This is a genomic window from Humidesulfovibrio idahonensis (assembly GCF_054657715.1).
In genome coordinates this window covers 559,270-786,219 of sequence record NZ_BAAHYE010000002.1, presented here as the reverse complement: position 1 = coordinate 786,219, position 226,950 = coordinate 559,270, and the positions used below count along the sequence as shown (strand labels likewise).

At 64.3% G+C, this 226,950-nt stretch carries 204 protein-coding genes, 3 tRNA genes and 2 pseudogenes (2 of these 209 cut by a window edge); 86 read left to right on the top strand and 123 right to left on the bottom strand.

All coding sequences use genetic code 11. The features are described from left to right. Positions 1-280, top strand: partial view of a tautomerase family protein gene (locus tag ACYQ4W_RS03960; RefSeq protein ID WP_459853070.1) — the 3' portion only. The gene continues 110 nt to the left of window position 1, outside the view; the window shows 280 of its 390 coding nt (coding positions 111-390); its start codon lies beyond the left edge, outside the window; its stop codon occupies positions 278-280. Between the two features lie 88 nt (positions 281-368). Here ACYQ4W_RS03960 and ACYQ4W_RS03955 read toward each other — a convergent pair whose 3' ends face one another. After that, positions 369-776, bottom strand: a complete 408-nt coding sequence (locus tag ACYQ4W_RS03955) for a Fur family transcriptional regulator (RefSeq protein WP_459854456.1) — start codon at positions 774-776, stop codon at positions 369-371. A gap of 22 nt (positions 777-798) precedes the next feature. Continuing rightward, positions 799-1,620, bottom strand: a complete 822-nt coding sequence (locus ACYQ4W_RS03950; protein WP_459854454.1) for a metal ABC transporter solute-binding protein, Zn/Mn family — start codon at positions 1,618-1,620, stop codon at positions 799-801. Between the two features lie 237 nt (positions 1,621-1,857). Here ACYQ4W_RS03950 and ACYQ4W_RS03945 point away from each other — a divergent pair, with 237 nt between their 5' ends. Together ACYQ4W_RS03945 and ACYQ4W_RS03940 are read left to right on the top strand one after the other, a co-directional pair. Continuing rightward, a complete protein-coding gene (locus ACYQ4W_RS03945) occupies positions 1,858-2,796 on the top strand; it encodes a permease (protein WP_459853068.1) in 939 nt (312 codons plus the stop codon). Next, positions 2,793-3,749 carry a hypothetical protein gene (locus tag ACYQ4W_RS03940; RefSeq protein WP_459853066.1) on the top strand — a complete coding sequence of 319 codons (957 nt, stop codon included), beginning with the start codon at positions 2,793-2,795 and terminating at the stop codon, positions 3,747-3,749. Before ACYQ4W_RS03945 ends, ACYQ4W_RS03940 begins: the two co-directional genes overlap by 4 nt. 329 nt (positions 3,750-4,078) lie before the next feature. Here the strand turns inward: ACYQ4W_RS03940 and leuB are convergent, their stop codons facing one another. From leuB to ACYQ4W_RS03910, 6 genes are all read right to left on the bottom strand, one after another. Further along, positions 4,079-5,161 carry a 3-isopropylmalate dehydrogenase gene (gene leuB / locus ACYQ4W_RS03935; RefSeq protein WP_459853064.1) on the bottom strand — a complete coding sequence of 361 codons (1,083 nt, stop codon included), beginning with the start codon at positions 5,159-5,161 and terminating at the stop codon, positions 4,079-4,081. Positions 5,162-5,174: 13 nt separating this feature from the next. Next, on the bottom strand, positions 5,175-5,675 hold the full coding sequence (locus tag ACYQ4W_RS03930) for a 3-isopropylmalate dehydratase small subunit (protein WP_459853062.1): 501 nt from the start codon (positions 5,673-5,675) through the stop codon (positions 5,175-5,177). A gap of 59 nt (positions 5,676-5,734) precedes the next feature. Then, entirely contained in the window at positions 5,735-6,994 is a 1,260-nt protein-coding gene (gene leuC / locus ACYQ4W_RS03925) for a 3-isopropylmalate dehydratase large subunit (protein WP_459853060.1), read from the bottom strand. Then, complete coding sequence (locus ACYQ4W_RS03920) at positions 6,979-8,532, bottom strand: 2-isopropylmalate synthase (protein WP_459853058.1); 1,554 nt, start codon at positions 8,530-8,532, stop codon at positions 6,979-6,981. The genes leuC and ACYQ4W_RS03920 overlap by 16 nt, the downstream gene beginning before the upstream one ends. 149 nt (positions 8,533-8,681) lie before the next feature. Further along, entirely contained in the window at positions 8,682-9,449 is a 768-nt protein-coding gene (gene pssA, locus ACYQ4W_RS03915; protein WP_459853056.1) for a CDP-diacylglycerol--serine O-phosphatidyltransferase, read from the bottom strand. Between the two features lie 24 nt (positions 9,450-9,473). Beyond that, positions 9,474-10,112 carry a phosphatidylserine decarboxylase family protein gene (locus tag ACYQ4W_RS03910; protein WP_459853054.1) on the bottom strand — a complete coding sequence of 213 codons (639 nt, stop codon included), beginning with the start codon at positions 10,110-10,112 and terminating at the stop codon, positions 9,474-9,476. Between the two features lie 174 nt (positions 10,113-10,286). Between ACYQ4W_RS03910 and ACYQ4W_RS03905 the strand changes: the two genes are divergently transcribed. Further along, entirely contained in the window at positions 10,287-10,796 is a 510-nt protein-coding gene (locus ACYQ4W_RS03905; protein WP_459853052.1) for a nitroreductase family protein, read from the top strand. 68 nt (positions 10,797-10,864) lie between these two features. Here ACYQ4W_RS03905 and ACYQ4W_RS03900 read toward each other — a convergent pair whose 3' ends face one another. After that, entirely contained in the window at positions 10,865-12,202 is a 1,338-nt protein-coding gene (locus tag ACYQ4W_RS03900) for a UDP-glucose dehydrogenase family protein (protein ID WP_459853050.1), read from the bottom strand. A gap of 168 nt (positions 12,203-12,370) precedes the next feature. Here ACYQ4W_RS03900 and ACYQ4W_RS03895 point away from each other — a divergent pair, with 168 nt between their 5' ends. From ACYQ4W_RS03895 to ACYQ4W_RS03850, 10 genes are all read left to right on the top strand, one after another. Further along, positions 12,371-13,096, top strand: coding sequence for a pyridoxine 5'-phosphate synthase (locus tag ACYQ4W_RS03895; protein ID WP_459853048.1), 726 nt, complete (start codon positions 12,371-12,373; stop codon positions 13,094-13,096). Between the two features lie 10 nt (positions 13,097-13,106). Next, the gene (locus ACYQ4W_RS03890; RefSeq protein ID WP_459853046.1) at positions 13,107-13,490 is read left to right on the top strand and encodes a holo-[acyl-carrier-protein] synthase; all 384 of its coding nucleotides are present in this window, start codon (positions 13,107-13,109) and stop codon (positions 13,488-13,490) included. Between the two features lie 54 nt (positions 13,491-13,544). Further along, complete coding sequence (locus tag ACYQ4W_RS03885) at positions 13,545-15,131, top strand: NAD(P)H-hydrate dehydratase (protein ID WP_459853044.1); 1,587 nt, start codon at positions 13,545-13,547, stop codon at positions 15,129-15,131. Further along, a complete protein-coding gene (locus ACYQ4W_RS03880) occupies positions 15,125-15,586 on the top strand; it encodes a CBS domain-containing protein (RefSeq protein WP_459853042.1) in 462 nt (153 codons plus the stop codon). Before ACYQ4W_RS03885 ends, ACYQ4W_RS03880 begins: the two co-directional genes overlap by 7 nt. 6 nt (positions 15,587-15,592) lie before the next feature. Then, entirely contained in the window at positions 15,593-16,093 is a 501-nt protein-coding gene (gene tsaE / locus ACYQ4W_RS03875) for a tRNA (adenosine(37)-N6)-threonylcarbamoyltransferase complex ATPase subunit type 1 TsaE (RefSeq protein WP_459853040.1), read from the top strand. Positions 16,094-16,095: 2 nt separating this feature from the next. Next, positions 16,096-17,307: an aspartate kinase gene (locus ACYQ4W_RS03870; protein ID WP_459853038.1), complete on the top strand. Its 1,212-nt coding sequence runs from the start codon at positions 16,096-16,098 to the stop codon at positions 17,305-17,307. Positions 17,308-17,327: 20 nt separating this feature from the next. Further along, entirely contained in the window at positions 17,328-18,971 is a 1,644-nt protein-coding gene (gene cimA, locus ACYQ4W_RS03865; RefSeq protein ID WP_459853036.1) for a citramalate synthase, read from the top strand. Continuing rightward, complete coding sequence (locus tag ACYQ4W_RS03860; protein WP_459853034.1) at positions 18,971-19,834, top strand: MBL fold metallo-hydrolase; 864 nt, start codon at positions 18,971-18,973, stop codon at positions 19,832-19,834. Before cimA ends, ACYQ4W_RS03860 begins: the two co-directional genes overlap by 1 nt. A 112-nt stretch (positions 19,835-19,946) precedes the next feature. Next, positions 19,947-21,116 (top strand): alcohol dehydrogenase-like regulatory protein ErcA, encoded by a 1,170-nt coding sequence (ercA, locus tag ACYQ4W_RS03855; RefSeq protein ID WP_459853031.1) that lies wholly within the window; start codon positions 19,947-19,949, stop codon positions 21,114-21,116. Further along, entirely contained in the window at positions 21,106-23,715 is a 2,610-nt protein-coding gene (locus ACYQ4W_RS03850; protein WP_459853029.1) for a sensor domain-containing protein, read from the top strand. Before ercA ends, ACYQ4W_RS03850 begins: the two co-directional genes overlap by 11 nt. Here the strand turns inward: ACYQ4W_RS03850 and ACYQ4W_RS03845 are convergent. Then, positions 23,690-26,236, bottom strand: a complete 2,547-nt coding sequence (locus tag ACYQ4W_RS03845) for a DNA internalization-related competence protein ComEC/Rec2 (RefSeq protein ID WP_459853026.1) — start codon at positions 26,234-26,236, stop codon at positions 23,690-23,692. The two genes, ACYQ4W_RS03850 and ACYQ4W_RS03845, sit on opposite strands and share 26 nt — an antisense overlap. A gap of 38 nt (positions 26,237-26,274) precedes the next feature. Further along, the gene (murA, locus tag ACYQ4W_RS03840) at positions 26,275-27,534 is read right to left on the bottom strand and encodes a UDP-N-acetylglucosamine 1-carboxyvinyltransferase (protein ID WP_459853024.1); all 1,260 of its coding nucleotides are present in this window, start codon (positions 27,532-27,534) and stop codon (positions 26,275-26,277) included. A 108-nt stretch (positions 27,535-27,642) separates the two neighbouring features. Between murA and ACYQ4W_RS03835 the strand changes: the two genes are divergently transcribed. Then, positions 27,643-27,718: transfer RNA gene (locus ACYQ4W_RS03835), tRNA-His, on the top strand. 151 nt (positions 27,719-27,869) lie between these two features. Here ACYQ4W_RS03835 and selB read toward each other — a convergent pair. From selB to ACYQ4W_RS03815, 4 genes are read right to left on the bottom strand one after another with little or no spacing between them, the layout of a single operon-like run. Then, on the bottom strand, positions 27,870-29,795 hold the full coding sequence (gene selB, locus ACYQ4W_RS03830) for a selenocysteine-specific translation elongation factor (RefSeq protein WP_459853021.1): 1,926 nt from the start codon (positions 29,793-29,795) through the stop codon (positions 27,870-27,872). A gap of 9 nt (positions 29,796-29,804) precedes the next feature. Then, entirely contained in the window at positions 29,805-31,199 is a 1,395-nt protein-coding gene (locus ACYQ4W_RS03825; protein WP_459853019.1) for an aminopeptidase, read from the bottom strand. 51 nt (positions 31,200-31,250) lie between these two features. Beyond that, positions 31,251-32,678: an L-seryl-tRNA(Sec) selenium transferase gene (gene selA, locus ACYQ4W_RS03820; RefSeq protein WP_459853017.1), complete on the bottom strand. Its 1,428-nt coding sequence runs from the start codon at positions 32,676-32,678 to the stop codon at positions 31,251-31,253. After that, a complete protein-coding gene (locus ACYQ4W_RS03815) occupies positions 32,675-34,018 on the bottom strand; it encodes a bifunctional folylpolyglutamate synthase/dihydrofolate synthase (RefSeq protein WP_459853014.1) in 1,344 nt (447 codons plus the stop codon). Before ACYQ4W_RS03815 ends, selA begins: the two co-directional genes overlap by 4 nt. Positions 34,019-34,083: 65 nt before the next feature. On the opposite strand from ACYQ4W_RS03815, the gene ACYQ4W_RS03810 reads away from it, so the two are divergent. Further along, positions 34,084-34,160, top strand: a tRNA-Arg gene (locus tag ACYQ4W_RS03810). A gap of 62 nt (positions 34,161-34,222) precedes the next feature. Beyond that, positions 34,223-35,422 (top strand): tyrosine-type recombinase/integrase, encoded by a 1,200-nt coding sequence (locus ACYQ4W_RS03805; RefSeq protein WP_459853010.1) that lies wholly within the window; start codon positions 34,223-34,225, stop codon positions 35,420-35,422. Here the strand turns inward: ACYQ4W_RS03805 and ACYQ4W_RS03800 are convergent. The 14 genes from ACYQ4W_RS03800 to ACYQ4W_RS03735 all read right to left on the bottom strand — a co-directional run bounded on the left by ACYQ4W_RS03800 (position 35,379) and on the right by ACYQ4W_RS03735 (position 43,277). Continuing rightward, complete coding sequence (locus ACYQ4W_RS03800; RefSeq protein WP_459853008.1) at positions 35,379-35,717, bottom strand: helix-turn-helix domain-containing protein; 339 nt, start codon at positions 35,715-35,717, stop codon at positions 35,379-35,381. The genes ACYQ4W_RS03805 and ACYQ4W_RS03800 overlap by 44 nt on opposite strands. Further along, a complete protein-coding gene (locus ACYQ4W_RS03795) occupies positions 35,714-35,935 on the bottom strand; it encodes a hypothetical protein (protein WP_459853006.1) in 222 nt (73 codons plus the stop codon). The genes ACYQ4W_RS03800 and ACYQ4W_RS03795 overlap by 4 nt, the downstream gene beginning before the upstream one ends. A gap of 4 nt (positions 35,936-35,939) precedes the next feature. Then, positions 35,940-36,176 (bottom strand): hypothetical protein, encoded by a 237-nt coding sequence (locus tag ACYQ4W_RS03790; protein ID WP_459853004.1) that lies wholly within the window; start codon positions 36,174-36,176, stop codon positions 35,940-35,942. Next, positions 36,169-36,375: a hypothetical protein gene (locus tag ACYQ4W_RS03785; RefSeq protein WP_459853001.1), complete on the bottom strand. Its 207-nt coding sequence runs from the start codon at positions 36,373-36,375 to the stop codon at positions 36,169-36,171. The genes ACYQ4W_RS03790 and ACYQ4W_RS03785 overlap by 8 nt, the downstream gene beginning before the upstream one ends. Beyond that, complete coding sequence (locus ACYQ4W_RS03780; protein WP_459852999.1) at positions 36,372-38,294, bottom strand: DNA cytosine methyltransferase; 1,923 nt, start codon at positions 38,292-38,294, stop codon at positions 36,372-36,374. The genes ACYQ4W_RS03785 and ACYQ4W_RS03780 overlap by 4 nt, the downstream gene beginning before the upstream one ends. Next, positions 38,291-38,824 (bottom strand): hypothetical protein, encoded by a 534-nt coding sequence (locus ACYQ4W_RS03775; RefSeq protein ID WP_459852997.1) that lies wholly within the window; start codon positions 38,822-38,824, stop codon positions 38,291-38,293. The genes ACYQ4W_RS03780 and ACYQ4W_RS03775 overlap by 4 nt, the downstream gene beginning before the upstream one ends. Continuing rightward, entirely contained in the window at positions 38,825-39,505 is a 681-nt protein-coding gene (locus ACYQ4W_RS03770) for a hypothetical protein (RefSeq protein WP_459852994.1), read from the bottom strand. Next, positions 39,495-40,553, bottom strand: coding sequence for a phage Gp37/Gp68 family protein (locus ACYQ4W_RS03765; protein ID WP_459852992.1), 1,059 nt, complete (start codon positions 40,551-40,553; stop codon positions 39,495-39,497). Before ACYQ4W_RS03765 ends, ACYQ4W_RS03770 begins: the two co-directional genes overlap by 11 nt. After that, positions 40,550-40,768 carry a hypothetical protein gene (locus ACYQ4W_RS03760; RefSeq protein WP_459852990.1) on the bottom strand — a complete coding sequence of 73 codons (219 nt, stop codon included), beginning with the start codon at positions 40,766-40,768 and terminating at the stop codon, positions 40,550-40,552. The genes ACYQ4W_RS03765 and ACYQ4W_RS03760 overlap by 4 nt, the downstream gene beginning before the upstream one ends. Positions 40,769-40,771: 3 nt before the next feature. Continuing rightward, positions 40,772-41,029 (bottom strand): hypothetical protein, encoded by a 258-nt coding sequence (locus tag ACYQ4W_RS03755; RefSeq protein ID WP_459852988.1) that lies wholly within the window; start codon positions 41,027-41,029, stop codon positions 40,772-40,774. A 4-nt stretch (positions 41,030-41,033) separates the two neighbouring features. Further along, positions 41,034-42,137, bottom strand: coding sequence for a hypothetical protein (locus ACYQ4W_RS03750; protein WP_459852986.1), 1,104 nt, complete (start codon positions 42,135-42,137; stop codon positions 41,034-41,036). Then, the gene (locus ACYQ4W_RS03745; RefSeq protein WP_459852983.1) at positions 42,130-42,405 is read right to left on the bottom strand and encodes a hypothetical protein; all 276 of its coding nucleotides are present in this window, start codon (positions 42,403-42,405) and stop codon (positions 42,130-42,132) included. The genes ACYQ4W_RS03750 and ACYQ4W_RS03745 overlap by 8 nt, the downstream gene beginning before the upstream one ends. An 11-nt stretch (positions 42,406-42,416) precedes the next feature. Then, a complete protein-coding gene (locus ACYQ4W_RS03740; protein ID WP_459852980.1) occupies positions 42,417-42,896 on the bottom strand; it encodes a hypothetical protein in 480 nt (159 codons plus the stop codon). Between the two features lie 69 nt (positions 42,897-42,965). Next, entirely contained in the window at positions 42,966-43,277 is a 312-nt protein-coding gene (locus ACYQ4W_RS03735; protein WP_459852978.1) for a hypothetical protein, read from the bottom strand. 37 nt (positions 43,278-43,314) lie between these two features. On the opposite strand from ACYQ4W_RS03735, the gene ACYQ4W_RS03730 reads away from it, so the two are divergent. The 5 genes from ACYQ4W_RS03730 to ACYQ4W_RS03710 all read left to right on the top strand — a co-directional run bounded on the left by ACYQ4W_RS03730 (position 43,315) and on the right by ACYQ4W_RS03710 (position 46,160). Beyond that, entirely contained in the window at positions 43,315-44,103 is a 789-nt protein-coding gene (locus ACYQ4W_RS03730; RefSeq protein WP_459852976.1) for an XRE family transcriptional regulator, read from the top strand. A gap of 10 nt (positions 44,104-44,113) precedes the next feature. Further along, positions 44,114-44,632, top strand: a complete 519-nt coding sequence (locus ACYQ4W_RS03725; protein ID WP_459852973.1) for a hypothetical protein — start codon at positions 44,114-44,116, stop codon at positions 44,630-44,632. Positions 44,633-44,761: 129 nt separating this feature from the next. Continuing rightward, a complete protein-coding gene (locus ACYQ4W_RS03720; protein WP_459852971.1) occupies positions 44,762-45,142 on the top strand; it encodes a hypothetical protein in 381 nt (126 codons plus the stop codon). Positions 45,143-45,150: 8 nt separating this feature from the next. Next, complete coding sequence (locus ACYQ4W_RS03715; protein ID WP_459852968.1) at positions 45,151-45,630, top strand: hypothetical protein; 480 nt, start codon at positions 45,151-45,153, stop codon at positions 45,628-45,630. Further along, positions 45,627-46,160: a phospholipase D family nuclease gene (locus ACYQ4W_RS03710; protein WP_459852965.1), complete on the top strand. Its 534-nt coding sequence runs from the start codon at positions 45,627-45,629 to the stop codon at positions 46,158-46,160. The genes ACYQ4W_RS03715 and ACYQ4W_RS03710 overlap by 4 nt, the downstream gene beginning before the upstream one ends. A 73-nt stretch (positions 46,161-46,233) precedes the next feature. Here ACYQ4W_RS03710 and ACYQ4W_RS03705 read toward each other — a convergent pair whose 3' ends face one another. From ACYQ4W_RS03705 to ACYQ4W_RS03560, 30 genes and pseudogenes are all read right to left on the bottom strand, one after another. Then, on the bottom strand, positions 46,234-46,467 hold the full coding sequence (locus ACYQ4W_RS03705; protein WP_459852963.1) for a TraR/DksA C4-type zinc finger protein: 234 nt from the start codon (positions 46,465-46,467) through the stop codon (positions 46,234-46,236). Further along, positions 46,467-46,835 (bottom strand): hypothetical protein, encoded by a 369-nt coding sequence (locus ACYQ4W_RS03700; protein WP_459852960.1) that lies wholly within the window; start codon positions 46,833-46,835, stop codon positions 46,467-46,469. The genes ACYQ4W_RS03705 and ACYQ4W_RS03700 overlap by 1 nt, the downstream gene beginning before the upstream one ends. A 9-nt stretch (positions 46,836-46,844) precedes the next feature. Further along, the gene (locus tag ACYQ4W_RS03695; RefSeq protein WP_459852958.1) at positions 46,845-48,311 is read right to left on the bottom strand and encodes a glycine-rich domain-containing protein; all 1,467 of its coding nucleotides are present in this window, start codon (positions 48,309-48,311) and stop codon (positions 46,845-46,847) included. A 9-nt stretch (positions 48,312-48,320) separates the two neighbouring features. Further along, a complete protein-coding gene (locus ACYQ4W_RS03690) occupies positions 48,321-52,136 on the bottom strand; it encodes a phage tail protein (RefSeq protein ID WP_459852955.1) in 3,816 nt (1,271 codons plus the stop codon). After that, positions 52,136-52,573: a DUF6950 family protein gene (locus ACYQ4W_RS03685; RefSeq protein ID WP_459852952.1), complete on the bottom strand. Its 438-nt coding sequence runs from the start codon at positions 52,571-52,573 to the stop codon at positions 52,136-52,138. The genes ACYQ4W_RS03690 and ACYQ4W_RS03685 overlap by 1 nt, the downstream gene beginning before the upstream one ends. Continuing rightward, positions 52,570-53,148 carry a hypothetical protein gene (locus tag ACYQ4W_RS03680; protein WP_459852950.1) on the bottom strand — a complete coding sequence of 193 codons (579 nt, stop codon included), beginning with the start codon at positions 53,146-53,148 and terminating at the stop codon, positions 52,570-52,572. The genes ACYQ4W_RS03685 and ACYQ4W_RS03680 overlap by 4 nt, the downstream gene beginning before the upstream one ends. Continuing rightward, entirely contained in the window at positions 53,145-53,771 is a 627-nt protein-coding gene (locus tag ACYQ4W_RS03675) for a hypothetical protein (RefSeq protein ID WP_459852948.1), read from the bottom strand. Before ACYQ4W_RS03675 ends, ACYQ4W_RS03680 begins: the two co-directional genes overlap by 4 nt. Continuing rightward, positions 53,771-56,506 carry a phage tail tape measure C-terminal domain-containing protein gene (locus ACYQ4W_RS03670; protein ID WP_459852946.1) on the bottom strand — a complete coding sequence of 912 codons (2,736 nt, stop codon included), beginning with the start codon at positions 56,504-56,506 and terminating at the stop codon, positions 53,771-53,773. The genes ACYQ4W_RS03675 and ACYQ4W_RS03670 overlap by 1 nt, the downstream gene beginning before the upstream one ends. A 1-nt stretch (position 56,507) precedes the next feature. Beyond that, positions 56,508-56,726, bottom strand: a pseudogene (locus ACYQ4W_RS03665) (DUF1799 domain-containing protein); the annotation flags it as partial. Positions 56,727-56,818: 92 nt separating this feature from the next. After that, positions 56,819-57,121 (bottom strand): hypothetical protein, encoded by a 303-nt coding sequence (locus ACYQ4W_RS03660; protein WP_459852944.1) that lies wholly within the window; start codon positions 57,119-57,121, stop codon positions 56,819-56,821. A gap of 3 nt (positions 57,122-57,124) precedes the next feature. Beyond that, positions 57,125-58,555, bottom strand: coding sequence for a phage tail tube protein (locus ACYQ4W_RS03655; RefSeq protein ID WP_459852942.1), 1,431 nt, complete (start codon positions 58,553-58,555; stop codon positions 57,125-57,127). 12 nt (positions 58,556-58,567) lie between these two features. Next, positions 58,568-59,017 carry a hypothetical protein gene (locus ACYQ4W_RS03650; RefSeq protein ID WP_459852940.1) on the bottom strand — a complete coding sequence of 150 codons (450 nt, stop codon included), beginning with the start codon at positions 59,015-59,017 and terminating at the stop codon, positions 58,568-58,570. A 9-nt stretch (positions 59,018-59,026) separates the two neighbouring features. Then, a complete protein-coding gene (locus ACYQ4W_RS03645; RefSeq protein WP_459852938.1) occupies positions 59,027-59,704 on the bottom strand; it encodes a hypothetical protein in 678 nt (225 codons plus the stop codon). Continuing rightward, entirely contained in the window at positions 59,704-60,069 is a 366-nt protein-coding gene (locus ACYQ4W_RS03640; RefSeq protein ID WP_459852936.1) for a hypothetical protein, read from the bottom strand. The genes ACYQ4W_RS03645 and ACYQ4W_RS03640 overlap by 1 nt, the downstream gene beginning before the upstream one ends. Before the next feature lie 3 nt (positions 60,070-60,072). After that, the gene (locus tag ACYQ4W_RS03635) at positions 60,073-60,459 is read right to left on the bottom strand and encodes a hypothetical protein (protein ID WP_459852933.1); all 387 of its coding nucleotides are present in this window, start codon (positions 60,457-60,459) and stop codon (positions 60,073-60,075) included. Continuing rightward, entirely contained in the window at positions 60,456-61,004 is a 549-nt protein-coding gene (locus tag ACYQ4W_RS03630) for a hypothetical protein (protein ID WP_459852931.1), read from the bottom strand. Before ACYQ4W_RS03630 ends, ACYQ4W_RS03635 begins: the two co-directional genes overlap by 4 nt. Beyond that, the gene (locus tag ACYQ4W_RS03625; protein ID WP_459852929.1) at positions 61,004-61,330 is read right to left on the bottom strand and encodes a hypothetical protein; all 327 of its coding nucleotides are present in this window, start codon (positions 61,328-61,330) and stop codon (positions 61,004-61,006) included. The genes ACYQ4W_RS03630 and ACYQ4W_RS03625 overlap by 1 nt, the downstream gene beginning before the upstream one ends. Before the next feature lie 98 nt (positions 61,331-61,428). After that, positions 61,429-62,265: a hypothetical protein gene (locus tag ACYQ4W_RS03620; RefSeq protein WP_459852926.1), complete on the bottom strand. Its 837-nt coding sequence runs from the start codon at positions 62,263-62,265 to the stop codon at positions 61,429-61,431. A 9-nt stretch (positions 62,266-62,274) separates the two neighbouring features. Then, on the bottom strand, positions 62,275-62,778 hold the full coding sequence (locus ACYQ4W_RS03615) for a glycoside hydrolase family protein (RefSeq protein WP_459852924.1): 504 nt from the start codon (positions 62,776-62,778) through the stop codon (positions 62,275-62,277). 91 nt (positions 62,779-62,869) lie between these two features. Continuing rightward, the gene (locus ACYQ4W_RS03610; protein WP_459852921.1) at positions 62,870-63,829 is read right to left on the bottom strand and encodes a hypothetical protein; all 960 of its coding nucleotides are present in this window, start codon (positions 63,827-63,829) and stop codon (positions 62,870-62,872) included. A gap of 24 nt (positions 63,830-63,853) precedes the next feature. Beyond that, entirely contained in the window at positions 63,854-64,249 is a 396-nt protein-coding gene (locus ACYQ4W_RS03605; RefSeq protein WP_459852918.1) for a DUF2190 family protein, read from the bottom strand. A 10-nt stretch (positions 64,250-64,259) separates the two neighbouring features. After that, entirely contained in the window at positions 64,260-65,591 is a 1,332-nt protein-coding gene (gene sppA / locus ACYQ4W_RS03600; protein WP_459852915.1) for a signal peptide peptidase SppA, read from the bottom strand. Next, complete coding sequence (locus ACYQ4W_RS03595) at positions 65,588-67,183, bottom strand: phage portal protein (RefSeq protein WP_459852913.1); 1,596 nt, start codon at positions 67,181-67,183, stop codon at positions 65,588-65,590. Before ACYQ4W_RS03595 ends, sppA begins: the two co-directional genes overlap by 4 nt. After that, complete coding sequence (locus tag ACYQ4W_RS03590) at positions 67,180-67,401, bottom strand: DUF6148 family protein (RefSeq protein WP_459852911.1); 222 nt, start codon at positions 67,399-67,401, stop codon at positions 67,180-67,182. The genes ACYQ4W_RS03595 and ACYQ4W_RS03590 overlap by 4 nt, the downstream gene beginning before the upstream one ends. Before the next feature lie 370 nt (positions 67,402-67,771). Continuing rightward, positions 67,772-68,047 (bottom strand): helix-turn-helix domain-containing protein, encoded by a 276-nt coding sequence (locus tag ACYQ4W_RS03585; RefSeq protein ID WP_459852908.1) that lies wholly within the window; start codon positions 68,045-68,047, stop codon positions 67,772-67,774. Between the two features lie 2 nt (positions 68,048-68,049). Continuing rightward, positions 68,050-69,996, bottom strand: coding sequence for a terminase gpA endonuclease subunit (locus ACYQ4W_RS03580; protein ID WP_459852906.1), 1,947 nt, complete (start codon positions 69,994-69,996; stop codon positions 68,050-68,052). Next, a complete protein-coding gene (locus tag ACYQ4W_RS03575) occupies positions 69,993-70,475 on the bottom strand; it encodes a hypothetical protein (RefSeq protein ID WP_459852904.1) in 483 nt (160 codons plus the stop codon). Before ACYQ4W_RS03575 ends, ACYQ4W_RS03580 begins: the two co-directional genes overlap by 4 nt. A 6-nt stretch (positions 70,476-70,481) precedes the next feature. Continuing rightward, entirely contained in the window at positions 70,482-71,087 is a 606-nt protein-coding gene (locus ACYQ4W_RS03570; protein WP_459852901.1) for a hypothetical protein, read from the bottom strand. Beyond that, positions 71,080-72,498, bottom strand: coding sequence for a CHC2 zinc finger domain-containing protein (locus ACYQ4W_RS03565; RefSeq protein WP_459852898.1), 1,419 nt, complete (start codon positions 72,496-72,498; stop codon positions 71,080-71,082). Before ACYQ4W_RS03565 ends, ACYQ4W_RS03570 begins: the two co-directional genes overlap by 8 nt. A gap of 217 nt (positions 72,499-72,715) precedes the next feature. Further along, positions 72,716-74,242 (bottom strand): DNA primase family protein, encoded by a 1,527-nt coding sequence (locus ACYQ4W_RS03560; protein ID WP_459852895.1) that lies wholly within the window; start codon positions 74,240-74,242, stop codon positions 72,716-72,718. Between the two features lie 923 nt (positions 74,243-75,165). Here ACYQ4W_RS03560 and ACYQ4W_RS03555 point away from each other — a divergent pair. The 5 genes from ACYQ4W_RS03555 (at position 75,166) to ACYQ4W_RS03535 (ending at position 79,990) form a co-directional block, all read left to right on the top strand. Continuing rightward, on the top strand, positions 75,166-77,349 hold the full coding sequence (locus tag ACYQ4W_RS03555) for an adenylate/guanylate cyclase domain-containing protein (protein WP_459852893.1): 2,184 nt from the start codon (positions 75,166-75,168) through the stop codon (positions 77,347-77,349). An 11-nt stretch (positions 77,350-77,360) separates the two neighbouring features. Further along, on the top strand, positions 77,361-77,786 hold the full coding sequence (locus ACYQ4W_RS03550) for a bacteriohemerythrin (protein ID WP_459852890.1): 426 nt from the start codon (positions 77,361-77,363) through the stop codon (positions 77,784-77,786). Positions 77,787-77,874: 88 nt separating this feature from the next. Next, positions 77,875-78,819, top strand: coding sequence for a chemotaxis protein (locus ACYQ4W_RS03545; RefSeq protein WP_459852887.1), 945 nt, complete (start codon positions 77,875-77,877; stop codon positions 78,817-78,819). Positions 78,820-78,833: 14 nt separating this feature from the next. Beyond that, positions 78,834-79,217 carry an Hpt domain-containing protein gene (locus ACYQ4W_RS03540; RefSeq protein ID WP_459852885.1) on the top strand — a complete coding sequence of 128 codons (384 nt, stop codon included), beginning with the start codon at positions 78,834-78,836 and terminating at the stop codon, positions 79,215-79,217. A 26-nt stretch (positions 79,218-79,243) separates the two neighbouring features. Beyond that, positions 79,244-79,990: a lipid-binding SYLF domain-containing protein gene (locus ACYQ4W_RS03535; RefSeq protein ID WP_459852882.1), complete on the top strand. Its 747-nt coding sequence runs from the start codon at positions 79,244-79,246 to the stop codon at positions 79,988-79,990. Between the two features lie 13 nt (positions 79,991-80,003). On the opposite strand, the gene ACYQ4W_RS03530 is transcribed toward ACYQ4W_RS03535, so the two are convergent. Both ACYQ4W_RS03530 and tatA read right to left on the bottom strand, forming a co-directional pair. Continuing rightward, positions 80,004-80,564: a DedA family protein gene (locus tag ACYQ4W_RS03530; protein ID WP_459852879.1), complete on the bottom strand. Its 561-nt coding sequence runs from the start codon at positions 80,562-80,564 to the stop codon at positions 80,004-80,006. A gap of 124 nt (positions 80,565-80,688) precedes the next feature. Then, on the bottom strand, positions 80,689-80,958 hold the full coding sequence (gene tatA / locus ACYQ4W_RS03525) for a twin-arginine translocase TatA/TatE family subunit (protein WP_459852877.1): 270 nt from the start codon (positions 80,956-80,958) through the stop codon (positions 80,689-80,691). 916 nt (positions 80,959-81,874) lie between these two features. On the opposite strand from tatA, the gene ACYQ4W_RS03520 reads away from it, so the two are divergent. Together ACYQ4W_RS03520 and ACYQ4W_RS03515 are read left to right on the top strand one after the other, a co-directional pair. Further along, positions 81,875-83,449 (top strand): ammonium transporter, encoded by a 1,575-nt coding sequence (locus ACYQ4W_RS03520; protein WP_459852875.1) that lies wholly within the window; start codon positions 81,875-81,877, stop codon positions 83,447-83,449. Between the two features lie 17 nt (positions 83,450-83,466). Continuing rightward, positions 83,467-83,805, top strand: coding sequence for a P-II family nitrogen regulator (locus ACYQ4W_RS03515; RefSeq protein ID WP_459852873.1), 339 nt, complete (start codon positions 83,467-83,469; stop codon positions 83,803-83,805). Between the two features lie 126 nt (positions 83,806-83,931). Here the strand turns inward: ACYQ4W_RS03515 and ACYQ4W_RS03510 are convergent, their stop codons facing one another. Continuing rightward, complete coding sequence (locus ACYQ4W_RS03510; protein WP_459852870.1) at positions 83,932-84,570, bottom strand: TetR/AcrR family transcriptional regulator; 639 nt, start codon at positions 84,568-84,570, stop codon at positions 83,932-83,934. A gap of 154 nt (positions 84,571-84,724) precedes the next feature. Between ACYQ4W_RS03510 and ACYQ4W_RS03505 the strand changes: the two genes are divergently transcribed. The 4 genes from ACYQ4W_RS03505 to ACYQ4W_RS03490 all read left to right on the top strand — a co-directional run bounded on the left by ACYQ4W_RS03505 (position 84,725) and on the right by ACYQ4W_RS03490 (position 88,597). Further along, positions 84,725-86,170 carry a menaquinone biosynthesis decarboxylase gene (locus tag ACYQ4W_RS03505; protein WP_459852867.1) on the top strand — a complete coding sequence of 482 codons (1,446 nt, stop codon included), beginning with the start codon at positions 84,725-84,727 and terminating at the stop codon, positions 86,168-86,170. 224 nt (positions 86,171-86,394) lie between these two features. Continuing rightward, complete coding sequence (locus ACYQ4W_RS03500; protein WP_459852864.1) at positions 86,395-87,225, top strand: endonuclease; 831 nt, start codon at positions 86,395-86,397, stop codon at positions 87,223-87,225. Between the two features lie 112 nt (positions 87,226-87,337). Continuing rightward, positions 87,338-87,904 (top strand): UbiX family flavin prenyltransferase, encoded by a 567-nt coding sequence (locus tag ACYQ4W_RS03495; RefSeq protein ID WP_459852862.1) that lies wholly within the window; start codon positions 87,338-87,340, stop codon positions 87,902-87,904. Positions 87,905-87,916: 12 nt separating this feature from the next. Continuing rightward, positions 87,917-88,597 (top strand): metal-dependent hydrolase, encoded by a 681-nt coding sequence (locus tag ACYQ4W_RS03490; RefSeq protein ID WP_459852860.1) that lies wholly within the window; start codon positions 87,917-87,919, stop codon positions 88,595-88,597. Here the strand turns inward: ACYQ4W_RS03490 and ACYQ4W_RS03485 are convergent. Beyond that, positions 88,594-90,351, bottom strand: coding sequence for a tetratricopeptide repeat protein (locus ACYQ4W_RS03485; RefSeq protein ID WP_459852858.1), 1,758 nt, complete (start codon positions 90,349-90,351; stop codon positions 88,594-88,596). The two genes, ACYQ4W_RS03490 and ACYQ4W_RS03485, sit on opposite strands and share 4 nt — an antisense overlap. A 2-nt stretch (positions 90,352-90,353) precedes the next feature. Next, the gene (gene uvrC, locus ACYQ4W_RS03480) at positions 90,354-92,333 is read right to left on the bottom strand and encodes an excinuclease ABC subunit UvrC (RefSeq protein WP_459852856.1); all 1,980 of its coding nucleotides are present in this window, start codon (positions 92,331-92,333) and stop codon (positions 90,354-90,356) included. Between the two features lie 230 nt (positions 92,334-92,563). Here uvrC and ACYQ4W_RS03475 point away from each other — a divergent pair, with 230 nt between their 5' ends. The 12 genes from ACYQ4W_RS03475 (at position 92,564) to ACYQ4W_RS03420 (ending at position 106,462) form a co-directional block, all read left to right on the top strand. Continuing rightward, on the top strand, positions 92,564-93,979 hold the full coding sequence (locus ACYQ4W_RS03475) for an outer membrane homotrimeric porin (RefSeq protein ID WP_459852854.1): 1,416 nt from the start codon (positions 92,564-92,566) through the stop codon (positions 93,977-93,979). Positions 93,980-94,225: 246 nt separating this feature from the next. Next, positions 94,226-95,692 (top strand): outer membrane homotrimeric porin, encoded by a 1,467-nt coding sequence (locus tag ACYQ4W_RS03470; protein ID WP_459852851.1) that lies wholly within the window; start codon positions 94,226-94,228, stop codon positions 95,690-95,692. A gap of 186 nt (positions 95,693-95,878) precedes the next feature. Further along, positions 95,879-97,354 carry an outer membrane homotrimeric porin gene (locus ACYQ4W_RS03465; RefSeq protein ID WP_459852849.1) on the top strand — a complete coding sequence of 492 codons (1,476 nt, stop codon included), beginning with the start codon at positions 95,879-95,881 and terminating at the stop codon, positions 97,352-97,354. 159 nt (positions 97,355-97,513) lie between these two features. Beyond that, a complete protein-coding gene (hisD, locus tag ACYQ4W_RS03460; RefSeq protein ID WP_459852846.1) occupies positions 97,514-98,827 on the top strand; it encodes a histidinol dehydrogenase in 1,314 nt (437 codons plus the stop codon). A gap of 18 nt (positions 98,828-98,845) precedes the next feature. Further along, positions 98,846-99,754: a phosphoribosylaminoimidazolesuccinocarboxamide synthase gene (locus tag ACYQ4W_RS03455; RefSeq protein WP_459852844.1), complete on the top strand. Its 909-nt coding sequence runs from the start codon at positions 98,846-98,848 to the stop codon at positions 99,752-99,754. 482 nt (positions 99,755-100,236) lie between these two features. Further along, complete coding sequence (gene rpsF / locus ACYQ4W_RS03450) at positions 100,237-100,560, top strand: 30S ribosomal protein S6 (protein ID WP_459852841.1); 324 nt, start codon at positions 100,237-100,239, stop codon at positions 100,558-100,560. Positions 100,561-100,563: 3 nt separating this feature from the next. After that, positions 100,564-100,824 carry a 30S ribosomal protein S18 gene (gene rpsR / locus ACYQ4W_RS03445; protein ID WP_308734128.1) on the top strand — a complete coding sequence of 87 codons (261 nt, stop codon included), beginning with the start codon at positions 100,564-100,566 and terminating at the stop codon, positions 100,822-100,824. A gap of 15 nt (positions 100,825-100,839) precedes the next feature. Next, positions 100,840-101,322: a 50S ribosomal protein L9 gene (gene rplI / locus ACYQ4W_RS03440; protein ID WP_459854451.1), complete on the top strand. Its 483-nt coding sequence runs from the start codon at positions 100,840-100,842 to the stop codon at positions 101,320-101,322. Further along, positions 101,279-102,733, top strand: a complete 1,455-nt coding sequence (dnaB, locus tag ACYQ4W_RS03435) for a replicative DNA helicase (protein ID WP_459852837.1) — start codon at positions 101,279-101,281, stop codon at positions 102,731-102,733. The genes rplI and dnaB overlap by 44 nt, the downstream gene beginning before the upstream one ends. 54 nt (positions 102,734-102,787) lie before the next feature. Next, on the top strand, positions 102,788-104,083 hold the full coding sequence (locus tag ACYQ4W_RS03430; protein ID WP_459852835.1) for a phenylacetate--CoA ligase family protein: 1,296 nt from the start codon (positions 102,788-102,790) through the stop codon (positions 104,081-104,083). A 186-nt stretch (positions 104,084-104,269) separates the two neighbouring features. Then, the gene (thrC, locus tag ACYQ4W_RS03425; protein WP_459852833.1) at positions 104,270-105,712 is read left to right on the top strand and encodes a threonine synthase; all 1,443 of its coding nucleotides are present in this window, start codon (positions 104,270-104,272) and stop codon (positions 105,710-105,712) included. Positions 105,713-105,715: 3 nt separating this feature from the next. Next, positions 105,716-106,462, top strand: a complete 747-nt coding sequence (locus tag ACYQ4W_RS03420; RefSeq protein ID WP_459852831.1) for a TlyA family RNA methyltransferase — start codon at positions 105,716-105,718, stop codon at positions 106,460-106,462. A gap of 219 nt (positions 106,463-106,681) precedes the next feature. Here the strand turns inward: ACYQ4W_RS03420 and metG are convergent, their stop codons facing one another. The 4 genes from metG to ACYQ4W_RS03400 all read right to left on the bottom strand — a co-directional run bounded on the left by metG (position 106,682) and on the right by ACYQ4W_RS03400 (position 111,775). Continuing rightward, a complete protein-coding gene (gene metG, locus ACYQ4W_RS03415; protein WP_459852829.1) occupies positions 106,682-108,643 on the bottom strand; it encodes a methionine--tRNA ligase in 1,962 nt (653 codons plus the stop codon). Positions 108,644-108,786: 143 nt separating this feature from the next. Further along, on the bottom strand, positions 108,787-110,331 hold the full coding sequence (locus ACYQ4W_RS03410) for a PSP1 domain-containing protein (protein ID WP_459852827.1): 1,545 nt from the start codon (positions 110,329-110,331) through the stop codon (positions 108,787-108,789). A gap of 89 nt (positions 110,332-110,420) precedes the next feature. After that, positions 110,421-110,819 (bottom strand): response regulator, encoded by a 399-nt coding sequence (locus tag ACYQ4W_RS03405; RefSeq protein ID WP_459852824.1) that lies wholly within the window; start codon positions 110,817-110,819, stop codon positions 110,421-110,423. A 113-nt stretch (positions 110,820-110,932) separates the two neighbouring features. Next, positions 110,933-111,775 carry an MBL fold metallo-hydrolase gene (locus tag ACYQ4W_RS03400; RefSeq protein ID WP_459852822.1) on the bottom strand — a complete coding sequence of 281 codons (843 nt, stop codon included), beginning with the start codon at positions 111,773-111,775 and terminating at the stop codon, positions 110,933-110,935. A 192-nt stretch (positions 111,776-111,967) separates the two neighbouring features. Between ACYQ4W_RS03400 and ilvN the strand changes: the two genes are divergently transcribed. From ilvN to buk, 3 genes are read left to right on the top strand one after another with little or no spacing between them, the layout of a single operon-like run. Beyond that, positions 111,968-112,492, top strand: coding sequence for an acetolactate synthase small subunit (gene ilvN, locus ACYQ4W_RS03395; RefSeq protein WP_459852820.1), 525 nt, complete (start codon positions 111,968-111,970; stop codon positions 112,490-112,492). Continuing rightward, entirely contained in the window at positions 112,492-113,451 is a 960-nt protein-coding gene (locus ACYQ4W_RS03390; RefSeq protein WP_459852818.1) for a phosphate acyltransferase, read from the top strand. The genes ilvN and ACYQ4W_RS03390 overlap by 1 nt, the downstream gene beginning before the upstream one ends. Continuing rightward, the gene (gene buk, locus ACYQ4W_RS03385) at positions 113,448-114,539 is read left to right on the top strand and encodes a butyrate kinase (protein ID WP_459852815.1); all 1,092 of its coding nucleotides are present in this window, start codon (positions 113,448-113,450) and stop codon (positions 114,537-114,539) included. Before ACYQ4W_RS03390 ends, buk begins: the two co-directional genes overlap by 4 nt. Positions 114,540-114,596: 57 nt before the next feature. Here buk and ACYQ4W_RS03380 read toward each other — a convergent pair whose 3' ends face one another. Further along, positions 114,597-117,926 carry a PAS domain S-box protein gene (locus ACYQ4W_RS03380; RefSeq protein WP_459852812.1) on the bottom strand — a complete coding sequence of 1,110 codons (3,330 nt, stop codon included), beginning with the start codon at positions 117,924-117,926 and terminating at the stop codon, positions 114,597-114,599. 307 nt (positions 117,927-118,233) lie between these two features. Continuing rightward, on the bottom strand, positions 118,234-118,692 hold the full coding sequence (gene mscL / locus ACYQ4W_RS03375; protein WP_459852809.1) for a large-conductance mechanosensitive channel protein MscL: 459 nt from the start codon (positions 118,690-118,692) through the stop codon (positions 118,234-118,236). A 168-nt stretch (positions 118,693-118,860) separates the two neighbouring features. Here mscL and ACYQ4W_RS03370 point away from each other — a divergent pair, with 168 nt between their 5' ends. Further along, entirely contained in the window at positions 118,861-121,410 is a 2,550-nt protein-coding gene (locus tag ACYQ4W_RS03370) for a sensor domain-containing protein (RefSeq protein ID WP_459852807.1), read from the top strand. Positions 121,411-121,420: 10 nt separating this feature from the next. Continuing rightward, the gene (locus tag ACYQ4W_RS03365) at positions 121,421-122,047 is read left to right on the top strand and encodes a LysE family translocator (protein ID WP_459852804.1); all 627 of its coding nucleotides are present in this window, start codon (positions 121,421-121,423) and stop codon (positions 122,045-122,047) included. Positions 122,048-122,432: 385 nt separating this feature from the next. Here the strand turns inward: ACYQ4W_RS03365 and ACYQ4W_RS03360 are convergent, their stop codons facing one another. Continuing rightward, a complete protein-coding gene (locus ACYQ4W_RS03360) occupies positions 122,433-124,253 on the bottom strand; it encodes a SulP family inorganic anion transporter (RefSeq protein WP_459852801.1) in 1,821 nt (606 codons plus the stop codon). Between the two features lie 368 nt (positions 124,254-124,621). On the opposite strand from ACYQ4W_RS03360, the gene nifJ reads away from it, so the two are divergent. Then, a complete protein-coding gene (gene nifJ, locus ACYQ4W_RS03355) occupies positions 124,622-128,272 on the top strand; it encodes a pyruvate:ferredoxin (flavodoxin) oxidoreductase (RefSeq protein ID WP_459852798.1) in 3,651 nt (1,216 codons plus the stop codon). 444 nt (positions 128,273-128,716) lie between these two features. Here the strand turns inward: nifJ and queC are convergent, their stop codons facing one another. Genes queC through ACYQ4W_RS03335 form a run of 4 tightly spaced genes read right to left on the bottom strand, consistent with a single transcriptional unit; the run spans position 128,717 to position 131,306 of the window. Then, positions 128,717-129,421 carry a 7-cyano-7-deazaguanine synthase QueC gene (gene queC / locus ACYQ4W_RS03350; protein WP_459852795.1) on the bottom strand — a complete coding sequence of 235 codons (705 nt, stop codon included), beginning with the start codon at positions 129,419-129,421 and terminating at the stop codon, positions 128,717-128,719. 8 nt (positions 129,422-129,429) lie between these two features. After that, a complete protein-coding gene (locus tag ACYQ4W_RS03345) occupies positions 129,430-130,080 on the bottom strand; it encodes a radical SAM protein (RefSeq protein ID WP_459852792.1) in 651 nt (216 codons plus the stop codon). After that, a complete protein-coding gene (queD, locus tag ACYQ4W_RS03340; protein ID WP_459852789.1) occupies positions 130,077-130,472 on the bottom strand; it encodes a 6-carboxytetrahydropterin synthase QueD in 396 nt (131 codons plus the stop codon). The genes ACYQ4W_RS03345 and queD overlap by 4 nt, the downstream gene beginning before the upstream one ends. A 42-nt stretch (positions 130,473-130,514) precedes the next feature. Then, positions 130,515-131,306 (bottom strand): DODA-type extradiol aromatic ring-opening family dioxygenase, encoded by a 792-nt coding sequence (locus ACYQ4W_RS03335; protein ID WP_459852787.1) that lies wholly within the window; start codon positions 131,304-131,306, stop codon positions 130,515-130,517. Between the two features lie 165 nt (positions 131,307-131,471). Here ACYQ4W_RS03335 and ACYQ4W_RS03330 point away from each other — a divergent pair, with 165 nt between their 5' ends. Then, positions 131,472-132,665: an anaerobic nitric oxide reductase flavorubredoxin gene (locus ACYQ4W_RS03330; protein WP_459852785.1), complete on the top strand. Its 1,194-nt coding sequence runs from the start codon at positions 131,472-131,474 to the stop codon at positions 132,663-132,665. Between the two features lie 186 nt (positions 132,666-132,851). Here ACYQ4W_RS03330 and queF read toward each other — a convergent pair whose 3' ends face one another. From queF to ACYQ4W_RS03245, 17 genes are all read right to left on the bottom strand, one after another. After that, on the bottom strand, positions 132,852-133,298 hold the full coding sequence (queF, locus tag ACYQ4W_RS03325; protein ID WP_459852782.1) for a preQ(1) synthase: 447 nt from the start codon (positions 133,296-133,298) through the stop codon (positions 132,852-132,854). A gap of 108 nt (positions 133,299-133,406) precedes the next feature. After that, positions 133,407-134,576, bottom strand: a complete 1,170-nt coding sequence (locus ACYQ4W_RS03320; protein ID WP_459852779.1) for a diguanylate cyclase — start codon at positions 134,574-134,576, stop codon at positions 133,407-133,409. Positions 134,577-134,718: 142 nt separating this feature from the next. Further along, positions 134,719-135,021, bottom strand: a complete 303-nt coding sequence (locus ACYQ4W_RS03315) for a Dabb family protein (RefSeq protein WP_459852776.1) — start codon at positions 135,019-135,021, stop codon at positions 134,719-134,721. Between the two features lie 31 nt (positions 135,022-135,052). After that, positions 135,053-136,633, bottom strand: coding sequence for a methyl-accepting chemotaxis protein (locus ACYQ4W_RS03310; protein ID WP_459852772.1), 1,581 nt, complete (start codon positions 136,631-136,633; stop codon positions 135,053-135,055). A gap of 9 nt (positions 136,634-136,642) precedes the next feature. Then, positions 136,643-137,659 (bottom strand): alpha-hydroxy-acid oxidizing protein, encoded by a 1,017-nt coding sequence (locus tag ACYQ4W_RS03305; RefSeq protein ID WP_459852770.1) that lies wholly within the window; start codon positions 137,657-137,659, stop codon positions 136,643-136,645. Positions 137,660-137,690: 31 nt separating this feature from the next. Beyond that, positions 137,691-139,841: an L-lactate dehydrogenase (quinone) large subunit LdhH gene (ldhH, locus tag ACYQ4W_RS03300; protein ID WP_459852768.1), complete on the bottom strand. Its 2,151-nt coding sequence runs from the start codon at positions 139,839-139,841 to the stop codon at positions 137,691-137,693. Positions 139,842-139,844: 3 nt separating this feature from the next. Further along, positions 139,845-140,471 carry a LutC/YkgG family protein gene (locus tag ACYQ4W_RS03295; RefSeq protein ID WP_459852765.1) on the bottom strand — a complete coding sequence of 209 codons (627 nt, stop codon included), beginning with the start codon at positions 140,469-140,471 and terminating at the stop codon, positions 139,845-139,847. Between the two features lie 143 nt (positions 140,472-140,614). Then, a complete protein-coding gene (locus ACYQ4W_RS03290; RefSeq protein WP_459854449.1) occupies positions 140,615-142,252 on the bottom strand; it encodes an L-lactate permease in 1,638 nt (545 codons plus the stop codon). A gap of 98 nt (positions 142,253-142,350) precedes the next feature. Continuing rightward, complete coding sequence (locus tag ACYQ4W_RS03285; RefSeq protein WP_459852763.1) at positions 142,351-143,562, bottom strand: acetate kinase; 1,212 nt, start codon at positions 143,560-143,562, stop codon at positions 142,351-142,353. A 10-nt stretch (positions 143,563-143,572) separates the two neighbouring features. After that, positions 143,573-145,675 (bottom strand): phosphate acetyltransferase, encoded by a 2,103-nt coding sequence (gene pta / locus ACYQ4W_RS03280; RefSeq protein ID WP_459852761.1) that lies wholly within the window; start codon positions 145,673-145,675, stop codon positions 143,573-143,575. A 236-nt stretch (positions 145,676-145,911) separates the two neighbouring features. Then, positions 145,912-147,201 carry a (Fe-S)-binding protein gene (locus tag ACYQ4W_RS03275; RefSeq protein ID WP_459852758.1) on the bottom strand — a complete coding sequence of 430 codons (1,290 nt, stop codon included), beginning with the start codon at positions 147,199-147,201 and terminating at the stop codon, positions 145,912-145,914. A gap of 10 nt (positions 147,202-147,211) precedes the next feature. Then, the gene (locus ACYQ4W_RS03270; protein ID WP_459852755.1) at positions 147,212-148,591 is read right to left on the bottom strand and encodes an FAD-linked oxidase C-terminal domain-containing protein; all 1,380 of its coding nucleotides are present in this window, start codon (positions 148,589-148,591) and stop codon (positions 147,212-147,214) included. Positions 148,592-148,889: 298 nt separating this feature from the next. Then, positions 148,890-150,455, bottom strand: coding sequence for a sigma-54-dependent transcriptional regulator (locus ACYQ4W_RS03265; protein ID WP_459852753.1), 1,566 nt, complete (start codon positions 150,453-150,455; stop codon positions 148,890-148,892). Between the two features lie 141 nt (positions 150,456-150,596). After that, positions 150,597-152,117 (bottom strand): DEAD/DEAH box helicase, encoded by a 1,521-nt coding sequence (locus ACYQ4W_RS03260; RefSeq protein WP_459852750.1) that lies wholly within the window; start codon positions 152,115-152,117, stop codon positions 150,597-150,599. Between the two features lie 286 nt (positions 152,118-152,403). Further along, entirely contained in the window at positions 152,404-153,177 is a 774-nt protein-coding gene (locus ACYQ4W_RS03255) for a hypothetical protein (RefSeq protein ID WP_459852748.1), read from the bottom strand. Beyond that, positions 153,170-153,850 carry an HD domain-containing protein gene (locus ACYQ4W_RS03250; protein ID WP_459852746.1) on the bottom strand — a complete coding sequence of 227 codons (681 nt, stop codon included), beginning with the start codon at positions 153,848-153,850 and terminating at the stop codon, positions 153,170-153,172. Before ACYQ4W_RS03250 ends, ACYQ4W_RS03255 begins: the two co-directional genes overlap by 8 nt. A gap of 1 nt (position 153,851) precedes the next feature. Further along, entirely contained in the window at positions 153,852-157,427 is a 3,576-nt protein-coding gene (locus tag ACYQ4W_RS03245) for an FAD-binding and (Fe-S)-binding domain-containing protein (RefSeq protein ID WP_459852743.1), read from the bottom strand. 262 nt (positions 157,428-157,689) lie between these two features. Between ACYQ4W_RS03245 and ACYQ4W_RS03240 the strand changes: the two genes are divergently transcribed. Next, positions 157,690-158,823 (top strand): pyridoxal-phosphate-dependent aminotransferase family protein, encoded by a 1,134-nt coding sequence (locus tag ACYQ4W_RS03240; protein WP_459852740.1) that lies wholly within the window; start codon positions 157,690-157,692, stop codon positions 158,821-158,823. A gap of 28 nt (positions 158,824-158,851) precedes the next feature. Further along, positions 158,852-160,036, top strand: a complete 1,185-nt coding sequence (locus tag ACYQ4W_RS03235; protein ID WP_459852737.1) for a phosphoglycerate dehydrogenase — start codon at positions 158,852-158,854, stop codon at positions 160,034-160,036. Between the two features lie 78 nt (positions 160,037-160,114). Here ACYQ4W_RS03235 and ACYQ4W_RS03230 read toward each other — a convergent pair whose 3' ends face one another. Further along, the gene (locus ACYQ4W_RS03230; protein WP_459852735.1) at positions 160,115-160,351 is read right to left on the bottom strand and encodes a hypothetical protein; all 237 of its coding nucleotides are present in this window, start codon (positions 160,349-160,351) and stop codon (positions 160,115-160,117) included. A gap of 710 nt (positions 160,352-161,061) precedes the next feature. Here ACYQ4W_RS03230 and ACYQ4W_RS03225 point away from each other — a divergent pair. Both ACYQ4W_RS03225 and ACYQ4W_RS03220 read left to right on the top strand, forming a co-directional pair. Beyond that, complete coding sequence (locus tag ACYQ4W_RS03225; protein WP_459852733.1) at positions 161,062-161,373, top strand: hypothetical protein; 312 nt, start codon at positions 161,062-161,064, stop codon at positions 161,371-161,373. A 144-nt stretch (positions 161,374-161,517) separates the two neighbouring features. After that, positions 161,518-162,147 (top strand): Spy/CpxP family protein refolding chaperone, encoded by a 630-nt coding sequence (locus ACYQ4W_RS03220; protein ID WP_459852731.1) that lies wholly within the window; start codon positions 161,518-161,520, stop codon positions 162,145-162,147. 57 nt (positions 162,148-162,204) lie between these two features. Here the strand turns inward: ACYQ4W_RS03220 and ACYQ4W_RS03215 are convergent, their stop codons facing one another. From ACYQ4W_RS03215 to deoC, 4 genes are read right to left on the bottom strand one after another with little or no spacing between them, the layout of a single operon-like run. Further along, positions 162,205-162,957 (bottom strand): L,D-transpeptidase family protein, encoded by a 753-nt coding sequence (locus ACYQ4W_RS03215; protein WP_459852729.1) that lies wholly within the window; start codon positions 162,955-162,957, stop codon positions 162,205-162,207. A 41-nt stretch (positions 162,958-162,998) separates the two neighbouring features. Then, positions 162,999-163,457 (bottom strand): VOC family protein, encoded by a 459-nt coding sequence (locus ACYQ4W_RS03210; RefSeq protein WP_459852727.1) that lies wholly within the window; start codon positions 163,455-163,457, stop codon positions 162,999-163,001. 39 nt (positions 163,458-163,496) lie between these two features. Continuing rightward, positions 163,497-164,162 carry a precorrin-8X methylmutase gene (locus tag ACYQ4W_RS03205; RefSeq protein WP_459854445.1) on the bottom strand — a complete coding sequence of 222 codons (666 nt, stop codon included), beginning with the start codon at positions 164,160-164,162 and terminating at the stop codon, positions 163,497-163,499. Positions 164,163-164,164: 2 nt separating this feature from the next. After that, entirely contained in the window at positions 164,165-164,854 is a 690-nt protein-coding gene (deoC, locus tag ACYQ4W_RS03200) for a deoxyribose-phosphate aldolase (RefSeq protein WP_459852724.1), read from the bottom strand. Positions 164,855-165,062: 208 nt separating this feature from the next. Here deoC and ACYQ4W_RS03195 point away from each other — a divergent pair, with 208 nt between their 5' ends. Next, complete coding sequence (locus ACYQ4W_RS03195; RefSeq protein WP_459852721.1) at positions 165,063-166,280, top strand: efflux RND transporter periplasmic adaptor subunit; 1,218 nt, start codon at positions 165,063-165,065, stop codon at positions 166,278-166,280. A gap of 12 nt (positions 166,281-166,292) precedes the next feature. Further along, entirely contained in the window at positions 166,293-169,625 is a 3,333-nt protein-coding gene (locus tag ACYQ4W_RS03190) for an efflux RND transporter permease subunit (RefSeq protein ID WP_459852718.1), read from the top strand. A 213-nt stretch (positions 169,626-169,838) separates the two neighbouring features. Here ACYQ4W_RS03190 and ACYQ4W_RS03185 read toward each other — a convergent pair whose 3' ends face one another. The 7 genes from ACYQ4W_RS03185 to rfbC all read right to left on the bottom strand — a co-directional run bounded on the left by ACYQ4W_RS03185 (position 169,839) and on the right by rfbC (position 177,262). Then, complete coding sequence (locus ACYQ4W_RS03185; protein ID WP_459852715.1) at positions 169,839-170,123, bottom strand: hypothetical protein; 285 nt, start codon at positions 170,121-170,123, stop codon at positions 169,839-169,841. 286 nt (positions 170,124-170,409) lie between these two features. Then, positions 170,410-171,639: a menaquinone reductase integral membrane subunit QrcD gene (gene qrcD, locus ACYQ4W_RS03180; RefSeq protein WP_459852712.1), complete on the bottom strand. Its 1,230-nt coding sequence runs from the start codon at positions 171,637-171,639 to the stop codon at positions 170,410-170,412. 11 nt (positions 171,640-171,650) lie between these two features. Then, complete coding sequence (gene qrcC, locus ACYQ4W_RS03175) at positions 171,651-172,439, bottom strand: menaquinone reductase iron-sulfur cluster-binding subunit QrcC (protein WP_459852710.1); 789 nt, start codon at positions 172,437-172,439, stop codon at positions 171,651-171,653. An 11-nt stretch (positions 172,440-172,450) separates the two neighbouring features. After that, positions 172,451-174,520 carry a menaquinone reductase molybdopterin-binding-like subunit QrcB gene (qrcB, locus tag ACYQ4W_RS03170; protein ID WP_459852708.1) on the bottom strand — a complete coding sequence of 690 codons (2,070 nt, stop codon included), beginning with the start codon at positions 174,518-174,520 and terminating at the stop codon, positions 172,451-172,453. A 16-nt stretch (positions 174,521-174,536) separates the two neighbouring features. Beyond that, entirely contained in the window at positions 174,537-175,085 is a 549-nt protein-coding gene (gene qrcA / locus ACYQ4W_RS03165) for a menaquinone reductase multiheme cytochrome c subunit QrcA (protein WP_459852706.1), read from the bottom strand. A 105-nt stretch (positions 175,086-175,190) separates the two neighbouring features. After that, complete coding sequence (locus ACYQ4W_RS03160; protein WP_459854443.1) at positions 175,191-176,645, bottom strand: mannose-1-phosphate guanylyltransferase/mannose-6-phosphate isomerase; 1,455 nt, start codon at positions 176,643-176,645, stop codon at positions 175,191-175,193. Continuing rightward, a complete protein-coding gene (rfbC, locus tag ACYQ4W_RS03155) occupies positions 176,642-177,262 on the bottom strand; it encodes a dTDP-4-dehydrorhamnose 3,5-epimerase (RefSeq protein ID WP_459852704.1) in 621 nt (206 codons plus the stop codon). Before rfbC ends, ACYQ4W_RS03160 begins: the two co-directional genes overlap by 4 nt. A 190-nt stretch (positions 177,263-177,452) precedes the next feature. On the opposite strand from rfbC, the gene ACYQ4W_RS03150 reads away from it, so the two are divergent. Both ACYQ4W_RS03150 and mazG read left to right on the top strand, forming a co-directional pair. Next, positions 177,453-178,046: a CvpA family protein gene (locus ACYQ4W_RS03150; protein ID WP_459852702.1), complete on the top strand. Its 594-nt coding sequence runs from the start codon at positions 177,453-177,455 to the stop codon at positions 178,044-178,046. 42 nt (positions 178,047-178,088) lie between these two features. Beyond that, positions 178,089-178,883 carry a nucleoside triphosphate pyrophosphohydrolase gene (gene mazG / locus ACYQ4W_RS03145; protein WP_459852699.1) on the top strand — a complete coding sequence of 265 codons (795 nt, stop codon included), beginning with the start codon at positions 178,089-178,091 and terminating at the stop codon, positions 178,881-178,883. On the opposite strand, the gene ACYQ4W_RS03140 is transcribed toward mazG, so the two are convergent. Together ACYQ4W_RS03140 and ACYQ4W_RS03135 are read right to left on the bottom strand one after the other, a co-directional pair. Further along, entirely contained in the window at positions 178,880-179,176 is a 297-nt protein-coding gene (locus ACYQ4W_RS03140) for a late competence development ComFB family protein (RefSeq protein ID WP_459852697.1), read from the bottom strand. The two genes, mazG and ACYQ4W_RS03140, sit on opposite strands and share 4 nt — an antisense overlap. 188 nt (positions 179,177-179,364) lie before the next feature. Next, positions 179,365-180,357 (bottom strand): septal ring lytic transglycosylase RlpA family protein, encoded by a 993-nt coding sequence (locus ACYQ4W_RS03135; protein WP_459852695.1) that lies wholly within the window; start codon positions 180,355-180,357, stop codon positions 179,365-179,367. Positions 180,358-180,661: 304 nt separating this feature from the next. On the opposite strand from ACYQ4W_RS03135, the gene ACYQ4W_RS03130 reads away from it, so the two are divergent. The 5 genes from ACYQ4W_RS03130 (at position 180,662) to ACYQ4W_RS03110 (ending at position 187,024) form a co-directional block, all read left to right on the top strand. Continuing rightward, complete coding sequence (locus ACYQ4W_RS03130; RefSeq protein ID WP_459852692.1) at positions 180,662-180,931, top strand: RNA-binding regulator; 270 nt, start codon at positions 180,662-180,664, stop codon at positions 180,929-180,931. A 214-nt stretch (positions 180,932-181,145) separates the two neighbouring features. Then, positions 181,146-182,993, top strand: a complete 1,848-nt coding sequence (typA, locus tag ACYQ4W_RS03125) for a translational GTPase TypA (protein ID WP_459852690.1) — start codon at positions 181,146-181,148, stop codon at positions 182,991-182,993. 15 nt (positions 182,994-183,008) lie between these two features. After that, complete coding sequence (locus ACYQ4W_RS03120) at positions 183,009-183,974, top strand: 4Fe-4S binding protein (RefSeq protein WP_459852688.1); 966 nt, start codon at positions 183,009-183,011, stop codon at positions 183,972-183,974. Between the two features lie 223 nt (positions 183,975-184,197). After that, entirely contained in the window at positions 184,198-184,677 is a 480-nt protein-coding gene (locus ACYQ4W_RS03115) for a DUF2127 domain-containing protein (protein WP_459852685.1), read from the top strand. A 151-nt stretch (positions 184,678-184,828) separates the two neighbouring features. Continuing rightward, entirely contained in the window at positions 184,829-187,024 is a 2,196-nt protein-coding gene (locus ACYQ4W_RS03110) for a methyl-accepting chemotaxis protein (RefSeq protein WP_459852683.1), read from the top strand. 614 nt (positions 187,025-187,638) lie between these two features. Here ACYQ4W_RS03110 and ACYQ4W_RS03105 read toward each other — a convergent pair. The 3 genes from ACYQ4W_RS03105 to ACYQ4W_RS03095 form a co-directional block, all read right to left on the bottom strand. Continuing rightward, entirely contained in the window at positions 187,639-188,085 is a 447-nt protein-coding gene (locus tag ACYQ4W_RS03105; protein WP_459852681.1) for a MarR family winged helix-turn-helix transcriptional regulator, read from the bottom strand. Next, positions 188,085-190,025 (bottom strand): heavy metal translocating P-type ATPase, encoded by a 1,941-nt coding sequence (locus tag ACYQ4W_RS03100; protein WP_459852679.1) that lies wholly within the window; start codon positions 190,023-190,025, stop codon positions 188,085-188,087. Before ACYQ4W_RS03100 ends, ACYQ4W_RS03105 begins: the two co-directional genes overlap by 1 nt. Before the next feature lie 270 nt (positions 190,026-190,295). After that, positions 190,296-190,571 carry a hypothetical protein gene (locus ACYQ4W_RS03095; RefSeq protein WP_459852677.1) on the bottom strand — a complete coding sequence of 92 codons (276 nt, stop codon included), beginning with the start codon at positions 190,569-190,571 and terminating at the stop codon, positions 190,296-190,298. Between the two features lie 197 nt (positions 190,572-190,768). On the opposite strand from ACYQ4W_RS03095, the gene ACYQ4W_RS03090 reads away from it, so the two are divergent. The 4 genes from ACYQ4W_RS03090 (at position 190,769) to ACYQ4W_RS03075 (ending at position 195,044) form a co-directional block, all read left to right on the top strand. Then, positions 190,769-191,650 (top strand): LysR family transcriptional regulator, encoded by an 882-nt coding sequence (locus ACYQ4W_RS03090; RefSeq protein ID WP_459852674.1) that lies wholly within the window; start codon positions 190,769-190,771, stop codon positions 191,648-191,650. 97 nt (positions 191,651-191,747) lie between these two features. Beyond that, entirely contained in the window at positions 191,748-192,758 is a 1,011-nt protein-coding gene (locus tag ACYQ4W_RS03085) for an HlyD family secretion protein (RefSeq protein ID WP_459852671.1), read from the top strand. 7 nt (positions 192,759-192,765) lie between these two features. After that, a complete protein-coding gene (locus ACYQ4W_RS03080) occupies positions 192,766-193,905 on the top strand; it encodes an ABC transporter ATP-binding protein (protein ID WP_459852669.1) in 1,140 nt (379 codons plus the stop codon). Further along, on the top strand, positions 193,902-195,044 hold the full coding sequence (locus tag ACYQ4W_RS03075) for an ABC transporter permease (RefSeq protein ID WP_459852666.1): 1,143 nt from the start codon (positions 193,902-193,904) through the stop codon (positions 195,042-195,044). Before ACYQ4W_RS03080 ends, ACYQ4W_RS03075 begins: the two co-directional genes overlap by 4 nt. Before the next feature lie 10 nt (positions 195,045-195,054). Here the strand turns inward: ACYQ4W_RS03075 and ACYQ4W_RS03070 are convergent, their stop codons facing one another. Next, positions 195,055-196,839 carry an exostosin domain-containing protein gene (locus tag ACYQ4W_RS03070; RefSeq protein WP_459852664.1) on the bottom strand — a complete coding sequence of 595 codons (1,785 nt, stop codon included), beginning with the start codon at positions 196,837-196,839 and terminating at the stop codon, positions 195,055-195,057. 151 nt (positions 196,840-196,990) lie between these two features. Continuing rightward, complete coding sequence (locus ACYQ4W_RS03065; protein WP_459854441.1) at positions 196,991-197,665, bottom strand: FecR family protein; 675 nt, start codon at positions 197,663-197,665, stop codon at positions 196,991-196,993. Between the two features lie 177 nt (positions 197,666-197,842). On the opposite strand from ACYQ4W_RS03065, the gene ACYQ4W_RS03060 reads away from it, so the two are divergent. Both ACYQ4W_RS03060 and ACYQ4W_RS03055 read left to right on the top strand, forming a co-directional pair. Next, positions 197,843-200,113, top strand: a complete 2,271-nt coding sequence (locus ACYQ4W_RS03060; protein ID WP_459852661.1) for a DUF3536 domain-containing protein — start codon at positions 197,843-197,845, stop codon at positions 200,111-200,113. Between the two features lie 50 nt (positions 200,114-200,163). After that, positions 200,164-200,784, top strand: coding sequence for a DedA family protein (locus ACYQ4W_RS03055; RefSeq protein ID WP_459852659.1), 621 nt, complete (start codon positions 200,164-200,166; stop codon positions 200,782-200,784). Between the two features lie 82 nt (positions 200,785-200,866). On the opposite strand, the gene ACYQ4W_RS03050 is transcribed toward ACYQ4W_RS03055, so the two are convergent. After that, positions 200,867-202,960: a methyl-accepting chemotaxis protein gene (locus ACYQ4W_RS03050; protein WP_459852656.1), complete on the bottom strand. Its 2,094-nt coding sequence runs from the start codon at positions 202,958-202,960 to the stop codon at positions 200,867-200,869. Positions 202,961-203,204: 244 nt separating this feature from the next. On the opposite strand from ACYQ4W_RS03050, the gene ACYQ4W_RS03045 reads away from it, so the two are divergent. The 10 genes and pseudogenes from ACYQ4W_RS03045 (at position 203,205) to ACYQ4W_RS03000 (ending at position 210,330) form a co-directional block, all read left to right on the top strand. Next, a tRNA-Ser gene (locus ACYQ4W_RS03045) sits at positions 203,205-203,292 on the top strand. 190 nt (positions 203,293-203,482) lie between these two features. Further along, on the top strand, positions 203,483-204,703 hold the full coding sequence (locus ACYQ4W_RS03040; protein ID WP_459852653.1) for a tyrosine-type recombinase/integrase: 1,221 nt from the start codon (positions 203,483-203,485) through the stop codon (positions 204,701-204,703). A gap of 102 nt (positions 204,704-204,805) precedes the next feature. Beyond that, entirely contained in the window at positions 204,806-205,546 is a 741-nt protein-coding gene (locus tag ACYQ4W_RS03035) for a hypothetical protein (RefSeq protein ID WP_459852651.1), read from the top strand. A 573-nt stretch (positions 205,547-206,119) separates the two neighbouring features. Beyond that, positions 206,120-206,458, top strand: a complete 339-nt coding sequence (locus tag ACYQ4W_RS03030) for a hypothetical protein (RefSeq protein ID WP_459852649.1) — start codon at positions 206,120-206,122, stop codon at positions 206,456-206,458. A 292-nt stretch (positions 206,459-206,750) separates the two neighbouring features. Then, entirely contained in the window at positions 206,751-206,984 is a 234-nt protein-coding gene (locus ACYQ4W_RS03025; protein WP_459852646.1) for a helix-turn-helix transcriptional regulator, read from the top strand. 12 nt (positions 206,985-206,996) lie between these two features. Then, positions 206,997-208,280 (top strand): AAA family ATPase, encoded by a 1,284-nt coding sequence (locus ACYQ4W_RS03020; protein WP_459852644.1) that lies wholly within the window; start codon positions 206,997-206,999, stop codon positions 208,278-208,280. 29 nt (positions 208,281-208,309) lie between these two features. After that, positions 208,310-208,450: pseudogene (locus tag ACYQ4W_RS03015) on the top strand (primase-helicase zinc-binding domain-containing protein); the annotation flags it as partial. 267 nt (positions 208,451-208,717) lie between these two features. Further along, complete coding sequence (locus ACYQ4W_RS03010) at positions 208,718-209,299, top strand: toprim domain-containing protein (protein WP_459854473.1); 582 nt, start codon at positions 208,718-208,720, stop codon at positions 209,297-209,299. A 151-nt stretch (positions 209,300-209,450) separates the two neighbouring features. After that, positions 209,451-210,029 (top strand): DUF5625 family protein, encoded by a 579-nt coding sequence (locus ACYQ4W_RS03005; protein WP_459852641.1) that lies wholly within the window; start codon positions 209,451-209,453, stop codon positions 210,027-210,029. 91 nt (positions 210,030-210,120) lie between these two features. Further along, complete coding sequence (locus tag ACYQ4W_RS03000; protein ID WP_459852638.1) at positions 210,121-210,330, top strand: transposase; 210 nt, start codon at positions 210,121-210,123, stop codon at positions 210,328-210,330. Between the two features lie 932 nt (positions 210,331-211,262). Here the strand turns inward: ACYQ4W_RS03000 and ACYQ4W_RS02995 are convergent. The 4 genes from ACYQ4W_RS02995 to ACYQ4W_RS02980 form a co-directional block, all read right to left on the bottom strand. Continuing rightward, positions 211,263-213,095 (bottom strand): NACHT domain-containing protein, encoded by a 1,833-nt coding sequence (locus ACYQ4W_RS02995; RefSeq protein ID WP_459852636.1) that lies wholly within the window; start codon positions 213,093-213,095, stop codon positions 211,263-211,265. Positions 213,096-214,272: 1,177 nt separating this feature from the next. Further along, complete coding sequence (locus ACYQ4W_RS02990) at positions 214,273-214,986, bottom strand: TylF/MycF/NovP-related O-methyltransferase (RefSeq protein ID WP_459852634.1); 714 nt, start codon at positions 214,984-214,986, stop codon at positions 214,273-214,275. Between the two features lie 586 nt (positions 214,987-215,572). Next, a complete protein-coding gene (locus ACYQ4W_RS02985) occupies positions 215,573-216,130 on the bottom strand; it encodes a TetR/AcrR family transcriptional regulator (RefSeq protein WP_459852631.1) in 558 nt (185 codons plus the stop codon). 294 nt (positions 216,131-216,424) lie between these two features. Continuing rightward, on the bottom strand, positions 216,425-217,294 hold the full coding sequence (locus ACYQ4W_RS02980) for a glycosyltransferase family 2 protein (RefSeq protein WP_459852628.1): 870 nt from the start codon (positions 217,292-217,294) through the stop codon (positions 216,425-216,427). A 201-nt stretch (positions 217,295-217,495) separates the two neighbouring features. Between ACYQ4W_RS02980 and ACYQ4W_RS02975 the strand changes: the two genes are divergently transcribed. Further along, entirely contained in the window at positions 217,496-217,669 is a 174-nt protein-coding gene (locus ACYQ4W_RS02975; protein ID WP_459852626.1) for a rubredoxin, read from the top strand. A 133-nt stretch (positions 217,670-217,802) separates the two neighbouring features. Here the strand turns inward: ACYQ4W_RS02975 and ACYQ4W_RS02970 are convergent, their stop codons facing one another. The 7 genes from ACYQ4W_RS02970 to ACYQ4W_RS02940 all read right to left on the bottom strand — a co-directional run bounded on the left by ACYQ4W_RS02970 (position 217,803) and on the right by ACYQ4W_RS02940 (position 222,247). After that, positions 217,803-218,105 carry a flagellar basal body protein gene (locus tag ACYQ4W_RS02970; protein ID WP_459852623.1) on the bottom strand — a complete coding sequence of 101 codons (303 nt, stop codon included), beginning with the start codon at positions 218,103-218,105 and terminating at the stop codon, positions 217,803-217,805. A gap of 12 nt (positions 218,106-218,117) precedes the next feature. Next, positions 218,118-218,528, bottom strand: coding sequence for a hypothetical protein (locus ACYQ4W_RS02965; RefSeq protein WP_459852620.1), 411 nt, complete (start codon positions 218,526-218,528; stop codon positions 218,118-218,120). 47 nt (positions 218,529-218,575) lie between these two features. Further along, complete coding sequence (gene folE2, locus ACYQ4W_RS02960; RefSeq protein WP_459854438.1) at positions 218,576-219,355, bottom strand: GTP cyclohydrolase FolE2; 780 nt, start codon at positions 219,353-219,355, stop codon at positions 218,576-218,578. Between the two features lie 11 nt (positions 219,356-219,366). Continuing rightward, on the bottom strand, positions 219,367-219,786 hold the full coding sequence (gene nikR, locus ACYQ4W_RS02955) for a nickel-responsive transcriptional regulator NikR (RefSeq protein ID WP_459852618.1): 420 nt from the start codon (positions 219,784-219,786) through the stop codon (positions 219,367-219,369). Positions 219,787-219,798: 12 nt separating this feature from the next. Next, positions 219,799-220,536, bottom strand: a complete 738-nt coding sequence (locus tag ACYQ4W_RS02950; protein ID WP_459852615.1) for a class I SAM-dependent methyltransferase — start codon at positions 220,534-220,536, stop codon at positions 219,799-219,801. Positions 220,537-220,646: 110 nt separating this feature from the next. Next, positions 220,647-221,579 carry a TPM domain-containing protein gene (locus ACYQ4W_RS02945; protein WP_459852613.1) on the bottom strand — a complete coding sequence of 311 codons (933 nt, stop codon included), beginning with the start codon at positions 221,577-221,579 and terminating at the stop codon, positions 220,647-220,649. Further along, positions 221,576-222,247 carry a LemA family protein gene (locus ACYQ4W_RS02940; RefSeq protein ID WP_459852610.1) on the bottom strand — a complete coding sequence of 224 codons (672 nt, stop codon included), beginning with the start codon at positions 222,245-222,247 and terminating at the stop codon, positions 221,576-221,578. The genes ACYQ4W_RS02945 and ACYQ4W_RS02940 overlap by 4 nt, the downstream gene beginning before the upstream one ends. Before the next feature lie 267 nt (positions 222,248-222,514). On the opposite strand from ACYQ4W_RS02940, the gene gcvH reads away from it, so the two are divergent. The 4 genes in view from gcvH to ACYQ4W_RS02920 are tightly spaced (at most 10 nt apart) and all read left to right on the top strand, a layout consistent with a single transcriptional unit that may run on beyond the window. Further along, positions 222,515-222,895, top strand: coding sequence for a glycine cleavage system protein GcvH (gene gcvH / locus ACYQ4W_RS02935; RefSeq protein WP_459852608.1), 381 nt, complete (start codon positions 222,515-222,517; stop codon positions 222,893-222,895). A 10-nt stretch (positions 222,896-222,905) separates the two neighbouring features. Further along, positions 222,906-224,240 (top strand): aminomethyl-transferring glycine dehydrogenase subunit GcvPA, encoded by a 1,335-nt coding sequence (gene gcvPA / locus ACYQ4W_RS02930; protein ID WP_459852606.1) that lies wholly within the window; start codon positions 222,906-222,908, stop codon positions 224,238-224,240. Beyond that, positions 224,240-225,685 (top strand): aminomethyl-transferring glycine dehydrogenase subunit GcvPB, encoded by a 1,446-nt coding sequence (gene gcvPB, locus ACYQ4W_RS02925; protein ID WP_459852603.1) that lies wholly within the window; start codon positions 224,240-224,242, stop codon positions 225,683-225,685. Before gcvPA ends, gcvPB begins: the two co-directional genes overlap by 1 nt. A 10-nt stretch (positions 225,686-225,695) precedes the next feature. Next, positions 225,696-226,950: the 5' portion of a dihydrolipoyl dehydrogenase family protein gene (locus tag ACYQ4W_RS02920; protein WP_459852600.1), read on the top strand. Its footprint extends 134 nt past the window's final position; only the first 1,255 of its 1,389 coding nucleotides appear in the window; its start codon is at positions 225,696-225,698; its stop codon lies beyond the right edge, outside the window.

Genomic DNA, 226,950 nt, shown 5'->3' with positions numbered 1-226,950 from the left:
CGACCGCAACCTGCGCCTTGGCGTGCATGGCCCGGACGAGTGGCTGCTGCCGGAGGGCACATCCGACAAATACGTGCTGGTGGAGATTGCGCTCTTTGCCGGGCGCACGGCCGAGACCAAAGGCCAGCTGTACGCGGCCATCGTGGCGGCCCTGGCGACCCTTGGCGTGAGCAAGAACGACGTGTTCATCCGCATCGTCGACCAGCCGCGCGAGAACTTCGGCATCCGGGGCGGCCAGCGCGCCGACCTGGTGCAGCTGGGCTACGAGGTCAAGGTCTAGCGCAGCGCGCCCTTGCCCACGCAAGAAACGGCCCGGCCTGGAGCGATACTCCGGGCCGGGCCGTTGTCATTTCAAGCGGCGGCGGGGCTCAGTGCCCCAGGCACTCCTGGCAGACCCCGCCGAAACGGATCTCCGCCGAGTCCACGCGCATGGGCAGCCGGGCCAGCAGTTCGGACAGGCCCACGTCCAACGCATGGGAATCCAGGCACTCCGTGTGCCCGCAGCGCGAGCAGGTGAAGTGCGCGTGCCCGGTGGGCCCGGTGCGCAGGCAGTAGCGGAAGGCCCGCTCCCCGGCGTTGTGCCGGGTGGCCACGTGGTGCGCAACCAGGAGGTCGAGGATGCGGTACAGGGTCACGCGGTTCATCTGCGCGCCCAGCGGCTCCAAGAGCTCCTGCGGTGTCACCGGCCGCGCGGCCCCGGCAAGGGCCTGCACCACCAGCACCCGCTTGGCCGTGGCGGCCAGCCCGCCCTGCGTCAGCATCTGCGTTGCGTTCATCGACAAGCGTTCTCCCTGGCGGCTACTGTAACGCCTGCCGGAAGCTCTTGGCAACATTGAGGAGGTTGGCTTCCCAGTTCTCGGCCAGGGGGTCGGCCACGATCAATCGCGCGCCGATGGCCTGGGCGATGGTCGAGGCCGTGCGCTGGCTCATCTGCGGCTGCACGAACACGGCCTTGATGTTCTTGGCCTTGGACTGGCTCACTATGGCGGCAAGGCGCTTGGGCGAAGGCTCCTTGCCCTCGAACTCGATGGCCGACTGGGTCAGGCCGTAGTCGCGCGCAAGGTAGCCCCAGGCGGGGTGGAACACCAGGAAGGTGCGCTTGTCCGCCGGGATGCCGGAGAACAGGCCCTTGAGCTGGGCGTCCAGCGCGTCGATCTCCTTCAGGTAGGCTGCGAGGTTGGCGGCGTAGACCTTGGCGTGGGCCGGGTCGGCCTTGGCGAAGGCGTCGGCGATGTGCACGACCATTTGCCGCACCTGCGAGGGGGCCACCCAAACATGCGGGTCCATCTCGTCCTCTTCATGGTGTCCCTTGGCGCTGGCCGCGGCCTTATGATGCTCCTCGTGGTGCTCGGGCATGGGCAGCTTCTTCAGCCCCGCATCGGTGTGCACAAAGACCATGCGCGCGTTGGCGCCCTTGAGCCGCGGCTCCCAGGCTTCCTCGAACTCCAGCCCCGTGGACAGATACACCGAGGCGGAGGCGATGGCGCGCATTTGCGAGGGCTTGGGCTCGTAGGTGTGGGCGTCGGCTCCGGCGGGCACCAGCACGATGGTCTGAATGAGATCGCCGCCGATCTTTTTGGCAAAGTGCTGCACTGGGGCAACCCCGACAGCCACCTGCATTTTTCCGGCAAAGGCCAAACCAGGCATGGCGCAAGCCAGCAAAAGCGCACAAAAAATCCAAGACATTTTTCTCATTGCGGACGCTCCAGGTTTCAGCTACACCCCAGGCGGTGCAACTCTGTTGCATCGTGATTTGCAACATAGTTGCACGGCTGTCAAGCCCGCACCGCCAAATCAACTTGGCAAATCAGTCCGGCGATCGAACAGGCAATCGAACCGGCTGCCCGAAAGGAACACATGGACCAGAGCGCCTTCGCCATCTTTTCAGCCATCGTCACCTCCATAGTGCTGGAGGCCGCGCCCTTTCTGCTCCTGGGCTCGCTGCTCTCCGCCGTCCTGGCCGTCTACGTGGGCGATGGCGCGCTGGCGCGCCTGGCCCGGCGCGGCCTTGGCGCGCAGATCGGCCTCGGTCTCGTGGCCGGGCTCGTCCTGCCCACCTGCGAATGCGGCGTGGTGCCCGTGACGCGCAGGCTGCTGCGAAAAGGCGTACCGCCCGGCGCGGCCATCTCCTTCATGCTCGCGGCTCCGGTGGTGAATCCCGTGTGCCTGGCCGCCACCTGGGTGGCCTTTCAGGGCGACTGGCGCATGGTGGCCTGGCGGGCGGCGCTGGTCATGGTCCCTGCCGCCGCCGTGGCCTGGATTCTGGGCTCGGCCAAGGGCGGCGAGCTGCTGCGCCCCACCCTCGACATGGCAGGTGCTGATACGGCCCACGCTGCGGGCTGCGGCTGCGGCCACGATCACGGCAGCCACACGCGGCCCGCGCCGCTCCAGGGGCTGCTCGACGTGCTGCGCCTGACAGGCCGCGAGTTTCTGGACATGGCGCTGTTCCTCATCATCGGCGCGCTGGCCGCCGGGCTGTTCAAAACCTACATGCCGCAGGAGTGGCTGGGCCTGGTGTCGACCAAGCTCTGGCTGGCCGTGCCCGCCATGATGCTCCTCGCCGTGCTCATCAGCATCTGCTCCGAGGCCGACGCCTTTGTGGCCGCAAGCCTTTCCATGTTTCCGCGCCCGGCGCTGCTGGCCTTTCTGGCCCTGGGGCCCATGCTGGACCTCAAGCTCCTGCCCGCCTTCCTGACGGTGTTCAAGCGCCGCCCCGCCCTGGTGGTCATACTGGTTCCGGCGCTGGCGGTCTTTGCGCTCACCATGAGCCTTGGGCTTACGGGGGTGCTCAAATGAGCGTCCTCAACACGCTGCCGCACAAGGATCGCAGCGGCTTTGCCGCAGGGCTGGCGGACCGCCTCGACGGCCTGTGCCTGCTCGGCCTGGGCGGATTCATGGCCGCGCTGGCCCGCTCGAACCTGTACTGGTACTTCCTGAACCCGAAGTTCAGCCACCTCACCTTGGCTGCGGGAGCGCTTTTGTGCGTGGCCGGGCTGGCGCTGGTGTTTGCCCCGCGCGCGGGACGCGCCAGTCTTGGACGGCTGCTGCGGCAGGCGACGCTGCTGGGATTTCTCGCCCTGGCTGCCGCGTCTTGGCGGCAAGCCGCGCAGGAGCCCGCGCCCGGAGCCTTTGACCCCGCGCCGGAAGCCGACGCCGTGCAGACGCCCGAGCCCGAAGCGCCCGTGGACCTGCATCCGGTGAAAAACGGCACGGCCTACGTGCGCCTGAACCTGGCCGAGCTGTACATCATGCTCGACAAGAAGCGCAAAGACTACCCGCCGCACTTCGCCTTGCGCGCCCAGGTGTTGCGCACGCCGGAGCTGAACGCGCGCGGCCTGGTGCTGCTGCGGCGCACGGCCGTGGTCTGCTGCCTGGCCGACAGCCTGGAGCTGCGCTTCTTCGCCGGCGGTGTGGACGGCGCGCTCTCCGGCGTCCAGTCCGGCGATTGGGTGGAGATCTTCGGCCATCTGGAGCCTTTGACGGCTCCCCTTGGCGAACCCATGGCAGCGTCACAAGGTGGGCCGCAGGCCGGGACAGGACCTGTGACGAAGCATCAGGCGAAGCCCGACCCCAAGGCGGACAAGGCCGCGCTGAAGGAGCTGCTGCAGCTTGCGCCCAAGGGCGAACCGCCGTCACTTGCCTTCAACAATCCCGGTTTCCGCATCCAGGCGGAAAGCGTGGAGCGCATCAAGGAGCCGGCCTTCCCGTATCTTTTCGAATTCCGCGAAAAGGAGCCCTTTGCCTGGTAGCGGGGCAGCGGGCGCGGTGAGCCCTCGCCGCATCCTCAACCGTTCCTTGCTCTCCTCCGGCCGATGAAACACAGACACGACGGATGGGCGCAAACGCTGAACATAAACGCCGGGCGGGTGCTTCGGGCAAATGCCTGGTGTGAGCATTTGCTGCGATCGATGGATGCAAACGCCTGGAGTGAACGCCTAGAGTGAATGATCGTTGCAAAGGACGAATGACAAGGCGGCCCCCCCTCTCTCCTCATCCTTTGCGGGCCGATGCCTCCCCTCCGCGCAAAAAAAGGGGACCGGTCGCCCGGCCCCCCTGTGATCGCGTCAATGCAAGCGGACTACATGTTCGCCAGAACGGCGTCGCCCATGGCCTTGCAGCCGATGAGCTTGCAGCCTTCCTCGCGGATGTCGCCGGTGCGGAAGCCCTGGGCGAGAGTCTTCTGCACCGCGCCCTCGATGAGGGACGCCTGCTCGGCCATGTCGCCAGTCTTCTCTGTCGAGCTGTAGCGCAGCAGCATGGCCACGGAGAGGATGGTGGCCAGCGGGTTGGCCTTGTCCTGCCCGGCGATGTCCGGCGCGGAGCCGTGGATGGGCTCGAAGATGCCGGGGTTCTTTTCGCCCACGCTGGCCGAGGGCAGCATGCCGATGGACCCGGTGATGACGCTGGCCTCGTCCGACAGGATGTCGCCGAAAAGGTTCTCGGTGACGATGACGTCGAACTGGGACGGGTCGCGCACCAGCTGCATGGCCGCGTTGTCCACGTACAGGTGCGAAAGCTCCACCTCGGGGTAGTCCTTGGCCACTTCGAGCACGATCTCGCGCCACAGGCGGGAGACATCGAGCACATTGGCCTTGTCCACGCTGCACAGCTTCTTGCGGCGCTTCATGGCCGCCTCGAACCCGACCTTGGCGATGCGGCGGATCTCATGCTCGCTGTAGATCATGTTGTTGAAGCCCACGCGCTCGCCGTCGCGCACTTCGATGCCCTTGGGCGTGCCGAAGTACGCGCCGCCGGTCAGCTCGCGCACCACCAAGAGGTCGATGCCCTTGGCCACGATGTCCGGGCGCAGGTAGCAGGCCTGCTTGAGTTCCTGGAACAGGCTGGCCGGGCGCAGGTTGGCGAAGAGCCCCAAAGCCTTGCGGATGCCGAGCAGCCCGCGCTCCGGGCGTATGGCCGGGTCGATGGTGTCCCACTTGGGGCCGCCCACGGCGCCCAGCAGCACGGCGTCGGCCGCCTGGCACAGCTTCACCGTGGCTTCCGGCAAGGGGCCGCCCGTGGCGTCGATGGCGCAGCCGCCGATGAGCGCTTCCTCGATCTCGAACGCGGTGCCGAACTTCTCGGTCACCTTATCCAGCACGCGCAGGGCCTGGGCGACAATTTCGCGGCCGATGCCGTCGCCGGGCATGACACAGATTTTCATTGCTTGCCGCTCCTTACTGCTGCGCCGCGAGGCGTTTTTTGACGTAGGGCACCAGTCCGCCCGCGTCCAGCAGCTCCTGCATGAACGGGGGCACCTTGGCGCAGATGATGGTCTCGCCCGTGGTCAGGTTCTTGATCTGCCCGGCCTCGGTGTCCACCTCAAGCTTGTCGCCGTTGTGCAGCTTCTCGATGTCGTCGCCGACCTCGAGCAGCACCAGGCCCATGTTGAAGCCGTTGCGGTAGAAGATGCGGGCGAAGCTTTTGGCCACCACCACGGGAATGCCCGCGCCAAGAATGGCGATGGGCGCGTGCTCGCGGCTGGAGCCGCAGCCGAAGTTCTCCTCGGCCACCATGATGTCGTTGGGCTGGACGCGCTTGACCCAGCCGGGCTCAAGGCCTTCCATGCAGTTCGATCCCAGCAGCTTGGCGTCGGTGGTCACCAGGAACCGGGCCGGGATGATGGCGTCGGTGTCGATGTGCGCCCCGACCTTGTGCGCATTGCCGTTGACCAGCATAATTCTCTCCTTCGGGTAACGCCGGAAGCACCGGCGGAAGTTCGTGTGCTATCGGGCTGTTACAGCTTCGCGGGGTTCATGATGACCCCGGCCACGGCGCTGGCGGCGGCGACCGCCGGGCTGGCCAGATAGACCTCGCTCTCCAGGCTGCCCATGCGGCCGCGGAAGTTGCGGTTGGTGGTGGAGATGCAGCGCTCGCCACCGGCCAAAATGCCCATGTGTCCGCCCAGGCAGGGGCCGCAGGTGGGAGGCCCCACAATGGCGCCCGCGTCCATGAAGGTGGCGAAGAGGCCTTCGTCCATGGCCTGCCGCCAGATTTTCGGCGTGGCGGGCAGCACGATGCAGCGCACGTTCTTGTTCACCTTGCGGCCCTTCAGAATGGCCGCGGCCTCGCGCAGGTCCTCGATGCGTCCGTTGGTGCAGGAGCCGATGACCGCCTGGTCCACGCGCAGGTCGCCCAGCTCGTCCACGGAGCGGACGTTTTCCGGCAGGTGCGGGCAGGCCACCTGCGGGCTCATGCCGGCCACGGAAAGGGTCAGGTCCTGCTCGTACACGGCGCCCGCGTCGGCCTTGAGGAGCTTGTCGCCCTTGCGGCCCGCGGCCTTGCAGTAGGTCAGGGTCTTTTCGTCCACGGGGAACAGCCCGGCCTTGCCGCCGGCCTCAATGGCCATGTTGGCCATGGTCATGCGGCCCTCGATGGACAGGGCGTCGATGACCGGTCCGCAGAACTCCAGCGCCCGGTACAGCGCGCCGGAAACGCCGATCTTGCCGATGAGGTGCAGGATCAAATCCTTGGCGCCGACAAAGGGCTCCAGCTTGCCTTCAAAAGCCACGCGGATGGTGGGCGGCACCTTGAACCAGGTTTCGCCCAGGGCCATGCCCCCGGCGATGTCCGTGGAGCCCATGCCCGTGGCGAAGGCGCCCAGGCCGCCGTAGGTGCAGGTGTGGCTGTCCGCGCCGATGACCACGTCGCCGGGGCCCACGAGGCCGAGTTCGGGCAGAAGCGCGTGCTCCACGCCCACGTTGCCGCCCTCGTAGTAGTGCGTCACGCCCATCTCGCGCGCAAACTCGCGCACCACCTTCACCTGCTCGGCGGAGTCGATGTCCTTGTTCGGCGTGAAGTGGTCGCACACGAGCGCGACCTTGTCCTTGTCGAACACCTTGGTGGCGCCCATGGCCTTGAAGCTCTTGATGGCCAAAGGAGCGGTGATGTCGTTGGCCAGCACCAGCGACAGGCGGCAGTTGACGATCTGCCCGGCGCCGGAGATTTCCTCATCCGTGTGCGCCTGCAGGATTTTTTCGGCTAAAGTGTGGGACATTCGCTTTTCTCCTCGATCATTTTCTCCAAACGGTTGAGCGCGTTGATAAAAGCCATCGCGCTGGCCACGAGAATGTCCTCGTTGGTGCCACGGCCCACGGAGGTTTTCGGCCCATGCGCAATGCGCACGGTCACCGTCGCCTGGGCGTCGGTGCCGCCGGTGACGGCATTTATCTGGAAGCGGTCAAGGGCGGGAGCAAAGCCCACCATCTCGCCAATGCACTTGAACAGGGCGTCCACGGGACCTTCGCCGAAGGAGGAATTGCGCTTCTCCTCCACGACCTTCTCGCCGTCCAGCACCTCAAGCACCATGGCCGCGTGGGGCGGCACGCCATGGGTGCCGGAGAACACGCTCATGTCCTTCAGGCGGTACTTGTCGCGGCGGCGGTAAACTTTCTCCAGCACAAGGGCCTCGACATCCTCGTCGAACACGCGCTCCTTCTTGTCCGCAAGCTCCTTCACGGCGGCAAAGACCGTGGCCAGCTGCTTCTCGTCGAGCTGGTATCCCAGCTCCACAAGCTTGGCCTTGATGGCGTGGCTGCCGGAATGCTTGCCGATGACCATCTCCGTGCCCTTGCGGCCCACGGATTCGGGCGTCATGATCTCGTAGGTGAGCGGATTCTTGAGCATGCCGTCCTGGTGGATGCCGGACTCGTGCGCAAAGGAGTTGGTGCCCACAATGGCCTTGTACGGCGGAATGGGCTGGCCGATGATCTGCGCCAGGCGGCGGCAGGACGGATAGAGCTGCTGGGTTTTGACGCCGCAGTCCACTTTGTACAGCTCGTGGCGGGTGTGCAGGGCCATGACGAGTTCCTCAAGGGAGGCGTTGCCCGCGCGTTCGCCGATGCCGCACAAGGTCACCTCGGCCTGCCTCGCCCCGGCGCGGATGGCCGACAGGCTGTTGGCCACGGCCAGGCCCAGGTCGTTGTGGCAGTGCACGCTGAACACGGCGTCCTTGGCGTTGGGCACGTTCTTCAAAAGGTAGGCGATGAGCTCGCCGAACTCGAAGGGCTGGGCGTAGCCCACGGTGTCGGGGATGTTCACGGTCGTGGCGCCGGCGCGGATGACGGTCTCGCACACCGTGGCCAAAAACTCCCAGTCCGAGCGGGAGGCGTCCTCGGCCGAGAACTCCACATTGGGCGTCAGGCTCGCGGCATGCTTCACGGCCGCCTCGGCCATGGCCAGCACTTCTTCGCGGGTCTTGCGCAGCTTGTGCGCCATGTGGATTTCGCTGGTGGCGAGGAAGGTGTGGATGCGCGGATGCGTCGCGTCCTTGATGGCCTCCCAGCCGCGGTCGATGTCCTTGGTGAGGGCGCGGCACAGCGCGGCGACCTGGATCTTCTTGACCGCGCCGGCGATGGCTTTGACGGCTTCGAAGTCGCCCTGGCTGGCGGCGGGGAACCCGGCCTCGATGATGTCCACTCCGAGAGCTTCCAACTGGCTGGCGAGGCTGAGTTTTTCCTCAAGGCTCATGGTGGCCCCGGGGGACTGTTCCCCATCGCGGAGCGTGGTGTCGAAAATATACACGCGATCGGACATAATTCCTCCTGAGAAGATGTATGAGCGTATACGGTTCGCAGAATGCTTGCAAGAATGTCAAAATGACAGAATACGGGCGATTGCCCGCAACGGGCACGTCCCAGAGGGAAGCTCCTACAGCCGAATGTGGGAAAACAGGGGGTCTCGGCTTACGAGGGTTCCTTCTGGGACTCTCGTAGGAGCTTGGAGCTGCGGGGAGATAGGATGAACAGGGTGTAGATGGGGCCGCTGATGAGGTAGCCCATGAAGAAGAGGAAGCCCAGCATCTTGGGGCGCGAGGCCACCATGACGAAGAGCAGAATGACCGTGACCATGGAGCTGAAGGGGTGGGCCTTGATGAACCCGTACTCTTTGAACGAGGCGTAGCGCATGGTGCTCACCATGAGGAAGGAGAGCACGTACACGAGCACCAGGCTCGCCACGGGCAGCACGTCCGCAAGCCAGGCCTCGGGCAGGTTCGGCGCGAAGAGCACGAGGGAGGCCAAGGTGCTGGCCTGGGCCGGAATGGGCAGGCCGATGAAGAACTTTTTGCTGGTGACGGCGGCCTGCACGTTGAACCGGGCCAGGCGCAAGGCGCCGCAGGCCACGAGCAGGAAGGAGGCCATGAGTCCCAAGGTGCCGAACTCGGAGAGCTGCCACTGGTACATCATGAGCCCCGGCGTGGCGCCGAAGGCCACGAGGTCGGCCAGGGAGTCGAACTGCACGCCGAATTCGCTGGTGGTGTTGGTGAGCCGGGCCACCTTGCCATCCAGGCCGTCGAAGAGGCACGAGCCCAAAATGCACAGCGCCGTGTACTCAAACCGGCCCTCAATGGACCAGATCATCCCCAGAAAACCCAAGAACAGGCTCGCCGTGGTGAAGAGATTCGGCAGGATGTACACGCCTTTGTGGCGGGGCAGAGCCTTTTCCTTCGACATTTGGACTCCCGGATTCTCCGGTAATTATTTGCGGACAGCGAGGGCTGTCTCGCCCGCGCGGACGGTTTCGCCCACGTACACCTTCACAGCATAGTCATCCGGAAGGTAGAGGTCAACTCTGGAGCCGAACTTGATAAGCCCGAAGCGTTCGCCCCGGCGCAGAATGTCGCCCGGCTCCGCCCAGCAGACAATGCGCCGCGCGATCAAACCGGCGATCTGCACGATGGTGAAGCGGTCGGCCCCGCGGCCCATGACCACGATGTTGCGCTCGTTGTCCGTGCTGGCCTTGTCCAGGCTGGCGTTGAAGAACTTGCCGGGAATGTAGCGGATGAGCTCCACGCTGCCCTCGACCGGGGCGCGGTTCACGTGCACGTCCACAACGCTCATGAACACGCAGACCACTTGGCGGACCTGCCCGGAGACGGGGTCCGGGGCGAAGTCCACCTTGACCACGCGGCCGTCCGCCGGGGAAACCACGGCGTCCAGATCCTCCGGGGCCACGCGTTCGGGGTCGCGGAAGAAATGCACCACAAAGCCGGTGGCCACAAAGAGGATGAGGGCCAGAAGCCACCAGCCCATGGCGGCGAACACCAGGGTGGCGAAAGCGATGAGGCCGATGGACGGCAGTCCTTCGAGGCTGAGTCCAATGGTCGGTTTGCGCATGGGCGGATGCTCCTGAAAATTCGGAATCCCGGTTAAGCCGGACCACAAGCCACTACCCGCCATTGCGCGGCAGGTCAACCTGCACATGCTTTGCCTTTCTTGCCGCGCGGCGATATCATTCCTCATGTCCGGGCGTTGCACCCCGGCTTCGCAACCCATACCGAGGAGGTCCGCATGAACGTTTCCGATGCCATCCTCACCCGCCGCAGCATCCGCAAGTTCACCGACGAGCCCGTGACCGAGGCGCAAGCGACCGCCCTGCTCACGGCGGCCATGGCCGCGCCCAGCGCCGGCAACCAGCAGCCCTGGCAGTTCGTGGTGGTGCGGGACAAGGCGATGCTGGAGGCCGTGGCCCGGCTCAATCCTTACGCCGCTATGGCCCCCAGGGCGCCGCTGGGCGTTCTGGTCTGCGGCGACACCCGCGCGGAGAAATACGCGGGCTATTGGGTCATCGACTGCGCGGCCGCGGTGCAGAACCTGCTGCTTGCCGCCCACGGCATGGGGCTTGGCGCGGTATGGACCGGCGTCTACCCCACCCAGGACCGCGTGGAGGGCTTCGCCAAACTGTTCGGCGCGCCAGCCGGCGTCATCCCCCACTCCTTCATCCCCGTGGGCCACCCGGCCGAGGAAAAACAGCGCGAGGACCGCTACCGGCCCGAGCGCGTGCACAGGGACCGGTTCTAGGCGCAAAAAAAGGAGCCGACGCAAATGGCTGCGCCGGCTCCTGAGCTTCAAAATGAACCGCGCCGGGGCTAGCGGCCGATGCCGTACAGCTTGAGACCGAAGCGGGCCAGCAGCTCCGGCTGGTAGAGGTTGCGGCCGTCGAAGATCACCTTGGCCGCAAGCTTGCGCGCCATGCCCGAGAAGTCCGGGTTGCGGAACTGGTTCCAGTCCGTCACCACGGCCAGGGCGTCCGCGCCTTCCAGGGCCTCGTACTGGCCGGGCGCGATCTCGGCCAGGGGCATGTCGGCCAGTTCGGCACGGGCGCGCTCCGCGGCCACGGGATCAAAGGCGCGCACGCGCATGCCAAGCCCGGTCAGCTCGCGGATGATGGCCAGGGCCGGGGCCTCGCGGATATCGTCGGTATTGGCCTTGAAGGCCAGGCCCCACAGGGCCAGGGTCTTGCCCTTCACGCCGCCCAGCGGCTCGAAATGCTTCACGATCTTGTCGGCCAGCACCAGCTTTTGGCGGTTGTTCACCTGGTCCACGGCGTCGATGAGCCCGGCCTCGTACCCGGCGTCGCGCGCGGTGGCCAAAAAGGCCTTCACGTCCTTGGGAAAGCACGAGCCGCCGTAGCCCACGCCGGGGTAGATGAAATCGTAGCCGATGCGGTGGTCGCTGCCGATGCCGATGCGCACCTCGGAGACATCGGCGCCCACGCGCTCGCATATGTTGGCCACCTCGTTGATGAAGCTGATCTTGGTGGCGAGCATGCAGTTGGCCGCGTACTTGGTCATTTCCGCGCTGCGCACGCCCATGATGATGAGCTTTTCGCGGCTGCGCGCAAAGGGTGCGTAGAGCGCCTTGAGCATTTCCGCGCTCTTGGCGTTCTCAGTGCCCACGATGACGCGGTCGGGCTTCATGAAGTCCTTCACCGCGTCGCCCTCTTTCAAAAATTCCGGGTTGCTCACCACGTCCACGTCCAGGCTCAGGCCGCGCGCGGCCAGCTCCCGGTCGATGATGCCGCGCACGCGGTCGGCGGTGCCCACGGGCACGGTGGACTTGTCCACCACGATGAGCGGGCGGGTGGCGGTGCGGCCGATCTCCTCGGCCACGGCGTCCACGAAGCCCAGGTCGCACACGCCGTCCTCGCCGGAGGGCGTGCCCACGCAGATAAAGGCGAACTCCGCGCCGTCGCCGTCGAAGGAAAGGCCTTCCTCAAGGCTGGCGGTGAAGCTCAGGCGGCCCTCGGCCGTGTTGCGGCGCACCAGTTCCTCAAGGCCCGGCTCAAAAATATGGATGCGTCCGGCGCGCAGGGTGTTCACGACCTTTTCGCTCTTGTCCACGCAGCGCACGTGGTTGCCCATCTCAGAAAGGCAGGCGGCCGTGACCAGGCCGACGTATCCGGTGCCGACGATGCAGACGTTCATGAACAGGCTCCTGCTGGGGGGTGTTTAACTGTGCTCTTCGACGGCATGGGGGTACCTTCCCGGCGTGACGATGTCAACGCGCAGGGCCGTTTAGACGGCTTGGCGCAGTTGCCTTTGATGCACGGAAAGCGTACAAATCCTGAAGAATCATTCAGCCTGGAGGTAGACATGCCCCTTCTCTGCGTCAACGTGGACCATGTGGCCACCCTGCGTCAGGCCCGTTTGGGCCAGGAGCCCGATCCTGTCCTCGGCGCCCACGAGGCCGAGCTGGGCGGCGCGGCAGGCATCATCGTGCACCTGCGCGAGGACCGCCGGCACATTCAGGACCGCGACGTGGAGATTCTGCGCCGCACCGTGAACACCAAGCTGAACCTGGAAATGGCCGCCACCGGCGAGATGCAGCAGATCGCGCTGACCATCGGCCCGGACAGCGTGTGCCTTGTGCCCGAAAAGCGCCAGGAGCTCACCACCGAGGGCGGGCTCAACTGCGTTGGCCGCGAGGGCGAGCTGCAGGTCTTTCTGGCCCCGCTGCTCGAGCGCGACATCCAGGCCAGCCTGTTCATAGACGCCGATCCGGCGCAGATCTTGGCCGCCAGCCAAACCGGCGCGCAGTACATCGAGATCCACACCGGGCACTACGCCAACGCCAAAACCCCGGCCGCCCGCCAGGACGAGCTGGACAAGATCCTGGCCGGCATACGCTACGCCCAGGACCTGGGCCTCAAGGTGAACCTGGGCCACGGCCTGGGCTACGTGAACGTGCTGCCCTTCGCCAAGGTCTCCGGCATCAACGAATACTCCATCGGCCACAGCATCATGGCGCGCGCCGTCTATGTCGGCCTGCGCCAGGCCACCAGGGAAATGTCCGATATCGTCCGCGGCTTCGCGGACTAAAGGGAACGCGGTGATTCTGGGCCTGGGACTCGACGTGGCGGAGCTTGGCCGCATCCGCGAGAGCTTGGCGCGCTTCGGCGCGCGCTTCGTCAGCCGCGTGCTCACCCGGGCCGAGGCCGAGGCCATGCCCGAAACGAACGCCGAGGCGTACGTTGCCGCGCGCTTCGCCGCCAAGGAGGCCTGCGCCAAGGCCCTGGGCACCGGCTTCGCGCACGGCGTCACCATGCACAACATCGAGGTGCGCTCCCTGGCCTCCGGCGCGCCGGCCCTGCTGCTTACCGGCCGCGCGCGCGAACTGGCCGACGCCATGGGCGCCACCAGCCTGCATCTTTCGCTGACCCACGGCCGCGACGTGGCCGCCGCTGTGGTCATTTTGGAGGGCTCCCCCCTGTAAGGCCCATTAACGGTCCTGTTTGCGGTTACGCCGCAACGCCTCCAAGGAGGACGCATGTTCGAGCCTTTGCCCACCCCCGCAGAAATGGCCGCTTGGGATCAAGCCGCCATCAAAGACTTCGGCCTCGGCGCCGAACTGCTCATGGAAAACGCCGGAGCCGCGGCTCTGGCCGCGCTTCTTGAGGAGTTCGGCCCCTTGGAAGGCGCACAGGTGCTGCTGGTGGCCGGCGGCGGCAACAACGGCGGCGACGCCTTTGTCGTGGCGCGCAGGCTGCTGGACGAAGGCGCCATCCCCCTTGTTCTGCACACCAAGCCCAAGAGCGCCTACCGCGCCGGTGCCAAGTATCACCTGGACCTGGCCGCCCGGGCTGGCGTCGCCTTTAGGCACATGCCCCTGGACCGCGCCGAAAGAACGCTGGCCGCCCTGGACCGCCCGGACGTGCTGGTTGACGGTCTGCTCGGCACCGGCTTCAGCGGCGAGCTTTCGCCCGTGGCCGCGGCCTGCGTCACGGCCATGAACAAACTTGCGGAAGAAGCCTTCGTCCTGGCGCTCGACATCCCCTCCGGCCTGTGCGGCACCACCGGCCTGCCCAAGCCCGTGGCCGTGCGCGCAGACCTCACCGTGGCCTTCCACGCGCCCAAGCTGGGCAGCGCCATGCCCCAGGCCGCGCCCTACGTGGGCGCGCTGGAAATCCGCAGCATCGGCCTGCCACGCGCCGCCACCGTGGCCGCGCCCTCGGGCCAGTTCCTCATGACCGACGGCCTGTACGAGCTTTTGAAGGCCCCGGCGGCGGATCTGCACAAGGGCAAGGCCGGGCACGTGCTCGTCATCGGCGGGTGCGAGGGCCTGACCGGCGCCGCGCAGCTGTGCGGCCTGGGCGCGCTGCGCGCCGGAGCCGGGCTCGTGACCATCGCCTGCCCGCGCGGGGTTTTGGCCGAGGTCAAGGCCGGCATGCCGGACCTCATGGCCCTGCCGCTGGGCAAGGGCGCGCACTGGTCGCCGGACTGCCTGGAGGAGCTGCTGCCCCATCTGAGCCGCTTCGACGCGGTGGTCATCGGCCCCGGGCTGGGCCGCGGCCAGGGCGCGGCGGACTTTCTGGCCGCCTTTGCCAAGGCCTTTGTCCAGCACTTCAGCGTCGACCTGAGCAAGGCCTGGGCGCCGCCCTGCGTCATCGACGCCGACGCCCTGTTCCACCTGGCCCAAAACCCCAAGCTCATGGCCGAACTGCCCAAGAACGCCGTGCTTACGCCGCACCCCGGCGAAATGGCGCGCATTCTGGGCATGGGCATGGGCGGGCTGCAGGCCGACAGACCCGCCGCGGCCCGCCGCTTCACGCAGACGCACCCGCAGGTGCTGGCGCTCAAGGGCGCGGGCACCCTGGTGGGGCAATGCGGCGTGCTGCACCTGTGCCCCATCGCCGCGCCCAACCTGGCAGTGGGCGGCAGCGGCGACGTGCTGGCCGGCGTCATGGCCGCCTGCCTTTCGCGCGGCATCTGCCCCTTGCAGGCCGCCTGCCTGGCGGTTTACTGGCATGGCCAATGCGGCGAGCTGCTCGCGCGCGACTTTCCCGGCCGGGGCAACCTCCCCACGGAGATCGCCCATACCCTCCCACTCGTCATAAAGGAGCACACCCCATGCTGAAGGCCATCGACATCATGACCCCGGACCCCGTGACCCTCTCGCCGGACAGCGACGTCCTCACCGCGGTCAAGCTCCTGCTCGAGCGCAAGATCAACGGCGCGCCCGTGGTCGACACAACCGGCAAGCTGCTGGGCGTGCTGACCCAGAGCGATCTGGTGGCCCAGCAGAAGCAGGTCACCATGCCCTCCATCTTCGCCATGCTCGACGGCTTCATCGCCCTCTCCAGCCGCGAGGACTTCGAAAAGGAGATCCAGAAGATCGCGGCCACCAAGGTCTCCCAGGCCATGACCCCGCACCCGAAGTTCGTCACCCCGCAGACGCCCATCGACGAGATCGCCACCGTCATGGTGAACGAGAAGCTCTACACCCTGCCCGTGGTCGACTCCGGCAAGCTCGTGGGCGTCGTCGGCAAGGAGGACATTCTGCGCACCCTTCTGGAGCATCAGCACAAGTAGGACCCCGTGCAGCTGCATCTTGCGGATCACGACATGACGCTGGCCCTGGGCGCGGCGTTGGCAAAGGCCCTGGCCGGAAGCAGAACCGCTTCCGGGGGGCTTGTGCCCTTGCTGCTTTCCGGCCCGCTGGGCTCCGGCAAAACCACGCTGGTGCGCGGCCTTGTGGCCGCCCTGCCGGGCGCGGCAGAAGCCGAGGTCTCGAGCCCCAGCTTCAACATCGTGAACATCTACCCCACCAGGCCCCAGGTGGCGCACTTCGACCTCTACCGCGTGGCGGGCTGCGCGCCGGAGGAGTTTCTGGACGCGCTGGACGCGCAGAATGTTCTGGTGGTGGCCGAATGGATAGAAAACCTGCCCCGCGCGGACTGGCCGGAGGAGGCCCTGACCCTCACCTGGTCCTCTGTTCCCTCTGGACGGGCGCTCGAAATCAGGGCATGGGGAAAGGCGGCCGACGGCCTGCTTGAAGCTCTGGCCCCTCAGCTCAACACATGGGAGAAGGATTCATAGCGATGAAGAATATCGTGGTGCAGAAATTCGGCGGCACCTCCGTGCGCAACCTGGAGTGCATGCAGCAGGTGCTGAATAATGTTCGCCGCCCCTTGGCGAACGGCGACAAAGTCATCGTGGTGCTCTCGGCCATGGCCGGAGAAACCAACAGGCTCATCGCCCTGTCCAGGCAGTGGTCGCAAACGCCCGACCTTGCCGAGATGGACAGCCTCGTCTCCACCGGCGAACAAATTTCCGTGGCGCTCTTCGCCATGATGGCCAAGGACCAGGGCATAAAATGCCGCTCGGTGCTGGGCCATCAAATCCCCATCATCAGCGACAACTGCTACGGCAAGGCGCGCATCAAAAGCATCGACTCCGAAAAGCTTGTGAACATGCTTGAGGACTACGACGTGCTGGTGGTGGCGGGCTTCCAGGGCGTGGACGAGAATGGGCGCATAACCACCCTGGGACGCGGCGGCTCGGACACCTCGGCCGTGGCCGTGGCGGCCGCCCTCAAGGCCGAGATGTGCGAGATCTACACCGACGTGCCCGGCGTGTTCACCACCGACCCGAACATCTGCGCCGAGGCCAAGAAGCTCGACCACATCGCCTACGACGAGATGCTCGAGATGGCCAGCATGGGCGCCAAGGTGCTCCAGATCCGCTCCGTTGAATTCGCCAAAAAATACAACGTGACCGTGCATGTTCGCTCCACCTTCAGCGACGAGCCCGGAACCATGGTCACTCAGGAGGACAAACTCGTGGAATCAGTTCAGGTTGCCGGCATCGCCTACGACAAGGACCAGGCCCAGGTTACGCTGGTGGGCGTCATCGACGAACCCGGCGTCTGCGCCTCCATTTTCATTCCCATCGCGGAGAAGCAGATCCTCGTGGACATGATCGTGCAGAATCCCAGCCGCGAGGGCCGCACCGACATCACCTTCACGGTCACCCGCGCCGACCTGGACGCCACCCTGAAGCTGATGGAGGGCCTGAAGGCCGAAATCGGCTACAAGGCGCTGTTGTCCGACAAGAACGTGGCCAAGGTGTCCGTCATCGGCGTCGGCATGCGCAACCACTCCGGCGTCGCCTCCAAGGCCTTCCGCGCCATGCGCGACGAGAACATCAACATTCTCATGATCAGCACCTCGGAGATCAAGCTCTCCTGCCTCATCGAGGACAAATACACGGAACTTGCGGTGCGCACCCTGCACCAGACCTTCATCGGCTAACATACAGCACAAGGAAGACCATGCGCCAGGCCAGCATCTACGATACGACCCTCAGAGACGGCACCCAAGCGGAAGAACTGCACCTCACCACCGAGGACAAGATTCGCATCGCGGGAAAGCTAGACGAGCTGGGGATCCACTACATTGAGGGCGGCTGGCCCGGCTCCAACTCCACGGACAAGCAGTTCTTCAAGGAGATCAAGAACTACGCCCTGAAGAACGCGGTGGTCTCGGCCTTTGGCAGCACGCACAACAGCAAGACCGCGCCGGAGAGCGACCCCAACCTGAAGTCCATCATCGACGCCCAGGTCGAGGTCGCCACCATCTTCGGCAAAACGTGGGACTTCCACGTGACCAGCGCCCTGCGCGTGCCCCTGGCGCGCAACCTGGAGCTCATCGGCGGCAGCCTGGCCTTTTTGCGCAAAAACGTGCGCGAGCTGTTCTTCGACGCCGAGCACTTCTTCGACGGCTTCAAGGCCAACCCGGAGTACGCCATCGCCTGCCTGAAGGCCGCGCGCGAGGCCGGGACCGACGTGCTGGTGCTGTGCGACACCAACGGCGGCACCCTGCCCACGGAACTTGGCGAGATCATCCTGAAGGTGCAGGCGGCGCTGCCCGGCGCGGCCCTGGGCATCCACACGCACAACGACTGCGAACTGGCCGTGGCCAACAGCATCGAGGCCGTGCGCCGCGGCGCCGTGCAGGTGCAGGGCACCATGAACGGCTACGGCGAGCGCTGCGGCAACGCCAACCTCTGCTCCATCATCCCCAGCCTGGAGCTCAAGCTCGGCGTGCGCTGCATCGGCCCGGAGAACCTGAAAAAGCTCTCCGGGGTCTCGCTCTACGTGGCGGAGACCGCAAACCAGCGGCCCTTCCCGCGCCAGCCCTACGTTGGCGGCTCGGCCTTCGCCCACAAGGGCGGCGTGCACGTCAGCGCGGTGCTGAAAAATCCGCATACTTACGAGCACATCGAACCCGCGCTGGTGGGCAACACCAACCGCGTGCTGCTCTCCGACCTGGCCGGCCGCAGCAACATCCTGTTCAAGGCCAAGCAGTACGGCTACGACCTGGACAAGGACGACCCGGCCGTGCTCGACCTGCTGGCCGAACTCAAGCGCCGCGAGACCATGGGCTACGAATATTCCGTGGCCGAGGCCAGCTACGAGATCCTCTTCTTCCGCATGATGGGCTGGAGCAAGCGCTACTTCCAGATGCTGAACTACCGCGTGCTCGACGCCGTGAACGACGACAAGGAGCCCTTCAGCGAGGCCACGGTGATGCTCCAGGTGCGCGGCGAGGTGGCCCACACGGCCGCCACCGGCCACGGCCCCGTGAACGCCCTCGACGTCGCCCTGCGCCGGGCTCTTGAGCCCTCGTACCCCACCCTGGCGCAGATGCGCCTGCTGGACTTCAAGGTGCGCGTCATGTCGCTGGCCAGCAAGGACGGCAACGGCACGGCCTCCTACGTGCGCGTGCTCATCGAATCCGGCGACCGGCACAACCGCTGGACCACGGTCGGCGTCTCGCACAACATCATCGAGGCCAGCTGGCAGGCCCTGGTGGACTCCATCAATTACAAGCTCTTCAAGGACGATCCGCAGAAGTGGCCCAAGCCCGGCGGCAAGCACGACAGCCCGCTGGTCCACGAGACGAAAAAGGCCTGATGTCCCGGATCGCCGAGCGACCGATAGCCGAGCGACAAATGGCCGAGCGCCGCATTGTCGTGCTCTGCGACAATGAATCCGCGCACCCGGCCTGCGGCTGCGAGTGGGGCCTCTCCCTGGCCATAGACCTGGGCGGGGCGGACGGCTTGTGGCTGTGGGACACCGGCCAGACCGGCCTCTACCTGCAAAACGCCGGGCGGCTCGGCGTCGACGTGGGCGCGGCGCGGGGCCTGGCCTTGAGCCACGGCCACTACGACCACACCGGCGGCGTCAGCGCCTTGTTCGAGCACACCGGCTTCGCGGGAGCCGTGCATGCCCACCCGGCATGCGCCAGCGCACGCTGGGCCGACGAGCCCGACGGCAAGCCGCGGCGGCGCATCGGCCCGCCCAAGCCCCTGCCGAAATTTGCGCCAGCAGGTCCGGCAACCGTTTTGACTCCGGGACTGACCATGCTGGCGGACATTCCCCGCGCGCCAGGCCGGTTCCAGTCCGTGCGCGGCTTCTCGCTGGACCGCGAGGGCCGTGAGCCCGACCCTGTGCCCGACGACGCCTTCCTGGTGCTCGAAACCGCCAAGGGACCAGTGGTCATTCTGGGCTGCTGCCACAGCGGGCTCTACAATTCCCTCGCCTGCGCCAGCGCCCGCCTGGGGCTGGCCTCCTTCCACGCCGTGCTGGGCGGACTGCATTTGTACACGGCCGACGCCAGCGCCGTGGAAGAGACAGCCGCCGCCATCGACGCGTTCGGCATACGCCAGCTGGTCGCCGGGCATTGCACTGGCCCAGACCGCGTCCACGCGCTGCATGCGCTTCTCCCCTCCTGCGACGTGCGGCCCATGGCCGCCGGACAGACCTGGATTTATTGACCCTCCGCACTGTATTTATTTCTTCCAGGCCTTCCCTTCCTCAACATACTGAGCTAATAAGGTATCTACCTTACACCATTCTTGCGTACACATGTCGCTGCGGAGGCTGGCCATGGATGATGCGTCGCTATTGGACCTGCGCAAGTTCCTCGCACCCGAGACCGTATTCGGTGCCGGTGCTGCGGAGCTTGCCGGCCGGTATGCACAAAATCTTGGTGCACGCAAGGCGTTGCTCGTCACCGACCCCGGCGTGCGGGAGCAGCCGTGGTTCGCCGGCATTCTGCAGAGCATCGCCGAAGCCGGCCTCGGCGTGGAGCTGTTCACCCAGGTGCACGCCAACCCGCGCGACAACGAAGTCATGCGCGGAGCCGAGATTTACCGCGCCACCGGCTGCGACGCCATTGTGGCCGTGGGCGGCGGCAGCCCCATGGACTGCGCCAAGGGCATCGGCATCGTGTGCACCAACGACCGCAACGTGCTGGAGTTCGAGGGCGTGGACAACGTGGAGCACCCCGGTCCGCCGCTCATCTGCGTGCCCACCACAGCGGGCAGCTCGGCCGACGTGAGCCAGTTCGCCATCATCAACGACACCACGCGCAAGGTCAAAATCGCCATCGTCAGCAAGGCCATGGTGCCGGACATCGCCCTCATCGACCCGCTTTTGACCCTGAGCATGCCCCGGGAGCTGACGGCCAACACCGGCGTGGACGCGCTGACCCACGCGGTGGAGGCGTATGTCTCCAACGCCCACGGCCCCACGACGGACCTCTTCGCCCTGGAGGCCATGCGGCGCATAGCCAAGCACCTGCCCCGCGCCATAACCCACCCGGACGACGAGACCGCCCGCGCGGGCATGATGCTCGGCAGCATGTACGCGGGCCTGGCCTTCTCCAACGCCATTCTGGGCGCGGTGCACGCCATGGCCCACAGCCTGGGCGGGCTCATGGACCTGCCCCACGGACAGTGCAACGCCATGCTCCTCGACCATGTCATCGACTACAATTTCGACGCCGCGCCGGAGCGCTACGCCGACATCGCCGTGGCCCTGGGCGCGACCCTTACGCCCCACGCAAGCCCGGCGGAGAAGCGCGACGCGGTGCTGGGCCAGGTGCGCGCCCTCAAAACCGCAGTGGGCATCACCGCGGGCCTGGCCTCGCTTGGCGTGCGCGATGAGGACCTGGACGGCCTGACCACGTTCGCCATGCACGACCCCTGCATGGTCACCAACCCCAAGACCCCCACGGCAGGGGAAATACGCGCCGTGTTCGAGCATGCCCTCTAACGGAGAACCTCCGCAGAACTCCCTGCGCGACAGGCTCATCGGCCTGGGCGAACGCTCCATGGCCAAAAGCTATTACCCGGAGCTGCGCCGCAAGCTGGACGAGCTGGAGCGCTTCCGCGCCGTGGTGGACCACGCCAACGACGCCATTTTCGTGTTCCTCGCCGACGACTGGTCCGTGGCCGACGTGAACGAGACCGCCCTGCTCATGCTGGGCCTGAGCCGGGCCGAGGTGCTCGGCGTGCATATCGCGCGGCTGTTCCCGCCCGAGATAGCCGCGCGCTACGCCGGCGTCGTCAAGGAGGCCGGACCGGACCCGACCGACCTGCAGTTCCGCAACGGGCACATCGTCACCACCCTGACCGGGGCCGAGGGCCGCAGCGTGCCCACGGAAATCACGGTCACGCTGCATTCCTTCGCCGGCAAGGGCTACGCCGTGGTCATCGCGCGCGATGTCAGCGTGCGCCTGCTGATCGAGGCCGAGTTGGACAAGAGCCGGCGGCTCTTCGCCTCGTTCATGGAGAACTCTCCGGCCATGGCCTTTGTCAAGGACCTGGACGGCAAGTACATTTTCTGCAATCCGGCCTTCGGCGATTTCCTCGGCCTCACGCCCGGCCAGATCATGGGCCGCAGCGACACGGACTTCTGGCCCGAGGACATCGTCCGCCTGCTGCGCGAAACCGACGGCTACATCAAGCGCGAGGGCAAGCCCATAATGCAGCAGCAGCAGATGCGGCTGCTCACCGGCGGCCCGGCGCGGCATCTGCAAATGTCCAAGTTTCCCCTGGTGCAGCATGGCGGCATAACCGGCGTTGGCGGCATCGGCATCGACATAACCCGCCAGGTGGAGACCGAGCTGGCCCTGAAGGAGAGCGAGGACCGCCACCGCATCGTGGCCGAATACACCCACGGCATGGAGTGCTGGATAAGCCCCACGGGCGAGATGATCTACGTGAGTCCTTCCTGCGAGCGCATCACCGGCTACCCGCGTGAGCACTTCCTGACCGATCCGCGCGGGCTGGAGAAGCTGGTGCACGAGGACGACCTGACCGGCTGGCTGAGCTTCCACGACCAGGACCAGGACGACGAATCCCTCGACTACCGCATCCGCATGAAGAACGGCCAGGAGCGCTGGGTCAACGAGGTCAAGCGCGAGGTCATGGGCGGCAACGGCGGGTCCATGGGCAGCCGCATAAGCCTGCGCGACATAACCGAGCGCAAGGAGATGGAGCTGCAGCTGCGGCATCTGGCCCTGCACGATCCTTTGACCGGGCTGGCCAACCGCTCGCTCTGCCTCGACCGCATCCAGCAGGCCATGGAGCGTTCGCGCCGGCTCAAGCGCTATTTCTTCTCCGTCATCTTCCTCGACCTGGACCGCTTCAAGGTGCTGAACGACAGCCTCGGCCACGCCTTCGGCGACAAGGTGCTCATCGCCGTGGCCGAGACGCTGCGCGCCAGCGTGCGCGCCTTCGACACCGTGTCGCGTTTCGGCGGCGACGAGTTCGTGCTGCTGCTGGAGGAGCTGGCCTCCCCGCGCGAGACCATCCAGGCCGTGCAGCGCGTGCGCCAGGCCCTAAGCCAGCCCCTTTCCATCGCCGGGCACGAAATACAGCTCACCGCCAGCCTGGGCATAACCCTGGGCACCCTGGACTCCGAGAGCCCGGCGGACCTGTTGCGCAACGCCAACGTGGCCATGCATCAGGCCAAGAAGGCCGGCCGCAACCGCTTCAAGGCCTTCACGCGGGCCATGCTCGACCGCGCCAGCCGCCTGCTGGTGCTGGAGACCGACCTGCGCCGGGCCATCGGACGCGGCGAATTCTATCTGGTGTATCAGCCCATAGTGCGGCTGGACGGCGGCGCGGGCCTGCACGGGTTCGAGGCGCTGGTGCGCTGGAGCCACCCGCGCAAGGGCCTCATCTCCCCGGCGGAGTTCATCCCCGTGGCCGAGGACTCCGGGCTCATCGTGGACATCGGGCTCATGGTCCTGCGCGAGGCCTGCCGCACCCTCATGACCTGGCGCGAGCACAGCGAGCTTGCGCGCAACCTGGTCATGAGCGTCAACCTTTCGCCCCGGCAGTTCTCCGAGCCGCAGCTGGTGGAGGACGTGAAGGCCGTGCTGACCGAAACAGGCCTGCCGCCGGGGTCCCTCAAGCTGGAGATCACGGAGACGGCCATCATGGACCATGCGGCCAGCGCCGTGGACAAGCTGCGCAAGCTCAAGGCCCTGGGCATGGCCCTGTCCATCGACGACTTCGGCACCGGCTATTCTTCCATGAGCAGCCTGCAGCAGTTCCCGCTCGACACGCTCAAGATCGACCTGTCTTTTGTGCGCAGGCTGGAGGACGGCCCGGAGGGCCACGAGATCGTCAAGGCCATCATCAGCCTGGCCCACTCCCTTCAGCTCCAGGTCATCGCCGAGGGCGTGGAGCTGTCCTCCCAGCGCGACATCTTGAGCGGACTCAAGTGCGAATACGCCCAGGGCTACCTGTACGCCAAGCCCCTGGGCGAGCATCAGGCCTGGGAGTACCTGTGCGCCTGCGCAGAAAACATCGCCGGCTGCCGCCTCAACGGCGCCCTCAAGGGCGCGCCCCCCGCAGACTGAAGCCGCCCCCGGGCGCGCGCCACACCAGCTCCATCATGCCGCGCTCCGGCGTGGCCTGTAGGGGAATGGCATGGAGCGCCAGCTCCGCCACCACATCCTTGTTCGGGAAATGATACTGGTTCTGGAAGCCGCAGCTCACCAGCGCCTGCATGGGCGCCACCGCCTCGTACAACATGCCGGACAAACTGGACTTGGACCCGTGGTGCGGCAGCACAAGCACCTGCGCGCGCAGGTTCCGACCATGCGCGATCATGTCCTCGATGCCGTCCTGCTGCACATCTCCGGGCAGTATGGCCAAGGGAACGCCGCGCCAGACAAGACGCAGCACCAGGGAGTTGTCGTTGGTGCCGCGGCCCTGGTAGTCCTCGGCCGGGTGCAGGGCCTCAAGAACAACGCCGGACCCGAGGTCGAGGGTCTGCCCCGCCGCCAAAACCTCCGGCGCAAGTCGCCCGCCGGAGACGCCGTCCTTGAGGGCCGCGGCCAATTCATCGGCCAGGGCGCCTTCCGGCCACTGCCCGTTGGTCAAAAACCGGCCCACGCGGAACTGCCGCACAATCCACGCCAGCCCCTGGGCATGGTCCGAGTCCGGGTGGCTGAACAGCGCCGCCTCCAGCCGGGGCGGCCGGCCCCAACAAAGCGCCGGGCCGACGACGCTGCGGCCCATGTCGAAGGTGCGGCTCATGCTGCCGCCCGCGTCCACCAGCACGCGCCTGCCGCCGGGCGCGCTCACCAGCAGGGCCTGGGCCTGGCCCACGTCGAAGACCGTCAGGCGCACCTCGTCCCGGGCCTCGTCGCGCAGCATTTCCGCTTGCGGCCAAGCCATGAGCAAGAGCCCGCCAAGCAGCAGCACCAGGGCCTGGGTGCGCGGCCTGGGCCAGCAGAAGGGTGCGGCGGCCAGCACCGCGGCGGCGCCCAGCAGCTCCGGCCACAGGGGCCGCAACAGCGCCCAGGTGGGGAACAAGCCCGCCGCCACAAGCCGGTGCAGCCCAACGAGCATCCAGTCCTGCACCCAGCTGGCCCAGCCGAGCAGCGCGCCCGCCACGCCGGAGAGGCCCGGCACCGGGGCAAGCCCCAGGCCCACCATGCCCAGCACCTGCACCACCAGCCCCTGCACCGGCAGCCAGGGCAGGTTGAGCAGAAAGTTGGGAGGATAGGTGCCGAAGTACCAGACCGTCACCGGCAAAAGCGCCAGGTTGGCGCACAGGGTCAGGGCCAGGGCGTCCCACGCCCAGTGCAGGGGCCGCAGCAGCCAGCCGCGCGGCCGCGGGACAAATGCCGCGAACCAGGGGTACAGCAGGGCCATGCCCGCCACGGCCACGGCGGACATCTCCAGGCTCACGTCGAACACGCTCAAGGGGTCCAGACCGATGATGAGCAGCAGGGCCAGGAACAGGCCGTCCACCAGGGCGCGGCCCCGGTCGAAGAGCAGCAGCAGGCCCCAAAAGCCGAACATCCAGGCCGAGCGCACCAGCGACGGACTGGCCTGCCCCACCCACACATAGGCCGCCACCAGCGGAAAGGAAAAGAGTATGGCCAGCTTTTGCCGGGGGATGCGCAAAAAAAGCCGGGGCCACGCAAGCCCCACCAGCCAGGCCAGGCCCAGGCCCAGCACCGCCACGTAGACCACGTTCAAGCCCGACAGCGCCAACGTGTGCGAAAGCCCGGCCGCGCGCAGCTCGTCGGTCACGTTCTGGTCGATGCGCGAGCGGTCGCCCAGCAGCAGGCCGAGCACGATGGCCGCGCCCTGGGTCTGCGGCAAATGGGAAAGCAACGTGCCGCGCAGGTTCTCGCGCAGGTCCCACCAGAAGGCCGCGGGACGCGCCCCCCAGGTGGCCTCGATGTCCGCCCCGCGCGAGTAGGTGCGCACGAACACCCCGCGCAGGCGCTGCTGCCATTCGAAATCCGCGCCGCCAAGGTTGGCGAAGCCATGCACGGGCCTGAGCCGCAGCTCCACCTCCACGCGCTGCCCCGGCGCGGGCCGGTAGCCCGGCTCGTCCCAGTCCCAGGCGATGCGCCCGGGCACGGCCACGGTCTGCGGCTGCGCTTGAGTGGAGTTGGCGGGTGTGCTGTCGGCGAAGGTCGTGTCGTCGGCTTGGGGAACGTTGTCGGCCCCTTTGTCCGGCTTGGGCGTAAAGGTGGCGCGCGCGTCTTCGAGCACGATCTCAAGCCGGCCGTAAGTCTTGTCCGTCACCTCGGCCACGCGGGCCTGCACCAGGGCGCGGGTTTGGCTCTGGGCCACCAGGGGCGGCAAGGCGGGAACCGTTGGCAGGGCAAGGCGCGCATGGGCCAGTCCCCCGGCAAAGCACGCGGCGACGAGGCACAAGGACGCCAGCGAGCGCCACAGCCCCGGACGGCGGAAGGCCGCCAGACCGATCCCCAGGAGCGCGGCCACGCAAAAGGCGGGCTCCGGGTGCCGCATGCCCCAGATGCCCGCCACATAGGCCAGAAAGTATACCTGCCAGGCCAGCAACCCCGGCGGGGTCACGCCTGGACCGGGGTTTTGACGCTGGCTGTCCTGCACTATCCCGTCTCGCTGTTCCGATGAGCCGGAGCGCTCCGCTAGGCCTGTTCCTTTTCCCGGCGGATGCGCGCGCCCACGGCGGAGAGCTTCTCCTCCATGCGCTCATAGCCGCGGTCCAGGTGGTAGATGCGCTGGATCTCCGTGGTGCCCTTGGCCACCAGCCCGGCCAGAACCAGGGAGGCGCTGGCGCGCAGGTCCGAGGCCATGACCGGAGCGCCCTCCAGATGGTCCACGCCGCGCACCATGGCCGTGCGGTCCTTCAAGGTGATGCGCGCGCCCATGCGGCCAAGCTCGCTCACGTGCATGAAGCGGTTCTCGAAAATCTTTTCCTGAATGGAGCCGGAGCCCTCGGCCACGCACATGAGGGCCATGAGCTGGGCCTGCATGTCCGTGGGAAAGCCGGGGTGCGGCTGGGTGGTCACGTCCACGCCCACCAGCGGCCCGTTCCGGCGCACCAGCACGGCGCCGTCGGACTGGGGCTCAATGAACACGTTCATTTCGCGCAGCTTGTTGATGAGCGCGTCCAGGTCCGCCGTGGGGCAGCCATGCAGCCGCAGCTCGCCGTCGGTGATGGCCCCGGCGATGAGATAGGTGCCCGCCTCGATGCGGTCCGGCATGACGGCGTATTCGCAGCCGGTAAGCTCGCGCACACCCTCGATTTCGATGACGCTGGTGCCCGCGCCCTGAATGCGAGCGCCCATGGCGTTGAGGAAGTTCGCCAAATCGACGACCTCCGGCTCGCGGGCGCAGTTCTCAAGGATGGTGCAGCCTTTGGCCACGCTGGCGGCCATGAGCAGGTTCTCCGTGCCGCCGACGGTGGGAAAGTCGAACATGATGCGCGCGCCGATGAGCCCGCCGCAAATGCCCTGAATGTAGCCGGAGTCGAGGATGAACCGCGCGCCCATGCGCTCCAGCGCCTTCAAGTGCAGGTCCACGGGCCGCGCGCCGATGGCGCAGCCGCCGGGCAGGGCCACCTTGGCCTCGCCGAGCAGGCCCAAAAGCGGCCCAAGGCACAGCACCGAGGCGCGCATGGTCTTCACCAGATCATAGGGGGCCTCGTGCTTCAGCTGGCGCACCTGGGCCGTCACCACGTTGTCCTCGAAGGTCGTCTCGCAGCCAAGGATGTTCAAGAGCTTGAGGGTGGTGTTGATGTCGCGCAGGCGGGGCACGTTGGTGAGGCGCACCGGGCCCTTGGCCAACAGGCAGGCGGTGAGGATGGGCAGGGCCGCGTTCTTGGAGCCGCTGACCTGAATGTCGCCCTTGAGCTGCACGCCGCCTTCAATAATAAGCTTGTCCATGATCCGTCCTTGGTGTTTCCCGGCCAGCTTCTTGCGGGCAGAGGCATTTTACTGGATTTTGTCCTTGACCGCTTCAGGGCCTTCGGATAAAGAACTCTTCCTCTTGTGGTGAATGTAGCTCAGTTGGCAGAGCACCAGGTTGTGGCCCTGGGGGCCGAGGGTTCAAGCCCCTTCATTCACCCCACTCGAGATTCCAGGCCCCGTGTCACACGGGGCCTTTTCTTTTGCCCGGCCGCCGTATCCGGCATGCTGCGCGGCCAACCGCGAATCTCTTCCGGGCGGCACTTTGCGCAAGTCTCGCCGCAAAAGCAATCAGGAATACGCACCCCGTTTCCTTAGCGCTTGCGCCAACGGCGGTTGTCGCCCACGCGCACGGTGAGCTTTTCCTTGTCGAAATATTCCAAAAGCGGAATGGCGTACTTGCGCGAGAGCTTGGACACCTCGCGGAAGTCCTGCGGAGTCATCTCCTCGTGGTCGGCGAAGAACGCCCGCGTGCGCTCGATGACCGCATCAAGCGGCGCGCGCGCGAAGTACATCTCCTCCTTCACCTTCACCAGCCGCCCTTCGTCGAGCAGCACCTTGAACACCGCGGCCGCCTCCTTGAAGGTCAGGCCGAGGGGCTCCAGCACGTCCTTGAGGTTCGGCGGGGTCTCGCCGCCCGCCTCATAGGCCGAAAGCAGCTTGCCGCGCAGGGCCGAGGCGTCTCCCGCCAGGGAGACCTTGTGCCCGGGCAGGCGCAGCAGCTCGGCCTCGGCCGCGATGGCGCCCTTGCGCACCAGCCCCTCAAGCACAAAGTGGAACAGTTTGGGCGAAAGCCTGCGCCCCCAGGTGGAGGCCAGCCCGCCCCGCGCCACGCCGGGCTTCATGGGCTCGCGCGCGTGGAAGTCCGCCAGGTGCGCCAAAAGCCCCTCGGACAGGGCCTGGACCACTTGGCCGGAAACATAGCTGCGGGCCTCGCGGTCCACCAGGAAGGCCTCCTGCCGGCCGCCCATGAGCTGCAAGGCCTTGTCCAGAGCCTTGGACTCCAGGCTCGTTGCCACGCACAGTTCGGCAAAGCTCAGCCCCGCGTTGCCCGCAAGGGCCAGCTGCCCCAGCACGATCTCCTCCGGCGTCGCCGCTCCAAGACCGCGCAGGGTGTCCACGGCCGTGCTGAAGCGCTTCACCCGGTGCGGCAAAGGGTTCAAGAGCCGCCCGCCGGCAATGGTGCGCAACGGAGAAAAGGAACGCGCCACAACGCGGTCGCCGTACACGCCGGCCAGGGGCTCGGTGAAGCGGATGCGGCAGACGGCCGTCTGCCCCGGCTCCAGGGCCTCGCCCTCCAGCATGTACACGCGGGCCATGACCTCGCGCGCGCCGTGGTGGAAGTGCACCTCCTTGCGGTGCTTGATGGACCGCGGCGAACTCTTCAGGCAGGTCAGCTCCACGTCCCAGGAGAGGCTGGGGAACAGCGAGCCGGGCCGGGCCAGCACATCGCCGCGCGAAAGCTGCTCCACCTCCAGACCGGCCAGATTGACCGCCGTGCGGCTGCCAGCGGCCACCTCCTCCACCTGCGCCCCGTGGCTTTGCAGGGTGCGCACCTTGGACGAGAGCCCGCCGGGGTACACGGTGATGTCGTCGCCCACCTTGACCTTGCCGGACACCAGGGTGCCCGTGACCACCGTGCCGTAGCCCTTCATGGTGAACACGCGGTCCACCGGCAGGCGGAACAGGTCCGTGCGGCGGTGCGGTTCGTAGGCATCGGCCAATTGCGCCAGCTCGGCCTTCAGGGCATCGAGCCCCTGGCCGGTGTGCGCGGACACGGGCACGATGGGCGCGCCTTCGAGAAAGCTGCCCGTAAGGTAGGCCGCGACCTCCTCCTTGACCATGTCCAGCCAGTCCGGCTCCACCATGTCGACCTTGGTGAGGGCCACCACGCCGGTGGTGATGCCGAGGAGCGAGCAGATTTCCAGGTGCTCGCGCGTCTGCGGCATGATGCCTTCGTCCGCGGCGATGACCAGCATGACGAAGTCTATGCCGGCCGCGCCCGCCACCATGTTCTTCACAAAACGCTCGTGCCCGGGCACGTCGACCACGCCCAGGCGGCGCGCGCCGCCCTTGCCCCCCTTGGCCTGGGGCAGGTCCATGAAGGCGAAGCCGAGCTCGATGGTGATGCCGCGTTTCTTCTCCTCGGCCAGGCGGTCGCAGTCGATGCCGGTCAAGGCCTTCACCAGCGTGGTCTTGCCGTGGTCGATGTGCCCGGCGGTGCCCATGATGACCGGCATGCTATGCTCCTAGCTCTTGAGGAAGGCGCGCAGGGCCTGGACCGTGGCGTACAGGTCGCTCTTGCCCAGCACCTCGAAGGGACTGTGCATGGAGAGCACGGCCGGGCCCATGTCGATGACGTCCATGCCGTACACGGCCAGGAACTTGGCCACGGTGCCGCCGCCGCCCACGTCCACTTTGCCGAGCTCGGCCATTTGCCAGGGCACGTTCGCCTCGTCCAGAATATTGCGCAGATAGGCCACGAACTCGGGGTGGGCGTCGTTGGCCCCCACCTTGCCCCGGTGGCCGGTGAACTTGTTGAAGCAGGGGCCCTGGCCCATGTAGGCGGCGTTCAGCTTCTCGTAGACTTCCTGGTAGTCCGGGTCCACGGCGGCGTTCACGTCCGCGCTGATGGCCATGCCCTTGGCGAACACGTGCGAGAGCTTGGTCCCCGGCGACCACACGTCGAGGATGTCCTGCAGGGCGTATTCGAAGAACAGCGACTGCGCGCCGGTGGCGCCCTCGGAGCCGATCTCCTCCTTGTCCCAGAAGAGCACCAGCTGCGTGTGCTCCGGGGTCTTCTCGGCCAGCAGGGCCTGCAAGGCGCTGAACACGCAGGAGCGGTCGTCGTGACCGTAGGCGCCGATCATGGAGGCGTCGAGCCCCACGCTGCGCGCCGGTCCCGCGGGCACGAGCTGCAGTTCCGCGCTGAACAGATCGCCCTCGGTGATGCCGTAGCGGGCGTGCAGAAGCTCCAGCACGCGGCGCTTCACCCGGTCCTTGTCCTTGGCGGATTTCTCATCGCCGCGGTTGACGGGCTCGTGGCCCACCAGGGCGTTCAGCTTTTCGGCGTCAAAGGCGTCGGCCACTTTCTGGTCCGCCTGCTTCTGCGCCAGGTGCGGCAGCAAATCCGTGATGGTCAGAACGGGGTCCTTGGGGTCCTCGCCCACGCAGACCTTGACCAGCGTGCCGTCCTTTTTGACCACCACGCCGTGCAGGGCCAGCTCGCGCGCCATCCACTGGTACTTGCGGATGCCGCCGTAATAGTGGGTCTTCATGAGCCCGAGGTCCGTATCCTCGTACAGCGGGTGCTGCTTGAGGTCGATGCGCGGGGTGTCGCAGTGCGCGCCCACGAGGCGGAAGCCCTCGGAAAGGGGCTTCTTGCCGCGCCGGGCCAGCAGCACGGTCTTGCCGCGCTGGGCATGCACATAGGCCTTGCTCTTGGCGCTCAGGCTCTCGCTGAAGCCCGCGGCCTTGGCGGCGGCGAGCACGTAGTCCACGGTCTCGCGCTCGGTCTTGCAGCGGGTCAGAAAGTCGATGTAGGTCTCGGCGCAGGCCTCCACGGCCTTTTGGTCCGCGGCGGAGGAATACACGTCCCAGCAATTGCGGGACGAATGCTCGAATTCGGATGTCTTCTTGCTCACGATGATGCTCCAGTCTGTTCAGGACAGGCGGAAAACGCCGTCCGGGTTGTGTCAGCTATCGCCCAGCGCCTGGCGCAGGGCGGAAAGGACAAGGGGGTGTTCGCTCGCGTCCAGGGTGCGCGGGTCCAGGCACAGGGCATCGTCCTCCACGCGGCCCACCAGGGGCGGGTCCGTGGACAGGAGCGCCGTGCGCAGAGCCTCCACGCTCATCTGCGCGGGCTTAAGGCACACGAGGGCCGTGGGCAGATCGGCCTCGGGAAAGGCCCCGCCGCCCACGCGCGACGAACCGGCGCGCACGCCAATATCAAGCCGCGGGGAAAGATGCTTGCGCAAAAGCCCGGCAAGCCGCGCGGCCTGGGACCGCAGCAGCACCAGCGGGCGCGTCATCATGGCCAGGGTGGGCACGCGGCCGCGCGCCAGCTCCGGGTCCAGGTACAGGCGCAGGGTGGCCTCCAGGGCGGCCAGGGTCAGCTTGTCGATGCGCAGGGCGCGGTTCAGCTGGTTCTTCTTGATGCGCTCGATGATCTCGCGGCGGCCCACGATGATGCCCGCCTGGGGCCCGCCCAGGACCTTGTCGCCGGAGAAGGACACCACATCCGCCCCTTGGGCCACGGCCTCCTGCGCCGTGGGCTCGCCGGGCAGGCCGTCGCCGTCGAAGCGCATGAGGCTGCCGCTGCCCAGGTCCTCGATGACCGGCAGGCCGTAGGCTCCGGCCAGGGTCTTGAGCTCCGCCAGCGGCACCTCTTTCACAAAGCCCGTCATGCGGTAGTTGCTGGTGTGCACCTTCATGATCGCCGCGGTTTCCGAGCCGATGGCCGACTCATAGTCGCGCAGGTGCGTGCGGTTTGTCGCGCCCACCTCGCGCAGCAGCGCCCCGCTCTTGGCCATGACCTCCGGGATGCGGAAGCTGCCGCCTATCTCCACCAACTGCCCGCGCGAGACGATGACCTCGCGGCCCTTGCACAGGGTGTCGAGCACGATGAGCACGGCGGCGGCGTTGTTGTTCACCACCAGGGCGGCCTCAGCCCCGGTGAGGCGGCAGAGCAGCTCCTCCACGTGGGCGTAGCGGCTGCCGCGTTCGCCCGTGGCCAGGTCGAACTCCAGATTCGAATAGTGCGCGGCGGCGCCGGCAACGGCGGCCACGGCCTCCGGCGCGAGCAGCGAGCGGCCCATGTTGGTGTGCACCACCACGCCCGTGGCGTTGAGCACGCGGCGGAAGCGCGGGCGCAGCCCCTGGCGCACATAGGCCAGCAGGCGCGGCGTCAGGGCCGCAAGTTCAAGCTGGGCGGGCTCGGCAAAGGCTCCGGCCCGGATCTCCTCGCGCAGCAGATCGAGAAACGCGTTCACCAGATCCTTGACGAGCGGACGCGGCGCGGCGCGCAGCTGCTCGCCCGCCACGCTTTGATCGGCGTACAGCGCGGCCAGAACATGGTCCACGGCGGGGATGTGGCGGAACAGGATGTTCGCGGATGCACTCATGCGCTGGGCCTCCCGGGGCTGCCTGCGTTTGTGTCGCGCTCCAGCAGCCAAGGGTGCTTTGTATAAAACTCGCCCAGCAAATACAAGGAACCGCAGACCAGCACAGGACCACTTTCGCCCCGCAGCGCGGCAAGGGCCGCATGCACGTCCGGCGCGCTTTGCGTTCCCGGCCCGAGCATTTCCGCCAGCTCCGACGCAGTGCAGGCGCGCTCGCAGGTGGGTATGCCCACGGCATGCACCGGGCAATCGCCAGCGGCGGCCATGCCGCGCACCAGGGGCAGCATCTGGTCCAGGGGCTTGTCGCGCAGGCAGCCGAACACGACGGCGGACGGACGGATGGCGTCGGCCTCCAGGGCGGCGGCCAGGGCGGCCAGCCCGTGGGCGTTGTGTCCGCCGTCCAGAATGAGCCGGGGCGGCAGGTCCGGCGCAGCGTCCACCTTCTGCATGCGGCCGGGGATGAAGGCCCGCGCGAAGGCCTCGCGGCAGGCGTTCTCAAAAATCGGCAGGCGCAGGCGCTCCGCAAAGACATGAAAGGCGGCCAGGGCCGTGCGGGCGTTCAGCTCCTGGTGCGTGCCCGGCAGGGCCAGCCGCAGGCCGGTCATGGCCCGCACGAAGCGCTTTTTGCCCCGGCTGGACAAGGGGCCTGGCTGCACGCGGCCATTGGCTCGGGAATAAAACAGCACGTCCGCGGCGGCGACGAACTCCGAGCCGACATCCGCGGCAGTGTCGCGCAACACCCGCCAGGCCTTGGGCTCCTGCGGGGCGGCAACGGCCAGGCCGCCCTTGCGCATGGCCCCGGCCTTGTCCGCCGCGATCTTTTCCAGCGTGTCGCCCAGAATGTTCATGTGGTCCATGCCGATGGGCGTGAAGACCGTGAGCGCGGGCGACAGCACGTTGGTGGCATCAAAGCGGCCGCCCAGGCCCGCCTCCATGATGGCCACGTCCACGCCCGCGTCCTCAAAGGCCGCAAGCGACAGCGCGGTGAGCACCTCGAAGTACGTCAGGCCCAGGCCCTCGGACTGCGCGAACACCTGCGCGCCGAGCCGCGCCCAGGTCTCCTCGGGCAACATGGCGCCGTTCACCAGTATGCGCTCGCGCGGGGTGATGAAGTGCGGGCTGACAGAAAGCCCCACGCGCAGGCCGTGGGCTTGCAGCAGTTCGGCCAGAATGGTGGCCGTGGAGCCTTTGCCGTTGGTGCCCACCACATGCAGCACGGGAAAGCGCGGCTGGCCGTGCCGCTCGACAAAAGCGGCCATGCGGTCCAGGGTCAGGTCCATGTGGAACAGGCCCAAAGCGTCGAGCCGGGCCAAGAAATCGGAATACGAAAGCGGTTGCGTCACGACGGCCTTTTCCGCGCGGCCCTTGACCGCACGGCATTGCTTGATTACTGAAGGTTTCCCCGTGTGCGCCAGTAGCTCAGGTGGATAGAGCAACGGCCTTCTAAGCCGTCGGCCGAGGGTTCGAATCCTTCCTGGCGCACCACTTACAACACCAACGGTTTGCGTCCCGCCACGCCGTCCGTTCTGAGACGGCGTGGATAAGGGATGGATAAGATCCTTGCCATCAGCGCAGACCTGACCTATCCGCTCAACATGGGCACAGCCAGAAAATTCATACGGACAAAGCACTCGGGCGTCTACTATCGCGAAAGCGCCACGAAGAAGCACGGAGGCAAGCCAGACCGTTGCTTTGTGGTTTGGTATACCGATGCCGACAAGAAGGGCCATTGGCATACGGTCGGCTGGGCCAGCGAAGGCATCAACGAGAAGTATGCCATCGCCAAGCGGCAGGAGCTTCTGGGCCAGGTGGCCAGGGGCAAGTCGCCCGCTCTCCAGCGCAGCTACACCGTTGGCGATGCTGTTGCCCTCTACACGGAATGGGCCAAGGGCGAAGGGAAGAGCATCGAGCGCGAAACCGTGCGTTACGATGGCAACATGCACGCCGACCTTGACTCCGTCCCCATCTCCGCTGTGACCCCGCACATGCTGACGCAGCTGAAGAACAAGCTGCTTGAGCGCCTGTCTCCCGGCAGCGTGATGCACTGCTTCTCGTTCATCCGCCGGGCGATCTACCACGCCATCAGCGAGGGCAAGTACACAGGGACAAACCCCGCGGCCACCAGACGCACCAGCAAATTCAAGATGCCCCGCGTGCAAAACTCCGGCGTGCGCTATTTGACGCCCGAAGAAGCGCGGCTGCTGTTGGATGAACTCAAGAAAAGCGTGTCTCCCCAGCTGCACGATATGAGCATGCTCTCCCTGAAGACCGGCATGCGTGTGGCGGAGATTTTCACCGTGCGCGGGCAGGATGTGGACAAGGCCAATGGTCTGATCCACTTCGTGGCCAAGGGAGGAAAGCGCGAGTTCGTCCATGCGCCGGCAGACGTGATCGACATGCTGCTGGCCTATCGACGCCGGCCAGGCGCGCTCATCTTTCAGTCCAGAACAGGCGGAGCGATCAGCTATGGCGTGTCCAAGGCCTTCGTGCGCGCCGTTGACCGGCTGCGGCTCAACGAAGGCATCACGGACAAACGCCATCGGGTGTGGTTCCACACCTGGCGCCACACATTCGCCAGCTGGATGGCGCAAAGCGGACAAGTCACGCTGCTGGAGCTCAAGGAGCTTATGCGGCATGAAACTCTGGCTATGACGGATCGGTACGCTCATTTGATTCCTGGGCATCAGCGCAAGCTGCTGCCGATTATCGAGAAGACCTTGCAAGGCGATCAGACTCCCGAGTCCTGACACGCTGCCCAGAAAAAAATGCTTCCAAATCCTCGACCCGATAGAGCACGTTCCGCCCCGGCTTTGTATAGACCGGCCCCATGGAACGGCCGCGCCAATCTTGCAGAGTGCTTACTTTGACGTTGTACCGCTCCGCCACTTCGCGCGTGGTCAGCGTCTTTTTTTGCACGCCATCATGCTGCGTCTGCACAGGCTGCAAGCGTCCGTCCTTGATGGCCGCGTCAATCGTTTTGGTCACGATGCTGTTGATGAAGGCCGCGAGGGCATCAACAGAACCTGGATCGAGATTAATCATACTTCCCCCCGCATCCGGTAAAGGCAGCACACGTATTGCTCGCCCTTCCAAATCTCCTCACTCGAAAGCACCCCCGCCTGTACCTGGAGATCCAAGGCCTTGCGGACGCTCTGGACGCTCACGCCGGCCATCCGTGCCACGTACTCCGCCCTGCACCCTTTGGGTGAGGCCTGACGCACGGCGGCAACGATATCGCTGATCGTGACGTCCTTGGTCATTGCCCTACTCCATCACCTTGGCGTTGGCCGCGATGAGCATGCAGCGCTCGCATTTATGGCCGAGCCAAGTGCCGCAAGAGCAGGGCCGAAGCAACACGTAGGCGTTATTGTCCGCCAGAGCGCTGCGCAGGTCGCGGGCGTATTGCAGGACCGTCTCCAGGTCCTCGCGGTCCTGGCCGGTCAGGGACGCCTTGAGCCGGTTTGCGGCGGCGGTGACGTTGGCGGTGGTGGTCCTAGACATGAGAGCCTCCGATGCCGGGCAGAAACGGCCAGCTATGGGTGATGTCGGACACGTTGACGACAACCTCGCGGGCGCTGGGCTTGCCGTTTTTGCCGATTACGCGGCCGATGAGCACCTTGCTTCCGGCCACGTCGACGTGGATCTCGCCGCTGCGGTGCCGGCGCGAAAAAATGCGGTCACCGGTGTTGATGGTGGTCATGCTCCAGATCCCTCCGCCGCCATGAGCCCGGCCACCACCGGCTGCACCCAGATCGGCGTGTTGCCCATGGCAAAGGTCTCGCCGCTCCAGGTGAGCAACAGGACCTGCCCCATGACACCGGCGATGGCCCGGGCGGCCGGGGGCGGCACGGCGTTGCCGATGCGCTCACGCCAGTGCATGTCCGACAGGCCGTCCAACTCAAGCTGCTCATCCACGTCCACCAACCCCTGCAATGCGGCCAGCTCCAGCGTGGTGAAGGGCCGGTGCCACGTGCCGTCCAATGCCTGGATCACGGCCACGAGGTTCTGCCGCGGCTCGGGCATGCGAGGATCTGCGACAGACCAGCGGCCATTGTCCGCGCCGGCCGATGCCGAGACGGCCCCGGCGGTGGCATCCCAAGGTAGGACGCCGAAGTGGCCCCCGCCGTTGTAATTCTCGCGGTCCTTGCCGCCCCACATGCGCGGATCGGCCACGACATAGGCCCCCTGGCCAGTGGTGCTGCCAGAGATCACCGTGCCGGCCGGTTCGTCGAAGTCCGTCACCCCGTACTTGCCGAAGCTGTTGCTGGGCATCCTGGGATCGGCCACGGACATCTTGCCGTTGGCGGCGTGGCTGGCCCCGGTGACGCATCCTGCGGCCTGACCCCAAGGCACAACGCGGTACAGGTTGTAGTGCCTGTTGGCACTCTCCGGCATCCTGGGGTCAGCCACCGCATAACTCCCGCCCCCGGGCGCGCTCTGTCCGCTCACAGCCCCCATGCTCTTGTTCCAGGCGCGCACGCCGTACTGGCCGTATTCGTGGCCCTGGAAGCGAGGATCGGCAACCGAGAACTGCCCATTTGTTGGGCCTGTTCTGCCCCGTACGGCCCCGGCGTTGTCAGCCCAGGGGATGAGTCCGAGGAAACCATTCTGGCAGTGGCCACGCTCGATGCGCGGGTCGGCCACGCTGAAGCGGCCGCACGTGGGACCGGCGTTCCCGGTGACGACTCCAGCCGGGTCGGTCCAGGGCAGCACACCCAAGGCACCGTCCTGCCAAGCGGCGGCGGGCACGATACCGTAGTCGGCGAGCTGGCCGTCCTCGACCCGCAGGCGGTTGAGCGAGCGCCAGTCGGACCCCGCCTCGACAAAGGCCAGGCGCAGCCACGTGCGCCACTGCAAGGCGGGCATACGGTGCATGGGGCCTGCGGCCAGGTCGCCCGGCATGGGCATGGGGCCCAGCACGTCGCCCACGGCGCGCAGAGTGCGCTTGCGGGGCTCGTAGAGGTAGGGTGGCACCTTGGCGGTGTGTCGGGCCACCAGCAGGAAGCGCTTGCGGCTCTGGGCCAGCCCGCCCAGCTCGCCGCAGTCGTGGGTGGTTTCGGCCACGGCGTAGCCGTAGGAGCGCAGGAGCCCGGTGATCTGGTCAAGCAGATGGCGCCCGCGCGTGGCGATGCGCGGCACGTTCTCAAACACGATCAGCTCCGGCGGGCCGTCGTCGTGGTCGGCCCAGGCCTCAAGCATGAGCCACACGCCGCGCAGCGTGAGCCGGTTGAGCGCCTGGTACTTGCCGGTCTTGCTCCGCGTCTCGGACAGCAGGCCCGAGAAGCCCTTGCAGGGCGCGGAGAGGAAGACGATGTGCGGGCGCTCTCCGCCCGCCGCGCGCCGGATCGCATCCGGCCCGGCCTCGCGCCAGTCCGCCGGGGGCTCGTGGCCGTGGAAGGCCAGGTACTGCTCGCGGTCGAACATATCCAGGCACGTGCCCGGCACCCCGGCCATGCGGCCGAAGTCGGCGATTGCTGCCCGGTCCACGTCGACGCCGCCAAGGCACCGGAAGCGGGCCACGAGGTTGCCCACGCGTGCCTCCCCTTGGTTGAATCCGCGCGCGCCGCCGCCCAGACCGCAGAACAGGTGGAAGTGTTTGATCTCTGCGATGGCGGTCATGCGGAGGCCTCCGTGGCGGCAAGGGCGGCTTGCAAATCGTCCGGTGCGAGGTGCGACACGTAGGGGCGGCAACGCTTCAGCATATCTCCCAGCGCCTCCACCTTCACGCGCTTGGCGTCTCTCTCCCCCTCGACCTTGCGCAGCTTCTTGCGCGTCTCGCACAGGTGCAGGCCCAGGCGCTGGAGCTTGCGGCCCAGGCGGGCGGATTTGGCCTCGGCGGATTCGGCGCGGGTCCGATTCGCCCCGATGGAACGCAGGTGTGAGTCTGCTATATTCCATGTCGTGGACATCCGCGCCGCGCTTGTCCCGGCAACAATCTCTTGGTGCTTCTTTATGGCCTCAAGTGCCTTGTTCGCGGCGTCACGCTCGGCTATCGCCTCTTCCCCTTTGGCAATCCAGCGTCGTTCGTTCTGTTTCGATGCGGCTATTTCCGCCTCAAGCTGCGCCACGCGGCAATGCGGGCAGTCGCTACGCAGGGCGTTGTGCTGTGTGCCTTCGGGCCGATATTCGTAACCGTGCGGGCAGTTCATCTACTTCCCCTCCCACGCCCGCGGTGGCGTCCAAAAATCAGTCATGGCATCATGGTTTCCATGCACACAACAACGGCAGTCTACCGTATGATTACTGCAACATGAGCACCTTCCGCGCGCCCACTCCATGATGCGCTGGAGTTCGGCCTCGGCGTTTTTCCGGGCCGCCCTGATTTGCTCTGCCTCATGCCCAAGGTCGCCGTCGCACATGACATTCAGCCCACGCGCCGCGTCCCCGGCCAATTGCCACCCAGCCTTGCGCTCTTCCTCCGCGTCATCCAGCAGGTCGCGTAGCGTTTCGTTGGTGCGTTCAGCCTCATCCCGCTCCGCCTCAAGCTCCGCCACGCGCCGGGCCTGGGCGGAGTAAACTTCCTCAAGCGCATCCGCAATGCGGAGAATCCCGCACACGCAGATATTCGCGTCGTGGTCACATGGCCCGGCCTCGGCAGCATATTGGTGCAGCAGTTCCACGGCCTGTCCGGCTGTTTCCGGAAGCGGCGCGGTGTCTGCGCAAAGCAGGCGCAGCAGCATGGCGCGGTCGGCTTCGGTAAGCGGATGGCCGTTGATGAGGATGGCCGTCCGGTCCGGGCCGCTGGCGAGGTCGTAACCGATGATTGTTGACGCATCGAATTTCGGCAGCGGCGCGGGGGCGGGCTCGAAGTTTGGTAGGCTACCGGGCATTGGGCACCTCCTCCCAGGTCCGGCCATCGAGCACGCGGCCAGCCTTGGCCTTGCCGACGCGCCGCGTCGGGTACATGGGATAGCTCTTGCCGTCTTCGCGCCCGTCCGTTGGGATATGTCCATCAGGACAAATCAGCTTGTCACCCTTGGACATGTGCGTGTGGGCCTTGGCGCAGTAGTGCGAGTAGTTCTCAAAACTCCACCAGACGGGGCCATGGCCGTTGACGTGTGTCGGACCCCACTCCCCCCACTGCTTGAAGAAGAACGGCACGCCCGCGGCCTCGCAGTCGTCACGCAGCTTGCACGGCCAGTCCGGGTGCATGGGCCGCGCGCCGGGGCCGGTCTCGCCGCCGCAGATTACCCAATCGAGAGAAGGCCAGCCTTGCGGATCACTCGGCGGACCGTCGGCCTGGATCTTTTCGCGGGCCGATTGCGGCTGCAGAGGATAGAGCCAATCCCCGCCCAAATACCTGTAGGCTTTCGCAAGGCTCACCGGCCCGAGCATGGGCTCCACGCTCACGAAACGCTTGGCCGCGGGCGTCGAAAGCAGGATCGGCACGGCGCGGTCGGCGCTGGCCTGATCCCAGATGGTTGTGCCGAGCCAGACGTTGGGGAGGGGGAAGCAAGGCTTCCGCTTCCCCGTGAGCGGGTGCGGCCACACAGGCCCGTACCGCCCCGAGAGGTCCTGGATATACGCGGCCATGCGCTCCGGGCGCTTGGTCAACAGCATGAAGGTGTGCTGCTGGCAGGCGGCCATTGTGCCGAAGATGAAGTCAAGCCACTCGAACGCGAAGTTCTCGTGGAACAGGTCGCCCATGTTGCCCACGAAGATGCGCTGCGGCTTGCGCCAGTGCAGGGGCTCATTGATGCGCGCCGTCACAAAGCACGGCATGTCGAACGGACGTCTGTAGCAGTCCGGCATTTTCTTTCCCGCCAGCAAGGCCTGGTGCCGCTGGGTGTGCAGACGCTCGGCATAGCAGTTGTCGCACGCCGGGGAGCATTTGGTGCAGCCGATGACGGGGTTCCAGCTCTTGGTCCACCAGATCATGACGCCACCGCCTCAAGCACCTTGCCCTGGATCTCGCCCATGGCGTCCAGGTTGCGCTCGCTCAGGTGCGGGTCACGGTTCTCGACGAAGGCGGCCAGATACTCGCTCACGTGGTCCGTGGTGACGCCTTCCGGCAAGCCGGAGACGTGCAGAGTGATCGTCAAGACCGCTTCGCTTGTGGGCGCGATAGTGATTTCGTTGGTGCGGTCGGACATGGTCTATTCCTCCCGAAAGTGCATGCAACGGTCGGAGTGTCGGCAGCGACCGCCTTCTTCATTCAAAATGTCGGAATCCTTCGAAGCCGAGCCGTCACGGACCGCCAGCGTGGGGGTGAGCAGCACGCGGCAGTTGCCTTCATGAATATCATCATGCGTGACAGGTTCTTCTTCCTCGCAGGCCAGGCCGAAGCGCACTTCGAGATAGGGCGGCATGCGCTGCAGCTCGGCAATCAGTTCGGCGACCTTCATTCCGCGCATGGCCCTACGCCTCCCCGCCCGACTGCGCGGGCGCGTTGGTGATTGTGGCCACGAGCAGGCCGGAGGGGTCCAGGGCCAGCGGGTACGTGCCGGGCTCCAGGTCCAGGCCGAAGGCACGGAAGAACCCGCCGCCCGAAATGCGCAGGCGCTGCGAGCGGGTTGTCGACTGAAGCTTGAGGACGCCGGGGCCTTGCTGCTCTTCCAGAGCCAGGCCAATCCGCTTGCTTGCGCCTGACCAGTGCGGCCGCACCAGGCGCTTTCCAGCCAAGCCAAAGGATTCGACGGCGCTGGAGGATAGTTCGATGTCGCCGCCCTTCTTGATGCTGAGCGCGGGCGGGTTGATGATACTGGGCCGCGCGCCCGTGTAGGGCACGAAGTCAGGGGGAATGGCGGCAGGCTGCCGGAGCTCCGCAAGCTCTTCGGCGTCCATGAGCTGCTCGGCAGGGTCGGCGCCCATCAGCGTGGGCACGGTGTCGGCAGCTTCCAACTCGGCCGCATCCATTAAGTGCTGTGAGAGCGGCGGCAAACCTTCGCTGACGACCTCGCCCGGAACATATGGCGGAACGGCAACAGTGCCGCCGGTGGGTTCCGGAGCTGCGGGCAGGTGCTCGGTGTGCAGCTCAAGCTTGCCTGCGGGCTTTGCTTCGACCGGGGCCTGCGGGCGCTGCGCCTTCGGGTTGGCGGCGAGCAAGAGCTCCTCGGGCATATATCCGGTGATTTCCAGCAGGCGATCCCAGGGCCGGCCCTGCGGCATAATGCCCTTGGTCAATTTAACAAACATTTGGCTGACCCTGGATTGACGGGCCCCGATCTTTTTGCCCAGTTTTTCCTGGGTGTCGCATCCGGTGCGCCCCACCACCAGTTCCCACGCCGTGGGGGGCTTTGTAACCGGCGCCAAGCACGCGGCCACGGCAGAATCCACGGCCGAAGCGGCGCCGCGCCAGTTTGCAGCGCTCTTGGCCATAGCCACACCGCGCGGGCAATCCGTGCGGCACTTGGCCAGCGAGTCAGCATCAAGGTTTATCACCATTTCGGCGCAGGCGCTGTCGGTGATCTCGCCGTTCTTCAGGAGGCAATGCCCTTTCTTTTGGGTGTCGGAGCTAAGCATTGGCCACCTCCTGCGCGTTTTCCCAATCCAGCACCCAACCCTTGGGCAGCGTGGGGTATTCCTGCCCCGGCGCGCGCGGGGGCAGCGTCTTAGGGTCCATAGGCGTCCACTTGCCCATGTGCCGGCGGGTGACCTCGGAAAGATCAGTGCTGGCCAGGATGATGCTGGCCTTGTCCTGAGTGGACATGCCGGGGTGCAGCAGCAGCTCGCGCAGCTGGGCCTCAACGGACCGGACGGCTTCAAGCGGGGGAAGATCGCGGATAGGCATGGGAACCTCCTCTACAGATCGTTGCCGCGACACGTGGGGCCCGCAATGGGCCGCAAGCCGCGGATGGTATGCACGGTGTCGGTGCAGAGCCTGAGCAGCCGCTTAACCAGGCGCGCGGCCTCTGCCCGCTCGATGCCGTTCTTGGCCACGGCGCGCTGCGCCTCGTTGGCAACGGATCCGAGGTCATCCATCATCTGGGCCATGTCGGTGAGCAGCCCCGGGCAATCGATGGCTGGGAATTCGTGCTGCACGCCCCCGGCGTGGGCCTGGGCATGCAGCCAGTCGATGAGGACGTTGTTTCCGACCACGACGCAGAAGCGTGGGATGGAGGGCAACGTGGGCCAATAGTCGCCAGTGCCGAAAATGCGGGATGTATTGCCGGGATTCCAGTTCATCGTCGCGCCGATTTCGTCCTCGGACTTACCGGAGAGACGGCAGGACAGGTGCAGGGCATCCAGGAGGCTCATGTTGACGTAGTCGCGGTCTTGCATGGTCAAACTCCTTGTCATTCCTTACCTTGCGAGGATGTGACGAAATCCTGTAGGGCTTGATTGCCGGGGTCAGCCTGCTTGGGCCTGCGGCGCGGCCTGCCCTTCCAGCGCGGCAAGGCGCTGGCGCAGTTCCAGATTTTCGCGCAGCAGTTCAGACTTTTTGCGGGTCTGCGGCGGAAGAAGGTCAACAGGGATGCCGAGATCAATGCAGAGGTTGCGCAGGTCAGCGCGCATTGAGGGTCGGTAGTACAGCTCCTGGCTCACGGTCTGCCGGACAAGGCCGCTCTTCTTCGTCAGCTGGGGAACATCGAACTTGTTCTCGATGATCCAGATTTTCAACTTTTGTTGACGTGTCAGTGGCTTTTCGTTAACCGTTTGCATATTCGCACCTTTGGGTGTTTCTTCCCGGTGGGAATGTTTGCGGGAAGCGTTGAAACCGTTTTGCATGATTTTTCGTGCACTCGTCAACACATTTTTATTGCAGCGGATTAAAAAAATGATGTCTTGGCCTGAACAATACGCAATCATTAAAGAAAAAGTATCGGCTCTCTTCCGTGCGGAAGGCCGCGGATATAGCTTCCAAACGATGGCGACGTTCATGAACGTAAGTCGAGGTAAGGTTCAGGCTTGGGAAAAAGGCCAGCGTCCTAGTGCGGAGGATCTTGCCACGATGTCTGAGAAGCTTGGGTTAACGCCAGAATGGCTATTAATGGGAACAGGTGATCCTGAGGCGGAGATGGGCATACGCAGGCTTGCCCAGGGCGCGCCAATTGACCCGGCCTTCGTTGTTGATCCATACGGTGTCAAACCCATTGGTCGCGTTGTTGCCGTGCACGCATCAGCAGCCGGCGGCCAGGCCATAGAGAACTGGGAGCCGGAAACCATCTGCCACGTGTGCATCCCCCTCACCTATTACCGTGAGAGCATCCTCATCGTGCAGATCGAGGGCCACAGCATGGAGCCCGAAATAAAGCATGGGTCCTTTGTCGGCCTGGATACGGAAAGACGAGAAATTGTGGCGGGAGAAAAATACGGCGTGCGTGTGCCCTATGAAGGTCTGACCGTGAAGCGCGTCTTTATTGACCCCCAGGCTGGCGAGCTGCTATTGCGGAGCATCAACCCGGATCACCCCCAAATGCGGGTGGCGATTGATGGGTGCGAACGGCTCATCGTTGGCCGGGCAGTGTGGGTGATGCAGGGGCTATGAGGATAAGGCGATGGAATTTGTCATCATCTGGATCTTATGCGGCATCGCCGCCGCTTACATAGCCAGCAAAAAGGGCAAAGACGGCGGAATGTGGTTCTTGCTCGGCATCCTGCTCGGGCCGTTTGCTCTCATCATGATTGGTCTTTCACCAGCTGATCCGCAAAAGACCGATCGCCGCAAGTCATTCCATATCGCTAAGAGTACCCGCATCGACAAAGCCGTCGCCTTCTTCCTCGCACCAATATTCGTCTATGCTGCGGCCATGTTCCTTGTCCCACAAGAAATCATGGTCAAGGCGCATCTCCCCATAACGATAGGTATCTTCGCCATAACTTGGCTTTTGCTGTGGCGCCCGCTTATGCGCGTCTCCAAGCCAGGGCAAGGGCCTGTCATCATACCTCAGCCTTTGACAAACCAAAGAGTTTGTCCATTCTGCGCCGAGGACATCAAAAGCGAAGCCATTGTGTGCAAGCACTGCGGACGTGATATCCCGGCGGTGCAAGCCCCTATCGAGAGCGGTCAAAGTTAGATTCCCATTGATCCGGACGGACCGTGTTCACGGACGGCTACGACTCAACCTGGACTTTTGATTTAGCAAAATAAAATCACCGGAGGAATTGCGATGTCTCGGACTTGTCTTTTAATCCTTGCCATCTGTATGCTTGCCGCCATCCAGGGCTGTGCCACAAAGACCTACGGCCGCCAGGGTGATGTGACCACATACGAAAAAGATTCCCTGACCTGCCGTGAAATCGACATTGAAATCGCCAAGACAAACGGCTTCATCACGACCGTAAATAAAGAAAGCGAATTCAGCGGCCGCGATGTTCTGGCCATCCTCGGAGACTTTGGCATTGGCAACTCGCTGGAGCGCAGCGCCGCGCTCGAAAGCGCCAATACCCGACGTGAAAAGCTCGAAGCGCTGCGCGGAACCAAGAACTGCGCTGCGCAGGTCCAGGGCAAAAGCCCGGAGGCTCCTGCCCTTCAGACCGTGCAGGCAAGCCAGCAGGCCACGGTTCCAGACAACACAAAGCCTTGAGATAGCCTATGGAATTTTTCATATTCTGGATCATTTGCGGCATCGCGGCATCATATGTTGCTGGGCAGAAAGGCAAATCCTCTGGGGCATGGTTTGTGGTCGGTATCTTTCTTGGCCCCATCGCCTTGCTCATGGTCGGTCTTTCTCCCGCCGCCCCGGCCAAAGAAACCCAAAGCGCAGCATACACCCGGGTTGAACCGGCGCAACGCAAATGCCCCTTTTGTGCGGAAGAAATAAAGTTTGAGGCCATTGTCTGCAAGCACTGCGGCCGTGATTTGCCTGTGAGTGATGATCTTGCGGGCACACAAGATAGGCTGCCTCCCAAGGAACGGATCCTCTACATGCATTATTTGGAGGTGCGGGCTCAACTCGGTCCTCAAGCTTCTAATGCAGCCATCCAAGCCCAAATGGAAAAAAGAGGCTGCGGCTCTCAAGACATATCGCTGCTCCTCCGGCGAATTGAAAATTCAGATTTCAATTTCCAATGAGATATCATACTTTCATTTTAAGTATTATACTAGCATCTTACATTGTTTTACCCTCACCGGCCCAAGCCTTTGACCTCACGCTCCCCCCTACTCCCACATCGGTCTACTTTTCGCCCCGTGGCGGCGCGCAAGACGCGCTGATCCATCGCATCGACCAAGCCCAACGCAGCATTTACGTGCTCGCTTACAGCTTCACCAGTCGCCCCATTGTGGAGGCTCTGGCCAAGGCCGCCCTGCGCGGTGTGCACGTGGAGGCGATCCTCGACCGCTCCCAGCGCACGGCCAAGGGCGGGCAAGGGCAAGCCCTGGTCGATGCCGGCGCCACGGTCTACGTCGACGCGCGGCATGCCATCGCCCACAACAAGGTGATGGTCATCGACGGCCGCACATTGGTGACGGGCAGCTTTAACTTCACGGCCGGGGCCGAAGAGCGAAATGCCGAGAACCTGCTGATTCTCGACTCGCCGGAGCTGGCCAGGCTGTATGGAGAGGAGTGGGAGAAACACCGCGGGCATGCGGAGGGGTGGTAAAAAAGGGGCGACCCTTGCCGCCCCTCCGGCGCGCATCCCGTGACCCGAGGCGCACGCCTTGCCTGATTGCTCTTTACGCGCGGTCGAACCGCCTTCGCAAGTCCTCTTCCTCCGCGCACGTGATGCACAGCCCCACGCCCGGCAGCGCGATGAGCCGAGCCGCAGGGATTGCCTCCTCGCACTCGCGGCAACAGGCCACGCTATCAATGTAGACAGGCCCGCGATCGGGCTGCGCCTTGGCCGAAGCCAAAGCCTCCGCGAGGAGACCGGCCTCTTGCACCTGAGCGAGATCCGCAGCGTCCGCCATTATGCAGCCACCTCCACCCACGCCTTGGCTGTCTCATCCCATATGTAAGCCTTGCCATCTGCCGGATACGGCACCGGCGCATCCCAAAGCCCTGCGGATTCATCAAGCCCCCACGAGGCATACGGCTTGGGCGGAATGAAAGCGTCGAGTGTTGCGTCGTAGGTAAATCCGATGCCCGCGAAATTCTTGCGCAGAGGAATGCCCCCATCTGGTTTTCCGTCGGGGCCGTAATGGACCCCACCATGGGTGTTGTAGCTGGTCTGAATCCACGATCCGGGCGAGGAGTCCACGAAGGTATCAAAAAAGGACGGCTCCGCGACAATCACCTGGACAACCACACCATCAAGGACTTTTGCAAAGTGACTCATAAGTGCTCCCTATGCGGTGAACGTATCGGATGTCGTGAAAGTGTGGATGGTGTACCCTCCGCTGGAAGTCACGACACCGCCAGTGCCTTTTTGTACGCCAGGGTAACGCAGGATGAGCACGCCAGATGCGCCAGATCCAAGCGTGCCTCCAGTAGAGTTGCCGCCGCCGCCGCTGCCTGTGTTCGCGGTGCCGTTTCCTCCGCTCCCGCCAGGGGCCGCGCCGGTGCCTCCGCCTCCTAAACCTCCAGCCCCCACAGTTCCGGAAGCGTTGTTGATGGCGCCACCGCCGCCAGCTGCATAGTTCGTGGCCGTGCCGGAGATAGACGAGGAGATCCCGGCGCCGCCGGCACCAGCCAGCAAAGAGGTTGCAGCGGCACCAGCCGCCGCAGAGCCGCCGCCGCCGCCGCCAGGATACACCGGCCCCGTCGTGTTGCCCGCGCCGCCTGCGTAGCCTTGACCCGCTGTGCCCGCGCCGCCTGCCGGGGACGCGCCATTGCCACCGCCACCGCCAGAGCCACCTGAGCGTGCGGCGGTTGGCCCAGCGCCAGCACCAGAACCTCCGCTGCCGCCGCCAACAGGAGCCAAAGAGTTGAATATTGAGGACGATCCCGACGTGGCGGCAACAGACGCTGTTGCCCCAACCCCACCGGCACCGATGACGACGGAAAATGCCGTCCCTGGGCTTACTGAAATGCTTCCTGCGAGATAACCACCAGCTCCTCCGCCGCCGCCATCGCCATAACCGCCGCCGCCGCCGCCAGAAATGAGGAGGTATTCGATTGTGTACTTCGCGTGGGTGGCGAAGGGGACCCAAGCGGTATTGACCGAATCATACCATTCCGGCTCCCCGGTTGTTGTGTTGAGCCGAAACATCCCCGCAGCGGGCGCAGCCGGGCGTTGTGCCGTTGTCCCCGCTGGCATCGTGGCCGCTCCGGTTGAAGATGTTTTTGTGACACAGCCAGCCTTTACGGCGCTTTGCGACGGAACTTTGGTGGAGCTATTCGCCGCGAACGTACTGTCCGTGTCCACCTCAATGCCAGCGCCCCCGCCCACGCGCTCGTCCGTGATTGCCGCGCCGGTAATGCTCGTCATGCCCACGGTGAGGGCCACGCGCGCCACTGGCAGCTTGCCGGACGGAATGGCCGGGGCAACCGGGCTGCTGGCCTCGGTGCCCGCCACGACGGAGGCAGCGCCCGTGACCTTGTCGATGACGACGCGGTCGATGCGCGGGTTCGCCGCGGGGGCGGTGATCGTGCCGGAACTTTGCGCGGCCACTTCCGTCAGGTTTGTGCCGTCAAAGAACTGCCCGGCCGCCAGGGCTACGGTCATGTTCGGTGTGGCCTGGGCATAGGGCGCGAAAGCGAAATCAATACGCGCGCCAGCGCTGATAGCGTGGCCGATGTTTACCGCAAAGCCGGTTCCATCGCTCTCATAGTTAGGAATGACCGGTGTTGTGGCCGGGGAAATGCCGCTCATAGATGCTCCTTATGCTCCGGTTGTTTTCCAGCCAAAGGGGCCACCCACGTCCGCTTGCGTGGCGGGCAGCTTCATGATGACGGTCATGCCTTCGGCGTCCAGGTTGGTGTATGTCGGGTTGAGCGCCGTGGCGGATTGGTTCGTCAACTCCACGTAGGGCACGCGGTTATGCGGCTTGGCAAAGGTGACGCGCGTGCCGCCCACCGCAGCAACGCCGCTGCCGTATTGGGTAAAGGGCTCCGCGTCTGCGGTGACCGTGAGCCCGGTGAGCACGCCGACGCCGGCGCTCAAATCGAGCACGGCCCGCATCTTTGCATAGCGGCCGTTCATCTGGCCGATGAGCCAGGCCGAGAACGCCCCATACGATCCGCCCGCGCTGCGCTGGGCCAGCTGCGTGCTCACCCCCGGCGCGGCGCGGCCCGGCCCGGCCACAGCGAGGGGCTGCCCCCAAATGCGCACGGTGGTCGACTCCACCCCGGAATCTATTTCCGGTGTCTCGTACCAGCATTCCGTCACAGGATCGGGCACGAAGGTGGTAAAGAGCGCCGTGCCCAGTTCCTGCGCGCTCTTCTGGCTGCGCGGCAACAGGTGGCCGGTGAGTTCATTCAGCACCAGCCCTGTGCGGACGCCGGGCCATGTGGGATACTGGGACGCGGTGATGATGACATCGCCCGCGCTGCCGATGGTGATGTCGCACATCGCCACACCGGTGCTCAGGTTGCCGCTGGTGTCCACGGACTTGGCCCCGATGGTCCAGTCGCCCGGGGGAATGGCCAGCGTGGTGAGCAAGGTGGATTGCATGAGCTTGGTGAGGATGTTGCTGGTCGACCAGTCGAAGGCGCCCTTGGCCGCGTAGCCCACGCGGTATCCGGCCAGGTCCGCGTCGCTGACGCCCACAAGCTGGATTGTGGTGCTGGATCCGTTCTGTTGCGCGCTGATGGACGGGATGTCGGTGGGCGGCGCGCTCTTGCCGAGCACCACATGGCCAAGCACCGTGAGCCACGCGCTGACGGCGGTGAACCCATTCACCCCGCGGATGCGCACGTCGTAGGCAATGCCGTCCTCAACATCGGTGAGGTAGGCCACGGCATCATCGCCCGGCACGCGCAGGGCTGTGGCCCAGACCTCGTCTGCGCTCTTTTTGAGCTGCACCTCTATGGTGCCGCCAGAAAGCACGTAGGCGTCCGCAGGGGGCGTCCAGGAGGCCTTGATGCGTGTCTGCACCGTGCCGTCGCCGCGCACCGCCAGCACGTTCGTGCCGCTTTCCAGCGTCAGAGCCGTGGGCGCAACAACATCCCAAGGGCTGGCCAAGCTGGTATTGGGCGCATAGTCGGCATGGGCGGCCATGTCCGGCGTCCAGTTGCTGGACTCGGGCGCGTATTCCTTCAGCGTCAGGTCGACGCCCATATCGTCGGATTGCTTCCAGGCGGTGACCCGGAACAGCTTGGCATCCCAGCCCAGGGCATCCTTGAAATTCAGCCGCCCCACGTCCCAGGGGGCGATGCTGATGGTCGACCGTGCGCCAGCCGTCAGGCGCGCCGGAAAGTCGACGGTAATGCCCTGCCGGGCCTCTTGCAGCATCAGCCACATGAGCCGCTGCCCGCGCATGCTGTCCGTCGTGAAGGTGAACTCAACATCCTTGAAGATCTGCTCGCCGCCGTCCTCGGCCTGGTATTGGTCGCTCACCACAGGGGGCAAGTCGGACGCCTCCCACAGCTGCGTAGGGTCGACGAACGTGCCGCGCACCGCGTTGTACACGTCCTGTTTGGATGGCTGGGCCTGCACGGTCAGAGTATCGCGCAGATCTGAAGGGGAAAGGTCGAAGCTGGGAATGGTGACTCCGGCCGAGTGCAGGCGGTATGCGCCCTGGACATAAGGGATCACCCCACCGCCGGCAGTGAGCAGCTTCTCGACATTGTCGAGCGGCTTGTTGGCCAAATCCAGCTGGCCGTTGACCGTGTAACGTGGCTGGCTCACCCGCGCCATGGTGAGACTTGCGCCGGCATCGGCCAGCAACAAGGGAGAAAGGGCAATGGCGGCGTCATGCGTGGCCGCAATGCGCCCGGTGGAATTGGTGACGCGGATCCAATAATACGTGGTGTGCAAAGCCAGGCCCGTGGGCGCAGCGCCTTCGCAGAACTGAACGCCATCGCCCGTGGCCCAGCCGAACTGCGGGGATATTGCGTCCTGATCCGCATCGTCGCTGGAATCATCATCGCGCGGCACATTGTCCGAAAGCGTGATGATATTCGTCGGGTTCGAGCTGACCGTCACCACATTGGCGATGGTGTGCGCACCGGTGCCCGTGGTTGCGATATCAAGGGCCGTGCCTGCGGTTGCCGCGTCAGCACTCGCGGCCAGCTTGCCCGTGGTCGCGCTGATCCGGATCCAGAAATAATCAGTGGCCGCGTCGAGGGGTGCAGTCACCTGCTCATAAAAACCGGGGTAGTCTCCGCCGTCGCGATACACGGAAGTTGTCGCAGAAGGCAAAACGCCGGTGCTGGTGAGACGCACCTTTTTGCCAGTGGCCCAATAGACCCCAGCGGAAAGTGTCAAGACATCCGTATCAACGCTGGCGCTGAAAGTGGCGGATTGCTGCAAATCACCAGCATCCACCGTGCAGGAGAGCGCGGCGGAAAGCGTCAGCGTGCCGGTTCCGGAGCTCGTCAGATCAATGCCGAGGCCATAAACGGCGTCCTCTTTCGTCTTGGCCAGCATGCCCGTGGTCGGCGTCAAGCGCACCCAGGCATACGACGTTCCGGCCGTCACGCCGCCGGGCAAAGTTCCGGTGCTGGTCAGCCGCACCTGCAGGCCATTCTGCCAGGGGACGGCCGCGGAAAGCGTCAGCACGTCCGTGGCGGGATCCGCCGTGCAGATGGCCGTGGCGCCAAGGGGCACCTGCTCATCGCTGACATTGGCCGCGGCAATCCAGTAGGGGGCGTTTATCTCGGCCATGATAGCGTTGAGCCCGTCCGTGCAGAGCAGATAATCCAGCACGGCCAAGGCGAAGTTGTTGCTCCAGCGCAGCTTGCTCAGGCTGCCGCCGGTGCTTGCGGCCGCAACCGCCACATCCGCCCCGCTCACCTGGTCGGCCAGGGTGAGGCTGGTGGCGCTGGGCACGCTGGCCACGGTGTAGAACTTTTCAAGCGCCGCATGGTCGAGGACAAACACCTCATCCCCAACGGTCAAACCGTGGGCAGCGCTGGTGTGCAAAATTCCGGGCGCGCCCGCCGCCGTGCTGGCTATGGCGACAACAGGCAGACGAGGATCATACAGAGCCTTGCCCCGGATGACGCACTTGACGTTCTTGATGCCGTCCGGCCAGGCCGTGCTGTTGTACTTGAGGCGGGCATACACGTAGGCGATGCCCCGGCCGCGATGCGCTGTGGTCCAGCCGGAGACCTCGGACACAAGGTCCGCGTCCGCAGCCTGCAAAATGGATCCATCATGCGGGCTGACGCGGTTATAGCCGTTGATTCGCGAGGCCGTGGACAGCGTATCGTCGAACCATGTTTCCAAAAATTCCGTAATCCTGTGCGCCGCAAGCGGCACAACCAAGTGCAGATATTCCTTCGTGCCGCCCGTTGTCGTCTTGAGCACCAGGGGCCCGGAAACCATGGCTTCGCCATAGACTCTTTTCCGGCTCTCCACTGTGCTCTTGAGCGTGAGCTTATGGTCGGAGGGCGTATTGTTGCTGCCCTTCTTCGCGTTGGAGCCCATGAGCCCAGTCAGCAAAGACATGCCCAAGCTCATGGCGCCCGCACCTGGGCCGAAGATGGCGAATGTCACTGCTGCCTTGACCACGGCTCCGACAACGCTGCCCATCACACCCTCCAGGCGCGCAGCACGCGCTCAACCGGAACCATGGTCAAACCTTGCGGGCCCTGGGCGGCCATGAGCACGCCAACGCAGATGCCGACAGATTTCCCTTCAGGAGGGCACTCCGGCGTGCGCAGCAATACAGCATCGCCGCGTTGCGCCATCTTGGGCAATATTTCCGGCATGCGGTATTCGGCCGCGATCTTCTCGGCCAGGGCCTCCACACCGCCGCCGCAATACCGCCGCAAGCAGCGCTGCGCGCCGCGCGCAGTCATGTAGCGCCCGCGGAACTCGCTCGCCGGGTCAATGCCGGTCATGGCCAGGATGCAGTCGCCCACGAACAGACAACAATCAGCCGTGCCCCAATCGAACGGGCGCAGGCGCTCCGCCTCCACAACATGCGCAAGCCGCGCCGGCCAATCGGATACGCGCTGGAACCTCATGAGTTGCCCCACTTCAATTCTTTGTCGCAGGCTTGGGCGGTGAACTGGAAAAAGCGGTCGCCCGGGCAACGGTTTTGCTGCTCCGCATCGGTGTAGCGGCCGCCGCGCACGCGGTCCCAGTCGGCCAGGCGTGAGCCGATGGTCAGGTTGAGCTCGGCCGTTTGGCCGATCTTGAGGGGCATGACATCCATGCGGCCGGAGAACAGCAGCACGGGCGCGTCGATGATTGTATTGTCCGCATCCAGGAAGGCCCGCCATATGTAGGCCGGGCGGCCCTGGGGCGTTTCCGCAAGGGCGAGGGAGACGGCCTCAAGCGGGATGGCCGAAAGAGTACAGGTGACAGTGTAGGATTGCAGCTCGGTGCCGTCCTCCACGCCGGTAGCCTTGCCCAAGCCCATGAGCGTTTTCCACTGTTCGGCCGCGCCATCGCCGTCCAGGTCGTAAAAGACATCATAGGGCGCGCCGGTGATGCGCACGATGCCCGTGTCGAAGTCGAACCTGGCCAGGTCGAAGAAGCGGACCACCTCTTGCGCTGCGGCGGTATCGACCGCGCTTGATATATCGCGGCCGCTCATATCCAGCTCTCCGCGAATTCAAGGGTGACCGATCCCAAACGCATGTTGGTCAGGGCGAATTCTCCCTGGTCACCGTCCTTGAGCCGCATGGGGCAAACAGGATCCGCCACGGTTATGGATGCCCCATTATCCGGGCTGTTCCGCAAGGGGGGCTCAAACGTCAGCGTCGCCTTGCCAGCCGCGTCGCTCGCCACGTCGGCGGTGATGATCTTGAGTTCCGGCCCGCTCAAGGTGGGCACGCTGAAATAGTCGCCCACGCGCAGGATGTGGGCGGTGTTGGCAGTCCAGCCGCTGGTCGCCATGCTGCGTCCAAGCTGATCGGCGCCATAGACAATGGGCAGGCCCGTGGCCACGCCGCGCGGGGCCTCGCCATGCAGGGGCGAAAGCAGCACGCGCCCGGCCATGCCGCGCAGCTGGGCCAGGAAGGCATCCACCATGCGCCAGTCATCTTCGCGCATGTTTTGGTAGCCGACGCGAAACCACCAGCGCGCACCAGGAAGCTCCGCCGTCTGCTCGCTGCCATTCAACGGGCTTGTCCAGGTCTGCGTATTGGCGATGGTCCGCCAGCTCCAGGAGATCGGCCGCATTTTGAGGCTGGGCCAGGTAAGGCGCGTGATGGTCATTAGACGCCCCTCCTCAGGTCCTTGGCATACCGGCCCCCGCGCAAAGACTCAGCGCGGACAGAGGCCACGGCAGCGGCGGTTGCCTCCTTCTTGATGACGCCGGCATAGGCGCGCAAGCGCGTTTCCGCGCCGGTGTCCGCACCGCGGAAGTCGAAGGTCTGCGGAATGGTCACATTGAAATGGTTGACGGTCGATCCATCGGATGAGCCAGAGAGCATGTCGCTCAACTCCGTGTTGTTGTAGACATATCCGGAGCCGCTCAAATCCAACAGTTCCGGACCGTTCTCGCCCACAAGGTACTTGCCCCTTCCGGTTGGGCCGCCTCCAGCGAGCATGCCGTCCAAGCTGAAGAATCCTCCCACGGCATCATCCAACAACCCCAGCCCGCCACCGGCAGATGACAACGCGGAGAGTCCCCCGCCAGCGCTGAGTGCTGCGGCAGCACCCTCCAGGGACATTGCGGACATATCCAGCGCAAGTGCCGAGGCGTCCATGGCTACAGCTGCGGCATCAAGGGAGACAGAGGATGTTTCGATGGCGAGGGCCGAGGTATCGAGCGCAGCGGCAGAGGTTCCGAGGCTGACGGCGGACGCGGCGTCCCCGGCGGCATCACCCGTCTTACCGCCGAAGAACGAACCCAAGAGCTCCGACTTTGACAAGGCATCGGTCGCCAGTCCCATAAGTGGGCGGACGATTGTGGCGCGGGCAAACTCTCCGTTGAGTTGCTGGATCAACGTGCTGATGTTGACCTTCTTTCCCGACAACGCGTCAGTCAGGGCGTTCTCCACATCCTGGGCCGCATTCTTACCCATGGAGCTGAAGTTCTGCCACATATCCCTGGCGGAGGCGGAGTATTCGGTCAGGCCACGTCGCAAACCGTCCAGCCCATCGCCATTGGCTTGGGCTCTGGCTTTGTTCAGCTGCTCTTGCTTCAGCTTGCGTTCGGCTTCCGTGGAGGCGAGATCGCGCTCGATGGTGAGCACTTTTACCTGTGATTCGTAATATTCCTCGTTGTTTCCCGTCAGCTGTGCCAGCTCGCCGCGTTGCTGGGCAAGGGTCTTTTCCTGGTCTTTTCCGGCCCGAGCAACGGCCGCCTGCTCCTCGGCATCCCAGTCACCCTTGTACTGCTTGGTCTTGGGGTCTGCGCGCAGGGCGTCGTACTTGGCCTTGATGGCCGAGAGCTGCGCCTCATAGACGCCCTGCCCGGTGAAACCGGCCATGGTGGTCGTGTGCGAGGCATCGTGGGCCATCTTCTCCAGGCCGTCCTTGATGCCCGCCTGGATGTCTTTGAGGACATGGTTGACCTCAAGGCCAGCCATGCGGGCAAGCACAGCGACCTGAGTTTGATCCAAGGTTGCAGCGGCCTCTGGAGTCAGCCGGCCCTTCGTCGCCAGGGCTTTGCGCTCGTCTTGAACTTTTTGGAATTCCTTCAGGGATTCCATGTATTGCTTGTCGTATTCAGACTGGTTCTTCATGAGCTCGGCGCCGTAGGTGTCGCCAGCCAGAGTGAGTGTCAGCTCAGCATAGGTGTCCTGCACCTGCTGCAATGCGCTTTGAGCCTTCAGCGCCTCTTCGTGCAGGGCCTTAATGGCGTCCATGCCATGAGCTGTGTTTGTATCAGCCAGGGGGGCCTGCGTTTTCTTGGCCTTCGAATGGGAGTCCTCAGAACCCGAACCAGCCTTGTGCTCCTCGGCGGGATGCTGGCCAAACAGATCCAGCTTTTGCGACTGTTCCGCAAACCGCTTCCACGTTGCCTCAATTTTCGCAGACCGCTCTTCGATCGCCTTCCACAGCTCCGCGCCGCCATTCTTGGTGGCCATGTCCTTGAGCATGCCATAACCTTCCGCAGAGGTCGTGAGCGCTGCGCCCAAAAACAAGGCCCCTTGGGCTATTGTCTTTATGGATGCTCCAAGAACATTGATGGTTGTGGTGTAGTCACCGGCCTTTGCATTTTGGTCGAGAAATACGTCGCTCAGCGTTTCAAAGGTAGGCAACAGGCCGGTGGCGATGATGATCTTCACGCCCTCGATGCGGGCATGGAGCCGCTTAAAATTGTCGTCGACCTCTTCGGCCTGCTTGGCGATGTCACCGCCGATGACACCGCCAGAACCTTCGGCCTCCTTGAACATTTCCTTGAAGGCCTCAGATCCCTTATTGAGCATGGGGATCATGACCGCGCCGGATTTGCTAAACAGATTCATGGCCAAGGCTGTTTTCTTGGCCCCATCCTCATAGGTCATGAACTTATCGGCGATCTTCCCCAGGAAGGAGGGCATGTCATTCAGGCCCTGCTTTATGTCGCGCTGGGAGAAGCCCATAGCGATGAGGGAGGCGCGCACCTTGTTGCCGCCTGCGGCCATGCTGTCCATGCCCTCGGAAACGCCGCCAGCGGCTCCGGCCATGTTTTTGGACAGGCGCTCAACGGACTTGACCATGGATTCCTGGCTCACGTCCGCAAGCATGGCCACATAGCTGTACTTGGAGATCTCCTCCGAGGTCATGCCGACCTGCTGGCCCAGCTTGCCCATGTGGTCCATGTACTCAAAGGTCCCCTGAGTAAGCTCCTTAAGGGCCTCGGCACCCATGTAAGCGCCAAGGCCAAAGCTGGCGAAGGGGACGATATTCTCGAACTTCTCCACGGAGCGCACAAGGCTCTCATGGCTCAGCTCTATCTTGTGGAACACATCGGTCGCGAGATCCTTGGCGGAGACGATGATTTGTGTTTCAGCGCTCATCTCAATTCCTCGTTCTGTTGCGTTCTCGTATCTCGGCAAAGCGCCCGAGCTGGGCGGCCTCAAGCATGCGGATCATGTCGAAAAGACAGGGCGTCATCTGTATACCGAGCCATTTTGCAGAAACATCAACGGCTTGGTAGTCAAGCCCTGTGGCCCCGGAGAATCCAACGCGCCACTGTGTGCTCACGTTGATCCAAAGCTTCCAGACCGCCTTATTCCCCGGGAGGAGCTCCGGGCCCTTATTTTCCGGGCACTCGGAGCAATCCCCCGCTTCATCCTCCGCTGCCGTCTCTCGGCAAGAGCGGCAGTAGGCTACTCGGTCTGGGTCGGTGCGCCAGTCCCAGACCGCGAGGAGTTTTTTACGGCATCAGGGCCGTCGAAGTTCCAGCGGAAGGTGTCGTTGTACAGCGCAGTGGCATCGATCCTGGACTTGAAGGCGATCTCATAGACCGACTCCGGGTAATGATGCCGCAGGAAGTCTTCGACGTAATCGTCACCTTTCTTGTCCTGCACAGCCTTCAAGGCTTTTTGCGGGATCTCCTTCGACTCCTTCCAGGGGATGACCGCCAGCTCCACCACGAGGCCGCTTATAGGCAGTGTGATCTTGAGTCCCATGGCCTAGACCTCCAGGGTCTGCATCTCATTGCGCAGACGGATGACGATGGACGAATTCGCCGAATTGTTGGCGTAGAAACCCTGGTACTTGTGCTTTTCCAAAACGCCCTTAGGCCCGTCGATGGAAGGCGTGGCGCGCTCGTACACCAGTTCAGGCACATCGAACTGCAGCTGATAGCCCTCGCGCACGGCCAAGACGGTCAAGCTGCTGATGGTCGAGGCCACGGCCTTGTTCACCAGGTCGACGCCCTTGAACAGCGCTTCAAGATCGCCGTCGATCTTGAGCTCCCCTTCGTTGATGTCGCCGCGCTCGCCGGCCTTATCCGGCGTATTGATGGTGTAGGTGTCTCCGTCCAGGCCGAAGTCGATATTCAAGGTCAGCGTCTTCACCCGGTCGGAATACGCGATGCCTCCCTCAAACAGGGTGACGTGCTTCTGGCTGAACTTGTGGAGAGGAAGCGAAATCGCGGCAGCGTCATACGCTATCGAATCGTCATCTTCGCCCGCGCCCATGACGTCCATGGAGGCCTCGGTCGCACCTTCGCCGCCGAAGCTCAGCCCTAGCTTGCTGATGCGGATGCCCCGGCTCGCGTAGTAGCGGGGGATGCCGGGGAAGGCCTTCTCGACAACGATGCTCGGCATGGTGTCGAGAACCTTGAACACGCGATCCCAAAAGCCGCAGGTGGCTGTGACGGAACCAGCGGAAAATGTTTCCGCGCTGTAGGTGGCGGTAACCAGGAGCTCATCCGTGCTGGTGCCCCTCTGGACGATATAGGTGGCGTCAAAGTGGGTGGATCCCGAAACAACGATCTGCGCGCCTACGGGCAGACCATGAGCGGCGCAAGGCAAACCGACCTTGCCACCGCCGGCATCACGCACGGCGCCCACAAGGTGGAGCTGGCGAGCAAGCGTCACGCTCACCGTGCCCAGAAAGGTCTCCGCTGCATAAGTCTTGGCGATGACCAGCTCGTTGGTGCTGGTTCCGGCCGAAAGGACATAGGCGCCATCGTAGTGGGTGGAGCCCGCCACAACGATGGGAGCGCCCACGGCCAAGCCGTGGCCGGTGCAAGGCAACCCAACCAGGCCATTCCCCTTGTCCACCGCGGCCGTGGCATCCAGATGCACGGCGGGCACGGCGGTGGTGGTCACGGGCGCGCCGAACATGGCCTTGAGATGCAAGCCAAAGCTATGGGCATCCACCGGGACCTTGAGCGCCCCGGAAACGTCGACGTTGCCCACGTCCGGCTGCACGGAGTCGCGCCGTCCGGTGAGCGTGGCATCGGCCACAAGCTTGGCCGAAGCGCTGATGGCGTTGGACTTGATGGGGACGCGGAACCCCTTGCGAGATCCGGCCGCGGGCGGAGAGTTAAACGAGGTCTCGAAATCGATGACCGCCGTGCCCTTGAAGCCTTTTTCTTGCCGCTGCACAGTCATGGTGGTGTCCTCCTAGTCCGCGCCGATGGTGCGGTCTTGTTCGACGATGTAAAAACAATGCCTCTCAAAATAATGGGGGCCGGGTTGCGCAGACGTGGCGTGCCAACGCGAGGGCGGGAAATCCGTCTGTTCCAAAGCGGAGCGCACAATCTTCTCAAGCTGGTTCATAGTCTCAGGGCCCCGGATCACCGTATTGTTCCCGATCTTCGTCACGCTCTTATCCATGATGCCCATGAAGATGAGGACCGTGGATTCAGCCTGAACCGTTTCGAAACCGCCCTTGTCCTCTACGGAGATGAGCGCCAGATACGGGGCGACCTGCTCCCCAGGAAGATCCTCCATGACCGCGCCCAGAAAAATGCTGAGATTTTTATGGAAAGCGTTCTGGCAAAAGGCGTTCAGGTCCGGGTCCGCCGTCAGGGCTTGATTCCAAATTTTTGCGATATCGTAGGACTCCTGCATGGCATCTCCCTAGGCGGCCCTGGAAAAGGACTGTGCCTGGTCCAGGTACGCCAGGATCTTGTTTTGAATGCGGCCCGGCAGGCTTGCTTCGATCTGGCGGTAATAGGGTTCCACCATGGGGCGTGCGGGATCGATGATGGAACCGCCAACACCGGAGAGGTCCCCCGTATTGAACTTGCGACGCATGCGGGAAGTGACCGAGGTTACAAACCCCTCTTGCAGGGCCTTCATAAGAATGGCGGCGCTGTAGCTCAGAAAGCCGATGCGCACGCTCATTGTCTCGACATCGCGCTTGTAGCCCACGGCCCGGTACAGCTTGCCGAACAAAGAGCCGGTCCCCGTGACCTTCCAGATGCCCGTCCCACCAGCTTTCTTGTCCGCGCGGTTTTGGGCGCGGGTGTAGCTGCGAAACTGCGCGCTGGCCAAGGACATCGGCGCCCAGCTCACACCGGCCGGGCCCTCCCCTGCCTTCATGATGGCGGACATTTCCTTGCGCGCCTCGTACCCGATTGAGGCCAGGGCCTTGTTCAGCTCCGCCGGGAAGGTGCGCGCCAGGTAAGACAGCCAGGGGGCGGCCGTGTCGTTGATCTTGAACATCGTCCCGTTGGCCGATCCGGTGGCCGTGCCCGAGAGAAACGGGTAGCTGCGACCGGCAGAGGTCGTGATGCGCTCCACACCGAAAGCCATTAGTATTTGCTCCTCTGGTTGCAGGCGCACCGGCATACCCACCACAGGGGCTTGGGGCCGATCTTGGGTTCCCGCGTCACCTCGCGAACGGTGTAGGTCAGGCCTCCGGCAGTGATGGTGAGGCCATCGCTCACTTGGGGCTCGGGCATGGCGTTGCCGTCCGAGTCCTCAGCCGCCATGCGAATTTCCGCGTGCTGTGCCTGGTTCGGGAACAAATCCGAGGACCACCCGGTGGGGCAATACCCATGGCCATGATGCGCCACCACGGCGTTCAAGATCACCGGATCGCCGTCTCCGATCTGGTATGAAACGCTTTCGCCCTGCTGCTGCAGGATAAAGGCGGCGATGTCGGCATATTCAGACATGGGCTACCTCAACACGTAGTGCAGCACGATGGGGAGCACGACGATTTCCAGGATGGCAAAACCGCCTAATCCCATGTAGACATGGAAACGCAGCTTATTGACGGCTGACCAACTGTCCGCGCGATCCTGAAGATATTCCTCCCGCTCGATGGCGTGGGCCTCACGGTGCTGGGTTTGTGCCTGCTCCAGGCTGACCAGCCGCTGATCTTGCTTGGCGCAAAGCTCCCGACGCGCGGACTGCGCATCCACAACCTTGGCGATGGTGTCGCGAAACAGATCGGCCTGCTCTTTAAGCGCCGCCAAGCCTTCGCGCATCTGCTCACGGATATCCACCAGCGTGGAGCGCACCTGCTCCATGCTCTGGTCGTGGAAAGCACACGGTGCGGTCATGCGGCCTCCTTGAGCTCAAAGACCATGGCCCAGGCGGGCGAAGCGCTGACAAAGTCGTGCATGTCGTCGGGGTCGGCCTCGTTCGCTTCGACGCCGAAGAACTTCTTTTCGCCAAGTGCCTTTTCGTAGGCATTGGCCCACACCCACGAGCAAATGGGGTAGCGGTCGAGGCTGGCCAGCTTGCGCACGGCGTATACGTTGCGCCCCATGATCCGGGACAGCAGGGCATCGCCCAGGTGTGCGCCGATCTTGAGCAAGCCGTAATCCCGGCCCACGTAGGCCAAGGCCTGTGCGGCCACAGCCTGGCGCTGCGCATCCGTGAGGGGCATGCAGCGCCAGACCTGGAAGGGGGTTCCGTCATTGAACTGGGCATACGGGCGCGTCTGCACGCTCCACAGCGCCTCGGTCACCATGTCCGGTGCGGTGAAGCCCGCCACATGGTTGGCGTAGGCCTCCGGCTCGCCGGGCTTGCGCTCAGCCCAGCGGATAGCGTCGGGGATCAAGCCTTGGCCGTGTCGAAAGCTCAGGTCACCAGGAAGGAACATCACAGGCCTCCAGCGAGTGCAGCCTTGACCGCTATCGCAACCGTGTCGTTGATGGTCTGGCGCAGCGCATCGGCCGCGATCTTCTGCCCCTCGAACGCCTGCACGCCCGTCTCACGCAACTCCACCCGGCAAGATCCATCGGCGGCGCGCGTGAACACGGCCTCAAGGTTTGCGATCTCCTTGCCGTTGATGATGCTCACCTCACAGCATCGCTCCGTTCCGTTCGCGTCCAGGTAGGGGCGCAGACGGTATTCGGCCACGCCGGCATTGCGTAAAGCGCAGCCGGCCAGAGCCAAAAGGAGCAAAAGGGAGGTGAGCATCCGCATGATGCTAGTTCTCCAGGCTCTTACCGGTGAGCATGCACCACAACACAACGATGACCATCTTGAAGCCGTTCCAGAGAGTGCCCATTGTCACGTTCTCCTTACTTGCTGGCCGTGAGGGCGTTGATGATGGCGCGCTGGTTCGCCAGGTGCCGCTTGATGATGGCCTTGTCGCACTCGCTGATGACGGCGTGGCTTGTGAACTGCGAAAGCAGGCCCGTACTCACGAAGATCTGCGTGCCCGCGGCGGTGTTGGCGTCGGCGAGCTTCCCGGACACGTAGACCGCGAGGCTGCCGTAATCGGTGGCGGCGTCGAGTGCGGCCTCGATGTCGTTCAAGACGGTCAGGGCATTCGAGGCCTTGTAGGCGCCGGACTTGATGGCGGCGTAGTTGGCGAGCTGCAGCACAACACCCGTGCCCGTGGGGTTGGGCAAGGACTTCAAGATCTCGGAATCTGTTCCAAGGTAGGCCCCGGTGGCGTTGTCGTAGCTTCCGGTGCAGACAGCGGGCGGCGCGTAGGGCGTGGCAGGGATGGTGTTGACCTTGCCGCATCCGGCGAAGGCCATGATGCCGATCAACATGCCTGCTGCCAGCAACACTGAGCCGAGGACATCGAGGGCGATGAATCCGCCGGTGCCTGGCTTGTCGAATCCAGGGAGAGGCTGGCCGATGGGCTCTATCTTGCCGGTGGTCGGCTGTTCCAAGGGGGCCGCGCTCACAAGTTTCCCGGTGCGGGCGATCAGGGGTTCGGAGAAGATATTGAGCGCGCCCTGGGGATTGATGAGAGCGAGAATGGCGGCGCCGCCGGCCATGGCACCGCTCTGCAGGAAATTCACAAGAGGACCGGCATCCGCCTTGCCGAGCAAGACGATCAGGGTCCAGATGCCGAGCACGACGGCGAATGCGACGAGACAAAGGATCTTTGCGAGATTGGACATGGTGTCTCCTTAGGCGGCCGGGTATTCGCCGGTCCGCATGATTTTTGCCAAACGCTCCGGGCGGTCATCTTTGCCGCCTTCTCCGTCGCCCAGCTGCATGGCCCATTTGCTGGCGAGCATCTGGCGCGCGGCTTCCTCAAAATTTCCCTTCTGCACCGCGGCGAGCATGTTGTGGAACCCAAGCAAGCCGTCGATGCCCAGGTTGAAGGCCATCATCACCAGCACGTCGAAACGCGCGGGAGCGAGATCTACGGCAAAGGGCACACGGGAGTACACTTCGCTGACGGCCTTCTGGAGATCGTGCTCGGCCAGCCGCAGCGCCTGGTCCATGGTGATGACCGTGCCCAAGCGGGCGGGGATTCCAGGAACAGGATTCGCTGTCAGATTGTGGCCACGGCCGATGGTGATATTGTCGTACTGGTCGGGGTAGGCCTTCAGCCTCATGCCTTCGTCTTTGTCGAGTGTGGCGCGGATCCAGGCCCAGCGGTCGGTGACGGTGTTCATCTGGCTCATGGCTCTGTCCTTTGTTTGCCCCGCTCCGGCGGCCCAGGGTTCCCGGACCAGGCCGCCGGAGGCGGAGCTATGCGAGGAGGTGGCTCGACGTTTACAGAACGCCCTTGAGCAGGTAGCCCGCGGCCTTCATGGTCAGCTTCTCCGCCGTGTTCTGGCGGGCGCGGATCACGTTGCTGCGGATCTGCTCTTCCCGGTAGCTCTCAACAACCACGGGGGTGGGGCTGTCCTGGGTCCACATGAAGGTGCGGCCCAGGCTGGGTTCACGCAGGTCCATGCCGCCGCTGGAGGTGACGCAAAGCATGGCGTAGGTGCTGGACCAGATGCGGGCGATGGACTTCGAAAGGCCCTTGTTGGCGCTGTTGTAAACGCCACCGGCCACCAGCACGCGGTCGACGCCGAAGTACTGGGCCAGCAAGTCAGCACCGATCTGGCCACGCTGCACGTTGGGGTTGGTGTACTTGATGCGATCGATGAGGGCGTCGCACAGGCCAAGAGCCCGGAAAATGGGCTTGTTGATGATGAGGGTATTGGGGCTCAAACCGGTGAGGTCTTCAATGGCTTCGGCGCCGGCATTGACGTCCGCAAGAGGATCCGCCGTATCGGTAGAGCTCCAGGCATGGCCAACGGAATGCGGCGCGAAGTTGGTCTCGTTGTAAAGCAGATCGGCGATGCGCTTCTCCTGCCGGCGCAGAATCACGTCCATGCAGCGCTGGGTGGCCACAAGTTCGGCGTCGAAGTAGCGGCTGAGGCGCTTGACCTGCTTGTCGTCGATGGGCGACTCGAACCCGTTTTCCTTGCACAGGTAGTCATCCTCGCCGTACTGGAAGTCATCGCGGTTGTAGGCGCCGCCATCAGCGCGGGCGGTCTCCGGGATGGAGAGCAGGGCTTCGACGGGGATGACCGGATACTGGCCGCCTTCGACATCGGTCTCGAACACGGGCAGCACTTCAGCGCCGATGTAGCCGCTTTTCGCGGAGTCGAGCGAGTACTCAAAGGCGCATGTGGCCAGTTCCGGCCGGATGATGGCAGTGGAGCCATTGGGAGCGGGCATGGTGGTTCTCCTTATTTACCGTGCCTAGGCGGACACGGTTTTGGCGCTGTTGAAGTCGTCGGGCAGCACCTCGATGATGGCGCCAGCGGCGGACGCCCCTTCAAGGGCGGTGCCGATACGGCGATAGGTGCCCGCAGCAGTGGGCAGGGCCTGGACCTTGCCATCAGCGGCGGCGTACACGTCCGAGCCAGCGGTGATGGCGGTAGCGGCCTCCATTTCCATGGTGCCGTCAGAGGTCATCATCTTCACGCAGCCAGGTTCGCCCGCCTGGATAAGCTCACGGGTTGCGCCCACGGGTCGGTCCGTGGCCGTGGCGGTCATAACCACCAACAGACCAGCCGCGAGTTTGCACAGGCGGTAAGCGGGGATGTCGGCGCCGCCGACGATGAAGGTCTTTCTGGGATCGTCAGTGTAGGGCATGGTGTCCTCCTTAGGCCTTCTGGGCCTTGGGCTGCTGCTGTTGCACCCAGGCCTGGTGAGCCTCGGTGTGGGTGCGGGCCACATAAGTAATGGCCTGGGCCTTGGAGAGATTGGGGTCGTCTTTCTGGGCCGCCGCCACCAAGGCCATGAAGTCCTTGCCGCCAGAATCCGCGCTGTTCTTGAGCGGCGCAGCAGTGGCGTCAGCGAGCGTCTTCAGGGCGTCCTCTTGGGCCTTGCTGGGAGCTTCGTCCTTGACCGTGTTGGTGACGCCGCCCAAGAGATTCTTGGCGGAAACGGCCATTTCCTGGGTCATGCCGGACTTGGCCAGGCCTTCGATCTTGGCGCCGGTTTCATCGCCGAACATGACTTTGACCAGGCCAACGACGCGGCCTTGCTCGGCCTGCACGGCCTGTGCGGAAGCGGCCTCGGCTTTGGCCAGCTTCTCATTGATCTCGGTGGTGGCTTCGGCCTTGATGGCCGTGACCAGGTCGGGATGTTCCGCCTTGAGCTGCTTCAGATCCATGGGGTCCTCCTGATGGGAAATTTTGGCTAAAAGGTTATCGCGCGTGCCCACCTCATCAACGAGCCCTTGCGCTTTGGCGTCTGCGGCCAAGAACACTTTTCCGTCCGCCCACTGTTCCGCGTCATCCGTCGTCAGATTGCGATTGGCGGCCACGGTGTCCGTGAAAATCCCGTACAGCTTGTCCAGGTTGCCCTGGATGACCGCGCGCGACTTGTCGTCCAAGGGCGCGGCATCGTGGCCGATAGCCTTGTGGCTGCCAGCGGTAATCATGGTGCGCTTGATGCCCGCGCTCTGATCGCGCGCGCTGCGGTCTGTATGGGTTGCGAGCACGCCGATGGAACCCACTGTGGCGGTGGGCGCAGCCGTGATCTGCCTTGCGCCGCAGGCCAGCCAGTATGCAGCAGAGCACATGAACCCATCGGTGTAGGCATAGACCGGCTTGATTTTGTCGGCCTGGGCGATGTAGTCGGCCAGCTCGGATGCTCCGGACACTGTCCCCCCGGGCGAGTCCACATCAAGCAGGATGTTGGACACGCTGGGATCGTCCAGGGCCGTCTGTATGGCCTCGCGGATGCCCGCATAGGTGGCGCCGCAGTCGAACCCGAAGGTGCGCTTGGACAGCGTTCCGTCCACGGGGACGATGGCCGTTGTGCCCTGGGCCTTGGCCGCGCGGTGTTGCTGGCTGGCACCACTCATTTTTGCGGCGAATGACTCCAAATCCGCACCGGTCGAGCGCAATTCAAGCAACTGGACAAAGCCCTCAAGAACCTCGGCTTTGATGGCCCATTGCTGGCCGTCGATAAAATCGGACAGGTTCATGTGTCGCGCTCCTGTTGCGGGTCTTGCTCTTGCTGCGTGTCGGGCATGGTGATGTTTGAGGTGCTAATGGGCAGACCGAGCTCCTGGGCTTTTTTGACCTCGCGTGCGCGCTGCTCCATGGTGGCCTCCCAGTCATCACCGCCCTGCTCGCTCACGATCTGACTCAGCGTGGTGATGTTCTCCTCCAGGGCGACCTTGTTGGCGGCCATTTCCTTCACAGGATCCACATGGCCGCGCGCCGCGCCGATCCACATGGCGTTGCACCATTCGGCCTTGGCCTCGTAGAAGTCCGGCGCATTGGCGGGCATATCCAGCAAGCCACGCAAATAGGCCTCTTCCATGATCTGCTCGTAAACGGGCTGGCAGAACCAGTTGACCATTCCTGCGCGGTACAGCAGATACACGCGCCAGGCTTCGAGCAACGAGGCGCGAGCGCTGGAATAATTTGTTTTAGAGAAGTCCTTTGCCAGGACCTCATAGGGCATGTTCGTTGCGGAGGAGAGGCCGCGCAGCACGCGCTCCACAAAGGTCCCGAAGTTATTCCCCGGACGATTGGATTCGAGGACCTTGGGCGTTTCACCGGTGCGGCCATACATGACCTGACCGGGCTCATATTCGTTGTAGATGCGGCCCTGGTCCCTCTTCGGCCCATTGATGGGCTCCCCGCCGGCGATGTCATCAGCGTTTTCCGTGGCGATGAACAAGGGGAAGCTGGCGGAGACGATGTTGGCCACCAGTTCAAAGTCCAGGTAATCGCCCAAGTCGCGAAAGCTTTTCATCCCAGGGGCTAGGATGCTTGTGCCGCGCACTTGTTCCGGGTCGCGATGGAAAAAGCGGTGATAGACCACGTTGCGGTGGGCGCGCTTGATGGGCAGATTCTGGAAGTCCGAAGACGTCAGACGCAACATCACGCCATCGTCCGGGTTGGCAATCCAGCAACTCACCGGCTGGCCACGGTCGCCCAGCACAACGCCTTCGCGGATATTGGAATCGCCTACCAAATCGATAGGCGTCCGCAAACGCTGGGGGTGGATGCGTTGCAAAGCCGTGAAGAAGGTCCGGCCAGGTTCATCAACCTTCACCTGCAAGTTGATGAACTCGCCATGGATGAGGATGGAGCGGAAATTGACAAACTGGATATCCGCAAACGAGCAGCAACTGCACGCATCGGCCTCACGGCTCCAGAGCTTCCAGGCCCATTCCGCACTGGCGGAGAAAGCGTCCGATTCTTCATCGGTGATACCAAGCCGCTTCATGTTGGGCTTGGCCTGCGGGCGAAGTCCGGTCCCGATGACGTTGACCCCCATGGACTCCACGGTGCCGGCGGCATAGGGATCATTCGCCACCAGGTCATCGGCTCTGTCTTGGGTGAGCTTGCGCTCGCTGGATTCGGAGTAACGCGAGTGGCGGAGCGGATTCCAAGATGACAAGGTGCCTTTACGGCTTCCGGAATCACGACGCACCGGCATGGTGGCGGCAACCTCAAGGCCGCGCTCCGCCAGCATCATGCCCGCGCGCGCCTTCAAGCGGTTGAGCCCGGCCTGCGGGCTCACAAAGGCGATGGCGCGGTCTATGAAATTCGCGGCGGTCATCTGCGTACCCGCCCAGGAACGACGCGCGGACCACCAGCCTTGGAAAGGGCCAGCTTTTCGCGATTGAGATATTCAAGGGTTTTCTGAATGGAGGGGAGATCGGCATTGGTAAAATGCGTGTCACCCATTTGGTAGGACTGCCCGGAGGCGACCTTGATTAAGGCCGTCTTGAAAGCCGCGATTTGCGTATCAAGTTCTGCGAGGGTCCAAATACTCATGGCCGCATTGTTAGCGCGGCCATAGAGTCTACGTCGTGGACGTGGTGGACAGGGTGGACGGGGTGGACAGAAAGTAAGGTTTAAGCGAAAAACTTACCTTGTGAATGCAGCTCAAGACCTAAGGGAGCAGCCTCATGATCTCTTCATCTGAAAGCGCAGTGTGCAAAGAACAAACATTGTAAATGACACCATTTTTCGCAAATCGAAGCCTCGTAATCCTTTCCACTTCAATAAATTCACCGTTGAGCTTGGGCACAGAGAAAGATTCCATGTCGCTCGGGATGAAATTCCGGTGGAATTCACATTCCTTAATATCACAAGCCCGTTCTGTTTCTACACACATAGCCCCTCCGTAAATTAGCTATATTCACTATTTTTCAGCTCGGCAATGCTTCTTGTCCCGCTTCTTGCGCTTACCCCGCGGAGCGATGGGCTCGGGTTCGTCCACGTCGCACACGCTGCGCAGGTAGGCCTCCACGCCAAGTTCCGTGACCCGCTTGGATGTACCAATACGGTAGACCTGTCCAAGCTTCCCGCTGTCCGCAAGATTATGAAACGTCTGCTTGCAGATATTCAGGCGCTTGCAGACGGCGCTATAGTCCAACAAATTCGGACGTGCATGGGGCAAGGAATCGATATGGGGCATGGCTATCTCCTTCCCATCCAACTGGGGAGCTTTCTGCCGCCGGATGCGGACGTTGATTCTGATTTTCTCGGAAGCTCTCTCGCTACCGCCAATTCCTCTGGCCGGGGTCTGTATTTGATTCGTCGCACGTCGGCGGCTATCAGGTTGTAAACACTGCAGTCCCATCCATGGTTGTCCTTGTGGTCTGGGCAAACCCACAGGCCATTTTCCTCGTATTCAACCGTCATCATGCGCGCCCAGTGCTCCGTGCAGTTGGAGAGCAGGTGCCAAGCGCCGGGGTCGGCAGGGTTGATTTCGAGGAGTGAGGACAAACGATTTTTGAAATAGTTCACGTCTGCGCGCAGCAGCTGCAAGCCGCCGGGGATCTGCTTCTTCTTGCCTTTGTGGGTGGGGTAGTAGTCCAACTGGCTGAAGTCGAAGGGCTGACGCATTTTCTGCTCGCCCTTGAAGGGAAAAACCCGGCCGCGATGACGGCGGGCCCAATCGTACACGTCGCTGGTCCGGTGCCCCTGCGAGTCGATGACTGCCAGCTCCACGAAATAGATATTCCCCTCAGCATCGGTAATCGGCTCTTCCCAGAGTACCGTATCGAGAGCATCGAATGTGGTCACATAGCCCGCGCGCACCTGCCAGGATTCCTGCTCGACGCCATAGCCCCAGGCGCGGATTTCATACCACCAGCCGTTATCCTGGGTATCCGCGCTGGCTGTGATTCCGGCGATGCGGCCGCCGAAAGGGACAACGCCCTCCGGCCGTTCATCGCGCAGGGCGAGCACGACATCATGCTTGCGGGGCTGGGTGTAGTCGAACCAAGGCTCGGCCTTGTGGGCGTTCATGAAGTCGCGCATGGCTGTCTTATCCACGAGCCCCTTGAGAAAAGCGGCGGCCACAGCGGAAAGAGACACGAAAGAGGAAAGCCAGCTGGGAACATGGAAGCCGACCTTTTGCCACCGGCGGCTGTTCAAGCTGGCCGAGATCTCACATCCTGAATTGTCGCGCCATTCTCCCAACCGCACAGCCTTGTCGCGCTGGGAGTCATCCCAGTGCCCATCGCAATGTTCGCACTGGTACCAGGCCAAGTGCTCGGCCTCGATGGTCTCAGGGTCGCGCTGGTCCTCAGGCCATTTGATCTGGTCGAAGCACATGAGCTGCCAACAGCCGCACAGAGGACAGCGCACCCAGTATTTAAAAACAACCTGGGCCTCTTTCTGGAGAGCCTGCCAGATGGGCCCGGACTCGACCGTGGGCGTGCTGAGCATCCATGTTTTGCGATCCCAGCGGAAAGTGATGGTGCGCTTCTTGGCCAGACTGATCGGGTCCGTTTCGCGCTTTCCCGCGGGCGGGTACTTGTCGACCTCATCAAGCACCAGCCGGCCGATGGGCTTATTGGCCAGCCGCGATGCGGAACCGGCCCAGGCCATATAGATAGGCATGTGCTGCAGATTGATCTGCAGGCTGGCAACGTCATCCTGCACGCCCGTGAGATATTGGCGCAGAGCGGGAGAGCTCTCGATCATGGGCTGGATGCGGGCCTTGCTGTTGTCGCGCGCGGTCTGCTCATCCGGATAGACGAACATGGTCGGCGCCGGATCCCGGTCTATGGCGTAGCCGATGCAGTTGTTGACGGCCTCGCTCATGCCGACCTGCGGGGCCTTGCAGATGATGACGGTGCGCACGGACGGGTGCCAGCTGGCATCCATTATCCCGGCAAGATACGGCGTCACATCATTGCGCCAGCGGCCGGGCAGGCTCGACATCGTGACGATACGATGCTTCTCGGTCCATTCGCTGCAGGGGATGCGCCGGCGTGTGCGCAGGATCTTACGCTCGGATCCGGACAGGCGGAATTCATAACGCTCAGGCATCCATGCGGGCCGCTGGCTGGCGGGCAAGGTGAACACCATGGCGTTTGTCGCCGGTGCTTGGGCAAGCTGTCCCTGAGCGATCACGGCTGCACCTCGCGGCCGTATTTATCCAGACCCTGGACCAAGTCGCACGACACGAAGCCGTCCGTACCGCCGACCATGATGCGCCATTGGCCATCAAAGCAGCGAATCGGATCGCTCAAGGCATAGGTCTTGGAGCAGCCAAAGGACATCTTGCGGCTATGCGGATTGGGCCATACGCGCACAGGCTGCCCCTTGCGCAGGTCCGGCTTGTCGCTCTCGACGTTGAACAGGCTGGAATACTCTAAGAGCGCAGCGGCCACGATGCCGGCCAGACCTTCGCGGTCGAAGAACATGGCGCCAGTCTCACCAGGTGCCGCCTGCACCCAGCGGCCCGAGGTGATGCTTCCCTGGCGGACACGCACCAGCCCCGCGCCCGCGTCGGGATGATCCCACAGCATGGCGTCAAAGAGTTCAAGCTTCACGGTGTTGCCTTGAAACTTGAGCAAAATCGATTCCGATTTCTTGCGTGATTCTGCCATGTTTTTTCAGGCAACCAAGTTGCCAGCCTCCGAATCATTTTCTTCTGCGCGGTTTTCCTCCGCTATCTCAGCCGCCTCTTCTTCCTCGACGAACACCAGGACCAAGCTTTCGGCGCCGGCATAATCCGAGAGCAGACGCTCAAGTTTTCCCATCAGCTCGCGCAAGAGGTCGGCGGCCTTGCGCGGGTCTCCAGAAACCAGATGCACCCAGCTGTTGACGTTGGACTGGACAAGATGCTTGAGCCCGCTCTTCAGCATCACAGCCCTTGCAGCAAGATCCTGGGATACCTGCTCGCGCGGTATCAGCTTGCCTTCCTGCTCCAAAGTCTTGAGCCGCAGTATCTGTGCTTCCTGCTCAGCCTTATCCGCCCGTGCGGTCAGGAAGCGCCGCTGCTGATCCGCCGTGTCCTGATCGGCGCGCTTGCCTGTGTCCGCGCGCTTCAAAAATGACTTTGCATACTTGAGCGCAGCGGCCTCAGAGAACTCACCGTGCTCAGGACGAATTTTCCCGTCATCCTTGTGGCGATTGATCGTGCTTTTCGTGACCAGGTAGCCCTGCTCATTCAAAAAGCGGCGCACGGCCTCAAGAGACGAAAAGCTCTGCTCACCCATTGTCAGCCCCCAACATCGCCGCCGTCACCTCATCGCAACCCTGCTCCTTGAGCCAAGCGGCCAGGTCATCCGGAATGAGAAAGATCATTTCCTCCAGCGCGCTCGCGGGTGTCTCCGCACCCCCCTGGGGCAGCAGCAGACCGCCAGCCTCGCCGCGCCGCAGGACGATGCCATGCGTGGCCATATGCCGCGCCAATGCCGCCGCAGCACTCCGCATCGAGGCCGGGACCTCAAGACGCGCGCCCCCCTGAACCGCCCCACCAACAGGCAACGGTCCGTCGGTCGCAGAATCCGCAACCTTCAGGCGCAGCACAGGAGGCAGCCCAGCAGTCACCCAGACGCCGATATCGCAGCCCGCCATGTAGGCATCGCCGGGATCCTTGCCCACGGGCACGGGCCAGCGCTCGGCGCGCGGGTAGCGCTCGTTCCACCAGCCGTAGATGCGGCGAAGCTTTGCAGCCTTCTTGGGGTCGGCGTCGGCATCGGTTGGGGGCTCAAAGTCGAGAGCCACCAGCACGGCCAAGGCCTTGGTGAGCATCTGGTCCGTGTTGGCATCGGGCTTGTGGGCCAAAGATCCGAGCGCGATTCCACCAGCAAGATTGCCCACGGACTGAGAGATGAGCATGGCGTCGAGTTCCGCCTCTACGATGACGAAAGCGCGAGCGTCAGGGTCGGTCACCAACGTGTGCCGCGTGCTGCCCGGCACCACGATGTATTTGCTGTCGCCTTCGCGCAGGTGCTCCTTGGGGCGCCGGATGCGCAGTCGCACGGGGTTGGCCGTGCCTTCCGCCGGTGCGTACACCGGGATGACCAGTCCGCGCGGAATCCAGAGTTTCTTGGGCGTCACGCCGTCATCCTTCATTTCGGTCGGCAGGCCCCAGCTCTCGCGCGGGCGGTAGATGTCCTTCCCGTGTTCGCCCGGGCACCAGCCCAGGTGAAAGCGCCGGACGCTCTCCTCGGTGATGCCGCGCCCGGCCAGATAGGCGAGCTGCTCAGCGTTGGCCAGCAACTGGCGATGCGCCCAATCCACCAGCTCGGCCGCGTGCTGCTGCCAAATGACCGGAGGCAGGCCGAGCCGAACGGGCTCATAGACCCGAGGACCGCTTGGCGCCGTGATCTGCCGCGGCGTGGGAGCATGCTTTTCCTTGTCACGGCCCACGTGCTCACAGGCATCCTGAAAATCCATACCCAGGAAGTCGCGGCAATACTGAATGTTGTCGCCTTTCCAGCCGCAGATCCTGCACCAGGCGTTGCCGCCGCGCTCTCCCCCCGGCCAAACGCGGAAGCGGTCCGATGGATCGCCGGGCCTGTCCTCTCCCCCGCATCCAGGGCAACGCGACGCCCATTCGTCAGCGGTGACCTTGCGGACCCCAATCCCCCCGTCTTGGAGCAGGTCAAGGATGCTCAGCATTTCCGTCTCCTTTTTGCATGGTCCTGTTTGGTCCTGTCGTTTGTCCTGGCTGAAAACTGTTGAAGCTGTTGGAGTTCTTTTACCGTTAGGACCTTAGGACTATTTTTCAGAAGAACTTTCTAAAGATAAAAAAGTAATTCTTAAATATAGAGATTTTCGGTCCTACATGGCGGACGGTCCTCTCCTGTCAAAACCGTCCGCCGCTCAAAAAACAGTGCTATACCTTAGGCTTGATGCGTATGCCGTAGTAGCGGTACTTGCCGCTGACCTTTCGGCTCTCAAACTTCTCCTTCATGATGCGCCCGAACTTCTTCTGGACCATGGGGAACTTGCTGATGGCGTTCTCTTCCCACCATTCGGTGAAGGCCTTGTAGAGCTCCGTGGCCTCCACGTGCAGCGCGGTGCCAACCTCGCAGCACTCGTCGATGAAGTCGCCCATGGTGTCCTCGCCGCGACGATACTCCGCCGTGGCCTCGGTCACGGATGGCGGCGGGTTCAAGCCGTCGCGCTTCCAAAGCAGGAAGCCTTCGACCAACCACGCCAGGATCCCCGAGGACTCGGCACGGAGCTTTTCCTTAAGGTCCTTGTCTGCCCGGCGCTCATAATCCGCATTGGGCTCGCGGAACACATAGGAGAGCCCGAACGTCACCAAGAGGCAGCGCTCCCAGAACGCATAGTCATCGGCCGGGGCGCCGGGCTTGTGGTTGGTGAGCAGCACAAGCTTGTGCGTCGGCAAGAAGTTGACCTCATACTTGTCGTTGGGGTTTCGGCCCACCAGGCTGTCGCCGCCGGTGAGCCACTTGACCCGGCTTGGGCTGATGCGCCGGCCATCGTCGGTCTCAGATCCAAAGGCCAGGCGCACGCCGCGCAAGCTCATGATCTCCGGGCTTGGTCCGCTCGGACTCTTTCCGCCGAACTTGCCCTGATCGAGGAACATCTCCGAGGCGATGGGCTTGGACAGCGGACCGAGCAGCTCCTTGAGCATCTCCACGATGGTGCCCTTGCCGTTGCGGCCGCGCCCCCAGAGCACCAGGAAGCGGTGCTCAACGTTGAGGCCGCTGATGCAGTAACCGAAGTAGCGCTGCAGGAAGTCGACCTTGGCCTTATCGCCCTGCATGATCTCAAGAAGCGTGCTCCGCCAAAGCAGGCACGGCTCATCAACGCCCTTCCAGTTGACCGGGGAGGCCCGCATGAGCAGATCCTCTTGCCGGCCCGGGCGGAAGCTCCCTGTCTCCAGATCCACAACCCCATTGGCGCACGGGAACAGGAGGGGCTTGTCATCGATCTCATCGCCCTCGATGGCCAAGCGCTCCTCGCAGGTAGCGGCGAGCTTGAGCGTGTTGGTCCGGCCACGGTCTGAGCGCAGGCGTTGCAGCCGCTTGTGCAGCTCCTTGAAGATGCCGGGATCTTGCGCGGCGAACATCGGGAGCGTGCGGCTGTACGTCGTCACCACGCTTTCAACTGCGGAAAGTGAGGACTGCATGGAGTCTCGCGCCCAATGATGCCGGTTCCAGCGAAGCCATTCGCGGGTGGCGTTGTTGAAGAGGAACTGGCCACGCTGAAGCGCGGCATACAGCGTGCCGTCGCCCAGCTCGGAGGAGCGGAAGCAATCCAGCACGAATTGGGGCGGGAGTTCTGGCCCCCCCTTGTCGTCATCGCCCAACTTCTCGCGCTCCTCAGCCTTGCGCGCCTCAACAAGACTGCGCGCGACGCTGATATCCACGACCTTGTCGGGAACAGGCATGGCGCCCTCCTTCAATTCTTTGTCATCCACAATGACACCTCGTGCGGCAATCAGGTGTTACGCAAGCGAAATCGCGTAACACGATTTGCGCAAGAATTTGAGGTTTCCCATTTTCCCGGTGAATTGAAAATTTGCCCGGACGGGTGGTGCGCGCTGCACGCGACCCCTGTTTCCCCATGCCGGGGAAGGACCCAATACCCGTGAAACAGAATGTGTGAAACATTCGTGACACGAAATTGCCGTATGGGACCTTTGGACTGATCCCCGTATGTAAGGGGGGAAGGGGGCGGCGCACGGGGCGCATAGCGAGCGGAGAAGAGGAAGAGCAAAGACGATCGGAGGCGGGCGCAAGAGCGCCCGCATTATCGGAGAAGATAAGCGGATAAGAATGCGGATAAGTGCCGCGTGGAGATAGCCGTGTACAACCGCATGTTGCGGTCAAGGATGGTGAGCACTGAAGCTCAGCAATGGCGTGGGTTCGTGGGTTGCCGGACTGTGCCGGTGTTGGCCTTCTAAGCCGTCGGCCGAGGGTTCGAATCCTTCCTGGCGCACCATATATTTCGAGGAGTTATGCCGACAGAAGCATGACTCCTCTTTTTGTTTTGCCACCCTGTCGCGTTTCCGCCAAAGGCGGCTGGCGCAGCTCGCGGGCAGCGCCCGGTCCCGCTCGGCGAAAATGGCGCAATGAAAGCACACGCCGGCAAAGATGCCGAAGCCCCGCCCCCTGCCGCCGCCGTCCGGCAAGCGCAATAGCGCGGTCCATCCACATAATGCCAAAGGGCCTGGGCGTCCACCTCGGCATTGCGCCCCCTCCCCTCGCCAAGGAGTATTCCACACATCATTAGGACAATGCTTGACACCTCAAGAGTATAGGATATGCGTAACTGGACATGTGCCGTGCCGCTCGATAAACCGAGGATGCCATGACCGATCCAGAAGCCCCGCCCCCGCCGAAATCCCACCACTCCGTGGTGCGGCTGCGCACGGTCATCATCCTGTTTTTCTCCTGCGTGCTGGCCCTTACCGAGGCAGTGACCTGGCTGTATTACCAGCAGAGCATCACCAGCGCGCGCGAGGAGGCCGGCAAGCACATCCTCGCCGCGGGCGACAAGATCGAGCTTTCGGCCCGGCTGCTCACCAAGCCCCTGGCCATGCTCTGCGACGCCGCGCCCACCCTGCCCGGAGCGGGCGTCAAGCCGCGCGGGTTCGCGCACCCGCTCCTCGGCTACATGCTGGCCTTTCTCGACACGCACCCGGAGACGTATTCGCTGTACTTCGGCTATGGCGACGGCGACTATTTCCAGGCCATCTCCCTGACGCACAGGCCCAAGACCGCCCAGGGGCTCATGGCGCCGCCGCAAACCCGCTACGCTTTGCGGCGCATCGGCTCCGAGGGCGGCGCACGCGTGGAGCGCTGGCGTTTTCTCGACCGCGACGCCAAGCCCCTGCGCACCAGCGCCGCGCGCCCCGCCGGGTACGACCCGCGCGGCCGCCCCTGGTACACCGCGGCGCTGGGCTCCGCCAGCTCCATCAAGACGGACCTCTATGTCTTCAGCAGCACCGGAGCCCTCGGCCTCACCATGGCCCACCGCGTTCCCGGTCCGGGGCGCGCGGTGTTCGGGCTCGACCTGACCCTGGACACCTTGTCCTATTTTTTGGCCCAGGCCAAAATCGGCGCATCCGGCTTCATCTTTCTTTTCAATGGCGACGGCGAGCTCATCGCCTATCCCGATGCCGACAAGGTGTCCAAGATAGCCGCCACGCGCGGCGGATCGCAAACCGTGCTGCGCGCCGCCGTGCAGGATCTGGACGACCCGCTGCCCCCTGCCGTGTACAAGCTGTTCCGCTCCAACGGCGGCCACATCCGCGAAACGAGCAGACTGGTGGTCGCGGGAACGCCGTATCTGGTCGGCGTGCGCCCGCTGCGCGAGCTGGGCTCCAACAACGACCACATGGCCCTGGTGGCGCGCGAGTCGGACTTCATGGGCACGGCCGAGCGCATCCGCACCCAGGCCATTCTCTTCGCCCTGGGCCTGCTGATTCTGGGCGTGCCGCTGCTGCTGCTCGTCTCGGCCAACATTGCGCGCACGCTGGCCAAGCTGACGTATGAGGCCGAGCGCATCAGCAAGCTTGAGATGGATTCGACCGAAATCATCACCTCGCACATCGACGAGGTGGACCGCCTGGGCGACGCCGTGGCGCGCATGCGCTCGGCCCTGCTGTCGTCGTGCCGCTACCTGCCCCAATCCCTGGTGCGCCAGTTCATCAAGGAAGGCACGGTGCCCAGCCTGGGCGGCAAGCGGCACGACATCACCCTGCTCTTCACCGACGTGCAGAACTTCACCACCCTGTCCGAGGGCATGCCGCCGGAAGACCTCATGGCCGCCATGTCCGAGTACTTCGAGATTGTGGGCCAAGCCATCTTGAAAAGCGGCGGCACCATCGACAAGTTCATCGGCGACTCGGTCATGGCCTTTTGGAACGCCCCGCTGACGACGGAAAACCACGTGGAGAGCGCCTGCCTGGCGGCCCTGCGGCTCTCTTTGGCCTCGCAGGAGCTGAACGCCAGGCGCGAGGCCAGCGGCGGGCCGGTCATGGCCACCCGCGTGGGCATCCACACGGGCACGGCCATCGTGGGCAATGTCGGCGCCTCCGACCGCATGAGCTACACGGCCCTGGGCCCGGTGGTGAACCTGGCCAGCCGCCTGGAGGGGCTGAACAAATTCTACGCCACGAAAATTCTGGTCAGCCACGACGTGCGCGACAAGGCCAGGCACAATTTCCTGTTCCGGTCCGTGGATGTGGTGGTGCCCAAGGGCGTGAAGGAGCCTTTGCCCATTTTCGAGCTGATCGGCTCCATGCCGCAAAGCCCCTATGCCGACGTGGCCGCGCCCCGCGCCAGGCTCGGCTTCTGCTCCCGCTGGGAGCGGGCCATGACCCTGTACCGCACGGTGCAGTGGGAAAAGGCCCTGGAGGAGTTCACCGCGCTGCACGAAGCGGCGCCCGGCGACTTTGTGGCCGCCATGTACCTGCAGCGCGTGCGCCGCCTGCTGCAGAACAAGCCGAGCAAGGACTGGAAGGCAGTTCAGAAGTTCATGCACAAATAACGGGAGTCGACATGGAGAAAGTGCATTGGCTGCAGAGCATGTCCATCGGCGTGCCGGAAATAGACCGGCAGCACCAGCAGTTGCTGGCCCTTGTGAACAAGACCTGGGAAACGGCCCAGGGACCGGACGCCGAGGCGGAGACCAGCGGCCCCCTGCGCAAACTGTGCGATTACGTGGTGGAGCATTTCGCGGCCGAGGAAGCCCTTATGGACCCCGAAGCCTACGCCCACTATGACCGGCACATCCAAGAGCACATCGACTGCTCCATGCGCGCCCTGGATTTTCTGGAGACCTTCAGCGAGGGCAAAAACGTGCGCCTGGAAGAATTTCTGAACTTCGCCGTGGAGTGGGTCCAGCATCATATTCAAGAGACCGACCAGACCCTGGGGGAGTTTCTGCGACACAAGCAGCCCCGGCCGGACGAGCAGCCGGGATAGCCCCGGCGCGCGCTTTACACGCTGGCCCACGCGGAGTAGAAGAATCCCTTCGACGCCGTCCCCTTTTCTCAACACAGGAGCCCACACAATGGACACCGGCATCCTGCTGGAAACCGGCACCAACGAACTGGAAATCCTGGAGTTCCACATCGACGGCGAACCCGGCCCCGACGGCGGCCCCGTGCGGCATTCCTTCGGCGTCAATGTCGCCAAGGTGATGGAGGTCATCGAAAGCCCGCACCTGGAACCGCAGCCCGGCGCGGCCCATCCCAGCTTCCGGGGGCTCATTCCCCTGCGCCACCACATCCTGCCGGTCATCGACCTGGCCGTATGGCTGGACATAGCCAAGGTGGCCGCCCCGCGCGACAACGTCATCATCACCGAGTTCAGCAAAACCGTCACCGGCTTCGTGGTGTCCGGCGTCACGGGCATCCACCGCGTGGGTTGGCCCGAGGTCATTCCCCCGGACGGCTACATGCCCAAGACCGGCATCCAGGCCATCATCGGCCTTGTCGAACGCGACGGACACTTCATCCAGCTCCTCGACCTGGAGACCATACTGGCCGACCTTACGCCGGCCGAGGTGGACTTCGACACCCCGCCGGCCACCATGGCCACGCGCGAGCTCAAGGCCCTGGTGGCCGACGACTCCGCCACCATCCGGCTCATGATCCAAAAGACACTGGAACGTTCGGGCATCACGCCCATCATCGTGGGCAACGGCCAGGAGGCGTTGGACACCCTGCGCGCCATGGCAACCCGGGCAAGCACGGAAGGCAGGCCCCTTTCCGACTTTCTGGACATCCTCATCTCGGACATCGAGATGCCCCTCATGGACGGCTTTACCCTGACCAAGCATGTGAAAAGCCACCCGGTGCTGCGCCAGCTTCCCGTGGTGCTCTACTCGTCCATCATCACCGACGAGCTGCGCCACAAGGGCGAGAGCGTCGGCGCGGATTTGCAGATAGCAAAGCCCGACCTGGAACGCCTGCCCGAGGTGGCCGTGCGTCTGGTGGCGGGCAAAGACGCCTAACGGAGCTCCCCCCCATGTATGAACATGATCCTGAAGTGCTGGCGGCCTTTGCCGAGGAGAGCGCCCAACGCCTTGGCGACCTGGAGACCGGGCTGCTGGAGCTGGAGCGCACCGCCGCCGCCCCCGCCGCAGATCTGCTGAACGCCGTGTTCCGCGACGCCCATTCTGTCAAGGCCGGGGCCGGCCTGCTTGGCCTGCGCCAGGTGGAGACCGCCGCGCACCGGCTGGAGAACGTGCTCGACCAGTTGCGCGCGGGACGCCTTGCCGCCGGGCCGGACGTGTGCCAGGCCCTTTTGGACGGCGTGGATCTGCTGCGCGAAATTCTTGCCGCCCCGGGCGCGGCGCTGCCTGCGGACGCCGACCCCAGACTGGGCGCCCTGACCAGCCTGGTGGGCTAAGTCCACAGGCTAAGGGAAGAAATCCCATGCGCCATATTCTGCCCCTGACCCTTTGCGGGCTTTTGAGCCTCTCCGCCTGCGCGGCCACGCAACAGCAGCAGCCCAGGCCAGCGGGCGACAAGGCCGATGCCAGCCCTGCCGTGCGCCAAGCGGTCTCGCTGCTGGAACAGTCCACCCGCACCCTGCGCGAAATGCGCCGCGACGACGCCTCGCGCATGCTCGACACGGCCATTGCCGAGGCGCGCGCGCTCATCGTGCTGCCCGGCGTCTACCAGGCGGGGTTCTTCTACTCCGTGCGGGGGGGCTCCGGCGTGCTGGTGGCCCGCCGCGCCGACGGCGGCTGGGGCGCGCCCGTGTTCGTGGGCGTTGCCGGCGCGGGCTATGGCTACCAGGTGGGACTGGAGAAGTCGCGCCTGGTGCTGGCCATAATGGACGAAGAGATGCTTGCGCGGATTCTGGACAACGGGCTCAACTTCGACGCCTCGGCGAAGTTCGACGTGGTGGGCGTGCGCGAGGAAACCAGCCGGGGCTCCCTCACCGAGCACAAGCCGGTGCAGGCCTTTACCGACGGCGTGGGGCTCATGGCCGGCGTGGCCATGCACGGCGGCGCGCTGACGCTGAACCGCAGCCTGACGCAGAGCTATCATGGCGCCGGCAAGGCGGAAGAAATCATGCGAGGGGTGGACGCGCCGGGGCTTGAGGTCTTCGCCTTCTGGGCGGCCCTTGGCGTGGAGGCTCCGGGACCGGAAATAGTGAAGGTGCGCAAGCCCTGAGGCCTGGCGTTTTCTAGCAGGCGGACTTGCGCAGCCGGGTCCGGATGGTCTTGACCAGCCAGAGGACCAGCAACAGGCCGAAAAGCCCGCCGGCCACCCACCACTTGGCTTCCTGAAGGAAGCGCTCCAGCACATCGCCCAGATAATAGCCGCCAACACCGAAGGTGATGGCCCAGAGCGCCGCGCCAATGCCGTTCAGCAAAAAGAAGCGCAGCGGCGAGATGTTCGTGGTGCCCACGGCGAAAGGCGTGATGTTGCGGAAGCCGTAGAAGAACCGGAACGAGATGAGCACGAGCACCTGATGCTTTTCAAGCAGCCGGTGCACTTTTTCAATGCGGCATTCCCACTTCTTGAGCCGCGTTTCCAGAAAGCGCTTGTTGTAGCGGCCAACGTAAAAGGCGGTCTGGTCGCCCGCAAAGCTGCCGGCAAAGGCCGCAAGAATGGCCAAGGTCAGGGAGAGGTGTCCGTTATAGGCGGCGAACCCGGCAATGATCAGTATGGTCTCGCCTTCGAGGAAGGTGCCAATGAACAGGGCCAGGTAGCCGTACGTGCTCAGCAGATGAGTCAGATCCACGCGACTGCCCCCGCGTTTGCGTAAGCCAGGGCGCGCCAAGCGGAACCGGACCAGCCTGCGCGCGGCATGCACTGGTCCGGGTTGCAGCCTGTCGGGGGCTCAAGGCTGGGAAGCAAAGAGGCCACTAGGCGTTCTTCTGCTCCTGCTTGGGCGCTTCCGCCTGCGCCGCCTGCGCGGACTGCTGAGCGGGCTGTGCGGGCTGGGCCTGGGTCTCCGCCTGCTGGGTGGGGGTGGCAACCTTGATTTCTTCCGGCGCGGAGAGCGCGGACTTGAACTCGCGGATGCTCTTGCCCATATTTGCGGCGATCTGCGGCAATTTGCCGGGACCGAACAGCAGCAGGGCAATGACGAGAATAAGAAGCAGGTGCATGGGCTGGAACAGTTCGCCGAGCATGATGTCCTCCACAGGGTTTGGCTGACAGGGGGATTTATCCTACCCGCCGGGTTTTGTAAAACCCCAAGGCCTCGTGTGTTCGTTAATTATCGCTAAGTGCCGGTTGTACGCCAGTTGAGTGCCGAACGGATCAGGTCGGGCGGCGGCAGGCAGGGGAACCGCAAAGGCGATGCCCGCTTTCCGGGTCGATGACGGCCAGAATCTCTCGCGGCCAGCCCCTCCGACAAGCCCTGTATACCAGTGAACAGGGCCTGCTGCCAACTACAATGTGGGGTTCAACGGCCCAAAGTCAAGGCCAACTGCGATCGCCGCCCATGAATCACGTCCGCACGGCGAACCGGCAGTTCCCTTGCCCGGTTTGCGTGCAAGGCGCAAGCGAAGAGGATCGCACAGACGCGATCCAGCATCGCGCTCAGAGCATCGACCATGTCTGTATTTACATTTTTAGCATTTAGCATTCGGCATGTGCCCATACGGCATCTCCAGTCCGCCAAGATCCGCCCTGGGCGGCATCTTCCACAAAACAAGCACAGTTACGAGAAGTTGCCGCGGCAAGGCTCAGGCACGCACGACCCCGTCGGCATCATGGAATTTAGCAACTCGATTCTACAAATCCGTAATCAAATCTGGAGCACAATCTGGCAAAGACATGGGGGCCAACCATCCAGAAAGATCATTTCATCCCAAGATTCAAGACGATAAGCATGCTTCGCCTCGCCTCGGCGCCGCATCCAAGGCGTAAGGATGTAAATGCCATGTAAATACATTATTGCATTTTTGTAACACAACGCCAGACGCAACACCACCACCATCAGTGCAACTATATGATTTTATTATGTTTGAAATCTTGGCCCGCTTCTTGCCCTAGGGGGTTCAACGGTTGAATGAAAATCCACCTTACTTTTTGGAGGGCAGCATGCTCAAGAACATCGTAATGGCTCTTACCCTTGCACTGGTCATCCTCGCCGGATCGGCCACGGTCTTCGCGGCGGATCCCCCGAAGCCGGATCCCGCCGGCCTCAGCATCGGCACGGCTTCCGACGTGGTCAACGCCACCGGCGGCGCGCCGACCGAAGTGGACATGGACAAGTACAAGGACTCCGAACCCCTGGCCACCAAGCTCGCCGATGTCGTCGGCCATAACCGCATCTCCATCAACATGGTGTGGACGCTCATTTGCGGCTTCCTCGTCATGTTCATGCAGCTCGGTTTCGCCATGGCTGAAACGGGCTTCACCCGCGCCAAGAACGCCGGCCACACCATGGGCATGAACATGATGGTGTACGGCATCGGCATGCTGGGCTTCTGGCTCACCGGCTTCGCCCTGCAGATGGGCGGCAGCGGCGGCGCGGCGGCCCTTGGCGGCGGCACCCTGCTCAATCAGGAGTTCACCATCTCACTGTTCGGCAAGGACTTCGGTCTCTTCGGCACCAAGGGCTTTCTCCTGGGCGAAGATGTCTATGACACCACGGTGTTGACCATGTTCCTCTTCCAGATGGTCTTCATGGACACCACGGCCACCATCCCCACGGGCGCCATGGCCGAACGCTGGACCTTCAAGAACTTCGTCATCTACGGTTTCTTCATCTCCATGTTCGTGTACCCCCTGTACGCCAACTGGGTGTGGGGCGCGGGCTGGCTTTCCACCCTGGGCAGCAACTTCGGCCTGGGACACGGTGTGCTTGACTTCGCTGGCTCCTCTGTCGTGCACATGACCGGCGGTGTGGCCGCCCTGGCTGGCGCCATGATTCTTGGCCCCCGCATGGGCAAGTTCCGCGCCGACGGCACCCCGAACGCCATTCCCGGCCACCACATTCCCATGGCCCTGGCTGGCTGTCTCGTCCTGGCCTTCGGCTGGTTCGGCTTCAACGCCGGCTCCACCCTGGCCGGTGGCGACATGCGCATCAGCGTCGTCGCCGTCAACACCATGCTCGCTTCGGCTGGCGGCGCCATGTCCGCCATGATGTACATGTGGCTGCGCTACGGCAAGCCGGACATCTCCATGGCCGCCAACGGCATGCTCGCCGGCCTGGTCGCCATCACCGCCCCCTGCGGTTTCGTCAACCCCATCGCCTCCGTGCTCATCGGCGTCATCGCGGGCATCCTGCTCTGCGTCAGCGTGCTCTTTGTTGAAAACAAGCTGAAGCTCGACGACCCCGTGGGCGCCATCTCTGTCCACGGCGTCAACGGCGCCTGGGGCATGATCGCCCTCGGCCTCTTCGCCGACGGCACCTACGGTGACAAGCTCAATGGCGTGGACGGCACCGTGAAGGGCCTGTTCTACGGCGACCCGAGCCAGCTCGGCGCGCAGCTCATCGCCGTGGCCGTCAACTTCATCTTCGTGTTCGTGGTCATGTACGTCTTCTTCAAGATCTCGGACAAGATCGCCAAGATGCGCGTGCCCGCCGAGGTTGAGCAGGAAGGTCTGGACATGGCCGAAGTGGCCGTCATCGGCTACCCCGAATTCTCCATCAACAAGACCCACCGCTAGGCTTGAGGAGATACATCATGAAGAAGATTGAAGCCATCATCAAGCCGCATAAGCTCGACGAAGTGAAGGACGCCCTGGACAAGGCCGGCGTGCACGGCATGACCGTCACCGAAGTGAAGGGCTACGGCCGCCAGAAGGGCCATGTGGAAATGTACCGCGGCGCTGAATACCAGGTGGTGTTCAAGGCCAAGGTGAAGATCGAAGTCATCGTCAACGACGCCATCGCCCCCGCCGTGGTGGAGGCCGTGCGCGCCGCCGCCAACACCGGCAGCATCGGCGACGGCAAGATCTTCGTCATCAACGTGGAAGAGGCCGTGCGCATCCGCACCAACGAGCGCGGAGAAGCGGCCGTCTAGATACCCTCGGTTCTCCCTTGCGGCGCGGGTGTGCGGGAAGAGGGACCCTGCACGCCCGCCTCACTCCAGAACCCCTGCCTGTAACGCCCAGGCAGGGGTTCCTTGTTGTGAGCGGGCAGCAATAAATCAGGCGGGTTCGGCCATGCTGGCGATGCCGGCGCGGGCGTAACGGAACACAAAGTCCGCCACGAGCTCCACGCCCAGAGTCTCCAGGGCCATGTCCGGCCGCAGGCGGCGGATGAGCTGTTTGGCGTTGTCGAAAAGCAGGCAGTGCCCAGAAACGCCCGCAGCGCAAAGCTTCACGGTCTGGTCTGTCGCTTTTGGCAGCAGGTCGCGGATGATGTTTTGCAGTGCGTTGTGCGAGGGCATGAGCAGCTTGGCCGCCACCTTCTCAAACTGCTCCGAGGGATCGACGATTTCCGCCGCGAGCAGCAGGCCGAGCTTCTCCTCCACGGGGTCGCCATCGCCCATGAGCCGGTAGAGAAAGGACCGGATGTATGCCTTGAGCCGTTCGGGCGCTGTCGCTTCCGGGCCCAGCCCCATGGTGACGGGGTGCTTTTCAAAGCAGCGCTCCAGATAGTCCGAAAGCACGGCCATGAAGAGCTTTTCCTTGCCGCCAAAATGATAATTCACCGCGGCCACGTTCGCGCCGGCCTCGGTGCAGATGTCCCGCACCGTGGCGTCGCGCGCGCCGCGCTCGGCAAAGATCTTTCTCGCTGCGGCAAGAAGCCGGGCCTTGGTTCCGGCGTCTGGTTGTGTCTCCACGGCATCCTCCATTGTTGTCATTCCCGCGTTCGTCAAACAATGTTTAAATTTTTGTTTTCAACATGTCAATACCCCAGGGGACAAAGGCCTGCCCGCTTGTCAGAAGGGGCACGCCTTTGTTAGTGTTAGCGAAACACAATCAGGCGAGGACTCCATGCCCTACAAGGATTTGCAAGATTTTCTCAAGCATCTGGACCGTCAAGGCGAGCTGAAGCGCATCGGCGCGGAGCTTGACCCGTATCTGGAGATCGCCGAGGTGACCGACCGGGTGAGCAAGAAGTTCGGCCCCGCGCTCTTGTTCGAAAAAGCCAAGGGCGCGAAGTTCCCGGTGCTCACCAACATGTACGGCTCCTACAAGCGCATGAACATGGCGCTCGACAGCGACAACCTGGACGCCCTGGGCGAGCGCATCCACGAATATCTCGAAATCGAGCGGCCCGACGGCATCATCAAAAAACTGCAAATGATCCCCAAGCTCTCGAAGCTCACCAACATCTTTCCCGACCACGTGAAAAAGGGCTGCTGCCAGGACGTGGTGCTCACGGGCGATGACGTCGACCTGTCCATCATGCCCGTTCTGACCACCTGGCCGGGCGACGCGGGCCCGTTCATCACCCTGCCCGTGGTCTTCACCAAAAATCCGGAAACCGGCGTGCGCAACGCGGGCATGTACCGCATGCAGGTGTTCGACAAGAACACCACGGGCATGCACTGGCACCGCCACAAGGGCGGGGCCTACCATTACCATTTGGCCGAAAAGCTGGGCAAACGCCTCGAAGTCGCCGTGGCCATAGGCCCGGACCCGGCCGTGACCTACGCCGCCACCGCGCCCATTCCCGACGAGATCGACGAGATGCTCTTCGCGGGCTTCCTGCGCAACCAGCCGGTGGAGTTGGTCAAGTGCAAGACCGTGGATCTTGAGGTGCCCGCCACCAGCCAGTTCGTGCTGGAAGGCTACGTGGACCCCAAGGAACGCCGCCGCGAGGGTCCCTTCGGCGACCACACGGGCTACTACTCCCTGGCCGACGACTACCCGGTGTTCCACGTCACGGCCATAACCCACAGGCACGACGCCATCTATCCCGCAACCCTCGTCGGGCCGCCGCCCATGGAGGACTGCTTCATCGGCAAGGCCACCGAGCGCCTGTTCCTTCCGCTCATCAAAAAGCAGCTGCCCGAGGTGGTGGACATGAACCTGCCCCTTGAGGGCGTGTTCCACAACCTGTGCTTCGTCAGCATAGACAAGCGCTACCCCGGCCAGGCCCGCAAGGTCATGTACGCCCTGTGGGGCATGGGGCAGATGATGTTCACCAAGATCATCGTCGTGGTGGACAAGAACATCAACGTGCAGAACGTTTCCGAGGTGCTCTGGCGCATCGGCAACAACGTCGATCCCCGGCGCGACATCGCCATCCTCGACGGCCCGCTGGACGCCCTCGACCACGCCTCGCCCCTGGCGTTCTATGGCGGCAAGATGGGCATCGACGCCACCAAGAAAGGACCCGAGGACGGACACTACCGCGAATGGCCCGACACCCTGCGCATGGACGAAGGCGTCAAGGCCAAGGTCGACGCGCTGTGGAAGGACCTGGGGCTGTAAAAGCGAAGAGAATATCCCTCCGGGGGCCAAAGGGCATTCGCCCTTTGGATTCCCATTAGGGTTGGCTTGGCCTTGCGCCCTCAGGTTGCGCCAAATTCAGCCACAAAACAATGATCCCTCCGCCGGTCCGGGGTCTGCCCCGGACCGGCGGCAATCGGGTCCAGGGGCGAATGCTCCTGGCCGCCGGAGGCATGTTTTTCCCCATCCAAACAGCCGGAGCCGCCATGACGACCAGCGCAGCCGCCCACGCCGCAACACGCCTCGCCACGCTGGCGGCATACGCGCTGCTGGCCTTGGTGCTTTTGTCCTGCGGCGAGGGCGACAAAGGCAAGCAGGAAACGAAGAAAAGCGCGCAAAAGAGCGCGCAGCCCCGCGGCAACACGCGGGAGGATTCGTTCCAGGGCGCCAAGCGGACCTTGAGCCGCGCCATCTACCACGACCACCGCGTCACCTTCTACTGCCAAGCCACGTATGACGAGAACGGAACGGTGCCCCCGCCGCCCGGCTTCACCACGCCCAAGCACAAGGCCCGTGCTTCGCAGATCGAGTGGGAGCATGTGGTGCCGGCCGAAAACTTCGGGCGCACGTTCCCGGAATGGCGCGACGGAGCCCCCGAGTGCCAGGACAAGCGCGGGCCCTTCAAGGGCCGCAAGTGCGCCGAGCGGGTGAACAGGGAATACCGGCTCATGCAGGCGGACATGTACAATCTGTACCCGGCCATAGGCGCGGTGAACGCCCTGCGCAGCAACTACAATTATGCGATGTTGCCGGGTGTTGCGAACACCTTCGGCTCCTGCGGGATGAAGATACAGGACAACAAGGTGGAGCCGCCCGAGCATGCGCGGGGCGCCATAGCCCGCACCGTGAAGTATATGGCCTGGGCCTATCCGCGCTTTGAGCTGAGCCGCCAGCAGGAAAAGCTCATGGACGCCTGGGACGGCATGTACCCGGTGGACCAGTGGGAATGCACCCGCGCCAAACGCATCGAAGCCATGCAAGGCAACGAAAACCCCATGAGCAAGGGCAAGTGCCAGCAGGCCGGGCTGTGGCAATAGCAGCGGGGGGAGCGGCTCGGACCAGCTTTGGCCGCCGCCGCGCATTGCCAAACGCGCGGAGTTTTCTTACCTTGTAATCCGCTGGGGATGCACACCCCCGCGAAAGGGAACCATGACCGCACGACGCATTCTTCTCGCCGTCACCGGGGCCAGCGGCCCGCAGTACGCCATGGCCTTGGCGCGCGCCCTGTCCGCGCGCGACGACATCGAACTGCACCTCATCCTGTCCGAGGCGGCCAAGAAGGTTATCGCCCTTGAGGCGGACTTCCGGGCCGAGGACTTGATGGCCCTGGCCCACGCCTGCCACGGCGAAAAGGACATCGCGGCCGGTCCGGCTAGCGGCTCCTGGCGTCACGCGGGCATGATCGTGTGCCCCTGCTCCATGGCGAGCCTGGCGGCCATCGCCCAAGGCCTGGGCACCAATCTCATCCACCGCGCGGCGGACGTGACCCTGAAGGAAGGCCGCAAGCTTGTGCTGGTGACGCGGGAAATGCCGCTGAACCGCGTGCACATCGTGAACATGCTTGCCGCAAAGGACGCCGGAGCGGTCATAATGCCCGCTAGCCCCGGCTTCTACCACAAGCCCAAGACCATTCAGGACCTGGTGAACCACATGGCCGGGCGCATTCTGGACCAGCTGGACATCGGGCATGATTTGTTCAAACGTTGGGGAGAATAAGGAGGTAGCGCCATGCAGCTCACCTGGTTCAGCCACTCCAATTTCCGTTTGCAGGCCGACGGCGTCAGCGTGCTCATCGACCCGTTCTTCGAGGGCAACCCCAAGGCGCCCATCGCCTGGCAGTCCGTGGGCAAGGTGGACGCGGTGCTCGTCACCCACGACCACGGCGACCACATCGGCCAGGCCGCGGAGATCTGCAAGGCCACGGGCGCAAAGCTCGTGTGCATCTTCGACCTGGCGGCGCGCATGCAGGCCGAGGGCGTGCCCGGCGGACAGATTCTGGGCATGAACATGGGCGGCACGGTGGAGGCTGCCGGGGTGCGCATCAAGATGGTGCAGGCCTTCCATTCCTCGGCCACGGGCGCGCCCGCAGGCTACATCATGACCTTTCCCGGCGGCTTCTGCGCGTATCACTCCGGCGATACGGCGCTTTTCTCGGACATGAAGCTCTTCCGCCGCTTCTTCGACATCGACCTGGCCATGCTGCCCGTGGGCGGCTGGTTCACCATGGACGCGGCCGAGGCCGCAGTGGCCTGCTCGTTTTTGGGCTGCCGCATGGTTGCGCCCATGCACTGGGGCACCTTTCCCATCCTGGCGCAAAACACGGACGCCTTTGCCGCCGCGCTCAAGGAGCACGCGCCGGAGACCCGGCTGGTGAACCTGACGCCGGGCCAAGCGGTGGAGCTGGACTAGGGCTTGGATGGTGCGGCCTTGAGGTCGTCCAAGGTCAGCCGCGACGCCGGAAAATCCTTGGCCTCCAGCGCCTGCTGGAAAAATTGCTGCGCGCGGCGCGGATCGCCCAGCCGCCGCGCCAGCACGCCCCACTCCTCATAGGCCTCGTGCCGCTTCGGCTGTTCCCGGATGGCCAGCACGTAAAAGTCCTGCGCCAAATCAAGCTTGTCCATGCTGATCAGACACATGGCCAGGCCCCGATACGCATCATAGGCCTGCCCCTCTTTTTCCAGAATCCCCTTGGCCGACCACAGCAGCTCCAGGGCCTCGTCGCGCCGCTCCTGCTTCAGGCGCAGCGCACCCAGATTCAGGCGGCACAGGCCGAAGTCCGGGAAGATCTCCAACGCCTCGGTATAGGCTTTCTCGGCCGCGGCATCGTCGCCGTCCTGCGCCTTGTGCACGCCGTAGTTGTTCAGCACCAGGTAGTTTCCCTTGGTGTAGCGCAGGGCCTGCTCATAGGCCGTAAGCGGCGTCTCCCAGGTGGAGAGCTGCCGCTGCTGCGCCAGACCGAGGGGGATGACCAACAGCAGCACCAGCGCCACCGCGGCCACGCCGCGCACGCCGGGACGCTTGATCTTGTCCAGGCATTCCGCGGCGAGGCAGGCAAGGGCGAGATACAGGCCCATGAACGGCACATAGCTCCAGCGGTCCGCAATGGCCACATGCAGGCCCACCTTGGGCGGCATGATGACCGGCACCAGCGCGCACAGGAACCACAGCCAGCCGACCAGCAAATAGCTTCTGCGCCGGGCCTGCCACAGGCAGAAGCCCGTGACGGCCAGCAGCAGCGCCGCCCCGCCCAGGCTCTGCGCCAGGGGCACGCTGTCCGGAAAAGGATACAGGAGCGCCTGATGCGATGGCCAGAGCAGCAAGCCAAGGTACTTGAGGATGGACGCGAAGGCGTTGGCGATCTTGAGCCCCAGGTCCGGGTCGAGCCTGTCCTGGGTATTGGGGTGCACGGAGAGGGTCAAAAAGGTGATGAGCACGCCCATGGAGAGCAGCAGCACCTTCTCGCGGATGCGGGCGATGACGAGCCGCCAGTCCGGCCAGAACGGGACCTGACCTTCGTGCGCCGGCGCATTGAGCCGCGCCAGGGGCCAGAAGTCCAGCAACAGCAGCAGCCCCGGCAGGGTCACGAACATGGGCTTCGACATGAGGCTCAGGGCATAGGTGCAGTAAAGCCCCACGGCGAGGGCGGTCCCCGGTCTGCGCGTCCACCTTATATATATAAGGATGGAGCCGAGCCCGAAAAAGGTCGAGAGCACGTCCTTGCGCGCCGAGATCCAGGCCACGGCCTCCACATGGGCAGGATGCACGGCGAACAGCAGCGCGGCCAGCACTGCCGCGAAGCGGTTCTTTGTCAGCGCGAGGATGAGCGCGAAGAACGCGGCCGCATTGGCGGCGTGCCACAACACGTTGGTCGCGTGGTAGCCGCCGGCCCATTTGTGGTAGAACTGGCTGTCGAGCATGAAGGACAGGGTCGTCAGCGGGCTCCAGTAGATAACCTGATGCGGCGAGAAGGCCGCCTTCACGCTGGCCCAGGAGAACTTGGCCAGCACCTGGCCGTTCATGCTGACGTAGCTGGGGTCGTCGAAGCTGCTGAACTCGAAGAGCCCGGCGCGCGAGTACATTCCAAGCGCCACGGCCGCGGCCAGCAGGCCGAGCACGAAAACCCAGCGGGACTCGCGCAGCATTCTTGCGAGGGAATCGTTCACAATCAGTTCTCCAGCGGTGGGTGGGACGAGGCAAGGGCGTCGAGGGCATGGCGGATCTTCGCCGCGCGCTTTGCGCCCAGGCCGGGAACACTGGTCAGGGCGGCTTCGTCCGCGGCCTTGATGGCGGCGATGGCGCCGAAGTGGTCGAACAGGAGCCGCGCGGTCTTGGGGCCTATGCCCGGCAGCGAGATGAGTTCTCCGGCCAGGGAGCGCTTCTTGGTGGCGGCGCGGCCGCGTCCGATGACGAAGCGGTGGGCCGCGTCGCGCACTTTTTGCAGAAACAGCAGCGCCGGGCTGCCGGGCCGCAGGGCCACGGGGTTGCGGCGGCCAGGACGGAACACGCGGTCTTCCAGCTCGCCCGCGCGGCGGCTTGGCCCCTTGGCGATGGACGCGCACTCGATGGGCGTTTCCGGCATGGCCTCGGCCAGGGCGGCCGTCACCGCGGCCAACTGCCCGCGCCCGCCGTCGATGAGCAGCAGATCCGGCCAGGGCGGACCGGACTCCGCGCGGCGCTTGGCCCACTGCGCCAGGGCCGCGTAGTCGTCGCCGGTGCCCTCTGCCCCGGGCAGGGCATAGGCGCGGTAGTCCTCCTTGCGCGGCTCGCCCTGCTCGAACATCACAAGCCCGGCGCGCACGCCTGTGCCGCCAAGGTGCGAAATGTCCACGCATTCGATGCGTGCGGGCGGCGTGGCCAGCCCCAGGGCGTGCTCCAGCACAGCGGCCACATCCTGGGCGCCGTCGCTACGGTTGGCCGTGCGCGCCAAGTTGGCCGCCATGTCCATGAGCCGCCGTTCGTCCGCGCCGCGCGGCACGCCCAGGCGGCACGGGCTGCCCCGCCGTTCGGAGAGCACCTCGGCCAGGGCTCCGGCTTTAGAATCCACAATGGTCTCGGAAACGGCTGCGTCCGCCGTGTCGGCACCAGAGGCGTCGACGGTCGCGGGAACGGCGTCTTCAAGCGGATTCGCCAGCGCTTCAGGCTGCATGCCGTCTTGCGCATCGTCCGGGGCATCAGCCAAGACGTCTGCCGGAGCATGCAGGGGGTGCGAAAGCACGATGCGGGCCGGAATGTACCTTTCGTTGCTGAAGAACTGGGCGAGAAAGCTCTCCAGTGCGTCCGGAGCCTCGGCCATGTCCAGCCCGGCCCAGTGAAAGGTCTTCTGCTCGAGCAGCTTGCCGCCGCGCACAAACAGCACGCCGACGCCGATGCCCTCCGGCAACTGCACCAGGGCGATGACGTCGCGGTCCAGGGAATCGCGCAGAACCGAGGCCTGGCTCTCCAGGGTGGCGTCTATGGCCGCGATCTGGTCGCGCAACTGCGCCGCCTCTTCAAAACGCAGGGCGTGGGAGGCCTCCTCCATCCGGTTGCGCAGATCGCGCACAAGAAAGTGCGAACGCCCAGCAAGAAACTGCTCCACCTGGGACACAATCTCGCGGTACTGCCCGCGGTCCACGGGCAGTACGCAAGGCGCCAGGCACTGGCCGAGCTGATGGTACAAGCAGGGGCGCACACGATTCTTGAACATGCGGTCGGAGCATTTGCGCAGGCGAAAGATGGAGCCCACGAGCTTCTGCGTGGCGCGCGCGGCCGAGGCCGAGGCAAAGGGCCCGAAATACGCGGAGCCGTCGCGCAGCACCGTGCGGGTCAGAGTCAGCCGCGGGAAGTCCGAGGATTTGTCCAGGCGGAAAAGCATGTAGCGCTTGTCGTCGCGCAGCACGATATTATAGCGCGGCCGGTGCTGCTTGATGAGGCTTTCCTCAAGAAGCAGCGCTTCCTTTTCGGTGGAGACCAGCAGAAAATCGATGTGGTCGATTTTGGCCACCAGGGCGCGCGTTTTGGGGCCGTGGTCTGCGCTGGCGCGGAAATATGACGACAACCGCTTGCGCAGACTGATGGCCTTGCCGACATAGATGATGCGCCCGCTGGCGTCCTTCATAATATAAACGCCTGGAGAATCAGGATAATTCTTTGGAATAAAGTCCATCTGGCTCCAGTTCGGGCGAGGGCTGCGGCATGACAGGCCAAAATATTCAACACGCGCAGGCTAATCAAAGCAGCCGCAAGGTGCAAAGAAAAAAAATTGGACGGTAAAATTTTTTTGACTAAATGCACGATTCCAGCTCTACGCCTATTGCAAATTCAAAAGTTCAGGGCTAGATAATCGGCGTGAACAGTGGCAAGGCTCATCTTAACGCTTCAGCAAAGGAAGGAACAATGAAAAAGCTCGCACTCACTCTGGTGCTCATGGCTGCCCTCGTTGTCGGTGCCACCACCGCCAACGCGGCCACCATCAAAGCCACCGGCCAGTGGCAGGTCGACGCGACCTGGACCACCGACCAGGACATGCGCTCCGACACCAAGAACGATGACTTCGCTGTGCTGCAGCGCATGCGCACCGCCTTCCAGTTCATCGCCAACGAGAACCTGAAAGGCGTCCTCGAGACCCAGATCGGCACCAACAATTGGGGCAATGGCCTCTACTCTGTTGGCGCTGGCCGTAGCCCCAACACCACCGCTGGCGTCACCGCCTCTTCTCTTGGCTCTGGTCAGGGCAACCTGCTCCTCCGCAAGGGCTATCTTGATTTCAAGTGGCCCGGCACCAAGGTTAACTTCCTGGTCGGCTACCAGAGCCTGGCCCTGCCCTCCGCCTTCGGCGCTGGCAGCGCCATCCTGGACGACCACGTTGCCGGCGCCGCCGCTGTGGTTCCCGTCATGGACAACCTGTCCCTGGTTGGCGGCTATGTCCGTCCCATCGACCTGAACCAGTACGGCACCACCGCCACCAAGAATGGCAATGGCACCTTCGCCGATGCCAGCTTCCTGTTCGCCAACGTCGACTTCACCGGCGTTTCCGTGAAGCCCTTCTTCGCGTATGCTTACGCTGGCAAGCAGACCTCCACTTCCCTGCCCGGCATGCTGACCCCGAACATTGCTAGCACCGAAGGCGCTCGCGGCTACTGGGGTGGCGCTGCTCTTACCGTCACCGCCCTTGATCCCTTCAAGATCATGGCCGACGTGAACTATGGTAAGGCCACCTACAATGCCGTTTCCGACAAGGCTGGCCGCTCCGGTTGGTTGGCTGACTTGGCCGTTGACTACACCGGCCTGTCCATGATGACCCCTGAAGTGTTCTTTGCCTACACCTCCGGTGAAGACGGCACGGGCACCAAGTCCGAGCGTATGCCGACCCTGAGCGCTGAAAACTTCGCCTATGGCACCTTCTGGATGCAGGGCGGCGACAGCCTGAAGAACAGCTACTCCGATCCGAGCACCAACATGGGCTTCTGGGCCGTTGGCGCGTCCTTGAAGGACATCAAGCTCATCGACAAGCTGTCTCACACCTTGAACGTCATCTACTTCAAGGGCACCAACAACAAGGACATCATTGCTAACGGCATCAACAACGGCAGCGTTGTTTACGGCCGCACCCTCTCCAACAAGGACTCCTTGTGGGAAGTTGACCTGAACAGCAAGTACCAGATCTACGAAGAACTCTCCCTCGGTCTGGAACTGGGCTACATCAACGCCGACTTCGACAAGGACGTCTGGGCCAACGCCCTCGGCGCCAAGTCCGGCGACCTGAGCAAGGATGCCTACAAGGTCAACTTCATGCTCAATTACAGCTTCTAAGACTCTCTTTTGAGCCGAGCCACTTGGGCCAGCGCAGCAATGCGCTGGCCCTTCTTTTTTCTAAAGCCTCCCCTCAGCCCTCCTTCCCTTTTGTAACAATCGTCACAAAAGAAAATTTTTTGGACGATAAAAAAAATTGAACCCAAGTCAATATTTCCCTTGCAATCACGAAACTGTATCGCGTAGAAAGGTCTTGCAAGATGGCGTCAATGTGGTTTCTCAAACAGCAAAAGAGGGAAGGAAACAATGAAAAAGATGAGCCTTTTCGGTCTGTTGGCCGTTCTGGTCCTGAGCTTCGCCAGCGTTGCTCAGGCCGCGGACATCAAGGCTACCGGCAAGTGGCAGATTGAAGCCCAGTGGAACAACGCCCTGGACTACACCAAGTACAGCCAGGAAGAAAACTACTTCCACATTGAACAGCGCATGCGCACCGCTTTCCAGTTCATCGCCAACGAGAACTTGAAAGCCGTCCTCGACACCCAGATCGGCTCCAGCAACTGGGGCAATGGCCTCTACGCTGTCGGTTCCGGCCGTAGCCCCAACACCGCTGCAGGCAATACCGCTTCTTCGGTTGGTGCTGGTCAGGGCAACATCATGCTGCGCCAGGGCTACATTGACTTCAAGTGGCCCAACACCCCCATGAACTTCAAGGTCGGCTTCCAGACCGTGAGCCTGCCCGCGGCCTTCGGCGGCGGCAGCGCCATCCTGGACGATCAGGTTGCCGCCGCTGTGGTGAGCTCCCCCATCACCGACAACGTGAAGATCCTCGCCGGTTACACCCGCGCGAGCGATTCCAACCAGTACGGCACCACCGCCACCACGAACGGCAACGGCACCTATGCTGACGCCGTCTTCGCGGCCGTGCCCGTCGATTTCCAGGGCTTCAACATCACCCCGTTCGGCACCTACCTGTACGCTGGTAAGACCACCGGCCTGAGCACCTCCGCTGGCCTGACCAGCTCCGGCGCCCAGACCGAAGGTACCCGCGCTTACTGGGGCGGCGTCGCCTTCACCATGACCGCCCTTGATCCTTTCAAGGTCATGGCCGACTTCAACTACGGCAAGGCCACCTACTCCAACAAGTACAACTCTGACCCCACCAATGGTGGCCGTCAGGGCTGGTTGTTCGACTTGGCCGTTGACTACACCGGCCTGTCCATGATGACCCCCGAAGCCTTCTTCGCTTACACCTCCGGTGAAGGCGGAGCCAACACCGACAAGTCCGGCCGCATGCCCACCATTGGCAAGCCCCAGAACTGGTCCATCGGCTCCTTCTTCTTCGGCGACCGTAACTTCATCAACGGCTTTGCTACCAACAACACCAGTAGCTCCGTCAACGGTTACGAATCTCAGGTTGCAGGCTTCTGGACCCTGGGCGCTTCCTTGAAGGACATCAAGTACTTCGACAACTTCTCGCACACCTTCACAGTCATGTACATCCAGGGCACCAACGATGCCGACTACCTGAAGGGTAGCCGTAAGCCTGGCGCCACCTACGGCGCCATGCTGACCGACAAGGACCACTTGTGGGAAGTTGACTTCAACACCAAGTACAAGATCTACGACGAGCTGAGCATGTACCTCGACCTGGGCTACATCAACGCCAGCATCGACAAGGACTCTTGGAAGAACGTTAGCGCCGCGTACGGCACCAGCACCTACGAGAATCCCAACGCCTACAAGATCGGCCTGGGCATGGCTTACGCCTTCTAAATCGCCTTATTGAACCACATGACGCTCTCCTGGGGCCGGGGCTTACGCCTCGGCCCCTTTGTTTTGCCTTCCTCAATTCCGGAATTTACGCTTGATTTTGCTCGCCAATTCTGTTAGCGAGTGTTTACTTACATCGCCTTTGCTTAAAACATTCGGGAGAAGGGGAACTTACGCATGATGTCACGTGTGAAACTGTTGGTCTTGGCCGCATTCTTGGTGCTGGCCCTGTCTGGTGTGTCCCAAGCGGCGGAAGTCACGGCGCGAGGCTACTGGTGGATTGAGGCAATCTCTCGCCAGAACTGGAATTTCAACGCTGGCCAGGACGATCATTTCGCCGTTGAACAGAAACTGCGCACGGCGTTCATCTTCACTGCCAACGAAAATCTGCGCGGCATCCTCGACACCCAGATCGGCACCAACAACTGGGGCAACGGCCTCTACGCCGTCGGCTCAGGCCGCAGTCCCAACACCACGGCCGGCACGACCTCCTCCTCACTGGGCGCGGGCCAGGGCAACATCATGCTGCGCAAGGGCTACATCGAGTACAAGTGGCCCAACACCCTCACGAACATTTCCGTCGGTTTCCAGACCGTGACCCTGCCCGCGGCCTTTGGCGGCGGCAGCGCCATCTTTGACGACCAGGTGGCCGCCGCGGTGGTCAGCACGCCCCTGACCGACAACGTCAGCCTGCTGGCCGGCTATGCCCGCCCGTACGACAGCAACATCTACGGCTCCACCGCCTCGGTGAACGGCAACGGCACAGCCACGGACGTGCTCTTCGCCTCGGTTCCCGTCAGCATCAGCGGCATGAACATCACGCCCTTCGCCATGTACGCTTACTCGGGCGCCAAGACGGCCTCCGCCACCGCGGGCGCCACCAGCAAGGCCGGCTTCGCCGGAGCCAACAGCACCAACTCCGACGGCCTGCGCGGCTACTGGGGCGGCGCGGCGTTCACCATGACCCCGTCCACCATGCCCCTCAGCATCATGGCCGACTTCAACTACGGCAAGGCCACCTACACCAACTACCTCAACAAAACGCACGATGGCGGCCGCGCCGGCTGGCTGGCGGACGTCGCCGTGGACTACACGGGCCTGACCATGATGACTCCGGAGGTCTTCTTCACCTACTCCTCCGGTGAAACCGGCCAGAACACCGACAAGTCCGGCCGCATGCCCGTCATCGGCGTGCCCCAGAACTGGACCATCGGCTCCTTCTTCTTCGGCGAGCGCCTGGAGCTCACCGGCTCCATGAACAACCCGGCCGGCTACACGGTGAACACCCTGGGCTACTGGGCTGGCGGCATCTCCCTCAAAGACATCACCTTCATGAACAAGCTCTCGCACACGGTGAACATCCTTTACGCCAAGGGCACCAACAGCGTGGACTACCTGAAGAACACCTCCAATCTGAACGGCGTGAACTACGCGGGCTTCCTCACCGACAAGGACTCCTTGTGGGAAGTTGACCTGAACACGCGCTACAAGATCTACGACGAACTCACCGGCTACGTGTACCTCGGCTACATCAAGTCGAACTTCGACGTCGACGCCTGGCGCGGCGCCTCCAAGCTGTCCGCCACCACGCTCGGCAACCTGCGCGGCGTCAGCAGCAGCGGCGACGCCTACAAGATCGGCGTTGGCCTGAACTACTTCTTCTAAACAGCACACGCCAAGACGCCACACCGGGGGCCGGGGTTTCACACCCTGGCCCCTTCTCATTTCCAAGCCGCCGCGGCCCGGCCTCGACTTTTGAACGGCCTTCCGCTAGCATCAGGCGGTTCAAGATCGGACCACCACACAAGAATCCAGAGGTTCATCATGCCCTGCCGCATCATCCGCGTTCCCGCCGAAATGGACGCAGCCGGCCTGCTTGCCTGGCTTGGCGGCCGCAAGAATCCGGGGAACGACATCACCACCACAGTCCGCGCCATCCTCGCGGCCGTCAAAAAGGACGGCGACAAGGCCCTGCGCGCCTACACCCGCAAGTTCGACGCGCCGGAGCTGCCCGTGCGCTTCCGCGTGGCGGAGAAGGACATCAAAAGCGCCCTGGCCCGCATCCCCAAGGATGACATCGCCATTCTGCGCGAGGCCATCGACCGCGTGCGCGACTTTCACGCCCGCCAGGTCGAGCAGTCCTGGTGGACCACCACCCCGGACGGCACCGTGCTGGGGCAGATGGTGCGCCCCGTGGACCGCGTGGGCTTGTACGTGCCCGGCGGCCAGGGCGGCGAGACCCCGCTCATCTCCAGCCTCATCATGAACGCCGTGCCCGCCCAGGTGGCCGGAGTGACGGACATCGCCGTCATTTCGCCCCCGCGCAAGGACTCGACCCTCAACCCCTATATTTTGGCCACGGCCGCCCTGCTCGGCATCACGGAGATCCACCGCGCGGGCAGCGCCTGGGGCATCGCCGCCCTGGCCTACGGCACCGGGAGCATCCGCCCCTGCGACGTCATCGCCGGGCCAGGCAACATCTACGTGGCCACGGCCAAGGCCATCCTCGTGGGCGAGGTCGGCATCGACATGATCGCCGGACCGAGCGAGATCAGCATCCTGGCCGACGACTCCGCCAACCCGGAGTACATTGCGGCGGACATGCTCTCCCAGGCCGAGCACGACCCCCTGGCCGCGGCATTGTGCATCACCCCCTGCGCCGCCCTCGCGGAGCGCATTTGCGCCAGCCTGAAGCGCCAGTTGGCCACCCTGCCCCGCCAGGACCTGGCTGCCCGCTCCCTCAAGGACTGGGGCGGCGTGCTGGTGGTCGGCAGCATGGACGAAGCCATCGCCCTGGTGAACGGCATAGCGCCGGAACACCTGGAGCTGGCCGTGAGCGAGCCCTTCGCCCTGCTGGGCAAGATCAGAAACGCCGGGGCCATCTTCCTGGGCCACCACTGCCCGGAGCCCGTGGGCGACTATTTTGCCGGGCCGAACCACGTGCTGCCCACCCTGGGCACAGCGCGCTTCTCCTCGGCCCTCTCGGTGCAGAGCTTTTGCAAAAAGTCGAGCATCGTTGCCGCTTCACCGGAATTTTTGCGCTGCCACGCGGACAAGATCGCCCGCCTGGCGCGCCTGGAAGGCCTGGAGGCCCACGCCAGAAGCGTGGAGATCCGCCAGAGCATGCCCCAAAAATAATCGACAACGGAGTCCGCCATGCAATGCGTCACCAGCACGAATATCAAGGAGTTCCCTCTCGTCTCGCGCGGGAAGGTGCGCGACATTTACGCCACCGGCCCGGACAGCCTGCTCATCGTCACCACGGACCGCATCTCGGCCTTTGACGTCATCATGGACGACCCCATTCCGCACAAGGGCGTGGTGCTGAACCAGATCACCCTGTTCTGGATGGAGATGTTCGCCAAGCTGGTGCCCAACCACCTGCTCGCCACGGACGTGAAGGACTTTCCCGCCGCGCTCAAACCCCACGCCGACATGCTGGAAGGCCGCGCGGTCATCGTGCGCAAGGCCAAGCCCCTGCCCATCGAGTGCATCGTGCGCGGCTACATCACCGGCTCCGGCTGGAAGGACTACCTCAAGAGCGGCAGCGTGTGCGGCCACCAGCTGCCCCAGGGCCTGCGCGAGAGCGACAAGCTGGAGAAGCCCCTGTTCACTCCCTCCACCAAGGCGGACCTGGGCGCGCACGACGAGAACATCCCCGTGGCCGAGGCCATGCGCATCACCGGCGAGGCCCTGGCCAAAGAGGCCCAGGACCTGGCCATCGGCATCTACTCGGGCGCGCGCGACTACGCCGGGCAGCGCGGCATCATCATCGCGGACACCAAGTTCGAGTTCGGCACGGTGAAGGAAGGCACCGGCGAGCGCCTCATCCTCATCGACGAGGTGCTGACCCCGGATTCCTCCCGCTTCTGGCCCATGAGCGACTACGCTCCCGGCCGCGGGCAGATGAGCTTCGACAAGCAGTTCCTGCGCGACTGGCTGGAGGAGATCAAGTTCAACAAGCGCCCGCCCGCGCCAAAAATCCCCCAGGAGATCATCGACCAGACCCGCGCCAAGTACCTGGAGGCTTACCGCCTGCTCACGGGCAAGGAACTCGGCGTCTAAACGTTCCGCATCCCATCGGAGGGAGCATGGACAGCAGTTGGCTTTTGCTCATTGTGGTCGCGGTCGGCTGGGTGGCCCTCTCCCGGCTGGTTCCTGGCGGGGGTTGAGGCCCCAAGAAGCAGTGCGGCTGGACGCCGCCTCCCGCCCCGAAGGACGCCGACAAGCCGGCCGGCGACGCGCCAAGCGACGCCAAGCCGGACAAGAAGTAGCGCTCCGGGCGCGGCCCGGCGGGAGGGAACATGCTGGACAATGTCCTGTTCATTCTCACAGTGCTTGCAGTCGGGTATGTCTACGTGGGGATTATTTTGCCGAAGTTCGGCATGCGGGGTTGATTGCCCAAGACTCCGGACCCCTGGCAGGGGCCCGAGAAGTGCAAGAAATCCGAGGACGCTTGACAGCGCGCAAATCTGCACGTAAGAGCACCCCTCTACCTTGCTCTTCCCCCGTGTGGGAAGGGCCAAAGACCAAAAGGAGCACCCTACATGTTGAATCACTACGAGACTCTTGTGCTCATGAGTCCGGAACTGGCCGAGGAGAACCGCAAGGAGATTCTCGCCAACCTCTCCGGAATCATCGAGCGCGACGGGGGCCAGATGGGCCTCGTCGACGACTGGGGCATCCGCACCCTCGCGTACCCCGTCCGCAAACTGACGCGCGGCCACTACGTGCGCCTCGACTACACCGCCCCCGGCGCTGTCGTGGCTGAGCTGGAGCGCAACATCCGCATCACCGACGGCCTGTTCAAGTTCGTCACCGTCCGCTTGGCCGACGCCGTTGCCGCCGCGCCCAGCACCGAGGAGGCCTAAACCATGGCGTTCCGCAAAAAGTTCACGCCGAAGAGGAAGTTCTGCCGCTTCTGCGCCGACAAGAACCTGCCGCTCGACTACAAGCGCGCCGACATCCTGCGCGACTACATCACCGAGCGTGGCAAGATCATCGCCCGCCGCATCACCGGTACCTGCGCCAAGCATCAGCGCAGCCTGACCACCGAGATCAAGCGCGCCCGGCAGATGGCTCTGTTGTTCTACACCACCGTGCACAGCACGGATGTCAAGAAGAAGACCGTCTAGGAGGGCGCAATGACCATGAAACTCATCTTGCGCGCCGACGTTGATACCCTGGGTCGCCTCGGGGACATCGTCGCGGTCAAGCCCGGCTTCGGCCGCAATTTCCTGATTCCCCAGGGCCTGGCCATGAAGGCCACCGATGCCAATCTGAAACAGTTTGAACTGGAGCGCAAAAAGCTGGCCGCCCAGGCCGACGGCTTGCGCGCCGAGGCCACTGATCTGGCCGCCAAAATCGCCGCCGCGGTCGTGGTCATTCCCGTGCGCGTGGGCGAAGGCGACAAGCTCTACGGTTCCGTCACCTCCCAGAACGTCGCCGACGCTCTGGCCGAGCAGGGGATCGAGATCGATCGCCGCAAGATTGAAATGCCCGAGGCCATCCGCGCCCTGGGTGACTTCGAGGTCGCCATCCGCCTGCACCCCGATGTCCACGGCGAACTCAAACTCCGTGTGATCAAGCATGGCCAGCCGGAAAAAGAACCCGAACAGCAGCCCGAGGCGTAATAGCCAGGGCGAACGAGAAGAAGGCGCGGAGGCCCTGGAAAGGGCTTCCGCAGCCCTCTCGCGTAATATCCCCCCCCAGAATCTGGAAGCCGAACAGGCGGTTCTTGGGGGGGTTTTTCTGCGCAATTCGTTGTTCCACTCCCTTGTGGACATCATCCGCAACGAAGATTTCTACTCCCCCGCTCACCGCCTCATCTTCCGCGCCTTTGAGGACCTGTACGCCAAGAACGCCCCGGTGGACCTCGTCACGGTCACGGAGCAGCTGAACCAGTCGCAGCAGCTCGATTCCGTCGGCGGGCCCGTGTACCTGGCGGAGCTGGCCAGCTCGCCCGTGAGCGCGGCCAACGCCCTGCACCACGCGGCCATCGTGCGCGACAAGGCCATCAGCCGCCGCCTCATCGAAGCCGCCAGCGAAATCATCGGCAACTGCTACGACTCGCAGGACGTGGAAAGCCTGCTCGACCAGAGCGAGCAGTCCATCTTCCAAATTTCGGACGTGCGCTCCAAGACCACGGTGCACAGCGGCAAAGAGCTGGTCGACCGCGTGTTCAAGGAGTTGGAGAAGCGCGTGGGCCGCCAGGCGCTGGTCACCGGCACCACCACCGGCTACGAGAAGCTCGACGAGATGACCGCCGGCCTCCAGAACTCGGACCTCATCATCGTGGCCGGCCGCCCCAGCATGGGCAAGACCGCCTTTGCGCTCAACCTGGCGCTGAACGCCGCCACCAAGGGCGAGGAGCCCACCACCACGGCCATCTTCTCGCTGGAAATGTCCATGGACCAGATCATGATGCGTATTCTGTGCTGCCAGGGCCGGGTGGACCTGGTGAACCTGCGGCGCGGCAGCATCGACGACCAGGACTGGGCCAAGCTGTATGACGCGGCCAATGTCATCTCCAACGCGCCCATTTTCGTGGACGACACCCCGGCGCTCTCCACCATGGAGCTGCGCGCCCGCTGCCGGCGCCTCAAGGCCGAGCACGGCCTGGGCCTGGTCATGGTCGACTACCTCCAGCTCATGCGCGCCAGCCGCGACATCGACTCCCGCGAGCAGGAAATTTCCGATATTTCGCGTAACCTGAAGGCCCTGGCCAAGGAGCTGAACATCCCCGTCATCGCGCTCTCGCAGCTCAACCGCAAAGTCGAGGAACGCAGCGACAAGCGCCCCATGCTCTCCGACTTGCGCGAATCCGGCGCCATCGAACAGGACGCCGACGTCATCATGTTCATCTACCGCGACGAAGTGTACAACAAAGAGAAGACCCAGAAGCCGAACGTGGCCGAGATCATCATCGGCAAGCAGCGCAACGGCCCGGTCGGCGATGTGGAGCTGTACTTCAAGAAGCAGTACAGCCGGTTTGAAAATCTCAACACTTTGGCGTATCCATCGGAATACCTGCCGACCACGTAAACGAACCGGCCCGCACCACACGTTCACGACACATTGCCTGAGGGGAGAGCAGACATGTATTACGAAGCCGCAGAGGGCATGGCCCGCGAGTCTCTGGAAAAGTTGCAGACCGAGCGCCTGAAGCGCACCATCGCCACCTGCCTGCGGTCCCCGTTCTACAGCGGCCGCCTGGGCAAGCTCAATCTCTCCCCGGACGACTTCAACACCCCGGCGGACATCCGCAAGATCCCCTTCACCACCAAGGACGACCTGCGCGGCAACTACCCCTACGGGTTCATTTGCCAGCCCATGGACCAGTACGTGCGCCTGCACGCCAGCAGCGGCACCACGGGCACGCCCACGGCGATCTTCTACACCCAGAACGACATCGACTCCTGGGCCGGGCTTGTGGCGCGCTGCATGTACGCCGTGGGCCTGCGCAAGGGCGATGTGTTCCAGAACATGAGCGGCTACGGCCTGTTCACCGGCGGTCTGGGCATCCACTACGGCTCGGAGCGACTGGGCTGCCTCACCGTGCCCGCGGGCGCCGGCAACTCCAAGCGCCAGCTCAAGCTTCTGCGCGACTTCAAGGTGGACGGGGTGCACATCATCCCCTCCTACGCCCTGCACTTCGCCAGCTTTCTCAAGAGCGAGGGCGTCGACCCCAGGAGCCTCAACTGGCGCATCGCGCTCATCGGCGCGGAGCCCCACACCGAGGAAGTGCGCCAGCGCATTCAGGACCTGCTGGGCGTCAAGGCCTTCAACTCCTACGGCATGACCGAAATGAACGGCCCCGGCGTGGCCTTCGAGTGCGAAAAGCAGGCGGGCATGCACGTGTGGGAGGACGCCTACATCGCGGAGATCATCAACCCCGAGACCGGCGAGCCCGTTGCCGAGGGCGAAGTGGGCGAACTGGTCATGACGACCCTGTGCCGCGACGGCATGCCGCTTTTGCGCTACCGCACCCGCGACCTCACCCGCTTCATTCCCGGCCCGTGCGCCTGCGGCCGCACCCACCGCAGGCTCGACCGCATCACCGGCCGCGCCGACGACATGATGATCATCAAGGGCTGCAACATCTACCCCATGCAGATCGAGCAGGCCCTCATGTCCCTGCCGGAAGTGGCGCAGAACTACCTCATCGAGCTCTTCAAGGAGGGTGAGATGGACCAGCTGCGCGTCAAGGTGGAGATCAAGGACGACTACTTCGTGGAGGACATGCGCGTGCTGACCTCGCTGCAGAAGAAGATCGCCTCGCGCCTGCGCGACGAGATCCTGGTCACCCCGCGCGTGGAGCTGGTGCAGCACGACTCCATCCCCAAGAGCGAGGGCAAGGCCGTGCGCGTGGTGGACCTGCGCGAAAAGCCGTAACCGCCGGTCCATAACCGTTGATCCGCCGGGACAGCCGCGGCGGGACTCGCCTGACCATCGGAAACAAGGCGCCCAAATGGCGCAACGGCCCTGCCGCACGCTTTGCGCATGCCCCAGGCAGCCCCCCAACATTCAGCATACACGGCCGCACGCGCGCGCCACAAGATCACGCAAGGAGTCACCCCCATGTCCAAGAGCTTCCCCGCCTACCGCGGCCACATGGAGTATGTTTGCCTGGGTTGCGGCGCCCGCTATGATATCGGCGAGCTGCACTACACCTGCCCCAAGTGCTCCGGGGTGTTCCTGCTGACCGACACGACCTTCGACGAACTCAAGAAGACCAGCGCCAGCGAGTGGCGCGCCATTTTCGATCAGCGCGCAGCCAGCAAGATCCCGGCCCTGCGCGGCATCTTCCGCTTCTACGAGCTCATGGCCCCGGTGCTGGAGGAAGAAGACATCCTCTACCTGGGCGAGGGCAACACGCCCATCGTGGACTCTCCGCCCGCCCTGCGCGCCCGGCTCGGCCTCAAGACCGCCTACAAGAACGACGGCCAGAACCCCAGCGCCAGCTTCAAGGACCGGGGCATGGCCTGCGCCTTCAGCTTTCTCAAGAGCCTCATCCGCACCAAGGGCTGGACCGAAGTGCTCGCCATCTGCGCCAGCACGGGCGACACCTCCGCCGCGGCCGCGCTCTATGCCTCGTACGTCGGCGGCGCTGTCAAAAGCGCGGTCATCCTGCCCGCGGGCAAGGTGACGCCCCAGCAGCTGGCCCAGCCCCTGGGCAGCGGCGCCGTGGTTCTGGAGGTGCCCGGCGTGTTCGACGACTGCATGAAGGTCGTGGAGCACTTGGCCGACAACTACCGCGTGGCCCTGCTCAACTCCAAGAACGCCTGGCGCATCCTGGGCCAGGAGTCCTACGCCTTCGAGGTCGCCCAGTGGTACGACTGGGACCTGAAGGGCAAGTGCATTTTCGTGCCCATCGGCAACGCGGGCAACATCACGGCCATCATGGGCGGCTTCCTCAAGCTCCACGCCCTTGGCATCATCGAGTCCCTGCCGCGCGTGTTCGGCGTGCAGTCGCACCATGCGGACCCCGTGTACCGCTACTACGCCGCCGATGCGGGCAAGCGCGAGTTCAAGGCCGTGACGGTGAGCGCCAGCGTGGCCCAGGCGGCCATGATCGGCAACCCGGTCTCCTTCCCGCGCGTGCGCCACTTTGCGGAGAAGTACGAGGCCCTGGCCGGAGAAGGCTCCTTCCAGGTCATCCAGGTGACGGAGCAGCAGATCATGGACTCCATGATCGAGGCCAACCGCCACGGGCACATAGCCTGCACCCAGGGCGGCGAGTGCCTGGCCGGAGCCAAGCGCGCCAAGGAGCTCGGTCTGGTGAGCGCGGACGAGACGCTCATCCTCGACGCCACGGCGCACCACCTCAAGTTCATCGGCTTCCAGGAAATGTATTTCTCCAACACCTTCCCGCCCGAGTTCGGCGTCTCCCCGAAGCCGGAGCTGGCCAACAAGCCGGAGCTCATCATCAAGGCCGAGGAAAAGACGCGTCTGGCCGAGAAGGACTACGTGGTCCAGGCCGCGCAGAACGTGGTTGCGCGCTTGGGCCTGGCCAAGAAATAGCCCGTGGCCAAGAAGCACCGCGCGGACAAGCTCCTGTTCGAGCAGGGGCTGGCGGAGTCGCAGGAAGCGGCCATGCGTCTGGTCATGGCCGGGGCCGTGCACTACCTCAAGGCCGGCGAAAAGACCCCCGTGGCCTCGCCCGGGCAGCAGCACCACGAGGACACGGAATTCATCCTGCGCGGGCAGGACCGCTTCGTCAGCCGGGGCGGCTACAAGCTCCTCACCGCCATCGAAGAGCTCGGCTTCGACCCTTGCGGCAAGCACTGCCTGGACGCCGGAGCCTCCACCGGCGGCTTCACCGACTGCCTGCTGCAGCACGGCGCGGCCCGTGTCCACGCGGCCGATGTGGGCTACGGGCAACTCCACTGGAAGCTGCGCGGCGACGAACGCGTCGTGGTGCTGGAGCGCCTGAACCTGCGCACGCCGCCGCTGCATCTGTTTCCAGAGCCCTTTGACGTGCTCACCGCCGACGTGTCCTTCATCTCCCTCACCGCCATACTGCCGGGCTGCCTGACGCTGCTCAAGCCCGTTTGCGAGCTGGTGCTGCTCATTAAGCCGCAGTTCGAGCTGCCCGTGGGCCGCACGGACAAGGGCGTGGTGCGCGACGAAGCGCACAGGCAGGAGGCCGTGGACGCGGTGCTGAACTTCTGCAGGGGCGAGCTTGGTCTCTCGCTCAGGGGGCTCATCCCCTCGGCGCTCTTGGGGCCAAAGGGCAACCAGGAATATCTGGCCTGGCTGGAACGGGAGTAGCCGGACTTTCCCTCCGCGCCTCCACAGGCAAGCCCGCCACGTTATCCTCGTGCCAACGCTGCAACGTCGCCGACCTCGCGAAAGGCTCCCGGCGCGCCGCTCCCCATTTCTCCAAAAGCAAAGGGCTCTTTCCGACACGTTACGCCGGAAAGAGCCCTTCGCTGTATGCGGTTGGCAAAGGAACCTAGTCCCTTTGGCCGCCGCGCTTATTATCTTGCGCTAGGCGATCTTGCCGCCGTCGTCCACGGCTCCGGCTGCGGTCAAGAGCCTGGTCACCTCGGCGTCCTTGGCCACCAGGATCATGCCCTGGCTCACAAGACCGCGCAGCTTGCGCGGGGCGAGGTTGGCCACGACCACCACCTGCTTGCCCACAAGCTCCTCTGGACTGAAGCGGTCGGCCAGGCCGGCCACGATCTGCCGGGGCTTTTCCTCGCCAAGCGACACCTGCACGACGAGGAGCTTGTCCGCGTCCGGGTGTTTGGCGGCGGAAAGCACGGTGCCCACGCGCAGGTCCAGCTTCTGGAAATCGGCGAATTCGATGTTCTCGGCGGCGCAGGCCGGGGCGGCGGCTTCCTTGGGCGCGGGCGCGGCCTTGGCCTTCTTGGATTCCGCCACGGCTTCCTTGGGAGCGGGCGGCGTGGGCTCGGGCAGCTCCACGCGGGGGAACAGGTTGGACGTCTGGGCCACGGCGACGCCGGACTCCAGCACGCCCCAAACCTCGGGCTCCTTGGGCAGCATGATCTTCTCCAGATCAAAGGGCATGCCGAGCTGCACGAGCATCTTCTCGCTGGCGTCGGGCATGACGGGCCACAGGTGCACGGCGATTTTGCGCATGTGCTCCAGCACCACGTACATCACCGTGCCCAGCCGGGCCATCTGCTTGTTCTTGTAAAGGGTCCAGGGCGCGGTCTGGTCGATATACTTGTTGAGGGCGCGCACGAGCTCCCACAACGCCTCCAGGGCGCGGGCGGTGCGGAACTCGCCGAAGTTGGACTGAAAGCCCTGCATTGCCTCCAGGCCCAGGTGCTTCAGCTCGGCGTCCTCCTGGAACTCCTTGTCCGGGCTCGGCACCTTGCCCTCGAAATACTTGTGGGTCATGGCCAGTGCGCGATTGAACAGGTTGCCCAAGTCGTTGGCCAGATCGGCGTTAAGCCGGCCCACCAGGGCGTCCTCGGTGAAGGAGGCGTCGGAGCCGAAGGCCATCTCGCGCAGGAGGAAATAGCGGAAGGCCGAGGCGCCGTAGGTGTCCACCATGCGTTTGGGCTCGACGACGTTGCCCAGGGACTTGGACATCTTTGTGTCGCGCACAAGCCAGTAGCCGTGCACGTTGAGGGACTGATAGGGCGTGATGCCCGCGGCCTTGAGCATGGTCGGCCAGAACACGGCGTGGGGCTTCAGAATGTCTTTGGCCACGATGTGGTTGGCGGCGGGCCAGAACTTCTTGAACTTGTCGCCGCGCGGGTAGTTGAGCGCGGTGATGTAGTTCAAAAGCGCGTCGAACCACACGTAGCAGACGAAATTCGGGTCAAAGGGCAGCTCTATGCCCCAGGTGAGGCGGCTCTTGGGACGGGAGATGCACAGGTCCTCCAGCGCGCCGGACTCCAGCAGGCTCAATACCTCGTTGCGGTAGCGCGCCGGGCGGATGAACTCCGGGTGCTCGTTGATGTGCTCGATGAGCCAGCCCTGATACTTGGACATGCGGAAGAAGTAGTTCTTCTCGGCGATGTATTCCGGCTTGGTCTTGTGGTCCGGGCACATGCCGTCCACGAGCTCCTTCTCGGTGTAGAAGCGCTCGCAGCCGAAGCAATAATGCCCGCCGTATTCGCCGAAATAGATGTCTCCGCTCTCGTACACCTTCTGGAGCACCTTCTGCACGGTCTTGATGTGCTCCGGGTCCGTGGTGCGGATGAACTGGTTGGGCTTGGCCCCCAGGATGGGCGCAAGACCGCGGAACAGGCCGCTGATCTGGTCGGCGTATTCCTTGGGCGACTGGCCCGCCGCCTCCGAGGCCTTGGCGATCTTGTCGCCGTGCTCGTCCGTGCCGGTGAGGAAGTACGTCTCCTCGCCCATGAGGGCGTGGAAGCGCGACACGGAGTCGGCCAGGATGGTGGTGAAGGCGTGGCCCAGGTGGGGCTTGGCGTTGACGTAGAAGATGGGGGTCGTGACGAAAAAGCGGCTCAAGTGATACTCCTTGAAGCGTTTGCCGGGCGGCCGAAATGTTTCGGACTGCGCCCGGCGCTCTGCGGCCTTGCCGGCCATGATGTCTGGCCAATGAGCTGGCCGCGGTTGTTCAAATCTGCCGTTCGCCCTTGGGGCATGGCGCGTTATGCGGGCTTGGGCCCCTTGCTCTTGCGACGCTTGCGGCGCGGGCGGTGGCGTTCGCCCTCGGCCGTGGCCGGGCGGGCCTCGCCGTTTTCGGCGCGCGGCTCTTCTCCGCCTGCGGGCGCCACACCTGCGGCGGCGGGAGCGCGTTCGGCGCGGTCGCGGCGCTCGGGCCTGTCGGCACGCTCCGGTTTATCGGCGCGCTCGGCCTGTTCCGGGCGGTCCGCACGGTCCGGGCGCGGAGCGCGGTCAGTTCTTTCGCCCCTTTCGGGCCTGGGCGCGCGGTCCGGGCGCGAAGGACGCCCGGCGGACGGCCGCGAACGGCCGGAGCTCGGACGCGGCTGCGCTTCCTGGGCCGGGGCCTCGGGAGGCGCGTCGCCGGGCTGGCGGTTCAGCATCTCCTTCCATTCGTCGAGGGTGAACTCGCGCTCGCCCTCGTCCTCGACCCAAACGGATATGGATTTCTTAAAGAAATTGGCACGCAGCACCTTCACGCTGCCAATGGGCGTCTGCACGCGCTTGCCGATCTTGGGGCACTGCTTGTGGAATTCCTCGTAGCCCTTCTGCTCGTAGCTCAGGCAGCACAAAAGCCGCCCGCAGATGCCGGAGATCTTGGCCGGGTTGAGGAACAGGTTCTGCTCCTTGGCCATTTTGATGGTCACCGGCGCGAACTTGCGCAGGAAGCGGCGGCAGCAGCACACCTGCCCGCAGTTGCCTATGGCCCCGATCATCTGCGTTTCGTGGCGCACGCCTATCTGCCGCAGTTCGATGCGGGTGTGGAACTCGCGCACGAGGCTCTTGATGAGTTCGCGGAAGTCGATGCGGTTTGGCGCTGTGAAAAAGAATATGAGCTTGCTGCGGTCGTGGAGCACTTCCACGTCCACCAGCTTCATGTCCAGATTTTGGGAATTGATGCAGCCCCGGCAGAAGGAGAAGGCCCGGCGGGCCAGGCGCAGGTTCTCGCCGTGGGTCTCCAGGTCGGATTCCGTGGCCAGGCGGTGGATGGTCTGCAATCCGGCCAGGCTGTGCGGCACGGGCTGGGCGCTGGCCTGGTCGCTGACGAACAGCGGCGCGGAGCCGGGGTTGCGGTCCTCGGCCGCCACGGTGGCGGCGGCGTGGCTCAGGCTCTCGGCCAGGGCGGAGGAGTCTCCGGCGCCGGCAGGAGCCGAGTCCCATTCCGCGGCGCCCAGGCTCTGCTCAAAGGGAGCGGGCGGCGTGGTGTTGTCGTCGGGCGCGGCGGCGTGCGCGGCTTCCGGAGTCGCTTCGACAGCGGCGGCGGCATCCGGCCCGGCATTTTCCTGCCCGGCTTCGTCGACGCCAAGGTCCACGCGAGCTTCCGTATCGCCGGCTTCGACAGGGCGGGCGGCGATCTGCGCGTATTCAACGGGAGCGCCATCGGGCGCGGCAACGGTGGCGATGCGCCCCAGGGCCAGGCCCTGGTCCGTCTCCACCAGCACGGACTGCCCCGCGCGCAACACATGAAGCCCGGAAGCGAAGTAGCACACCGGGCCATGATCACTGAACTTAATGCCAAGAATCTGACTCATTATCCATCCTGTCAGGCGCGAAGCGCTGCCCGACGCGGCCTGCTGTAGCCGACTTTTGCGCAGAATTCAAACACTGCCGCGCGTGAGGCTCAGCCCAAGAGCCCGTGCTCGCGCAGTTCGGCCATGAGCCGCTCCTCCGCGATGGGCTTGACCAGGAAGCAGTCCGCGCCGCCGAGGAAAAAGGCCTCGTTGGTTTCCCGGTTATCCTCAACCATGCTCACCACAAATATCGAACAACGGTCCACGGCGTCCACGCCCGTATCGGCCTCAAGGGCGCGCATTTCGCGCAGGGCCTGCTGGCCGTCCATTTCAGGCATCACAAGATCCATGCACACCAGGTCGTAGGGGCGGCCGTCCTCAAGCGCTTTTTTGAACGCGCCCACGGCTTCCTCGCCATTGACGGCGATGTGGCAGTCGGCCACGGCCCTGAGCATGTCATGCAGCATGATGCGGCTGTAAAAATCGTCATCCACGATAAGCGCGCGCATCTCTCCTCCCTCTGTCCGGGTGCAGGTGAAAGCCGCCTCATGCGGCACGTGCAAGTGTGGCACGTCTGGGGGGAGAAATCAAGTGCCACAAATGCTTGGAAGCCCGCCGGCCGTCAGCCGGAGAGGTCCATGCTCCAGCCTTGAAACAGGGCCAGGCAGCGCGGGTCGTCCGGTGCGGACAACAGCGCGCGGCAGCGTTCCTGGAGCTCGTCCTGGGCCTGGTCCGTGCGTTCCTGATTATGATGAAAGAGCCCGAGCGCGCGCACCTTTGCGGCCTTGGCCAGGCTTGCGGCATCGGCGAAGTGCGAGTGCCCCCAGCCCCGGCGCTGCGGGTATTCCTCCGGCGTGTATTCCGCGTCGTGGATGAGCAGGTCCGCGCCCTTGCAGAAGGCCGCGTAATCCGCAAACACGCCGCCGCCCTTGTGCCGAAGGGAAAGCTCGTTGTCGCTCAGGTACACCAGGCTGCGGCCGTCCTCCTCGATGCGGAAGCCCGCGCCAAGGTTGGGATGGGAAAGAGGGATGCGGCGGACGACGAGGCTGTCGACCTGCAACACGTCGTTCTTGAAGCCGATGACCGGCACCTGGGCCGGAAGCCGGGCGAACGGCACGGGAAACAGCGGCGCGCGGAAGGCTTGGGTCAGCACCCGGACGATGTCGCGCTGGGCGCCCTTGCGGCCGCCGACGTTCAGGCGTGCCGCCGGATTGTACAGCGGCTTGAAGAACGGCAGGCCTTGGATGTGGTCCCAGTGAAAATGGCTCAGCAGCAGGGTCAGGTCCGTGCGGCCCTGGCGGAGCAGATCCACGCCGAGGGCGCGTATGCCCGTGCCCGCGTCGATGATGAGCACCGCGTCGTTCTTGCTGCGCACCTCCAGACAGGCGGTATCGCCGCCATAACGCAGGTACTGTTGACCGGAGACGGGAATGGAGCCTCTGGCGCCCCAGCAGCGCACCTTCATGCGGTCGCCATCCCGCCCGGCGCGATGCGGGTGAGAGTCCTTTGAGCCATAGTTCCAACTATCGCGATCAGTGCATAATGGCAAGGGCGCGCGGTCCCAAGAGGCTTTGCATCCCGCGATTTTCAGATGTATGCTTCAGTGGCCTGCAAGCATCTTTCCGGCCCCAGGGCCGCAAGCCAAGGAGCGCACGCCGTGAAACACACCATATCCGCCCTGGTGGCCAACCGCAGCGGGGTGCTCGCGGAAATGGCCGAGGAATTCAAAAGCCGCGGGCTCAACATCCGCAGCATCTCCAGCGGCGAGACCGAAAACCCCTCGGTCTCGCGCATGGTCATCTGCTTCGACGCGCCGGACCCCGCCCCGGGAACGGACCCGGCCTGCGAGCCGGAGGCCTCGGCCCTGCCGCCGGACGGCATCATCGCCTCCGTGGCGCGCATGGACTTCGTCATCCAGGTGGACGACCTCTCGCGCCGGGAGTTTGTGGACCGCGAGCTGGTACTCATGAAGGTGCAGCGCGAAAACGAAAGCCTGTCGCAGCTCATGCAGATTCTGGAGGTCTTCCGCGCCGGCGTGGTGGGCCTGGGCGAAAAAAGCATCACGGTGGAGCTCTCCGGCGATTCCGAGCGCGTGGAGGGCCTCATCCGCATGCTCTCGCCCTTCGGCATCCTCTCCATGGCCCGCACGGGCAAAATAGCCCTCAAGCGCGGAGACGACTGATGCGCTGCCTGGACGACCTCATCCAGGCCGCCCGGACACAAGGCCCGAAACCGCGCCTGGCCATCGCGCCCTGCGCGGAGCGCTTCGTGCTGCGCGCCGCCCTGCTGGCCGCGGAAAAAGAACTCGTCGAGCCCGTGTTCATCGGCGACAGGGAACGCGCCTGCACCGCTGCGGAATCTCTCTGCACGAACTTCAGCGACTTCGAATTCGTGGACTGCCCCGACGACCATGAGGCCGTCGCCCTGGCCGTGGAGTATTTCCGCACCGGCCGGGCGCAGCTGGTTATGAAGGGCCTGGTGCCCACGGCGACGCTGCTTAAGGCCGTGCTCAACAAGGAGGCCGGGCTTGTGGCGCCGGGCGGCATTTTGAGCCTGGTCTCGGCCTTCGACGCGCCCCTGCCTCCGCCGCGCCCCGGCGAAAACGGCCCAATGCCTCTGCCGCGCCTCATGCTGCTCACCGATGCCGGGGTGAACATCCGCCCCAACCTGCAGCGCAAGGTCGACATCATCAAGAACGCGCTCACCGTGGCGCGCGCCCTGGGCATCGTCCGTCCGCGCGTGGCCGTGCTGGCCGCCACGGAGAAGGTCAATTTCCCGGCCATGCCCGCCACCCTCGACGCGGACCTGCTTTCCAAGATGGCGGCGGACGGCGCCTTTGGCGACGCGCTGGTGGCCGGGCCCCTGGCCCTGGACCTGGCCGTTTCGCCCCGGGCGGCCGCCCTCAAGGGCGTGACCAACCCCGTGGCCGGGCACGCGGACATTCTGGTGGCCCCGGACATCGAATCCGGCAACATTCTGTACAAGGCCCTCAACTCCTTCCTCGACACGCCCATCGCCAGCGTGGTGGTGGGCAGCAGGGTGCCGGTGGTCGTGCCCTCGCGCGGGGATTCGGAACGCTCCAAGTTCGCGTCCATAGCCCTGGCCGTACATTTGGCGAACAACGCAAAGGCGGCGGCATGAGCGCGCGCATTCTGTGCATCAATCCCGGCTCCACCTCCACCAAGGTGGCCGTGTTCGAGGACGGCGCGCTGGTCTTCAGCGAGGAAGCGCGCCACCCCAAGGAGGAGCTTGCCGCCTGCTGCGGGGCGCAGGGCCAGCTTGCCCTGCGGCATCAGGCCGTGGCCGACGCCCTGGCGAACCACGGCTGTCCGCAGAGTCCTGGCGGCTTTGCCGCCGTGGCCGGACGCGGCGGGCTGCTGGCCCCCCTGCCCGGCGGCGTGTACGCCGTGAACGAGCGCATGCTGGATGAGCTGGCGGCCAACGCCCACGGCGAACATCCCTGCAACCTGGGCGCGCCCCTGGCCTTAAGCTTTGCGCGCGGCGCGGGCTGCCCGGCCTTTGTCGTCGACCCGCCCGTGACCGACGAACTGCGCGACATCGCGCGCATCACCGGCCTGCCGCGCATCCGCCGGCGCACGGTGTTCCACGCCTTGTCGCAGCGCATGGCCGCGCGACTGGCCGCGGAGCGGCTGGGGCTCGTCTACGAGTCCGCGAAATTCGTGGTGGCCCATTTGGGCGGCGGCGTCAGCGTGGGCGCGCACGACTGCGGCCAAGTGGTGGACGTGACCAACGGCCTGGACGGCGAGGGGCCCATGAGCGCGGAGCGCGCAGGCACCCTGCCCGCCCTGGTGCTGGTGGAGATGGTCCGCGACGGCGCCGACCCCGACGCCCTGCGCCGGGAGATTTTGACCCACGGCGGGCTGTACGCCCATGCGGGCACCAACGACCTGCGCGTGGTTGAGGAACGCTTCCGCAAGGGCGACGAGGCCTCGGGCCGGCTCATCCAGGCATTGGCCTACAACGTGGCCAAGGCCGTGGGCGGCATGGCCGCGGCGCTGTTTGAGGAGAACGATGCGCCCCTGGCCGCCGTGGTGCTCACAGGGGGCATGTCGCGCAGCGGGTGCCTTGTGGCGGAGATAACCCGCCGGGTGCGTTTTTTGGCCCCGGTGCTGGTTTTGCCGCAGGTGGACGAGATGCAGGCCCTGGCCAAGGGCGCGGAGCTGGCCCTGGCCGGCCGCGCCGTTGTGCGGCAATACGGCGGGGAATAGGCGGCGCCAGGAGATGTCCCGGACCGTCCTTTGTCAGAACGGCTCGGCAAGCGGGTCCTAGGCTTCGCGCTTGGGACGCGGCAGGCGCACGATGATCGTCGTTGCGCCGGATTCGGAGGTGTCGAGCTCCACGCAGCCGCGTTGCGCCTCGGCGAAGAGCTGGGCCGAATAGGTGCCCAGCCCCGTGCCCGCAATTTTGCCGCTGGTGGCGTATTTCTCGAAGAACCGTTCGCGCAGGGCTTGCGGCACCTCGCCCCTGTTGCGGATGACCACCCGCGCGCACTCTTCCCGCTCCAGCCGGATCTCGATGCTCTCGCCAACGGGCGAGGCCTCCAGGGCGTTGACGATGAGGTTGCTCAGGATGGGGTGGCACAGGCGCTCCTCGCCCCAGATGAGGAACGTGTCTTCCGGCGACAGCGGCCGGCCGTCAAGGGTCGGCTCCAGTCCCACGCCCTTGGCCCTGGCCGCGTCGCGCAGCGCGCCCAGCACCTCGCGCAGAACGCCCGCCAAATCGCAATAGTCCGGCGCGCAAACGTACGTGCCCAGCTCGATTTTCATGAGGTCGAGGGACATGTCGATCTGGCGCAGCATGTTGCGCCCGCTGTCCTCTATGAGCTGCAGATATTCCGCCTGCGCCGGGGTCAGGTTCTCGTCGTGCTTCATCAACTGCGGCAGGTTGATGATGCCGTTGAGCGGGGCCTTCAGGTCGTGGCGGATGATGCTGTCGATGTCCGCGCGCAGCCGCTCCAGCTCCTTGCGGTCCGATATGTCCTGGATGACGCCGGAGAGCATCCGCACGCCGTCGGCATCAGACCGGCGGCCCATGACGCGCACCCAGGCCTGAGCCCCCCCGCCGTGGGCCAGGCGCAGCTCCAGGTTGAAGTCCGCGCCGGTCTCCTCTGCCCGCGCAAAGGCCTCGCGCAGCGCGTCGCGGTCGTCCGGAGCGAGAAAATCCTGACCGGCGGCGAAGTCCGGCATTTCGTCTTCGGTCAACCCCAGCAGCTGTCTTGTCTCCTCGGTCCAGCTCCGCTGCCGGGTGTCGAGGTTGAGACTCCAACCGCCGATGCGCGCCATGCGCTGGGTTTGCCGCAGCAGCTCCTGGCTTTGCCGCAGGGCCGCCTCGGCGTGGCGGCGCTCGGTGGTGTCGCGGATGACCACGATGGTGCCCATGAAGCGCATGTCCTGCCAGAGCCCGCAGGACGACAGCTCAACGTGGCGTGAAGCCCCGTCCTTGGCCAGCAGGCGCAGGTTCAGGCTGTGGGTTGAGCGCGGCATCTGCCGCCGCTCGTTGATGAGCTTCGGGTGCTGGCCGTTGGCGGCCGTGCGGCCCTGATACAGCGGCAGCACAAGATCCCGGTCGTGCCGGCGCAGGTCCTCCGGGTGGACAAACCGCCGGAAGGACTTGCCGCGCAATTCCTCCGGCTCATGGCCGAGGAGGTCTCGGCTGGCGGAGTTGACCTCGACCAGCACGCCCTTGGGGTCGATGAGCCAGATGAGGTCCGGCGAGGTCTGGATCATGATGCGGAACTTTTCCTCGCTGCGGCGCAGGGCCTCGCGCACGTGCTCCAGGTCCGTGATGTCGTAGGAGATGCTGCCCACGCGGTCGGGCTGGCCGTTTTGCCCACAGAGCGGGAACTTGACCGTGACGTAGTGGCGCGTGCCCTCGCCGCTGGCCAGGGGCCGCTGGTAGGTCATGGGCTTGCCCTCGGCCAGCACCAGGGCGTCTTCTTCCAAAATCTGGCGCGCGGCCTCGGCCGGAAAGATGTCGCGCACGTTTTGGCCCACCATGCGCCGCCCGCCGCAGCGCACCTCCTCGTGCCTGCGGTTGGCCAGCAGGTAGCGGCCGTTCCTGTCCTTGATGCAGATGAGCGTGGGCGAGTAATCCAGAAGGGCCTGCAGCTTCTCCTGCTTGGCCCGCAGCTCTTGTTCCATCAGCCTGCGCGTGGAAATGTCCGAAACCATGCCCTCGTAGTGGGACACAAGCCCTTCGGCCGTGCGCACCACGCGCGCCTGCATGCTCAGCCATACAAGGCTGCCGTTGGCGTGCTTGGCCGGGAACTCCACGCCGGAGACCACGCCCTCGCGGTCCAGCCGCTCCAGCACGGAGCCGCGGCGGTCCGGCTCGGCGTACAGGTCCTGGCCGATGTCCTGAACCTGCTCCATGAGCTCGCGCGGTTCGGAATAGCCCAGAATCAGGGCCATGCTCCTGTTCGCGTCGCGGATGCGGCCATCGGGCGTGACGCGGAATATGCCCGCCACGGAGTTCTCGAAGATCTCGCGGTACTTCAGCTCCGCGCTGGTCAGCCGCGCGGTGCGGTCCTCCAGCGCGCCGGCCATCTGGTCGAAGGCCAGGGCCAGTTCGCCCAGTTCGCCGCCGCCGGTGGCCCCTATGCGGTAGCCGTAATTGCCCTCGCTGAGCTTGCTGGTGGCCAGCCACAGCTTCTTTATGTGCCGCAGCACCAGACTGTTGCTGAAAACCCATGAGGAGAAGAGCACCACAGCGGTCATGAGGCCGATGAAGCCGAGATTGCGCGCGAGGTTGCGCCTGGCGGCGCTGAAGACCGCCTCCGCGGGCATGCCCACGCGCAGGAACAAGGTCTGGTCGCCGCCGCCTGCCAGGTGCGAGAGGAAATAAATGCGCCGCACCCCGTCCACGCCCTCGGACTCCCAGGTGTCCTGTCCCAGGAAACGCAGGTCGGGCAGGAAGCCTTCGGCTCCGGGCGCGTTCTTGCCCACGGCGGCCTTGCTCCAGGGAAAGCGCGCCAGAATGGTGCCGCCGCTGTCGATGACGGACGCGGCCGCGCCTTCGGGCAAGGACTGGTCGTCGAGAAAACCCTCAAGGCTCGCCAGATTGAGCGACAGGCAGAGCACGAAGCGCGCCGTTCCGTCCGGCCCGGCCAGCGGCATGGCCAGGGGCAGCGCGCCCTCTCCGTCCGTGGTGTTCTGGTAGCGGCCAATGGCGAAGTCGTTGGTGTGCAGGGCGTTGCGGAACCAGTCGGCACGGGAGGGAGAGATGGCGCGCGCTTCCGGCACGGCGCCGGAGAAGCACAAAAGCCGCCCGTCCAGGTGATAGATGCTTGCGCCGCGCGCAAGGCCGCGCGGGAAGGTCAGCGCGGCGGTGATGCGGCGGCAGGCCTCGGCGTCGAGCAGCGCAAGGTCCGGGTTCTCCGCGGCCTGGCGCATGAGCAGGCGCGTGCGCTCTATGAGCGCGTTGCCCGTGGCGGCATAGGCGACGGTGAGGCGGCGGGAGTTCTCCAGCGCGCCGCTCTTGGCGGTTTTGTAGTCGTCCACCGCCATGTACAGCGCAAGGCAAAACACCGGCAGCATTGCCAGCAGCACAATGGCGAACAGACGCGCCTTGAGGCCTTTCAGCTTTACGAACGCCACAAACCGACCCCATTCCATCCGCCGCGGGCGGGCGCGTCTGGCAGACGGTCCGCGCAGGGCGTCATGTAACAACGGCAACTAGCCCAACGTGGGGTTACGGAGAAGGGGGCGCGGTGCTCAACGCGTGCCCGAAAACGCGTGGATTCCATCAACGCCGCAACGTGCGGCGCAACGCTCCGCACGCGTCGCCAGCTCCTTGACCCTGTGAGGTTATGTCACAGAATCAATAGGGATCGCAAGTAATTGTATCGAAAAGTGTGCGATATTTGCAGTCCCCGGACCGTCAGCCAGCGGCCCCTGCGCCCCCCTACTGCGGGAGCTCCGAGGTGCAGTGCGGGCAGCGCACCGCCTTGATGCTGATGGAGGAGGCGCAGAAGGGACAGTCGCGCAGGGTCGGCGCGGCTTCGGGCTCGTCTTTCTTCTGCATGTCGCGCAGGCGGTTCATGGCGCGCACCACCAGAAAAATGGCCAGGGCCACGATGAGGAAATTGATGACCGTGTTGGCGAAGAGCCCCAGGTTCATGGTCACGGCGCCGGCCTTCTTGGCCTCGGCCAGGGCGGCATAGGGCCCGGGCACAGTCCCCTCGCGCAAGATCAGGTACAGGTTCGAGAAATCCACCCGGCCGAGCAAAAGCCCGATGGGCGGCATCAGCACATCGTCCACAAGCGACTTGACGATGCCGCCGAAGGACGCGCCGATGACGATGCCCACGGCCATGTCCACGACATTGCCGCGCATGATGAACTCTTTGAACTCCTTGATCATCCCGCCCCCCCTGTTGCGCTTTTGCGCGTGCATTGCTTTAGCCAAAATACGTAGCACATGGTTTCCGCCCGCGTAAAGCCTGGCGCGCCGGGCCGAAACGCCGTTATTGCATTCGGTGGCGGAACTGCTAAACATTTTCCAACGCGTCCTCCAACACAATGGGAATGTATGCGCCCCAAAAATCCCCCCGATGTGCACAAGCCCAGCACCAGCGCACACGCACTCCAGCAGGAAGCGCCGGCGCGGCAGCTTGAGCCCCGCGACTACGAGCTCATTCTGGACTCCCTGGGCCTGCCTGTCTTCGTCACCGGCGCGGACAACCGCTTCGTCTTCGCCAACCAGGCCGCCCGCCATCTGCTTGGCGTCCCGCGCGAGAAGCTGCTGGGCTCGCAGGACGCCGTGTTTTTGCCCCAGGCCCCCGGCGCCGAGACAGACCAGCCGGAACGCACAGTGGTGCTGAACGGCCGCGAGCACGTGGTGGCCGTGGCCCGGGCCAAAGCCCAGCAGCAGCGGCAAAAAACCCTCACCATCGGCCACTTGCTGGACGTGACGGCCCTGCGCAACACCGAGCTGGCCTGCGCCCTGGGCACCAAGCGTCTGGAACTGCTGGTGCGCAACCTTCCGCTGCTCATCCACGCCCACGACGAATCCGGGGCCATCGTCTTTTGGAGCCGCGAGTGCGAACGCGTCCTGGGGTATCCGGCCGAGGAGGTCATCGGCAATCCCAGCATTTTCGAGCGTCTGTACCCGGACGCGGAGTACCGCCGCCGCGTGCAGGAGGGCAGCATCGAGCCCAACGAAAACGGCGCGCTGGAGGTCGTCATGCGCGCGGCGGACGGCGGCGAGCGCACCATCGCCTGGACCCCGCTCGACCAGGCCATGCCCATGCCCGGCTGCACGGCCTGGAAGACCGGCGCGGACATCACCGCGCAAAAGACAGCGGAGGCTGCCCTGCGCGAGGCCGAGCGGCGCGTCAGCGCCCTGTTCCTGGCCTCGCCCATGGGCATGCACATATACCGCCTGAACCAGGCCGGGGAGCTGGTCTTCATCAAGGCCAACCCCGCGGCCGACACCATTCTGCACCGCGACCACGCGCGCCTTGCGGGCCAGCCTTTCGAGGCCGCCTTCCCCGAACTTGCCGGCACCGAGGCCGCAGAACGCTTCCGCCGGGCCTGCCGCTTCGGCGAAGCGTGGAAGACCGAGCAGTTCGAGTACCACGACGCGCAAATCGCCGGGGCCTACGAGATGCACTGCTTCCAAACCGTGCCCGGCGCCTGCGCCTGCATGTTTCTGGACCTGACCGAGCACAAGCGCCTGGAGTCGCGCCTGCGCCAGCAGTCGTTGTACGACACGCTCACCGGCGTTGCCAACCGCGCGCTCTGCGTGGAGCGCATCGACACCGCGCTGCAGCGCGCCAAGCGCCGCCCGGACTACCGCCACGCGGTCCTCCTCATCGACCTGGACCGCTTCAAGAACATCAACGACACCCTGGGCCACACCGTGGGCGACGCCGTGCTGGTGGAGGTGGCCGCGCGCCTGCGCGGCGCCGTGCGCGAGCTGGACACAGTGGCCCGCATGGGCGGCGACGAGTTCGTGGTGCTCATGGAGGAGTTCGACTCCTACAAGCGGCCCATCCAGGCCATCCGCCGCATCCAGGAGGCCCTGAGCGCGCCGGTGCGGGCCCACGGGCAGGAGCTGTCCGTCACGGTCAGCATCGGCCTGGCCCTGGGGCAAACCCCGGCAAACAGCGCGGAGGAAGTGCTGCGCAACGCCAATCTGGCCCTGCACCGCGCCAAGGCCATGGGCCGCAACCGCGTCAAAAGCTTCACCGAGTCCCTGCTCAACCAGACCGTGCGCGTGGTGCGCCTGGAAAGCGAGATGGACCGGGCCATTGCGCGCGGCGAATTCTTCCTGGAGTTTCAGCCCATCATCCAGCTTGGGGCGCAGTTCGGAGCGCACTTCGGGACGGGGCGGGGCGAGACGCGCAATCTTTTCGGCTTCGAGGCCCTGGCCCGCTGGAACCACCCGGAGCGCGGGCTCATCATGCCCAACGAGTTCATTCCCATCGCCGAGGACTCGGGCAAGGTGGTGGAGCTGGGCTACTGGGCCCTGCGCGAGGGCACGCGCATTTTGAACCAGTGGCGCGGGCGCTATGCGCATCTGGAAAACGCCATGATCTCCGTGAACCTTTCGCCCCAGCAGGTGCCCAAGCCGGACTTCCTGCCGCGCATGCGCGAGATTCTGCGGGAGACCGGCCTGCCCGCCAGAAACCTCAAGTTGGAGATCACGGAGACCGCGCTCATGCAGAGCGGCGCGTCGGCGCTGAACAAGCTGATCGAGCTGCGCGACATGGGCGTCAGCTTCTCCGTGGACGACTTCGGCACCGGCTATTCCAGCCTGGCCTATCTGACGCGCCTGCCGCTCGACCACCTCAAGATCGACCTGTCCTTCGTGCGCATGCTGGAGCACGGCAAGGAGAACCTGGAGATCGTGCGGGCCATCATCCAGCTGGCCACCAGCCTGCGCATGGACGTGGTGGCCGAGGGTGTGGAGACCCTCGCCCAGCAGGGAATCCTGCAAGGTCTGGGCTGCGAGTACTTCCAGGGCTATCTTTTCGCCCGCCCCCTGCCGGAGGACAAGGCCGAGGCGTTCCTGCGGCGCTTTGCTCCGCCGCCCGGCTCCTCTCCTTCCTGCCCCGGCCAGCCCCTTTTGGCCTAGAGCACCGGTGATGTTTGACGCACAGCTGACCGCCGCCCTGACCGGCGCGGCCCTGGGCCTCTCGGCCGGGCTTTCGCCGGGGCCGCTCATGGCGCTGGTCATCGCCCAAACCCTGGCCTACTCCGTGCGCGAGGGCGTCAAGGTCGCGGCCGCCCCGCTGCTCTCCGACCTGCCCATCGTCCTTGCCGCCCTGGCCCTGACCGGACTGCTGGCCGCGCACCCCGTGCCGCTGGCGCTGCTGACCCTTTGCGGCGCGGCATACCTGGCCCATTGCGGCCTGGCCAGCCTGCGCTTCAATCCACAGGCGCAAGCCGAGGCTCCGGCACGGCCCCGCTCGGTGCAAAAGGGCGTGGTGGCGAACTTCCTCAACCCCAGCCCGTACCTGTTCTGGGGCGGCGTGGGCGCGCCCCTGCTGGCGCGGTATTGGAGCGCCGGGGCGAGCGCGGCCCTGGCCTTCCTGGCCGGGTTCTACGTCTGCCTCGTGGGCTCGAAGGTGCTGGTCGCGTGGGTTTCCGGCCGGGCCGGGCCGGTTGTGGGCGGCCCGGCGTACGCGCTGGTCATGCGCGGCCTGGGGCTTATGCTGCTGGGCTATGCGGGCTGGTTCGCCTGGGAGGCCTGGGGGCTTCTCTCTGCATAGGGAGCTTTGCGGCGACCCGCATGGGCAACGCCAAGCGTCCGCTCATCCGCAAGACACCGCGTGGCGCTTCGCAACCGGATTCAGACGCCGCGCACCCTGCTCCAGACGCAACGCATCCTGCTCCAAACGCAACGCCTGTCCAAACCTTTGCCCTGCCCCTGCGAACCGGCGGCCCGGCGGCGCCTGCGCGGCAGCGCCTACGTGAATAACGCAACCATCACAGCGGACACCACAGCGGACAGCGCAGGCGCAAGCAGCGGCAACGCGTTACACCACAGCGGGCGCGTCCAATGGACAATGCGCCCAAATGGACAATGAGCCCACGGGCGGCTTGTTCTAGGGCACCCCGTTCAAGAAGAAAGGCAGCTCGTCGAACCACGCCCCATCACACCGCTGCGGGCGGCAGATAATGCTCGCCGCCGGGCATGCGCTCGCACTCGCGGAACACCCGGGCGTGGCAGCAGGCGCAGCGCTCCGGGTCGAGCCGGGGCACCATGTGGGCGATGGCCTGGGACTCGGACTCGAAGATGTGCTCGCCGCCAAGGCGCTTCAGGCACATGCCGCGCTTGAGCACCTCCAGCACATCCGTCTTGAGCGAGCAGAAGAACATGTCCCGGCCGGAGAGCTTGAGGCTCAGGGCCTCGTTGAACAGCATGTGGCAGCCGCTGGCATCGATGAAGTTGATGCCGCCGCCCACGATGAGAATGTGGCACTGCTCCGGGAAAGTGTCCATGATGCGGTGCAGTTCCTCTGATATATGGGCCACCGCGCCGAAGAAGATGCTGCCGTCCAGGCGCAGGATCTTGAGCTGCGGACATTCCGGCACCGTCTTGCGCTTCACGTTCACCAGCGGGCGGCGCAGGTTGGAGGCGTCCGGCGCGAGCACGACGAAGTTCGGGTGCGAGGTGCGCTTGAGGTACATGAGCAGCGACAGGATGACGCCGCTGAAGATGGCGAACTCCAACTGGACGAAAAGCGTGGCCATGAAGGTGACCACGAGCACGCCGGCCTCGTTTTTGTCCGTGCGCAGAATGTGGCGGATGCCGCTGACGTCGGCCAGGTTCGCCGCCACAAGCAGAATGACGCCGCTCATGGCCGCCAGGGGCAGATAAGCCGTGAGCGGAGCCACCAGCAGCACGATGGCCGCCAGCATGAGGGCGGAGAACACCGCCGCCAGCGGCGTCTTGGCCCCGGACTCGAAATTGAGCCCCGTGCGCGTGAAGGACCCGGAAGAGGCATAGGCCGAGAAGAAGCTGCCCACCACATTGGCCAGGCCCTGGCCCACAAACTCCTGCGAGTTGTCGAGCATTTGCTGCGAGCGCACGGCCACGGCGCGGGCGATGCTCACCGCCTCGGCCAGACCGAGCATGGCGATGGCCACCGCGCCGGGCACCAGGTGGCGCACTTCATCAAGCCCCGGCACCGGCAGGGAGAGCGGCGGCAGGCTGTCCGGCAGCGCGCCCATGAGCCGCACCCCGTGGCTGGCGCCGTCGAGGAGCAGATTGGCGGCGCTGGCCAGCAGCATGGCGATGAGCATGGCCGGAAGCCTGGGCCAGAAGCGACGGACGACGACGGCCGCAAGCATTGTGCCCGCGCCGATGCCCAGCACATACAGGTTGGCCTCGGGCAGGTGCTCAAACAAATGCTCCCAGGTGCGCACAAAGGACCCGCCGCGCGGCAGCGCAATGCCGAAGAAGCCGCCCAACTGGCTGGTGGCGATGAGAATGGCCGCGCCCGCGGTGAATCCCGTGACCACGGAATGGGACACGAAATTGACCAGCGCGCCCAGCCTGGCCAGACCAAGCCCCAGTTGGAACAGCCCGGCCAGAAAGGTCAGGGTGAGCACGAGCCGCACGTACTCCGCGCTTGAGGGCTCGGCGAAATGGCTTACGTTGGCGAAGATGACGAGGGAGATGGCCGTGGTGGGGCCGGAGACGAGATGGAAGGACGAGCCGAAGAGCGCGGCGATGATGACCGGCACCATGGCCGCATACAGGCCGTATTGCGGCGGCAGCCCGGCAATGGCCGCAAAGGCCACGCCCTGCGGCAGCACGATGACGGCCCCCGTGAGCCCGGCCCAGAGATCGGCCTTGAGGGTGCGCCGGCCCACCTGGGGCCACCACGAAAGCATGGGCAGAAAACGCGGCGCGGCGTCGCTCAGCTTTTTCCAGGCCGTTTTCGGCTGCGGCACTTCACACTGTTCCATTGGCGCTTCCCGGAAATGGTTGCTCTTCTCAGTACCGAATTTGGTAGCGCAATCGTCAGGAACACGCCAGCGGAATTTCATCCATTCCGGCCATGCCCCTTGCGGTTGTCCGTAATTTCAGACAAACTGGCGCCACCAAGGGTGAAGCCATGCCCCAACGAGCATGGCACACTGCCCGATTTTTCGGACAATCTTTGCCATACGCCGCGCCTTCTTGGCCTCCGCAGCAGCAACACCCTTAAATCATTGCGTCAAATTGTGTGCGTTCTCTTTGGCACACAAGTTGCGAAGTCTTCCATTTTGAACTAGGTCCAGAGATACGCTACCAACATGTCCAAACCTTCCATCTGACAAAGAGGGATAAGAACATGGCGAAGAAAATGAAGACCATGGACGGAAACTCCGCGACGACGCATGTGGCCTATGCCATGAGCGAAGCCGCGGCCATCTACCCCATCACCCCGTCGTCCACCATGGGCGAGATTGCGGATGAAATGGCCGCCAAGGGCATGAAGAACATCTTCGGCCAGGTCGTTAACATCCGCCAGATGCAGTCCGAGGCGGGCGCGGCGGGCGCCGTGCACGGCTCCCTGGCCGCGGGTGCGCTCACCAGCACCTTCACGGCCTCGCAGGGCCTGCTGCTCATGATTCCCAACATGTACAAAATTTCCGGCGAGCTTCTGCCTTGCGTGTTCCACGTCACGGCGCGCGCCATTGCCGCCCACGCGCTGTCCATCTTCGGCGACCACCAGGACGTCATGGCCTGCCGCCAGACCGGCTTCGCCATGCTCGCCTCCTCCAGTGTGCAGGAATGCATGGACCTGGCCCTGGTGGCGCACCTTTCCGCCATCGACGCCAGCGTGCCCTTCATGCACTTCTTCGACGGCTTCCGCACCAGCCACGAGATCCAGAAGATCGAGGTCATCGACTACGCGGACATGGCCAAACTGGTGAACCACGACAAGATCGCCGAGTTCCGCAAACACGCCATGAACCCCGAGCACCCGGTGCTGCGCGGCACGGCCCAGAACCCGGACATCTACTTCCAGGGCCGCGAGCGCGCCAACCCGTACTACAACGCCGTGCCCAAGATCGTCATTGAGAACATGAAAAAGGTGGCCAAGATCACCGGCCGCAAATACAAGCCCTTCGACTACGTGGGCGCGCCCGACGCCGAGAACATCGTCGTCGCCATGGGCTCCGCCTGCGAGACCATCCAGGAAGTCATCAACACCATGGCCGCCAAGGGCAAGAAGGTCGGCCTCATCAAGGTGCGCCTGTACCGCCCCTTCGACGCCGCGAGCTTCTTCGCCGTGCTGCCCAAGAGCGTGAAGAAGATCACCGTGCTCGACCGCACCAAGGAGCCCGGCGCCCTGGGCGACCCCCTGTACCAGGATGTCTGCTCGGCCTTCATCGAGCGCGCCGGCGCCATGCCCCAGCTCATCGCCGGCCGCTACGGCCTGGGCTCCAAGGAGTTCCGCCCCAACGCCGTCATGGCCGTGTACAAGAACATGGAAAAGGGCAAGGCCAAGAACCACTTCGTGGTCGGCATCGATGACGACGTGACCAAGACCAGCCTGCCCGTGGGTCCGGCCCTGGCCACCACCCCGGCCGGCACCGTGCAGTGCAAGTTCTGGGGCCTCGGCTCCGACGGCACCGTCGGCGCCAACAAGAGCGCCATCAAGATCATCGGCGACAACACGCCGCTGTACGCTCAGGGCTACTTCGCCTACGACTCCAAGAAGTCCGGCGGCATCACCGTTTCGCACCTGCGCTTCGGCAAAAAGCCCATCCAGTCCACCTATCTGGTCGACACGGCGGACTTCATCGCCTGCCACAATTCGAGCTACGTGCACACCTACGATGTGCTCGAAGGCCTGAAGCCCGGCGGCACCTTCCTGCTGAACTCCACCTGGAGCTCCGTTGCGGACATGGAGGCCAACCTGCCGGCCGCCATGCTGCGCACCATCGCCACCCAAAAAATCAAGCTCTACACCATCGACGCGGTCAAAATCGCCGCCGCCGTGGGCCTGGGCAACCGCATCAACATGATCATGCAGACGGCCTTCTTCAAGCTGGCCAAGGTTCTGCCCATCGACAAGGCCATCGCCCTGTTGAAGGACTCCATCCACAAGACCTACGGCAAAAAGGGCGACAAGATCGTCAAGATGAACGTGGACGGCGTGGACCAGACCCTGGCCAACCTGATCGAGATCAAGGTGCCGGCAAGCTGGGCCAAGGCCGCGGACAAGACGGTCAAGGGCGACAAGGTGCCCGCCTTCGTGTCCGACGTCATGCGCCCCATTCTGGCGCAGAAGGGCGACACCCTGCCCGTTTCCGCCTTCACCCCGGACGGCTCCTTCCCCGTGGCCACCAGCCAGTACGAAAAGCGCGGCGTGGCCATCCTGGTGCCCGAGTGGATCAAGGAAAACTGCATCCAGTGCAACCAGTGCGCCTTTGTCTGCCCCCACGCCACCATCCGCCCGGTGCTGGCCAACGCGGCCGAGATGAAGAAAGCCCCCAAGGCCTTCGAGGTTCTGCCCGCCCAGGGCAAGGAGCTCAAGGACCTGAGCTTCCGCATTCAGGTGAACACCATGGACTGCATGGGCTGCGGCAACTGCGCAGACATCTGCCCGGCCAAGACCAAGGCCCTCGTCATGAAGCCCCTGGACACCCAGACCGCGGTCCAGGTGCCCAACCAGCAGTTCAGCGAGACCGTCAGCCTCAAGGGCGACCTGGTGAAGCGCGAAAGCGTCAAGGGCAGCCAGTTCCAGCAGCCGCTGCTTGAGTTCTCCGGCGCGTGCGCGGGCTGCGGCGAAACCCCCTACGTCAAGCTCATCACCCAGCTCTTCGGCGAGCGCATGATGATCGCCAACGCCACGGGCTGCTCCTCCATCTGGGGCGCCTCGGCTCCTGCCGCCCCGTATTGCGTCAACAAGGACGGACACGGTCCGGCCTGGAACAATTCCCTGTTCGAGGACGCCGCCGAGTTCGGCTTCGGCTACACCATCGCCATGAACCAGCGCCGCTCCAAGCTTGCCGACCTGCTGACCCAGGTTGCGGCCAGCTCGGCCAGCGCCAAGATCAAGGAAGCCGCGGCCGCCTGGCTGGCCGGCAAGAGCGACCCCGTCGCCTCCAAGGCCGCGGGCGACGAACTGAAGACCCTGCTCAAGGGCACCAAGGATCCCCTGCTGGCCGAGATCGCCGGCATGTCCGACCTGTTCACCAAGAAGTCCATCTGGGTCTTCGGCGGCGACGGCTGGGCCTATGACATCGGCTACGGCGGCGTGGACCACGTGCTGGCCAGCGGCGAGGATGTGAACATCTTCGTCATGGACACCGAGGTTTACTCCAACACCGGCGGCCAGTCCTCCAAGGCCACGCCGCTCGGCTCCATCGCCAAGTTCGCCGCCAGCGGCAAAAAGACCGGCAAGAAGGATCTGGGCCGCATGGCCATGACCTACGGCTATGTGTACGTCGCCAGCATCAGCATGGGCGCGGACAAGAACCAGACCCTGAAGGCCCTTCAGGAGGCCGAGGCCTACCCCGGACCGTCCCTGGTCATCGCCTACGCGCCCTGCATCAACCAGGGCATCCGCAAGGGCATGGGCAAGAGCCAGGAGGAGGCCAAGCTGGCCGTGCAGTCCGGCTACTGGCCGCTGTACCGCTTCAACCCGCAGTTGGCCGCCCAGGGACAGAATCCCTTCAAGCTGGAGTCCAAGGCTCCCGACGGCACCCTGCAGGCCTTCCTCTCCGGCGAGAACCGCTACGCCGCCCTGGAGAAGGCCCAGCCTGAAGAGTCCAAGCGCCTGCGCTCCGGCATCGAGACCGCCTACTACGAGCGCTACAAGCAGCTGAAGCTCATGGACGATCCCAAGCTCGCCTGCGTTGAGGGCGGCCTGGACTTCACGCCTCCCGCCGCGCCGGCCGCCGGTGCCCCGGGCAACGCCAAGCCCTGCGCCATGTCCGACAGCGGGAACTCGACCAAGCCTTGTGACGACGGCCGCGGCGGCAAGTAGACCGCAGGCCGGACCGTCTTCTCTAAGGGCCCTGGAGCAATCCGGGGCCCTTTTTTAATGGCCGGCCATTGCCCCCCGCACAAGACGCCCAGCCCATCCAACCGCCCTTCTCCCCGCCTCCCTATTCTCCTTTCCCGCCTCTTTTCTCTGCCGCCCCCCCCTTCTCCCTTCCCCAGCCTCTCTCCCCCTCCGCCTCTTCACCCCCATTTCGCCCCTCTGGCCCGCCACCTCTTTCTTTCTGCCATCCTCTTCCTCGCCGCCCTCTCTGTATCCCCAGCCCGTCTTGGCCGCTGCCTGACGTCCCGCTCAACCGTGCCGGGCACAACCCACCCCGTCCTCCAGCGCAAAGCCCGGAACAAGCGGATGCTTGTCCCGGGCTTTGCGCTGGCATGAGGATTCCAAAGGGGCTCAGACCCTTTGGCCGCCGGAGGCTATTCTCTTTCTTTATTCTCCGCGCAGATACTCGGCGTAACCTTTGGCGCGCAACTCGCAGGCCGGGCAGGCGCCGCAGCCGTAGCCCCAGGGGTGGCGTTCGCCGCGCTCGCCCTGGTAGCAGGTGTGCGTGTGCTCCAAGATGAGGTCCACCAGGGGCTGGCCGCCCAGCTCGCGCGCCAGGCTCCAGGTCTCGGCCTTGGTGCGCCACATGAGCGGCGTTTCGATGACTAGCCGCGTCTGCATGCCGAGGTTGAGCGCCACCTGCAGGGCCTTCATGGTGTCGTCGCGGCAGTCCGGGTAGCCGGAGAAGTCCGTCTCGCACACGCCGGTGATGACGCGCTTGATGCCCCGGCGGTAGGCCTGGGCCCCGGCCAGGGTGAGGAAAATGAGGTTGCGGCCGGGCACGAAGGTGCTGGGCAGGCCGCTTTCGTTCATGGTGATGGCGACATCGTGGGTGAGGGCGGTTTCGCCCAACTGGCGGAACACGTCCATGGAAAGCAAAGTGTCCGCGCCGAGCTTGGCGTCCCAGTCCGGGCGATGCTCGCGCAAACGGGCGAGGACATCAGCCCGGCAGGAAAGCTCCACCGCGTGGCGCTGCCCGTAGTCGAAGCCGATGGTCTCCACGCAGGCGTAGCGGGAAAGCGCCCAGGCCAGGCAGGTTGCGGAGTCTTGCCCGCCGGAAAATACGACAAGGGCGCTGTCTGTGGTCGCCATGTGCTCTCCTAAACGCCGCGCGCTTCCGGCGGCCAGATGTATTTGTGCTGCTGTAGATTGAGGCGCACGTTGAGGCCGTCGGCCAGAATCCAGGCGGCAAGCTCGGCCGGGGCCAGGGCGCCGAACAGCGGCGAGGCGTTCACCGTGTTGCGGCGCGGGTCGACGCGGGACAGAAGGGAGAGCATGTGCGCGTAATCGGCCCGGTCGCCGATGACGAACTTGAGTTCGTCGCGCTCGCGCAGGCGCTCCAGATTGGTGAGGTCCATTTTTTCGGACTCGCCGCTGGAAGGCCCCTTCATGTCCACAATGGCCGCGACCTCCCGGGCCAGCACGCTGATGTCGCGGCTGCCGTTGGTTTCCACCAGAACGCCGCGGCCGGAGCGCGCCAGGGCGTTCATGAGTTCCACGGCGGACTCTTGCAGCAGCGGTTCGCCGCCGGTGAACTCGATGAGGATGTCGGGCTGCGCTTCGCCAAGGGTTTCGATGCGCTCGAGCACCTGGCGCATGGAGAGGCTCTCGCCCCCAGCGTAGGCATAGATGGTGTCGCAGTAGCGGCAGCGCAGGTTGCAGCCCGTCAGGCGCACAAAGACGCAGGGCCGGCCGGCAAAGCTCGACTCGCCCTGCAGGCTCTTGAAGATCTCGCAGACTTGGAGGCTCAAGGCTCCTCCCAGTAGGTGACCTCCGCGCCGGGCGTCTCCGCGATGCGGACGCGGGAAACCTTGGCGCGGCCGCCGGGAACGCGCGCGGCAAGGCGCTGGCCAAGGTCCTCGAACAGAAGCCGGGCGATGTTCTCCGCCGTGGGGTTCTGCTTCGCAAAGGGGGCGAGGTCGTTCAGGCAGGCGTGGTCCAGGGTGGAGAGGGCCTCGCGCACCAGGGCCTTGATCTCGCGGAAGTCGAGCCCCATGCCGAGCTCGTCCAGCTCCTGGCAGAGCACATAGGCCGTGACGCCCCAGTTGTGGCCGTGGGTGTTCTTGCAGTTGCCGGGATAGCCGTTCAGCCTATGCGCGGCGCAGAATTCCGCGCGCACGCTCAGTTCATAGATGCGTTTCATGGCGCGATGCTACGGTTTCGGGTGCTGGCCGTCAACATGGCTTCAGCCCCATGCGTACGCGGCCATGGAGAGCACGCCGTAGGTGTAGCCGTCGTGCAGGATGCGGCCCTTGGCGTCGCCCTCTGCGGTTCCCACGCCCAGGGCCACCAGCAGCGGCAGGTAGTGGTCGGCCGTGGGGTGGTTGTGCCTGGCGTCCGGTCCCTGGGCCAGATAGTCCAGAAGCGGCTCCGTTTCGCCCGCCTCCACGTGTCTGGTCAGCCAGTCGGCGAATTGCCTGGCGTAGGGCACGGGCGGGGCGAATATGTCGTGGTTGAACACATCGCGCAGGTTATGGGTGGCGTTGCCGCTGGCGATGATGAGCACGCCTTCCTCCCGCAGGGGAGCCAGGGCCCGGCCCATCGCCAAGTGCTGCGCCGGGGAGCGCCGGGTCTGGATGGAGAGCTGCACAAGGGGGATGTCGGCCTCCGGATACATGAGCTTGAGCGGCACCCAGGCGCCGTGGTCGAAACCCCGCGCGGCGTCCGGTTCCGCGGACAGGCCGGCCAGCTCCAGCAGCTCTGCCGCGCGTCCCGCCAGTTCGGCCGAACCGGGCGCGGGGTAGGTCATGGCGTACAGATCCTCGGGGAAGCCGTAGAAATCGTACATGGTGTGCGGGGCCGGGCCGCTGGTCAGGCGCGGGGCGCTGGTGTCCCAGTGGGCGGACACGGCCAAAATGGCCTTGGGCCGGGGCAGGCTTTTGCCCAGGCCAAGCAGGAAGTCCCGCGTGGGCACCGGGTCCATGACGAGCGTGGGCGCGCCGTGCGAAACGAAAAGTGCAGGCAATGTGGCGGACATGCGGCTGGCCTCCAGGCTGGATGTGGGCAAGGACAAGAAGATAATACGCAAAGCAGGCCTGGCAAGCCCTTGGGCGCTGTACAGCCCGCTGGGTCTGATGCATAAGATGGGCTATGTCTCGAAACCGGATGCCGCGTCCGGCATCAAGAATATAAGGGGGATCCGATGAGCTTCAAAATCACCGATTGCGTCACCTGGGTCGGCAAGAAGGACTGGGAGCTGCGCCGCTTCCACGGCGAGGAATACTCCACGCACAAGGGCTCCACCTACAACGCCTATCTGGTGCGCGACGAGAAGACCGCGCTCATCGAGACCGTTTGGGCGCCCTTTGCCGCAGAGTTCATCGAACAGCTTGCGGCAGAGGTCGACCTCTCGAAGATCGACTACGTCATCGCCAACCATGCGGAGAGCGACCACAGCGGCGGCCTGCCGGAGCTTCTGCGCCGCATACCAGATGTGCCCGTGTACTGCACGGCCAACGGCGTCAAATCCCTCAAGGGACACTACCATCAGGACTGGAACTTCCAGGTGGTCAAAACCGGCCAGCGCCTGAGCCTCGGCAAGCGGGAGCTCATCTTCATCGAAGCGCCCATGCTGCACTGGCCGGACACCATGTTCTGCTATCTGACCGGCGAGGAGATCCTGTTCAGCAACGACGCCTTCGGCCACCATTTGGCCACGGAGGGCATGTACAACGACCTCGCCGACCAGTGCTCCCTCGTGCAGGAGTGCATCAAGTACTACGCCAACATCCTCACCCCCTTCAGCGCGCTGGTGAAGCGCAAGATCGAGGAGTTCGCGGGGCTCGGCCTGCCGCTCAAGCTCATCTGCCCCAGCCACGGCACCATCTGGCGCGACAACCCCATGCAGATCGTGTCGAAGTACCTGGAGTGGGCGGACAACTACCAGGAGCACCAGGCCACCATCGCTTACGACACCATGTGGAACGGCACCCGGCGCATGGCCGAGGCCATCGCCGAAGGCCTGAACCAGGCCGACCCCACGCTCACCGTGAAGCTGTTCAACGCGGGCAAGGCCGACAAGAACGACATCGTCACCGAGATATTCCGCAGCAAGGCGCTGCTGGTCGGCTCGCCCACCATCAACCGGGGGTATCTGTCCTCTCTGGGTGGCTTGCTGGAGATGGTGCGCGGCCTTGGGTTCAAGAACAAGAAGGGCGCGGCCTTCGGGGCCTATGGCTGGAGCGGCGAATCCGTGAAGATGCTCACCGCGCAGCTAAAGGAATGCGGGTTCGAGGTGGCCGGTGAGGGCATCCGCGCCATGTGGAACCCGGATGGCGACGCCCTGGAGCAGTGCCGCGCCTTTGGCCGCGATTTCGGCCAGGGGCTCAAGGCCTAACCGGGCAAGACAAGCCCGCCCTTGCAAGCAAAAAGGCCCTGGACGCAAGCGCGCCGGGGCCTTTTCTTTGCTGGGGGCCGCGCCGGCCCGTGGAGTCGCGTGGAGAGTCGTGGAGGGGGAATCCTCCCCCGCGATTCCCAAGCCGCCGCGTGGCGGAGTCGTGCCCGCCCGCGGCGCTCTCTTTCTCTAAAAGCGCGTCTCGATGGGCGCGGAGTCGTCGTCCTTGAAAAATTCGGCCGTGACGGTGAGGCTGGTGCCGCCGCGCGGGTTGAACTGCGCCACCACCTGCATCATGCGGGGCTGGCACACGCTGACCAAGTCGTCCAGAATCTGGTTGGTGATGGTCTCCATGAACGAGCCATGGTTGCGGTAGGCCGTGAAGTACAGCTTGAGCGACTTGGTCTCGATGCAGAGCAGGTCCGGAATGTAGGTGATTTCGATGGTGGCGAAATCGGGCTGGCCGGTCTTGGGGCACAGGCTGGTGAACTCCGGATGCTCGAAGCGGATCTCGTAGTCGCGGTTCGGGTACTTGTTGGGAAAGGCCTCAAGGATGGCCGCGGAGGGTTCCTCGAAGGCGTAGCTGGTCTTGCCGGAGCCCAGGTGCTTCAGGCCGGTAACGTCGTCTTTGGTCATGTGCTGCTCCTGAAAGATGAAGTGTCCGGCGGGCGGGAACGCCTCCGGATGATGCACGCATACCCCAGAGCCCGTCCGGGGCCAAGGCTTTTTCGCGCGGGCGGGGCGCTACTGGCCCTCGCCGTGGTGCATTTCCACCAGCCGCACCAGGTCGCGGCGCTGCTCCTGGGTGCCCAGGTCGAAGGAGAGCGCCACCTGATAGCTGCCCGCCTCGCTTTCGCGCTCCAGGCGCACCACGCGCGCCGCAACATGCAGGCCCCGCGTGCTCGGCGCCTCCACATCAAGCGCAACATCCACCTGGGTGCCGGGCAGCATGGGCACGGTGGACAGGCAGAGCATGCCGCCGAAGCTGACGTTCATGGCTGTGACCGTGACGGGCTTGAAGGCCGCGGCGCTGTCGTTGCCGGTGAACTGCACCACCAGATTGATGGGCGAACGCGGGAAGCGGCGGTTGCGCTCCGAGAAGGAGCAGGAGGTGTTGCGGGTGCGCTTGGCCTCGTACAGGGCCTCGTCGGCGCGGCTCACCAGATCGCGGGCGTTGATGGCGTCCTCCGGGAAGGTGGCCGCGCCCAGGCTGGCGCTGATGTGCACTTCCTCGGCGCCGACCTTGATGGGCTGCGCGTTGACGGCGCAGCGCATGCGCTCTGCCGCGGCGATGGCTTGCGCGCTGTCCGTGTGGGGCAGAATGAGCGCGAACTCCTCGCCGCCGTAACGCACCACGTGGTCGAAGGTGCGCGCGGCATCGCGCAGGGCGCTGGCCACGGCCTTCAGCGCATCGTCGCCCGCCAGATGGCCATAGGTGTCGTTGAAGCGCTTGAAGTGGTCCACATCGAGCATGATGAGGGAAAAGCGCTGGCCGAAACGCTTGAAGCGCTCCACCTCGCGTCCTATGGCGTCGTTGAAGTAGCGGCGGTTGTAAAGCCCGGTCAGCTCGTCCACCAGCGCGCCCTTTTCTTTTTGCAGCAGCACCTGCACTTCCACAATGACCGGATCGCGCATCTTGGGGTGCAGGTTCATGAAGTAGTCGCACACGGCCACGCGGATGCCCACGTCGCGCCCGAGAATCAGGTTCAGCCCCTGGTGATGGCGCAGAATCTCGTCCCAGAAGCACAGGGACTCCTCGACGCCGAAGCGCATGCGCGTGAGCAGGTACAGGGCCTCGGCATAGGCCTGATCGCCGTCAATGCGGCCCTCCGGCAGGTCCGCGACGCCCAAACCAATCTGTGAAAGAAGATCCTGAATGCCCGGAACCTGGCACGCCGGCTTGTCTTGGCTCATACGCTCCTCGCAATGAATTTGCTGATACGTCAATGGATTTATTCGATATACGTAAATGTAGTACTACGTGCCAGGGCGAGCCTTTGCAAGAAAAAGAAAAGGCCAGTAATACTGGCCTTTTGTGGATTAGATGTATTGACGGCTAGACTTCGTAGTCAAGCACGCTGCGCGCGGCAACCACCTGCTTCACAAACTCCACGACCTTCAGATGCTCCGGGTGCACCTGATAGGCGTCCAGGTCCGAGCGGGTGTCGAAGACGGAATACAGGACAACGTCGCAGGCAGGACTGGCGGCGAAAACGTCGATGCCCACTTCAAGGGAGCGCAGACAGGAAATGCGGCCGGGCAGCGCTTCCAGAAGCTCCTTCATCTTGCGCGCGTTGGCGGCCTTGTCCGCGCCCTGTGCGCTGTCCTTCAAAGTCCACATGACGATGTGCTTGATCATGAATCCGCTCCTTGCCTGGGTTTGGGGGGCCTCAGCAGGCCCGCATTTTGGCGATTATGTCCGTCAGCTCGTCCGCAAGCCGGGCCAGGTCCTCCACGGCCTGGGTGGCCGCGGCCATGTCCTGGGCCGTCTGCTCGGTGACGGCGCGCACCTGGTCCACGGACCGGGTGATCTCCTCCGCCGAGGCGGACTGCTCTTCCGATGCCGTGGCGATGGTGCGCACCTGGTCCGCGGCGCCTTGCGAAATTTCCTGTATGTTCCGCAGGGTGCGGCCGGCGCTGTCCGCCAGGCCGGTGCTCTGCTCCACCGCCTCGGTCGCCCCGGCCATGCCCTCGGCGGCGCGGCGCGCGCCCTCCTGCACGGAGTTGGTCGCGGTGGCCACCTGCTGCGTGGCCTGCATGGTCTTTTCCGCCAGCTTGCGCACTTCGTCGGCCACCACGGCAAAGCCGCGCCCGGCGTCGCCCGCGCGGGCCGCCTCTATGGCGGCGTTGAGCGCAAGCAGGTTGGTCTGGTCGGCGATGTCGTTGATGACGCCAAGAATCTGGCTGATGCCCGCCACCTGCCCGCCCAGGTCGTTCAGGCGCTCCTGCATGGTCTGGCTGCGCTCGGCCACGCTCTTGATGGCGCGGATGACCTCGCCCACCACATGGGCGCCCTCGTCGGCACGCTGCCGGGCCTCGTCCGTGCCCTGGGCCGCCCTGGAGGCGTTCTGCGCCACGTCGACCACGGCCGCGCTCATCTGCGTCATGGACACGCCGATTTCGCCCACGCGCACCTTCTGGGCATCGCTGCCGCGGCTGGTCTGCCCGATGCTTGCGGAAAGACGCACCGAGGCTTCGCGCAGGCGGCCGCACAGGGCGTTGGCCTGCGCCGCGGTGGCGCCGATGGTGTCGTTCTTCTGGACGATGACCTGCTCCTTCTGCTTGAGCGTCGTCATGTCCAGGTACAGGCACAGCCCGCCCAGGCAGCGCTTGTCGCTGTCGTAGATGGGAAAAACGTTGGCCAGCACGTGCCGCACGCCGCCCTTGTGGCCCTTGATGTCCACCTCAAGGTTGCGGAACACCTCGCCGCCGTTGATGCTTTTGCCCACGGCGGTCTTGCGGCCCGGGTCGTTGTAGAAGATCTCGGCCAGGGTCTTGCCGTAGTAATCCTCGGGACGGCCGCCCAGCTCAAGCATGTCCAGGCATTCCCGATTGGAGAAGACGGCGCGCTCCTTTTCGTCCACCAGCAGAAACGGCACCGGCAGCCCGGCCAGAATGCCCTGGGCCAGGCCGGTCTGGTGCTTGAGCTCCTTTGCCGCTGCGGCCGCAGCGGTCTCAAGCAGCGCCAGAGGATCGCCATTTGATTCCTTGCCCGCGCTGTCCTTGTTGGTCGGCAGAGCGGCAAGGGCGGCCAGAACCGCGTCATGGGCGCGGCGCTGCTGGACGCTGGCGAGGACAAAAGCCAGCGCGCCAAGCAAAAGGGCCGCCGCGATTTGCGGCAGCCCTATTTGGAATGGCGAGGAGGAAAGGAGCCAGGCGGCTCCGGAGGGCACGATGAGAGCAAGAAGGCACACCGAAACGCAGCTGACAACAGGGGCCTTGGCCCCCCAGGCGGATTCGGGTCGCGGCATCTCTCCCCCTTATGCGCTTTGGAACAACACCCGGCCGTCCACGTCAGCCACGCTGGCGCAACCGGTCAGAATCATGGCCTGCACGAGCTCGCTTTTCACCTGGTCCAGATACTTGGCCACGCCCTCACGCTGGCCGCCGATGGCGGCGATGGACACGGGACGGCCGATGAGCACCGCGTCCGCGCCAAGGGCCAACATCTTGAGCACGTCGCCGCCGGAGCGCACGCCGCCGTCGGCCAGAATGGCGAGCTGCCCCTTCACCGCCCGGGCGATGCCGGCGACAACCTCGGCCGTGCCGGGCGTGTGGTCCAGCACGCGGCCGCCGTGGTTCGAGACCACAATGCCCGCGGCGCCGGCGTCCACGGCGCGCTTGGCGTCGTCCGGGGTCATGATGCCCTTGATGACGAACTTGGCGGGCACGTGGGCGATGATGTCCTTGAATTTCTCAATGGGCTTGGGCCCCACGGGGCGGCCCATGAGGCGCAAGGTCACCAGGCCCGCGGCGTCGATGTCCATGCCGACGACGGTTGCGCCGGTGGCCACGGCCTTGTCGAGCTTTTCGAACAGTTCCTTGTCTTCCCAGGGTTTGATGAAGGGAACGCCGGCGCCGCCAAGGGCCTTGATGGTGCTGAAGCCGGCCTCGTGGATGAACGGGGGCACGCCGTCGCCGACGCAGCCCACGACGCCCTTGTCCACGCAGCCGCCCAGCACGGCGTCCACGTATTCCTGCTCGGTTATCTTGCCGCCCATGTTGAAGCTGACCCCGCCGATGGGCGCGGCCAGAACCGGCATGGCCAGCTTGAGGCCCAGCACCGTGGTCGCGGTGTCGGGCTGTTCCGCCCCGTGCAGCAGGCGCATATTGAAGCGCAGCGCGGACAGGGCCGCGACGTTGTTCATAAACGAGGAGCCGGTGCCCAGGCCGCCCATGCCGGGCACCTCGCCCGCGCAGGCCTTGCCGTTACAGACGGGGCAGACCTTGCAGTACCCCTCCATGAGCTCACGAGCGCGTTTGCGCACTTCTTTCATGCCGCCAACCTCCTGATTTCCTGGGCTTCGGCTACTTCAGCCGTTCGGCCAGAGCCTCGGCCACGTGGCGCACCTGCATGGTGCTGCCCTTGGCCTCAAGCCCGCCGCGCAGCTGCATGATGCAGCCCGGACAGTCCGTGAGCAACAATTCTGCCCCGGTCTTCTCCGCGTTCGCAAGCTTTTTCTTCAGCAACTCGGCCGAAAGCTCGGGGAATTTCATGGAATACGTACCGCCGAAGCCGCAGCACACATCCTCTTCCTCGCACGGTATGTAATCAAGCCCGCCGGTGGTCATGAGCTCGCGCGGGGCCTTGGTGACGCCAAGTCCGCGGCACAGGTGGCAGGGCGCGTGGTAGGTGGTCTTCTTGCCGTCCTTGGTGAAGCTTTCGGGCGTCACCTTGAGCACGTCGTGCACGAAGGAGCTGAAGTCGATGACCTTGTCCGCGAACTGCTGCGCCTTGGCCTTCATGGCCGGGTCGCCCGCCAGGATCTCCGGGTAGCCGTGCTTCAGGTGCGAGGCGCAGGAGGCGCACAGGGTCAGGATGTAGTCGCAGGAGGCCGGGTCGAAGGCGTTGACGTTCTGGGCGGCCACGCTCTTGCTGGACTCGCGCTCGCCCATCATCTGCACGGGCAGGCCGCAGCACGACTGGTCCATGGGGAAGCTGACGTCCACGTTGTACTTGCCCAGAATCTTCACCGCGGCCTCGGCCTGCTCCGGGTAGACGAAGTCCTGCACGCAGCCGCTGAACAGCGCCACGCGGAGCTTCGGGTTCGCGACCTTGGGCTTCAGCGCCGCAAAGCGGTCGCGGAAGGGCGACTCGGCAATGGCGGGCAGCGCGCGGAAGTCCTGTCCCTTGGCGAAGATCATGGGCAGGTGGCGCAAGAACGGCGTGCCGCCGGTAATGGGCCGCTGCACGGCCTTGGCCGAGCGCAAGAGCGCGTGGAACAGCTTGCGGCTCTTGAGCACCTGGGCCAGCACCTGGCTTTGCAGCGGGTGGCCTTCTTCGTCCTGAATGCGGGCATGGACCTCTTTGATGAGCCGGGGCAGGTCGATGCCGCCCGCGCACACGGCCTTGCACGCGCCGCAGTTGATGCAGTTCTGCACCAGGTTCTTGGCCTTCTCGCGGCCGTGATAAAAGTAGGTCAGAATGAGGCCGATGGCGCCGATGTAGACGTGGCCCAGCTGGTGGCCGCCGACCAGGCGGTACACCGGGCACACGTTGGCGCAGGCGCCGCAGCGCACGCAGCGCAGCACCTGGGAGAACAGCGGATCCTTGGCCATTTTGCGGCGGCCGTTGTCCAGAAACACCACGTGCATTTCCTTCTTGCCGTTGGCGCTGCTCTGGCACTCGCCCGGGCCGGTGATCCAGGAAACGTAAGAGGTGATCGCCTGGCCCGTGGCGTTTCTGGGCAGGGCGCGGATGACGCGCAGGGCGTCGTTGATGTTGGCGGTGAGCTTGTCCAGGCCGACGAGGGCCACGTGCACGCGCGGCAGGGTCGTCACCAGCCGGGCGTTGCCCTCGTTGGTGCACAGGGCGATGGTGCCGGTTTCGGCGATGGCGAAGTTGCCGCCGGAGATGCCCATGTCGGCCTCGACATATTTGCGCCGCAACTCGCGGCGGGCCACCTTGACCAGCTTCTGGATGTCCACTTCCTGCTTGGCGCCGGTGACGTCGCTGAACAGATCGGCCACCTGGTAGCGCGAAAGGTGGATGGCGGGCATGACCATGTGGGTCGGGCCCTCGTGCCGCAGCTGGATGATCCACTCGCCCAGGTCCGTCTCCGTCACCTCCAGGCCTTGGGCCTCCAAGTGGTGGTTCAGGTGGGTCTCCTCGGCCGTCATGGACTTGGATTTGACGATGCGCTTGACGTTCGCCTTCTGCGCGATGGAGGCGATGATCTCGTTGGCCTCCTGCGCGGTTTTGGCCACGTGCACGGTGACGCCCAGGGCCTCGGCGTTCTTGGTGAACTGGGCGAGCAGCTCGTCCATGTGCGCCATGGCCTCGTCCTTGCCCTTGGCGATTTCCTGGATCAGGCCGTCCACGTCCATGCCGGCAAAGGCGTTGGAGCGCGCGGTGCGGTACGCCACGGCGAACTTGTCCATGGCCTCGCGCAGAAAGTCATTGTGCAGCGCGCCGGAAAGCTCGCCCTTGTATTCTTTCATATTGTGAGCGTTCTGCATGGCCTAGTCCTCCAGAAGCAGAATGTGCATCTCAAGCGGCCCGTGCACGCCGATGGCCAGCACGCGCTCGATATCCGCCGTGCGCGAGGCGCCGGTGACAAAGGCCACATAGGCCGGTCCGTCCTTCGACAGGGCGCGCACCATCTCCTCAACGTCGTAGCTGGTCTCGCGCAGGGTGCTCACCTTGAGCACGCACACGTGGACCTCGCAGAGCATGGTGGCCAGGCGCAGCTCTTCGCTTTTGGAGTCGAGCAGCAGCGTGCCTGTTTCGGCCACGCCCGCCTGGGCGATGGTGAAGCCGATGTCCACGCCGCCCAGGTGCTTGCGCATGCCGCCTTCCTGGCAGTGGATGCTTCTGTCCGCGCAGAGCTGCTTCAGTTTGGCGAAGGCGGCGGGCTCAAGCCCCGGGGCCATGACGACCTTGCCGGGCTTGCTGTCGCACAGCGCTCCCGCCGGGGCGGAGAGCTCAGACTCGCACCCGGACATGAGGATCTGACAGGCTTCCTTCTTGTCGCACACGTCGACAGTGTAGGCCAACGCTTCATCCAGGCTCTTCACCGGCGTCACAATGGCCGAGGTGAGCTTGGCCTTTTCCGTGAACAGCTCCACCAGTCGTTTGAGGTCGCTCATGGCGTCGTCTCCAGTTTCTCGGGTTGCCGCGCGTTCCGGCGCTATGAAAATCGTCGGCCCATCTGGCGCGCATCGCAGCCGGGGCGGGAAATTTGAAAGGAGCCGGACCATGAAGGTCCGGCTCCCGGGTTGCGGTCAGAACGCTAGGGCAGCATCCAGCTCAAGGGGTAAGCCTGGAGCATGGTGAGGCAGCTCACGAAGAGCACCATGGCGACAGAGTGCTTCAGGGTGAAGCGGAAGATGTCGCCTTCCTTGCCGACCATGTTCGAGGCCGCGGTGGCCACGGAGATGCTCTGCGGAGAGATCATCTTGCCGGTGACGCCGCCGGAGGAGTTGGCGGCCACGCACAGTGCGGGGTCGACGCCGATCTGCTGGGCGGTGGTCTTCTGCAGGGAGCCGAACAGCGCGTTGGCCGAGGTGTCGGAGCCCGTCAGGAACACGCCGAGCCAGCCCAGGATGGGGGCGAAGAACGGGAACCAGGCGCCGGTGGCCGTAAAGGCCAGGCCCAGGGTCGAGCTCATGCCGGAGTAGTTCATGATGATGGCGAGACCCAGAATCATGGCGATGGTCACGATGGGGTAACGCAGCTGGTGAATGGTGCGGAACAGGCAGGCGATGGCCTTGCCGAAGCCGTACTTGGGAATGATGAGCACGGACAGCAGGCCGGAGAACAGGATGGCCGTGCCGCCGGCGGAGAGCAGGTTGACCTTGAACACGGCCGCGTACGGGGTGTCCTTGGCAACGACGGGAGCGGTCTTGATGACCAGCTTATGCAGCGCCGGCCAGTCGAACTTGAACGGGGTGATGGTGTCGAGCACCTTCTTGACCGGCTCCAGGCCCCACAAGAGAACCATGAAGGCCAGGATGATGTAGGGACCCCAGGCGCGGATGACCTGGCCGGCGGAGTAGTCGCACTTGGTGACGGTGCAGGCGCTGGCCGGCTCGTCGGGGAAGTGCCACACGTTCTTGGGCTTCCAGACCTTGAGGAACAGGAACAGGCCGATGATGGTCACGATGGCGGAAGCGATGTCCGGCAGGTAGGGGCCGTGGAAGTTGGACATGACGAACTGGGTGCCGGCGAAGCACACGCCGGCCACGATGATGGCGGGCAGCACTTCCATGGAGCGCTTCCAGCCGCTCATAGTGACGGAAAGCCACAGGGGCACGATACAGGACAGGAACGGCAGCTGGCGGCCGCAGATGGCGCTGATCTTCATGACGTCGATGTCCGTCACCTGGGCGGCCACGACGATGGGGATGCCGATGGCGCCGAAGGCCACGGGAGCGGTGTTGGCGATGAGGCAGATGCCCGCGGCGTACAGCGGGTTGAAGCCAAGGCCCACCAGCATGGCCGCGGTGATGGCCACCGGGGTGCCGAAGCCCGCGGTGCCTTCGATGAAGGAGCCGAAGGCGAAGGCGATGAAGATGGCCTGCAGGCGGCGGTCTTCCGTAATGCTGGCCAGCGAGTTTTTGATGATCTCGAACTCGCCGGACTCAACGGTCATGTTGTAAATCCAGATCGCCGTGATGACGATCCAGACAATGGGGAACAAGCCGTAGGCCGCGCCGAAGGCCGTGGCCGAGAGGGCCAGCTTCGCGGGCATGCCCCAAACGAAAATGGACAAAAGCACAGCCGCGGTGGTGGCCACAAAAGCGGCCTGGTGGCCGGGTTTGCGCATCACGGCGAGCATGGTGAAAAGAATGATGAGGGGAATGCCCGCCACCAGCGCCGGGACAAGATAACTGTCGCCGAAAGGCATGTACTTTTGGGTCCAGGTCAAAACCTCTACCACCGTTGGTTCCATAAACTCCTCCTTGCGGTGTGTGTGCCGTTGCCTCCCGCCCGGACAACCGTCCGCACGGAAACTGCGCCTTAGCTTCAGCTGGCCCGCAGGACTCCGACCGTCTGCCGCGCGATCTCCAACTCCTCGTTGGTGGGGATCACCAGCACCCGCACCGGGGAATCGGAGCAGGCGATGTCGCGCGCGCCCCTCGCCGGGGCGAGGTTGCGGTCGTGGTCCAGCTTGATGCCGAGGTGTTCAAGCCCCCTGCACGAGAGCTCGCGGGCCACGGGGTCGTTTTCCCCAATGCCCGCCGTGAACACGATGGCGTCCACCCGGCCGAGCACCGCCAGGTAGGAGCCGATGTACTTCCGATTGCGGTAGCCGAACATGTCGAGCGCCAGCTTGGCCCTGCTGTCGCCCTGCGCAACGGCCTCGTGGATGTCGCGCATGTCGTTCTTGCCGCAAATGCCCTTAAAACCGCTTTGCTTGTTCGTCAGGTCGTTGATCTCTTCGATGCTCATGCCCTTGGCCGCGCCGATGAGCGGATAGATGGCGAGGTCGGCATCGCCGCAGCGGGTGCCCATGATGAGCCCTTCAAGAGGGGTGAGGCCCATGGAGGTATCCACGCTTTTTCCGTTCTGCACGGCGCACATGGAGCTGCCATTGCCCAGGTGCACTGTGATGAGGTTCACTTCGTCCACGCTCTTGCCCAGGAAGCGCGCGGCCTCCTTGGTGACATAGGCGTGGGAGGTTCCGTGGAACCCGTACCGGCGCACCTTGAGTTCTTCGTAGAGTTCGTACGGCAAGGCGTACATATAGGCGCGAGGAGGCATGGTCTGGTGGAACACGGTGTCGAACACCGTGACTTGCGGCACCTTTGGGAACAGGTGCCGCGAGACACGGATGCCCGCCAGGTGGCCGGGATTATGCACCGGCCCCAGCGGGATGAGTCTGGTCAGACCGGCGACGACCTGGTCGTCCACCAGGCAGGAGCGGTCGAACAGATCGCCACCCTGCACGATGCGGTGGCCGATGGCCTCGATCTCGTCCAGGCTCTTCACCACGCCGCGTTCGGCGTCGGTAATGAGCCCGATGACCAGATGCATGCCCGCTTCGTGGTCGGCAATGGGCTGCGACAAGCTGATCTTGTCCTCTTTGTCGCTGCCCGGCGCGATTTTGTGGGTGACGCTGCCCAGCCCCTCGCCAATGCGCTCCACCGCGCCGGAACACAAAACGTGCTCCGTGCGCATGTCGAGGAGCTGGTATTTGATGGACGAGCTGCCGGAATTGATGACCAGAACGTTCATTGAGCTCTCCCTAGGCCTTCACGGCCTGGGCCTGAATGGCCGTAATGGCCACGGTGTTGACGATGTCGGGGATGGTGCACCCGCGCGAGAGGTCGTTCACGGGCTTGTTCAAGCCCTGCAGCACGGGGCCGATGGCCACGGCCTGGGCCGAGCGCTGCACCGCCTTGTAGGTGTTGTTGCCGGTGTTGAGGTCGGGGAAGATGAACACGTTGGCCCGGCCGGCCACAACGCTGTCGGGCATCTTGGTGTGCGCGACGGAGAGGTCCACCGCGGCGTCGTACTGCAGCGGGCCTTCGAGCAAGAGCTCCGGGGCGCGCTCGTGGGCGATCTTGGTGGCCAGAATGACCTTCTCCACGTCCTCGCCCTTGCCGGAGGAGCCGGTGGAGTAAGACAGCATGGCGACGCGCGGCTCCAGGCCGAAGATGTGGGCGGTCTCCGCGCTGGAAAGCGCGATCTCGGCCAGCTCTTCCGCCGTGGGGTTCGGGTTCACGGCGCAGTCGCCGTAGACCAGCACGCGGTCCTTCAGGCACATGAAGAACACGCTGGACACGATCTTGGCGCCGGGCTTGGTCTTGATGATCTCAAAGGCCGGGCGGATGGTCTGGGAGGTCGTGGTGACCGAGCCCGAGACCATGCCGTCGGCGTGGCCCTTGTAGACCATCATGGTGGAGAAGTAGGTCGGGTCGAGCATGCGGTCGCGGGCGTCCTCTTCGCGGATGCCCTTGTGCTTGCGCAGTTCGAAGTAGGTGTTCACGTAGTCTTCGTAGTAGGCGCTCTTGCCGGGATCGATGATCTGCACGCCCTCAAGCTCCAGTCCGTACTGGCTCTTGCGGCTCAGAATCTCGCTTTCGCGGCCCAGCAGCGTCAGGTCGACCACGCCGCGCCGGAGCAGGATGTCGGCCGCGCGCATGATGCGCTCGCCCGTGCCCTCGGGCAGCACGATGTGCTGCTTGTTGGCCTTGGCCTTCAAAATCAGGTTGAACTCGAACATCTTTGGCGTGACTGTGGTGGGCTGGGCGGCAACGAGCTTGGCGCTCAGCTCCGGCAGGTCCACATGCTCCTCGAACACGCGCAGGGCCGACTGGATCTTGTTCTGGTCGCCGGGTTCGATGCGGCCGTAAAGGTCGTACAAAACGCGGGTGGCCTTGAAGGTGTGGCCCTCGGTCACCAGGATGGGAATGGGCGCGCCCACCCAGCCCTCGATGAGCTTGCGCACGGACTCGGAGGGGTCCAGCCCGCCGGTGAGCAGGATGCCGGAGATGTCCGGGTAGTTGGTGGAAAGCCGGCTGGCCAGGCTGCCCAGGATGATGTCGCTGCGGTCGCCCGGGGTGATGATGAGGCTGCCGCGCTCGATGTAGTTGAGGAAGTTGCCCAGCTGCATGGCGGCGATGACGTAGTTGTCCACCAGGTTGCTGGTCATGTCGGCGCCGTAGATGATGCGCGCGTCGAGCCACTTCACCACGTCGGCCACTGTGGGCTTGCCCAGGCGCGGCTCCTCGGGAATGACGTAGATGGGGAAGCACTCGGGACAGCGGATGCTCTTGCGCAGGCCCTCGATCATGACCGAGCCGTCCACATCCTCCACGCGGTTGATGATGGCCGCGAGGATGTCGAGGCCCTTGTCCTCGAAGGATTCGATGGTGAGCAGGGTCGAGGCCACGATCTCGTCGTGGGACTTGTTCTGCCCGTTGCTGACGAGCAGGACCGGACAGCCCAGGTTGGCGGCGATGTCGGCGTTGATGTCGAATTCGAACGCGGAGTCGGCGCCGAAGAAGTCCGTGCCCTCGCACAAAATGAAATCGAAGCGGCTTTTCAGCGCGTTGAAGTCGTTGAGGATCTTTTCAAGCAAGGCCTCGTGCTGGCCCAGGTTGATCATTTCCCGGGCCTTCTGCATGGTCATGGAGTAGGCCTCGGAGTAGCGCATGTCGAGGTGGAACTGGCTCATGACCAGATTGATGTCATGGTCCTTTATGCTGGGCTCGGAGGCGCTGATGATGGGACGGAAGAAGGCCACGCGCTGGATGTCGCGCGACAAGAGCTGCATAAGTCCCAGAACAATTGCGGATTTTCCGCTTCTGGGCTCCACGCCGGTGACGTAAAGTGTATCAGCCACGATTCTCGCTCCTTGGTTGTAATGCTCGCCTATGAGGGCTCCCGGCGCCGGGGTATCAAGAGGGGGTCTCAGGGGCTGGGGGCCCCCCGACGCCGGGAGTAGACCGTTATCTGTGCCTTTCCCCTTAGCAGCGATCTGCTGGTCGCTGTACTTACAGGAGAAGTCCCTCGGCGGGAAGCCCCGCCACAGGTGCGCGAGCGCGAGCGCGCGAACAACCGGATCTTGTTATTTCCGCCTTAGAGGCTCTCCGCGTACAATTCAATGGGATGCTTCACGCTGATGCTGTCGCCGTTGCGCGAAAGCATGTCCGAGATCTGCATCATGCAGGCCGGGCAGCCCGTGGCCACCACCTGCGCGCCGGAACTCTTGATGTTGTCGCGCTTCTGTTGGCCGATCTTGGCCGACATTTCCGGGTGGGCCAGCGTGAAGCTGCCGCCGCAGCCGCAGCAGGCGTCGGCGCCGGCCATTTCCTTCAACGCATAGTGGGCGTTCATGGCCACGAGCTTGCGCGGCTGGACCGAGACGCCCAGCGCCTTCTTCAAGTGGCAGGGGTCGTGCATGGTGACGACGGTGGCGCCGGCGGCCGGAGCCGGCGGCGTAAGCCCGAGCTTGTCCACCAGGAAGGCGTTGATGTCCATGGTCTTGTCGGCCATGGCCTTGATGGCCTCCTGCTCGGAGGGGCTCATGCGGTCGGCCAGCATGGGCCATACTTCCTTGATGGTCGCGGTGCACGAGGCGCAGGGGGTGACCAGCGCGTCGTACTTGCCGCCCTTGAAGGCGGCCAGATTCTCGCGCACCAGCGTGAGGTAGCTTTCCATGTCGCCGGAGGCCAGGGCCGGAATGCCGCAGCAGGCCTGCCCGGCGGGCAAAAACACGCCCACGCCGTGGTGATTGAACACCTTGAGGGACGCCGTGCCGATGCCGGTGTACATCTTGTCCACCATGCAGCCGGGGAAGAACGCGACCTTGAGCCCGCTCTTGCCGGCCGGGGTGTCCAGGCTGGGGAAGTCGCTGTGCAGGGGCGTTTTGGCCAAAAGCCGGAAGTGCCGCTCGCCGATGATCGGCTGCAGCATGCGCGAACAGGAGGTGCCGACGACATCGTTGGCCGGCGAGGTGAACAGTCCCTGGAACTTGGAGGCCAGGGACATGAGGCCGTTGAACAGGCCGGGCTTGGTGAGCATGCCGCGGAAGATGATCTTCTTCACGGTGGGCAGGCCCATGTAGGTGACGAGAATGGCTCTGGCCTTGATGAAGATGTCCACGACCTTGACGCCGGTGGGGCAGTTGGCCGCGCACGAGCCGCAAAGCAGGCAGCGCGAAAGCCGGTCCTGAACCTCCTCCGGGTTCTGCACCATCTTGTGGGCCAGCCCTTCCAAAAGGGCTATCTTGCCGCGCGCCACGTCGGACTCGCGTCCGGTCTGCCCGTACATGGGGCACACGGCCTGACACATGCCGCAGCGCATGCAGGACACCAGCTGGTCGTCCAGCTCGCCGAGCAGTCTGAGCAGTTCTTTCATGTCGCTCATGGCGTCTCCCCTACTCCCCGATGATCTTGCCGGGATTCAGGATGCCCTTGGGGTCGAGGGCCTTCTTGAGACGGCGGGAGAACAGGATGGTGGCCTTGCTGGTTTCCTTCTCCATGTACTTGCTCTTGGCGATGCCGATGCCGTGCTCGCCGGAGAGGGTGCCGCCCAGGCCCAGGGCCACGTCGAAGATGTCGTCGATGGCGTCCTCGACGCGCTTCCACTCTTCCTTGTTGCGGCGGTCGGTGAGGATGGTGGGGTGCAGGTTGCCGTCGCCCGCGTGGCCAAAGGTGCCGATGGTCAGCTTGTACTTGGAGGCGATGTCGCCCAGGGCGTGCATCATGGCCGGTATCTTGCTGCGGGGCACGGTGGCGTCCTCCAGCACGGTGGTGGGAGAAACGCGCGCCAGGGCGGAAAGGGCCGCGCGGCGGGCCTCCCAAACCTTGTTGCGCTCGGCGGCGTCCTTGGCCACCTGGATGCGCAGGGCGCCCATCTTCTTGCAGATGGCCTCGACCTTCTCGGCCTCGTCGGCGACCTGGCCGGGGTGGCCGTCCACCTCGATGAGCAAAAGCGCGGCCGCGTCCACCGGCAGGCCGGCGTGGGCGAAGTCCTCAACCGTGCGGATGGTGAAGTTGTCCATGAACTCGAGGGTGGCGGGCACGATCTTGGCGGCGATGATGGCGGCCACGGTCTCGCTGGCCTTGTTGATGTCGTCGAAGATGGCCATCATGGCCTTTTGCGCCAGCGGCGGCGGAACGAGCTTCAGGGTGATCTTCTCGAACACGCCCAGGGTGCCCTCGCTGCCGACCATGAGGCCGTGCAGGTTGAGCCCGGTGACGCACTTGACCGTGCGCGAGCCGCTCTTCACGATCTCGCCGTCCACGTCGAAGAAGTCCACGCCCATGACGTAGTCCTTGGTGACGCCGTACTTGAGGCCGCGCAGGCCGCCGGCGTTCTCGGCCACGTTGCCGCCCATGGTGGAAACGGCCTGGCTGCCGGGATCGGGCGGGTAGAACAGGCCGCGCGCGGCCACCTCGGCCGCGAACTTGGCGGTGATGACGCCCGGCTCCACTATGGCGTAGAGGTCGGCCTCGTTGATCTCCAAAATTTTATCCAGGGCGTTGGTGAGCACCACCAGACCGCCCAGCTTGGGAATGGTGCCGCCGGAGAGGTTGGTGCCGCTGCCGCGCACGCACAGGGGCAGGCCGTTGTCGTTGGCCAGCTTGACCACCCGGCCGAGCGCCTCGCGCGATGCGGGCCGCACCACAAGGGAGGGCATCACCGGCTCCAGCACCGCGGCGTCATACGCATACGAGAAGCGATCGCTCTCGCTCTCCATGACGTTGTCCTTGCCCACCAGGGCCTCGAACTCTTTCTTCAGGGCGTCGTTCATGCGGGACTCTCCTCTGGGTGACTTCGGCGGAACCGGGGGGCCGCCTATTGAAGGGCCTAAGGCAACTAGCGTGCCAGCGATGGAAAAACATGGATATCTGCAATATGTTCGCAATGTTGCCGCGCCACTTCGCTCTGCAGGCCAAGGTCTTGTCCGATTTTGCGGACAAGCAGCCTGATCCGAGGGCGCGGCACAACGTAAAACACAACGAAAAAGCGGTGGCAAAATGACTCAGGATGCTCCGGAAAGGCCGGCATGCGGCGTTCCTTCTCGCATCCGAAAAATCAGACTAGCAGAATCAGGAGCCTACGGCCGGGCCGTCGATGGACAGGCTCCACTTCTTGAGCAAGGCATAAAGATGCGAGCGGGAAAGGCCGGAAACTTCGAGAGCGCGCTGCACATCGCCCCCGGCGCGACGCACCAGGGCCTCCATGTACCGCTGCTCCACGGCCTCTTTGCAGTCCTTCAGCGTCTGGCTGAAAATTTCTTCGGGCAAGGCCGCGCGGCCCGATGCCGTCATCTGGAGATCAGCCGCAGGAGCTGGGGGCGTGTCGCCTTCGTTGGCGAAATATTGTTCCGGCCCGGCGCCAAACACCGCGGCCAGCCCCGGCCAGGGCGACGGGGTCGCCGCGGCGGCCTTGTGAGCGCCTTTGCGCTCGTCGGGCTGGTCCCCTGCCCTGCCCCGGCCCAGGTGGGCCTTGGCCACCTTGATGCGCACGTCCTGGGGCAGATGCATGGCGTAGAGGGTGCGCTCCGGCCCGGCGTCCACAAAGGCGCGCTCCAGCACGTTGAACAGTTCGCGCACGTTGCCGGGCCAGTCGTAGCCCTCCAGCACCTGAAACACGTCCGGGTCGAAGCCCTTGAGGGGCACGCCGTACTGTTCGCACAGCTGGCCAACGCGGAACACGGCCAGGGGCTTGATGTCCTCCGGCCGCTCGCGCAGGGGCGGCAGGCCGATGGAGATGGTCTTGAGGCGGTAGAACAGGTCGCTGCGGAACGTGCCCTGAGTGACCATCTGCTCCAGGTCGCGGTTGGTGGCGGCCATGAGCCGGAAGTCGCTCTCCAGCTCCTGGGTGCCGCCAACAGGGCGGAAGCGCCGCTCCTGCAGCACGCGCAAAAAAGACTTTTGCAGATTGAGGGGCATCTCGCCCACTTCGTCGAGGAAGAGCGTGCCGCCATCGGCCATTTTCACCAGGCCCACGCGGTCGCTGTCCGCGCCGGTGAACGCGCCCTTCTTGTGGCCGAAGAGCGTGCTCTCCACCAGGGTCTCGGTGAGGGCCGCGCAGTCCACCACCACAAAGGGCTTGGCCGCGCGGGCGCTGTTGGCGTGGATGGTGCGGGCGAAGAGCTCCTTGCCGGTGCCGGTTTCGCCGGTGATGAGCGCGCTGGCCCCGGACCCGGCCGCGCCGGCCACGGCGTCGAAGCAGGCGCGCATGCTACGGCTCTTGCCCACCACGTCCTCCAGCACAAGGGCCACGGGCGCGCACGCGCCGCGCTTGCCCAGGCGGTACTTGAGGGCGCGCTCCAGGGTGAGCATGGTGTCCTTGAGGGGAGATGGCTTGAGCAGGTAGTCCCACACGCCGCCCTGGATGGCCAGCTCCGCGCCGTCCGGGTCGCCCCGGCCGGTAAGGATGATGACCTCCGGGGAGTCCGGCAGGGCTTTTATTTCAGAAAGGGCGGACAGGCCGTTGCCGTCGGGCAGGCTCACGTCCAGAAAGGCGACGTCCACATCGCCCTGGCGCAGACGGGCCAGGCCCGCGGCGATGGAGCCCACGGCCTCGCCGCTCAGGCGCATGCGCCGCGTGAGGCTGAGCAAGGTCTCGCGGACCTCGGCGTCGTCGTCGATGATGAGAATGGTGCCCATGCTGCGCTCCACGGTGCGGGATTTTAGCGCGCTGGTAGCAAACTACGGGCCAGAACCGCGCGTGGGGAGGCTTGTGCCTCCCCTTTCGCGCTGTCTGATTATGAATGACTAGGGCAGTTGCGCCCCGGCGTCAATGCCGCTTTAGCGGGCGGTGGTGTGAGAAGGAGCGGAGCCCTGCGGGCGGCTGTTGCCCTGGGGACGGGCGCCCTGGGACTTCTGGCCCGGACGGCCGTAGCCGGGACGCCCGCCGGAGGGGCGGCCAGCGGCCGGACGATCGGAGCCGTAGCGGCTGTTGCGGCCACGGTCGCCGTAGCCGGCGGCCGGACGGTCGGCGGCGTAGATGTCGTCGCCGGGCTGCGAACGGTTGCCCTCGGCATCGCGCCTGTCCGAATTATCGGACCGGGGAGCGCCGTAAGCCGGACGCGCGGCGCGCTGCTGCGGGCGAGGAGCGCCGTAGCCGCCGCCACCGCCGTAACCGCCGCGGCGGTCCATGATCGGACGGTTGAAGTCCTTGTCCGCGGACGAGGGGCCTTCGTTGTAGTCGAAGCCTTCAAGCTTCTTGCGGGTGAGGGGCTCGCGCAGCAGGCGCTCGATGGCGCGCACCATGGAGACGTCCTCGCCGGTGACGAAGGTATGGGCCTCGCCGCTGCGTTCCGCGCGGCCCGTGCGGCCGATGCGGTGGGTGTAGGTCTCCGGCGTGCTCGGAACGTCGAAGTTCACCACGTGGGAGATCTGGCTCACGTCGATACCGCGGGCGGCGATGTCCGTGGCCACCAGGACGCGGAAACGACCGGCGCGGAATCCGTCCATGGCTTCCTTGCGGCGGTTCTGGGAGAGGTTGCCCTGCAACGCGGTGGCCTTGTGGCCCACCTTCTCCAGGTTCTCCGCCAGGCGCTTGGCGCGGTGCTTGGTGCGGGTAAAGACCAGCACGCTGCCCTCTTTGTTGCGGTTCAAGAGCTCAAGCAAAAGCTTGGTCTTGAGGTGCTGGGCCACGGGGTAGATGGCGTGGGAGACGGTCTCTGTCGGGGCGCTGTTGCCCACGCGCAGGGTCTCGGGGTCCTTCAGGATGTCGCTGGCCAGGCCGCGGATGGCTTCGGGCATGGTGGCCGAGAAGAGCATGGTCTGGCGCTCTTTGGGCAGGCCGGCCAAAATCCGCTTGATGTCGGGCAGAAAGCCCATGTCGAACATCTGGTCGCCTTCGTCGAGCACCAGGGTCTCGACGCCGCCCAGGTCCACGGTGCGCTGGCTCATGTGGTCGAGCAGGCGGCCGGGGCAGGCCACGACGATGTCCGCGCCGTTGCGCAGGGCGTTGATCTGACGGCTCATGTTCACGCCGCCGTACACGGTGGTGCTGCGCAGGCCGGTGCCGCGGGCAAGGTCCAGGGCGGATTCGTGAATCTGCTCGGCCAGCTCGCGCGTGGGGGCAAGAACAAGGGTGCGCACGCGGCGGCGGTTGCCGGCGGGCTGCTTCATAAGTTTGGTGATGATGGGGAGCAGGAAGGCGGCCGTCTTGCCGGTGCCGGTCTGGGCCAGGCCCATCAGGTCGCGCCCTTCCATGGCCGCCGGAATGGCGCGGGTCTGGATGGGGGTGGGGGTCGTGTAGCCCAGTTTGGTGATGTTGGTCAGAACAATAGACGGAAGGCCGAAGGAATCGAAAGTCAAAGTAGGTCCTTTGTAAAGAGGGGCCGCGCAGCGCAAAAGGCGCACCAAAACGGCGGCGAAGAGCTTATCAAGTGCGGACGCTGCGGGCCGGGACAGGATGGCTCAATCGGGGCGTATGTCATTCGGCGGATGAACTGAGGATTTTTGTGGCGGGCTGTGCAGCATTGCCGCGCCTCTCAAGAACGTAAGCCGTGTCGGGGATTGCCCCCGAACAGGGAGTAAATAGGGGGTATGGGCGGGGATGTCAAGGGGGAATGAGCAGCAGCCAACTCGTGCCACGCATGAATTAAAACTCGACGCGGGTTTCTCTGAGTGCCTTTAGAGTTTCGAGATTCTCTTTTCGCTCGTGCTTATAATCAAATGCCGAATCAATACTCGCAATAAATCTGGACTTTAAAAAATAGTTTTCAACACTTGAACCATCACTCTCAACAAAATAATCTCCAGCAATATACGACGGCACAGAATGAAAAATAAGTACAAGAACTACCGCCAAGGACCTAGAAACAAGTACCGCCAATCCTTTCAGATCATCTAAACTTTCAAATCCAACAGTTCTTCCTTCCTTGCTATTTGCAATTTTTTCTACAAGATTAGAGTGCGTTAAATGCACATATTGAGAGATCTCTCCATACAGCCGCCCGATTTCGTCATCGAACTCCCTTCGTAGCGCCTCATTAATCATATGGCATATGATTTTTTTCTTTATCGATATCGATGCCGAGTCCAGTGTTTGCTCATATTTACTTAGCTTCTCTTCAACGCTAGAGCTATAATACTGCTGCTGAATAAAACAAAGCTTAAGGGCAGCTTCGATCATAAATCTCAGCTCCCTCCTAGCAACATTTAACATTCCATTGTGCACTAGACTCGGAATTGCCAGCGCCGACTCAAGGAAATCATGGCAAATATAATGAAGAAGATGAGATTCTGGGAAGTCACCTGCACGCGGAGTATCTATAACCACAAAATGTAACGCCCGAATGAAATCCAAAGAGATACCCTTCAAAACAGAGGCTTCTTGCTCACGCTCCTCGTTCGTCGTCTCAGAGTTAGCCATTCTCCGCCCCCATCTCCTCCCCCAACTCCTTCAAATACCTTTTCATCACCTCCACCCTCTTCTCTGCCTCGGCCCTCCCTGCCGCCGTCTGCATGCTGGCGGCGGTTTTGAAGAGCTTGCGGTAGAAATGGTCGATGGTGAACGTGGCGTCGTCGGGTTCGCGGGATGCGCAGAAGGGGTCGACAGGGCTGTAGAAGGCGCGGTTCATGGCCCCGCCGGTGGCGAAGCACCGCGCAATGCCGATGGCCCCGATGCCGTCCAGGCGGTCGGCGTCCTGCACCACCTTGGCCTCAAGGGTCCGCGGCGCAATGTTCGCGCTGAAGCTGTGCGCCTCGATGGCGTGGCCGATGGCCGCGAGGGTGTCGTCGTGCTCCCAGCCCATGGCTTTGAGGTAGGCGCAGGCGTCCACAGCGGCAAAGCGCGAGGCCTGATTGCGGCAGGGGTTGTCCTTGGGCACCACGACATAGTCGTGCAGCCACGCGGCGGCAATGACCACGCCGAGGTCCGCGCCCTCGCGCCGGGCAATGCGCTTGGCCGTGGCGACCACGCGCTCCAGGTGTTGCAGGTCGTGGGCCGGGTCGCACGCGCCCTCTTTGGAGAGGCGTTCGGCCAAGTGCGCACGCAGGCCCTGCTCCAGGGCGTCGAGTCCGTCCGGGGTCTGCGCGTCAACCACGCTACTTGCCCCCGTCCACCACAACGACCTTGCCCTTCTTCTCGCCCTTGTCGATCATGCGCTTGAGCTCGCGCTGCCACTTGGGGCCGCCCAGCCGCTCGGCCAGGTGCTCCGTGGTGTGCAGCACGTCGTTGGGCCTGTGCATCTGCATCAGGCAGCGCTTCACGCCGATCTTGCACGAGGGGCAGCCCACAAGGATGGGCGTGTCCTTGTCCGGACGCCTGGAGTCGGGCCGGGCGAGGTCGCTGGCCAGCTGCTCGCGCTTCTTGGCGCGGATGCGGTTGTAAATGTTCGGGCTGGTGAGCGCGCCCAGGCCGGACTCGCCGCAGCAGCCGGGCGAGAGGCGCACGTTGGCGCCCAGGGCCTCGGCGATGGCCTTGCGGTAAACCTCCGGGGCCTTCACCTTGGGCACGTCCACCCACTCCGCGTGGCAGGCCGCGTGGTACAGCAGCTTTTCGCCCTCGGCCTTGGGCAGGTCCAGGCGTCCCAGCAAGAACTGCACGATGTCCTGGTGCTTCAGCGGCTCGCTGAGCTCCTGGCTGAAGTCGTAGGTCTCAATCGACTCGCGGCAGGTGCCGCAGCTGGTGATGAGCGTGGTGGCCTTCATGCCCGCGCGGCCCGTGGCGATGAGGATGTCCAGAATCTCCTGGATGGTGCGGTGCCGGTTGGCGTTGTAGGCCTCGGTGCAGCCGCTGGCCAGCAGCGGGTAGCCGCAGCACAGGTGCCGCTCCGGCATGACGACGTTCACCCCGGCCTTGAGCAGCAGGTACACGCCCGCCAGGCCGATGTCGTGGCTGAAGAGCCCGGCGCCGCAGCCGGGAAAGTACAGCACGGTGTCGTCCGGACTGGCCGCGGGGTTGCGGAACAGCGAATGCTCGGCAAGGCCCAGCTCCTGCGAGAGGTTGCGGAAGTCGACCAGCGGGCCGGGGCCCTGCATGGCCGGGCTTTCCAAGCGGCGGCGGAAGTGGCCGGGCACGAGTCCCAGCACGCTGTTGGCCGCGGCCTGGCCAAGGGAGAGAAACTTGGCCACCTTGGGCAGCCGCGCGGACGGGTCCTGGGCGATGTTGCCCAGCACCAACGTCTTGAGCGGATGACCGCCCTTGCCCTTGTATTCCAAAAACGAGCGGATCTGCAGCGCGTTGGCCGCGGAGTCGATCTTGACCGGGCACACGCCCTTGCACTTTCCGCAGGCCGTGCAGTGCTCCATGATGCGCCTGAGCTCCTCGTACAGCGCCTGCGAGGGCTCGCCGCCCTGCACCTGGGAGTAGTAGATGGCCTCGGTGAGGGCGCCCAGGCTCAGGTTCTTGTTGCGCGGGTGGTACAGCAGGCCGCGCGCCGGGCTGTACATGGGGCACACCTGCTTGCACTTGCCGCAGCGGGTGCAGGTCTGCACGTTGCGCAACAGCTCGATGAGGTTCTCCTTGTCCTTCAGCGCGGTCTTCTGCAAATCGCCGATGAGCCGGTTGAAGGAGAAGGTGTAGGGCTCCACCGGCAGCGCGCGCTTGGTCAGCTTGCCGGGGTTCAGCACGTCGCGGGGGTCCACAATGGCCTTGTAGGCCTTGAGGGCGTCGATCTTGGCCTGGGCCAAAAAGGCTATTTTGGTGATGCCGATGCCGTGCTCGCCGGAAATCTCGCCGCCGAGCTTCAAGACCTCGGCGAAGAGTTCGTCCACGGCCTCGTAGGCCTGGGCCATCATCTCCGGGTCGTTGGAGTTCACCGGCACGTTGACGTGGCAGTTGCCGTCGCCCGCGTGCATGTGGTTGGCGATGACGATGCGCTTGGCCACGGCCTCCTGGTAGATGGCCTCCATCTCGCGGTCGAGCTTGGGGTACTTGTCCTTGAGCTCGTGGAAGAGCATGCGCACCTGGCTGGCGAGCTCCTCGTCGGAGATGTCGCTGGCCGTGGTGCGCTTCTTCAAGATGAACAGCGCGCGCTCAATGCCGAAGTCGATGTCCGGGTCGTCGAAGGGCACGCCCGGCAGCTCGCGCACCTTGAGCAGGGCCTTGCGGGCGGTCTTGGCCATGTAGAACAGGTTCAGGTTCTCCAAGAACTCGGCGAAGCCGGGAATGGCCCGCATGGGGATGACCACGTCCTCGTTGACCTTGAAGCCGGACGTGCGCTTGGAGATGGCGGACAACTTGTGCCGGTCCTCCCAGAACAGCTCGGCCTCCTTTTCGTCGCGCGCGGCAAAGATGTCCACGCCGGGGTACGGCTGGGCAATGGCCAAAACCGCGTCCACGGATTCGGAAAGCGCGGCCTCGTCGTCGCTGTCCAACTGCAAAATAAGCACGCTGATGGGGTCGCCCTCGTACTGGACCGACTTCTTCTTGTACTCGATGGCCTGCACGTACTTGGTGCCGAACTCCTCCAGGGCGCTGATCTTGACCATGTCGCCCTGCTTGCGAATGGCGTCGCGCAGGCCGACCACGTCGCCGATGACGAACATGGCGTTCTTCATGCTGCGGCCGAAGAACTCCAAAACCAGCACGCGCGAGAACTTGGGCTGGTGGTACACGGTGAAGGTGCAGGTGGTGATGATGCCGTCCACGCCCTCTTTCTGCACGCCGGGCAGACCGCCCAGAAACTTGTTCGAGACGTCCTTGCCCAGACCCGCGCCGCGCACGTCGTGGCCGGCCAGGGTTATGGTCTCCTTGAGCGCGCCGCGCTCGTCCAGAATCTCGAAGACGGCGCTTTCGCCCTCGAAGATCTTGTGGCCGGGGTGGTCCTTGCGGCGCACGGTGATGATCTCGCCCGTGGGCGTCACCATCTCAAACGAATGGATGTTGTCGATGGTGGTGCCGTACTCGAAGGCGAAGGGCCCGCCGGAGTTCTCCGCAATGTTGCCGCCCAGGGTCGAACCGGCCTTGGAGGCGGGGTCCACCGTGAAGAGCAAGCCCTGCTCGGCCGCGGCCTTGATGGCGTCGAGGGTGATGACGCCGGCCTGGGCGGTCAAAAGCATGGTGTCGGGGTTGATGTCCACGATCTTCTTGAAGCGCGCCAGGGAAAGCACGACGTTGCGCGAGAACATGGGGATGGCCCCGCCGGTGAGGCCGGTGCCGCCGCCGCGCGGAATGATGCCGAAGCCGAGTTCGTTGGCCAAGAGCACTATCCGGCGCACCTGCTCCGTGGTCTCGGGAAAGAGCACGAACAGCGGCAGCTCCAGGCGCAGGTCGGTGGCGTCGGTGGCGCACTCTATGCGCGTGTTGGGCGCGTCGCCCACGCCCTCCGCGGGCATGAAGTCGATGAGCCGGGCCTTGAGCTTGCGGGCAAAGGCCTGGTCGTCCTCGTAGCGCTCCCAAAAGCTCGCCACCGCGGCGGAAAGCAGCCGGGGAAACTCGCCCGAGAGGCTGGGCCGGGCGATGGAGAGCTTGCGGTCCACGCTCTCGCGCACAAGCTCCGCATCCACAAAGGGATTGTAGCGCACAAGAAACAGCTCGGCGGCCAGGCTGACGGCCAGCTCGCGCACGCTGTCCGGCCATTGGGCAAAGCCGCCCTCTTCGGGGCTGGCGGTAAGACCAAGCACGCGGGTCAGGATGCGTTCATCGGAAATGGAAATATGGGGGCCGATCAAGGGCATGTGGCGTGTGTCTCCAGGCTGGGAGGATGGGTTCCAGGGGGGCTCTTTCGTGCCGTGAAGGGCGGAATATAGGTCGGGCTTGAGCGGTTGGCAAGGGCGGGCGCGCCGGGGGCCCTGCCGGGTCTTGGCCCCGCGCCCGCAAGCCGAGGCGTGGCAAAGATTCCCGGACCATCTGGACAGAGCGCTGCTGTCCGGGTATGGGACCAGATTCCGTTCTTTCAAACCCGCCAGAACATCTTTCTACACATGAGGTGACCTGTCCATGAGCACCCAGGATTTTGCCGACCTCAAACTTTTCATCACCGGCCCCACGTTCATCCGCCCGGAAATCCGCGAAGCCGGCATGCTGCCGGAATTCGGCCACCGCGATTCCGAGAACATCAAGCGCTTCGGGCCTGCCATGGCCGGCCTGAAGGAACTCGCCGGCTGCGGCGACGATTTTCACGTCATCCTGTTCAACGGCTCCGGCTCCAACGCCATGGAGGCCACCGTGCGCTCCCTGGTGGCCGATGGCGAATGCGTGCTGAACGTCTCGGTGGGGGCCTTTGGCGACCTGTACCACAAGATGGCCGTGCTGAACGGCAAGAAGGCCGCGCAGCTCAAGTTCGCACCGGGGCAGGCCATCGACCTGGCCAAGCTTGAGGCCGCCCTTGCGGAGCACAAGCCGGCCTGCGTCACCTTCACCCACAACGAGACCTCCACCGGCGTCATCAACGACATGAAGGCCGTGTGCGCGTGCGTGCGCAAGCATGGCGCCCTGCCCCTCGTCGACGGCGTGAGCATCTTCGGCGGCGCGCCGCTCGACCTCTCCTCCTCCGGCGCGGCGACGTACGCCACCAGCACGCAGAAGTCCCTGGCGCTGCCCGCGGGCTTCGGCATCCTGTTCCTGACGCCGGAGGCGGTGGAAAAAGCCAAGACCGTGACGAACCGGGGCTTCACCACCGACATCGTGGGCCAGCTGGGCCGCGCGCAGAAGAACCAGACCCTGACCACGCCCAACACCACGCTGGCCAACCAGATGGCCGTGCAGATCGACTACATCCTGAACACCGAGGGCATTCAGAACCGCTTCGCCCGGCACATCAAGATGCGCGACATGACCCACGCCTTCGTGGCCGGGCTGCCCGGCTTCGAGCTGCTGGCGCCGGAGGGCCACCGCTCGCCCACCCTCACCGGCGTGCGCGTGCCCGCGGGCATGACCATCGCCCAGCTCAAGAAGGTCAAGGAGGCCATGCGCGCCAAGGGCTATCTCTTCGATCCCGGCTACGGCAAGCTGAACACCGACCTTGAGGAAGCGGGCCAGCGGGTGCTCATGCGCCTGGGGCACATGGGCGACGTGACCCCGGACATGGTGGCCGCCTACCTGGAAGCGCTGAGGCCCGAACTCGTGAAATAACCTGACCTTATCCTAGGGGGGAGACGACATGCGCATTCTTGCCAATGACGGGCTGAACGAAGAAGCCGTCGCCCTGCTCAAGAAAGAAGGTTTCAGCGTCGAGACGGAAAAACGCAGCACCGAGGATCTCCTCGGCGAAATCGGCGGCTACGACGCCCTGCTTGTGCGCAGCGCCACCAAGGTGACCCGCGAGATACTTGAGGCGGGCACCAAAAACGGCGGCAAGCTCAAGGTCGTGGGCCGCGGCGGCGTCGGCACGGACAACATCGACCTGGAGGCCGCAAAAGAGTGCGGCGTCATCGTCAAGTTCGCGCCAAACGGCAACACCAACGCCACGGCGGAGCACGCCCTGGGGCTCATGTTCGCCGTGGCGCGCAAGGTGCCCATGGCCCACCGCACCCTCATGAGCGGCGTGTGGCACAAAAAGCGCTTCGCCGGCAACGAGCTCATGGGCAAGACGCTGGGCGTCATCGGCTGCGGGCGCATCGGCCAGGCCCTGGCGGGCAAGGCCCTGGGCATCGGCATGAAGACGGTCGGTTTCGACCTCTATCAGTTGCAGGACTCCAACGTGGACTACCTGCCGAGCATAGACGACGTGCTCAAGGTGTCGGACTTCGTGAGCCTGCACACCGGCGGCAAGAACGCCATCATCACCGCGCGCGAGCTGGCGCTCATGAAGCCCACGGCCTATCTCATCAACGCCTCCCGCGGGAGCAACGTGAGCGAGGCGGCGCTGTACGACGCGCTCAAAAACGGCACCATCGCCGGCGCGGCCCTGGACTGCTACGAACACGAGCCCAAGCGCGAGGGCGAGCCCTTCAACTGCCGCCTGCACGAGCTGGACAACATCGTCATGAGCGCGCACCTGGGCGCCAGCACCAAGAACGCCGTGCGCAAGACCGGGCTGGAAATAGCCGAGGTGGTGACGAAGTACCTGAAGCGCGGCGACTTCGGCAATTCCGTCAACGTGGGCGAGACCGTGGAGCAGGAGGGCAAGCGCATTTACGCCCTCTTCATCACCCACGAGGACAAGCCGGGCATGTTCGGCAAGTTCGGCACCACCCTGGGCGAGCTTGGCGTGAACATCCGCGAGAACAACTCCCGCTTCCTGTCCGACTGCGTGCAGACCGTGTACGTGGTGCACCAGGAGCCCACCGAGGAAGTGCGCCAAAAGCTCATGGCCATTCCCGGCGTGAAGCGCGTGAGCTACTAGACCCGGGTTCGAAAAAAACGAAGCCCCTGTCCGGCACGCCGGGCGGGGGCTTTTTCATGCGTTCTGCGGCGAGGAGCTTCAGCTTTCGAGCACCAGGCCGCGTCCCTGGGCCATGGCGAACTCGAACGCCTCCTCTTTGTTCATGCAGCGGTCGTCGAAGCAGTATTCCTTGTTCGACTCCCCCGCGCGGTGCCTGCGCGCGGAGAGCCCCGGCAGAAAGGCCCCGTCCTCGCCCTGGATGGCGAAGGGACGAATCTCCCAGTCATTGAACAACTGCATCCGGCCCGTGAAGACTCTCTTGCCCCTCAGATTCATGGTGTCTCCCCCTTGCGCTTGGCGGCAGCGCTGTCACGCCTCGCCGCCGCCGTCCGGCCGCTCTTTTGGTTCCTTCATCCGGCGCGCGCTCCCATCAGCCGACCGCGCCTCACGCCTTCTCTTGCGCGTCCTCCATGATGCCCCAGGAGGCCGCCGCTTTGTCCTTGACCATCGCCATGCCTCTCCAAGTTTTTGCTCGCTGCGGCCAGAGCGCGTCCCGCTTGCTTTTCCGCGGGCGGCTCGCGCGCATCCTGCGGCCCCCCTTCGCACTTGCCCAAACCCGCAAGCATCCGGCGCCCCTGGCCCGCACATCGTTACTATTATCTGAAGCAATCAGGGATCTTCCGAGTTAAAAATAGTCATTCGGAAAAAAATCACAAGCGGTATTTTTCAATGCTGGAATGATGTCCGCGTATGCTCCTGTGCCGCAACGAAATATATTTTCGCTCCTCCAGGCGCAATGTGCGGGCGAAGGGCAAGCCCCCCCTCTGATGCGCCTGTGCAAGGGCGCAGGCATACGCTCCACAACCTGCACAAGCGCACATCCGGCAGTGGAAAACGGGGAGGGTTGTGCACATTACTGCACAAACGAATTCCTCACAATACAGCCAACGCGCAAGAATAACGTAACTTTTCTCGATGGCACAGCGTATGCTTAATGGGGGCAACGAGCAGGACGAAACACTCTCGGCAACCCTTGGAGGCATGACATGAAGCGTTTTCCGAAGATCCTCGCAGCCACCTGCGCCGCCATCGCCTTGACCGCATCGCTGGCCATCGCCGCGGAGGCAACCTCCGACAAGACCGCCCCCGCCACGACCCCCATTCAGGCAAACTGCCCCGGCGCGACGACTGGCCAGATGGGGCAGGGCCGCATGGGACAGGGAATGATGGGCGCAGGCATGATGAGCCAGAGTCAAATGGCCCAAAACATGTCCACAAACCAGATGATGAACGGCGGGACCATGGGTCGGCACATGCGCGGAGCAGGCGACACCACCATGATGAACCGTTCCTTATAGGCCGAAAGGCTGGCCTCCGGCGGCGTTCCACTCCCCCACGCCGCCGGAGGCCATGTTTGGCAAAGGCTCCCCCCAAATAAACACCCCCAGCTTGATTCAAAACGAGAATCCGGCACAAACGACAACCATAAGCGAGAGTACATCATGAAGCGTTTCCCCAAGATCCTCGCGGCCACCTGCGCCGCCATCGCCCTGTCCTCCTCCCTGGCCCTGGCCGCGGAGCCCGTGAAGAACCCCGTGCCCACGCCCGCCACCATGCCCTATGGCGGCGTTCATGGCCTGCACGGCGGCATGGGCCCCATGATGGGTCCCCTGGCCCAGCTCTCCCCCGAGAAGCAGGAAGCCGCCCGCAAGCTCATGGCCGAAAACGCCAAGGCCATGTTCCCCCTGCACCAGAGCCTGTACGCCAAGTTCGCCGAGCTTGAGGCCCTCAACGCCGCGGGCGACGGCGAATCCGGCAAGGCCAAGGCCGTCATCCGCGACATCGCCGACTTGAACGCCAAGATGCTCGTCGCGAACAGCAAGTTCCGCGCGCAGATGTTCAAGGAAACCGGCCTGCGCGTGCCCGTCATGGGCCACGGGATGATGGGCATGGGCGGCATGATGGGCGGCAAGGGCATGTGCGGCGAAATGATGGGCGGAATGAAGGGTGGCATGATGGGCGGAATGATGGGCGGCAAGGCCCCCATGGCTGGCCCGATGGGGGGCATGATGGGGGGCCAGATGGCCGCTCCCGCCGCTCCGGATAATGCCGGGGACGCCCACGCCAACTAACCCGACAAACAGAGACTGAACAAAAAGGGCGACCTCCGCATGGGGGCCGCCCTTTTCTTATGGGTGCGCGTTCTCAAGCCGCCAGGCTGTTTGGAAGCGCTCGAAGTCCTTGCGGGGCAGTTGCGCCAGCACCGGCCGCTTGTCCGCATCGAGCCAGCGCAGCAAAAGCAGCATGTCCGCCTGGTCCATGTTCGTGCACCCGGAGGACGCGATGCCCTGGCCAAGCCAGATGTGCAGGAAGATGCAGGAGCCGCCGCCGGGCACCGCGGGCGAGGTGTTGTGATGCACGAACGCGCCCAGCCGGTACTGGCCGTCGGGCCTGCGCATGGTCTCCGCGCTGTCCCAGGCCGGGGCCACGCCGGGCGTCAGCTCGGCAAACCCGTTGTATGCGGGCGACTTCCCGTCGTCCACGCACACGAGCTTGTCGTCCACACGCAGCAGGGGCAGCTTGGCCGCGCCGACCTCGGCCGGGTCTTGGGCAAAACCCTGGCCCAGGGCGAAGAGCCCGGCCGGAGCCTTGCCGTCGCCTTCGGCCTTTACCGGACCGGAGCCAAGGGCCAGGCCGTGGAGCCCGCGCCCCCAGCCCAGGCCGCCGCGACCAAGATTGACGGGAAAGCTCACCCCCACCGGCTGCCAGGCCCCGTCCGGCCGCGCGCGCTCAAAGCGCTGCATGCGCGCCGCCTTGGACTGCCAGTCCTCGGCCACCACCAGCAGCAGCTGCTGCGACGGCCGGGTGATGTCCTCGCCGCCCATGGGCAAGGGCTTGGCCGCGCAGCCGCACAGCAGCGCAGCAAAGATTCCGCAGAGCATGAGTCTCGTGAGCCGGGCCGCGCGCAGGCGGCGCAAAGAGCTCACTGGGGCGCGGGCAAAACCAGCCCGCCCTGTTCGTTCAGCCCAAAGCCCGGGGCGTGCACCACTTCCCAGAGGTGTCCGTCCGGATCCTCGAAATAGCCGGAATAACCGCCCCAGAAGACCTCTTGCGCCGGTTTGGCCAGGCGCGCGCCAGCGGCCACGGCCCGCGCCAAAAGCGCGTCCACGTCCTCGCGGTTTTTGCAGTTGCAGGCCAGGGTCACGCCGTCGAAGCGCCCTGCCGGGGCCAGCCGCTCCGGCGGAACGCAGGCGTCCTCCGCAAGGCCGAGCCGCGGGTACAGCTCCAGCACCATGGCGCCGCAATCATAGAAGCGGACCTCCCCGCCGCTGGCGGCGGACGGCCGGAGCCCCAAGCCTTGTTCATAAAACGCGCTGGCGCGGGACAGGTCGTCCACGCCCAGGGCCACACAGGTCAATCGCAGGTTCATGTCCAGGTCCATTCTTCCTCCATGATGATGCGGGCAAGGCGCTGAGGGGTGCTATTTCGCGGCAGCCCGTTGCGCCAGAACGATATCCGCCAGGGCGTTCACCGCGCTGGCGGCCAGGGCCGAGCCGCCCTTGCGGCCCTCGATGGCGATGAACGGCACGGCGTGCTGGGCCATGAGCAGGGCTTTGGATTCCGCCGCGTTGACGAAGCCCACGGGCATGCCCACGATGAGCGCGGGCGTGGCCCGCCCGGCCTCGATGTGCTCCAGCAGACGCAGAAGCGCGGTGGGCGCGTTGCCGATGACGTAGATCTGCGGCTTGATGCGCGACACGGCGAAATCGACGGCCGCGCGCGCGCGGGTGCAGCCCGCCTCTTGCGCCAGGGCCTGCACTTCCGGGTCGCGCATGAGGCAGCGCACCTGACAGCCAAGGGCGTCCATGCGCCGGTCGGGTATGCCCGCGCGGGCCATTTCCGTATCCGTGACGAGCACCGCGCCCTGGGCCAGAGCGTTCAGCCCCGCTTCCACGGCGCGCGGATGAAAACGCACCAGCGAAAGCATCTCGAAGTCCGCCGTGGTGTGGATCATGCGGCGCACAACGGCCCACTCGGCCCCGGCATAGGGCCTGGGCTCCGGCGTCTCGGCGTCGATGATGCGCAGGCTCTCGGCCTCTATGTCCTCGCCGCGGCGGATGTCGCGCACGGCGTTCTGCGGATCCATGCTCATGCTGTTTCTCCCAAGCTCTTCATTATGGCGACCGAGGCCGAGGCGCCGATGCGCTGCGCTCCGGCAACGATCATGCGCGTCACATCCGTCAAGGTGCGGATGCCGCCGCTGGCCTTGACGCCGATGCGGCCCGCCCCGGCAGCGCTGTCCACCGCGCGGCGCAGCAGGGCCACGTCGGCCTCGGTTGCGCCGCCGGTTGAAAATCCGGTGCTCGTCTTGACGAAGGCCGCGCCGGCCTCCACAGCCAAGCGGCAGGCCAGCTCCTTTTCCGCGTCGGTCAGCAGGCAGGTCTCCAGTATCACCTTGACCGGTGCGGCCCCGCAGGCGCGCACCACCTGGGCGATGTCCTCGCGCACGAGGTTTGGCTGGCCGCTTTTGAGCGCGCCCAGGTTGAGCACCATGTCCACCTCGGCCGCGCCCTGCGCAACGGCGAGCGCCGCCTCGCAGGCCTTGGTGGCCGTTTGCGACGCCCCGAGGGGGAACCCGGCCACGGTGATGGCCAGCGGCCCATGGCCGCGCAGGCAGGCCACGGCGCGCGGCACATGCCAGGGGTTCACGCACACGGCCTTGAAGCCGAAGGCCACGGCCTCGGCGCACAGGGCTTCTACCTCCGCCGCCGCGGCGTCCGGCCGCAGCAGCGTGTGGTCAATGATGGCGGTCAGTTGGGCCTTGTTCATCGTCGGCATGGCGCCCCGGGCTGAGAGGTTTGACGCAAAAAGCGCGTCCTGTAGCGTGCGCACTATCCACTTTGCGCGCCCCCCGGTCAAGACGCGCGCGGCGATGCCTTTCAACACGCTAAATTATTGAGCAAATATCTGCCTGTAATTTTTATGGTTGCAAACAATAGCGCCGTATGTAAAACACTCGTTTTAAACCATCATTCAGGAGCTGCCCATGCCCCGCGTTCTGCCCGCGCTCATCGCCTGCCTGCTCACGGCCCTTATGTTGTCCGCCTGCCACGGCAAGGGCGACGGCCCACGCCCCGCGCCCGTGGTCACGGACCAGGCCGAGCTCAAGGACGCGCCCTACGTGCTGACCACCGTGGGCACCATCAAGGCCGCGGTGAGCGTGAACATCAAGACCAAGTTCGCGGCGCACATCAAGAAAGTGCACTTCGTGGAAGGCAGCATGGTCAAGGCCGGGCAGGTGCTCTTCACCATCGACCCCGCCACCTACGCCCTCACCGAGCAGCAGGCCGGGGCCACCTACCAGCGCGACAAGGCCGACTTCGAGCAGAGCGCCCGCGACCTGAAGCGCTACAAGGCCCTGGCCGACCAGGACGTCATCAGCCGCGAGCAGTACGAGGAGAAGGCCACGGCCGCGCTGCGCGCCAAGAACGCCATGCGCGCCAGCAGCGCCGGAGCCAGCCTGGCCCGGCAGAACGTCTCGTACAACACCATCACCTCGCCCATCGACGGCCGCATCGGCGCGGCGCTTTTCGACGAGGGCAGCTTCGTCAAGGACAAGGACGACATCCTGGCCGTGGTCAACACCACCACCCCCCTTGAGGTGAGCTTCGCCCTGCCGGAGCGCTACCTGAACGAGATCCGCAAGCAGCTGGCCCAGGGCCCGCTCACCGTGCACGCCGCCGCGCCCGGCATGGAGGCGCACCCGGAGGTGGGCACCCTCACCTTCATCGACAACCAGGTGTCCACCGGCACGGGCACCGTGCGCATGAAGGCGCGGTTCCTGAACCCGGAGGGCCGCCTCTGGCCCGGGCAGTTCGTGTCCGTTGGGCTGGTGCTCAAGACCGTGCCCAAGGCCGTGGTCGTTTCCGACCGGGCCGTGCAGACCGGCCCCGCCGGCACCTACGTCTTCGTCATCAAGGACGGCAAGGCCGAGATGCGGCCGGTCACCGTGGGCTTCCGCGTGTACGACTCCCTGGTCATCGAAAAGGGCCTGGCCGCTGGCGAAACCGTGGTGGTGGAGGGGCACCTGCGTCTGGTGCCCGGCGCGCCCGTGGCCGCCACGCCGGTGAAGCGCGAGCCCCTGCCGCCGGCCCCGCTGCCGCTGGCGCCCACAGGCAACGCCACGGAACCCGGCCCGGGCAACGCCACGGCGGACGGCCCAGGCACTGGTCCGGCGAACGCCAACGCCTCCAAGCCCCAGTAAGGCGGCCGCCGCATGAACCCGAGATTCTTCATCACCCGGCCGGTCATGACCACCCTGGTCATGCTTGGGCTGCTCTTTTTCGGCATTGCCAGCTACATGAACCTGCCGGTGAGCTACCTGCCCACCGTGGACTTCCCGGTCATCCAGGTGAAGGCCGTGCTGCCCGGCGCCAGCCCCAAGACCATGGCCTCCAGCGTGGCCTCGCCCCTGGAGCGCCAGTTCTCGGCCATCGCCGGTTTGGAGGCCATGAGCTCCACCTCCAGCCAGGGCCTCACCACCGTCACCCTCATGTTCGAGCTGGGCAAAGACATCGACAAGGCCGCCATGGACGTGCAGGCCTCCATCACCAAGGCGCGCGGCAACCTGCCCAACACCATGACCGACGAGCCCACCTTCGAAAAGGTGAACCCGGCGGACTCGCCCATCCTTTGGATGTCCATAAGCTCCAAGAGCCTGCCGCTCTCCACCGTCAACGACTACGCCACCACCTTCGTCACCCAGACCATCTCCATGATTCCCGGCGTGGCCCAGGTGCAGATTTACGGCGAGCAGAAATACGCCGTGCGCATCCAGGTGGACCCGCGCAAGCTGGCCGCCATGGGCCTTGGCCTGGACGAGGTGGCCAGCGCGGTGAGCGCGGAGAACGTCAACCTGCCCATGGGCAGCCTGGACGGCCCGCACATCTCCACCACCCTGGACGCCGACGGCCAGCTGAAGCGCGCGGAGAAGTACAATCCGGTCATCGTGGCCTACGACAACGCCACGGCCACCCCGGTGCGCCTGGAGGACCTGGGGCAGGTGCTCTCCAGCGCGCAGACGGTCAAGTCCGGCTCGTGGCTCAACCACGACAAGACCATCTTCATCGCCATCAAGCGCCAGCCTGGCAGCAACACCATCGACGTGGTGGATCGCATCAACACCCAGCTGCCGCTCATCCGCAGGCAGCTGCCCGCGGCCATAGAGCTGCACGAAGTCTACGACATGAGCAAGGCCATCAAGGAAAGCGTGAACGACGTGAAGTTCACGCTGGAGCTTTCCGTGGCGCTGGTGGTGCTCGTGGTGTTCTTGTTCCTGCGCAACATCCCCGGCACCGTCATCTCCGCCGTGGCCATCCCCTTCTCCATCATCGCCACCTTCGCGGTCATGTACTTCTTCCACTTCACCCTGGACAACTTCTCGCTCATGGCCCTCACCCTCGCCGTGGGCTTTGTGGTGGACGACGCCATCGTCATGCTCGAAAACGTGGTGCGGCATATGGAAATGGGCAAATCGCCCATCGAGGCCGCCCTCGACGGCGCCAAGGAGATCGGCCCCACCATCCTCTCCATGACCATCTCCCTGGCCGTGGTGTTTGTGCCCATCCTGTTCATGCCCGGCATCATAGGAAAAATACTCAACGAATTCGCCGTGGTCATCACCGCGGCCATTCTTGTGTCCGGCGTGGTCTCGCTGACGCTGACCCCCATGCTCTGCTCGCGCTGGCTCAAGCCCGGCAGCCATTTGGAGCACAGCGACCCGCTCTATGAAAAGATCCTGGCGTTCTATCGCCGCACCCTGCACCTGGCCATCGACCACCGGCGCAAGACCATGATCGGCGCTGGGGCGCTCTTCGTGCTCACCATCGTGCTCTTTGTGGTGGTGCCCAAGGGCTTTCTGCCCTCCGACGACATGGGCTACCTCTTCGGCATCGTCGAGGGGCCGCAAGGCGTCTCCTTCGAGGACCAGGCCAAGGCCCAGAACGCCATCACCCCCATGCTGCTCAAGGACCGGGACGTGCGCGACGCCATCCAGATCGTGGGCGTTGGCACCACCAACCAGGGCTACATCGCCGTGTTTCTGAACGAGCACCGCAAGTCCACGGCCGACGAGGTGCTGGCCAGACTGCAGCCGAATTTCCAGTCGCAGCCGGGCCTGCTCGCCTTCGTGCAGAACCCGCCCATGATCCGCATGAGCGGCAAGCCCAGCAAGGGCCTGTACCAGTTCACCCTGCTCTCGCCCGATACCGACGTGCTCTACAAGGCGTCCAACGAGCTTGTGGCGGCGCTGGGCAAGGTCAAGGGCCTGTCCAACGTGACCAGCGACCTGCAGGTGAACGCGCCCCAGGTGGACCTCAAGATCAACCGCGACCTGGCCGCCACCCTGGGCGTCACGGCGGAGTCCATCGAGACCGCCATGTACTCGGCCTATGCGGGCCGGCAAATCTCCACCATCTATGCGGAGAACGACTCCTACAAGGTCATTCTGGAGCTGCTGCCCGAATTCCGCCAGGACCCGCGCGCGCTCTCCATGCTCTATGTGCGCTCCAAGGCCGGCAAGCTGGTGCGCCTGGACGCCCTGGTGGACGCCAAGGAGGGCACAGGCCCCATCACGGTGAACCACTCCGGCCAGCTGCCCGCGGTCAGCATCTCCTTCGACCTCGCGCCCGGCGTTTCCTTGGGCGACGCCATGACCCGCGTGCAGGACACCGCGCACAAGACCCTGCCCGATACGGTGAACGCGGTCTTCGAGGGCACGGCCAGCTCCTTCAAGGGCTCCATGGGCACGGCGGGCTTCCTGCTGCTGGTGGCCATCGTCGTCATCTACATCATCCTGGGTTGCCTGTACGAAAGCTTCATCCACCCCATCACCATCCTCTCCGGCCTGCCCTCGGCCGCCATGGGCGGGCTGCTCTCGCTTTTGGTGTTCCGCTCCGAGCTCAACCTGTACGGCTTCGTCGGCATCATCATGCTCATCGGCATCGTCAAAAAGAACGCCATCATGGTGGTGGACTTCGCCATCGAGGCCGAGAAAAAAGGCATGGCCCCGGCCGAGGCCGCGTTCGAGGGTTCGCGGGTGCGCTTCCGGCCCATCATGATGACCACCATGGCCGCCATCATGGGCGCCATGCCCATCGCCCTGGGCTTCGGCGCCGGGGCACAGGCGCGCAGGCCCCTCGGCCTCGTGGTCGTGGGCGGCCTGATCTTCTCCCAGGTGGTCACGCTCTACCTCACCCCGGTGTTCTACACCTACATGGACGAGTTCAATAAGTTCATGGGCAAGCATGGCTTCAAGGGGCTCGTGGCGCACATCCGCAATCACCCGCGCTGGGCCTGGGCCGGGGCGTTTGTGGAGAAAGGCCTCGGCCGCGTCCACGGCTTTCTCTCGCGCTGGACATGGTACGTACGGCTCACCGCGCGCATCCAGGCCCGGCACGAGCGCTGCTGCGCCCGCGTCGAACGCGCGCTCGACTTCATGCGGCGCGCCTGGGGGCTCATCCGCACCGGCAAATTCGAGTCCAAGGTGGATTTGCGCCAGGGGCTGCGCGACATAGCGCTGCGCAAGGGCACGGACGAAGAGAAGAAGTAGGATGAGAAAGGGGCGTTGCCCCTTGAACCCGGGGCGGCAGGTCACGCCAACGGGCAGAAAGCGGACCAGCCGTTTGTCACGAGAACGGCAACGTCTGGCGAAGTGTCTTCACTAGGAAATCGTGCGCTCTTTGCCGCGCCTGCCAAGCGCATTTGCCGTGCTGCTGCCGCATGCGTCCACATGCTCCGCCACGGCAGTGGCGAGACGCCCCCCTCAGAAAGACCGCTCCCCCGTCATGCCGCTCAATGCCGCAACGTTCTGGTCCCCGGCCTCAAGGCTCTTGCCCACGACGTGCTCCGCGACATAGGCCATGCCGAGTTTGAAGATAATCTGACACTCGTCGCAGAGCCCAGCGGCGGGGATGATTTTTCCGCACGTGATGCAGCTCCGAATTTCCGAAGCGTCTGCCGAGACGCGGGCGTATTGCGGCGCCCGCAGCATCGCAGCATCACGCAACAACTGGCTGTGGCGTTTCTTGGAAGAGATTGTAACGGACATGTCTTGTCCCTCCATGCTTTTGGAACAGCCATAGCCAATTCATCCAGTCAGCACGGGAGCGAACAGCAGAGGGGGTTGGTTTCGTGCGTCAGCAGTGGCGGCTGTTGCCTTCATATACCCATACGCTGTGCGCATGCGAAAAGTTACAGCACCGACACAGGTCCAGGGCACATGTTGCTGGAATCCACCTGTCCAGAATCATGAACTATTTTAAACGCCGTGCGGCGCAAAAAAAGAGCCCGACCTTGCGGCCGGGCTCTTGGTGAGGCGGATGGCAGCCTGAAGGCTACTTGTTCATGGCGCGTTCCTGGGGGAACACGGGCAGGTAGCGGTACGAGAGGCTCATGACCAGGAAGCCGTAGGCAACGATCATGCCGCTGGTGGCCCACTCCGCCCAGTTGGGGGCGTAGGTCTGCCAGTTGTCGAAGGGCAGCAAGGGGATGGCGATGGCCTGAACCGTGAACAGGTAGCGGTTCAGGGTGATGCCGATGCAGTCCAGGATGCCCGCGGTGTACAGCAGGGTCGGGTTGTTGCGGATGCTCGGGGTGATGAGCATGATGGCCGGAACCAGACCGCAGAGGATGATCTCGGTGAACATCAGCCACTTGCCGTAGATGACGCCGTAGAACATCTGATCGAAGGTCATGCCGACGCTGGGCAGGTAGTTGTTGGCCCAGGCCCAGGTGTCCAGAATCTTGAAGAAGATGTAGACGGTGAGCATGGTGCCGGCGATTTTGCCCATCAGGGCCTTGGTCTTGAAGTCAACGAGCTTGCGGCCGGTGAGCTTCTCCATGAAGGTGCAGACCAGGACCGTGAAGATGGGGCCGCAGCCCACGGCGGAAAGCACGAAGAGGAAGAAGGTCCAGGGCCAGATGAAGAAGCCCTCGCGGAAGGCGTAGGGGCGGCCGATGAGCACGCCGTACATGCCGCCCAGGGAACCCTGGTGGAACGTGGACAAGAACGCGCCGATTCCGGCGAAGAGCGCCATGTTCACGTGCATGTTGTGGGCGAGGTGGTGCAGGAAGGGAATCTTGTTCAGCTGCTTCTGCTCAAGAATCAGGGGCACGTACTCGATGACGAGCACCAGGCAGTAGCAGGTGATGCAGAAGATGACTTCCGTCAGCATGGAGTGGACGTTCGGGTGCCAGTAGCCGAACCATGCGCGGATCGGCTGGCCGATGTCCATGGTGAGCACGAGCATGGCGCCCGAGTAGCAGATGAACCCGACGATGACCGTCAGGTTGATGATGTTCTTAAGCTGGTCGATTTTCAGGATGTACTTGAGGAATCCGGTGAAGAACGCACCAGCGCCCAAGGCGATGACCGCCAAGTCGAAGGTGATCCACAAGCCGAATCCGAAGTAGTTGTCCAGTCCGGTAACCACGATGCCTTTCGCAAAGATGACGATCATCGCATACAGGCCGAACAGGAAGAAGGCCGTGATGAATGCCATCCACAACGCGAATTTGCCGAAGGAGCAGCGCTCCACGCCATCGGGAAAGAGTGCTCTATCCATTGTTGCGCCCCCTAGGAATGCTTCTTTTCAGCCCCGGCCTTGCCGGTGGCGGCGTAGTTGTCGCCCAGTTTGCGCACCCACTCGCGCTTGCTCACGTAGTACACCTGGGGAGCCAGACCAAGCTTCTCCAGCAGGCGGAAGGCGTTTTCGCCCTTGGCCAGCTCGTGCACCTTGTGCTCCGGGTTCTTCAAGTCGCCGAAGGTGATGGCGCCGGTGGGGCACACTTCCGCGCAAGCGGGCATGTACGCGCCGTCGGCCAGGGCCTCCGGGTTGCCGCCTTCCTGGCGGGCCTTGTCCTTGGCCTTCATGAAGCGGGTGTGGCAGAAGTTGCACTTCTCAACCACGCCGCGCGGACGGGCGGAGGTGTTGGGAGACAGCGCCTTCTCCATGCCCTTCGGGAAAATGGGATCTTCCCAGTTGAAGTAGCGGGCATGGTACGGGCAGGCGGCCATGCAGTACCGGCAGCCGATGCACCGCGGGTAGATCTGGCTGACGATGCCGCCTTCCTCGTTCTTGTCCGTGGCCACAACCGGGCACACGGGCACGCAGGCGGGATTGCCGCACTGCATGCAGGGACGGGGCAGGTAGGCGATCTCGGCCTCGGGGGCCGCCTTCTTATTGGACATTTCGAACACAAGCATCCAGCTCAAGGTGCGCAGCTTGTTCGAAGCGTCGACCATGGGGGCGATGTTGTTCTCGACCTGGCAGGCGGTCATGCACGCGCCGCAGCCCGTGCATTTGTCCAGGTCGATGACCATTCCCCACGTGATATTGAATTCTTTTACAGCGTGTCCAGACATGGTGGTTCCCCCTAGATTTTGGCGACGGTGACGGTGGAACCAGCCCACACCTTCAGGCCCGTGCCTGCTTCGTCGCTCACCGTGAGGATCTTGTAGACGTTATCGCCCTTGCCCTTGGTGAACTCGTCCCAAGCGCTGCGGCCGAAGCCCAGGAGCATGGCGACCGTATCGGCGGCCACTCCCTCGTTCACATGGACAAGGGCCTTCACCTCGCCGGTTCCGGCGGAGAGCTTGACCTTGTTGCCGCTGGCCACGCCAAGCTTCTTGGCGGTGGCGGCGTTCATCTGGACAAGCAGGTCCTTGCCCAGCAGTTCGGTGTCGCGCACGACCAGCAGGTTGGCGGGCGGCGTGGCCAGGGAGGCGGTGCCGTAAGCCAGCTTGCTCACCGGGGCCAAAGCCACGGCCTTGTCGTCGGCCTTGGCCGCGGGGGCCTTGGCAAGCGCGGCCGCGCCCAGGGACAGGCTGCCGCCCTTGGGCTCGCCGTTCCAGATGCCGCCATTGGCCAGCGCGTCGAAGTCCGCGCCAACGGCCTTGGCCTTGGCTTTGATGACGTCGGCGTAGGTGTCGAAGCCGAGGGACAAGCCGAGCTTGCCGGCGGCGGCGAGCAGCACGTCCACGGGGTCTTTGCAGTCCATGACGGGCTTGGCCACCACGGGCTTGCCGGCCAGGTAGGTCGGCTTGGAGACGCCGTAAGGGTTCATGGCGTCGTCAAAACGCTCGTAAGGATGCGGAGCGGGCAGGATGAGGTCGGCCAGGGCCGCGGTCTCGTCCATGTAGGTGCTGAAGCTGACCTTGAAGCCGATGTTGCCCATGGCCTTGGCCATGTCGCCCGCCTGGGGCAGGGCGTAGGCCGGATTGGCCTCGTAGATCAGCAGCGCGCCCGGCGCGGCCTTGCCGGTAGCCACGGAGGCCAGGAAGCTCGCGGCGTCCTTGGCGTTCTCGCGGTCGGTGGCGGAGGCGATGGCCTTGGGAGCTGCGGGCAGAAGCGTCATGCCGCCCTTCTGGCCCACGCGGCCCAGAAGCACGTTGAGCGAAGCGCCAGCGACGAAGTCGAGCGCGCCAGCGCCCTGGCCGAAGGAAGCGCCGGCGATGACGAGAGGGGCCTTGGCGGCCTTGATCTTGGCGGCGAGGTCTTTCAGCACCTCGGCCTTGAGGCCGGTGGCCTTCTCGAACACCTCGGGCGTGTACTTGGCGGCCAGCGCCTTGTAATCGCCGAAGTCGGACGCGGAGGAAACCGCGCCCGCGTTGATGAGCGCATTGGCCAGCGCCAGGGAGAAGGCGGTGGTGGCCGTGGGCGGCACGGCAAGGAACTTGTCGCAGACGCTTGCGGTGCTGTTCAGCACCGGGCCGGCGTAAACGAACTGGGCGGTCGCCTCGGCCCCGGTGGGGCGGGTGGCGGCGAAGGCCTTCTGGTTGGCCACGGTGGCGCCCCAGGAGTCCAGCGCGTCCGCGCCGATCATGAGCACCAGGTCCGCGCCCTCGATGTCGAAGCCGGGCTGGCCGTTGCCGCCCATGAGCTTCACGCCCTTGCTGGCGGTGAACATCTCGCCGGGCATGACATAGTAGCCGGTGCTGCCCAGGCCCGCGAGCATGGCGCTCAGCACTTCGTTGGCGGTGCCGGTCTCGTCGCCGCTGATGGCGGCGATCTTGCCGTCCTGGCCCTTGAGCGGGGTCAGCTTCTCAACGAGCATGGCCTCGGCGTCTTCCCACTTGATGGCCTCGTACTTGCCCTCGCCCACTTTCTTCATGGGCGACTTGACGCGAGCCGGGCTGTACATGAGCTGGGCGCCGCCCGCGCAAACGGGACACACGCCGCCCTTGCTCATGGGGTTTTCGGTATTGCCGGTGACGGCGAAAGGCTGCCCGCCAACGGTCTTGACCTTCACGGCGCAACCGGCGGGGCAAAGTTTGCTCAACGCGGACTTGGCTTTCACCTCGCCCTTGGGCACACGCGGAATCCAGCCCCAGTTCTGGGACCAGATGGACGCATCGTCCAGGCCCTGCCAGATGACAGGCGTAAACAGGGTGCCTGCAACGCCTCCCACGACTAATTTGACGAATCCTCTGCGATCCAAACCCATCTTACGCACCCCTCTTTTACTTGTGGCAGACGTGGCAGGCATTGCTGACGCCGTTTTCGGCATGGCAGCGTTCACACTTCCACATTTTCATGGTCTGCTTGCTGTACCCGGACAGCCTGTTCTCGTAGTAGACCGGCGGAGTATCGTTCTTCCCCATGTCGGGGTGGCAGGACGTGCACTCCAAGGACTCGTGCGCCTTGTGGCTAAAAATTACGTTGTCGGGCTGGTACTGGTAGATGAGCCAAGGAACTTCCTTGCCCGTCTTGGCGTACTTCTCGACATAGACCTGCTCCGCCGGATCGCTGCCCACAACGTCGGCATGGCACTCCATGCACTTCTCGTTGGTCGGGATGCCGGCGTAGGAGCCGTCGTCCCGGAAGGTATGGCAGCTCGAACACTCCATGCCCTGTTCCTGGTGGATTTTGTGGCTGAAGCGGACGGGCTGCGTCTTCTTGCTGTATATCAAATCAGGGAAGAGAACCCAGCCTGCGATCACTGCGGCCACAAAGCCGATCACGAAGGGCAACGCCCCCCCACACCCCTTGCACTGTTTCTTTTCCTCCATAACCTCGCCCCATCGCTCCTAGTAGTTACTGGTCAAATTTCGCCACGAAAAACTGCGTTTTCATAAAGGACCATGCTCTTGCGTGTCAAGAGCTTAGGAAATAATTCACGAGTTCTCGTGTTTCACCCGCCCGTATTCGTCATCAAAGCGTACGATATCATCCTCTTCCAGATACGGGCCGCTTTGGATCTCGATGATCTCCAGCGGCACCTTGCCCGGATTGGCCAGCCTGTGCGTGGTGGCCTTGGCGATGTCCACGGCCTGATTCTCCACAAGCAGGCGCTCCTCCCCGCCGATCTCCACCAGGGCCGCGCCGGAAACGACGACCCAATGCTCGCTTCTGTGGTGGTGCATCTGCAGGCTCAGGCGCGCGCCCGGCAACACCTCGATGCGCTTGATCTTGTAATAGGGTCCTTCCTCCAGAACCGAATAACTGCCCCAAGGGCGTTTCACGGTTAAGTGGCTCTCCACCAATTGGCTGCCCTGGGACTTGAGCAGCGCCACGACCTCCTTGACCCGCTGCACATCGGTGAGCGGACAGGCCAGGGTCGCGTCGCGGGTCTGAATCATGATCATGCCGGAAAGCCCCACCACGGCGAGCTTGCCCCCCTTGGAGATGAGCAGGCAGTCGCGGCAGTCTATGGCCAGCACGTCGCCCTGAATGACGTTGCCGTTCCCGTCCTTCTTGCCCAGATTGTAGATGGCCTCCCAGTTGCCCAGGTCATCCCAGTCGAAGCGGGCCTCGACCACGGCGATATTCGTGATTTTTTCCACAATGCCGTAGTCGACGGAAAGATTCTTCAGCGCGCCGTAGCCAGCGGTCAGCGGCTTTTCGTCCCGGCCGCGCCACCAGGACCAGTGCTCGGGCGCGTGGGCCCGCACGGCCTCCAAAAAGTTCCCGGCGCGGAACACGAACATGCCGCTGTTCCAGTAGTGGCGGCCGCTCTTGAGAAACTCCATGGCTTTTTCGAGCTTCGGCTTCTCGATGAAGCACTCCACGGCATAGGCGCCTTCTTCCAGGCGCTCGCTGCGGGCGATGTAGCCGTAGCCGGTCTCGGGCTTGCGCGGCGTGACCCCGAAGGTGACGAAACGCCCGGCAGCGGCCAGATTCATGCCCTGGTCCAGGGAGGCCCGCCAGCCCGCCAGATCTTCCACCAGATGGTCGGAGGGGAACACGGCCACGACGTCGGCGGCGGCCAGGTCGGCGTCTTCATCGTTTTGCCGGGGCACAATGCTGCCAAGCGCCAGCAGAATGGCGGGCAGGGTGTTGCGCGCCAGCGGCTCGGACAAGACGTGGCCGTCCAGCACCGGGTTCAGTCCCTTGAGCTGGCTGCGCACCTCGAACACGTGCTCCTCGTTGGTCACCACCCAGACATTCTCGGGCGGAAAGCTTTCCAGCACGCGGCTCGCGGTCTGCTGCAGCAGGGTCATGTCGCCGTTGAGCGCCAGAAGCTGCTTGGGAAACAACGACCGCGACAACGGCCACAGCCGCGTGCCGGAGCCGCCCGCCAGAATCACCGCATGACGGGCCGGAGCCTTGCCCGGAGCGCTGGGTTTCATCGACATGCTTCACCCCGCTGGGGTTGGGGGTTTATTGCCGCGCCGCCGGCATCCGCAAGCGGCGGCTCGAAGACGAAGGGCGAATCGAAATCCTTGAGCCGGGGCAGCAGGCGGTCCTTGGGCGAGAGCACGGGGTCCGCGCTGGGCCAGGGAACGCCGATGTCCGGGTCGTTCCACAAAATGCCCGCGTCCGCCTGGGGGGCGTAGGGGGCGTCCACCTTGTAGAGAAATTCCGTGTCCGGCGCGAGGGTGGCGTAGCCGTGGGCAAAGCCCTTGGGCAGAAAAAGCCGCAGCATGTTCTCGGCCGAAAGCTCCACGCAATAGTGCCGGCCAAAGGTCGGCGAGCCGCGCCGCAGGTCCACGGCCACGTCGAGGACGCTGCCGCGCACCACCCACACCAGTTTGGCCTGGGCAAAGGGCGGGCGCTGGAAGTGCAGCCCGCGCACGACATTTTGCTGCGTGGAATAGGCGTGGTTGTCCTGCACGAAACGGGCGCGGATGCCCAGGGCGTCGAAGGCGGCCTCGCTGTAGGTCTCCAGGAAAAAGCCGCGTTCGTCGCGGAAGACTTTGGGCTCCAAGAGCACAAGCCCAGGCAGGCCCGTTTCGATCAAGCGCATCGGCCAATCGCCCCCTGAAAAATGTTGTATCCGCGTGCCCTAACCGAAAAGCCGGGGCAGCACAACCGCAAGCGCGCCAAGCCCGGCAGGAACACTTCCCTTTCCCGCTCGTGTCTGCTACTTCTCTGGGCCAGAAAGAGGCCATGAACAACGCTGGCCTCACCAGTCAGCCCACGAACGGCGAGGGACCATGAATTCCCTGGACATCATCATCATCGCGATCATCGGCCTCGTGGCCTTCCGGGGCTACCACCGGGGGCTCATCAAAGAGGCCGTCTCCCTGTGTTCGGTTTTCATCGGGCTTTTTGTGGCCTCGCACCTGCACGGCATCTTCGTGCCGCACCTCAAGGTCTACATCGCCAACCAGGGCACGGTGCAGGCCCTAAGCTACCTCATCACCTTCATAGGCACCCTGGTGGCGCTGTGGTTCCTCGTGCGCTTCATGCAGGACGTGCTCAAGGTGGCCATGCTCACCGTGGTGGACAAGATCGCCGGCGCAGGCTTCGGCGCGGTGGAAGGCCTGCTGCTCTCCCTGGTGCTTTTGCTGCTGCTCAAGGCCGTGCTGCCCGGCACCATGGTGGTCAAGCAATCGGCCTTCGCCCAGAAGACGGACCCCGCGCTGGTGCTTTTGGCCAACTTCACGCCGGAGCCCATCCGCGAGACGCTGCAAGAGGGCGGCTTCGCCCTGCCCAAGCCGGCCCCGCTGCCCCCGCCAACGCACAAGGCGCTGCCGCAACAGCCGCCCCAGCAGCACAAAAAGACAAAAGACAAGCACAACATCTGACGCCCGGCCCCTGCCGCAGGCGCTTTCCAAGGAGACGGAGCCGTGAACCCGGACGCCCTTTCGATCGCCAAGATTCAAGAAGTCATCGACGCCCTGCTCGGCCCCGGCGGCTGCCCCTGGGACCAGAAGCAGACCCCCAAAAGCCTGTGCGACTACATCATCGAGGAATCCTTCGAACTCGTCTCGGCCATCCGCGCCGACGACCCGGCCGAAACCTGCGAGGAACTGGGCGACGTGCTTTTTCTGCTGCTGTTCCAGGCCACCCTGGCCGCGCGCGCCGGGCAGTTCGACCTGGGCGACGTGGTGACGCAGAACGCCGCCAAAATGATCCGCCGGCATCCCCATGTTTTCGGCGACACCGTGGTGGCGAACCAGGAAGAGCTTTTGCGCAACTGGGAGCGCATCAAGCGCGGGGAAAAGGCCGGCAACGGCAAGGTGAACGGGGCTTACGACTCCCTGCCCGTGGGCCTGCCGCCCCTGCTCAAGGCCTATCGCATCCACGCCAAGGCCGCGCGCCTGGGCTTCACCTGGGAAAAGGACGAGGACGCCCGCGCCCAGTTCGACGCCGAGTGGAAGGAGTATGAGGAAGCCTGCGCAAGCAACGACGCCGGGCGCATGGAGGAGGAGTTCGGCGACGCGCTGTTCACCCTGGTGGAGCTGGGGCGCAGGCGCGGCATCAAGGCCAACGCGGCCCTGGACTCGGCCAACCTGAAGTTTCTGGCGCGTTACGCACGCATGGAGGAACTGGCCCGCGAGCGCGGGCTTGATCTTCTGGAAATGGGGCTTGAGGACAAGAACCGCCTCTGGGACGAAGTCAAGGCCGAGAAAAAGGGCTAGTCTTCGCCCTTGCCCGTGGGCGCCTTTTCCACGCGGGCTATGGCCGCGCGCAGCTCGCGCATGATCTCCGCATCGCTCACGCTCTCGTGGATGACGATGGAGCCGCTCTGCTTGTAGCGCGGGGGCAGGTTGTTCAGAGTCAGGGCGTAGATGTCCTGAATATCCAGGTAGGACGGCTTGTAGTCCAGGTACTCGCGCAGCACCGCGGGCATGAGCTTGGCCACCCGCTCTTCGTTGCGGTTGCGGATGCTGCCCAGGGGCACGCCGTTCACTTCGGAAATCTTCTGCGCCATGCCGCATCCCTCCATACTGCTTCTAAGGCCCGGCAAAAAATTGGCGGGCCAAGGCCTCGGCTCTTCTGTAGCCCATGCGGATTCTTCAGGCAAGGCCCGGCGCCGCGCGGTCAGCGCCTAGCGCGCGAAAATGGCGCGCCCGCCCGAAGGCGGACGCACCCCACGTTCACATTGCCGCCAGCGTCAGCCTACGCTCCGATATTGATGAAGCTCGACGGGAACTCGTCCTTCAGGGAACGCAGCACCTCTTCGGCTTCCTCGCGGGCGTTGAAGCTGCCCGCCTGCACCACGGAGAGTTCGCGGTCGCCGCGCACGGCGCGAACCACGCGCGCACCGCGGAAGCCGGACTGCACCAGGCGGTCCTTGACCTTGCGGGCGTTCTCGTCCTGGGCAAAGGCGCCCACCTGCACGCTGAAGTGCACGCCGCCCTCGCTCATTGCCGGGCTCTGCTCAGCCATTTGCTGCTGCGAAGCGCTCTGCGCCTTGCTCGCCACCACGGGCGCCTTGGCGCGCGCCGGCCTGGAGTTCTTGACAGGCTCGTCGTCCAGGTTCTTCTCGCCATAGCTCTTGGGCTTGCGCGGCGGGCTCTCGGCCGAGGCCACGGCCACGCCCTTGTAGCTGCCGCTCGCGATGACCGGGTTGTCGGCCACGCCCTCCACCCGCACGTGGGCCACGCCGTTGTCGGCCATGCCCAGAAGCCGGGCCGAGGCGTACGAAAGATCGATGATGCGGCCATCCACGAAGGGTCCGCGGTCGTTCACCACCAGTTCCAGCTCGCGCCCGTTGTCCAGGTTGGTCACGCGCACCTTGGTGCCCAGGGGCAGGGTCTTGTGCGCGGCGGAAACGCTGAACATGTCGTACGTTTCGCCCGTGGCTGTCTTTTTGCCGTGGAAATCTATGCCGTACCAGGAGGCAAGACCTTCCTCGCGGAAGCCCATGGCCGACTGCACCGGCCAGTACGTCTTGCCCATGACCGAGTAGGGCTGGGTCTTGGGATCCACCTGTCCGGGCTGGGTGCGGTACACGGTGCGCGGGCGGTCCTGCTTGCCGGCGTACTGCTTGGACTGGCCAGCGGGCGGCGCCTCGGAGTGGACGCGCTGCGACTCGCCAAGCGGCATGTACGCACACCCGGCAAGGGCGCAAAGCGCAACAAGGATAATAGGTCGGATGGTCTTCATCATGTGGGCCTCCAAGCGAACGTGGTTTCGCGTCTCCCCTCCCAGGGCTCCCGCCAAGGCCCGGCTTTCCCGGCCGGACGACACCATGGCGCTCATGGCGGGTACGCATTGCGCCCCCTCGGCGGGGGCAATTTTGACAGAATCTGGCTGCGAAACGCTATCATGCAAACATTGAACCACATTTTTTTCTTGACATCACGAAGGATGCGGCTCAAAGCTGGCGTTCACTTGTCGTTAAGGAAGGATGCTTGTGCGCTGACTGACAACGACGCAAACTTTTAGAATCATTTCAGGAGCTTAGATTTTTATGGCCAAGTCCATCTATGTCGGCAACATTCCCTTCAGCGCCTCCGAGGACGACCTGCGTAACCTGTTCGCTCAGTACGGCGAGGTCATGTCTGTGAAGTTCATCAACGACCGCGAGACCGGCCGCTTCCGTGGCTTCGGCTTCGTGGAGATGGACGACGCCTCCGCCAAGCAGGCCATCGACGCCCTCAACGGCAAGGAAATCGGCGGCCGCGCGCTTCGCATCAACGAAGCTCAGGAGCGTCAGCCCCGCCCCCGTCGCGACTACTAGCCGCTTCGGAACGCCGGCATAATCACATCCGGCTTCAAGCGCCCCGTCCCGCCCCTGCGGGACGGGGTTTTTGTATTCCCAAACAGCGCAGCTCACGGTCAGCGCGCCTCACCAGGAGGCCGTCACCATGCTGTTGCCCAAGCGCCATTGTCCGGTTACTCTCGTCTTGTATGTTTTCCCCACCTCGTAACACAGCCCAAAGGAATTTTCCCGCATGAAGATCGCCCGCAATGAAAATCTGCGCAATATCGCCATCATAGCCCACGTTGACCACGGCAAGACCACTCTGGTTGACGGCCTCTTCCGTCAGAGCGGCGTGTTCCGCGAGAACCAGCAGGTCGACGACCGCGTCATGGACAACATGGATCTTGAGCGCGAGCGCGGCATCACCATCGCCGCCAAGAACTGTTCGGTGCGCTGGAAGGGCGTCAAGATCAACATCATCGACACTCCGGGCCACGCCGACTTCGGCGGCGAAGTGGAACGAAGCCTGGCCATGGCCGGCGGCGCCATTCTTCTTGTGGACGCGAGCGAAGGCCCCCTGCCCCAGACCCGCTTCGTGCTGAAGAAGGCCCTGGACGGCGGGCTGCCCATCATCGTCATCGTGAACAAGATCGACCGCGGCGACGCCCGCCCCGAGGAAGTGCTGAACGAGGTTTACGACCTGTTCATCGACCTGGGCGCGGACGAGCACCAGCTTGAATTTCCCGTCCTTTACGCCATCGGCCGCGAAGGCATCGCCCAGACCACCCTGGAAGGCCGCGGCGAAAACCTGCACCCGGTGTTCGACGCCATCATCGAGAAGATCCCGGCGCCCACCTACGACGCCGACGCGCCCTTCCAGATGATCGTCTGCGACCTGGGCTACTCCGATTACCTCGGCCGCCTTGCCATCGGCAAAGTGGTCAACGGCGTGGTCAAGTCCTCCGACGCGCTCGCGTGCATCGGCGAAGACGGCACCCCCAAGGCCCTCAAGGTCTCCAAGCTGCAGGTGTACGACGGCGTGCAGCTGGCCGCCGTCGACGAAGCCACCCCCGGCGACATCGCCGTGCTCGCCGGCATCGACGACGTGCACATCGGCGACACCATCTGCACCCGCGACAATCCGCAGGCCCTGCCCCGCATCACCGTGGACGAGCCCACCGTCAGCATGCGCTTCGGCATCAACACCTCGCCCCTGGCCGGCCGCGAGGGCAAGTTCGTGCAGAGCAACAAGATCCGCGAACGCCTGATGAAGGAAGCCCTGCAGAACGTGGCCATCCGCGTGGAAGACGCCGAGGACCGCGACAGCTTCATCGTCAAGGGCCGCGGCGAATTCCAGATGGCCATCATCATCGAGACCATGCGCCGCGAGGGCTTCGAGCTCACCGTGGGCCGCCCGGAAGTCATCTACAAGCGCGACGAGCAGGGCAGGCTCACCGAGCCCATCGAGCGCGTGTACGTGGACTGCGACGAGACCTTCATGGGCATCGTCACCGAGAAGCTGTCCATCCGCAAAGGCCGCATGGTGAACCTGGTGAACAACGGCAAGGGCCGCGTGCGCATCGAGTTCAGCGTGCCCTCCCGCGGGCTCATCGGCTATCGCGACGAGTTTTTGACGGACACCAAGGGCACCGGCATCATGAACTCCTACCTTGAGGGCTACGGCGAATACCGGGGCGACTTCCCCACCCGCTTCACCGGCTCCATCGTGGCCGACCGCTCCGGCGTCGGCGTGACGTACGGCCTGTTCAACCTGGAGCCGCGCGGCCAGCTCTTCGTGGTTCCCGGCGACCCCATCTATGAAGGACTCATCGCGGGCGAGCACAGCCGCGAGAACGACATCGACGTGAACCCGTCCAAGGAGAAGAAGCTCTCCAACATGCGCGCCTCCGGCAAGGACGAGGCCTGCACCCTGACCCCGGTGAAGCCCATGACGCTTGAGCGCGCCATCCACTTCATCCGCGAGGACGAGCTGGTCGAGGTCACGCCCTTGTCCATCCGCCTGCGCAAGGCCGTGCTCTCCGCCCAGAAGCGCCACACCATGCGTGGCTCCTCCCTCAAGGCCGAGAGCGAAAAATAGCCGGGAGACGAAGCCGTGAACCCCTTCCGACTGCTGCTCAAGCCCTCGGCGCGCCGCTTCTTCGCTGAAGCCGACGGCCTTGGATTCAGCACCGGAAAGAAGCTGCACGGCTACCTCTACCTGCGCTGGCCGTACCTTTACGTCCGCCTCATCACCGGCGAGCACCCCCTGGTCAAGTTCCTGGCCAGGGGGGCCCGCTGGCTCGACAAGCTCCTCCCCTCACGCGTCGAAAAGCGCCGCAAGGCCCAAAAGGCCAGCCGCGCCGCCACGGGCATCCGCTTCGCGGACACCTACCACGGCAAGGTCATGCCCACGGACGAGGTCATCAAGCTCGTCAAAATCGGCCGCGAGGTGACCGTCACCCAGCCGGAAAGCGTCGTGCCCTATCAGCTCGCGCGCGACATCGTGCTCAAGAATCCGGAGCACATCGTGGTCTTCGACTGCCCCTGCCGCGCCGCGCGCCCCAATCCCTGCACGCCCATGGACGTGTGCATGGTCATGGGCGAGCCCTTTGCGGGCATGGTGCTGGAGCACCACAAGAAGCGCGCCCGGCGCATCGACGCCGACGAGGCCGTGGCCATATTGAAGGCCGAGAACGCCCGCGGACACGTGCACCACGCCTTCTTCAAGGACGTGGCCCTGGGGCGCTTCTACGCCATCTGCAACTGCTGCTCCTGCTGTTGCGGAGCCATGGCCGCCCAGCGCCACGGCGTGAACATGCTCGCCTCATCCGGCTACGTGGTGCAGGTGGATGCGGAAAAATGCGTGGGCTGCGGCAACTGCGCCACGTTCTGCCAGTTCGGAGCGCTGAAGGCGCGCGAGCGCATGCTGCAGATCAAGACCGCGCGGTGCATGGGCTGCGGGGCCTGCGTGAGCAAGTGCCCCAAGCAGGCGCTCTCGCTCAAGGCCGATCCCTGCCGGGGCATGCCGCTTCTGGTGGAGGATATTTTGCGCAGCGCCTCCGGCGGCCAAGGGGCCTGAGCCCAACCGCCTCTCCATTACGCGGTGAAGGAAGCGCCCTGCACCACGGCCGCCGCCCAGGCCCCGAAATAAGGAGACATCTCCCTTTCGCGATGCTGGAAGCGCGCTCTGCTCCTCCCGCTCCCCCTTTGAGGGAGGCTGGTGGAAAGCATTTCCCCCAGCGGGGTTCAAGGGGCGGCGCTCCTTGCCTGCTCCACGCACCACACAGCAACAGGATGCTCCCATGACCGAAGACGCCACGCGGACACGCACCGGACTGAAGCTGGTGGCGCTGCTGGAGACAGCCAAGGGCGTGCTGGTCCTTGCGGCCGGCTGCGGTCTGCTGACGCTGCTGCACCAGGATGTCGGCCAGGCCGCGGAAGAGCTCGTGCGCCTGTTCCACCTGAACCCGGCCAGCCACACCCCGCGCATCTTCATCGAGGCCGCGGCAAAGCTGACGGACAGCCGCCTGTGGCTGCTGGCCGCCGCCGCCCTGGGCTATTCGCTGGTGCGCTTCGTGGAGGCGGCCGGGCTTTGGCTGCGCAAGACCTGGGCCGAGTGGTTCGGCGCCCTTGCCGGTGGCATCTACATTCCCATCGAGATCTACGAGCTCTTCGAGCGCGTCACCTGGGCCAGGGTCGCCGTGTTCGTGGTCAACGCCGTCATCGTCGGCTATCTTTCCCGCGAGCTGTGGCGCGGCAAGGCGGAACGGCGCGGTCTTTAGCCCCCGCCCCTGCTCCTTGTTTCGGACGCGCATGTTGCAACAGCCTGAAATACCTAGCCGCGATAAGAAGTACTAATACGCCTACGTGTAGACTTGTCCCCGGCTTCGTGCAATCGTTCTATCAAAATTCATGATAGCGAGGAATCCCGCCATGTTCAGCCGGGTTCGTGATACCAAGATCCGCACGCGCCTGCTGCTCATCAGCTGCGCCTTCATCATGCCCGTGGCCGTGCTGCTGTACTTCACCGTCGCGGGCATCAACGCCACCATCGCCTCCTCCCGGCTTGAAGTCGACGGCAACGCCTTCCAGCGCCCGCTGGAGAAGCTGCTTGTGGCCGTGCCCAAGGCCCAGCGCCTGGGCCTGCGCGCCCGCGCGGGCGAGAACACCGCCGCGGCCTGGGACGAAACCGCCCGCCAGGCGGACGCCGCCCTCGCCGATGTGGAGAAGAACTGGCGCACCTTGGGCGAGGGCCTGCAGTTCACGCCCGAGGGTTTGGCCGCGCGCAAGCGCCAGCACCTGGACCTGTCCAAGGTCAAGGCCCAGTGGCAGACCCTGCGCCAGGCCGGCCCCGGAGCGGACATGCCCAAGGAGTACGCCGCGCTCATCCAGGCCATCCGCGACATGATCACCCACGCGGGCGACACCTCGAACCTCATCCTCGACCCGGACCTGGACAGCTACTACCTCATGGACATCACCCTGCTGGCCCTGCCGCAAACCCAGGCGCGCCTGGCGGACATCCTTGCCGCGGGCGAAGCCACCCTGCGCGGCCAGCCCCTGACCCCGGCGGATCAGCGGGCCTTCGCGGTCTTCGCCTCGCACCTTGAGGAATCAGACCACAGCCGCATTCTGGCCAGCGCCCAAAGCTCCCTCAACGAGGACGCGAACTTCTACGGCGCAAGCCCCACCCTTTCCAAGAATCTCGGCCCGGCCGTGGCCGCCTATGACAAGGCCGCCGCGCCCTTCATCAAGACCCTGACGGCCCTGTCGCAGTCCGAAAACCCCGTCGTTGGTTTGGAGGAATTCCGCGCCCAGGGCGAGGCGGCCCTGGCGGCCAGCACCGCCCTGTGGGATGCCGCAACGCCGGAGCTGGACACGTTGCTGGCCGCGCGCATGGCCAGCGCCAGCCACACCCGCGCCTTGTCCCTGGCCCTCACCAGCCTGGCCATTTTGCTGGCCTACGCCCTGGTGTTCGCCCTGGCCAAGGGCATAACCGGGCCGTTGGGCAAGGGCGTGGCCTTCGCCCACGAGCTTTCGAGGGGCAATCTGGCCGCGCGCATCGACGTGGACCAGAAGGACGAGCTTGGCGAACTGGTCAAGGCGCTGGCTGAAATGGCCGCGCATCTGCGCTCCGTGGTGCAGCAGGTCAACGCCTCGTCCGAGGCCGTGGCCTCCGGGAGCGAGGAGCTTTCCGAATCCAGTGTGACCCTTTCGCAGGGGGCCACCGAGCAGGCCGCGGGCATCGAGGAAGTGTCCTCCAGCGTGGAGGAGATGGCCATGAACATCCGCCAGAACTCCGAGAACGCCCATCAAACCGAGCGCATCGCCCTGCAGGCGGCCAAGGACGCCCAGGAAGGCGGCGTGGCCGTGAGCCAGGCCGTGGCGGCCATGAAGAACATCGCGGAGCGCATCTCCATCATCGAGGAGATCGCCCGGCAGACGAACCTGCTGGCCTTGAACGCGGCCATAGAGGCAGCCAGGGCGGGCGAGCACGGCAAGGGCTTCGCCGTCGTTGCGGCCGAGGTGCGCAAGCTGGCGGAGCGCAGCGGCAGATCGGCGGCGGAGATCAGCGAGCTTTCCCATGCGACCGTCGCGGTGAGCGAAAAGGCTGGCGCCATGCTCGCCAAGCTCGTGCCGGACATCGAACGCACGGCCGAGCTGGTGCAGGAGATCGCCGCGGCCACGGGCGAGCAAAACTCCGGAGCCGAGCAGATCAACCGCGCCATCCAGCAGTTCGACCAGGTGATCCAACAGAACGCCTCGGCCTCCGAGGAAATGGCCTCGACAAGCGAGGAGCTTTCCAGCCAGGCCCAGCGTCTGCAACACATCATGACCTTCTTCCGCCTGGGAACCGGCAACGGGCCAAGCATGGCCGCAACGCGCCCCAAGGCCCTGGCCGCTGCAACCAAGCGCCCGGCGGCGGCCAGCAGCGCGACAGCAGAGCGTAATGCGCCCAGCGCCGTGCGCAAAGGCGGCGCTTTGCCGGGCGGTTCACCGCAGCGTGGCGGCGTGCAGAGCGGCAGAACGCCGGAGGGAACAGCGTTGAAGGGCGGCGCGTCGAAGGGCGGCGGCATCCACCTGAACCTGGACGTGGATGACGACGACAGCGGCTTTGAGAAGTTCTAGCGCCGGAAGAATTCCAGCGCCGGGGCGCAGGGTTTTGCGCGCGGCAAAGCTGTGGCGGGCACGATGCTCGGACGACTGCGCCGCACCGAAGGCGTTGGGCGGGCTTGCCCTCAACTGATGCCGCAGCGTGCGGATGCGGCGTCAGCAAAATGCCGCCCCTCGCAAGCCCTCCGCCCGGACACGCCCCTGCCGTTGGATTCCGAGACGCACCCCACTAAGAACGCCGCTGTCCCAATAACGCCGCTGCCAAGACGGAGCGCGGCCCCAAAGTGGCGCGGTCTGCAAAACCATCGAGAGACGCATCAGTCCCCCACACAATCGGAGCTGCCGGGAATCGTCCCTGTCGACAGCGCGCCTCCTGGCGAGGCCCAGCCAGGAAACGCCGCTGCAGGGTGGCTCCGAGACTTCCAGTGCCTAGGACCGTCGCTCTCCGAGAATGCCGCTGCCGAGACGGAGCCCTGCCGAGTCGTGCCGCTGCCTGGAAAGCCCTCGCGATGACACGCCAGCAGGCCCTTTCCACGCAATCGCGACGACCGAGAAGACGCGGTGCCTGAAAGCGCCGCCGAGAAGAAGTGCCCCTGGCGAGAAGTGCCGCTGCCTAAAGATGTCGCTGCCTAGAAGTGCCGGATGATGCGCCGCAGCATGTCCACAAACAGCGGCAGCTCCTCCGGCGCAAGAGCCCCGGCCATGTCCTGCGACAGCTGCCCGTGCAGCTTGTGGTGCTCCTCGAAAAGCCGCCTGCCCGCCGGGGTCAGCCCCACCTGGATGGACCGCCGGTCCATGGCGTTGGGCTTGCGCTCCACCAGTTCGCCCCGCTCCAGCCTGTCCGCCAGCACGGTGAGCGACCCCGTGGTCACGCCCATCTTCTCGGCCAGCTCCTTCATGCGCAGATCGCCGCTGGAGCCCAGAATCTCCAGGGTGTGCATCTGCTGCAGGGTGATGCCCGTCTCGCGCACGACGCCCTGCTCCCAGGACGAGAAGCGCTCATAGAATTCGATGAGCAGCCTGGTGAATTCCTCCGTCTCCTGATGCTCCGCGCAATGGCACTCGCCGCTCTCCATCACTTGCTCCCTTCCGCTTCAGGGGCGAAGGCCCCGGCTGTGCGGTCCTTGTACAAAAGAAGGCTGGCCGAGGCCAGAACCACGAGGATGCTCCCGGCGTTGTGGAACAGCGAGGCGGCGATGGGCGACAAAAGCCCGGTCATGCCGCCGTAGACGGCCACGGTGTTGGACAACAGCCCCAGGCCGATGTTCGCCTTGATGACCGTGAGCATGCGCCGCGCCAGCCCCACCAGAAACGGCAGGCGGGTGATGTCGTCGCGGGTGAGGGCCATGCCCGCCGTCTCCAGTGCCACGTCCGTGCCTGCGGCCGCCATGGCCACGCCGATGTCCGCCCGGGCCAGTGCCGGGGCGTCGTTCACGCCGTCGCCCACGTAGAGCACCCTGCTGCCCTGCCCCTGCCAGTCGGCGATGACGTCCAGCTTGTCCTGGGGTTTGAGCCCGGACCAGACATCCGTCAGCCCGAGGGCATCCGACACGTTGCGCACGGCCGAGACCTCGTCGCCGGAAAGAATGCCCAGCCGGACGAACCCGACCCCGCGCAGGGCCTGCAAGGTGGCCCGGGCCATGGGCCGCGGCGTGTCCGCCACGGCGAGCAGCCCCAGGGGGCGGTCGTCCTCCAGCACGATGAGCGCCGTTGCCCCGCGCGCGCGCATGGCGGCCAGCCGACCGCTCAGCTCCGGCGGCAACACCCGCCCGGCCAAAAGCGCGGGCCCGCCGACCTCCACGCTGTGCCCATCGGAATGCTCCTCGCAGGCCAGCACGCCGCGCACGCCCAGGCCCACCTCGGCCACCACGCCCTTGGCCTCGGCCAGGGCAAGCCCGCCGGCCTGCGCCGCGCGCAGCACGGCCCGCGCCAGGGGGTGCAGGCAATGGCGCTCCACGCCCGCGGCCGCGGCCAGCACCGCGTCGGCGCTCACGCCATCGGCCGGGGCCACCTCCACCACGCGCGGCTCGCCCAGGGTCAGGGTGCCGGTCTTGTCGAACAATGCCGCGTCGGCCTGGGCCACGGCCTCAAGCTGCGCGCCGCCCTTGACCAGCACGCCGGCCCGCGCGGCCCGCGCCACAGTGGCCACGGTGGCCGTGGGCGCGGCCAGCAGCAAGGCGCAGGGGCACCCGGCCACCAACACGGCCACGGCGCGGGAGACCTCGCCGCTCAAGCCCCAGGCCAAACCGGCGCAGGCCAGCACCACAGGGGTGAACCACTGGGCATAGCGGTCCACCAGCCGGGCCGACCGGGGCTTGTGGGTCTCGGCCTCCTCCACCAGGCGCATGACGCGGCCCAGGGTGGTGTCCGCCCCAACGCGCAGGGCCTCGATCTCGATGACGCCGTTGTAGCTCAAGCTGCTGGCGAGAACGGTTTCGCCCACGCCGCGCTCACGGGGGATGGACTCACCCGTGATGCTCGACTCGTCGATGGCCGTGGCGCCGGAAACAATCACCCCGTCCACGGGAATGCGCTCACCGGGGCGCACCAGCAGGCGGTCGCCCTTGCGCACCTGGTCCACATGCACCGCGCGCGGGCCGTCCGGCGTCAGCAGGGTGGCCTCCTGCGGGGTCATGCCCGCAAGGGCCTGGATGGACCGGCGCGCGGAATCGCTGATGGCCTCCTCCACCTGGGAGCCCAGGGCCATGATGAAGCCCACCACTGCGGCGGTGAGCGCCTCGCCCTGGGCCAGGGACGCGACGATGGCCAGGGCCACAAGCTCGTCCACGTTCACCCGGCGCTCAAAAAGCCCCTTGGCCGCGCCCCAGACGATGGGCACGCCGGTGAGACACACGGACGCCAGCGCCAGGGCGGGCGACGCCCAGCCCGGCGCAAGACCCGCCGCGTCCCAGACGTATGCGCCCAGCGCCAAAAGCCCGGCGGCAAGACACTGAATGACCTCGCGCCGCTGGAACAGCTCGCGGTATTCGCCAAGGCGGGAAAAACGTCCGATCATGCCTGCGCCTCCAGAAACGTGTTGCCGCCGCGCAGAGGTGGCGGCGTGGGATTTCACTTGGACACGAGATATTTTTACTTGAGTGTATTTTGATAGTCAAGATATTGTGCCGTAAAAAAACCTGCCGGGGGGGGTCGGGAAGAACAGCATTGGAAGGAGAATGCTGTACCGGGCGGCTTTCGGCAGGTTGGGAGGCTAGAATAATGAGCCGGCCCCGGACGCGCGCGGCGCAGTTCGCTCGCGTCCGGGGTCGGCTTGAGAGGGGCGGGATTAGTCCCAGTTCGCTCCGCCGGGAATGTCCGAGGCGTACCGGGCTTCGTGATTGACGGTCTTCAGCTCGGCTTCAAGCTGGGACACGCGGCCTTCAAGCTCGCGCAGGCGGGCGGCGTCGGCCTCGGTTTGGGCTGCGGGCTGGGCGGCAACGGCGGGCTTGGCATCGCCGAAGTCTTCCTTCAGCAGGGTATGGTCCATTTTGTTGCAGGCCGAGCTGACGAAGAGCATCAAAAAGAAGAAAAGTCTGATAAAGGCAAGGCTGACGCGGTCCATTTCCTCATCCTCATGTGCGGCTGTGCTGTTTTCGTGAATACGGGCGCGGAGTTGAGGGGCCGCCTCCGCGCTGCTCACAGGTGGCACATTGCGGCGGCTGGAGGATGTTGTAAATGTGGAAGATATTGAGTATGCCTTCGTCATAGGCGAAGGCTACAAGCCTTCCGTCAGGTCACCCCGCGCGACAGGAGCAATACATGTCTTTTGATCTTACAGACTTACGCTTGTTTCTCCACGTAGTGGAGAGCGGCAGCATCACCAGCGGGGCAGAACTTTCGCACCTGGCTCTGGCTTCCGCCAGCGCGCGCATCCGCGGCATGGAGGATTTGCTGGAGGTGGAGCTGCTTGCGCGCGGCAGGCGGGGCGTCACCCCCACCCAAGCGGGCCGGGCGCTGGTGCACCACGCGCGCATCGTGCTGGCCCAGTGGGACCGCATGCTGGGCGACATCGGCGAATACGCCAAGGGCCTCAAGGGGCACATCCGCCTCTTGTGCAACACCGCGAGCCTGACGGAGTTCCTGCCGGAGATCCTGTCGTCCTATCTGACCAACCACCCCAACGTGAGCATAGACATCCACGAGCGCCTGTCCTCCGAAATCGTGCAGGACGTGGTGGACGGCAAGGCCGATGTGGGCGTCATGGCCAAGGGCTCGGACGTGGGCGAGCTGGAGACCTTTCCCTTCCGCACCCTCACCTTCGTGCTCACGGTGCCGCCCGGGCACCCGCTGGCCGGACGCAAGAGCGTGTCCTTCAGCGAGGCGCTGGAGCACGAGTTCGTGGGCCTGGCCGAAGGCAGCCCCCTGCAACGCTATCTGGAGGGCCACGCCGCGCGCCTGGGCAAAGAGATGAGCTACCGCGTGCGCCTGCGGGGCTTTTTGGCCGTGGGCGGCATGGTCGAGAACAACATCGGCATAGCCGTCATGCCAGACAGCGCCGCCCTGCGCTGCCAGCAGACCATGGACCTGCGCACCGTGCGCCTTTCGGATTCCTGGGCCACCCGCGACATTCTGCTCTGCGTGCGCCGCTTTGGCGAACTGCCCGTGCATGTGCGCGAGCTGGTGGACATGCTGCGGGCCTGATCCCCCGGCCGCGTTGCCCCACAACGCGGGAGCAGTTTCAAGCACATGATTCAATCATTTGTTTGACAGCGTTCTTTTTCCGCAGTAGGGGTATCGCATGCAGCCACTCAACACCCTCCTCCAGCGCGTTCCGGTCAAGGCCCGGCTGGTGCTCCTCGTCCTGCTTCTGGCGGGTCTTGGGGCTCTGGGCTACAGGCTCATCGCCCCTGCCGCGGGCGAGGTCTACCAGGGCTACGTGGAAGCGGACTACGTGCACGTGGCCTCGCCCGTGGCCGGCGCCCTTGCCGAGCTGCGCGTGCACCGCGGCCAGCAGGTGGATGAGAACGCGACCCTGTTCATATTGGAGCAGGACTACGAGCGCGCCGCCCTGGCCGTGGCCACCCACACCCTGCAGCAGGCGGCGGACAAGCTCGCCAACGCCATGAAGGGCCAGCGACCGACCGAACTCGCCACCATCGGGGCGCGCCTGGGCCAGGCCGACACAAGCATGCGGCTGGCCGAAACGGAGTACAAGCGCCGCCAGAAGCTCTACGCCGAACGCACCATCTCCACGGAGGAGATGGACCGTGCGCGCGCCGACTATGAGCTCAAGGTGCAGCAGGTGCGCGAGATGTCGGCCACGCTCTCCACCGCCAAGCTGGGCTCCCGCTCGGATGAGGTGAGCGCGGCCAAGGCCGAGGTGGAGGCCGCCAAGTCCCGCGTGGAGCAGGCCGCCTGGACGCTGAACCAGAAGACCCAGAACGCGCCGCAGAAGTCCCTGGTGTTCGACACGCTCTTCAGCCAGGGCGAATGGGTGCCCGCGGGCAAGCCCGTGGCCATTCTGCTGCCCGCCGCCAACATCAAGGTGCGCTTCTACGTGCCGGAGGAAGCCGTGGGCCGCCTGGCGGTCGGCCAAGAGGCCCAGGTGCGCATGGACAAGATCGCGGGCGCTGTGCCGGTGCGCATCAGCTACATTTCGCCCCAGGCGGAGTACACCCCGCCCATTCTCTTCTCCAGCCAGAGCCGCGCCAAGCTGGTGTTTCTGGTGGAGGCCCGGCCGGAGCCGGATCAGGCCCTGGCGCTGCACCCCGGCCAGCCCGTGGACGTGCGCCTTGGCCAGGGCAGGTAGGCCCGCCATGGACAGCGCGCCGTCAGCCGAATCCGCCGCCGTTTCTTCCGTGCCCCTTGCACGGCCATCAACACTGCCAGCGGCCGAAGCTCCGGGCTCGGAACCAGGGGTCGGCGCTTCGGACCAGACGCCCACCAGCACGCCGGGCAGCACGCCGGGCAGCACGCCGGGCAGCACACCAGCCGGTGCGGCGGCGGACTCGCCATCAGCCCCGCAGGCCGGAGCCCCTGGCGCGGAATACGTCATCGACGTCAAGAACCTCACCAAGAGCTTCAACGGCAAGGTCGTGGTCAACGCCCTGTCCATGCGCGTGAAGAAAGGCGAGATCTTCGGCTTCCTCGGCCCCAACGGCTCCGGCAAAACGACCTTCATCCGCATGCTCTGCGGGCTGCTCGCCGCCGATTCCGGGCAAGGCACCTGCCTGGGTTACGACATCTTCACCCAGGCCGACCGCATCAAGCCCAGCGTGGGCTACATGTCGCAGCGCTTCAGCCTGTACGAGGACCTGACCGTGCGCGAGAACCTGGACTTCATGGCCCGGCTTTACGGCCTGCCCGACCGCGTGGAGCTGGTGCGCGAGTGCCTTGCGCGCATGGGCCTCGACCGCTTCGAGAATCATCTGGCGGGCAGCCTCTCCGGCGGGTGGAAGCAGCGCCTGGCCTTGAGCGCCTGCACCCTGCACGGCCCAAAGCTGCTGCTGCTCGACGAGCCCACCGCGGGCGTGGACCCCGGCGCCCGGCGCGACTTCTGGGACGCCGTGCACAAGCTCGCGGCCCAGGGCGTCACCGCGCTCATCAGCACCCATTACATGGACGAGGCCGAGCGCTGCCACAGGCTGGCGTACATCGCCTACGGCGACTTGCTGGCGCAGGACACGGTGGAGGGCCTGGTGACAGGGTCGGGCCTGGTCACCTGGAGCGTTGCCGGACCGGAGCTGCACGCCCTTTCCGAGTCGCTGCGGCGCGAGCCCGGCGTGGATCAGGTGGTGGCCTTCGGCAACACCTTGCACGTCAGCGGCCGCAACGAGGCCGACCTGCTGACCGCCCTGGCCTCGTGCCGGAGCGATGCGACGCACGAGTGCAAACGCATCGAGACCAGCCTCGAGGAAGTCTTCATCCACCTCATGCGCAAGGCGCAAAAGCAATGACCTTCGACGCCGGCTTCAACATTCCCCGCTTCGTGGCCGTGGTGTACAAGGAGTTCACCCAGATGCGCCGCGACCGGGTGACCTTCGCCATGATGATCGGCATCCCGCTCATGCAGCTCATCCTCTTCGGCTACGCCATCAACTCCGACCCGCGCCACCTGCCCACGGCCGTGCTCTCCGGCGACAACTCGCCCTACGCGCGCGGCATTGTGGCCGGCATGCAGACCAGCACCTATTTCGACGTGACCGAGCAGCTGACCAGCCGCGCCGAGGCCACGGCCGCCTTAAAGGAAGGCCGGACGCAGTTCGTGCTGACCATACCGGAGGATTTTTCGCGCAAGCTGCTGCGCGGCGAAACGCCCGTGCTGCTGCTGGAGGCCGACGCCACGGACCCGGCGGCCACCAGCAACGCCGTGGCCGCCCTGCGGGAGATCGTCTCCCGGGCCGTTGCGCGCGACCTGCCCGGAGGCGCAAGCGACCTTGCGGCCACGGACCTGCCCGTCACCCTGCGCGTGCACGCGGAGTACAACCCGGAGGCCGTCACCCAGTACAACATCGTGCCCGGGCTCATGGGCGTGATTCTGACCCTCACCCTGACCATGATCACCTCGCTTGCCATCACCCGTGAAAGGGAGCGCGGCACCATGGAGAACCTGCTCTCCACGCCGGTGAAGCCACTTGAGGTCATGCTGGGCAAAATAGTGCCCTACATCATGGTGGGCTACATTCAGATGGCGCTCATCATCCTGGCGGCGAAGTTTTTGTTCGCCGTGCCCCTGCTGGGCAGCCTGGTGCCGGTGTTCGTGCTTTCGTTCGTGTTCATCGCCGCGAACCTGAGCGTGGGCGTCACCCTCTCCACCATGGCCAAGAACCAGCTGCAGGCCGTGCAGATGTCGGTGTTCTTCTTCCTGCCGTCGCTTTTGCTCTCCGGGTTCATGTTCCCCTTCCGGGGCATGCCGGGCTGGGCGCAGGTGGTGGGGGCCGCGCTGCCGCTGACGCATTACCTGCGCTTCGTGCGCGGGGTGCTGCTCAAGGGGGCCACGGGCTACGAATCCCTCACCCACATCTGGCCCATTCTGGTCTTCTTCTGCGCGGTCATCGCCATCGGCATGCTGCGCTACCGCAAAACCCTGGACTAGCCTTTCACGGCTAGCCGAAGCCCACCGCCACAGGCTCCGGCTTGGCTTCGGGCTTGGCGTCGGGTCTGGCCTGGGGTTTCACGATGCGGAACAGCCCCGCCGTGCCGCGCTCCCACGCCGCGCCCCGCTCCAGGGCAAAGGTCCGCAACGGCTCCAGCGCTCCGGCGTTCGCCGCGCAATTCACGGCAGCATGAGCGGCGTCACCAGCGACGGCGTTTGCCGCGTCGGTTGCCGCTTCTGCCTCGCCGCAGCAGCCCAGCACCGTTGCGCCGGGCCGCAGCTTGTCCCACCAGTCCGCAAGGTCCGCAACGCCGCGCCCGCGGTTCAGAAACAGCAGGTCCAAAGATCCGTTGCGGAACAGCCTCGCGGCCTCCGCACCGGGCAGGGCCAGCGGGGTGAGCAAAAACTCCACCCCGGCGTTGCGCGCGTTGCCCAGCATGTCCTCCCGCGCCTCTCCGCTCCACTCGTCCACGCAGAAGATGCGCGCGCGGATGTTGCGGCGCGAAAGCAGCGCGTTGGCGAAAACAATGGACGAAAGCCCGGCCCCGGCGCCGAGGTCGACAACCGAGGCGGCCACGGGCAGCACGCGCCCGGCGTGATACAGCAGGTTCAGCGCCGCCTGGGGCAGTTCGCCCGGCACGCCGTTCACCAGCACAGTGTCCGGGCGTGGGCCGGGCTGCGCCAGCATGGCCCCGTTGAACCAGCTCCGGCCGTCGTCGAGCACCAGCCCGGCAAAATAGCCCGCGGGATGACTGCGGCGCGGGGCCTCGGCCTTGAGGCAGCCGGGAACCTGGCGCACCAGGCGCGGCGGATTCTTGGGCATCACGGCCTTATGCGCGCGCAAAATGTCCAGCACGAGGTCCTGGGCGTACTGCGGAGCCAGGTGCTCCTCCCAGGCCTTGCGGGCCAGACGGCACATGTCCTGGCGCTCGTCCGGGCGCTTGTCCGCCAGCCAGCGGTGCACCAGCTCGCCCGCGCGCCACGCCTCGCGCTCCGGCACGAACAGGCAGAACGCCTTGTAGTCGATGCGCTCGGCCAGGGGCAGCACGTATTCGTCCGACATGTGCACCGGCAGCCGCCCCATGCACATGGTCTCGAAAAAGCGGTAGCTTGAGGAGCCGCGCCCGCGCGGGCACAAGGTGGCCCACGAACGGCGCATGACGCCGACGTACAGCCGCTCCAGGGCGCGCTTGCGTCCCTCGTCCACCATGTGCAGGTACGAGGCGCTGCGGTCCCAGTCCGGCGCCTTGGGCGCGTTCAAATAATGGCGCAGGCGCTTCTCGCGCTGCACGCTCTCCAAGAGGGTCAGGCGCACCTCGTCGGAAATGGTGCCCACAAAGCTCACGTCGAAACGGATGGAGCCGAAGTCGAAGTCCGGCGAGGCCCGCAGCACATGGGCCATGGGGAAATGCGGATAGGGATGGACGAAGGGGTCGTCACTGTTGGAGCGCGCAGGGTCGTCGGTGACGATGCAGGCGCGCGTGCACAAAGGCTGGCCCAGGTCGTGGAAGTTGAAGAGCGCGTGCTTGTGCTCGTATTGGGCGAAATAGGGCAGGTCTTCCAGAAAGTGCCGGGTGAAGGCCGTGCGGCGGTGGCAGATGATGGGGTCGAGCTTGTAGGGAAAGACGATGAAGTCCGCTTCCTCAGGACCCGCCACCGTGTCGAAGCCGTCCGGCTGCGCCGGGTCCTCATGGAACAGCGGAATGCGCACGGGCTCGCCATAGGCCTCGCGCACGTCCGCGGGGTACTCGAAGTGCTCGCCCTCGCGATAGAAAAACAGTCTCAGGCGTTCCATGCCGCTCCTCCTGTGCATCCCCCGCCATCATGCAAACGGCATTCCGTCGGCAAGGATGTCCTACGGGCCTGGATGTCCCACGGGCAAGGATGCCCTGCCGGGGAGGATCACCTGCCGGGGAGGATGTCCAGCTGGAAAGGAGCGGGCAACGCTAGTCGAAGGCCACGGTCTTGAAGGCCTGGGCGCGCTTGTCCGGGCTCCACAGGGAGGGCTCCGGCGGCGGCGCCGTGGGCGAAGCCAAACGCACGCCCTCCAGCGGCCGCGTGATCTCGCTCTTGCCGCCGTCGTTGCGGATGTAAACCCCGGAGCCGGAGATGAGCAGCACGCTCAACTCGTCCGGCTTGAGCAGGCCGCCCCAGAAGTCCGTGCCGCGCACGCCTATGGTCGCCAGGGGCGTCACGATCTCGAAGGGGCCGCCGCGCAGGGCCACAAGCTGCCCCGTGACCACGCGGAACGCGCCCTTGGTGAGCAGCAACAGCACCGCGCCCGGGCCGCTCTGCCGTCCCAGGTCGTAGCGCTCCACGGCCAGCACGGTATCCGCGCCAAGGGTCAGGCGGGTCTCGTCCAACATGGTGATCTCCACCCGCGCCTCCGGGCCGGTCTTGATGACATCGGTGCGGCGCACCAGGGTGCCCTGGTGCAGCTCCCGCAGCTCGCCGGCGTGCAGGGCAAAAGCCACGCCCTTGACGCGGCTCACGTGGCCCACGTTCTCCTGCCCGGCAGCCAGGGCGGCGGGCAGCATGTCGCCAAAGGGCACAAGGACGGAAAAAAGGATAACGCCGCAAAGATACAGCGGAAACAGCAGAGCCTTGGCGAGTGTCTTCATCGTGTCCACAAAAGTCCCCCTTGCGCGCCGCGAAGAGTGCGGGCCGAAATGCGGCAATGATTCAGGCATACTCCGACTCCGGCGGCTTGTCGACAGCGGGCGGCCGCGCCCCCTTGCCCCCCGCGGCGGCGCAGGATAGGACAGGATCAAGCGAACACCCATCAGCGCGGAGGGCACATGACCGGCAACACGCTCTGCATCCATGGCCATTTTTATCAGCCGCCACGGGAAGACCCCTGGATGGACACCATCTTCCCCGAGGGCAGCGCCGCGCCCGCCACCCACTGGAACGAGCGCATCTGCGCCGAGAGCTACGCCCCGCTGGCCTGGGCCAGAAGGCTGGACGACCAGGGCCGCATCATCGAGATCATGAACTGTTACGAGTACATGAGCTTCAATTTCGGTCCCACCCTGCTCACCTGGATGGAGCATCAAGCCCCGGACGTGTACGCCCGCGTGCTGGAAGGCGACCGTAGCAGCCTGGCCCGCCTGGGCCACGGCAACGCCATCGCGCAGATCTACCACCACGTCATCATGCCCCTGGCCACAGACCTGGAAAAACGGGCGGAAATCGCCTGGGCCCTGGCCGACTTCGAGGCGCGCTTCGGCCGCAGGGCGGAAGGGCTCTGGCTCAGCGAGGCCGCCGTGGACACGCGCACCCTGGACCTGCTGGCCCAGGCCGGCGTGCGCTTCACCATCCTGGCCCCGCGCCAGGCGCGGGAAGTAGCCGATGTGGCCCAGAACAACTGGACCGCCGCCAACGAGGGCAACCTGGACATCCGCGAGCCCTACCTCGTGGAGCTGCCCGAGGGCCGCAGCATCGCCGTGTATTTCTACGACGGCCCCTTGTCGCAGGCCGTGGCCTTTGAGGGCCTTTTGCGCCACGGCGACGTGTTCTGGGGACGGCTTTCCGGCATGGCCGCGCAGGGCGGCGGCAAGGGGCTGCTGGCCCTGGCCACGGACGGCGAAACCTACGGCCACCATTTCAAGTTCGGCGAAATGGCCCTGGCCTTCGCCCTTTCGCAGGCGCGCGCCGGAGAACAGAACGTGGCGCTGACCAACTACGCGGCCTACCTGGCGGAAAACCCGCCCAAACGCCGCGTGCGCATCCACGAGAACAGCTCCTGGAGCTGCGTGCATGGTGTGGAGCGCTGGCGCGCGGACTGCGGCTGCGCCACGGAGCACCGCCCCGGCTGGAACCAGCGCTGGCGCGGCCCCCTGCGCGACGGCCTGAACGCGGTCAAGGCGCGCATCGACCAGCACTACCTGGCCCTGGGGCAAACCATCTACGCCGACGCGGAAGCCGCGCTCATCGGCTACGGCCGGGTGCTCTCCGGCCTGGATGCGCCCGAGGCCTTCGCCGCGGCGCACTTCAAGCCCAAGCTCACCCCGGCGCAAAAGGACACGGCCTGGAAGCTCTTGACCATGCAGAAGTGGGCGCTGTCGTCCTTTGCCAGCTGCGCCTGGTTCTTCGACGATCTGGGGCGCATCGAGCCCTTGAACGCGCTGACCTTCGCCCTGCGGGCCATGCAGCTGGGCCAGCGCACCGGCATGGAGGACCTGGAGCCGCTGTTGCTGTCTTACGTGGGGCAGGCCACCAGCAACGACCCGGCCCTGGGCAGCGGCCACGACCTCTGGACGCATGAAGTGCGCCCGCGGCGCGAAAGCACAGAGACCATCCTGGCCCAGGCGCTCATCCATCTTTGGGCCGAGGGACGCCTGCCCGCGCCCGGCGGCGGCGCAAGCGTCCATTGGCCCGGGCTGTCGGTCAGCATCGGCGTGGCCGAGGCGGAAGGCACCAACGGCTCCGGGCACCGCGCGGGCAAGGCCAGCATCCGCTGGGCGCACGAGAGCGGCAGCGACGACTGCGCCTGGGCCTGGGAGCTGCCCAAGGGCGGCGATCCGCTGGCCGGCTGCATCCGCGTGGGCGAGACGGGCAACAAGTGCATCCCGGCCTCGTACATCCCCTGGGGCAAGCGCCAGGCCCTGGCCCTGGCCTGGGTGCGCCGCGTGGAGGCCGAGGTCTGGGGCAGGCAGGTGGCCGAGACGCACCTGGGCGCGCACCTGTTTTTGCCCTACCGCGAGGCCCAGGTGACCCAGACGGCGGCCGAGCGCTGGGACCGGCTCTGGTCGGCCCTGTGCTGGCAGTGGATAATGGGCGAGGTGGCGGCCAGCCGCGATTTTCTCGATTTCCTCACCGAACGCGGGCGGGAGCACCCGGAGCGCACGCTCTTGGCGCGGCGCGTGGGCCATGCCGTGGCTTCGCTGCTGTCGAAGGACAAGCCCGACTGCCACACCCTGCGTTTGATATTGGAGCGCGCGGCCATGGTGAATCTGGCTCCGGATCTGCTGGAGGCTCAGAACATCTTCTGGTCGCGGCTGAAGGACGACCCGGCCGCGTGCGAGGCGGGCCAGGCCCTGGGCTTTGCGCCCCGCCCCTTGCCCTAAGGCGCGCGGCGGGATAAAGGCCCGGTGACACGTTCGCCCGGAGGTTCATAGTGCTCACCGAAGCCATTTCCCATTTCGCCATCCAGGTGCTCGACACGACCGGCTACGCCGGAGCAGCCCTGCTCATGGCCCTTGAAAGCATGATCGCCCCTGTGCCCAGCGAGGCCGTGATGCCCTTTGTGGGCTTTCTCGTGGCCGACGGCAAATGGGGACTCGCCCAGGCCATGGCCGCCACCTCCCTCGGCTCCTTCCTCGGCTCCCTCGTGTCCTACCTCATGGGCTATTACGGCGGCCGACCCTTTGTGCTCAAGGTGGGCAAGTACCTGCTGCTCGACGTGCACGACCTGGAGATGACCGAGCGCTTTTTCCAGCGCAGCGGCAGCTTCTGGACGCTCTTCATCTGCCGGTTCATTCCCGTGGTGCGGCACCTGGTGTCCATTCCCGCGGGCATAGGCAAAATGCGCTTCTGGTCCTTTGCCGTGGCCACCACAGTGGGCGCCACCCTGTGGAACGGCTTCCTGCTCGCCTGCGGCTTCAAGCTGCGCGAGAACTGGGAAGTGGTGCAGACCTACCGGCACCACTTCGACGGGCTGATCATCGGCATGCTCGCCGCCACGGTCGTCTGGTACGTGTGGTACAAGCTGAAGCGGAAGCGGGCCATGCGCGGCTGACAACCCGCGGCGTCACCGAACGAAGAAGCCCCCGGCGCTCCATATGGAACGCCGGGGGCTTTTGTTTGCGGGATGCGGAAGTCTAGCGGAAGTTGATGTCGGCCCGGGCGGTCTCGGAATCCTGGATCTGCACGCTGATATCCACGGGAGCCTTGTAGAACTCGGCCGCGCCGCGCAGGATGCCCTCGAAGTAGTGGTGGTAGCCCCGGCGCGACTTGTAGATCATGGTCATCTTCTGGCCGCGGTCCTCGTAGCTGAAGCGCGGCGGCACGATGCCCGGCAGCGCCTTGGTCAGGTCCGCGTGGGTCTGGTTCATGGTCAGCAAAAAGTCCTTCAGGTTGCCGGCCTTGAAGTACGGGCGGTACATCTTGTGGAACTGGCCGATGGTGTACCGGCCAAGGTCGACGAAGATGTCGCGCACGGGCTTGCCCGTGGCTCCGGCCACGGCCTCGGCCATCTGCTGCAGCACTTGGTCGGGGTAGCTCTGCGTGGGCAGGAACATGGGGTTGCCCAGTTCCTTGGCCACCTGGGCGTGGGCCTGGTCGCCGTACTTCACCTTGATGAACTCGTACATGATCTTCGGCAGGATGCCCTTCATCTGCCCCTGCGAGGTCCGCAGCTTGCTCGCGTCGGACTTCTCCGCGCTGAAGCTCATGGAGAGCTGCAGCAGGTTCTGGGCAAGCTCGGCCAGTTCGCGCGTAGCGCTGGCGGCCTGGTCCGCGCCTTCCTCGGACTCCTTGGCGATGCCGGCGATGTCTTCGATGTTCCTGTTGATCTCCTCTGCGGCGGAGGACTGCTCCTCGGCGGCGGTGGCGATTTGGGCCACGCGCGCGGTCACGTCGTCGATGCGCTGCATGATCTCCTCAAGGGCCTTGCCGGTGCGGTTCGAGAGGTCGGTGCTGACCTCCACCTGCTTCTCCGTCTCGCGCATGGTGCTCACGGCGTGCTGGCTGCGCTCCTGAATCTCGCGGATGGAGTTCTCCACTTCCTTGGTGGCGGTCATGGTCTTCTCGGCCAGTTTGCGCACTTCATCCGCAACCACGGCGAAGCCGCGCCCGGCGTCGCCCGCGCGGGCGGCCTCGATGGCGGCGTTCAGGGCCAGCAGGTTGGTCTGGTCGGCTATGTCGTTGATGACGTTGATGATGCGGTCGATCTCCGCGGCCTGCGAATCGAGCTGGCTCAGGACCTGGGCCAGTTTGCGCGAACTGTCGGCCACCTTGTTGATGCCCGCGACACTCTCGCGCACAAGGTTCACGCCATCGCTGGCGGCCTTGCTGGCCGTGGCCGCCGCGTCGGAAGACTGCGTCGCGTTCTGGGCCACCTCAAGCACTGTCGAGGTCATCTGCTCCATGGCGGTGGAGACGGATTCCGTCTGCCCCTTTTGGCGGTTGGCGCCCTTGGCCTGCTCGTCCGCGCTGGCGGAGAGCTCCTCAGAGGCGCTGGCCACGCGCTGGGCCAGGTCGTTGATGTTGTTGCCCACCTGCATGATGCGCTCTTGCTGCTTCTGAATGGCGCGCTGGTGGTTCTTTATCTCGGCCAAATCCGTCAGGCAGACCACCGCGCCCAGCACCTCGCCCGAAACGGAGCGGATGCAGTTCACCACGGCCAGAACCTCGGCCACGCGGCCGTCCCAGAACTTCAGCTCAAGCTCCTTGGAAAGGTCCTGCTTGTCGGCCAGGACCTTCTCGGTGACGGAGACGCCTTTCTTGTTGTAATAGGCCTCGCTCACGGTCTTGCCCACCACGTCGGCTTCCGGCTTCTTCAGCATGTCCAGCATGGCGGAGCTGACGTGGGTGATGAGCCCGTTAATGTCGCACAGCATGAAGGGCGTGCCCACGGCGTGGACGGCGCCCCGGTAGAACTCGCGGCGGCGCAGGCCATATTCGGTCACATCGGCGGCAATGTCGGCCAATTCGCCATGTCCGCGCCAGGACTGCACCTCGTCATACAAAAATTCGCGCTTGCGGGAGAAGAGTTTTTCAAAACCGGCCTTGAGCACCTGCGTTCCCTGCCCCTGGTGCGAGGCGAGATACCCGGCCAATGCTATGGATATGGCGGCCATGGCAAGGGTCGCATACAGATTGGCGGTAAAAAAGGCGATGAGGACCAAGACGGCCCCAACGCCTCCGAGAGCCCACAGGCCGGCCGCCGGGGGAATCTGCTGCTGCGATTTCATGCTGCGCTCCTTAATATGACGGAGAGAAGCGGAAAATTCCGCTGCCATTTGCTCTTCGGACAATCACGGTAACATCTTTACCATGAATAGCATTTCACCAAAATTCGCTTTCATTGGCAACCCCGGAAGCATGCCGTTCGCACCTTTGCGAAGGGTATTCGCACATTGACTTGGCGGCACTGTTTTGGCACCTACAGAAACGCTTTGCGGGGCGGCCCTGGCGGCCGTTTCCGGCAACAAGAGCGGAGGGGTGGCCGAGCGGCTCAAGGCGGTGGTCTTGAAAACCACTGACGGGCAACCGTCCGGGGGTTCGAATCCCTCCCCCTCCGCCATTCAACAATCCAGTCAAGTCCAGTCAAGTTCGATTATCGAATGAAATTGAGCAACTAGACAAAAGCGTTCATCCGATGTAGACCATCTACATCGGATGGCATCCGAGAGTTGTACGTACATTACTTTGTACAACTCCCTCGGTACCCCCGAAATTCTGTACAACTCGTACGGACAAACGGAGGGCGCTAGATGGCACTTACAGACACGACTTGCCGCAACGCGAAACCCAAAGAAAAATCCTACCTCCTCAAAGATGACAGGGGCCTGTTCCTTGAGGTCTCTCCCAAAGGCGGGAAGTGGTGGCGCTTCCGGTACACGTTTGCGGGGAAGGCCAACCGACTGGGCCTTGGGGTTTACCCCGATGTGCCCTTGGCCCAGGCTAGAGAACGTCGTGATGAAGCGCGCAAACTCATTGCCGATGGCATTAATCCTTCTGCCGTGCGAAAAGAAGCAAAGGCCGAGGGAGTTGTCCAGCATGAAACCTTCCAAGCGATAACCGAGGAATGGTTTCAGGAGTTCCGCCATACCTGGACGGACAGCACGGCGGAAACCATCATTTCCCGTCTGCGCATGGATGTGTTCCCCTACCTGGGAGCGAGGCCAATCCGCGAAATCACCCCCCCGGAGCTTCTGGCTGTGATCCGCCGCATTGCCGCCCGCGGGGCAGTGGAAACTGCGCGCCGGAACTTGCAAAAATGCGGGAAGGTATTCCGCTACGCCGTTGCCGATGGCAAAGCAAAGCGCGACATTACCGCAGACCTTCGCGGAGCAATCGCCCCCCCGGCCAAGCGCCACTTTGCAAGCATCCACGAACCCAAAGAGATCGGGGAGCTGCTGCGGGCCATAGACGCCTACAGGGGCTCGCCTGTGACGCGCTGCGCCCTCAAGCTGGCTCCCCTCACCTTCGTGCGGCCTGGGGAACTGCGCCATGCAGAATGGGCGGAAATCGACATGGAAGCAGCGGAATGGCGCATTCCTGCTGAACGCATGAAGATGCGCGAGAAGCACATAGTGCCACTCTCTCAGCAAGCCTTAGAGGTACTGCGTGAACTGCACCCCCTCACAGGCACAGGGCGCTACATTTTCCCCGGTGGACGATCCACATCACGTCCCATGAGCGAGAATGCTGTCCTCGCAGCCCTGCGCCGCATGGGCTACGAGCGCGGCGAAATGACGGGGCACGGTTTTCGCTCTATGGCGAGTACCATTCTCCATGAACAGGGCTGGCTATCTGACGCTGTGGAGCGCCAGCTTGCGCACGGAGAGCGAAACAAGGTCAAGGCCAGCTACAACTTCGCCCAGCACCTGCCCGAGCGCCGCCGGATGATGCAAGCCTGGGCGGACTACCTGGACGCGTTGAGGGAAGGTGGCAAGGTGGTGCCTCTGTTCAAGGCTAGCGGCAACACCTAGTTGCCCGCCTCACTCGTCAAAGAGCAAATCAGCTTCGCAACCAATTGCGGAGGCACGAGAAGCGTTTACCACCCCATTAACCCGACAGTGGAGGAGATTGGTGTGAGGGTGATCCCTGATCTCGAAGACGCAGGACTAATTGAGGTGGGAGCAGTCGCTCACGACTATATGCTCTACCCGGACCTCGCCGCGTCAACGCCCCAGCTTTTTTACGATAAATCTATGGCAGCCATTACCAATGCCATGGGTAAAATGGCCATAGCCAAAGGCATTAGCCTGAACCTTAGCCCTCAACAGTTGGGACTCATGCTGAATCATCCGGCAGGAGACCTTCATGAGGATGGACTCAAGAGGTATAACTATTCACGTTACGCTGGGAAAATTCTCCTAGACGTATGGCGGCTAGACGAAGGAGGTCTGGAGGGTAGCATCAACAAGAGTATCCATCTTGTCGAAGTCGCCGGGGGAGTGAGTTGCTCTTTCTTGCGCAAGGTTTGGAGCACGTACAAGAGCGTAGCCCACTTCTGCGCAGCAAATTATATCCTCGATCAGGATGATCCCCCAGTCGGGCTCGGCATCGAATACCTTGGCGATCACCAAGCCGACCGATGCCCTGGCGTCTGGAGACATTCGCGTGACTTCCTCGCGCTGGCTGCATTTTTCTATGCTTACGGCACTGAACGAGTCGAACCACGCACTCGGAGCAGGCTGCTACCCCCCGAAGATACTTGGGCAGTCCCCACGCGTCCTCAACTGGAGACAGAGTACGTCATCCTCGACAGCCCTGTCACCGACGGCGAAAAAACAGTCCTCGAGAATTACAAAGCTAATTCAAGATATTAGCAATCCCCCCCACCTCTACACGCTCCGCGTGTACTAGTGCATAGGCTCATTACAGCAATTTTGAGCACACTAGTCCGCTGCTAGATTCCTCCTCACGCCACCGCAACCCGACGTTGTGTCGGGTGCTAGACAAAGGAGGAATTCATGCAACCGGCTTCTCGCATCGACCCCAACGGTCTCTACCGCGTCAAGTCCATCGTCCGCTGCAAGGCGAACCCCACCCCTATCATTGATGTCTCACTCTCCACTTGGTGGGCGGGCGTCAAGTCCGGCCGCTTCCCTCAGCCTGTTCGCATGAGCAGCCACATGACCCTCTGGCGTGGCTCTGACTTGCTTGGTCTCGTGTGGGGTTCAGCTAACGGTGCAGCCGCATAGAGTTCTGCAACCCAAACCCGACCAGGACACACCGGGGTGCAAGGATCAAGGAGGTGGCCCCTCACAAAAAGTTAACAACTATTGCTCTACAAGACTCGGTCAGGCTGACCGCGTCATGAGTGTGGAAAGGTCGTTTATCCTCGTCTAACTTTGCGGATTGGCTTCATAGTCATCTGCTGACAATCGGAGGCTTTGACAATGAATATGGATGTCCCTGCTGTTGTTACTGAAGCGTTGCATGGTCTTGCTTACAAATTCGCGAACTGTATGCTCTGCTTTTCCGATATCGAAATGTGTCAGGAAAAGCATTGTGAGCTGTTACCGTTCCGCTACAGCTTTTTGGAATTTTTCCAGTCCACTCTTCCTGATTCGAAGACCGTCCCCTGTGAGGAGAGTGGTTCTGTAGATGTGGCTAGTGTTGCGAGTTATTGCGTTCCTTATCCGTTGAAGAATGAGGATCGTATGCGTTCCGACCACTGTGAATCGGCTAGCTCGCTGTTGGAGCATGTGCAAATGAATCCGATTCGTATTCACTAACAATCTAGCTGGTTGCGCCATGTATTGTAGGGAGAGTGTGCGTTGTGGAAGAAGCCCCCCCCGGCTCTGGGGCACGTCAAAGGCAGTAGCAGCAATGCCAGTTTTGTGCGCATTACGCTGAAATAAAACAACTATAACCACAAAACAGCGAGACATACCGTCTCGGGAATAATCAAAACGGCACGCTTGGATCCGCGAGCCTGCTAAAATTGATGTTGATCTCAGGAGGTCTTGCAACTGACCACGTGGTCTACTCGAGTCTCCTGGCAACACCCGGCAACGGAGGATTCGAATGAATGACCTTAATGCGCGGACTATCTTCAACAAGAGCGCGCAAGACTATCGGGTGCTCCGACTGCCCGAAGTGTTGAGCCTCATGGGTATCAGCCGCGCAACCTTCTATCGTGGGGTCAAGTCCGGCAAGTATCCCAGGCCGCTACACCCGTCTGAACGCGTGAGTGCGTGGCCTTTGGAAGAAATCGAAGCGCTGCTTCGTAAACTCGCACTGCGTCGAAACTCTAAGTAGGTGGCCTAGCCAATGAAATCGACGAACACAACACCCTCAATGTCTCCGGAGGACATTCGGTCCACTGCCCATGCGCGGGCCGTTGAAGCCCACATTGCTGATCAGCAACAGTCTGAGCAGAGCGTGGCCGGTGGATTCAGGTTCATGACTGCTTCGGAGATGCTTAAAGAACCAAAGCCCACCAACTGGCTGATCCGTGACTACCTGGAGGGCAGCACACTGACCTACATATACGGTGAACCGGGTTGCATGAAGACCTTTCTTACCTTGGACATGGGGCTGTGTGTGGCCTCAGGTACCTCTTGGCATGATCACTCTGTCAAGAAAGGCCCTGTGCTCTTCATCATCGGAGAGGGCCACCAGGGGTTTGGGAAGCGTGTGAAGGCTTGGTGTCAGGATCATCATGTTGATCCCGACACAGCTCTCTTTGCTGTGTCCTCTGTGGCTGCGCAGTTCCTTGACCCAATCTCCGCTGAGGCTGTCACTGTCGCCATCTCTGCGTTTGCTGAACACCACAGCGCGCCTAGTTTGGTGGTCGTGGATACGATGAACAGGAACTATGGCCCTGGCGATGAGAACAGCACCAAGGACATGACGGCTTTCGTTCATCAACTTGATCTCATTAAGGAACGGTTCGGATGCGCCATCGTCGTGACGGCCCACACGGGGCATGGGGACAAGACCCGTGTCCGTGGATCTTCTGTTCTTCATGGCGCAGCAGACTTTGCATTCAGCCTCAAGGGTACCAGCGGTATGCGCACATTGAATTGCGAGAAGGCCAAGGATCATGAACACTCGCCCTCTCTGTCATTCACCCCAGAGGCTGTAGACACTGGGTGGATTGATCCTGAGACCGGACGGTCGATCACCTCCTGTGTGCTTCGGATAGTGGAAGGGACGCCCGGCAAGATGAAGAAGCTCGCTGGGGCGAAAGCTATCGCCATGACTGCCCTTCAGAATTCGTGTGCTGTGAACGGTGGCGGACATGCCAGCTTGGATGAGTGGCGTGAAGAAGCATACCGCTTAGAAATCTCGGCCTCAGCAGACCAGGGAGCCAAGCAAAGAGCTTTCTGCCGCGCTTCAAAGTATCTGATCGACAGCGGTGATGTTGAAGAGTCTGGGGTCACAAACCACTTTCACCCCGCGATAGACTGGTTCACTAGCCAGACAGCCAGACATAACCCAGACATGTCTGGCTCTTGTCTTGGACATCTCCACCAGACAGACAAGACACCCCCCTACGAGGGGGGTCTGTTGTCTGGGGTGTCTGGGCAGTGCCATGAGGTGAGAGGGTGAACATCCTGAACTTCATCCCTGACGAAACCATGAAGTGGGCGGCTGGAAGCTCTGGTGGGGAGTACGCTGGACCTTGTCCCTGGTGCGGGGGGCATGACCGTTTCCGAGTCTGGCCGGAGCATCCCAAAGGAACAGGTGGACGCTACATGTGCCGACAGTGTGGGCAGTCTGGTGACGGCATTCAGTTCCTTCGGGACTATGCAGGTCTGAGCTACTCAGACTCCTGCCGGGCTCTTCAAATTCCCCCGAAGCCCATGAGTGGGCATCATGGGGCAGAGCCGAAGCAGACGGTCTGGACGCCCAAAAGTGTTGCCAGCCCTTCGGCGGCTTGGCAGCTTCGGGCTGGGGCATTCATAGCTAAGTGTGCTGAGAGCATTGCATCAGACCCTATTGGGATGTCGTATGCTGCCCAGAGGGGGCTTTCGGAGGAGACGGTGTTGCGTCTTGGAATCGGCTGGAACCATGCGGATCGGTGGGAGAACCGCGAAGCCTGGGGGCTTGCCCCTGAACTGAACGGGAATGGCAACCCCAAGAAGGTGATGCTCCCGGCAGGGCTAGTAATCCCGACAAGACGGAAATCTGGAATCACGGCTGTGAAGGTCCGTCGTGCGTCTTGGACATCTGAAGATCATTTGCCAAAATACATGGCTCTGCCGGGGTCCGTGCCTGGCATGGCGCTTGGGCGAGGCAAGGGCCTGCCTGTTGTCATCGTGGAGTCTGAGATCGACGCTGTGTTGGTCTGGCAGGAGGCTGGTGATCTTGTGAACGTGTTGGCTCTGGGGACAGCTAGTGGTAAACCGGATATCGATGCTGCCGGGCTTCTTCACGCTGCCTCCCACATCCTGGTCTCACTTGACTGTGATCAGGCAGGTGAAGAAGGCGCTCGGTGGTGGCCGAAGCACTTTGCGAACACAGCCCGCTGGCCTGTGGTGCGAGGGAAGGACGTTGGGGACATGGTTGGGGAATCAGGGCTGGTTCGTGCGTGGATCAAAGCCTGCACGGTGCAACGCTTGCCCTAGCGGTCGTGGTCATCCTATTCGTCAAGGCCGTAAAGAACTCTATCTGAGAGCCCTCTCTGGACTCAAGTAGGCATCACAGACTAACACAATAAGTGGTACAACTCGTGGGGGCAGGTCATGGTCAAATTGGAAAACACTAAGGAGAAAGACAATGAGAAATGAAAACATTCGCTGGTATGTTGTCTACGCTCTTCTTTTGTTGTCTTTACTTGTGTCAGTACCAAAAGCACTTTTTGCTGAGACACTCCCCGCTCCAGTAGTGAAATTTCCTTTTGATTTGAGTAAACAGAGTAACGTGATCAAAGAGGATTTTCAAATTCTCGAAACACGCTCGTATATATTTGCGGTAATGTTTGCGTACTCGGGGGAAGGAGAATTAGATTACATTCTTGGGATATTGGGAAATGCGACTCAACCCACTACGGGTAAGAGTAGCAAGCCAGGTATCCAATTCCCTCTCCGTTTGGAGATATTTAAGCTTGTCCCAGGAAGAACGCCAGAGTCTGTCTACAATACGCAGGTGGTCACTAAAGGATACTATGCACATGGTTTTGCAAAAAAGCATGGGGATGGGAGTTTCAGTAGAGAAATCGCAACAATTGACCTCTCCCCTGGGGTATATCATGTCGAGGTCGCTACGATAGAGGACCGTCCAATTCTTGCAGGGCTACCTACTTATTTGGTAATCGATTACCACTCGCAACTTAGGTTTCTTCCTCATAGCAAGTAATTTCAAAAAGGAGATTACAATGCCAACATTGACCAGCCCCCTAAACCTGAGCCAGAGATTTTGTTAGTCTCTGGACCATGGAGGGCAGGTAATGGGCAGGAAAGGACAAGCACCAGAGCAGATAATCGCCAAGCTGCGTGAGGCCGAGGTTTCTTTGGCCAAAGGCAAGACGGTGGCCAAGACGTGCCGAGTTCTTGGGGGTTGTGAGCAGACGTTCTATCGCTGGCGCAGTGAGTACGGTGTTCTGAAAGTCGACCAAGCCAAGAAGCTGAGGCCTTGGAACGTGAGAATACCCGGCTAAAGAAGGCTGTGGCAGAGCTGACCAAAGACAAGTTCACCCTCATGGAGGCGGCGAGGGGAAACATCTGAGCCTTTCCCGGCGCAGGCAGTAGTGTGTAACTCATGTGCGTTCAATTCTCAGTGTGTCGGAATGGCGCGTATGCTAAGTGCTGGAGCAACTCCGAGCGACACAGCGATACCGCCCCAGCACAGGAGCTGAAGAGCCGCTGAAGGCGGCCATCATCCACTTCGCCAGCGAGTATGGCAGGTACGGGGCTCGCCGTATTCAAGCCCTGAACAGCGAGATGATCGACTTCACTGATCTCTGAAAGGGAGCGAGTCGTGAGAGCAGGCACGACCCCAAAGACTGGCTGAAGACGGATGCCTCTCGCCAGTTCATTGCCGTGTTTGGTCGTAAGCTAGACGTTTGGAGGACTACATCGAAAGGTGAGAATCCTCCCTTATGAATGTCCGCCTAGGTCGATACGGCGGAATCTGGGCTCACCGGCAGATCCCCCTTGCCTATGCCAAGCACCTGAGCTTCGAATGGCCCTTCAGGCTAATGCTTTCCAGGTGGTGAGGGATAAAATAAGCTCGGTCGGATTCCATCTCCGGCCAAGGGGCGCATCAGGGGCAAGGGTCAGCTACGAGTGCGTCGCATGCGTCCAAAGCCGACTACGAGGCCTTGAGGGCGCATCTGGGCGCGAACCGGGGGCAGGATGGGGCTCATTTTTCAAGCCGTATCTGCGCGGGCTCAACAGGGTCTGCTCCGAGGTGGGCGAGGCATGGAGCGAACGCACGCGCTACGTCACAACTATGTGCAGGCGTTCGCTGGGGAAGCCCATGCATGTGGGCTTGATGACGATGCCATTGCGCGCGAGGCGATGGCACGGGTTGGGCACAACAAAGAATCCGAATTGACAACGTATTACCGCTGACAGTAGTGCGTCGCCGCTAATCGTCGCCGAAGTTTAGGACCGTACTGAGAATATCAGTGCTTTCCTTCGCCTTGTTGGAAGTTATCGCATCGCGTACTTTTTGGAGAGCATTTGCAAACGCGTACTGGGCCGCAGGTAGTATGAATTTAGCGCTTTTCATGGTCAAAAAATCAGAAAAGTTAAGTCGGATTGTAGGGCGAACCGTGTCATATGTGTCCCATTGAGAGCGTGGTATTTTGTTAAGTTCAACTTTATATTTAGGATGAACACATGCATCTTCAAGATAAGCAAATTTTAAATCTACGTGTGGAACGCCGTGCTTGTATAGTACAAAATCACTGATTATGTCGGCAAGGGCAATCCCAGAGTAAGGTTTAACTAGCCGCCATGATTCACCGAATGGAGAATAATAAAAGCCATCAAGCAGTTTGTGTAACGCTGCCTTAGAAAGAGGCGTTTTGATTTCGAAAATAGAATTTTCATCTGCATCGAAAAGAGCCAAGAGGGTGGGGATGAAAAAATACTGGCGATATCTGAACGCATCAATCTCAGACAAGAAACCAAGCTCTGTCATCCAACCGTATGATTTGTGCGCAGGGAGTAACAAAGTATAAAAACGCTGCGCCCACGATTCAGGCTTAGAAGCAACATACGACGCTGTGTAGAATTCTTTCACAGTCTTATGAATAAACCTATACTCATCACCTTCCTTGAGCACCATACAAGTGATTTTGACGATATCGTCGATATAGTTAGCTGGCTTGACGGGAATATTGGTTTCTTCAGAGGCTCGCCGGGCAAGCTCGAAAACAACTTTTTGTTCCATCGGCCCGCGCTCCCGCGCGAGCATGCAGAAGCATTCAAAGACTCTCTTATACTCTGTGTCGTCTATGTTGCATCGCCTCTCCCTTGAAAACGTTGGTTTTGAACCATCGTGTCTGCTAAGCAATGCAGGAAAAAGCGATTCATAAAATTGCGATAGATTCGTTGGGAGAGTTTTGTTGTATTTGTAGGCCATCACAAGCAATGTAACTAGTAATGGTGTACATAAAAGCTCTTTTACATGTTTTGCTTTTCCATCAAGGTGTTCTATTAATACTGATGAAAATTCATCATTCTTTCCAAGCTTCTTTACAACATCTTTGTATTCGTTTCCTTTTAGGTTGTCTAGCCGAACAACATTAAAGTGCGAAGAGTATTGAATTTTGTTTTCATGCCTAGAAGTGATGATGATACGCATAAGGTCGTATCTAATTGACAATTCTTCAATCGAAGCTATGGTAGTTGCTTTGTAATCCTCTTTGATTTCGTCAAAAGCATCGAGCAACAAGACAACATGTCCCTTGCTGGCCAGTTTGTCGAATATCTCCGCGCCGTCTTCTAATCCAAGATGCTTGAAGTATTCAAAAATTTTCCTTTCTAGGGGGGCCTCCTCGCTCAGTCGACAGAGTTCGATAAATATTGGGAGGCGTGCCCCTTTTTCTGCCTCTCGGATACACATGTATCTCAGCAGGATGGACTTGCCTTGGCCAGCGATGCCCTCGATAACGATATTCTCATCTTCTGGTAGGTCTTCTATAGATTTAACCGTGGTCCTATTGTCGCCAATCAGAATTTTAGAGTCGCAATAGAATTTTTTGATATTAACTGGCTTGTCCACCTGCCAAAGAGTCTTCACCAACCCGTATTTGAGTATTTTTTTGTATGCCGCATTAAGCTTTGTGGAGTTTGCAAATTGCTCTATGCCCTTTTGCGTTGTCTCTCGGCAGGTGTCGTGTATGCTTTTTAGTATATACTTGAGCATTTCTTTTCCGACAAAGGTTCCTGCGGCGGCTGTCACTGGGTCCATCACTCTCCCCTCCCCATTTCTGTTTGTTTGCCTATAGCAATTCCTAACTTTTTACGCAAGGGACTCCTGTGCGGGGCCGAAAGGTTGGAAATATGGTTGGAATCGTTGAGGGCAAAGCGAATAAGGAGGTCAGGATTTCTCCTAACCACCTTTGATTACATGCGTCTCCATGGGGAGCACCCTCCCCCCGTTGCCAGCTTGAAAGGCTTATGCCCTTTCATACCAAGCGATGGGGGCGAACATCTCTTTTGACGTGTCACTCAGACTGTACGGATTGTCTAATGGGCCGATATCAATGATGACGCCTTTGAGGCACAACACATCTCGATCTGACGCTTGCTGGGTGAAGACAAGTCGAAGCATAACGGTCCCACTCGAAGTGAGAATTCATGTCCGTCGGAGTTGCGCGTCTGACTTTCGGGACAAATCTGAAAAGTCCATACGTGATGAGTCTTGTGCATGCCAGACACTACCCTAATGTTCCCAAACATCAGTCCGGATCAACTCACCCATTGTTGGTATCCCACGCCAAAAGTACAGAAATATTAGAGAGGTACACCGACGACATCTATAGATAGTGGTATCGCTAGGTCCACAGCCGGGGGGAGGGTACGGGATCCCCCCTCCCCAGACAAGAGGCTGAGAGCCAGCTGCCCTCCGTGGGAACGGTCTTGGATGGTTGGCAGAGAGAAGGAGGTGAGAACGCCTCGGAGTGTGGTGGCAACTCCCAATGGAGAAGATTAGTTTCGGCTTCCCTTACCAAGTCAAGGTGTGTATTGCCCCTCCTCGGAGAGCGGAAGACCTTGTGATGCCTGTACAACTTTCCGTACAGCACGACAGTTTGCGTTAGGTATTTCCTTTTAATTTTAGCATATTGCGTTGTTGATTCGACCGACTCCCCCTCCGCCATTTGCGCCACTTCCCCCCATTTCCAAGGCAAGCCGAAACGCTCCCCCCGCGAACCAGAGCAGGCGCGAAACCGGCCCGCGCTCTGCGGTGCGGAGCTTGGCTTCTTGCGTCTTTTCGCAGCGACCTGTTGTGGCGGCGGGCCAAGCCAGCGGCAGGCCACCCTATGAGCGGTGCGGCGTCCAGCGTTCCACAGCGCCGAAAGCGGCCTTGCAAAGGCTAGCCCGGCCTTGCCGGCCCACTTCACGTATGCTGACGACCGGCGGCGTCCCTAGGCCGTTATCTCCACCACCAGCTTCACGAAATCGCGGCGGCGCGCCCGGATTTTGTAGCTGCGTCCACAGGCCAGGCAAAAGTCCTCAAGGGCCGCGTACTCATCGGTGAACCCGCGCGCGGTGAACTCGTCGAACAGGATGATGGTGCCCGGCCGGATGTGCCGGTTCATCATCATGAGCACATAGAGCGAGGACGAATACAGGTCCGCGTCCATGTGCAGCACCAGCCGGTTGCGCGGCACAAAGCCGAGGCTGAAGGCGTCCACAGTCTGCTGGAACAAGCCCTTGATGAAGGCGGCGCGGCTGTCGTCCACCTGCGGCACCTGCCCGCCCGTGCTGTAGGCGCCCTTGGGCGCATCCTCCTGCCAATTTTCCGGCAGCCCCTCAAAGGAATCAAAGCCGTAAAAGCGCGACTCGGCCTGCTTGCTTAAGCCCAGCCAAGCGCGGAAACTTTCTCCCCCGGCAACGCCAAACTCCAGATAATCAACAGGAACTTTGCCCACAACGCGATTGTACACGTACGCGTAGAAGGCTTGGCGCTCCTCGTAAGAAAAGTCCATGACCACGCAGTCGTCGCCAATGCCCGAGGCGACCTTGTTGAACTGCCGCTGGCGGTACTGCATGTTGAAGTCTTCCGGCTCGCCATGGGCCAACATGTGCACGGCAAATTTGATGATATCTCCGGGACTCGACGCTTGTTCCCTGTACATCGCAGGCTCCTTGCTTGTGCGTTCGGCGCTGCGCAGCACCGCTGCGGACCGATATTGCCCAGGGCTTAAGCAAGTTGCGTTCCAGTGATCGCGAAGCATTTCCGAGAGCTGCCGCTCCACGCGCCCCGCCTGGCTGCGCGACGAGAGAAGCGTCTCCGGAACGGCACACAAGACGGCAGCGCTCCGACCTTCTGAAACGCCCAGAGCGATGCCACCTGCGAAGCAAGCCGAGCGACCAGATGGCGCACCAGGGCGGAAGCCGAGCGGCCCGGCAGCGCTTCACAGACCCACCACACGGAATCGGCCCGACGGCGCGGCGCGGCCTGCTGCGGCCAGGCGGACAGAAAGGGAAAAGCCCCCGGCGAATGTCTTCGCCAGGGGCTTTCGGGGGTTGTTAGTGCTTGATGCACTGCTTGTACATGAACAACGCGATGAGACCCAACACAGCCAATGCGCCGGCAATGGCGCCCAAATCAGCAAGGCTCATTATCGCCTCCACGGGCTTGCGCCCGATATAGCCAGCAGGCGGCAACCGTCGTCCACCGGGTTTTTGCCGTCCCACAGCGGGGCGTCGTCATTCCATGCTTCATGGCTCGCGCGCCAGCAAAATCTTGTCGTAGAACGCGGCCAGATGCTTGGCGCCGTCGTAGTCGCGCTTGAACTCAAAGAGCTTGAGCCGCCCGACGCCATGCAGCGAACCGAGGATCATGTAGGCCAGCTCCTCGGTGTCGCGGATTTGAAATTCGCCGCTCGCCGCGCCCTTTTCCAGCACCTCCAGAATGTCGGCGTAGAGGTGCTCGTAGAACCCGACGGCTCCATGCCCCTGCCTGGCCGAGGCGCTTTGATACAGGAACTGCGCCCCTTCCGGGTTCTGGTCGAGGAAGGCGAAATGGTGGTCGAAAAGCGCGTGCAGGCTCGCAAGGGCGGTGTCGGTCTTGGGCAAGGCCCGCAAGGCGGAGGTATAGGCGGCGTCCAGCTCCTGGGCCACGGCCCGGATGACGCTTTCCTTGTTCTCGAAGTAATAGAAGAGCAGCCCCTTGGCCACGCCCGCCTTGGCGGCGATGGCGGCGATGGTGGCGGCCTTGACGCCCTTTGCGGCGACAAGGCTCTTGGCGGCGTTGAGTAAGGCGCGGCGATTGTCCATCAGCACCTCTTTGACCACTTGGTCAACTTGCCTGAACGATCGACCTCTTTCGGCATCTTGTCAAGCCGCTGCGGCGCACGAAGACAACTATCGACAAGAGGGCGCACGCTGCGGCGTGGTGGGGCAACGTCGCGGTGTGGCGGAAGACGGGAATGATCCTGGGGGATTTCCGTTGCCAAGCGCTCCCACAGTGCGGACGTGGAGTCAGGTGATTGCGCCAAGTCTGCCGGGCCAAACCTGCCGGGGCCAGTCCGCCCGGCCAGTCCGCCCGGCCAGTCCGTCAGGCCAAACCGGTCAGATGACGATGGGTTCGAGCGGCAAACGTCTGGTGGCGTGGTCCGGCAAAATGGGGATGATGCCGCGGGGCATGGGGTCGGTGCAGGGGTCGCGGCGCAGCACATCCCGCGCCCAGGCCTGCGTCCACGAGGGGAAGAAGCCGGCGTTCTCCAGCACCAGCCGCGCCTTGGACAGGGCGTCGTCCTGCCGGGCCATGGCGGAGAAGCTGCCCTCGTGCACACGGTACAGGTAGAGCGGCTGGGCCACATGGGCGAAGCGCGCCCGCTTGAGCGCCAGCTGGATCCAGAAGTCCCAGTCCTCGTACAGCGTGTCCGCACGGTAGCGCGCGCCCCGGTCCCACAGCACGCGCCGGAACAAGGCCGTCGGCGAAAGGATGTTCTGGTTCGCCAGCAGAAATTTGTGATACCCGCCCAGGCGCACCTCGCGCCGCTCGTCGCCTTCCCCTTGCAGATAGTCCGTATAGGCGACATCGGCCCCGTGGTCCAAGGCCTCCAGACAGCGGGTCAAAAAGTCCGGCAGCAGTTCGTCGTCCGGGTCCAGGGTCAGCAGGGCGTTGCCCTTGGCCTGGGCCAAACCGGCGTTGCGCACCGGGCCAGGCCGACCCTGGCGCGGCAAGGACACGATCCTGTGCCCGGCAAAGGGCATGGACGGCAGCAGCTCCCGCGCCAGTTCAAGGGAGCCGTCGCTGCTCGCGTCATCAACGAAGATGACCTCCACGCGCCTGGGGTTGACGCTCTGGGCCAAAAGCGAATGCAGGCAGCCGGAGAGGAAGCTCCCGTAGTTGTGGTTCGGGATGATGACGGAGACCTCAGGACGGCAGGGGAGGCCGCCGCGCGCGGGGCTGCCCGCTATGGTTCCTCGTGGCATGGGACCCCGCCTCCTCATCGCGCCGGACTTGCAACAGGCACGGCCGTTGCTGCGCATCATCCTTATCGGCCGGGGCGGACAAAAGCTTAGCCTTGACGCGCGCCCCCCAGGATGGATAGCTTTGGGCCGCAATATCCCGGCGTCCCTGCGCCCTGCCCCGCAAACACCCGGCCGATGGCCGAAAGACCTTTGGAGAACACCATGCGTTGCGCTTGTCTTTTGTGCGGCTACATCTATCATCCTGAAAAAGGCGACCCCGAACGCGGCATCGAGCCCGGCACGGAAGCCCGCGACCTGCCGCCCGAATGGACGTGCCCCAAGTGCAAGGCCGATCAGGACGCCTTCGCCATGATGGAGGACGAGGAAGAAGAATAGCGGCGAAAAGCCGGGGGAGACAGCTGCCGTGCTTTCAGGACGCAACGAGCTGCGGCAAAGGCTGCGGGTGAGGAGAGCGCGGAAGGAAAAGCGCGGAAGGAAGAGCTCGAGGAATCGCCGCTGGCGCGCGGACTCAGGCGATCATGTTCAGCACGGTGCCGGAGGTCTCCTCTCCCGTGCGGATCATGGCCGCGTTGGCCGAATACGCCTGGTCGATCTGCATCAGGCCGACCATGTCCCGGGCGAGGTCCTCGCCGCCGGACTGCGCGCGTGAGATGGACGCCACCTGCACGCCCTGCCCGCCGGGGCCGTCGGCGAATTCGGTGCGCAGGGGCTGGTAGCCCTCGGTGCTGACGTTGGCGATGTTGTGGGCGGTGGTGTTGAGAGAGACATCCAAGGCCCCCAGGGCCTGCGCGCTGATGGAAAGATCGCTCATGTTCCGTCTCCTCTACGCCGTGTAGTCGGCAATGCGCCCAAGATACTGCTGGTCCGTGTAGGCCGTGGCCGCCAGGCTGGACGAATAGGCCTGGTCGAGCTGCGTCAGGGTCGAATAGTCGCGCAGCCTGTCCTGCGGGCCTCCCACGTCATTCGCGCCCGTGGGCCGCAGCTCGCCGGACGCGTAGTCCGAGGAAGCGCCGACCTCGTGCTCGCGGGCTCCCTGGCCGAGAGAATCAAAAACCCTGCCGCTGGTCAACTCCACCGCGCCGGACAACGGGGGCGACCCGGCCGCGTCCGTCAGCGACATCTGCTCCCGCGTGCTGCTCTGGCTGGAGGACTGGGCGATGCTCTCCGACGCGGACAAGGCGGCGAGATCCAGGGCCGAGACGGCCTGATCGCTCCAACCGATGTCGAGAGTCATGCTTCCTCCACGCCCGGCACGCTGCTTGGGGCCTTACAATGCCTTCCCTACGCCCTCTCCACGAAACTTTCAATACATGCCTGGGCGGAATGGCCGTGGATGGATTCGAAGGACTCCACCTCGACCTTGAACCAGGTGATTTTCTCGTGCTCGGAAAGTCCCTTGGCCGCGGAGCGCACCACATCCTCCACAAAGGCGGGCTTGGCGAAGGCCGCCTCGGTGACGAACTTCTCGTCCTCGCGCTTGAGCAGCGTGTACACCGGGGAAGACCCCGAACGCTCGGCGATTTCGATAAGGTCCTCCAGCCAGAGGAAGCCCTTGAACTTTGCGTGGATGCTGACATTGGAGCGCTGACTGTGCGCGCCCATTTCGCTGATGGCGAGGGAGCACGGGCACACGGTCATCACCGGCACCACCACGCCCAGGGTGAAGTCCAGCTGGCCGTCCTCGTACGCGCCGATGACCGAGCAGGAGTAGCCCATGAGCCCCTTGGCCCTGCTCATGGGCGAGGCCTGGCGCAGAAAATACGGAAAGTCGAAGCGGGCGTAGGCCCGGCGCGCCTCAAGCCGCACGGAGATGTCCGAGAGCAGCTTCTTGAGCGACGGACGCGAAAGCTGCTCTTCCCAGTTCTCCAACGCCTCCACAAAGCGGCTCATGTGCGTGCCCTTGAAAGCCGCGGGCAGGTCCACGGCCAGGTCCACGCGCGCCACGGTGTGCTGCTCGCCGGACTCGCGGTCGCGCACCACCAGCGGCAGCTGCAAATCCTTCACGCCCACGCGGTCGATGGGCAACTGCACCGGGGCCGGATGCTTCTGAACGTCTTCCATGGGAACGGCCATTAATCGATCTCCTGCCCGGTGGTGGTGAGCACAAGATGCCCGTGCTTCACGCCCTTGGTGGAGATGAGCTTCTGCCCCAGGCCCTTGATGACCTCGGCCGAGCCTTTGAGCACCAGCACTTCCAGGCAGTTGTGATGATCCAGGTGCACGTGCATGGTGGAGAGGATGACCTCGTGGCTGTCGTGCTGCAGTTCGGTGAGCTTCTGGGCCAGGCCGCTGGCGTGGTGATCGTACACCAGGGTCAGGGTGCCGGCCACTTCGCCGTCGGAATTCTCCCACTGGCGCTGCACCAGCATGCTGCGGATGAGGTCGCGGATGGCCTCGGAGCGGGTCTGGTAGCTTTTCTCCTTGCAGAGCACGTCGAACTTGTCGAGCAGGTCGGAGTCGAGCGATACGCCGAAACGGATGGTCTCTCCCATGGTCAGCCTTCCTTAAGTGTTGCGTGTAAGGTTGCCGCCGCGCGTTATCTCGCGCAGGTGCACCGTCATGTTCTGCCCGCTCTGGGCCACCTTGGCGGTGAGCGGTGTTTCAATGCGCCAGCCCAGGGCGCGCAGGCGCTCGCAGGCCCCGGCGGAAACGCTCCGCTCCGGGTCGGCGATGAGCGCCCGGCCGGCCGGGGCCAGGGCGTGGTCCAAAAACGCGGCCACGGGCTCGAAGAACCGGCGCTCGTATAAAATGTCCGCGCCCAGGATCACCTCGGCCGCGCCTTGCGACACGGCGGGCCTGCGCCAGTCCATGGCCGCGAAGAGCGGCGCGGGCGCGCCCGGGGCAAGGTTTCTCGCCGCGTTCCGGCGCGCGTAGATCAGCGCTTCCGGCTCGTAGTCGAAGGCCAGCACGCGCCCACCGCACGAGGCCGCCACCAGGGCGGGCAGCCCCAGACCGCAGCCGGCGTCCAGGCACGTGCGCCCGGCCACAAGCTCGGGCCGGGCCGCTATGGCCCGGGCCAAAAGCACGGCGGCCGGCCACAGCTCCACCCAGTAGGGCAGGCGCTCGTCGGCCTCCCAGCCGGGTGCGGCGGCGCCTTCGCCCATGGCCTCCCACAGGCTTTCCAGGTCCGCCGGACGCTCCAGCATCCAGGTGCGGCCCGCCACCTCGGCCATGACGAAACCGGCCGCTTCCGCTTGGGCGGGGGCGGCGTTCTGGTCGTGGCTGTGGGTGATCGTGCTCATGCGTGGCAGGCTCCTGGCGCAAAATATACTCAACATGCGCCTTTCGTCAACGATTCGTAGCACGATGAGCAACACGCGGCGGGCGCCGCGGCAGTCAGAAAGCCGGGGTGCTAATTGTCGTCGCCCCCGCCGAAGCCGGAATCGCTGCCGCCGCCGCCGAAGTCGCCGCCGCCGCCGGAAAAGCCTCCGTCGCCGCCGCCGCCCATGCCGCCGCCAAAACCGCCGCCGCCCATGCCGCCGCCAAAACCGCCGCCGCCGAAGCCGCCGCCGCCCCGTCCGCGGAAGATGCTGGCCAGAAGGCCGAGCAGGAAGCCGATGGAGAACGAACCGCCGGCGCCGGGGCCAGCGCCGTCATACCCGGAGCCGTAGCGGGAGCCCCGGCGCGTCCACAGCACGCCAAGGCCGAGGAACACGGCCACGGCGATGAGCGCCAGGGTGAAGGGAAAGGGCTGGTCGCCTTGCGCCTTGGGCCGCACGGCCAGGGGGTCGGTCTGGGCGGTTGCGTTGGCGTCGCCCGTGGCGGCATCGGGAGCCAGCAGCCGCTCCATGGCGGCCACGGTTTCGCCAAGGCCCTGGGCAAAGCGCCCGGCCTTGAAGTGCGGCACGGTGATCTCGCGCTGGATGCGCTTGCACACCACGTCGGGAAGCTTGTCCTCCACGCCGCGCCCCACCTCGAAGCGCACGCGGGATTCCTTGCGCGCCACCAGGATGAGCACGCCGTTGTTCTTGTCCTTTTGGCCCACGCCCCAGGCCCGGGCCGCCTTGTTGGCAAAGCCCGCGGCGTCCTCGCCCTCCAGGGAGGCGATGGTGAGCACCACGATCTGGTTGCCCGTGGCCTCGGCGTAGCGGCGCAGCTCCGCGCCGAGGGCGTTCTTTTCCTCCGGCGCCAGCAGTTGGGCGTTGTCCACCACCCACTGGCCCTGATTGGGCGGGACCTCAAGGGCCAGCGCCGCGCCAGGGCCGAAAGCCGCAAGCGCCAACGCCGCGAAAAGCAGCGCCGGGGCGAGGCGTCGCAACGCCCCGGCGCAACGGGTCAGAATCACTTCGCCTCACCACCGGCCGCAGCGGCGGCGGGAGCGGCGACAGGTGCGGCGGCCGGGGCGGCCGGAGTGCTGAAGCTGACCTTGGGCGCGGCCTTGGCGGCTTCCTCGGCCTGGAACACCTGCCGCTCCTTCACGTGAGCCATGAGGGCGTTGACCAGGCTGCCGGGGAAGGTGCGGATCTGCACGTTCAGGCCGGTGACGGCCTTGTTGTAGTTGTCGCGCTCGATCTTGATGCGGTTCTCCGTGCCCTCAAGCTGGGCCATGAGGTCCTGGAAGTTCTTGTCCGCCTTCAGGTCGGGGTAGCGCTCGGAGACCATCATGAGCTTGCCCAGGGCGGCGGAGAGCTGGCCCTGCGCCTGGTTGAACTCCTTCAGCTTGTTCGGGTCGGAGAGGGTGCTGGCGTCGAGCTTGATCTGCGTGGCCGAGGCGCGCGCGGCGATGACCCCGGTCAGGGTCTCTTTTTCATGGCTCGCGTAGCCCTTCACGGTCTCCACAAGGTTGGGGATCAGGTCCATGCGGCGCTGCAGGGCGGAGTTCACCTGCCCCACCATCTGCTCGCACACGGCGTCCTGCGTGATGATGGCATTGGAGGAGCTGACCAAGGACGCGCCGCCCAAAAGCAGCAGGGCGACGACAACGATGCCGGCTATGGCAAGGGGTTTCATCATAAGCCTCACGGATGTGGGCAGGCGGCAAGGCGCCTGCACCGGTTTTTCAACGCTGCGGGAGAATTGGACACTTGCGCCCTTTCTGTCAAGGGCGGCGCAAAAGCGCAGAAGAGTCTTCGGCCTCAAGGGCGGCATTTCCCCTAAGCCTTTTGCCGCGCGGATGAATTTTCGTCGGTGCGGCCATGCGAAATCAGGGTTTTCATTCGCGCCAGGGAATGGTATGAGGCCTCACCCCGTAAACAACCTTCCTGAATGGAGGATATGCAGATGATTCCCAATGAACTGAAGTACGCCAAAAGCCACGAGTGGGCCAAAATCGAGGGCGACGTCGCCACCATCGGCATCACCCAGTTCGCCCAGGAACAGCTGGGCGATTTGACCTTTGTGGACCTGCCCAAAGTCGGCGCCGCGCTGACCGCCGGGACCGAGATGGGCTCCGTCGAATCCGTGAAGGCCGCCAGCGAGCTCTATGCGCCCGTCTCCGGCACCGTGCTCGAGGTCAACGCCGCCCTGGAAGGCGCGCCCGAGGCCGTGAACCAGGATCCCTACGGCGCGGGCTGGATGCTCAAGGTGAAGCTTTCCGCCGCCCCGGCCGACCTGCTGGACGCGAGCGCCTACGCCGAAGTGTGCGCCGCCGAAGCCCACTAAGGAGCCGACAATGCCCTACGTTCCCCATACCCCGGAGGACATCCGGCGGATGCTCGACGTCATCGGCGCGCCCAGCGTGGCGGCGCTCTTTGACGAAATCAGCCCCGCCATGCGCCCCAAAAGTTTCGACCTGCCCGAGGGCAAGAGCGAAATGGACGTGCTGGCCCACATGGAGGCCCTGGCGAAGAAGAACGTCTGCGGCCAGGTGAGCTTCCTGGGCGCCGGGTTCTACGACCACCACATCCCGGCCGCCGTGGACGCGCTGTCCATGCGCAGCGAGTTCTACACCGCCTACACGCCGTACCAGCCCGAGGCCAGCCAGGGCACGCTCCAGGCCATCTTCGAGTACCAGACGGCCGTGACGCGCCTGACCGGCCTGCCCTACGCCAACGCCAGCGTGTACGACGGCGGCACCGCGCTTTTCGAGGCGGCCATGATGGCCGTGCGCCACACCGGACGCCGCAAGCTCGTGGTGTGCGAGGCCGTGAGCCCCATCTATAGGGTCATGCTCGGCTCCTACACCTCGAACCTGCACCTGGAGCTGGTCACCATCGCCCACAAGAACGGCGTGTGCGACCTGGCCGCGCTGACCAAGGCCATCGACGGCGACACCGCCGCGGTCATTGTGCAGAATCCCAACTTCTTCGGCACCATCGCCGACTTCAGCGCCCTGTTCGACACCGCCCGCGCCGCCGGCGTGGTTTCGGTCATCTCCGTGTACCCGGTGCTGCAGTCGGTGCTCAAGTCGCCCGGCGAAATGGGCGCGGACGTGGCCGTGGCCGAGGGCCAGAGCCTGGGCCTGCCCCTCAGCTTCGGCGGCCCGTACCTGGGCATAATGACCTGCAACAAGGCCCTGGTGCGCCAGATGCCCGGCCGCATGGTGGGCCGCACGGTGGACGGCGAGGGCCGCACCGGCTACGTGCTCACCCTGCAGGCGCGCGAGCAGCACATCCGCCGCCAAAAGGCCACGTCGAACATCTGCTCCAACCAGGCCCTGTGCGCCCTGCGCGCCCTGATGCACCTGTGCCTGCTGGGCCAGGAAGGCCTGACCCGCACCGCCGAGACCTGCATGGAGCGAGCCCACTACGCCAGCGAGCGTCTCACCGCCATCGACGGCGTCGAGCTGCTCTCCGGCTCCGCGCCCTTCGGCAACGAGTTCGCCATCACCCTGCCGGTGAACGCCTACCAGGTCATCGACAAGCTGACCGCGCGCGGCTACGTGCCCGGCTTCCCTCTGGGCCGCTACTACGCCGGCCTGGAGAATGCCCTGCTGGTGGCCTGCACCGAGAAGACCTCAAAGGAACAGATCGGCATTCTTGCCGAAATGCTGCGGGGGATCCTGTAATGAACACCGTCTTCAAAAAATCCACCACCGGCCGCGAAGGCGTCTGGCCGGCCAAGCCTGAAAAGACCGCCGCCGACCTGCTGCCCAAGGAGCTTTTGCGCGGCAAGTCCGCCGGGCTGCCTTCGCTCTCCGAGCTCGACGTGGCGCGCCACTTCACCGGGCTCTCCAAGCTGAACTACGGCGTGGACGGGAACTTCTACCCGCTCGGTTCCTGCACCATGAAATACAACCCCAAGTTCGCCGAAACCGTGGCCGCCATGCCCGGCTTCACGCGGCTGCACCCGGTGCTGCCCCAGCTCAAAGGCGCGGGCCGCCTGTGCCAGGGCGCCCTTGAGGTGATGTACGAGACCGAGCAGCTCTTGTGCGAGCTCTGCGGCATGAAGGCCTTCACCCTGCACCCCATGGCGGGCGCGCACGGCGAGCTCACCGGCGTCATGATCATCGCCGCCTACCACAAGGACAAGGGCAACAAGAAGACCAAGATCATCGTGCCCGACTCCGCCCACGGCACCAACCCGGCCAGCGCGCACATCGCGGGCTTCGAGGTGGTGAACCTGCCCAGCAAGGACGGCATCGTGGACCCCGACGAGCTGGCCAAGGTGCTGGACGACGACGTCGCCGGCATGATGATGACCTGCCCGAACACCCTGGGCCTGTTCGAAAAGAATCTGCCCAAGATCGTCGAGATGCTGCGCAGCGTGGACGCCCTGCTCTACTACGACGGCGCGAACCTGAACGCCATCATGGGCAAGATGCGCGTGGGCGACGCGGGCTTCGACGTGGTGCACCTGAACCTGCACAAGACCTTCGCCACGCCCCACGGCGGCGGCGGTCCCGGCGCGGGCCCCGTGGGCGTCTCCGAGCGCCTGGTGCCCTATCTGCCCATCTCCCGCGTGGAGAAGCTTGAGGACGGCCAGTTCTACCTGAACTACGACTTCCCCAAGTCCATCGGCTACGTGGCGCCCTTCTACGGCAACTTCGGCGTGGTGCTCAAAGCCTATGCCTACATTCTGCGCCTGGGCAAGGCCGGGCTCATCCGCGCCACGGAAAACGCCGTGCTTGCGGCCAACTACCTGCGCAAGCGGCTCGACAAAGTCCTTGAGGTGCCCTTCGACCGCGTGTGCATGCACGAGTTCGTGGCCAGCGCCTGCAACATGAGCGAGTGCCACGTGCGCGCCCTGGACATCGCCAAGGCCCTGCTGGACAAGGGCTACCACGCCCCGACCATCTACTTCCCGCTCATCGTCAAGGAGGCGCTCATGTTCGAGCCCACCGAGACCGAGAGCCTGGACACCCTGGACCAGTTCGCCGACGACCTCATCGCCATTCTGGCCGAGGCCGAGAAGGACCCGGCGTTCGTCACCGGCGCGCCGCGCACCCTGCCCGTCTCGCGCTTGGACGAGACCCGCGCCGCCCGCAACATGGAACTCACCGACGACCTCTAGAAGGAAGGGCATGACCACGACATACGATCTGCTCGTGCTGGGCGGCGGTCCCGGCGGCTTCGACGCCGCCGTGGACGCCGCCGCCTCCGGCCTCAGAACCGCGCTGGTGGAGGCCGCCGACATGGGCGGCGCCTGCCTGAACTGCGGCTGCATTCCCACCAAGCTCTGGCTTGGGGCAACCTGCGCCATCGAGGAACTGGCCGCCCAGGCCAAGGTCCGCGTGGCCTCGGGCGAGGTCCGCGTGGACTTCGCCGCGCTGCAGGCCAGAAAGGACCGTCACATCGCGGCCACGCGCAAGGCCATGGGCCAGCGTCTGGCCGCCCTGGGCGTGGACGTGTTCGCCGGGCGCGGCCGCGTGGCCGAGGCGCACGTTCTTGAGGTGCAAACGCCCCAGGGCGCGCAGTCCGTGCACTACCGCAAGCTGCTGGTGGCCACGGGCTCGCGGCCGGCCGGCTTCCCCGGCCTGATGCCGGACGGCAAGCGCGTGCTCGACTCCACGGGCTTTCTGGCCCTGCAGCAGATGCCCGCCAGCCTCATCGTGGTGGGCGGCGGGTTCATCGGGCTGGAGATGGCCCAGGCCGCGCACCGGCTTGGCGCAAAGATCACCATCGTGGACGCCCTGCCCCGCCTGGCCGGGGTGGAAGACCCGGAGGTGAGCAAGACCCTGGAGGCCGTGTTCAAGCGCCAAGGCTGGGACATCCGCCTGGGCGTCAAGGTGGCCTCGGTGCTCACCCACGGCGAGGGATCGGGCGAAAGCGCGGTGCTCACCCTGGACGGAGAGAGCGGCGGCGAGGAGCTTGTGGCCGAATGCGCCCTGGTGGCCGTGGGCCGCAGGCCCAACAGCGCCGACCTCGGCCTCGAATCCCTGGGCGTGGAGCTTTCCGGCCCGGGCTACATCCACACCGACGAAAACCTGCTGGCCGCGCCCGACGTATACGCCGTGGGCGATGTGAACGGCCGCATGCTGCTGGCCCACGCCGCCAGCCACCAGGCCCACTACGTGGTGCAGCGCCTGCTCGACAAGGTGCGCGGCCCGTACGAATCCGGCCCGGTGCCGAGCATTCTTTACGGCGCGCCCGAGGTGCTCCGCGTGGGCGCCATGGCGGGCGAGGCCACGGCCAAGGGCGAGACCGTGCTCGTCAGCCGCGCCCAGCTCATCGCCAACCCCATCGCCCAGGCCCACGCCGCCACCCAGGGCTTTGTGAAATGCGTGTGGCGCGAGGGCCGCGTGGTCGGCATCACCGCCGTGGGCGCGGACGTGTCCC

Excerpts from the sequence above, each read along its gene's own strand:
- ACYQ4W_RS03650 (WP_459852940.1), bottom strand. The coding sequence starts at position 59,017 with ATGCAGGAGTCCTACGATATCGCAAAAATTTGGAATCAAGCCCTGACG.
- selA (WP_459853017.1), bottom strand. The coding sequence starts at position 32,678 with ATGAGTGCATCCGCGAACATCCTGTTCCGCCACATCCCCGCCGTGGAC.
- pssA (WP_459853056.1), bottom strand. The coding sequence starts at position 9,449 with ATGTCGAAGGAAAAGGCTCTGCCCCGCCACAAAGGCGTGTACATCCTG.
- ACYQ4W_RS03495 (WP_459852862.1), top strand. The coding sequence starts at position 87,338 with ATGACCGCACGACGCATTCTTCTCGCCGTCACCGGGGCCAGCGGCCCG.
- ACYQ4W_RS03430 (WP_459852835.1), top strand. The coding sequence starts at position 102,788 with ATGTATTACGAAGCCGCAGAGGGCATGGCCCGCGAGTCTCTGGAAAAG.
- ACYQ4W_RS03270 (WP_459852755.1), bottom strand. The coding sequence starts at position 148,591 with ATGAACGACGCCCTGAAGAAAGAGTTCGAGGCCCTGGTGGGCAAGGAC.
- ACYQ4W_RS03540 (WP_459852885.1), top strand. The coding sequence starts at position 78,834 with ATGTATGAACATGATCCTGAAGTGCTGGCGGCCTTTGCCGAGGAGAGC.
- ACYQ4W_RS03310 (WP_459852772.1), bottom strand. The coding sequence starts at position 136,633 with ATGCCGCGACCCGAATCCGCCTGGGGGGCCAAGGCCCCTGTTGTCAGC.
- ACYQ4W_RS03390 (WP_459852818.1), top strand. The coding sequence starts at position 112,492 with ATGCGCTGCCTGGACGACCTCATCCAGGCCGCCCGGACACAAGGCCCG.
- ACYQ4W_RS03585 (WP_459852908.1), bottom strand. The coding sequence starts at position 68,047 with ATGCCCCATATCGATTCCTTGCCCCATGCACGTCCGAATTTGTTGGAC.
- uvrC (WP_459852856.1), bottom strand. The coding sequence starts at position 92,333 with ATGGACTTTATTCCAAAGAATTATCCTGATTCTCCAGGCGTTTATATT.
- ACYQ4W_RS03645 (WP_459852938.1), bottom strand. The coding sequence starts at position 59,704 with ATGGCTTTCGGTGTGGAGCGCATCACGACCTCTGCCGGTCGCAGCTAC.
- ACYQ4W_RS03365 (WP_459852804.1), top strand. The coding sequence starts at position 121,421 with ATGTTTGACGCACAGCTGACCGCCGCCCTGACCGGCGCGGCCCTGGGC.
- ACYQ4W_RS03635 (WP_459852933.1), bottom strand. The coding sequence starts at position 60,459 with ATGACCGCACCGTGTGCTTTCCACGACCAGAGCATGGAGCAGGTGCGC.
- cimA (WP_459853036.1), top strand. The coding sequence starts at position 17,328 with ATGCGCCAGGCCAGCATCTACGATACGACCCTCAGAGACGGCACCCAA.
- ACYQ4W_RS03735 (WP_459852978.1), bottom strand. The coding sequence starts at position 43,277 with ATGCAAACGGTTAACGAAAAGCCACTGACACGTCAACAAAAGTTGAAA.
- ACYQ4W_RS03315 (WP_459852776.1), bottom strand. The coding sequence starts at position 135,021 with ATGATCAAGCACATCGTCATGTGGACTTTGAAGGACAGCGCACAGGGC.
- ACYQ4W_RS03870 (WP_459853038.1), top strand. The coding sequence starts at position 16,096 with ATGAAGAATATCGTGGTGCAGAAATTCGGCGGCACCTCCGTGCGCAAC.
- ACYQ4W_RS03620 (WP_459852926.1), bottom strand. The coding sequence starts at position 62,265 with ATGTCCAATCTCGCAAAGATCCTTTGTCTCGTCGCATTCGCCGTCGTG.
- qrcA (WP_459852706.1), bottom strand. The coding sequence starts at position 175,085 with ATGGAGGAAAAGAAACAGTGCAAGGGGTGTGGGGGGGCGTTGCCCTTC.
- ACYQ4W_RS03400 (WP_459852822.1), bottom strand. The coding sequence starts at position 111,775 with ATGAAGGTGCGCTGCTGGGGCGCCAGAGGCTCCATTCCCGTCTCCGGT.
- ACYQ4W_RS03575 (WP_459852904.1), bottom strand. The coding sequence starts at position 70,475 with ATGGCAGAATCACGCAAGAAATCGGAATCGATTTTGCTCAAGTTTCAA.
- ACYQ4W_RS03955 (WP_459854456.1), bottom strand. The coding sequence starts at position 776 with ATGAACGCAACGCAGATGCTGACGCAGGGCGGGCTGGCCGCCACGGCC.
- dnaB (WP_459852837.1), top strand. The coding sequence starts at position 101,279 with ATGGCCAGCCGGAAAAAGAACCCGAACAGCAGCCCGAGGCGTAATAGC.
- ACYQ4W_RS03000 (WP_459852638.1), top strand. The coding sequence starts at position 210,121 with ATGGGCAGGAAAGGACAAGCACCAGAGCAGATAATCGCCAAGCTGCGT.
- ACYQ4W_RS03520 (WP_459852875.1), top strand. The coding sequence starts at position 81,875 with ATGCTCAAGAACATCGTAATGGCTCTTACCCTTGCACTGGTCATCCTC.
- ACYQ4W_RS03720 (WP_459852971.1), top strand. The coding sequence starts at position 44,762 with ATGCTTGCCGCCATCCAGGGCTGTGCCACAAAGACCTACGGCCGCCAG.
- ACYQ4W_RS03685 (WP_459852952.1), bottom strand. The coding sequence starts at position 52,573 with ATGAGGTTCCAGCGCGTATCCGATTGGCCGGCGCGGCTTGCGCATGTT.
- ACYQ4W_RS03765 (WP_459852992.1), bottom strand. The coding sequence starts at position 40,553 with ATGATCTGGTGGACCAAGAGCTGGAACCCCGTCATCGGCTGCACCAAA.
- ACYQ4W_RS03105 (WP_459852681.1), bottom strand. The coding sequence starts at position 188,085 with ATGGAGAGCGGCGAGTGCCATTGCGCGGAGCATCAGGAGACGGAGGAA.
- ACYQ4W_RS03625 (WP_459852929.1), bottom strand. The coding sequence starts at position 61,330 with ATGCGGATGCTCACCTCCCTTTTGCTCCTTTTGGCTCTGGCCGGCTGC.
- queF (WP_459852782.1), bottom strand. The coding sequence starts at position 133,298 with ATGACCAAAGACGACGTTACCGGCCTGAAGCACCTGGGCTCCGGCAAG.
- gcvH (WP_459852608.1), top strand. The coding sequence starts at position 222,515 with ATGATTCCCAATGAACTGAAGTACGCCAAAAGCCACGAGTGGGCCAAA.
- ACYQ4W_RS03455 (WP_459852844.1), top strand. The coding sequence starts at position 98,846 with ATGCAATGCGTCACCAGCACGAATATCAAGGAGTTCCCTCTCGTCTCG.
- ACYQ4W_RS03545 (WP_459852887.1), top strand. The coding sequence starts at position 77,875 with ATGGACACCGGCATCCTGCTGGAAACCGGCACCAACGAACTGGAAATC.
- rfbC (WP_459852704.1), bottom strand. The coding sequence starts at position 177,262 with ATGCGCTTGATCGAAACGGGCCTGCCTGGGCTTGTGCTCTTGGAGCCC.
- ACYQ4W_RS03475 (WP_459852854.1), top strand. The coding sequence starts at position 92,564 with ATGAAAAAGCTCGCACTCACTCTGGTGCTCATGGCTGCCCTCGTTGTC.
- ACYQ4W_RS03115 (WP_459852685.1), top strand. The coding sequence starts at position 184,198 with ATGACCGAAGACGCCACGCGGACACGCACCGGACTGAAGCTGGTGGCG.
- ACYQ4W_RS03570 (WP_459852901.1), bottom strand. The coding sequence starts at position 71,087 with ATGGGTGAGCAGAGCTTTTCGTCTCTTGAGGCCGTGCGCCGCTTTTTG.
- ACYQ4W_RS03150 (WP_459852702.1), top strand. The coding sequence starts at position 177,453 with ATGAATTCCCTGGACATCATCATCATCGCGATCATCGGCCTCGTGGCC.
- ACYQ4W_RS02985 (WP_459852631.1), bottom strand. The coding sequence starts at position 216,130 with ATGGACAATCGCCGCGCCTTACTCAACGCCGCCAAGAGCCTTGTCGCC.
- ACYQ4W_RS02975 (WP_459852626.1), top strand. The coding sequence starts at position 217,496 with ATGCGTTGCGCTTGTCTTTTGTGCGGCTACATCTATCATCCTGAAAAA.
- ACYQ4W_RS03560 (WP_459852895.1), bottom strand. The coding sequence starts at position 74,242 with ATGCCTGTTCCCGACAAGGTCGTGGATATCAGCGTCGCGCGCAGTCTT.
- ACYQ4W_RS03245 (WP_459852743.1), bottom strand. The coding sequence starts at position 157,427 with ATGCCCTTGATCGGCCCCCATATTTCCATTTCCGATGAACGCATCCTG.
- ACYQ4W_RS03405 (WP_459852824.1), bottom strand. The coding sequence starts at position 110,819 with ATGCGCGCGCTTATCGTGGATGACGATTTTTACAGCCGCATCATGCTG.
- ACYQ4W_RS03090 (WP_459852674.1), top strand. The coding sequence starts at position 190,769 with ATGTCTTTTGATCTTACAGACTTACGCTTGTTTCTCCACGTAGTGGAG.
- ACYQ4W_RS03760 (WP_459852990.1), bottom strand. The coding sequence starts at position 40,768 with ATGTCCGACCGCACCAACGAAATCACTATCGCGCCCACAAGCGAAGCG.
- ACYQ4W_RS03590 (WP_459852911.1), bottom strand. The coding sequence starts at position 67,401 with ATGAGTATTTGGACCCTCGCAGAACTTGATACGCAAATCGCGGCTTTC.
- ACYQ4W_RS03745 (WP_459852983.1), bottom strand. The coding sequence starts at position 42,405 with ATGCCTATCCGCGATCTTCCCCCGCTTGAAGCCGTCCGGTCCGTTGAG.
- ACYQ4W_RS03790 (WP_459853004.1), bottom strand. The coding sequence starts at position 36,176 with ATGTCTAGGACCACCACCGCCAACGTCACCGCCGCCGCAAACCGGCTC.
- thrC (WP_459852833.1), top strand. The coding sequence starts at position 104,270 with ATGTCCAAGAGCTTCCCCGCCTACCGCGGCCACATGGAGTATGTTTGC.
- ACYQ4W_RS03800 (WP_459853008.1), bottom strand. The coding sequence starts at position 35,717 with ATGATTAATCTCGATCCAGGTTCTGTTGATGCCCTCGCGGCCTTCATC.
- ACYQ4W_RS03920 (WP_459853058.1), bottom strand. The coding sequence starts at position 8,532 with ATGTCCGATCGCGTGTATATTTTCGACACCACGCTCCGCGATGGGGAA.
- ACYQ4W_RS02990 (WP_459852634.1), bottom strand. The coding sequence starts at position 214,986 with ATGTACAGGGAACAAGCGTCGAGTCCCGGAGATATCATCAAATTTGCC.
- ACYQ4W_RS03235 (WP_459852737.1), top strand. The coding sequence starts at position 158,852 with ATGCGCATTCTTGCCAATGACGGGCTGAACGAAGAAGCCGTCGCCCTG.
- tatA (WP_459852877.1), bottom strand. The coding sequence starts at position 80,958 with ATGCTCGGCGAACTGTTCCAGCCCATGCACCTGCTTCTTATTCTCGTC.
- ACYQ4W_RS03060 (WP_459852661.1), top strand. The coding sequence starts at position 197,843 with ATGACCGGCAACACGCTCTGCATCCATGGCCATTTTTATCAGCCGCCA.
- ACYQ4W_RS03750 (WP_459852986.1), bottom strand. The coding sequence starts at position 42,137 with ATGCTTAGCTCCGACACCCAAAAGAAAGGGCATTGCCTCCTGAAGAAC.
- qrcB (WP_459852708.1), bottom strand. The coding sequence starts at position 174,520 with ATGGGTTTGGATCGCAGAGGATTCGTCAAATTAGTCGTGGGAGGCGTT.
- ACYQ4W_RS03240 (WP_459852740.1), top strand. The coding sequence starts at position 157,690 with ATGAGCACCCAGGATTTTGCCGACCTCAAACTTTTCATCACCGGCCCC.
- ACYQ4W_RS03335 (WP_459852787.1), bottom strand. The coding sequence starts at position 131,306 with ATGTCCGCCACATTGCCTGCACTTTTCGTTTCGCACGGCGCGCCCACG.
- hisD (WP_459852846.1), top strand. The coding sequence starts at position 97,514 with ATGCCCTGCCGCATCATCCGCGTTCCCGCCGAAATGGACGCAGCCGGC.
- ACYQ4W_RS03615 (WP_459852924.1), bottom strand. The coding sequence starts at position 62,778 with ATGAGCCAGATGAACACCGTCACCGACCGCTGGGCCTGGATCCGCGCC.
- rplI (WP_459854451.1), top strand. The coding sequence starts at position 100,840 with ATGAAACTCATCTTGCGCGCCGACGTTGATACCCTGGGTCGCCTCGGG.
- folE2 (WP_459854438.1), bottom strand. The coding sequence starts at position 219,355 with ATGGAAGACGTTCAGAAGCATCCGGCCCCGGTGCAGTTGCCCATCGAC.
- ACYQ4W_RS03805 (WP_459853010.1), top strand. The coding sequence starts at position 34,223 with ATGGATAAGATCCTTGCCATCAGCGCAGACCTGACCTATCCGCTCAAC.
- rpsR (WP_308734128.1), top strand. The coding sequence starts at position 100,564 with ATGGCGTTCCGCAAAAAGTTCACGCCGAAGAGGAAGTTCTGCCGCTTC.
- ACYQ4W_RS03850 (WP_459853029.1), top strand. The coding sequence starts at position 21,106 with ATGCCCTCTAACGGAGAACCTCCGCAGAACTCCCTGCGCGACAGGCTC.
- mscL (WP_459852809.1), bottom strand. The coding sequence starts at position 118,692 with ATGATCAAGGAGTTCAAAGAGTTCATCATGCGCGGCAATGTCGTGGAC.
- ACYQ4W_RS03025 (WP_459852646.1), top strand. The coding sequence starts at position 206,751 with ATGAATGACCTTAATGCGCGGACTATCTTCAACAAGAGCGCGCAAGAC.
- ACYQ4W_RS03110 (WP_459852683.1), top strand. The coding sequence starts at position 184,829 with ATGTTCAGCCGGGTTCGTGATACCAAGATCCGCACGCGCCTGCTGCTC.
- ACYQ4W_RS03755 (WP_459852988.1), bottom strand. The coding sequence starts at position 41,029 with ATGCGCGGAATGAAGGTCGCCGAACTGATTGCCGAGCTGCAGCGCATG.
- leuC (WP_459853060.1), bottom strand. The coding sequence starts at position 6,994 with ATGTCCCACACTTTAGCCGAAAAAATCCTGCAGGCGCACACGGATGAG.
- ACYQ4W_RS03215 (WP_459852729.1), bottom strand. The coding sequence starts at position 162,957 with ATGCTCTGCGGAATCTTTGCTGCGCTGCTGTGCGGCTGCGCGGCCAAG.
- ACYQ4W_RS03690 (WP_459852955.1), bottom strand. The coding sequence starts at position 52,136 with ATGGGCAGCGTTGTCGGAGCCGTGGTCAAGGCAGCAGTGACATTCGCC.
- ACYQ4W_RS03190 (WP_459852718.1), top strand. The coding sequence starts at position 166,293 with ATGAACCCGAGATTCTTCATCACCCGGCCGGTCATGACCACCCTGGTC.
- ACYQ4W_RS03740 (WP_459852980.1), bottom strand. The coding sequence starts at position 42,896 with ATGCAAGACCGCGACTACGTCAACATGAGCCTCCTGGATGCCCTGCAC.
- ACYQ4W_RS02995 (WP_459852636.1), bottom strand. The coding sequence starts at position 213,095 with ATGGACCCAGTGACAGCCGCCGCAGGAACCTTTGTCGGAAAAGAAATG.
- ACYQ4W_RS03295 (WP_459852765.1), bottom strand. The coding sequence starts at position 140,471 with ATGAGCGACCTCAAACGACTGGTGGAGCTGTTCACGGAAAAGGCCAAG.
- ACYQ4W_RS03005 (WP_459852641.1), top strand. The coding sequence starts at position 209,451 with ATGAGAAATGAAAACATTCGCTGGTATGTTGTCTACGCTCTTCTTTTG.
- ACYQ4W_RS03050 (WP_459852656.1), bottom strand. The coding sequence starts at position 202,960 with ATGAAATCGCAGCAGCAGATTCCCCCGGCGGCCGGCCTGTGGGCTCTC.
- ACYQ4W_RS03210 (WP_459852727.1), bottom strand. The coding sequence starts at position 163,457 with ATGGACCTGGACATGAACCTGCGATTGACCTGTGTGGCCCTGGGCGTG.
- ACYQ4W_RS02965 (WP_459852620.1), bottom strand. The coding sequence starts at position 218,528 with ATGACTCTCGACATCGGTTGGAGCGATCAGGCCGTCTCGGCCCTGGAT.
- queC (WP_459852795.1), bottom strand. The coding sequence starts at position 129,421 with ATGGCGACCACAGACAGCGCCCTTGTCGTATTTTCCGGCGGGCAAGAC.
- ACYQ4W_RS03945 (WP_459853068.1), top strand. The coding sequence starts at position 1,858 with ATGGACCAGAGCGCCTTCGCCATCTTTTCAGCCATCGTCACCTCCATA.
- ACYQ4W_RS03895 (WP_459853048.1), top strand. The coding sequence starts at position 12,371 with ATGCCCCTTCTCTGCGTCAACGTGGACCATGTGGCCACCCTGCGTCAG.
- ACYQ4W_RS03140 (WP_459852697.1), bottom strand. The coding sequence starts at position 179,176 with ATGGCGCAGAAGATTTCCGAAGTGAACGGCGTGCCCCTGGGCAGCATC.
- ACYQ4W_RS03630 (WP_459852931.1), bottom strand. The coding sequence starts at position 61,004 with ATGTTCCTTCCTGGTGACCTGAGCTTTCGACACGGCCAAGGCTTGATC.
- nifJ (WP_459852798.1), top strand. The coding sequence starts at position 124,622 with ATGGCGAAGAAAATGAAGACCATGGACGGAAACTCCGCGACGACGCAT.
- ACYQ4W_RS03950 (WP_459854454.1), bottom strand. The coding sequence starts at position 1,620 with ATGCAGGTGGCTGTCGGGGTTGCCCCAGTGCAGCACTTTGCCAAAAAG.
- ACYQ4W_RS03660 (WP_459852944.1), bottom strand. The coding sequence starts at position 57,121 with ATGGGACTCAAGATCACACTGCCTATAAGCGGCCTCGTGGTGGAGCTG.
- ACYQ4W_RS03360 (WP_459852801.1), bottom strand. The coding sequence starts at position 124,253 with ATGGAACAGTGTGAAGTGCCGCAGCCGAAAACGGCCTGGAAAAAGCTG.
- ACYQ4W_RS03775 (WP_459852997.1), bottom strand. The coding sequence starts at position 38,824 with ATGAACTGCCCGCACGGTTACGAATATCGGCCCGAAGGCACACAGCAC.
- ACYQ4W_RS03670 (WP_459852946.1), bottom strand. The coding sequence starts at position 56,506 with ATGAGCGCTGAAACACAAATCATCGTCTCCGCCAAGGATCTCGCGACC.
- ACYQ4W_RS03275 (WP_459852758.1), bottom strand. The coding sequence starts at position 147,201 with ATGAGCGACATGAAAGAACTGCTCAGACTGCTCGGCGAGCTGGACGAC.
- nikR (WP_459852618.1), bottom strand. The coding sequence starts at position 219,786 with ATGGGAGAGACCATCCGTTTCGGCGTATCGCTCGACTCCGACCTGCTC.
- ACYQ4W_RS03065 (WP_459854441.1), bottom strand. The coding sequence starts at position 197,665 with ATGAAGACACTCGCCAAGGCTCTGCTGTTTCCGCTGTATCTTTGCGGC.
- ACYQ4W_RS03535 (WP_459852882.1), top strand. The coding sequence starts at position 79,244 with ATGCGCCATATTCTGCCCCTGACCCTTTGCGGGCTTTTGAGCCTCTCC.
- ACYQ4W_RS03040 (WP_459852653.1), top strand. The coding sequence starts at position 203,483 with ATGGCACTTACAGACACGACTTGCCGCAACGCGAAACCCAAAGAAAAA.
- ACYQ4W_RS03550 (WP_459852890.1), top strand. The coding sequence starts at position 77,361 with ATGGAGAAAGTGCATTGGCTGCAGAGCATGTCCATCGGCGTGCCGGAA.
- ACYQ4W_RS03910 (WP_459853054.1), bottom strand. The coding sequence starts at position 10,112 with ATGCGCAAACCGACCATTGGACTCAGCCTCGAAGGACTGCCGTCCATC.
- ACYQ4W_RS03710 (WP_459852965.1), top strand. The coding sequence starts at position 45,627 with ATGAGATATCATACTTTCATTTTAAGTATTATACTAGCATCTTACATT.
- ACYQ4W_RS03515 (WP_459852873.1), top strand. The coding sequence starts at position 83,467 with ATGAAGAAGATTGAAGCCATCATCAAGCCGCATAAGCTCGACGAAGTG.
- ACYQ4W_RS03470 (WP_459852851.1), top strand. The coding sequence starts at position 94,226 with ATGAAAAAGATGAGCCTTTTCGGTCTGTTGGCCGTTCTGGTCCTGAGC.
- ACYQ4W_RS03860 (WP_459853034.1), top strand. The coding sequence starts at position 18,971 with ATGTCCCGGATCGCCGAGCGACCGATAGCCGAGCGACAAATGGCCGAG.
- ACYQ4W_RS03680 (WP_459852950.1), bottom strand. The coding sequence starts at position 53,148 with ATGAGCGGCCGCGATATATCAAGCGCGGTCGATACCGCCGCAGCGCAA.
- ACYQ4W_RS03220 (WP_459852731.1), top strand. The coding sequence starts at position 161,518 with ATGAAGCGTTTCCCCAAGATCCTCGCGGCCACCTGCGCCGCCATCGCC.
- ACYQ4W_RS03305 (WP_459852770.1), bottom strand. The coding sequence starts at position 137,659 with ATGAAAGAAGTGCGCAAACGCGCTCGTGAGCTCATGGAGGGGTACTGC.
- ACYQ4W_RS03195 (WP_459852721.1), top strand. The coding sequence starts at position 165,063 with ATGCCCCGCGTTCTGCCCGCGCTCATCGCCTGCCTGCTCACGGCCCTT.
- ACYQ4W_RS03330 (WP_459852785.1), top strand. The coding sequence starts at position 131,472 with ATGAGCTTCAAAATCACCGATTGCGTCACCTGGGTCGGCAAGAAGGAC.
- ACYQ4W_RS03885 (WP_459853044.1), top strand. The coding sequence starts at position 13,545 with ATGTTCGAGCCTTTGCCCACCCCCGCAGAAATGGCCGCTTGGGATCAA.
- selB (WP_459853021.1), bottom strand. The coding sequence starts at position 29,795 with ATGCCGGTCATCATGGGCACCGCCGGGCACATCGACCACGGCAAGACC.
- ACYQ4W_RS03565 (WP_459852898.1), bottom strand. The coding sequence starts at position 72,498 with ATGCTGAGCATCCTTGACCTGCTCCAAGACGGGGGGATTGGGGTCCGC.
- ACYQ4W_RS03595 (WP_459852913.1), bottom strand. The coding sequence starts at position 67,183 with ATGACCGCCGCGAATTTCATAGACCGCGCCATCGCCTTTGTGAGCCCG.
- ACYQ4W_RS03705 (WP_459852963.1), bottom strand. The coding sequence starts at position 46,467 with ATGGCGGACGCTGCGGATCTCGCTCAGGTGCAAGAGGCCGGTCTCCTC.
- ACYQ4W_RS03020 (WP_459852644.1), top strand. The coding sequence starts at position 206,997 with ATGAAATCGACGAACACAACACCCTCAATGTCTCCGGAGGACATTCGG.
- ACYQ4W_RS03095 (WP_459852677.1), bottom strand. The coding sequence starts at position 190,571 with ATGGACCGCGTCAGCCTTGCCTTTATCAGACTTTTCTTCTTTTTGATG.
- ACYQ4W_RS02980 (WP_459852628.1), bottom strand. The coding sequence starts at position 217,294 with ATGCCACGAGGAACCATAGCGGGCAGCCCCGCGCGCGGCGGCCTCCCC.
- deoC (WP_459852724.1), bottom strand. The coding sequence starts at position 164,854 with ATGCCGACGATGAACAAGGCCCAACTGACCGCCATCATTGACCACACG.
- ACYQ4W_RS02940 (WP_459852610.1), bottom strand. The coding sequence starts at position 222,247 with ATGATGAAACCCCTTGCCATAGCCGGCATCGTTGTCGTCGCCCTGCTG.
- ACYQ4W_RS03785 (WP_459853001.1), bottom strand. The coding sequence starts at position 36,375 with ATGACCACCATCAACACCGGTGACCGCATTTTTTCGCGCCGGCACCGC.
- ldhH (WP_459852768.1), bottom strand. The coding sequence starts at position 139,841 with ATGCAGAACGCTCACAATATGAAAGAATACAAGGGCGAGCTTTCCGGC.
- ACYQ4W_RS03285 (WP_459852763.1), bottom strand. The coding sequence starts at position 143,562 with ATGAACGTTCTGGTCATCAATTCCGGCAGCTCGTCCATCAAATACCAG.
- ACYQ4W_RS03030 (WP_459852649.1), top strand. The coding sequence starts at position 206,120 with ATGAATATGGATGTCCCTGCTGTTGTTACTGAAGCGTTGCATGGTCTT.
- murA (WP_459853024.1), bottom strand. The coding sequence starts at position 27,534 with ATGGACAAGCTTATTATTGAAGGCGGCGTGCAGCTCAAGGGCGACATT.
- ACYQ4W_RS03135 (WP_459852695.1), bottom strand. The coding sequence starts at position 180,357 with ATGATGAAGACCATCCGACCTATTATCCTTGTTGCGCTTTGCGCCCTT.
- ACYQ4W_RS03675 (WP_459852948.1), bottom strand. The coding sequence starts at position 53,771 with ATGACCATCACGCGCCTTACCTGGCCCAGCCTCAAAATGCGGCCGATC.
- ACYQ4W_RS03715 (WP_459852968.1), top strand. The coding sequence starts at position 45,151 with ATGGAATTTTTCATATTCTGGATCATTTGCGGCATCGCGGCATCATAT.
- ACYQ4W_RS03130 (WP_459852692.1), top strand. The coding sequence starts at position 180,662 with ATGGCCAAGTCCATCTATGTCGGCAACATTCCCTTCAGCGCCTCCGAG.
- ACYQ4W_RS03700 (WP_459852960.1), bottom strand. The coding sequence starts at position 46,835 with ATGAGTCACTTTGCAAAAGTCCTTGATGGTGTGGTTGTCCAGGTGATT.
- ACYQ4W_RS03795 (WP_459853006.1), bottom strand. The coding sequence starts at position 35,935 with ATGACCAAGGACGTCACGATCAGCGATATCGTTGCCGCCGTGCGTCAG.
- ACYQ4W_RS03555 (WP_459852893.1), top strand. The coding sequence starts at position 75,166 with ATGACCGATCCAGAAGCCCCGCCCCCGCCGAAATCCCACCACTCCGTG.
- ACYQ4W_RS03725 (WP_459852973.1), top strand. The coding sequence starts at position 44,114 with ATGGAATTTGTCATCATCTGGATCTTATGCGGCATCGCCGCCGCTTAC.
- ACYQ4W_RS03075 (WP_459852666.1), top strand. The coding sequence starts at position 193,902 with ATGACCTTCGACGCCGGCTTCAACATTCCCCGCTTCGTGGCCGTGGTG.
- ACYQ4W_RS03655 (WP_459852942.1), bottom strand. The coding sequence starts at position 58,555 with ATGACTGTGCAGCGGCAAGAAAAAGGCTTCAAGGGCACGGCGGTCATC.
- ACYQ4W_RS03265 (WP_459852753.1), bottom strand. The coding sequence starts at position 150,455 with ATGGGCACCATTCTCATCATCGACGACGACGCCGAGGTCCGCGAGACC.
- gcvPA (WP_459852606.1), top strand. The coding sequence starts at position 222,906 with ATGCCCTACGTTCCCCATACCCCGGAGGACATCCGGCGGATGCTCGAC.
- ACYQ4W_RS03905 (WP_459853052.1), top strand. The coding sequence starts at position 10,287 with ATGAACGTTTCCGATGCCATCCTCACCCGCCGCAGCATCCGCAAGTTC.
- gcvPB (WP_459852603.1), top strand. The coding sequence starts at position 224,240 with ATGAACACCGTCTTCAAAAAATCCACCACCGGCCGCGAAGGCGTCTGG.
- ACYQ4W_RS03185 (WP_459852715.1), bottom strand. The coding sequence starts at position 170,123 with ATGTCCGTTACAATCTCTTCCAAGAAACGCCACAGCCAGTTGTTGCGT.
- ACYQ4W_RS03410 (WP_459852827.1), bottom strand. The coding sequence starts at position 110,331 with ATGAGTCAGATTCTTGGCATTAAGTTCAGTGATCATGGCCCGGTGTGC.
- ACYQ4W_RS03900 (WP_459853050.1), bottom strand. The coding sequence starts at position 12,202 with ATGAACGTCTGCATCGTCGGCACCGGATACGTCGGCCTGGTCACGGCC.
- ACYQ4W_RS03880 (WP_459853042.1), top strand. The coding sequence starts at position 15,125 with ATGCTGAAGGCCATCGACATCATGACCCCGGACCCCGTGACCCTCTCG.
- ACYQ4W_RS03940 (WP_459853066.1), top strand. The coding sequence starts at position 2,793 with ATGAGCGTCCTCAACACGCTGCCGCACAAGGATCGCAGCGGCTTTGCC.
- ACYQ4W_RS03205 (WP_459854445.1), bottom strand. The coding sequence starts at position 164,162 with ATGGATCCGCAGAACGCCGTGCGCGACATCCGCCGCGGCGAGGACATA.
- qrcC (WP_459852710.1), bottom strand. The coding sequence starts at position 172,439 with ATGTCTGGACACGCTGTAAAAGAATTCAATATCACGTGGGGAATGGTC.
- ACYQ4W_RS03505 (WP_459852867.1), top strand. The coding sequence starts at position 84,725 with ATGCCCTACAAGGATTTGCAAGATTTTCTCAAGCATCTGGACCGTCAA.
- ACYQ4W_RS03320 (WP_459852779.1), bottom strand. The coding sequence starts at position 134,576 with ATGAGCCAAGACAAGCCGGCGTGCCAGGTTCCGGGCATTCAGGATCTT.
- leuB (WP_459853064.1), bottom strand. The coding sequence starts at position 5,161 with ATGAAAATCTGTGTCATGCCCGGCGACGGCATCGGCCGCGAAATTGTC.
- ACYQ4W_RS03930 (WP_459853062.1), bottom strand. The coding sequence starts at position 5,675 with ATGCTGGTCAACGGCAATGCGCACAAGGTCGGGGCGCACATCGACACC.
- ACYQ4W_RS03100 (WP_459852679.1), bottom strand. The coding sequence starts at position 190,025 with ATGATCGGACGTTTTTCCCGCCTTGGCGAATACCGCGAGCTGTTCCAG.
- ACYQ4W_RS03770 (WP_459852994.1), bottom strand. The coding sequence starts at position 39,505 with ATGCCCGGTAGCCTACCAAACTTCGAGCCCGCCCCCGCGCCGCTGCCG.
- qrcD (WP_459852712.1), bottom strand. The coding sequence starts at position 171,639 with ATGGATAGAGCACTCTTTCCCGATGGCGTGGAGCGCTGCTCCTTCGGC.
- ACYQ4W_RS03780 (WP_459852999.1), bottom strand. The coding sequence starts at position 38,294 with ATGACCGCCATCGCAGAGATCAAACACTTCCACCTGTTCTGCGGTCTG.
- ACYQ4W_RS03085 (WP_459852671.1), top strand. The coding sequence starts at position 191,748 with ATGCAGCCACTCAACACCCTCCTCCAGCGCGTTCCGGTCAAGGCCCGG.
- rpsF (WP_459852841.1), top strand. The coding sequence starts at position 100,237 with ATGTTGAATCACTACGAGACTCTTGTGCTCATGAGTCCGGAACTGGCC.
- ercA (WP_459853031.1), top strand. The coding sequence starts at position 19,947 with ATGGATGATGCGTCGCTATTGGACCTGCGCAAGTTCCTCGCACCCGAG.
- ACYQ4W_RS03370 (WP_459852807.1), top strand. The coding sequence starts at position 118,861 with ATGCGCCCCAAAAATCCCCCCGATGTGCACAAGCCCAGCACCAGCGCA.
- ACYQ4W_RS03160 (WP_459854443.1), bottom strand. The coding sequence starts at position 176,645 with ATGAAACCCAGCGCTCCGGGCAAGGCTCCGGCCCGTCATGCGGTGATT.
- sppA (WP_459852915.1), bottom strand. The coding sequence starts at position 65,591 with ATGAACCTGTCCGATTTTATCGACGGCCAGCAATGGGCCATCAAAGCC.
- ACYQ4W_RS03080 (WP_459852669.1), top strand. The coding sequence starts at position 192,766 with ATGGACAGCGCGCCGTCAGCCGAATCCGCCGCCGTTTCTTCCGTGCCC.
- ACYQ4W_RS03490 (WP_459852860.1), top strand. The coding sequence starts at position 87,917 with ATGCAGCTCACCTGGTTCAGCCACTCCAATTTCCGTTTGCAGGCCGAC.
- queD (WP_459852789.1), bottom strand. The coding sequence starts at position 130,472 with ATGAAACGCATCTATGAACTGAGCGTGCGCGCGGAATTCTGCGCCGCG.
- ACYQ4W_RS03605 (WP_459852918.1), bottom strand. The coding sequence starts at position 64,249 with ATGCCCTACACTGACGATCCCAGAAAGACCTTCATCGTCGGCGGCGCC.
- ACYQ4W_RS03225 (WP_459852733.1), top strand. The coding sequence starts at position 161,062 with ATGAAGCGTTTTCCGAAGATCCTCGCAGCCACCTGCGCCGCCATCGCC.
- ACYQ4W_RS03255 (WP_459852748.1), bottom strand. The coding sequence starts at position 153,177 with ATGGCTAACTCTGAGACGACGAACGAGGAGCGTGAGCAAGAAGCCTCT.
- ACYQ4W_RS03500 (WP_459852864.1), top strand. The coding sequence starts at position 86,395 with ATGACGACCAGCGCAGCCGCCCACGCCGCAACACGCCTCGCCACGCTG.
- typA (WP_459852690.1), top strand. The coding sequence starts at position 181,146 with ATGAAGATCGCCCGCAATGAAAATCTGCGCAATATCGCCATCATAGCC.
- ACYQ4W_RS03070 (WP_459852664.1), bottom strand. The coding sequence starts at position 196,839 with ATGGAACGCCTGAGACTGTTTTTCTATCGCGAGGGCGAGCACTTCGAG.
- ACYQ4W_RS02950 (WP_459852615.1), bottom strand. The coding sequence starts at position 220,536 with ATGAGCACGATCACCCACAGCCACGACCAGAACGCCGCCCCCGCCCAA.
- ACYQ4W_RS03230 (WP_459852735.1), bottom strand. The coding sequence starts at position 160,351 with ATGAATCTGAGGGGCAAGAGAGTCTTCACGGGCCGGATGCAGTTGTTC.
- ACYQ4W_RS03640 (WP_459852936.1), bottom strand. The coding sequence starts at position 60,069 with ATGTCTGAATATGCCGACATCGCCGCCTTTATCCTGCAGCAGCAGGGC.
- buk (WP_459852815.1), top strand. The coding sequence starts at position 113,448 with ATGAGCGCGCGCATTCTGTGCATCAATCCCGGCTCCACCTCCACCAAG.
- ACYQ4W_RS03610 (WP_459852921.1), bottom strand. The coding sequence starts at position 63,829 with ATGCCCGCTCCCAATGGCTCCACTGCCATCATCCGGCCGGAACTGGCC.
- ACYQ4W_RS02970 (WP_459852623.1), bottom strand. The coding sequence starts at position 218,105 with ATGAGCGATCTTTCCATCAGCGCGCAGGCCCTGGGGGCCTTGGATGTC.
- ACYQ4W_RS03695 (WP_459852958.1), bottom strand. The coding sequence starts at position 48,311 with ATGAGCGGCATTTCCCCGGCCACAACACCGGTCATTCCTAACTATGAG.